We start from the raw sequence: 227,581 nt of genomic DNA on the forward strand, positions 1-227,581 counted from the left end.
CGTGGTTACGAAGGCCGCTCTCGTGAGTCCTGGCAGGACCGAGGCGAAGGCCGTGGTGGTCCGCGTCGAGACGATCGCGAGCGCGGATACGAAGGCCGCCCTCGTGGCTCCTGGCAGGACCGGGGCGAGGGCCGTGGTGGTCCGCGTCGGGATGATCGCGAGCGCGGATACGAAGGCCGCCCTCGTGAGTCCTGGAGGGATCGCGGTGAGGGCCGTGGCGCCTCGCACAGGGACGACAGAGGACAGAGCAACGAAAAGCGTTCCCGTGAGTCCTGGCAGGACCGGGGTGAAGGGCGTGGTGGTCCGCGCCGGGATGACCGGGAGCGTGGATATGGAGGGCGTTCCAGGGGGTCGTGGGATGACCGCCGTGAGCGTCTTGGCCGAGGGGACGAGCGTCGGGACGCGGCGCCCCAGGGCGGCAGGCGTCCCGACGGGCCCCGGCCGGAGCGTGGTCGTCCGCAGCGGCCGCTGAGGGACGGCAGGGGACGGCCTCAGGAGGGACGGTCGGGCGACGTTTGGCGGGAGCGCCGGGGCGGCGGGCGACCGGACCGCCGCGAGGGCCGCGACGAACGTGGCGGCCGTTTCGCCGGCCCCGGGCAGGGCGGTGAACGGCGTGACTTCGGGCCCCGCCGTACCGGTCCCGCCGAGCGCGGGGACGAGGGGCGTGCGCCCGTGCCCCAGGGACCGGCCCTTCCCGAGGACGTCACCGGGGAGGAACTGGACGCCGAGGCGCGCGTCGAACTGCGTACCCTGCCCAGGGACCTGGCGACCAAGGTGGCCAGGCATCTGGTGATGGCCGGGCGGCTGGTCGATGATGACCCGCAGACCGCGTTCCGGCACGCGCAGGCGGCCCGGCGGCTCGCCTCGCGGGTCGGCATCGTCCGGGAGGCGGCGGGCCTGGCGGCCTACCACACCGGTGAGTGGTCCGAGGCGCTGGCGGAGCTGCGCGCCGCGCGGCGGCTGCGCAACACCGAGGAGGCGTACCTGCCGATCCTCGCCGACTGCGAACGCGGGCTCGGCCGTCCCGAACGGGCGCTGGACCTGGCCAAGTCACCGGCGGCCCGCGATCTCGACCAGGCCGACCGGATCGAGTTGAAGATCGTCGAGTCGGGGGCACGGCGGGACCTGGGCCAGCTCGACGCCGCCGTGGTGACCCTGCAGATCCCGGAGCTGCGGGACAAGCGGCTGCAGCCCTGGTCCGCGCGGCTGTTCTACGCCTACGCCGACGCGCTGCTGGAGGCCGGGCGCGAGGAGGAGGCCGGCGAGTGGTTCGCCCGCGCGGCCGCCGCCGACCGCGACGGCGAGACCGACGCCGCCGAGCGTTACGCCGAACTCGCGGGTCTCGAGATCATCGATGTCGAGGACGACGAGGACCAGGCGCTCGAGACGGATGTCACCGTCGAAGAGTCCCCGGCGGAGGCCGGGCGGGCGGCCGCCGGCCCCGAAGAGGCGGGCACGTCCGCGCAGACCGATGTGGAGAGCACCACGGCGGTGGAGGAGCCGGACGTCTCCGACCGCCCGGAGGCGCAGGATACGGTTGGCGAGCCGAGTGCACCCGGCAGCCCGGGGACGGACGAGGCCACCGGGACGGGTCCGGCCGATGCCGACGCCCCTGAGGCGACCGGTGACTCCGGGGCCGGCACACCGGAGGCCAGCGTCTCCGAGGTCCAGGGCGTCACGGATGCGTCCGACGCCGCTACGGCGGAGGCGACCGAAGTTGCGGGAGAGCCCGGCCCGGTGGACGCCTCCGGCGGTGAACCGGCCGAACGCACGGCGCCACCGGCCGACGAACCGAACACCGAGAACGGAGTGAGCCCCTCCGGCGGCTGATCGAGGTTTGACGGTCTCGTGCGCACCGGTCGCGTGACTTCCGTGGGAGGTCGCCCCCTGACGGGCGGCCTCCGCCGGTGCACGCCGACGACTCCGGCCTTGAGCCTGATCGCCACATCTCAAAGAGGTCCGAGACACCCGGCCGACGCCCGGCAGGGACCCGCCGTCAGGGCGGCCCTGCCGGCGTCCGCCGGGTGTTCTGTCAGCGGGCCCTTCCCGACGCGGCCCTGACGTCCGTTCACCAGGACGCCGGCATCGACCCGGGGGAGTGCCCGAGCGGCCGCGGCTGCGGAGAGCGGAGAGCGGGGACCGGGAGGACTTGACGAAACGGGCGCTTCGCACGATATTCACCAGACCGTGGTCGGCCGGCGCGGCCGGTGTCACCCACCGGCGGTCGACTCGTCATGATCTTCGGTGAGCAGGTGAGGAGCGCCATGCCGACCGGGTTGAACCGCCGTACCTTCCTTCGCACCACGACCGTCGCCGGCGGGACCGCGGCCTTTTCCGGAGCGCTGTGGCAACGGGCGTTCGCCGGGCCCGCACAGCCCGGCGCGGGACCGTACGGGCCGCTGCAGGCGGCCGACGCCAACGGGATCCGGCTGCCGAGCGGTTTCACCAGCAGGGTGATCGCCCGGTCGATGCAACGTGTGCCGGGGACGCGCTACACCTGGCATCCGGCTCCCGACGGCGGCGCCTGCTTCCCCGCCGGCGACGGATGGATCTACGTCAGCAACTCCGAGGTGCCGTTGGTCGGCGGGGCGTCGGCCGTCCGGTTCGGCCCGTCCGGCGAGATCGCCGACGCCTACCGGATCCTCACCATGACCACGCTGAACTGCGCGGGCGGGGCGACGCCGTGGGGGACCTGGCTGTCGTGCGAGGAGTACGCGCTCGGCATCGTGTACGAGACCTACCCGCAGGGCGGCAGGTCCGCCGTGCAGCGTCCGGCCATGGGCCGCTTCAAGCACGAGGCCGCCGCCTGCGACCCCGAGCGCAAGGTCGTCTACCTGACCGAGGACGAGGGGAACGGCTGCTTCTACCGCTTCAGGCCCGCCGCCTGGGGCGACCTGTCGAGAGGCACGCTGGAGGTGCTGGTCGGCTCCGGTGTCGGCGCGGTCACCTGGCGGCCCGTGCCCGCCCCGGAGTTGTGGACGACGCCCACCCGTGACCAGGTCCAGGGGGCCATGCGCTTCACCGGGGGAGAGGGCTGCTACTACGCCGGCGGCGTCTGCTACTTCACCACCAAGGGGGACGGCCGGGTCTGGGCCTACGACGCCGCGAACTCCACGCTCGACCTGGCCTATGACGACGACCTGGTGACCGGGGGCGAGGCCCCGTTGACGGGGGTCGACAACATCACCGGCACCGTCTCCGGCGACCTGTACGTGGCCGAGGACGGCGGGAACATGGAGATCAACATGATCACCCCGGAAGGGGTGGTGACCCCGTTCCTGCAGGTGCTCGGCCATGACGAGTCCGAGATCACCGGGCCGGCCTTCTCCCCGGACGGCTCGCGGCTGTACTTCTCCTCGCAGCGGGGCCGCAGCGGCTTCATCGGCGGCACCGACGGCCACACCTACGAGATCACCGGCCCCTTCCGCGGCTGACACGGCCGGTGCGGCCGCGCGACCGGCGTGGCAGATGGGGCGGTGCGGCCGCCCCGGTCGCGGATCCCCGCCGGGCCGGCCGTGCCTGCCACCGTCAGGCGAGTCTGTCGAGCGAGTGCATGATCCCGGCGACGTTGCTCGCGACGCCGTTGAGCACCTCGTACTTGCGGGCCAGTTCCGGGTCGGCGTCCGGGCCGTAGGCCTTGTAGCGCCCGGCGATGCGCTCCTGGACGGCCGCGACCGCGTGGTCGACGTCCATGCCCTGGCCGTGGGCGTCGCGGACCGCGTCCACCCAGATCCGCAGTTCCTCGGCGGAGCGCTCCAGCGTCTCCGCCACCGCGTCGACCGGGCCGTAGTGGGCGAACAGCAGCCGCTGGGCGCCCAGCGCCCGGAACTTGTCCAGGGACGCCAGCGCGGTGTCCAGGTCGAAGTCCGGCGGCGGCGTGGCCGGGCGCACGTCCGCGGTCTCGGGGATGTAGACGCCCGCCGCGTCCCCGACGTACAGGTCGCCGGTGAGCGAGTCCAGCAGCCCCACATGGTGCTTGGCGTGGCCGGGGGAGTAGTGGGACCGCAGCTGTCGGCCGCCGCCCAGGTCGATCACGCCGGTCTCCTCGACCGCCCGGATGCGCGCCGCGTCGGTCGGTTTCATCTCCCCGAACAGGGTGTCGAGCAGGTCGCCGTAGACCATGCGGGCGCTGCGCATGAGCCGCTCGGGAGAGGCCAGGTGCCGGGCCCCCTTCTCGTGCACGACGATCTCGGCCTGCGGGTACATCCGCGCGATGTCACCGACACCGCCGGCGTGGTCGAGATGGATGTGCGTCACCACCACGGTCGCCAGGTCCGCCGGCCCGACCCCCAGCTCGGTGAGGGCGCGCTGGACCGTCGGCGCCGATCCGCTCGTCCCGGGCTCCACCAGGCAGGGCCGGTCGGACAGGATCAGGTAGCCGGCCGTGATGCCGGAGTGGCCGGCCATCCGGGTGTCGATCTCGTAGACGTCGCCGCCCAGCGGCGTGATCGTGTTCTCGGTGCTCATCAATGCCTCCGCCTGGGGGCTTGTGCACAGTTCCCGCAGGACCTGTCGTGATCGGCTCGTACGTCTCATCGTAGGGAACGGGACCGCCGCCCCCCGGCGGCCGTCAGCCGAGATCGAGCAGCCGCAGCACCAGGCCGGTGCGCGGTTTGGGGCCGAAGGAGGTGGACTTGCGCGGCACCCGTTCACCCCCTTCCGCCACGGCCAGGACGTCGGCGACCGCCAGCGGATTCATGACGACGGCGGTGCCGCCGGCCCGCCGGGCGCGTGCCACGGCGGCGCCCGGATCGTCGTGGACGACCTCGACGGTGTGCTCGTCGGCCGCGATTCCCCACAGCCGCTCGACGAGCAGCCTGTCCAGCACCGCGGTGTCCAGCCGCCGCCACCGCTCGGAGTGCTCGGCGGGCATCACCCGCGCCAGCCATTCCTCGCCGGGCTCGGTGAGCAGGTGCAGCCGCTCCCCACCGCCCACCAGGAACGCGGGCCCCTTCTCCCGCGCCAGCGCCTCGACGGCCTCGCCCAGCCCGTCGAACGGGCCGATGACCCGGAAGGCGGCCCTGGCGCGTTCCACGGCCGTTTCGGGCGCCAGCCCCGGCAGCACCCGGTGGATGGCACCCAGATGCGGCGGATAGCGCGTGGAGTCGACCAGCAGGGCCAGTCCGTAGTCCCACGGCCCGGCCCCGTCCCCGGCCGCACGATGGCGGGCCTGCAGGGCCCGGTAGGTGGCGTACCTGTGGTGCCCGTCGGCGATGAGCGCCCGCCGTCCGCGCAGGCCGGCGGCGATCCGGGCGTGCTGCGCGGGGTCCGTCACCCGCCACAGCCGGTGGGAGGTCCCGTCACCGGCGCGGAACTCCACCAGCGGCGGCGTCCCGTCGGCGATCTCGTCCACCGGCCCGGCGGCCCCCGCGCCCTCGTAGACCAGGAAGATCGGCTCCAGGTTGGCGCCGGTGGCGGTCATCAGGGACAGCCGGTCGCGGACGGGACCGGGGAAGACGTTCTCGTGCGGCAGGATCACCCGCGCCGATTCGGGGCGCAGCCCGACCGCGCCGATCAGCCCCCGCTGGCGGGTGCCGTCCTCGGCGGCGGCCTCGTACAGGTACAGCGCGGGCTCGTCGTCGGCGACCAGCGCGCCGTCCGCCAGCCAGCGGCGCAGGGTGGCGGCGGCCCGTCGGTAACCGTCGTCCCCGTCGCCGGGCGGCAGGATCAGGCGGACCGCGTTGTGACCGTCACTGGCCATCAGCCGCCTGACCTCGTCCTCGTCGATCAGGTCGTACGGCGGGGTGGTGACCGCGCCCAGATCCCCCACCACCTCGGGGGCGAACCGCACCCCGCGGAACGGGATCAGCTCCAGGCCCGCCGCGCCGGCGTCCCCGGCGTCCGGCCACGGCTCCCGACTGCCGAAGATCCGGGCGCTGAATTCCTCCGGAGTCGTACCAAAGGGGAGATCGGCGTCCACCGTGGGCATGGTAATCGGAGAGACAACCGCGTCTGACGACCGGGTACGGTCGGGATCAGGGTCGGAGGAGAGGTCCATATGGGAATACAAGGGCCGCAGGGACCGGAGGATTCCCCCGGCGAAGAACGCAGCACCCTCGGACGGGAAGCCGGAAACGCCGATCGGCGGGCCTCTGGCGGTGCGGGCGGCGCCGGCACGGCGTTCGGCGGCGCGGACACCGCGTCCGGCGGTGAAGGCGGTGCGGGGGCCGAGCCCAGCGGCGGCGTGTACGAGTGGTACACGCGGGGCCTGGAACTGCTGGGGGCGGGGAGCCCGGCCGCCGCCGTGCAACTGCTGCAGCGGGCGGCCGAGGCCGAGCCGTCCTCGCGGAGCATCCGGGAGGCGCTGGCGCGGGCGCAGTACGGCTCGCGGCGCTTCGCGGACGCGGCCGACAGCTTCCGCTGGATCGTCGAGGACAACCCCTCGGAGGACTACGCGCTGTTCGGGCTGGGACTGTCGCTGTCACGGCTGGGCGACTTCGAGGAGGCGGTCGAGCACCTGGCGCTGGCCGTGGCGATGCGGCCGGAGAACAAGCACTACACCAACGCGCTGCGGCACGTCCGGGCGACGCTGGCGGCCCGGCGCTGAACCCCCACGATCACCTGTGATCTCCCACGCCCGGGGGAGGCCGCCGGCCCCGGGCCGAGGAGACGATGGATGTCGAACCGACCTGATGCGAAGCGGAGGAGAGACCGTCCCGTGCGCGAGTGCGAACGTCCACTGAGCGAGGCGTACGACGTCGCGCTGCTCGATCTCGACGGCGTGGTCTACGTCGGGCACCGTCCGGTCCCCGGGGCGGCCGAGGCGCTGGCCAAGGCGCGGGCCGCCGGGCAGCGGCTGGCCTTCGTCACCAACAACGCCTCCCGAACGCCCAGCGCGGTGGCCGCGCTGCTCACCCGGGTAGGCGTGCCGGCCACCGCGCAGGACGTGGTGACCTCCGCGCAGGCGGCCGCCCGGCTGCTGGCCGAGCGGCTGCCGCGGGGCTCCCGGGTGCTCGTGGTCGGCGGGTCCGGACTGCGGCAGGCGCTGTACGCCCAGGGCCTGGTGCCGGTCTCCACGGCGGCCGAGCGTCCCGCCGCCGTGGTCCAGGGGTACGACCCGAACCTGTCCTACGGGCTGATCGCGCAGGGCGCGCAGGCCGTGGCGCGGGGGGCGCTGTTCGTGGGCTCCAACGGCGACCTGACCATCCCGGGCGGGGACGGGCCGCCCGCACCGGGCAACGGCTCGCTGATGCAGGTGATCCGGGCGGCGACCGGCGTCGAGCCGGTCGTCACCGGCAAACCGGAACGCCCCCTGCACCAGGAGTCGATCATCCGGACCGGAGCCGAGCGCCCGCTGGTGGTGGGCGACCGGCTCGACACCGACATCGAGGGCGCCCACAACGGCGGCGCCGACAGCCTGCTGGTGTTCACCGGTGTCACCGACCCGCTCACCGCGCTCACCGCCGGGCCCCGGCACCGCCCCAGCTACCTCGCCGCCGACCTGGGCGGCCTGCTGGTCCCGCATCCGCCGGTACGCCGGGACGGCCAGGGATGGCACTGCCGGGGCTGGACCGCCCGCTGGACCGGCGCGAAGATCGAACTGACCGGTGAGGGAGACCCTTACGACGGCCTGCGGGCCCTGTGCGCGGCGGCCTGGCGCACCGACGAGCCGGTGGCGGAGCCGGCCGTCGCCGCGGCACTGGCCCGTCTCGGCCTTTCGTGACCGAAGCCCGGCCCGCGCCGCCGGGGGCGACCGACCGGTCCCCGGGGCGCCGGGCCGGGCCGGGCCCGAATCTCCGGACGGTCCCCTCCGGTGTTCCGGATGTGATCATGCAAGCTTCGCCCGCGTCTCACCTCGCGCACGCCTGCGCGCCGACTGCCGCCCCGAGCGTGTCCTGGCGGGGCCCACCGGCCCCGCGCGACACGAAGGGACACCCGACCTGATGAACAGATGGCGCCGGGCGGCGCTCGCCGGCACCGCCGCCGCGTTGGCGTGCGGCATGGTCACCGCCGTGCCGGGGACGGCTGCGGCGGATCGGGGCAGAGACCGGCAGCGCGGCGCGTTCGACCTGCAGGCCCACCGCGGGGGCCTGGGCCTGGTGGCCGAGAGCACCCTGCCGGCCTTCGCCAACGCCCTCGAACTCGGCGTGCGCACCCTCGAACTGGACGTGCAGATCACCGAGGACCGCCGGGCCGTCGTCACCCATGACCGGCAGGTCAGCCCCCGCAAGTGCCGGGACACCGCGCCCGTCACCCCGGGCGACCCCGAGTTCCCCTACGTCGGCAAGTACGTCCACACGCTGACGCTGGCGCAGGTCCGCACCATGGACTGCGGGTCGCAGACGCTGCCGGAGTTCCCCGGCCAGCGGGCCGTCCCCGGCGCGAGGATGCCCCTGCTGCGCGAGGTGTTCGGGCTGGTCCACCGGTACCGGGCGTACGGGGTCAGGCTCAACGTCGAGACCAAGGTCGAGGCGGGCGCCCCGCACGAGACGGCGCCGCGCGAGCAGTTCGTCCAGGTCACCGCCGAGGAGATCCGCAAGGCACGGCTGCTGCGCCAGGTCACGATCCAAAGCTTCGACTGGGGCGCGCTGATGCGGATGCGCCGGGTCGAGCCCCGACTGCCGTTGGTGGCGCTGACCAACTACGACTTCCTGCAGACCGGGCGTCCGGGGGCCTCCCCGTGGCTGGGCGGGCTCGACATCGACGACTTCGGCGGCGACCCGCTCACGGCGGTCCGCAGCTTCGGGGCGGCGGCGTTCTCCCCGGTACACGGCTTCCCGCAGAACGGCAAGGTCACCGACCCGGGCTACCGGCCGTACGTGACCGCGGAGATGGTCCGGCGGGCGCACCGGATGGGGCTCAAGGTCATCCCGTGGACCGTCGACGACAAGCCGACCATGCGCAAGCTCATCGACGACGGCGTCGACGGGATCATCACCGACTACCCGGACGCGCTCCGCGAGGTGATGGCCGAGCGAGGTCTCAGGCTTCCCAAGCGGTACCGGGCCCGCTGAGCCCACCGCCGGCCCCGCGGACCCCTCCGAACGGTCCGCGGGGCCGGCGCGCGTTCACAGCAGCCTGCGCAGCCGCAGTAGATCGCGGAAGCTCGCCTCCACCTTGAGCCGGCCGGTGGCCCACGCCCTGCCCGCGTGCAGCTCGTCGCGGGCCAGAGCCACCAGGTCGTCGCTGCTGACCGTCAGCCGGACCTGGGCGTCCCGCGAGTCGTCGGTGGGCTCGAACGGGTCCAGGCCCCCTTCGTGGATCGTGGAGCGCAGGGTCAGCCCCAGGTCGCTGATCCGGCAGACGATCGTCCGTTCCACCACGTGCTCGGCGAAGCGGTCGGGATGGATCTTCTCGACCCGGGTGCGGATGACGTCCAGCGCGGTCCGGCACTCCTCCTCGTTCGCCATGGTCAGGCCGTTCCCCCATCGGTCGCCAACGATGCCGTTTCAGGACGGTAGCGTTCATCAGGACGCGTAAGCGACTCAGGGCGGACTTGGAGGAGCACATGTCGGGCGGATCCATGGCGGACCCGGACGGGACCGTGCCCCCGGACGGCGCCCCCGGGCCGGGGAGCGCCCCCCGGGCGGGCGGTTTCGAGCCGAGCGTCTCCGCGGACGGGACCTGGCGCCCGATCAACGCCGGAGCCGCCCCGTCCCCGGTTCCTGCCCCGATGACCCCACCCACGGCCACCCCCTCGCCCGCCGAGCCCACCACGGAGCCGGCCGCAGCGGCGGGGCCGCCGCCTGCCGAGCCGGCCTCCCCTCCGGAGCCGGTGCCGCCCGCCACGCAGACCCTGCCCGCCGCGCCGTTCCCGGCCGTTCCGCCCCCGGACCCGACCGGCGACGAACGGGTCGACGCCGCGCTCGGCGGGCTGGCGGGGCTGGCCGGCGCTCCTGTGCACGGCCATGTGGAGATCTTCGAGGACGTCCACCGCCGCCTGCAGGACATCCTGACCTCCGTCGACCAGGAACCCGCGGGCCCCCCGGTGCCCAGGCCCCCGGGCCCCGGCATCGTCCCTCCGCGCCACGGCGGCCGGCCATGAGCGCGGCCGGGCCCGTCCGGCGCCGGGCGGATCTGCCCGCCGGTGAACACCGGTGCGCGCCGTCACCGTACAAAAGGTGGCGAATCCACGGCGGCAGGGGGAATGACGGGAACGTGGCAGGCGCGAGGACGGCCGGCGGCCGGCGGGAGGCGCCGCGATGGCGGTGACGAGACGGCGGCTGGACGCCGAACTGGTGCGACGCAAGCTCGCCCGCTCCCGGGAACAGGCCCGCGAGCTGATCGAGGAGGGCCGCGTGCGGGTCGGCGGGCAGACCGCCGCCAAGGCGGCGACCCAGGTGGAGACCGGCGCGGCCATCGTCGTGGAATCCGCCGGGGAGGAGCCCGAGTACGTCTCGCGCGGCGGGCACAAGCTCGCCGGAGCGCTCACGGCGTTCGACGCCCTGCCGGTCAAGGGCCGCCGGTGCCTGGACGCCGGGGCCTCCACGGGTGGCTTCACCGACGTGCTGCTGCGGGCGGGCGCCGCCCATGTGATCGCCGTCGACGTCGGCTACGGCCAGCTCGCCTGGTCGCTGCGCACCGACGAGCGGGTCACCGTGCTGGAACGGGTGAATGTCCGCGACCTGGAGCCCGGACGGCTGCCGGGCGAGCCGCCGACCCTGGTCGTGGGCGACCTGTCGTTCATCTCGCTGCGGCTGGTGCTCGGCCCGATCCAGCGTTGCGCGGCCCCCGACGCCGACTACGTGATGATGGTCAAGCCGCAGTTCGAGGTCGGCAGGGAACGCGTTGGGGCCGGCGGGGTGGTACGCGACCCACAGCTGCGCGCCGAGGCCGTCCGGGACGTCGCCGAGCACGCCGCGACGCTGGGGCTGGGCGTGCTCGGGGTGACCGCCAGCCCGCTGCCGGGGCCGATGGGGAACGTGGAGTACTTCCTGTGGCTGCGCGCTGGAGCGCCGCCGCTGCGGGAAGCGGATCTGGACAGGGCCGTCACGGAGGGGCCGCAGTGAGCGGGCCGTGTGCTCGGGCCGGTGAGGAGACCCGGTGAGCAGGAGGTCGGTGCTGGTCGTCGCGCACACCGGACGGCCGGAGGCGGTCCGCAGCGCGGAACTGGTCATCGAACGGCTGAGCAAGGCGGGCATCAGCGTGCGGGTCCTCGACGAGGAGGCCGGTGACCTGCACTGCGCCGGGGTGGACGTGCTGCCCGCCTCGGCGGTGGCCGCCGAGGACGCCGAGTTGGTGATGGTGCTCGGCGGGGACGGCACCATCCTGCGCGCGGCCGACCTGGCGCGGATGTCGGGCACCCCGATGCTGGGCGTCAACCTCGGCCATGTCGGCTTCCTGGCCGAGGCCGAGCGCGAGGACCTGACCGCCACCGTCGAACGGGTCGTCGAGCGGCACTACGACGTCGAGGAGCGGATGACCATCGACGTGACGGTCCACCGCAACGGCGCGGTGGCCGCCGCCACCTGGGCGCTCAACGAGGCCACCGTGGAGAAGGCCGAACGCGAGCGGATGCTGGAGGTCGTCGCCGAGATCGACGGCCGGCCGCTGTCGCACTGGGGCTGCGACGGTGTGGTGTGCGCCACTCCCACCGGCTCCACGGCGTACGCGTTCTCCGCCGGCGGGCCCGTGGTCTGGCCGGAGGTGGAGGCCATGCTGGTGGTGCCGATCAGCGCGCATTCGCTGTTCGCCCGCCCGCTGGTGGTCTCGCCGAGGTCGGTGGTGGCGGTGGAGGTGCTGCCCGACACGCCGCGCGCCGTGCTGTGGTGTGACGGGCGCCGCACGGTGGGCCTGCCGCCGGGGGCCCGGGTGGAGGTGCGCCGCGGCGCCGTGCCCGTCAAGCTGGCCAGACTCCACCGGACCCCGTTCACCGACCGGCTGGTGACCAAGTTCGGGCTCCCGGTGACCGGCTGGCGTGGCCGGGCCCGGCCGGGTTCCGGCGGCGAGGGAAGGGAACACCGTCACCCGGCGGGAGAGAGATAATCTCGGACCGTCGACCAAGGAGAGGGTGTGACGCTCGTGCGGCCGATGGTCGAGGAGGTGCGGATCCAGGGCCTCGGCGTGATCGACGAGGCCGTCCTGGAGCTGTCCCCTGGCTTCAACGTGGTCACCGGCGAGACCGGGGCGGGCAAGACCATGGTGGTCACCAGCCTGGGCCTGCTGTTCGGCGGGCGCGCCGACCCGCAGCGGGTGCGGCCCGGCGCCGGGCGCGCCACCGTCGAGGGCCGGATCGTGGTCGATCCCGGCGGGCGCGTGGTGACCCGGGTGGGCGAGGCCGGCGCCGAACTGGACGACGACACGCTGATCATCACCCGGTCGGTGTCGGCAGAGGGCCGCTCGCGGGCCCATCTGGGCGGCCGGTCGGTGCCGGTCAGCATGCTGATCACGTTGGCCGACGACCTGGTGGCCGTGCACGGCCAGTCCGACCAGCAGCGGCTGCTGCAGCCCGGCCGCCAGCGCGCCGCCCTGGACCGCTACGCCGGTGACGCGCTCACCAAGCCGCTGCGCGCCTACACCGCCGCCTACCAGCGGCACCGCCAGGTCACCACGCTGCTGGAGGAGCTGACCACCCGGGCCCGCGAGCGCGCCCAGGAGGCCGACCTGCTCCGCTTCGGCCTGCAGGAGATCGAGAAGGTCGCCCCCCGGCAGGGCGAGGATGCCGAGCTGGCCGCCGAGGCCGAGCGGCTCGGGCACGCCGACGCGCTGCGCACCGCCGCCACCACCGCCCACGAGGCGCTGCTCGGCGACCCGGCCGCCACCACGGTCGGCCTCACCGACGCGGTGAGCCTGCTGGGGGCCGCGCGCGGCGCGCTGGACGCCGTCCGCGACCACGATCCCGCGCTGGCGCAGCTGGCCGACCGGCTGGCCGAGGCCGGCTACCTGATCTCCGACGCCGGGACCGAGCTGGCCGCCTACGCCGAGTCGGTGGAGGCCGACCCCGCCCGGCTGGCGGCCGTCCAGGAGCGGCGCGCCGAGCTGACCGGGCTGACCCGCAAGTACGGGCAAGATCTGGACGAGGTGCTGGCCTGGGCGCAGCGGTCGGCGGGGCGGCTGGCCGAGCTGGAGGGCGACGACGAGCGGATCGAGGAGCTGCGCGCCGAGCACGCCGAGCTGAGCGAGCGGCTGCGCGAGGCCGCCGCCGAGCTGACCGCGGTGCGCGCCACCGCCGCTGAGCGGTTCTCGGCGGCGGTCACCGCGGAGCTCACCGCGCTGGCCATGCCGCACGCCCGCGTCGTGGTCACCGTCACCGCCACCGAGGAGTTCGGGCCGCACGGGGCCGACGAGGTGGAGATCCGGCTGGTGGCGCATCCAGGAGCGCCGCCGCTGCCGCTCAACAAGGGCGCCTCCGGCGGTGAGCTGTCGCGGGTGATGCTGGCGATCGAGGTGGTGTTCGCCGGCGCCGACCCGGTGCCGACGTTCGTGTTCGATGAGGTCGACGCCGGGGTGGGCGGCAAGGCCGCCGTCGAGATCGGCCGCCGGCTGGCGCGGCTGGCCCGTAGCGCTCAGGTGATCGTGGTCACCCACCTGCCGCAGGTCGCCGCGTTCGCCGACCAGCATCTGCTGGTGGCCAAGTCCGACGACGGCACCGTCACCCGCAGCGGGGTGACCGCCCTGGACCGGGAGGAGCGGATCCGGGAGCTGTCGCGGATGCTGGCCGGTCTGGAGGACTCCGAGCTGGGGCGCGCCCACGCCGAGGAACTGCTGGCGCTGGCCGCCCAAGAACGACAGGCCACCGGCTGAGGCGAAGACCGGAAAAGGCGCCTGGTCACGTATCGTGTGCGAACGGACACGCCTCGCCGTTCGTCTTTACCGGTGTCCCCTTACGTGCTCTGGCAGGATGGCTGGTGATGAACGAAAGGTCTTCGATCGCCGAACGGCGCGCCCGGCTCGTCTCCGGACGGCTGTCACGGCGCGTGCTCGGTTTCGGCCCGGCCAGGGACGGCGGACTGCCGGGGGTGCGGGCGACGGCCCGGCTGGACCGGCGCACCAAGAGGCTGACCAAGCGACTGCAGCCCGGCGAGGTCGCAGTGATCGACCATGTCGACCTCGACCGGGTCAGCGCCGAGGCGCTGGTGTCCCGCCAGGTGGGCGCGGTGGTCAACGTGGCGCCCAGCATCTCGGGCCGCTACCCCAACCTGGGGCCGCAGATCCTGCTGGAGGCGGGCATCCCGCTGGTGGACGACGTCGGGCCGGATATCTTCACCCGGCTCAGCGAGGGCGACGTCGTGCGGGTGCACGAGGGTGTGGTGTACCGCGGCGACGAGGTGATCGCCAAGGGCACCGAGCAGACTCCCGAGACCGTCGAGACGGCGGTGGCCGCCGCCAAGGCCGGGCTGTCGGACCAGATCGAGGCGTTCGCCGCCAACACCATGGAGTACGTGCGCCGTGAGCGCGAACTGCTCATCGACGGCGTCGGGGTCCCCGACGTGGCCACCAAGCTGGAGGGGCGGCACGCGCTGATCGTGGTGCGGGGCTACCACTACCGCGAGGACATCGCCACGCTGCGCCCCTACATCCGCGAGTACCGGCCGGTGCTGATCGGGGTGGACGGCGGCGCGGACGCGCTGCTGGAGGCCGGCTACCGGCCCGACATGATCGTCGGGGACATGGACTCGGTCTCCGACGAGGCGCTGACCTGTGGCGCCGAGCTGGTCGTGCACGCCTACCGGGACGGCCGCGCGCCCGGCCTCAAACGGGTCACCGAGCTGGGCCGCGCGGCCGTGGTGTTCCCGGCCACCGCCACCAGCGAGGACATTGCGATGCTGCTGGCCGACGACAAGGGCGCCACCCTGATCGTCGCGGTCGGCACGCACGCCAACATGGTGGAGTTCCTGGACAAGGGCCGCGCCGGGATGTCCAGCACGTTCCTGACCCGGCTGCGGGTGGGCAGCAAGCTGGTGGACGCCAAGGGCGTGTCCCGGCTGTACCGCAGCCGGATCTCCGCCTGGTCGCTGCTGCTGCTGGTACTGGGCGCGTTCATCACCATGACCGTGGCGGTGCTGGTGTCGCCCATCGGGGAAGTGATCCTGCCCCTGCTGGCCGAACGCTGGCACGCCTTCCTCTTCTGGCTGACCGGACTGTTCACGTGATCGACTTCCGTTACCACCTCGTCTCCATCGTCGCGATCTTTCTGTCGCTGGCGGTCGGCCTCGTGCTGGGCGCCACCGCGCTGTCGGACCCGCTGCTGGGCACCCTCAAGAAGGAGTCCAACGCCGCCATTAAGCGCAGCGAGGAGCTGCGCGCCCGCCAGCTCGAGCTGCTCAAGCAGATCGAGGGCGAGGAGCAGTTCTCCCGCACGGTGGCGCGGCAGCTGCTGGCGGGGCGGCTGAAGGACCAGTCCGTGGTGCTGGTGGAGACCCCGGGGGCCGGCCAGGAGAGCCTCAACAAGATCTCCGAGCTGCTCGGCGAGGACGCCGCCGGGGCCACCGTCACCGGCCGGGTCACCATCCAGAAGAAGTTCCTGGACGACGACCAGCTGGCCACCCTCGACCAGCTCGCCGAGCAGCTGCGGCCGGCCCAGATGAAGTTCTCCGACGGGGCGGGCCCCTACGACAAGGCCGGGCAGGTGCTGGCCGCGGCGCTGCTGACCGGCGACTCCGCCAAGGCGCTGCGCGACGACGCCTCCGGCAAGGCGACCCTGGAGGCGTTCAAGTCGGCGGGTTTCGTGACCGTCAGCGGCAAGCCCGCCCAGCATGCGACACTCGCCGTCATGGTCGCACCCTCCTCCCCCTACCAGGACGGCGCCGACGTCGACAACCGGGCGCTGATCTCGCTGGCGGGCGCGCTGGACTCGGCCGGACGCGGCACCGTGCTGGCCGGCCCCACCACCGCCGCCGGCGAGGGCGGGCTGATCGCCGCGCTGCGCGAGTCCGACGCCGCCGACGAGGTCTCCTCCGTCGACGTCATCGACCAGTCCTCCGGACAGGTCGTCACCGTGCTGGCGCTGGAGTCCCAGATCGCCGGCAAGACGGGCCACTACGGCACCGGCGAGGGCGCCGGCGCCTACCTGCCCACCCCGGCCCCGGCCCCGGGAGGCAGCGGATGAGAGGACTGATCCTCGGCGGGGCCCTGGGCGCCGTCGCCGCCCGCGCCGCCTACGTCGCGCTGACCCGCAGGCCGCCCGGTATGAACGGGCGGGACGGGCGGGAGGTGTGGGGCCGCACCAACCACCGTGGCGAGCCGGTCACCCTGCTGGAGGGCCCGGCGTTCGTAGCCGGGGCCGTGGCCGCGGGGCTGCTGGCCCCCGGGGTGCCCGGCCGGATGCGCGCCGCCGCCCTGCTGGCCGCCACGGGCTCGGGCGTGCTCGGCGGCTACGACGACCTGGCCGGGTCGGCGTCCTCGCGGGGCTTCAAGGGGCATCTGGGCGCGCTGGCGCGCGGCGAGGTCACCAGCGGCGCGATCAAGATCCTCGGGATCGGGGCCACCGGCCTGGCCGCCGCCGCGCTGGCCGGGTCCCCGGCGCCCACCCGGGCCGGGCGGACGTTCGACACGCTGGTCAACGGGGCCCTGGTGGCCGGGTCGGCCAACCTGATGAACCTGTTCGACCTGCGCCCCGGCCGGGCGATCAAGGTGGGCCTGCTGGCCGGGGCGCCGCTGGCGGCCACCGGTCCGGCGCGGGCCGCCGTGGTGGCCGCTCCGCTGGGCGCCGCCGTCGCGCTGCTGCCCGAGGACCTGGGGGAGCGGGCGATGCTCGGCGACGCGGGCGCCAACGCGCTGGGCGCACTGCTCGGGCTGGCCGCCACCGGGCTGGGCCGCGGCCCCCGGCTGGCGGTGCTGGCCGGGCTGGCCGGGCTGAACGCCGCCAGCGAGTTCGTCAGCTTCACCAAGGTCATCCAGCGCACCCCCGCGCTGCACTGGATCGACATGCTGGGCCGCCGCCCGGCGCATACCCCCGCTGCTCCCCCCGCCACGCCGCAGGCGGCCGACGAGGTGGCGGACTCGGCCTAGTGAACCCCCTCCAGTGCAGCGGCTGACCCGGGGGCTGGCGGGGGCGGCCGTGCTGATCGGCGCCCTGACGGTGCTGGCCAGGCTCGCGGGTTTCGGCCGTACCGTGGTGTTCTCGCAGACCGTCACGGCCGGCTGCGTGGGCCAGGTCTACAACGCCGCCAACATGCTGCCGACCATCGTGTTCGAGATCGTCGCGGGCGGGGCGCTGGCCGGCATGGTCGTCCCGGTGCTGGCCGGCCCGGTCGAGCGCGGCGAGCGCGAGCACGTGCGGCGCGTCGCCTCGGCGATGCTGACCTGGGTGGTGCTGGGGCTGGTGCCGCTGACGGCGCTGATCGCGGTGGCGGCGGGCCCGATCATGGCGCTGCTGATCCCCGGCCGGGCGCAGGGCTGCTCGGCGTCCGACGCGGTGGCGGTCGGCGCGGACATGCTGGTGGTGTTCGCCCCGCAGGTCGTGCTGTACGGGGTGGCCGTGGTGCTGTACGGGGTGCTGCAGGCGCATCGGCGGTTCACCGGCCCGGCGCTGGCACCACTGGTGTCCAGCCTGGTGGTCATGGGCGCCTACCTGCTGTTCGTGCCGTTCGGCGCCGAGCACCGCGCCGACCTGGCCGGGCTGCCCCGCAGCGCCGAGCTGACCCTGTCGGTGGGCACCACCCTGGGCGTCCTGGCGCTGGTGCTGACCGCCGTGGTGGCGGCCCGGCCGCTGAGGCTGGGGCTGCGGCCGGCGCTGGGCTTCCCGCCGGGCGTGGCGGCCCGGGTACGGCGGCTGGCGGCGGCGGGCCTGGCGACGGTGGTGGCGCAGCAACTGGCCACGCTCGCGGTCATCGTGCTGAGCTGGGAGGGGACGTCCGGCGCGCTGGCCGACTACAACTACGCGTGGGCGGTGTACCTGCTGCCCTGGGCGATCCTCGCGGTGCCGATCGCCACCAGCGCCTTCCCGGTGCTGTCGGCGCGCGTCGGTGACCGGGAGCACTTCGACCGCGTCACCGCCTCGACCACCCGGGCCGTGCTGCTGGTGTCGTGCGCCGGGGCGGCGGTGGTCGCCGCCGTCGCGGTGCCCGCCGCCCACTTCCTGGACAGCGCGCCGGGGACGCATCCGCAGGTGCTCGCGCGGGGCGTCCTGGCGTTCGCGCCGGGGCTGGTCGGCTACGGGCTCGTCGCGCATCTGGGGCGAGTGCTGTTCGCCTGCGGCCGGGGCCGGGCCTCGGCGTCCGCCACGGTCGCCGGCTGGCTGGTCGTGCTGGTCGCCGACATCGCGCTGGTGGCGGTCGTCCCGCGGGACTGGGTGGTGGCCGCGTTCGGAATCGGGAACACGATCGGGATGACGGTGGCGGGCGGGCTGCTGCTGGGCGCGCTGGTGCGCGTCCGGGGCCGGGCGGTGCTGGCCGGGGTCGGCCGGGCGGCGGCGGGCGGGCTGCTGGGCGCGGCGGCGGCGGGCGCGGCGGGGTACGGCGTGGCCGCCGCCCTCGGGACCGGCGGGCCGCTGGTGAACATCGGCGTGGCGGCGCTGTCCGCGGTGGTCGCCGGGGCGGTCTTCCTGGCGGTCGCCTTCATGATCGACGGCCGTGATCTGCGGGCCGTCCTCAGCCGGAGGGTCGTACGTGATGAAGCTTGACGGTCTCAGGGTCGCCCTGGTGCTGGGGAGCAGCGCGGGGGGAGTCGGCCGGCACGTCCGCTCGGTCGCCGAGGGGCTGGCCGGGCGGGGTGCCCGGGTGCTGGTCTGCGGGCCCGCCGGCACCGAGGAGCTGTTCGGGTTCACCGCGGCGGGGGCCAGGTTCGTCCCGGTCGACATCGCCGACCGGCCCCGGCCGCTGGCCGACGCCCGCGCCGTCGCCAGGCTGCGCACCCTGCTGCGGGACGCCGACGTCGTGCACGCGCACGGCCTGCGGGCGGGCGGGCTGGCCGTGGCCGCCTGCGCCCGGGTCGCCCCCGGGCCGCTGCGGATCGCCCGCGGCGGTATCCCCGTGGTGGTGACGCTGCACAACGCGCTGCTGGCCGGCGGGGTGACCGGGGCGGCCTACCGGACGCTGGAACGGATCGTCGCGGCCGGCGCCCACCAGGTGCTGGGGGTCTCGCCCGATCTGGAAGCCCGGATGCGCGGGCTCGGCGCCCGCCGGGTCGGCCTCGCCCTCGTCCCGGCCCCGGCCGCCGGGCCGCCGCCCGGCCCTGAGGCGCGCGCGCGGGTCCGGGACGAGCTGGACGTAGGGGACCGGCCGCTGATCCTCACCGTGGGGCGGCTGGCCGGGCAGAAGGGGCTGCCGACCCTGCTGGACGCGGCGGCCGGGTGGGCGCGCCGCACCCCGCGGCCCCTGGTGGCGATCGCCGGGGACGGGCCGCTGGAGGGGGAGTTGCGGGCCCGGATCGAGGCGGAGGACCTCCCGGTGCGGCTGCTGGGCCGCCGCTCCGACGTGCCCGGGCTGCTGGCCGCCGCCGACGTGGCCGTGGTGCCGAGCGTGTGGGAGGGACAGCCGCTGATCGTCCAGGAGATCCTGCGTGCGGGCCGGCCCCTGGTCGCCACCCGGGTCGGCGGGATCCCGCTGATGGTCGGCGCCGAGGACGCCGGAACGGCCGGGGGCGGTGCGGATCACGCGGGCGGTGCGGTGGCGGGGCTGCTCGTACCGGCCGGTGACGCCGCCGCGCTGGAGCGTGCGGTGGCGCGGGTGCTGGACGAACCGGAGCTGGCGGCGCGGCTGGGCGCGGCGGCGGCGCGGCGAGCCGCTCTGCTGCCCACCGAGGACGAGGCGGTCGACGGGCTCGTCCGGATCTATCGCGAACTGGCACGGTGATCGGATGAACCCGTCCGGCCGCGGGTCCCGCCGGGGGCGCCGGACCGCCGGCTGAGCAGCCGCAGGACGATGGCGGTGGAAGGGAGGCGCCCCCCACTGGAGCCGGAGCGCCTCCGCAGAGTAGGGTCGCTCCCGAATCCTGTTCTAGAACCTGCGTCGCGCAGGGGACGACCGGACATCCGCCAGGACAGCCGCCAGCCACAGCAGAGAAGGTGACCAATGGCCATCGGGCTTACCGAAGAGCATGAGGCGCTTGCCGAGTCGGTGCGCGGGTTCGCCGAGCGCAACATCTCCCCCCAGGTCGTGCGGACCGCGCTGGACGCCGACACGGAGACCAGGCCGGCGTTCTGGCCCGCGCTGGCCGACCAGGGGCTGCTGGGCCTGCACCTGGCCGAGGAGCACGGGGGCCAGGGGTTCGGGTTGCTGGAGCTGGCCGTGGCGCTGGAGGAGCTGGGCCGCGCCGCCGCGCCCGGCCCGTTCCTGCCCACCGTGCTGGCCAGCGCCGCGATCAGCGCCTGCGGCAACGCCAAGGCACGGGCCGAACTGCTGCCCGTGCTGGCCGACGGGTCGCGTACGGCCGCGCTGTCGCCGGTGAGCGGGCTGAGCGGGCGGCGCGAGAGCGGCGACCTGATCGTCACCGGAGCCGCCGAGCCGGTGCTGGGCGCGCTGCTGGCCGACGTGATCGTGCTGCCGGTCTCGACCGACCAGGGCGAGGAGTGGATCGCCGTCGACGCCGCGGACCTGACCGTCACCGCGCTGCCCAGCCTGGACAAGGTCCGGCGGGTCGCCAAGGTCGAGGCCGCCGACGTCGTCGTGCCCGCCGACCGGGTGCTGGACGGGCTGGAGGGCTCGCGGGTGTCGGCCCTGGCCGCCGTGCTGCTGGGCGCCGAGGCCGCCGGCGCGGCGTCGTGGTGTGTGACCACGGCCGCCGAGTACGCCAAGGTCCGTGAGCAGTTCGGCCGGCCGATCGGGCAGTTCCAGGGCGTCAAGCACAAGGCCGCCCGGATGCTGATCGCGCTGGAGCAGACCCGCGCCGCCGTGTGGGACGCCGCCCGCGCCCTCGACGACGAGCCCGGCCCGCAGGTCGAGTTCGCCGTCTCGGTGGCCGGGACCATCGCCCCGGACGCCACCGTGCAGATCGCCCGCGACTGCATCCAGATCCTCGGCGGCATCGGCTTCACCTGGGAGCACGACGCCCACATCTACCTGCGCCGGGTGCTGACCCTGCGGGCGCTGGTGGGGGCGGCCAAGGACTGGGCGCCCGCCGTCGCCCGGCTGGCCCTCGACGGGCACCGCCGGCCGGTGGAGCTGGAGCTGGACGACGACACCCAGCCGCTGCGCGAGCGGATCCGCGCCGAGATCGCCGAGCTGGCCGCGATCGAGGACAAGACCGCGCTGCACACCAAGATGGGCGACGAGGGCTGGACCGTCCCGCACTTCCCCCAGCCGTGGGGGCGCGGCGCCGGGCCCGTCGAGCAGATCCTCATCCAGCAGGAGCTCAAGGCCGCCGGGGTCCGGGCCCCCAACCTGGTGATCGGCGCCTGGCTGGTGCCGTCCCTGGTCGCCTACGGCACCGAGGAGCAGAAGGAGCGCTTCCTGCGCCCCACGCTGCGCGGCCAGATGGTGTGGTGCCAGCTGTTCAGCGAGCCCGGCGCCGGCTCCGACCTGGCCTCGCTGTCGATGAAGGCCGAGCGGGTCGAGGGCGGCTGGAAGCTGACCGGCCAGAAGATCTGGACCTCGGTGGCGCACGTGGCCGAGTGGGGCTTCTGCATCGCCCGCACCGACCCCGACGCCCCCAAGCACGAGGGCATCACCTACTTCCTGGTGGACATGAAGGCCGAGGGCGTGGACGTGCGCCCGCTGCGGGAGCTCACCGGCGACGCGCTGTTCAACGAGGTCTTCCTGGACGGGGTGTTCGTCCCGGACGACCGCGTGGTCGGCAAGGTCAACGAGGGCTGGAAGGTCACCCGCAACACCCTCAGCAACGAGCGGGTGTCGCTGTCGACCGGCGGCGGCCTGGGCATGGGCGTGCCGGAGCTGCTGAAGTTCTTCGAGGGCGCCGAGCTGGACCCGGTGGCCGCCGTGGAGGTCGGCAAGCTGATCGCCCAGGGCCAGTCCATCGACCTGCTGGGCCTGCGCACCACCCTCAAGCAGCTCAACGGGGTGGAGCCGGGCGCGGAGGCCAGCGTCCGCAAGCTGCTGGGCGTCCAGTTCAACCAGGACGTGGCCGACTACTGCTGGGCCTCGCAGGGCGCGACGGCCGGCACCGAGGTGCCGATGGACCGCAGCGGCATCGTGGCCCGCGCGATGCTGTTCAGCCGCGCCATGACGATCTACGGCGGCACCACCGAGGTGCAGCTCAACATCATCGGTGAGCGGCTGCTGGGCCTGCCCCGCGACCCCGAGCCGGGCAAGTGACCCCGGCGGCCGAGCGCTGAGCGCGTCCGCCTCCCTCGCCCGGACCCGGGCGGGGGAGGCGGGCCTCACGGACGCCGCAGCGCGTGGGCGACGTTGATGAGCACCAGCCCGACCCAGGCGACGATCAGGCCGGGCAGCCCGGTCGTCCCCGCCGCGATGCCGGTCAGGGGAATGGCGGCCAGCAGCGAGGACACCGTCAGCAGGACAGTGCGGTCGCCGCCGGTCCGCCGCGCCCTCGCCGTGGCGACGGGCGGCCGGGTCTGCAGGGACTCCTGCAGGCGGGCGACGACCGTGTCCACGAAGGCGTCGTCGTAGTCGGGGCCCAGCTCGTGCCGGGCCGCCATGGCCGCGGCGATGTCGTCGCGCGGCAGCCGTGGAGTCGTCATGACCCGTTTATAGGAGCGCCGCGGGTGCCGGGCGACCCTCGGCGGGACCATTCGCCCGATCCCTCCCAGGTATGAGCCGACCCGATGAGTAAACTGCCGCAATTCCCCCCGAATCTTCCGGAGGTCCATGTGACGGGTACGTCCTGGCGACCACGCCCGATGCTGCTGGCCGTGCTGGCCGCGTTCGCGCTCGCCGTCACCGGCTGCGGGGGAGGCGGCGACGGCGACAAGAACGGATCGGCCGGAGCCGGGCAGGAGGGCCAGGGGGGACAGGGCGGCGCCTACTCCTCCGACGGCTCGCCCGCCCCCAAGGAGGGCGCCCCGCTGCCCAAGGTCCAGCCCGTCCAGGTCCGGCCGCTGGTCGGCCGCTGGGTCGGCGCCGGGCCCACCAAGGACTACTTCGTGTTCAGGGCGGACGGGTCGGGGGCGTGGATGGCGCGGGGACGCGCCCTGTGGAAGGGCCAGGTGATCCCGGACGGCGCGAACAAGTTCCGGTTCTCCTGGGAGGGCAGGGATCCGCAGCAGGCGTCCTACTGGGGCGTCACCCTCGAGTCCGGCGGCCGGAAACTGGTCTTCGGCGGCACCAACCAGACCTACACCAAGGTGGCCTCGTGACCGCTCTGTTCTCCTCACCCGACGAGGTCGTCCGGCGGCTGGCGGACGTCGGCTACCTGGCCGACGAGGCCATCGCGACCACCGTGTTCCTGGCCGACGCGCTCGGTAAGCCGCTGCTGGTCGAGGGCCCCGCCGGCGTCGGCAAGACTGAGCTGGCCAAGGCGGTCTCGGCCGCCACCGGCGCCGGGCTGGTCCGGCTGCAGTGCTACGAGGGACTGGACGAGGCCCGCGCGCTGTACGAGTGGAACTACAAGAAGCAGCTGCTGCGGATCCAGGCCGCCCCCTCCGACCAGGGGTGGGAGGACACCCACGACGATATCTTCACCGAGGAGTTCCTGCTGGAGCGGCCGCTGCTGGCGGCCATTCGGCGGGCCGAGCCCACCGTCCTGCTCATCGACGAGACCGACAAGGCCGACGTCGAGGTGGAGGGGCTGCTGCTGGAGGTGCTGTCGGACTTCCAGGTCACCATCCCCGAGCTGGGCACGGTCGCCGCCGCCCGCCGCCCGCTGGTGGTCCTCACCTCCAACGCCGCCCGCGAGCTGTCGGAGGCCCTCAAGCGCCGCTGCCTCTACCTGCACCTGGACTACCCGCGGCCCGAACGGGAACGTGACATCGTGCTGGCCCGGGTCCCCGGCATCGAGGCGGAGCTGGCCGAGCAGCTGGTGCGCACCGTCGGCGCGCTGCGCGCCCTGGAGATCAAGAAGGCCCCCTCCATCGCCGAGACCGTCGACTGGGCCCGCACCCTGCTGGCCCTGGGACTGGACGAGCTGGACGAGGCGGCCGTGGCCCGCACCCTCGGGGTCGTCCTCAAGCACGTCTCCGACCAGCAGCGGGCCGTCCGGGAGCTGGGGCTCCCGGCCGACGGCCGCTGAGCCGGAGGACGCCGCGATGGCCTCCCTCGTCGACCGCCACACCGGGTTCGTGGCCGCGCTGCGCGGCGCGGGCCTGCCGGTCTCGATCTCCGAGGGTCTGGACGCGGTGCGCGCCCTGGCGGTGATCGACCTCATCGACCGGGAGGCGCTGCGCGCCGCCTACGCCGCGACGGTGGTCAAGCGCCCGGCCCACCGGCAGACCTTCGACACGCTGTTCGACCTGTGGTTCCCCGCCGCCCTCGGCGACGGTGTGGCGCAGGGCTCCGCCGCCCGCCGCCCAGACGAGCCCGACGACTCCCCGCCGGTCCCGCCGCCGCTGGACCCCGAGGTGGCCGAGCGCCGCCGCGAGCTGTTCGACCTGCTGCTGACGGGCGACGACCCCGGGCTCGCCCAGTTCGTGCGCGCCGCCGTCGGCCGGTACGGGCGCTCGCCCGGCCAGCGGTCGTGGTTCTCCTCCGGGGTGCTGAACGCGATGTCGGCGCAGACGCTGATGGCCGGGCTGCTCAACGCGGTGCTGGCCGGGCAGGAGCGCGGCGGCATGGCCGAACGGGTCGCCCGGCAGACCTTCCGGGAGCGGATCCAGCGCTTCGAGTCGATGGTCGCCACCGAGGTGCGGCGGCGCATCGCCGAGGACACCGATGTGGAACGGGCCGCCCGGCTGGCCGTGCGGCCCCCGCTGGAACAACTGGACTTCAACCGCGCCACCCGCGCCGACCTGACCGCGCTGCGCCGCGAGGTCTATCCGCTGGCCCGCCGGCTGGCGACCAGGCTGGCCCGCAAGCACCGGCTGGCCCGGCGTGGCCGCCTGGACTTCCGCCGCACCGTGCGGGCCTCGCTGTCGACCGGCGGCGTGCCGCTGACCACCCACCACCGGCCCCGCCGCCCGCACAAGCCGGAACTGGTCATCCTGTGCGACGCCAGCGACTCGGTCGCCTCGTTCGCCCACTTCACCCTGCTGCTCACCTTCGCGCTGCGCGAGCAGTTCACCAAGGTCCGCGCGTTCGCGTTCATCGACGCCACCGACGAGATCACCCGCTTCTTCGCCCCCGGGGTGGACGTGGTGGACGCGATGACCACGCTGGCACGCGAGGCCGACCTGGTGTGGATCACCGGCCGCAGCAACTACGGCCACGCCATCAAGGTCTTCGACGACAAGTACCGTGACGCCATCACCCCGAAGACGTCCCTGCTCATCCTCGGCGACGCCCGCTCCAACTACGGCGAGCTGTCCCTGGAGACCCTGCGGCGGCTGGTCGACCAGGCCCGCCACGCCTACTGGCTCAACCCCGAGCCGCGCCGCAGCTGGGACACCGGCGACTCGGCCGCCACCGCCTACGGGAACATCGTCCCGATGTACGAGTGCCGCAACCTCACCCAGCTTGTGGAGTTCATCGAGGACATCGCCTGACCACGGACCGCCCGCCGGCCCGCGTGCTGCAGGCCGTGGACCCCGCCGGCCCGGTGCGGACCGGACTCGGCCGGGGCGGTCAGGTGCCCAGGGCGCGGGCGATGAGGTCGGCGACGGCGTCCGGGTCGATGTGCTCGCCGGTGAGCTGGGACAGGTTCTCCTGGTAGAGCAGGACGGCGGTGAAGGTGGCGGCGGCGACCTCCAGCCGGGCGGCGTCGCCCCTGGTGCCGGGCAGGGCCACCTCCAGCGCCCCCCGCGCCCGGCGCAGGACCTCCCCGTTGAGGCTGCGCAGCCGGTCGCGCACCGAGCGGTGCGTATCGGCCTCGCGGAACAGGATGCGGCGCATCGCCGGGGAGGCGCGCAACGGGAACCGGCGGGCCAGCCGGGACAGGGTGCCGGCCGGGTCGCCGGGCATGGCCTCCACCGACTCCGCCGGCAGCACCTCGATGAACGTACGCTCCTCGACCAGCGCGACCAGCAGGTCGATCTTCTGCGGGAAGTAGTGGAAGACCAGCCCCTTGGGCACCTTGGCGCGCCTGGCCACCCTGGCGGTCGCGGTGGCCTCGTACCCGTCGGCGGCGAACAGCTCCTCGGCCGCGTCCAGGATCCTGGTCCGAGCGTCGCCCTCCTGGCGGCCGCGCTTCCTCATTGACGTACTCCCCCCGAATACTCCAAAACGCCCCGGCCCGCGAACCCCGTGCACGTGGCCCCTGCGCGCCGGGGCGCCAGGGGCCACGTGGGGGACCCGGCCGGACGGCCGCAGCACAGCGGGGATCGTCCGGCCGGTACTTCGGGGGCCTGGGGGTCCTGTCTCGGCCGTACGGTCAGGCGGCCGCCCGCTCGGCCTCGGCCCGTGCCGGGAGGGTTTGCGTCGCCGTCCACAGGCCGACGATAGCCGCCGCGCCACCGGCGATCCACGCCGTCCAGGCGGCGGCGCCCTCACCGGTGAAGCCGAACGCCCAGGGCGAGACGAACACCAGCACCGCGAAGGCCGTGCTCGTCCAGGCCGACGGGCCCGCTGCGCCCAGCAGCGCGTACAGGCCGGCCAGCGCGAGCAGTGCGCCCAGCACCATCAGGGGCTGCCGGCCGGCGCCGTCGGCCCACAGCTCCGGAGCGAGCACGACCGCCAGCCCCGCCACGAACGCGACCGCGTCCTGCCACGCGAACCTGCCCATTGGTCACCTCCCGGGGGATCACGTCAGGACTGATGTGTCCTGACTCAGAGATTCCTGATTGACCGCCCGGTCAACCTTCCGCCGGGTGAGCAGTCCCCTTACCCCTCCTCACCCCCGGCACGGAGGTCCGCCGGCGCGCCGCCGGAGGTCCGGCGGCGCTTCCCCCAGCGGGACGCCCGGGCGGCATCGGGCGGTGCGGTCCGCAAAGCCCCGTCCGCTCACGGGCGAAGGTGAGGAGCTACTCTCCACCGGTATGGACAGTGAGGGGCCGAAACCGGTTCTGCCGAGACCCGTGCGCAACCTGTTCGACCCCCTGGCGCGGCTGATCGACGGGCCGCCCGGCGCGTCCCGGGCACGGATCGCCCACCGCGCCCGCGTGCTGGTGACCGTGGCCACCGGGGTGGCCAACCTCGGCGGCGCCATGGTCGTCCTGCTGTTCACCACGCTGGTGGTCCCCACCCCCGAGGCCGGGTCGGACCGGCTGCGGCTGGTCAACCTGCTGGTCTTCATCGGCTATGTCGTCGCCGCCGTCCCGGTCGGCCTGGTGCTGGGCGAGCGCTTCTTCCGCCGGGTGCGCCGCCTGGTGGAGCAGGACCGCGCCCCCGACAAGCGCGAGCAACTGCTGCTGCTGTACGGGCCGCTGCGGCTGATGGCCCTGCACCTGGGGCTGTGGGGCATCGGCACGGTCGGCTGGACGGCCATCAACCTGCCGTTCTCGGCGCTGCTGGCGTTCAAGGTGGGCATCACCAGCCTGCTGGGCGGGCTGACCACCTGCACGGTCGTCTACCTGCTGACCGAGCGGATCCTGCGCCGGGCGGTCACCACCGCGCTGCGCGAGGGCATGCCGCGCCGCACCGGGCTGCCCGGGGTGGTGGCCCGCTCCATGCTGGCCTGGTCGCTGGGCACCGCCGTGCCGCTGCTCGGCCTGCTGGCCCTGGCGGCCGGGGTGTTCATCATCGACGACCCCGACATCGAGGACTTCGCCGTCGGCGTGCTGGCGCTGGCCTGTACGGCGCTGGCGGTCGGGTGCGGCGTCAGCTACGTGGCCGCCCGCGCCATCGCCGACCCCGTCGAGTCGGTGCGGCTGGCGATGGCCCGGGTCGAACGGGGGGACCTGGACGCCGAGGTCCCGGTCTACGACGGCAGCGAGATCGGGCTGCTGCAGGCCGGCTTCAACCACATGGTGGCGGGGCTGCGCGAGCACGAACGGCTGCAGGACCTGTTCGGCCGCCAGGTCGGCGAGGACGTCGCCCGGGTCGCCCTGGAACACGGGGTCGACCTGGGCGGGGAGACCCGCGAGGTCGCGGTGATCTTCGTGGACATCATCGGCTCCACCCGGCTGGCCGCCGACCGCCCGCCCACCGAGGTGGTCAAGCTGCTCAACGGGTTCTTCGCGGTGGTGGTCGAGGTGATCGGCCGGCACGGCGGCTGGATCAACAAGTTCGAGGGCGACGCCGCGCTGGCGATCTTCGGGGCCCCGCTGGACCTGCCGGACGCGCCCACCCGGGCGCTGCGCGCCGCCCGCGAGTTGGCCGGACGGCTGCGCACGGAAGTGCCGGAACTGGCGGCGGCGGTGGGGGTCTCCGCGGGCGAGGCGGTGGCCGGGCACATCGGCGCCGAGGAGCGCTTCGAGTACACCGTCATCGGCGACCCGGTCAACGAGGCCGCCAGGCTCACCGACCTGGCCAAGACCACGCCGCGGCGGGTGCTGGCGGCCGGCGCGGTGGTGGCCACCGCCGCGCCGGACGAGGCGGGCCGCTGGACGCTGGGCGAGGAGGTCATACTGCGCGGGCGGACCCGTACGACCCGGCTGGCCGCCCCGCACGCCCCGGAGCCGCCGGACCCGCCGGAACGGCAGGACTCGCCGGCCGCCTGACCTGGTGGGCCGCCCGGCCGGAGTGCGGGAGCGCTCCCGCACAAGCCCGTCACCTTCCGGCCCGCCACCGGAAATCCTCGCGTAACACCATTGACACACGCCCTGAGCCGCTCCTACCGTCCTGCCTAACGAACTATCGAAGCGCTTCGACTAAGCGTTTCGACACCCCCGACCAGCCCTGCCTCGGGCACGAGCGGTCACCCCACCGCTGGAGGAACGCATGGTGAAGGTACGCAAGGCGGCGGCCGTCCTGGCGGCGCTGGCCACCGCCGCGACGGCACTGGCCGGCTGCGGCGGCGACTCGGACTCGGGCGGGTCCGGGGGCAAGGAACTGCGGCTGTGGCACTACGAGGGCCCGGACAGCGCCATGGGGGTGGCGTGGAACCAGGCCATCAAGGAGTTCGAGGCGACCCACCCGGGCGTGAAGGTGAAGTTCGAGGAGAAGGGCTTCGAGCAGATCCAGAAGACCGCGCCGATGATCCTGAACTCCAAGGACGCCCCCGACCTGATGGAGTACAACAAGGGCAACGCGACGGCCGGGCTGCTGTCCAGGCAGCGGCTGCTGACCGACCTCACGCCCGAGGTGACCAAGCGCGGCTGGGACAAGCTGGTCCCCGCCGGGGTGCAGGTCACCGCCAAGTACGACGGCAAGGGCGTCATGGGCGGCGACAAGTGGTTCGGCGTCCCCAACTACGCCGAGTACGTGCAGGTCTACTACAACAAGGACCTGTTCGATAAGCACGGCGTCAAGGTGCCCACCACGTTCGCCGAGCTCACCGCCGCGATGGACCAGTTCGTGGCCAAGGGCGTCACCCCGCTGACCAACGCCGGCGCCGAGTACATGGCGCACCAGTTCGTCTACCAGCTCGCCCTCACCAGGGCCGACCGCGCCTGGGTGGACGCCTACGAGCGCTACACCGGCAAGGTGAACTTCAAGGACGCGGCCTGGACGTACGGCGCCACCACGTTCGCCGACTGGGTGAAGAAGGGCTACGTCGCCAAGAACTCGGTGGGGGCCAAGGCCGAGGACGCCGGTGTCGGCTTCATCAGCGGCAAGTTCCCGATGATGTTCTCCGGCAGCTGGTGGTTCGGCCGGGTCGCCGCCGAGGCCAAGTTCGAGTGGGACACCTTCGTGTGGCCCGAGGCCAAGATGACGCTCGGGTCCGGCGGCAACCTGTGGGTGGTCCCGCAGGGCTCGAAGAACAAGGAACTGGCCTACGACTTCATCGACATCACGATGAAGAAGGGCATCCAGAACGCGCTGGGCAACGCCGGCGGCATCCCGGTGGCGGCCGACACGGCGGCCATCACCAACCCCAAGGCCAAGAAGCTGATCGACAACTTCAACACGCTGGCGGCGAGCGACGGGCTGGCCTACTACCCCGACTGGCCGGTCCCCGGCTTCTACGACACGTGGGTGTCGGAGGTCCAGAAGCTGATGAACGGCAGCGCCTCCCCGGACCAGGTGCTCGGCAACATCCAAAAGGCCTACGACAGCGGCCTGCCCAAGTAGGCGCCCCCCAGCCGGCTCCGATGGCGGGACGGGCCCCGCAGACCCTGCGAGCCCGTCCCGCCACCGGCGTGAAAGGTCGACCATGACACCACCAGCGAGCGTGACGGCCACGCCGTCGCCGAAGACCCCCGGGACGCCCGGCGGCCCGGACGCCCCCACCGGGCCGGGCCGCTCCCGGCCCGTGCGGCGGCAGATCCCCTACGCGCTGTTCCTGCTGCCGGGCGGGCTGCTGCTGCTCGTCGTGATCATCGTCCCGTTCCTGATGAACCTGGCCCTCAGCTTCACCGAGTGGGAGGGCGTCGGCGAGCCGCGGTGGGTGGGCGCCGACAACTACCGCGAACTGCTGGGCGACGCGGAGTTCTGGGCCTCCTTCCGGCACAACATCGCGGTGACGCTGGCCATGGCGGTCATCCCCACGTTCCTGGGGCTGGTGCTGGCGGCCGGGCTGTTCGACTTCATCGGCAAGCGGTTCGGCCCGCGCACTGCGGCCTTCCTGCGCGCCTGCATCTACCTGCCGCAGGTGCTGCCGATCGCGGTCGCCGGGATTGTGTGGAGCTGGATCCTGGCCCCCGACAGCGGGGCGCTCAACGAGCTGCTGGGCCTGGCCGGCCTGGAGTCGCTGCAGCAGGACTGGCTGGGCGATCCGGGCAAGGCGCTGTTCAGCGTGATGGGCGTGATGGTCTGGGTGCAGGTCGGCTTTCCGCTGGTGATCTTCATGGCGGGCCTGCAGCGGGTGGACCCGGCCCTGTACGAGGCCGCCGAGATCGACGGGGCGTCCTGGTGGCTGCGGTTCCGGCACATCACGGTCCCGCAGATCAGGCCGGAGATCTTCGTGTCGCTGCTGTGGTGCACCATCGCCTCGCTCAAGGCGTTCGCGTTCATCTACGTGCTCACCAAGGGCGGTCCCGGCGGTGCCACCAGCGTGCCGTCCTACTACTCGTTCGAGAACTTCTTCGACAACACCCGGGTCGGGTACGGGGCCGCCGTCGCCACCGTGCTCGCCCTGATCATCATCGCGCTGACCGTGGTCTTCCTGCGGCGGCAGAGCAGCGGCGAGGAGGACTGAGCATGGCGACCGTGAGCGCCACGGCGCGGCGACCCGGACCCGGCGGGCCCGGCAGGTACGCGGTGCTGCTGGCCTACCTGGTCCTGGCGGCGGTGATGCTGCTGCCGTTCCTCATCGTGCTGGGCAACGCGGTCAAGACCCCCGCCGAGTACTCCCAGAACGGCCCGCTCGCCCTGCCCGAGGGCATCTACCTGGACGGGCTGCGGGACTTTTGGGAACGGGTGGACTACGGCGACAAGCTGCTCAACAGCCTGCTGATCAGCGGCTCGGTCGCGGTGCTGGCGGTGGTGCTGTCGGTGCTGAACGCCTACGCGTTGGGCATCGGGCGAGTCAAGGGGCGGCTGTGGGTCCTGGTGCTGTTCCTGATGGCCAACACGCTGCCGCAGGAGGCGCTGGTCTATCCGCTGTACTTCCTGGCCAAGCAGACCGGCCTGTACGACACCCGGATCAGCGTGATCATCGTCTTCACCGTCGTGCAGACCGCGTTCGGCACCTACCTGCTGTCGTCGGTGCTGTCGGGCTTCCCCCGGGAGATCCTGGAGGCGGCCCGGATCGACGGCGCCAACCGGTGGCAGGTGCTGTGGCGGGTGGTGGTGCCGGTCAGCCGGCCGACCCTGTCGGTGCTGCTGGTGTTCTTCTTCATCTGGACCTGGAACGAGTTCCTGATCCCGCTGGTGTTCCTGGTCTCCAACGACAACCAGACCGTGTCGGTGGCGCTCGGCGTGCTGCAGGGCCAGCGGCTGATGGACGCCACCATGACCAGCGCCTCGGCGGTGCTGGGCGTGCTGCCCACCGTCGCCTTCTTCCTGATCTTCCAGCGGACCCTGACCCGCGGCGTGACGGTGGGCGCCATCAAGTAGCCCACCGCCCCCAAGGTCCCACAGGTCCACACGCCTCCCACGCATCGAAGGGCACAGGCTTTCCATGAAGTTCACCGATGGCTACTGGCTGATGCGCCCCGGGGTCCACCCGACGTATCCCGTCGAGGTCCTCGACGTCACCACCGGCCCCGGCAGGCTGCGGGCGTACGCCCCCGGGCGGCACATCCACGACCGCGGGGACCTGCTCAAGGGCCCGATGGTGACGGTGGAGCTGGCCGCGCCGATGCCCGACGTCATCAAGGTCGTCATCACCCACTTCGCCGGCGGGGCCCACCGGGAGCCGCACTTCGAGCTGGCCGCGGCCGAGGACGGAGCCGAGGACGCCGCCGAGGTCCGCTGCGACGAGACGGCGGCGGCCCTCACCTCCGGCGCGCTCACCGCGCGGATCGACCGGCGCCCGGAGGGCTGGCGGCTGGACTTCGCCGCCGGCGGGCGGACGCTGACCGGCAGCGGCTTCAAGGCGATGGCCGTCATCGACACCGACGACGGCCGCCACTACGTCCGCGAGCAGCTCGACCTTGGGGTGGACCACTTCGTCTACGGGCTCGGCGAGCGGTTCGGCCCACTGGTCAAGAACGGCCAGGTCGTCGACATCTGGAACGCCGACGGCGGCACCGCCAGCGAGCAGGCCTACAAGAACGTGCCGTTCTTCCTCACCAACGCCGGCTACGGCGTCTTCGTCAACCACCCCGGGCTGGTGTCGTTCGAGGTGGGCTCGGAGGCGGTCTCGCGGGTGCAGTTCAGCGTCGAGGGCCAGTCGATGGAGTACCACCTCATCTACGGCCCGACGCCCAAGGAGATCCTGCGCAAGTACACCGCGCTGACCGGCCGGCCGCCGCTGGTCCCGGCCTGGTCGTACGGGCTGTGGCTGTCCACCTCGTTCACCACGTCCTACGACGAGGACACCGTCACCGGCTTCATCGAGGGGATGGCCGAGCGGGACCTGCCGTTGAGCGTGTTCCACTTCGACACGTTCTGGATGCGCGAGTTCCACTGGTGCGACTTCGAGTGGGACCCGCGCACCTTTCCCGATCCGCGCGCCATGCTGGAGCGGTTGAAGGCCCGCGGCCTGCGGATCTGCGTGTGGATCAACCCCTACATCGCGCAGCGCTCGGCGCTGTTCGAGGAGGGCAAGGCCAAGGGCTACCTGCTCAGGCGGCCCAACGGCGACGTGTGGCAGTGGGACCACTGGCAGCCCGGCCTGGCCATCGTCGACTTCACCAACCCCGAGGCCCGCCAGTGGTGGGCGGCCAAGCTGGACGCGCTGCTGGAGATGGGCGTGGACTGCTTCAAGTCCGACTTCGGCGAGCGCATCCCCACCGACGTGGTCTGGCACGACGGCTCCGATCCGGAGCGGATGCACAACTACTACACGCACCTGTTCAACGAGACCGTGTTCGAGCTGCTGCGCAAGCGGCGCGGTGAGGGCGAGGCCATCGTGTTCGCCCGGTCGGCCACGGTGGGCGGCCAGCGGTTCCCGGTGCACTGGAGCGGCGACTCGGAGTCGACGTTCGAGGCGATGGCCGAGAGCCTACGCGGCGGCCTGTCGCTGGGCATGTCCGGGTTCGGCTACTGGAGCCACGACATCGGGGGTTTCGAGGGCACCCCCGACGCGGGCATGTTCAAGCGCTGGATCGCCTTCGGGCTGCTGTCGTCGCACAGCCGCCTGCACGGCAGCGGCTCCTACCGGGTGCCGTGGCTGTTCGACGAGGAGGCGGTGGACGTGCTGCGCGTGTTCACCCGCCTGAAGATGCGCCTGATGCCGTACCTGCTGCGCGCCGCCGGGCAGGTGCGGGACGAGGGGCTGCCGGTCCTGCGGGCGATGGTCGTGGAGTTCCCCGACGATCCGGCCTGCACGCATCTGGAACGGCAGTACATGTTCGGTGATGATCTCCTCGTGGCCCCGGTGTTCTCCTCCGACGGCGAGGTGTCCTACTACGTGCCCGAGGGGACGTGGACGCACCTGCTGACCGGCGCGCGGGTGCACGGGCCGCGCTGGGTGCGCGAGCGGCACGGGTACGACAGCCTCCCGCTGCTGGTCAGGCCGGGTGCGGTGGTGCCGATGGGCGCGGTGGAGGACCGGCCGGAGTACGACTACGCGGACGGGGTGACGCTGCGCCTGTACGAGCTGCCGGACGGCGCCGACGTCGTCACCGAGATCCCCGGCGCGGACGGCTCGGTGGCCCGCACGTTCCGCACCCGCCGGCGGGCGGACACGGTGCGCGTCGAGACGAGTCCCGGCGTCTCCTGGCAGGTGCTGCTCGTCGGCGTCCGCGACGCCGTGTCCGTCGAGGGCGGCGCCGCCCGCCCGGACGAGCAGGGCCTGCTCGTCGAGGCACGGGAGGCCACACTGGTGATCGAGCTGGGGGAGCGCACATGACCGAACAGGACCTGCCCACCGGGTTCCCGGCCGGATTCGTCTGGGGCGCGGCCACCGCCGCCTACCAGATCGAGGGCGGCGCGAAGGAGGACGGCCGCGTCCCGTCCATCTGGGACACCTACAGCCACACGCCCGGCCGGGTGCTGGCCGGCGACACCGGCGACGTGGCCGCCGACCACTACCACCGGTGGGCCGACGACGTCGCCATGATGGCCGACCTGGGGCTGCGGGCCTACCGGTTCTCCATCGCCTGGCCCCGGGTCATGCCCGGCGGCCGGTTCAACCCCAAGGGTGCCGACTTCTACTCGCGGCTGGTGGACGCCCTGCTGGACGCGGGCATCACCCCCGTGGCCACCCTCTACCACTGGGACCTGCCCCAGGAGTTGGAGGACGCGGGCGGCTGGCCGGTCCGCGACACAGCGCTGCGGTTCGCCGAGTACGCCGAGGCGGCCGGCCGCGCCCTCGGCGACCGCGTGGGCGTCTGGACGACCCTGAACGAGCCGTGGTGCTCGGCGTTCCTGGGGTACGGCTCGGGCGTCCACGCGCCGGGCCGCACCGACGCCGCCGACGCGATCGCCGCCGCCCACCACCTCAACCTCGCGCACGGCCTGGGCGTCGAGGCGCTGCGCGGGGTGGTCCTGCCGCGGGCCAGGTTCTCAGTCACCCTCAACCTGCACCACGTGCGCGGCGAGTCCCCGGATGACGCCGACGCGGTGCGCCGGGTGGACGGCATCGCCAACCGGATCTTCCTCGGCCCCATGCTGACCGGCGGCTACCCCGCCGACCTGGTGGCCGACACCGCGCAGATCACCGACTGGGCGTTCGTCCGGCCCGGTGACGAACGGACCGTCGCCGCGCCCCTGGACGTGCTGGGCGTCAACTACTACTCGCCCACGCTGGTCCGGCGCTGGGATGGGAGCGCTCCCCGCCAGACCGCCGACGGGCACGGGGCCAGCGCGCACACCGCCTTCCCGGGCTGCGAGGACGTCGAGTTCGTCCGGCAGCCCGGCCCCTACACGGCGATGGGCTGGCCGATCGACGCCACCGGCCTGACCGAACTGCTGGTACGGCTGCACCGCGACCACCCCAGCGTCCCGCTGATGGTCACCGAGAACGGCGCCGCGTTCGACGACCGGGCCGACCCCGACGGCCGAATCCGCGACACCCGCCGCATCGGCTACCTGCGCGACCACATCGGCGCGGTCCGGGCCGCCCTCGACGCCGGCGTGGACCTGCGCGGCTACTTCGTCTGGTCGCTGATGGACAACTTCGAATGGGCCTACGGCTACTCCAGGCGCTTCGGGATCGTCCACATCGACTACGAGACCCAGCGCCGCACCTGGAAGGACAGCGCGCACTGGTACCGGAAGGTCATCGCCGCCAATGCGTGACCCGCGCAGAGGCCGGTGATGAGGCCCGCGAAGAGGGCGGGGAAGGCACCCGCGAGGGGGCCGGTGAGGGCCGTCGCGGCCGTGGCCGCCCTGGCTGTGGCGGCGTTCTGCTACGGCACCACCGAGAGCCTGCCGGTCGGCCTGCTCCCGCTCATCGCCGGGGACCTGGAGACGTCCAAGTCGGCGGTCGGGCTGCTGGTCACCGGCTACGGGCTGACCGTGGCGGCGGTGTCCGTGCCGCTGACCAAGATGACCGGTCGCGTCCCGCGCCGGTATCTGCTGTCGGGCCTGCTGGCGGTGTTCGTGGTGGCGACGGTCGTGTCGGCCGCCGCCACCGGCTACTGGGTCCTGCTGGCGGCCCGGGTGGTGACGGCGCTGTCGCAGGCGGTGTTCTGGCCGGTGGCGGTGGTGGCCGCCGCCGGGCTGTTCGCGCCGGAGGTGCGGGGGCGCGCGGCGGCGTTCGTGTTCACCGGCGGCTCGCTGGCCGTGGTGCTGGGCGTGCCGCTGGGCACCTGGATCGGGCAGCAGGCCGGCTGGCGGGCGGCCTTCCTGGGGCTGAGCGCCATCGGGATGCTGGCGCTGGCCACGATCGCCCTGCTGCTGCCGACCACCGATCCCGGCGAGAACCACGCCGCCACGGGGACCGCCCCGAACGTCCGCCGCTACTGGACGCTGGTGGCGGTGGTCTCGTTCGGCGTCGGCGGCGTCTTCACGTTCCTGACCTACATCACCGCCTTCCTCACCGAGGTCGCCGGGTACTCCGAGGACGCGATCAGCCCGGTGCTGCTGGTCAACGGCGGGGCCGACATCATCGGGCTGGCCTGCTCGGCGGCGCTGGTCGACCGGGGCCCGCGGGCGCTGCTGGCGGGGGCGGCGGGCCTGCTGGTCACGGCGCTGCTGGGCCTGCAGGTGTTCGGCGACCGGCCCCTGATGACGGTGGCGATGGTGGCGCTGCTCGGCTTCGGGCTGCCCTGCATGGCCACCGCCATCCAGGCACGGGTGATGGAGGTGGCGCCGGGCAGCACCGACATCGCCTCGGCGGGCACCTCGGCCGCGTTCAACATCGGCATCGGCGGCGGCGCGCTCGTCGGCGGACTGCTGCTGCCCTGGCTCGGGGTACGGGCGACCGCGCTGGGTGGCGCGCTCTTGGTCGCCTGCGCGCTGGCGGTCCTGGCCGCCGAGTCTCGGATCGCCGCCCGCGCCCCGCGCCCGGAGCCCGCCGGGCGGACGCCGCCGGGCCGGTCCGCGCAACGACCGGAGCGTTCCGGCTAGCGCGGTGGCGGGGGAGCGGTGCTGTCGCCCGCCATCAGCCTCGGCGCCATCAGCGTGGAACCGGGGACCCGGTCGTCGCCGTTGAGCTTGCCCATCAGCAGTTCCACGGCCCGGCGGCCCATCTCCTCGGCCGGGATCGGCACCATGGTCAGCCGGGGCGACACCGCGGCGGACAGGTCCTGCGGCCCCATCGCGACGATCGACAGGTCGCCGGGCACCGTGACGTCCAGGCCGCGCAGCGCCTCCAGCAGCGGCGGCACGGTCGGCTCGTTGTGCACCACCAGCCCGGTGATCTCCGGATGCTCGGTGCGGAGCTCCTTGGCGGTCGCCCAGGCGGCCTCGTGGGCCGTCTCGCAGGGGCGCACCAGGGTGCGCAGGCCGCGCCGGGCGGCGGCCTCCTCGAAGCCCGACAGGGTGCGCCGCGCGAAGCCGGTGCCCCGCTCCAGCACCCCGGCGGGCGGCCCGATCAGCGCGACGCCGGTGTGGCCGAGGTCGGCCAGATGGTCCACGCACAGTCCGGCGGCGGCCGAGAAGTCCAGATCCACGCAGGTCAGCCCGGCCGGGTCGGCGGGGAAGCCGATGAGCACCGACGGCAGCCCCAGCTCCCGCAGCACGGGGGCGCGGGGGTCGTGCAGCTCGACGTCCATCACGATGACCGCGTCCACCAGCGCCGAGCGGGCCACCCGGTGCAGGCCCTCGGTGCCCTCGTCGTTGGTCAGCAGCAGCACGTCGTGGTCGTGGCCGCGGGCGGCGGTCACGATCGCCATCGCGATCTGCAGCAGGATCGGCACGTGCATGTCGGTGCGCAGCGGCACCACCAGCGCGATCACGTTGGCTCGGCTGCTGGCCAGGGCGCGCGCGCCGGCGTGCGGATGGTAGCCCAGGGCCTTGATGCTGGCCGCCACCCGCTCGCGGGTCGCCGCGGAGATGGCCCGCTTGCCGCTCAGCACGTACGACACGGTGCTGGGCGAGACCCCCGCGTGCCGGGCGACGTCCGCGATGGTGACCATCGGCTCCCTTCCACGGTGGTGCGACGGCGGGCGTCGAAGCGCTTCGATTTCGCAATGTAGGCCGCGTCGGCCGCCGAAGGCAAGTTCGGTCACCAATATCCCATGTCAGCGGGCCGCCCGGCGGCCCCGTGCGGTGATGGGCCTTGACGGTGGAGGAGGGCTGTGTCACTTTCGTGATCGCGGCCGGGTGTCGAAGCGCTTCGACGTGTTCTGACCGCACGGACCCGGAGGACTTCCATGTCCCTGGCACCACCCCGTCCCGGCCGCGGCTCGGCCGTGCTCGCGGCGGCGCTCGCCGCGTCGCTGGCCCTGGGCCTGTCGGCACCGTCCGCCCTGGCCCGCCAAACCCACCCCTTCCAGAACCCGGCGCTGTCCACCGACGCCCGGGTCGCCGACCTCCTGCGGCGGCTGACGCCGGAGGAGAAGATCGCGATGCTCCACCAGTACCAGCCGGCCGTCCCGCGGCTGGGCATCAAGCCGTTCAAGACCGGCACCGAGGCCCTACACGGCATCGCCTGGTCCACCGACCGCAACGCCGGCGGCGCGGTGCGCACCGCCCAGGGCACGGTGTTCCCGCAGTCCGTCGGGCTCGGCTCCACCTGGAACCCCGCACTGCTCAAGCGGGTCGGCACGGTGGTCGGCACCGAGGCGCGCGGTTACCATGCCGTCGACCCCGACGTGTGGGGCCTGCAACTGTGGGCGCCCGTGGTCAACCTGCTGCGCGACCCCCGCTGGGGCCGCAACGAGGAGGGCTACTCCGAGGACACCCTCCTCACCGGCGCCCTGTCCACCGCCTACGGCCAGGGCATCCAGGGCGACGACCCCGACCACCTGCGGGCCGCGCCGGTGCTCAAGCACTACCTGGCCAACAACAACGAGATCCGGCGCGACACCACGTCCGCCAACCTGCCGCCGCGCGTCAAGCACGAGTACGACGAGCAGGCGTTCAAGGCGGCGATCGGCGCCGACGCCGCCACCGGCGTCATGTCCGCCTACAACCTGGTCAACGGCCGGCCGATGACCGCCCATCCCGACCACGACGACGTGGTACGCACCTGGACCGACAGGACGCTGTTCAACGTCACCGACGCGGGCGGCCCCAACAACCTCACCGGGTCGCAGGGCTACTACGCCACCCAGGCCGAGGCCAGCGCCGCCATCCTCAAGGCCGGGCTGGACAGCTTCACCGTCGATGACACCAACTCCGCCAAGACGATCGCCGCCGTCAAGGAGGCGCTGGCCAAGGGGCTGCTGACCGAGGCCGACATCGACCGGGCGGTCGGCCGCATCCTGTCCGTGCGCGTGCGGCTCGGCGAGTTCGACCCGGGCGGCGGTCCCCACGGGAAGATCACCAAGGATGTGATCAACGCTCCGGCGCACCGGGCCCTGGCCCGCCAGGCCGCCGTCGAGGGCACCGTGCTGCTGAAGAACTCCGGCCGCACCCTGCCCCTGGACGCCGCCCGGACAGACACGGTGGCCGTCGTCGGCCCGCTGTCGCAGACCCTCTACACCGACTGGTACTCCGGCAGCCTGCCCTACAAGGTCACCCCGCTGGACGGCATCCGGAAGAAGCTACCCGGCGGGACGGTGACCGGGACCGAGGGCGTCGACCGCATCACCCTCAAGGACACCGCCACCGGCCGGTACGTGGTCGCGGGCGCCGACGCCGACGGCGAGGCGCTCAAGGCCACCGGCGTCACGGCCGACGCCACCGCCCAGTTCGACGTCTTCGACTGGGGCCAGGGCGTGGTGACGCTGCGCAGCGTGGCCAACGGCAAGACGGTCGGCCGCCACAACTGGGGCCCGACCATGGTCAACGACCAGGACCAGCCCAACGGCTGGTTCGTCCAGCAGATGTTCACGCTGGAGGACGCCGGCCAGGGCCGCGTCCTGCTGCGCTACGCCGGATACGAGAAGGCCTACGACTGGGCCGACCCGGCCACCAGCTACCTGAAGGTCGGTGACGGCGGCACCCTGGAACTGGCGAAGAAGGAGAACGCCTCCACGTTCGCCAAGGAAGTCGTCAGCAGCGGCGTCGACAGTGCGGTACGTGCGGTGACCGGCGCCGACGCGGCCGTCGTCGTGGTCGGCAGCATGCCGTTCATCAACGGCCGCGAGGACCACGACCGCACCACGATGGCGCTGGCCGAGGGCCAGTCCGAGCTGATCAAGGCGGTCCGCGCGGCCAACCCCAACACGATCGTGGTGGTGGAGAACAGCTACCCGACCACGCTGAACTGGGAGCAGCGCAACGTCCCGGCGATCCTGTGGACCTCCCACGCAGGCGCCGAGACTGGCAACGCGCTGGCCGACGTGCTGTTCGGCGACGCCGACCCGTCCGGGCGGCTGCCGCAGACCTGGTACCGCTCGGACGCCGACCTGCCCGATATCCTCGACTACGACATCATCAAGCGCGACCGGACCTACCTGTACTACAAGGGCACGCCGCTGTACCCGTTCGGGCACGGCCTGTCCTACGGGTCGTTCCGGTACGGCAAGCCCAGGGTTGGCGATCGGCCGGTGTCGGGCCGCGACACCGTGACCGTGAGCGTGGACGTCACCAACACCGGCAAGAAGGCCGGCCAGGAGGTCGTCCAGCTCTACACCCGCCAGCGGACCTCGCGGAACAAGCAGCCTCTCCGGCAGTTGCGCGCCTTTGAGAAGGTGCTGTTGAAGCCCGGCCAGAAGACCACCGTCCGGCTCACCTTCAAGGCCGCCGACCTGGCTCACTGGGACGTTACCCGCAACAGGTGGGTCGTCGAGAGTTCCGTCCACGACCTGATGGTCGGGGCGTCCTCCTCCGACATTCGCGGGCGCGCCACCGTGAAGGTGAACGGGGAGAAGATCCCGCCGCGCGACCTGGGCGGGGACACCCGCGCCATCGACTTCGACGACTACCAGGGCGTCGATCTCGTCGACGAGACCAAGGTGCGCGGCGAGGCCGTCGGCGTCTCCTCCGGAGACTGGCTCAAGTTCGCCGACGTCGAGCTGGGCAAGGGCCCCCGAACCTTCACCGCCAGGGTTGCCAAGGCGTCCGAGGGCGAGGGCGCCGTCCAGATCCGCATCGGCTCGCCCACCGGCCCCGTGGCGGGCACCGCCAAGGTCGCCTCGACCGGTGACCGCTACACGTACACGACCACGACCGCCGCGCTGAAGGGCGCCACCGGCCGTCGGGACGTCTACCTGGTGTTCACCGGTGACCTGCGGATCAGCTCGTTCTCCCTCAGGTGACCGCCTCCCGTCCCCGTCCCCGCTCCGGCGGGGACGGGGACGGGGACGGGGCGATTGAACCTTCATCTTCATGCCCACGTGGTGAGGGTGTCGGCATCGAGAAGGGCGATCGTGAGAAAGGACGATCTCATGAAAGGTCAACGGGGAATCACCGTCGCTGCACTGGCGTCCTTGGGCGTGCTGCTCAGCGCCGGGATCGGTGCGCCGGCCGGCGCCCAGGAGCGGGCCGGTGGACCGAAGCCCGTGAGCGGCTTCCCGTTGCCCGACGGCTTCCAGCCCGAGGGCATCGCGATCGGCCCCGGTCCCGTCGCGTACTTCGGGTCGCGGGTGGACGGCGACATCTACCGCGTGGACCTGCGCACCGGGCGGGGCGCCGTCTTCAGCCAGGGCCCCGGCACGCCGTCGCTGGGCATGAAGACCGACCACAGGGGACGGCTGTTCGTCGCCGGGGGAACGGGGGGCGACGCGCGCGTCGTGGACACCCGTACCGGCCGGATACTGGCCTCCTACCGGCTCGCCGAAGGAGCGTCGTTCGTCAACGACGTTCTGCTGACCAAGGGCGCGGCGTGGTTCACCGACTCGACCAACAAGGTGCTCTACAAGCTGCCGCTGGGCCGAGGCGGCGCGCTGCCCGCGGCGGCGAAGCGTCTCGGCATCACCGGGGTCGACTACTTCGAGGGCATCAACGCCAACGGCATCGCGCCCACACCGGACGGCCGGGACCTGCTCGTGGTGCAGAGCAACCAGGGGCGGCTGCTGCGCATCGACCCGGCCACGGGCAAGGCCACCGTGGTCGACCTGGGCGGGCAGACGCTGGAGTTCGGTGACGGGCTGCTGCTCAAGGGCCGCACCCTCTACGTGGTGCAGAACCGTGCCAACCTGGTCGCGGAGGTCCGGCTGAACGGCTCCGGCACGTCGGGCCGGGTCGTCCGCCGGATCGGCGATTCGCGCTTCGACGTTCCCACCACGGTCGCGGCGTTCGGCCACCGGCTGTACCTGCCCAACGCGCGGTTCACCACTCCGCCCACGCCGGCCACCCCCTACGACGCCGTGGCCATCACGGTGCGCTGACCTGTAGTTCCAGGGTGACCCCGGCCCCCCGGGGTGCGGGGCGGGCGGCCCCTGCCGCGCCGCGCCCTCTGGACCCCGGGGAACGGGTCGGGCGACCCTTGCTCCACTGCGGTCGCCCGACCCGTTGACACCCCCCTGACCAGGGCCCTAACGTCAGGTGGGCGGGCGCTGTCGAAGCGCTTCGATGACCGGCTGCACAGGAGGGTTGCAGATGTTCGAACCGACCAGGGACGACCGGTTCAGCTTCGGGCTGTGGACGGTGGGCTGGCAGGCGCGCGACCCGTTCGGCGACGCCACCCGCCCGCCGCTGGACCCGGCCGAGTCCGTGCACAAGCTGGCCGAGCTGGGCGCCTGGGGCGTGACCTTCCACGACGACGACCTGCTGGCCACCGAGCCCGACCGCGACAAGGCGGTCGCGGCGTTCCGCCGGGCGCTGGAGGCCACCGGCCTGGTGGTGCCGATGGCGACCACCAACCTGTTCACCCACCCGGTGTTCAAGGACGGCGCGTTCACCTCCAACGACCGCGACGTGCGCCGGTACGCGCTGCGCAAGGTGATGCGCAACCTCGACCTGGCCGCCGAACTGGGCGCACGCACCTACGTGTGCTGGGGCGGCCGGGAGGGCGCCGAGACGGATGCCGCCAAAGACGTGCGGGCCGCTTTGGACCGTTTCAAAGAGGCGCTGGACATCCTCTGCGGCTACGTCCTCGACAAGGGCTACGACATCCGCTTCGCGCTGGAGCCCAAGCCGAACGAGCCGCGCGGCGACATCCTGCTGCCCACCATCGGGCACGCCCTGGCGCTGATCGGCGAGCTGGAGCACCCGGAGATGGTCGGCCTGAACCCCGAGGTCGGCCACGAGCAGATGGCCGGGCTGAACTTCGTGCACGGCGCCGCGCAGGCGCTGTGGCACGGCAAGCTGTTCCACCTCGACCTCAACGGCCAGCACGGCATCAAGTACGACCAGGACCTGGTCTTCGGCCACGGCGACGTCAAGAGCGCCTTCTTCCTGGTCGACCTGCTGGAGAACGGCGGCTACGACGGCCCCCGCCACTTCGACTACAAGCCGACCCGCACCGAGGACATCGACGGCGTGTGGGCCTCGGCCGCCGCCAACATGCGCACCTACCTCATCCTCAAGGAGCGCGCCGCGGCCTTCCGCGCCGACCCCGAGGTGGCCGAGGCGCTGGCGGCCTCCCGCGTCGACCAGCTCGCCGTCCCCACGCTCGCCCCGGGCGAGACGTACGAGGACCTGGCCAAGGACGACTTCGACCCCGAGGAGGCGGGCCGCCGCGGCTACCACTACGCCCGCCTCGACCAGCTCGCCGTCGAGCACCTGCTCGGAGCCAGGTGAGCCATCCGGTGACCCCGTGGGCTCCCGGCCGCCCCGCCGGGGCGGCCGGGAGCGCCACACCGACCCCGAGGACACGGTCATGACCCCCACACTCGTCGCCGGAGTCGACTCCTCGACCCAGTCGTGCAAGGTCGTCGTCGCCGACGCCGCGACCGGCCGGATCGTCCGCTCCGGCCAGGCCCCGCACCCCGACGGCACCGAGGCCGACCCCGCGGCCTGGCAGGAGGCGCTGCACCTCGCGCTCGTCCGGGCCGGCGGCCTGGACGGCGTGGCGGCCATCGGCGTGGCCGGGCAGCAGCACGGGATGGTCTGCCTGGACGAGGCCGGCCGGGTCGTCCGCCCCGCACTGCTGTGGAACGACACCCGGTCGGCGGACGCGGCGCGGGAGCTGACCGCCGAGCTGGGCGGCCCGGACGCCTGGGCGAAGGCGACCGGCTCGGCCCTGGTCCCCTCGTTCACCGTCACCAAGCTGCGCTGGCTGGCCCGGCACGAGCCGGAGGCCGCCGCCCGCACCGCCGCCATCTGCCTGCCGCACGACCACCTGACCCGGCTGCTGACCGGCGAGCTGGTGACCGACCGGGGCGACGCGTCCGGGACCGGCTACTGGTCGCCGGCCGAGAACGCCTACCGGCCCGACCTGCTGCGGCTGGCCCTCGGGCACGAGCCGCAGGTGCCGCGCGTGCTCGGGCCGTCCGAGCTCGCCGGTCACACGGCCGAGGGCGTGGCCGTCTCGGCGGGGACGGGCGACAACATGGCCGCCGCCCTGGGCCTGGGCCTGGCGGAGGGCGACGTGGTCGTCTCGCTGGGCACCTCGGGCACGGTCTTCGCGGTGAGTGCCGCGCCCACCGCCGACCCCACGGGCGCGGTCGCCGGGTTCGCCGACGCTACTGGCCGCTTCCTGCCGCTGGTGTGCACCCTGAACGCCGCCCGGATCCTGGACGCCGCCGCCCGGATGCTCGGCGTGGACCACGCGGAACTGTCCCGCCTGGCGCTCTCGGCGCCACCGGGCGCGGACGGCCTGGTGCTGGTGCCCTACCTGGAGGGCGAACGCACCCCCAACCGGCCGGACGCGACCGGCGCCCTGCACGGCCTGCGGCTGTCCACCTCGACCCCGGCCCACCTGGCCCGCGCCGCCGTCGAGGGGATGCTATGCGGTCTGGCCGACGGGCTGGACGCGCTCATCGCGCAGGGCGTGCGGGCCGAGCGGGTCCTGCTGATTGGCGGCGCGGCGCGCTCGGAGGCGGTGCGCCGCATCGCGCCCCGGGTCCTCGGCAGGCCGGTCGTGGTGCCGCCCACCGGGGAGTACGTGGCCGAGGGTGCCGCCGTCCAGGCGGCCTGGGCCCTGTCGGGCGCCCAGGAGCCGCCGCGCTGGGACCGCCCGGACATCATCGCCTACGAGGCCGAGCCGGTGCCCGCGATCCGCGAGCGCTACGCCGAGGCCCGCGACCACGTGCTGACCCGTCCCGCCGAGTAAGTCGAGCAAGCCGAGTAGGCCGAGTAGGCCGAGTAGGCCGAGTGGGCCGAGTAAGCCCGCCCCCTGCGGGAAGGGGGGCGGGGTGGATGAACGGACCGCACGGCTGCGGGACATCGCCGAGGAGACCTTCGGCTGGGAACGGCTGCGGCCGGGCCAGCGCGAGGCCATGCAGGAGCTGCTGGACGGGCACGACGTCCTGCTGGTGTCGCCGACCGGCAGCGGCAAGTCGGCGGTGTACCAGGTGCCCGCCCGGCTCGACCACGGCTTGTTCGCCGGATGGTAGTGGCGGGCCGGTTCGGGGAACTCCGGCGCATCCTGCGGGAGGACACACCCTTGAGGGAGTTGACGAGCCTGGAGACGGATGTCAACGGAACCTGGTCACGAAAACCACATGGGCGTGCGGTGCGAAAAATGCAGTGCCTGCCGGTTCTGATATCTCCGTAGTCAGCCATAAACCAACGGTAAGATCGCGGGATGCGGCTCCGGTACAACTTCCGCATCCACCCGACCGCCGGTCAGCGTCAGGCGCTGGCGCGGGCGTTCGGATGCGCGCGTGTGGTGTTCAACGACGGGTTGCGCATGAGGCAGGAAGCACGCGTGCAGGGGTTGCCGTACGTCTCGGACGCCGAGCTGTCCAAGCGGGTGATCACGCAGGCGAAGAAGACTCCGGACCGCGCGTGGCTGGGCGAGGTGTCGGCCGTGGTTCTCCAGCAGGCGCTGGCCGATCTGAACGCGGCCTACCGCAACTTCTTCGCCTCGGTTACCGGCAAGCGCAAGGGACCGCAGGTCGCCCCGCCGAAGTTCCGGTCCCGCAAGGACAGGCGGCAGGCTATCCGGTTCACCAAGAATGCCCGGTTCCAGGTCACGGCGGGCGGGAAGCTGCGCCTGCCGAAGATCGGGGACATCCCGGTGCGGTGGTCACGGGACCTGCCGTCCGACCCCTCGTCGGTGACGGTGATCAAGGACGCGGCGGGCCGGTATTTCGCCTCGTTCGTGGTCGAGGTGGGCGATGAACCGCTTCCGGAGACTGCGTCCGAGGTGGGCATCGACCTGGGCCTGACTCACTTCGCGGTGCTGTCGGACGGCCGGAAGATCGACAACCCGAGGTTTCTGCGCCGCGCGGAACGCCGGTTGAAGAAGGCGCAGCAGGCCCTGTCCCGTAAGGAGAAGGGGTCCAACAACCGGAAGAAGGCCGTCGTCAGGGTCGCGCGGGCGCACGTTCGGGTGGCCGATGCGCGCCGGGACTTCGCGCACAAGCTCTCCACACGGATCATCTGTGAGAACCAAGCGGTGGTGGTGGAGGACCTGTCGGTGAAGGGCCTGGCCCGCACGAAGCTGGCCAAGTCGGTGCACGACGCCGGCTGGGGCCGGTTCACGGCGATGCTCGCCTACAAGGCCGCCCGCCACGGCCGGGCCTTGGTGAGGATCGACCGCTGGTTTCCCTCATCGAAGCTGTGCTCGACGTGCGGAGCCGTGGCCGAGTCCATGCCGCTGAACGTCCGGACATGGGAGTGCGCCTGCGGGGCGGTCCACGACCGGGACGTCAACGCGGCGATCAACATCCTCGCCGCCGGACGGGCGGAGAGGCTAAACGCCTGCGGAGGGACCGTAAGACCCGCCGCCTAGCGGAGGGCAGGACCCGGTGAAACAGGAAGCCTCAGAGGTGCCGCATGAACGCGCGGCACGGGCTGAATCCCCGGCCTTCAGGCCGGGGAGCGCGTCAAAAGACCCTGTCGCTGGAGGCCGTGGAACGCGACGGCCTCCTCACTCCGAGGGGATGAGGAGGCCGCGGGATCACGCCGGGGTCTCTGTGGGAGGGGTCAGGCGCGCCAGGAGCGCACCAGCTCCTCCAGCGTGGTGGGGTCGAAGTCGATGCCCCGCGAGGTCAGCTCCTGCCGGACCAGGGCGCCGTCGCCCTTGTGCTTGGCCAGCAGGAGGTACACCGCGTACGGGAACCAGTGGTTGTCGCGGATGCGCCGGATCTCGTCCTCGTCGGTGTGGTAGCCCTCGGCCCGCACCGCCGCCAGCGTCGCCGCCAGGTCGCCCTCGTGCTCCTCCAGGGCGGTCATCGCGACGTTGCGCAGGTTCTCCGGGTTGACCACGGGCGCCTCGGGCTCGGGCGTCAGGGTCGGCTGCTCCAGGGCGTTGGTGTCCAGGGTGCCGTGGCCGTTGACGCTGGCGCGGGCGGCGGCGCCGACGACGGCCAGCTCGGGGGCGGGCTCGGGCACGGCGTGCTTGGGCTTGCGGGGCGCCGGGGCGGGCTGCGGCTCGGCCTGCGCGGCGGGGGCCTGCTGCTCGGCCTGCACGGTCTGCGCGGTGCTCTGCTCGGCGGCCTGCGCCGGGCGGGGACCGCCGGTGCCCGGCTCCAGGGCCTTGTCGGTGCGGGCGCCGGCGACCTGCGGGATGGGACCGGTGATGCGCAGCGGCATCAGGGTGACCTGGTGCAGGGTGACCGGCGGGGCGATGGCGCGCGGCTGGCCGTCGGCGGGCTTCTGCGGCTCCTCCGGCTCCTCCTTTTGGGAGACGTACCGGTGCAGCGTCCGCAGCAGCACGAACAGGCCCAGCATGGACACGATCGGCGGCACCGCCGCGGTGGCCTGGTAGGAGAACTCCGACCTGCCGACGTGACCCACGTTGAAGATGAGGCTGGCGGTCCAGCCGGCCATCGCGATGGTCAGCGGCAGGCAGAAGTCCAGCCAGCTGAGCATGTTGCGGCGGTGTATCACGTACGCGTCGATGGCCAGCAGGAACAGCCCCAGCTCGCCGACGATGATGAACAGGTCGACCAGCAGCGGGAAGGACTCGGCCTTCCAGCCGCTGAGGCCGTGGTCGAGGGCCCAGTGGTAGAGCCCGGCGTAGGACTGGGCGAAGCCGCTCGCCGTGGCGGTGAGGACCGCGGCGGCCATGAGGGCCACGGCTGACCAACGTGTGATGGCCTGTGCGCGATTGGCGGCGGTCATGTGGCGTGCGCTCCCAGGGTCATTCTCGGGCAAATCAGATGTGATCTGTTGGAGACTACCGTTGTCCCTGTGGCGCGTGTGTCGTTACTTGTCACGTTCTCCCCACGGTTCTCAAGGACGAGTCCGATATAGGAGATTTGTCGTTTTTGGGCTATTCCAGGCCGAGTGTCGCGCCGTTGAGCGTGGTGTAGAACGGCGAGGTGGTGAAGCCGGGGCCGGTCTCCTCACCGATGTAGACGTCGGCGTGGTGCTCGCCGCCGTGGCCGGGCGCGAACACGTCCACCACCGTCCACCGCGCCGCACGGAACCGCTCGCAGGTGGCGGTGGGAACGGGACGGCCCGCCCAGCCCTTGCCGCACCCGGTGATGGTGAAACGCGACCCGCGTTCGAGCACCGACCGGTCGGCGGCGGCGGTGACCCAGGGACGCAGCGGCCGATTGACGGCGTCCCGGGCGACCTCGTCCAGCCAGAAGTGGCCGACCCGCCGTGACCAGGTCAGATAGCGGCCCTTGTAGGGGCCGCTGGTGATCCGGCCGGCGCCCTCGGTCTGCACCGCCTTGACGAATCCCGCCGGGTAGGAGCCGAGGTCGGCCTTGGGCCGCGCGCACCCGGAGACCAGGCAGCCCCGCACCCGCTTGCGCGGACCGGTGTGGAACGACTCGACCGCCGTGTAGTAGACGGTGATCCGCCAGCCCTTGGACAACCTGGTGGGCCTGGCCACAGCGTCGGCCCGGGCCTGGCCCGCCGGAGACGGCGGCGGGGCCGGTGAGGCGGCGGTGGGCGGCGGCGGGGGAGCAACGGGCGGCGCCACCGGATCGGCGGAGGACGCCTGTGACGAGGCCGTCCCGCACGCCGCCAGGCTCACGCCCGCCATTGCCGCCGCAGCACCGGCCCGCAGGCTCCGCCGCATCCCCGTCTCCTCCCGGCCGTCATCACGAACGTGACGCCCGGTCGAGGACGTCCGGTCCAGGATGCCGGGTCCGCCCGCGCGGTTCACGCCTCCGGCGCGACACCTTCCGGTGACGGCCCCGCCGACCGCCGGTGCCCTGCGCTGCCGGGTGTGCGGAGACGATCGGGCGGGCCGTCCTCAGCGGGCCCGGCCGAACCGGATCTCGGTGAGCCGGTCGGCGGCGGCCCGGTCCAGCACGGTGACGGTGGCGGCGGGCGGCACCGCCCCTCGCCGCGCCTTGGCCATGAGCCGGTCCCAGCGGCGGCAGTGCCGGGCGAAGGTGGTGGTGGTCAGCACCCGGCCGCGGGCCACCTGCCCGGCCCGCGCCGTCCCCGGCGGCACGTCGATCAGCACCAGGTGCAGGCCGGCGCCGGTGCGGCGGGCCAGCCAGGCGAACCCGTACAGCAGGTGGGGCCAGGTCCCCCGGGTGTGCGCGACGACCGCGTGCCCGGCCGTCAACGTCCGCGCGATACGCCACACATGGGTGGTGTAGACGAACGGGATGCGCGCGCGGGGCGGCAGCGGTCCCAGCCGGCGCGCCCACCAGTTGCGCGCCTGCCGTGAGTCGATCACCCGCACCTCACCGTCGGGCACTGGCGCTTGCTCGTCGCCGCGCAGTCCGTACAGGCGTTCCAGCAGGGTGCTCTTGCCGGCGCCGGGCAGTCCGGCCACCAGGACCAGCGACCTGGCCGGGAAGTCCAGGCCGGTGCCGGCGGGCTCAACGGCCGGCCCGGTGGCCGGCCCGACGACCGGGGCGGCGGCCAGCAGGGGGGCCTCGTCACGCTCGGGGATGTGCCGATCTCCTGTCCGCGGGGGCGGGGTCATCCACGATATGCGCTCGAAGGCCCAAATCACCCATTCCCTGCCAGGGAGTTCGTCACTCCTGGCACGGCAGGGTCACCAGCCGCGTGCGCGCCACTCCGGAAGGCTCGGGCGCTCCCTGCCGAGCGTGGAGTCCTTGCCGTGGCCGGGATAGAACCAGGTGGCGTCCGGCAGCCGGTCGAAGACCCGCTCCTCCACGTCCGCCAGCAGCTGCTTGAACAGGGCCGGGTCGCCCCAGGTGTTGCCCACGCCGCCGGGGAAGAGGCTGTCCCCGGTGAACAGGTGTGGGCGGTCGGCCAGCTCGCCGCCGGCGTCGTACAGCAGCGCGATCGAGCCGGGCGTGTGCCCGCGCAGGTGAACGACCTCCAGCTCGGCCTCGCCGACCCGCACCCGGTCGCCGTGCTCGACCCGCTCGGCCACCGGCTCCGGCAGGCTCTCGGCGTCGAACGGGTGCGCCACGACCGCCGCCCCCGTCGCCCGCACGACGGCGCTGAGCGCCTGCCAGTGGTCCTGGTGGCGGTGCGTGGTGACGATCCGGTCCAGTGGGCCGTCCCCCACCAGCTCCAGCAGCCGCTCCGGCTCGTTGGCCGCGTCCACGAGCAACTGCTCGCCCGTGGCGGTGCAGCGCAGCAGGTAGGCGTTGTTGTCGTACGGGCCGACCGCCACCTTGGCGATCGTGAGCCCGGGGAGCTCGCGCACATCGGCCCGCCCACCGACCTGGACATCTCCGGTGTAGCTCATACCGTCATCCTTCCCCATCGCGGGGCCGCGGCGCAGGCCGCCCCGCCGGGTGTTCGCCCCGGTTCGGCCCGGTGTGCACGAGCGCACACCGGGTTTGCGGCACCGATCACCGAATCCGCAGGTCCCGCGGTGTCTGCTGGGGACACGGGAGGTGGCGCGTTGCTGACCAGAGGACTGACCAGACGGCTGACCAGAGGACTGACCGGGGGCGAACCCGCGGAAGGACCGCAGGACTCGCCCGCCGAGCTGCTGCGCGCCGGTGGTCAGGACGCGGCGATCGCGGGGGTGATCCTGACCCTGGTGCTGGTGGCCGTCATGGCCCGGCTACTGGCCGGCCCGGGCATGGGCCCGCTGGGCGTCCCGGTCCTGCTCGGCATGACCGGGACGTTCCTGACCTCGGCGACGTTCGCCGTCCGCACCCGGCTCACCCTCCTGCGCGCGCTGGGGGAGGTCCGGGCGCGGATCGGCGCTCCGCTGGATCCGGGGGTGCCGTGGCTGCCGACCGGCTCGCACGCCGCGATCGGCGAACAGGAGATGCGCCGCGAGCTGCGACGCCTCGTGGGCGCCGCCTACCGCTGCCACGACCTGTCGCTGAACGCCCTGGTGTGGGCGCTGGCCACGATCCCGCTCCTGGTGGTCTGGCTGCTGCTCTAGGCGCTGGTCTCGGCGGCGGTCACCGGGTCGATCCGCGCCGGGGCCCGGCGGGCGGCCACCGTCGTCCTGGGCGGGTCGGCCGGGCGCCTCCAGTGCCAGTCGGTCACAGCCTGGTAGGCGGCCACCACCTCCAGCAGCGCTTCCTCCTCGTACGGGCCGCCACCCAGGATCGTGCCCACCGGGACCCCGGAGGCGTTGAAGCCGATGGGGAAGCCGATCTCCGGCAGGCCGAGGATGTCGAACGGCACCGGGCCGGTCTGCAGCACCATGTCGCAGTCCTTGAGCATCCCGTCGAGCACCTCCCGCAGCAGGTGGGTCTTGGCCCGCTGCGCGGTGATCCACTCGTCGCCGGAGAGCATGAGACCCCCTAGCCAGCTCAGCAGGGAGACTCCGAACAGCGTGAGGTCTTTTTGCAGGAACGGTCGGAACGGCTCGGTGCGCTCGGCCAGCCGGGCGTCGTTGAACGTCCCGGTCAGCAGCCCCCAGTCGGCCGGGTAGGCCACGTCCACCAGGCGGACCCCGGGGATCTTCTCCAGCGTGGCCAGGAACTGCCTGCGCAGCGCCAGCACCTGGGTGTTGGAGGTCGACAGGTAGTCGGTGGGGACACCGATCCGGGCCCGGTGCCGCAACCGCACCTCATCGCCCCGGCGGACCGGGGTGGCGGCCTGGATCAGGTCGGGCACGCGCGGCAGCCCCAGCGTGCGCGGATCGCGCGGGTCGGGCCCGGCCATCACCGACAGCATGATCGCGGCGTCCATCGCGTCCCGGGCCAGCGGTCCCGGGTGGTCGCGGGTGAACGACAGCGGGATGATCCCGTAGATCGAGGCGCGCCCCATCGTCGGCTTGAGCCCGGTGAGGTTCTGCTGGTTGCTCGGCTGCACGATGCTGCCGCCGGTCTGGGTGCCGATGGAGGAGGCGGCCAGCCGCGCCGCGACCGAGGTGGCCGGGCCGGTGGACGAGCCGCCGGGATCAACGGCCGGATTGGTGGGGGCCCAGGCGTTCACGGTGGTGATCCGCCCGTCAGGGGTGGTCGCCCGGGTGGTGGCCAGCGGGCCCATCTGCCCCTTGCCCAGCACGATCGCCCCAGCCGCGGTGAGCCGGGCCACCGCGGTGGCGTCGTGGTCGGGGACGAACTGGTCGAAGATGAAGGAGTTGGCGGTGGTACGCACCCCGGCGGTGAAGAAGTTGTCCTTGACGGTCAGCGGGATGCCGGACAGCGGCCCGCCGGGACGCTGGTCGGCCTTCTTGGCCGCCGCCAGCGCCTGCTCGGCGAGCACGGTGACGAAGGCCTGGTAGGCCGTCTCGTACGCCCTGATCCGGGCCAGGTACGCCTCGGTGAGCTCGACCGAGGTCAGCTTGCCGGCACGGATCAGCGTGGCGGCCTCCGCCAGCGTCGCCTCGGTGGGGTCGTCCAGAACCTCCTTGCGCACCGGCACGTTCGGCATACGCAGGGAGGGGGCCGTCGCCCGAACCGGGGCGGCGGTCAGCCCGGCCGTCGCCGCCGTCGCCGCGGTGACGGCGCTCGAACGGGCCAGGAACAGGCGGCGGGACATGCTGCGGCTCATACGGCGTCCGTCCAGGCCTCGGTGATCGACGGGTACTCCAGCGGCGCCGACAGTTGCTGGGCCAGCTCGGGGCTCGCCGCCGGGGGCCGCCAGGTGTTCAGCGCCGCCGGGCGTCCGCCCCCGCGCACCCCGCCGACCTTGGCCCCGGCCAGGAACGTGCGCAGGTACTCCATCGCCTGCTCGCGGGTCGGCGATCCGGTCCGCGGATCGGGCGACTCGGGTAGCTGGTTCAGGTCCACACCGGCCAGTTCCAGCCGTGCCCTGATCAGGGCGTTGAGTTCTTCATCGGTCATGGCGGGAGGTAATCGGACATCCGTTTCCTGGAGATTTCGCCCTTATCCTCCCCGTGTAACGATCACCGCCGAGGCCCGTGCTCCGGCGATCCGGTGGCGGGAGATCTTCGAACACGTGTACGGTTCGTGGGGTTCGAGCCGGGCGCCCGCGGCCGGACCGTGCGGCGGACTATTTCGTCGGCGCCCGCGGTTAGCCTGATGTCGACCTCATCTGTGATCGGGATCCGTGACCGGGCCCCAGGGGGAGCCGAGTACCACCGTGCATGACCGACTCATCGTGCGTGGAGCGCGCGAGCACAACCTCAAGGACGTCTCGCTGGACCTGCCGCGGGACGCCCTGATCGTGTTCACCGGGCTGTCGGGTTCGGGTAAGTCCAGCCTGGCGTTCGACACGATCTTCGCCGAGGGGCAGCGCCGCTACGTCGAGTCGCTGTCGGCCTACGCCCGCCAGTTCCTCGGCCAGATGGACAAGCCCGACGTGGACTTCATCGAGGGCCTGTCCCCGGCGGTGTCCATCGACCAGAAGTCCACCTCCAGGAACCCCCGCTCCACCGTCGGCACCATCACCGAGGTCTACGACTACCTGCGGCTGTTGTACGCCCGGATCGGGCACCCGCACTGTCCCGAGTGCGGCCGGCCGATCAGCCGGCAGTCCCCGCAGCAGATCGTCGACCGGGTGCTGGAGCTGGAGACCGGCACCCGCTTTCAGGTGCTGGCCCCGGTGATCCGCGGCCGCAAGGGCGAGTACGCCGAGCTGTTCCGCGAGCTGCAGTCCAAGGGCTACTCGCGGGCCCTGGTGGACGGCACCATGATCCGCCTGGACGAGCCGCCCAAGCTCAAGAAGCAGGAGAAGCACGACATCTCCGTCGTCGTGGACCGGCTGTCGGTCAAGGACACCGCCCGGCAGCGGCTGGCCGACTCGGTGGAGACCGCCCTCGGCCTGGCCGGCGGCACCATCGTGCTGGACTTCGTCGACCTGCCCGAGGACGACGAGCACCGCACCCGGATGTACTCCGAGCATCTGTACTGCCCGTACGACGACCTGTCGTTCGACGAGCTGGAGCCCCGCTCGTTCTCCTTCAACTCCCCCTACGGGGCCTGCCCGGAGTGCACCGGCCTGGGCACCCGCATGGAGGTCGACCCCGAGCTGGTCGTCCCCGACCCGGAGAAGACCCTCGGCGAGGGCGCCATCCAGCCATGGTCCAACGGTCATGTGAGCGAGTACTTTCTGCGGCTGCTGTCGGCCCTCGGCGACGCCATGGGCTTCGACCTGAACACCCCCTGGGAGAAACTGCCCGCCAAAGCCCGCAAGGCCATCCTGGGCGGGCACGACACCCAGGTCCACGTCAGCTACAAGAACCGCTACGGCCGCACCCGCTCGTACTACACCTCCTACGAGGGGGTCATCCCGTACATCCAGCGGCGGCACGCCGAGTCCGAGAGCGACGCGACCCGCGAGAAGTTCGAGGGCTACATGCGGGAGATCCCGTGCCCGGCCTGCAAGGGCGCGCGGCTCAAGCCCGTCATCCTCGCGGTCACCATGGGCGGCAGGTCGATCGCCGAGGTCGCCGCCATGCCTATCGGCGAGTGCGCCAAGTTCCTGCTGTCGCTGGAGCTGGACGATCGCGAGTCGCACATCGCCGCCCGGGTGCTCAAGGAGGTCAACGCCCGGCTCGGCTTCCTGCTGGACGTCGGCCTGGACTACCTGACCCTGGACCGGGCGTCGGCCACCCTGGCCGGCGGCGAGGCCCAGCGCATCCGGCTGGCCACCCAGATCGGCTCTGGCCTGGTCGGCGTGCTGTACGTGCTGGACGAGCCGTCCATCGGCCTGCACCAGCGCGACAACCACCGGCTGCTGGAGACCCTGATCCGGCTGCGCGACATGGGCAACACCCTGATCGTCGTCGAGCACGACGAGGACACCATCGACGCCGCCGACTGGGTGGTCGACATCGGTCCCGGGGCCGGCGAGCACGGCGGCCAGATCGTGGTGTCCGGCACCGTGGATGAGCTGAAGTCCTCCGAGCGGTCGCTGACCGGGGCCTACCTGTCGGGCCGCCGCGAGATCGCCGTCCCGCAGGTGCGCCGGCCCCGTACCAAGGGCCGCGAGCTGGTGGTCAAGGGCGCGCAGCAGAACAACCTCAAGAACGTGGAGGTGGCGTTCCCGCTCGGCGTCTTCACCGCCGTCACCGGCGTGTCCGGCTCGGGCAAGTCCACCCTGGTCAACGACATCCTCTACAACGCGCTGGCCAAGCAGTTGCACGGCGCCAAGACCGTGCCCGGCAAGCACCGCCGCATCACCGGCGTCGAGCACCTCGACAAGGTGGTGCACGTCGACCAGTCCCCGATCGGCCGCACCCCCCGTTCCAACCCGGCCACCTACACGGGCGTGTTCGACCACATCCGCAAGCTGTTCGCGGCCACCACCGAGGCGAAGGTGCGCGGCTACCAGCCGGGCCGGTTCTCCTTCAACGTCAAGGGCGGCCGCTGCGAGAACTGCGCGGGCGACGGCACGATCAAGATCGAGATGAACTTCCTGCCGGACGTGTACGTGCCCTGCGAGGTCTGTCACGGCGCCCGCTACAACCGGGAGACCCTGGAGGTTCACTACAAGGGCAAGACGATCGCCGAGGTGCTGGACATGCCGATCGAGGAGGCCACCCGCTTCTTCGAGCCGATCACCGCGATCCACCGGCACCTGTCCACCCTCAACGACGTCGGCCTGGGCTATGTCCGGCTCGGTCAGCCCGCCCCGACCCTGTCCGGCGGCGAGGCCCAGCGCGTCAAGCTGGCGGCCGAGTTGCAGCGCCGCTCCACCGGCCGCACCATCTACGTGCTGGACGAGCCCACCACCGGCCTGCACTTCGAGGACATCCGCAAGCTGCTCGGCGTGCTGAACGGTCTGGTCGACAAGGGCAACACGGTGGTGGTCATCGAGCACAACCTGGACGTGATCAAGACCGCCGACTGGATCATCGACATGGGGCCCGAGGGCGGTTCCCGCGGCGGCACCCTGGTCGCCGCCGGCACCCCCGAGGACGTCGCCAGGGTCGAGGCCAGCCACACCGGTACGTTCCTGGCCAAGATGCTCGACGTCTGACCCGTCCCGCCGGACGCCGCCGTACGGCCCGGGTGCCCTCGTCCCGCCGAGGCTCCCGGGCCGGCTCGTCCTGCCGCGCTCTTCGGGCCGACTCCTTCCGGGAAAGGCCGGCCGATCCCCAGGTGCCGGACGGGGTGGGTGCGGGGGGTGCGGGACCGGACCGCAATCATTGACGCCATGAGCAACGAAACGACGGGGGAGCCGTCCGCGCAGGTCGTCGGGCGGCGCGCGGTGGTGTGCGGGGCCGGCGTCGTGGGCGCCGCCGCACTGGCCGGGTGCGGTGGCGGCGGGGGTCGTCGGGTGGAGGCGGCCGCGGACCTGAAGGGCAAGGAGGTCGCCAAAGTCGCCGACGTGCCGGTCGGCGGCGGGAAGGTCGTGCGCGAGCACAAGGTCGTGGTCACCCAGCCGGCCGCGGGCACGTTCAAGGTCTTCGACGCGCGCTGCACCCACTCCGGATGCCCGGTCGACCGGATCCGCGGCGGGCGGATGTACTGCCCGTGCCACGGCAGCGAGTTCGAGCTCACCGACGGCTCGGTGGCGCAGGGGCCCGCCTCCCGCGCGCTGCTGGAGTATCCGGTGCAGGTCAGGGGCGACGGCCTGGTTATCGTCTGATCCGGGGACGTCATCGGTTCGTAAAACCGATTGAACTGCCCTCCCCGTTCACTCGTAGTGGTGGGGTGAACGGGCCGCGCGGCCCGAAGGGTGAGGAAGGACGGGATTCATGGGTCAGGAGACCGCACCGGAGATCGAGGGTTCCGCGCAGGGGCCGACGGCGGGGCCGCCGTCCGGGAACACCCGGCGCGGCGTCCTGGTGGGCGCCGGGCTGCTAGGGGTGGTTGGTGTCGCAGCGGCCTGCGGCGGTGAGGAGGAGACCACCGAGCCGGGCGGCGGTGACGGGGGCGGCGGCGGGAACGCCGGCGGCGGTGGCGGCGGTGCCGGCGCGGTGGCGCAGACCAGCGAGATCCCGGTCGGCGGGGGCAAGATCTTCAAGGACCAGAACGTGGTGGTCACCCAGCCGGCGCAGGGTGAGTTCAAGGCGTTCGACATCAAGTGCACCCACCGGGGCTGCCCGGTGGACTCCGTCGAGGGCGGCACCATCAACTGCCCCTGCCACGCCAGCAAGTTCAGCATCGCCGACGGCTCGGTGCAGAGCGGACCGGCCGGCGGGCCGCTGAAGAGCAAGCAGGTCACCGTCGAGGGCGAGTCCATCAAGCTGGCCTGATGCCCGTGGGCGGGGCCGTCAGGCCGGCCCGGTCCCGATGGGCAGTTCCGTGCGCAGGCGGGGGAGCGCCCGCGGGTGCTCCTGCCGTAGGTAGTCGACGATGTGCTCGCGGGCGTCGCAGCGCAGATCCCAGGCGCTGGCGGCGTCCGCGGCGCTCATCAGGGCGCGCAGCTGCACCAACCCGTTGGGCAGCACCTCGGTGACCTGCAGCACCCAGTCCCGCTGGTCCCACAGCGGATGCTCGCGCAGGAACCGGTACAGCTCGGTGCGCAGGTCGTCGACCGGGACCGTCCAGTCGACGTGGAACAGCACCGCGCCGACCACCCGGCTGCCCTGCCGGGTCCAGTTCTCGAACGGCTGCTCGGTGAAGTACGACACCGGCAGGATGAGGCGCCGCTCGTCCCAGGTGCGTACCACCACGTACGACAGGGTGAGCTCCTCGATGCGGCCCCACTCGCCGTCGACCACCACCACGTCGTCCAGCCGCAGCGCGTCACTGAACGCCAACTGCAGCCCGGCCAGCAGGTTGCCCAGCACCGGCCGGGCGGCGATACCGACGACCAGGCCGGCCACACCGGCCGAGGCCAGCACCCCGGCGCCCATCACCCGCACCGCCGGGAACGAGAACAGCACCGCGCCGACCGCCACGATTACCACCACCGCGCCGGCGATTCGGCGCAGCAGCAGCATCTGGGTGCGTGCTCGCCGGGCGCGGCGGTTGCGCTCGCCCTCCACCCGGGTCAGCCGGTCCAGCGCCGGATCGGTCAGCGCGTAGGTGATCCGCAGCAGCAGCCAGGTGGCGGTGGCCACCCCGCCGATCCACAGCAGGTGCCGTGCCACCCGGTCCACGCCGGGCCCGCCGAGGTGCTCGGCCGCCGGCAGCGACGCCTGCGCGCTGAACATCACCGCCGCCGCGAACGCGGGGGCGGTCACCCGCCGGGCGGCCTCGCCCGCGCCGGGCCAGCGCGCCGACAGCCGTCCCGCCAGCAGCCGGCGGATCCCCTCCACCACGACCACCGACACCAGGACGGCGACGCCGAAGACCGTCCATGCCCAGAACGCGGACACGCCGTAGAACCTCCTTTTGCCATGGATCTACCTTTCTGCCTGTTTCCGGATCGGTGCCCGCTGAACGAGATCCAGGTCACGTCGCCGCCGGAGCCGCCCCGTGCCGCCGGGCGCGTTCCGTCACAGGGCCCGACTAGGCTGCTGGTGTGGCAGATCCGGCGAACTACCGACCGGCCCCCGGGTCGGTCCCCGACTCGCCGGGGGTCTATCGGTTCCGCGACGAGCACGGCCGGGTGATCTACGTCGGCAAGGCCAAGAGCCTGCGCTCCCGGCTGAACTCCTACTTCGCCGACTTTGCGGGCCTGCACCCCCGGACCCAGACCATGCTCCAGACCGCGACGCGGGTCGACTGGACGGTGGTCGGTACCGAGGTGGAGGCGCTGCAGCTCGAGTACTCCTGGATCAAGGAGTTCGATCCCCGGTTCAACGTCCGTTACCGGGACGACAAGTCCTATCCCTACCTTGCGGTGACCTTGGACGAGGAGTTCCCGCGGGTGATGGTGATGCGCGGCGCTAAGCGCAAGGGCGTGCGCTACTTCGGGCCGTACTCGCACGCCTGGGCGATCAGGGAGACGGTCGACCTGCTGCTGCGCGTGTTCCCGGTGCGCACCTGCAAGCCCGGCGTCTTCAAGCGGGCCCGCCAGATCGACCGGCCCTGCCTGCTGGGCTACATCGACAAGTGCTCGGCGCCGTGCGTGGGCCGTGTCGACGCCGCCGAGCACCGGCGGCTGGCCGAGGACTTCTGCGCCTTCATGGCCGGCGACACCGGCCGGTTCATCAAGCGGATCGAACGGGAGATGCTGGCGGCCGCCGAGGCCGAGGAGTACGAGCGGGCCGCCCGTCTGCGCGACGACATGCGGGCGCTGCAGCGCGCGCTGGAGAAGCAGGCGGTGGTGCTGGGCGACGACATCGACTGCGACGTGATCGCCTTCGCCGAGGACCCGCTGGAGGCCGCGGTCCAGGTGTTCTACGTGCGCGGCGGCCGCATCCGCGGGCAGCGCGGCTGGGTGGTCGACAAGGTCGAGGACGTCACCACCGCCGACCTGGTCGAGCACTTCCTCGGCCAGATCTACGGCGAGGGGGAGCAGGTGCCGCGCGAGGTGCTGGTGCCGGCCGAGCCGCCGGACGCCGAGGCCGTGGGCGAGTTGCTCGCCGAGCGGCGCGGGGGCCCGGTGCGGATCCGGGTGCCGCGCCGCGGCGACAAGCGGGCGCTGCTGGAGACCGTCGCCCGCAACGCCGCCGAGGCGCTCAAGCAGCACAAGACCCGCCGCGCCGGCGACCTGACCACCCGCAGCCGGGCGCTGCAGGAGATCCAGGAGGCGCTGGAGCTGGACGAGGCGCCGCTGCGGATCGAGTGCTACGACGTCTCCAACCTGCAGGGCACCAACGTGGTGGCCTCCATGGTGGTGTTCGAGGACGGCATGGCCCGTAAAAGCGAGTACCGCCGGTTCGGCATCAGGGCCGTGCAGGGCCAGGACGACGTCCGCTCCATCCACGAGGTGATCACCCGGCGCTTCAAGCGCTACCTGGCCGAACGCGACCGGGCCGCCGAAGCCGCCGAGGAGGCCGCGCACGGCGAGGCCACCGACGCGTCCGCCGAGGAGGCCGCCGACGGGGTGCTGGCCTCCTACGGCTTCGGGGACGCCGACGAGCAGGACGGCGCGCCCGCCGGCCCGGTCGACCCGCGCACCGGCCGGGCCCGCAAGTTCGCCTACCCGCCCAACCTGGTGGTGGTGGACGGCGGGCCGCCGCAGGTCGCCGCCGCCCAGCGGGCTCTCGACGAGCTGGGCGTGCCGGAGATCGCGGTGTGCGGGCTGGCCAAGCGGATGGAGGAGATCTGGCTGCCCGGCGACGAGGAGCCGGTGATCCTGCCGCGCGGCAGCGAGGGGCTGTTCCTGATGCAGCGGCTGCGGGACGAGGCGCACCGCTTCGCGATCACCTACCACCGGCAGCGGCGCTCGAAGGAGATGACGGCCAGCGAGCTGGACGGGGTGCCCGGCCTGGGCCCGGCCCGCCGCGCCGCCCTGCTCAAGCACTTCGGCTCGCTGCGGCGGCTGCGGGCGGCCACCCCTGACCAGATTGCCGAGGTGCCGGGCATCGGCCGGCGCACCGCCGAGCAGATCGCCGCCGCCCTGCACGGGGCCACGGAGGGCACGGGCGGCCCACCCACCGCGGCCGGCGCGCAGGAGGCGCCGGAGGACACGGGAGGCCGCGCCTCCGCAGGCGGGACGCAGGGGCGTTCCTCTGTAAACGACGCGCACGGGACGCCGGGGGACGCGGGTGGCCGTCCTGCCGCGTCCGGTGGTGAGAAGGCGCCCACGGGGGCGTCACCGGGGGGCGCGCCGGGCGGTGGTCCCCCCGCAAGTGATGGCAGCGCTGATGGGGGAGGCCCATGACCGCCGAGGGGCACAAAGGCATCCCGGACATCGTGATCGTCACGGGGATGTCCGGGGCCGGCCGGAGCACGGCCGCCAAGTCGCTGGAGGATCTCGACTGGTTCGTGGTCGACAACCTTCCGCCGGGACTGCTGGCGACCATGGCCGACCTGGGCGGCCGGGTCAGGGACGCGGTGCCGCGGATCGCGGTCGTGGTGGACGTGCGCAGCCGCGCCTTCACCAGCGACCTGCACTCCTCCATCGCCGAGCTGGAGGCCCGCGGGGTGCACCCGCGGGTGGTGTTCCTGGAGGCCAGCGACGAGGAGCTGGTGCGGCGCTTCGAGGCGGTCCGGCGGCCGCATCCGCTGCAGGGCGACGGCCGGCTGGTGGACGGCATCGCCCGCGAGCGCGAGCTGGTCCGCGAGGTGCGTGCCGAGGCCGACCTGGTGATCGACACCAGCGGGCTGAACGTGCACGAGCTGCGGGCCAAGATCGTCGGGTTCTTCGGCACCGATAGCGGCGAGTCCAGCCTGCGCGCCACCGTGGTCTCCTTCGGCTACAAGTACGGGCTGCCGGTCGACGCCGACCTGGTGGTGGACTGCCGGTTCCTGCCCAACCCGCACTGGGTGCCCGAGCTGCGGCCCATGAACGGCCGCGACGCCCCCGTCCGCGACTACGTGCTGGGCCAGCGCGGCGCCAAGGAGTTCCTGGACTCCTACACCGACGTGCTGCGCCTGCTGTCGGAGGGGTACGAGCGCGAGGGCAAGCACTACGTGACCCTGGCGGTGGGCTGCACCGGTGGCAAGCACCGCAGCGTCGCCATGGCCGAGCAGCTCGCCGCACGCCTGCGCGACACCGGCATCGAGGTCCAGGTGGCCCACCGCGATCTCGGCCGCGAGTGACCGACCGCCGCGGCGGTCCACCGGTCCGCTCCCGGCGGCTCGTGGCCGCTCTCGCCCGGCCCGGCGGGGGCGTCACCCACCGCGGCACCGGCCGGTAACCGGCCGGAATCCGACCGGGATCAGGCCAGGACACGGGGAGCCGTTTTCCCTGCCGGGTGCCGAAGATGTCCGGTGATGCTCGAAGATAGTGCCGTTCGCTCTTTTCTCCGGACGGGTGCGGGCACGAGCTCAGGCGGTTTCCGACGGGAACGGCCGGCGGCCGGCGCGCCCGGGACCGGGCGCGCCGGTGCCGCGGCAGGCCGCCGCGGTGTTGGCCGTCCCGGTGGGCGGGTAGGTGGTGCTGAACGCCGGGCCCGTGGCGGCAGGGGCGAGCGGCCGGGTGCGAGCGGAGCGGGCGACCGCGGGAAGGGTCGGTGAGGGTGGGGCGATGGTGTGATCGAGCGCGGTAGCGAGAAGGTGGTGGCCCTCGGCGGGGGACACGGGCTGTACGCGTCGCTGTCGGCGCTGCGCCGGGTGACCGACCGGCTCACCGCCGTGGTCACGGTGGCCGACGACGGCGGCTCCAGCGGGCGGCTGCGCCGCGAGCTGGGCGTGCTGCCGCCCGGCGACCTGCGCATGGCGCTGGCCGCGCTGTGCGGCGACGACGAGTGGGGGCAGACCTGGAGCCGGGTGGTGCAGCACCGCTTCCGCAGCCAGGGCGACCTGCACGAGCACGCGGTCGGCAACCTGCTGATCGTGGCGCTGTGGGAGCTGTTCGGCGAAGGGGAAGCCGGGCCCGCGGTGCCCGAGGCGACGGTGGCCGGGCTGGACTGGGTGGGCCGGCTGCTGGGCGCTCAGGGCCGGGTGCTGCCGATGGCGTCGGTCCCGCTGGACATCGTCGCCGAGGTACAGGGCGCCGATCCGGCCCGGCCTGAGGAGACCGCCCAGGTCCGCGGGCAGGTCGCCTGCGCCAAGACCCCCGGCAAGGTGTTGAGCGTGTCGCTGGTGCCGCCGGACCCGCCGGCCTGCCGGCCGGCGCTGGCGGCCGTCGAGGAGGCGGACTGGGTGGTGTTCGGGCCCGGCTCCTGGTTCACCAGCGTGCTGCCGCACCTGAAGGTGCCGGAGCTGGCCAGGGCGCTGACGGCCACCCGGGCGCGGCGGATCGTCGCGCTCAACCTGGTGCCGCAGCCCGGCGAGACCGACGGCTTCTCCCCGCAGACCCATCTGGAGGTGCTGCAGGCGCACGCCCCCGAGCTGCGGGTCGACGTCGTGCTGGCCGACCGGGCGGTGGTGGACGACGCCGACGCGCTCGACAAGGCGGTGCGGATGCTCGGCGGCCGGCTGATGCTGGCCGACGTGGCCGCCGCCGACGGCTCGCCGCGTCATGATCCGGCTCGGCTGGCCCAAGCTTTCGCACAGATATTGCGTCAGTGACGTCCGGGCCGCCGGTCATCGGCGAGACTGCTGGACGGATTCACTAGGGGGAGGTTGCGCCATGGCGATGACCGGTGTGGTCAAGGACGAGCTGAGCAGGCTGTCGATCATGAAGCCGTGCTGCCGCAAGGCCGAGGTCTCGACGCTGCTGCGGTTCGCGGGGGGGCTGCATCTGGTCAGCGGCCGGATCGTGATCGAGGCCGAGATCGACACCGGGGCGGCCGCCCGCCGGCTGCGCAAGGACATCGCCGAGGTGTTCGGGCACACCTCGGATGTGGTGGTGCTGGCGCCCAGCGGGCTGCGCAAGGGCAACCGGTACGTGGTGCGGGTGTTCCGGGAGGGCGAGTCGCTGGCCCGCCAGACCGGCCTGATCGACAACCACGGCCGGCCGGTGCGGGGGCTGCCCCGGCACGTGGTGGCGGGGGCGGCCTGCGACGCCGAGTCGGCCTGGCGGGGGGCGTTCCTGGCGCACGGCTCGCTCACCGAGCCTGGCCGGTCGATGTCGCTGGAGGTGACCTGCCCCGGCCCGGAGGCCGCGCTGGCGCTGGTCGGCGCCGCCCGACGGCTGAAGGTGCACGCCAAGGCCCGTGAGGTGCGCGGCGTGGACCGGGTGGTGGTGCGCGACGGGGACGCCATCAGCGCGCTGCTGACCCGGCTCGGCGCCCATGACAGCGTGCTGGCCTGGGAGGAGCGGCGGATGCGCCGCGAGGTGCGGGCCACCGCCAACCGGCTGGCCAACTTCGACGACGCCAACCTGCGGCGCTCGGCGCGGGCGGCGGTGGCGGCCGGCGCCCGGGTGGCGCGGGCGCTGGAGATCCTCGGCGACGACGCGCCCGAGCATCTGGTGGCCGCCGGCAAGCTGCGGCTGGAGCACAAGCAGGCCTCGCTGGAGGAGCTGGGCCAGCTCGCCGACCCGCCGCTGACCAAGGACGCGATCGCCGGGCGGATCCGGCGGCTGCTGGCCATGGCCGACAAGCGGGCCAGCGACCAGGGGGTCCCCGGCACCGAGGCCAACCTGACCGCCGAGATGCTGGCCCCCTGACCGCCGGCAGAGGTCTAGACCATCAGGGGCTGGACCCGATCATTGGTCTAGACCAAAATGGTCTAGACCCACGCCCGGCGGGCGATCCCCCGGCAGAGTGAGTCCGGCTCACCCCTCGCTTCACCCTCGGTCGGTGTCGGAGGTCGGCGGGCCCATTGGATAGGGTCGAGACGTGGGGGAAGGCTCTGGCCGGACCCCGGTAGGACATGAAGTGCTGGGCCCGGTGACACCGGGCGGGACGAGGTACGAGGAGAGCGGTTCGGTGACCATCCGCGTAGGCATCAACGGGTTCGGCCGGATCGGCCGGAACTTCTACCGCGCCCTGCTGGCCGGCGGGGCCGACGTCGAGGTCGTGGCGGTCAACGACCTGACCGACAACGCGACCCTCGCCCATCTGCTCAAGTACGACAGCATCCTCGGCCGGCTGGGCGAGGACGTGAAGGCGGGCGCCGACGAGATCGCGGTGGGCGGCCGCAGCATCAAGGTCTTCGCCGAGCGCGACCCGGGCAACCTCAAGTGGGGCGACCTGGGCGTGGACATCGTGATCGAGTCCACCGGCCTGTTCACCGACGCCACCAAGGCCAAGGTGCACGCCGACAACGGCGCCAAGAAGGTGATCATCTCCGCGCCGGCCAAGAACGAGGACGTCACCCTCGTGATGGGGGTCAACGACGACTCCTACGACCCCGCGAACCACACGATCATCTCCAACGCCTCCTGCACCACCAACTGCCTGGCCCCGATGGCCAAGGTGCTGCACGACACCTTCGGCATCGAGCGCGGCCTGATGACCACCATCCACGCCTACACCCAGGACCAGAACCTGCAGGACGGCCCGCACAAGGACCTGCGCCGGGCGCGCGCCGCCGCGCTCAACATCGTGCCGACCTCCACCGGCGCCGCCAAGGCCATCGGCCTGGTGCTGCCGGAGCTGAAGGGCAAGCTGGACGGCTACGCGCTGCGGGTGCCGATCCCGACCGGATCGGCCACCGACCTGACCGTCACCCTCGGCCGCGAGACCACGGTCGAGGAGGTCAACGCCGCGCTCAGGGAGGCCGCCGAGGGCCCGCTGCGCGGCGTCCTCACCTACACCGAGGACCCGATCGTCTCCTCCGACATCGTCACCGACCCCGCCTCCTGCATCCTGGACGCCGGCCTGACCAAGGTCATCGGCGACCAGGCCAAGGTCGTCGGCTGGTACGACAACGAGTGGGGCTACTCCAACCGCCTGGTGGACCTGGTCCAGCTCGTCGGCTCCCGGCTCTAACGGACTCCCGCCGCCGTGACCGTGCCCGTGCCGCGCGGTCACGGCGGTCCTCGTCTGGCGGACGGCGCGCCGGGTCGTCCGCCCTGCCGGGAGCCCGGCTGCCACCATGAGCGGAAGGACACCGATGCGCACCATTGACGATCTCGACGTCCGCGGGAGGCGGGTGCTGGTCCGGGCGGACCTCAACGTCCCCCTGGACGGCGACCGGATCACCGACGACGGGCGGATCAGGGCCAGCCTGCCGACGATCGAGGCGCTGCGCGAGCGCGGCGCCCGGGTCATCGTCTGCGCCCACCTGGGCCGCCCCAAGGGCGAGGTGAAGACGGAGTTCTCGCTGGCCCCCGTGGCCCGCAGGCTCGGCGAGCTGCTCGGCACGGACGTGGCGTTCGCCTCCGACGTGGTCGGCGCCTCCGCCGCCGAGACCACCGCCGGCCTGGCCGACGGCCAGGTGGCGCTGCTGGAGAACCTGCGCTTCGAGCCGGGCGAGACCAGCAAGGACGACGCCGAGCGCGGCGCCTTCGCCGACCGGCTGGCCGCCCTGGCCGAGCTGTACGTCGGCGACGGGTTCGGCGCGGTGCACCGCCGGCACGCCAGCGTCTACGACGTTCCGCGGCGCCTGCCGCACGCCGCCGGGAAGCTGATCGCCGCCGAGGTGGACGTCCTGCGGCGGCTCACCGAGGACGTCCGGCGGCCGTACGCGGTGGTGCTGGGCGGCTCCAAGGTCTCCGACAAGCTCGGCGTCATCGACAACCTGCTGGGCAAGGCCGACCGCATCCTCATCGGCGGCGGCATGGTCTTCACCTTCCTTAAGGCACAGGGGCACGAGGTCGGCAAGAGCCTGCTGGAGGAGGACCAGCTCGACACCGTGACCGAGTACCTGGCCCGCGCCGAGAAGGCGGGGGTGGAGTTCGTGCTGCCGGTCGACATCGTGGCGGCCACCGCGTTCGCCGCCGACGCCGAGCACGACGTGGTGCCCGCCGACGCCATCCCGGCCGACCGGCTCGGCCTGGACATCGGCCCCGCCTCCGGGCGGCTGTTCGCCGAGCGGCTGGCCGGCACCGCGACGATCTTCTGGAACGGCCCCATGGGCGTGTTCGAGATGGAGCCCTATGCGCACGGCACCCGCGCGGTGGCCCAGGCCCTGATCGACTCCGGTGCGTTCACCGTGGTCGGCGGCGGCGACTCGGCCGCGGCGGTGCGGACCTTGGGCTTCGACGAGTCCGCCTTCTCCCACATCTCGACCGGTGGCGGCGCCAGCCTGGAATACCTGGAAGGCAAGACGCTGCCCGGCCTTTCGGCACTGGAGGACTGACCCGCGATGGCCGCTGCCAAGACCCCTTCCCGTAAGCCGATCATGGCCGGCAACTGGAAGATGAACAACACCCACCTGGAGGCGATCCGGCTCGTCCAGCAGCTGGCCTTCGCCCTCAAGGAGGCCGACCACGAGGCGGTCGAGGTGGTGGTGGTGCCGCCGTTCACCGCGATCCGGTCGGTGCAGACCCTGGTGGACGCCGACAAGCTGCAGATCGGCTACGGCGCGCAGGACGTGTCCGCGCACGCCGCCGGCGCCTACACCGGCGAGATCTCCGGCTCGATGCTGGCCAAGCTGGGCTGCTCGTACGTGGTCGTCGGGCACTCCGAGCGCCGCCAGTACCACCACGAGGACGACGCGCTCGTCAACGCCAAGATCAAGGCCGCCTACGCCGCCGAGCTGACCCCGATCCTGTGCGTGGGGGAGGGCCTGGAGATCCGCAAGGCCGGTGAGCAGGTGTCCTACACCCTGGGCCAGGTCGAGCGGGCGCTGGAGAAGATCCCCGCCGAGCAGGCCCGCTCCATCGTGATCGCCTATGAGCCGGTCTGGGCGATCGGCACCGGGGAGGTCGCCACCCCGGCCGACGCGCAGGAGGTGTGCGGCGCGATCCGTGGCCGGCTCGCCGAGCTGTACGACGCCGAGCTGGCCGCCGGGGTGCGCATCCAGTACGGCGGGTCGGTGAAGTCGGGCAACATCGCCGGGATCATGGCCCAGCCGGACGTGGACGGCGCGCTGGTCGGCGGGGCGAGCCTGGACGCCGGCGAGTTCGTCAAGATCTGTCGGTACCGGGACCTTCCGGTGTGATCCATGCCGACGAACGGAGATGACACGCCGGTCCATACCGGGTTTCTGCTGAACCAGCAGTCACTTCGTCGTACCCTCGATACCTGACGGGCAAACCGCCCGGCTCCGTCAGCCGTTGTTGACCAGGGCCCCGCAACCGCGGGGCCGGCCAGAAAAGGCGCTGAACTACCGTGATCCTTGCAACCGCGATCGTCCTCATCGTCACGAGCCTGCTGATGATCCTGCTCGTCCTCATGCACAAGGGCAAGGGCGGGGGGTTGTCCGACATGTTCGGCGGCGGGATCTCCTCCTCGCTGGGCGGGTCCTCCGTGGTCGAGCGCAACCTCGACCGGCTGACGATCGGGACGGGGATCATCTGGTTCGCGTCGATCGTCGTTCTGGGCCTGCTGCTGAAGTCCAACGGCGTCGGCTGAGCCGGATCCCCCAGGTAGTACGAGTGCCGCCGCGGCCCCACAGGGTGGGCGGCCGATCAATCGAGGAGTAGTTCCGTGGGTAGTGGCAACGCCATTCGGGGTAGCCGGGTCGGGGCCGGCCCGATGGGAGAGGCCGAGCGCGGGGACGCGGCGCCCCGGGTCTGGGTGAGCTTCTACTGTGCCAACCGGCACGAGACCCGTCCCAGCTTCGCGACCGACGTGGCGATTCCCGACACGTGGGACTGCCCCCGCTGCGGATTCCCGGCGGGCAAGGACGCCGAGAACCCGCCCGCTCCGCCGAAGACCGAGCCGTACAAGACGCACCTGGCGTACGTGAAGGAGCGGCGCAGCGACGCCGACGGCGAGGCCATCCTTGAGGAGGCCCTCGCCAAGCTGCGCGAGAAGCGGGCCGCGGTCCGCGCCGCCATGGAGGCGGCCGGCCGGGGCTGAGCCCCTCCCGCGTCACGGCCCGGTTCCCGCCCCGGCGGGACCCGGGCCGTCGTCTTCCTGCCCGTCGCCGGCCGGGCTCGCCGAAGCCACCGGTCGGTGCCGGTCCGCCGGTCGCGCGGTCGTTCGCGCTGCCGGTGACCGGGCCGGTCGGCGGGCCGGGACCGTCCGGTCTGTGCCGGTGGCGGTGTCGTGCCGTCGTCGGTGTCCATGGTGGCGGGGCCGGCCGGGGCGGTCGTTGCCGGTCGGCGGGCCGGTGTCGGGGTGCGGCGCTGTGTTGTTGTCCGCGCCGGTGGTGGCCGAGCCGGACGGGGACGGTGCCGCCGCTTCAGTGGGTCAGGGCCGTCCGGTCGGTGTCGGCGTGCGGTGTCGTGCCGTTGTTCGCGCCGGTGGTGGGGCCGGAGGTGAGCCGCCGGGCGACCCGGCGGCCCAGGCGTTGCGCTGGACGTTCCACCAGGCGCTGGGTGAGCAGGGCGGCCGCCACCAGGGCGGCCAGGAACAGCGCCAGCCAGAACGGGGCGTCCTGGCGCGGGCGGCCGAACAGCGAGTCGGAGACGATCAGCAGCACCGGGTGCAGCAGGTACACCGAGTAGCTGATCACGCCCAGGATGGTCAGCCCGCGCGGCATCGCACGGTGGCGCAGCGCCATCCCCGCCGCGAAGGTGAGCGCCGCCAACACCAGGGCGGACGCCCAGGCCCGGCGCAGCCCCAGCACCTCGTCGGCGGGCAGCCCCCAGCCGCCCATGTGCCACAGCCCGGCGGCCACCGCGACGACGAGCACCGCGCCCGCGCTGAGCACGGCGGCACGGACCCTGATCTGCCCCCGTTCGGCCCGGTACAGCGCGGTGCCGGTGAACATCACCGCCAGGATGACCAGCCCTTCCCACAGCGGAACCCGCCCGTTGGCGGCCAGCAGCACGACGGCCAGCAGACCGCCCAGCACCGCGCCCGCGGCCCGCACCTGCGGCCGCCGGCAGAACGCGCAGCCGATCGCGGCCGCCATGACCAGGGCCGTCACGGTGACGACCGGGGTGACCCCGGCGACCTTGGTGAGCGCGGTGGCCGGCACCAGCCCGCCCAGCGCCACCGCCGCCGCGGCGCCCCCGGCCAGCCCCGCGGCGATCCCGGCCGACCGGCGGTGCAGGCCCACCGCGAACAGCGCCGCCACCAGCAGGTAGAACAGCATCTCGTAGGACAGCGTCCACAGCACGTTCAGCGCGTTGGGCACCGCCAGCAGGTCCTGCAGCATTGTCAGGTGGGCCAGCGCGACCGCCCAGCGGTCCAGTTCGGCCAGCCCGTCGCGCAGCGGCCACATATCGGTGGCCGCGATCACCACGACGGCGGTCAGCGCGAACAGCAGCAGCGGGTAGATCCGGAACACCCGGCCCACCCAGAAGCGGCCCAGCGAGCGCGAGCGTTCCAGGGACGCGGGAATGATGTAGCCGCTGACCAGGAAGAACACCATCACGCCGTACATGCCGGGGTCGAACCACGCGGTGATCTGGCGGCGCAGGCCGGGCGCGTAGTGGTAGGTGGCGTGGTGGAAGGCCACCGCTAGTGCGGCGAGCCCGCGCAACGCGTCCAGCCACGCCAGCCGCGCCGCGCCCTCTCCGGTCCGCGCACCATCCATGTCCCGAACGACCTTATAGGCCCCTCTGACCGAAAGTGCACCCCTCGTTGCGGCGGGCCGCCGATCACCGCCGCACGGCGGCCAGCACGACCAGGAGCGGGACGACCCGTTCGGCCGGGACCGCGTACTGCCCGCGGGCCGTGGTGCGCAGCCAGCCTGCCGCCACGAGCTGGCGAAGATGGTGGTAGAGCTGCCCGGTCGTGCCGAGCCGCTCGTGCGCGCCGAGCTCGGCGACGGTGCGGGCGCCGTGCAGGATCTCGCGCAGCAGCAGCAGCCGGATCGGATGGCCCAAAGCGGCCACCGCCGCGGCGGCCTGACTCCAGTCGTCGGCGAGCAGCTCGTCGACCGGGTGCCCCTGCTGCCACTCGGCCTGCTCGCCGCCGGGCAGCGTCACCGAGCCGGTGAACAGCACCATGCCGGGGGCGTCCGCGCGCTCCTTCAGGCCGGTCAGCGCCCAGAACGCGTCGGCGCCGAGATCCGGGCCGCCGGCGCGCGAGGACCGGTGCCCGCTCTCCAGCTCGGCGACCCGGGTCTCCAGCCGCGCCACCCGCTCGTCGAGGGTGGGTTCCTCCCCGTTCCTGGTCAACCGTGCTCCTCGATGTTCAGCTTCTGGTGCCGGCCGCCGCGGGATCGGGGGCCAGGGGGCCGGTGGTGAACGGCTGCGCGCCCTTCGGCACACCGTAGTGCTCGGTGCCGTCGGCCTGGAACGCGAAGGCGAACGGCAACCCGGCGGCGACCATCGGCCTGGGACCGTCCATCAACTGGAAGTGCAGGTGGGGTTCGGAGGAGTTGCCGGAGTTGCCGCACTCGGCGACCTGCTCGCCCGCCCGGACCCGCTGCCCGGGACGCACTCGCAGCGAGCCCCGCCGCAGATGGGCCAGCGCCGCGTACACCCCGTCGCCGAGGTCCAGGATCAGGTGGTTGCCCAGCAGGAAGCGGGGGCTCACCGCGGCGCCGACGCCGCGCACGATCCCCTCGACGACGAAGAGGTAGACCAGGCCGGGCCAGGAGTCGCGGCTCCAGTGGTCGCGCTGCCCGTCGACGGCGCGCACCACGACGGCGTCGGCGGGGGACAGGATCGGCCGGCCGAACGAGGGGAACGTCTCGGGCCGGCGCGCCGGCGGCCAGCGGCGCACGGTCCCGCGGTCGGCGGCGGGATCGGGCTGGTGGACCAGATCGATGGCGTAGGCCTGGCCGAACTCGTGCGTCCCGTGGCTGGGGACCTTGTCGGCCGGGCTGTTGACCGCCACCCAGCGTCCTCGGACGGGGGCGTCCACCTCGACCGGGGGCCGCCGCCGCACCGCGCCGGCGGGCAGCACGATCAGTACCAGGCCCACGACGATCATCACCGTCCCGACCCAGCCGAACCCGTGGAACCTCGCGCTGAACGCCACGGCCAGACCGGCCAGCAGCAGCGGGGTCCGCACACGGGCCAGATGCCTGGCGAACCTGTCGCTCATCGGTGCCTCCCGGGATGTCCGTCCATCTTCTTCAAGTTTTACGTAAATACGTAATCCGGTCAACGGGGTGCCGGGCCGGGGTTCGCTACGATGGGCGGCACGTGACTGGCGCAGACAAGGTGGGATCGACCACCGGGGAGCGAAGCCGTCCGCACGCCGCGCGCCTGGGTGTACGGGCCCCGCCGGGGCCTCGTGCGCGGCCCGCCGCCCAGCACGGGTCCTCGGCGCGACCAGCGCGGAGGTTAGACATGCACCAGCCGGCCATCCCCCATCTGCACGCCGCCGACCCGGACATCGCCCGGCTCGTCGAGGCCGAGGCGCGACGGCAGTTCGACAAGGCCCGCCTCATCGCCTCGGAGAACTACGTCTCGCCCGCGGTCCTGGAGGCCACCGGTTCCGTCCTGACCAACAAGTACTCCGAGGGCTATTGCGGCCGCCGCTACTACGAGGGCCAGCAGAACGTCGACCCGATCGAGACGCTGGCCGTCGAGCGGGCCAAGGGCGTCTTCGGCGCGGCGCACGCCAACGTCCAGCCGTACTCGGGCTCGCCCGCCAACCTGGCCGTCTACCTGGCCTTCGCCGAGCCCGGCGACACGGTGATGGGCATGTCCCTGCCGATGGGCGGGCACCTGACCCACGGCTGGTCGGTGTCGGCCACCGGCAGGTGGTTCACCTCGGTCCGCTACGGCGTGCGCGCCGACACCGGCCGCATCGACCTGGACGAGGTGCGCGACCTGGCTCGCCGGGAGCGCCCCAAGATCATCTGGTGCGGCGGCACGGCCGTGCCGCGCACCATCGACTTCCCGGCGTTCGCCGAGATCGCCCGGGAGGTGGGGGCGGTGCTGGCCGCCGACGTCGCGCACATCGCCGGGCTGATCGCCGGCGGCGCCCACCCCTCGCCGGTCGGCCATGCCGACGTGATCACCACCACCACGCACAAGACGCTGCGCGGGCCGCGCGGCGCCATGATCATGTCCACCGCCGAGCATGCCGCCGCCGTGGACAAGGCGGTCTTCCCCGGCCTGCAGGGCGGCCCGCACAACCACACCACGGCCGGGATCGCGGTGGCGCTCAAGGAGGCGGCGGACCCCGGGTTCGGCGCCTACGCCCACCAGATCGTGGCCAACGCCGCGGCGCTGGCCACGGCGCTGCTGGAACGCGGTTTCGACCTGGTCTCCGGCGGCACCGACAACCACCTCATCCTCATCGACCTGACCAGCAGGGGCGTGGCGGGCAAGCCGGCCGCCCGGGCGCTGGACCGGGCGGGCATCGAGCTGAACCACAACACGGTGCCGTTCGATCCGCGCAAGCCGTTCGACCCGTCCGGGCTGCGGCTGGGCACCGCGGCGATCACCACCCGGGGGCTGACCGAACGGCACATGCCGCACCTGGCCGCCTGGATCGACGAGGCCGTGCAGGCGGCGGCCAAGCAGGACGAGGCGCGGCTCGACGGGATCGCCGCCGAGATCCGCGAGCTGCTGGCCGCCTTCCCGATGCCCGGCTGGGCTCCCACGCCCTGACCCGCACGCGCCGGTGACGGCGGCCCGCACACCGCCGTCACCGGCGTCACTACCGTCACCGGTGGGAACGCACGGGCGCCCGATGCCGGATCCGGTGCCCGGCCGGCGGTGGTGCGCCGGCCGGGACGGCACCGGGCGCCGCCGCTGGGAGCGGGGCCGACCGCCGGTGTTCGGGCGGCGGCGGTCGGCCGGGTCCGCTAACTGGCCGGGCGGAACACCGTGATCAGCCGCCAGGCGTCCGGGTCGCCCGGCCCGATCCCGGTGAAGTCGCCGTACTGGGCGACGACCCGCAGCGCCCCCGACAGCCGGACGGCCGCCGTCAGCTCGGTCGCCGTCCAGAACCGGTAGGGCACCACCCCCCGGATCACCTCGCTGCCGCCCTCGCGGGCGACGGCGATGGTGACGTGCTCCCGCACCACCTGCGTGATCGGGTCGAGCCGGTCACCGGGCTCGCCCCAGCGCACGTCGGCCCGCACACCGTCGCGTTCGACCGTCCAGACGGTGCCGGTGGACGGCTCGTCGGTGAGCCGGTCGGCCGGATGGCTCATCTCCAGGACGTAACACCCGCCGGCGGTCAGATGCCCGGCCACCCGGTCCAGATGCGCGACGAAGGCGTCCAGCGTCATCAAGTGGGCGGTCGAGTCCAGCATCGTCACGATGAGGTCGAACCCGCGGCCCAGCTCGAAGCGGGCCATGTCCGCCCGGACGACCTCCAGCGCGACCCCGTCCGCCTTGGCGCGCTCCTCGGCGTAGGCGCACATGGCCGGGCTCAGGTCCAGCGCGGTCGCGGGGATCCCGCGCCGCGCGAACTCCCGGGCGTGCTCGGCGGGCCCCGCCGCCAGCTCCAGCACCGATCCGGGCAGGCCGCGCCGGGACGGGCCGGACCGGGCGTACCAGCCCAGCAGGGCGTCCACCTCGGCCCGCACGTCGCGGAAGGCGCAGGCCAGATCGTAGGCCCAGGGGTTGTCGTAGACGGGGTTGTCCGCGGTGTCGGTGGGTTCGTCCGGCGTACTGCTCACCGCACCATCGTGTCAGGACCTGCCCGTCCTCGAAGCCATCGTGCCAGGCCTGCTCGTTCTCGGAGCGGGGGTTAGCCCGCCAGCGGCACCCTCGCCCCCGGAGACGCGGCGGCGGCCCGCGCGGCCCGGCCGTCCAACCGGACCCTGATCTCCACGACGGCGGGATCGTCGGTGTGCCGGATCCGGCCGCCCACGCCGGTCAGCAGTCGGCGCATCCGCGCGTTGTCGGCGAGCACCGAGGCGCGCAGCTCCACCAGCCCCCGGTCCCGGCCCAGCACCAGCAGCAGGTCGGTCAGCATCCGGCCCAGCCCCCGGCCCTGCCAGGCGTCCTCCACCAGGAAGGCCGGCTCCGCCACCCCGGGGTCCAGCACGTGCACCAGGTGCGCCAGCGCCAGGATCGAGCCGTCCGGACCCTCGGCGACCAGCGTCAGCCCGTAGGCCGGCTCGCAGAACAGGTCCAGCGCCCGCTGCGGCAGCGACGGCTTGGCGCTGAAGTACCGCGCCCGGCGGCTGGCCTGGGAGCACCGCTCGTGCATGGCCTGTACGGCCGCGCCGTCGCGGCGCTCCAGCGGCCGCACCACGATCTCGGTGCCGTCCCGCAGCAGCACCCGCCGCGAGGTCGGGCGGGGCTCGTCGGCCGGTAGCGCCGCCCGCACCAGCGCGTCGGCCCGGGCGGCCTCGGTGGCGGTGAACGGCAGCCCGGCCCGCCGCAGCCGCACCGCGCGCAGCGGCCCGACCGGAACGAGCAGCTCGAAGGACCGTGGGGCGTCGGCGTCGTGACGGCCGTCCGGCCCGGGCTCGCGCAGGGCCGCCGCTCCGCTCACCCAGGCCGCCGAGTCAGCGCGCAGCAGTTCGGCCAGCGCCCGGGGCAGGGACCGCGGATCGGTCCGCAGCCGGGCGGCCAGCGTCAGCGCCCGGGTCGGCTCGTCGATCAGCTCGTGCGGGCGGGCGGGCACCACGGTGGTGTGCCGGCCGCCGGCCGCCTCGATCGCGGCGGCCAGCTCCCGGGGCCAGGCCCCGCCCCGCCGGACGTCCACGACGAATTCGTCCACCACCCCCTCGGCGTCCACCTGGACGGACAGGCCGAGGATGTTGGCACCCCGCTCGGCCAGCGCGGCCGTCAGCACGGCCAGCCGGCCGGGCCGATCCTCGATCTGGGTACGGATGCGCAGCAGTGGCATTGGAGCGTTCCCTTTTCCGGGGGCGGCGATCCCCCTCACGGTCGCCCAGCCGTGTTACGAAACCGCTACGCCACGATGAGCCCGCCGTTTCGCCTGCCGGCCGGTGCACCGGCTCCCACCGGGTGGGACGGGCCGCCGATGCTCTAGCGTGCGGTGGATGAGCCATCCGCGTGCCGATGAGACCGACGACGGCCGGCTGCCGCCGCTGGACCCCCGTGCGCTGAGCGAGGCGCAGCGCGAGGTGTACGAGGCGGTCACCGCCGGGCCGCGCGCCGCCCGCCCCCCGGCGTTCCGGATCACCGACGGCGACGGCCGTCTGCTCGGGCCGTTCAACGCCATGCTCTACAGCCCGGCGGTCGGCCTGCCGCTGCAGGACCTGGGGTCGGCGCTGCGCTTTCGCACCGGCTTCACCGCGCGGGAGCGGGAGATCGCCACCCTGACCGCCGCCGCGCACTGGCGCTCGGACTACGAGTGGTACGCCCACGAGCGGATCGGCCGCCGCGCCGGGCTGACGCAAGCCGAGCTCGACGCGCTGCGCGAGGGCCGCGACCCGGTGCTCGCCGACGCGCGGGAACGGGTCGTCCACGCGGCCACCCGGGAACTGCTCGCCCACGGCGACCTCGGAGACGCCCTGTACGCCGAGGCCGCCGCCACGCTGGGCCGGGCCGCGCTGGTCGAACTGGTGACGCTGGTCGGCTACTACGGCGTGCTGGCGCTGCAGATGCGGGTCTTCCGGGTCGGCGTCCCCGAGGGGGAGACCGCCCCGTTCCGGCGGGACGATCCGGGCACGTCGTGACGAGATCACCGGCGTACCCGCAGGTCTGCGGGGCGGCCGGAGATCTGCGGGAAGGGGGTAGGCTCCGGACGACATGGGCGAAGCCCGCAATAAGGAGTGATCTGTGACGAACCCGCAGTCCGGTGGCCAGGCCCACATCGTCCAGTTGCTGAGCACCCGCCAGGACGCGGCGCTCGACCGCTGGACCGAACTCGCCGGGGCCACCCTCCGCGGGCGGACGACCCAGACCGAACTGCGCGGCGAGCTGCGCGAGCTGCTGTCCCTGACGCTGGCCTCGCTGGAGCGGGAGGACGACACCGCCCGGTCGGAACTGCGGGCGGTGCTGGCCGACATGTCCGGTCGCAGGGCCCGGCAGAACTTCACCCCCAAGGAGACCGCGGTCGCCGTCTTCACCCTCAAACAGGTCGTGCACGAACTGATCGAGGACGCCGACGAGGACCAGGCGATCAACGAGTTCGTCGCCTTCTCCCGCTACGTCGACGATCTCGGGCTGCTGACCTTCGAGACCTACGCCGCGACCCGTGAGCAGGTCATCGCAGACCAGGCCGAGCAGCTGCTGGAGCTGTCCACCCCGGTGGTGAAGCTGTGGGAGGGCATCGTGGCGGTGCCGCTGGTGGGGACCCTGGACTCGGCCCGCACCCAGGTCGTCATGGAGGCCCTGCTGCAGACCCTGGTCGACACCGGCTCGGAGTCCGCGGTGATCGACATCACCGGCGTGCCGGCCGTCGACACCGAGGTGGCCCAGCACCTGATGAAGACCATCATGGCGGCCCGGCTGATGGGCGCCGAGTGCGTGATCTCCGGCATCCGGCCGCAGATCGCCCAGACCATCGTCGCGCTGGGCATCGAGTTCGGCGACATCGTCAGCAAGGCCACGCTGGCCGACGCCCTGGAGTACCTGCTGTCGCGCAACGGCGTGCGGATCGTGCGCGAGGTGGTCGGCTGATGGAGCGGGTACCGATTCTCAAGGTCGGGGACGTCCTGCTCATCTCCATCCAGACCGATCTGGAGGACCGCACCGCGCTGGCGCTGCAGGAGGACCTGGCCGAGCAGATCGTGCGGACCGGCGCCCGGGGGGTGGTCATCGACATCACCGCGGTGGAGATCGTCGACTCGTTCATCGGCCGGATGTTCGCCACCATCGCCGCCATGTCCCGGCTGCTGGACGCCCGCACCGTGGTGGTCGGCATGCGTCCGGCGGTGGCGATCACCCTGGTGGAGCTGGGGCTGTCACTGGGCGGGGTGCACACCGCCCTGAACCTGGAGAAGGGCATGCGACTGCTGGCCGCCCCGGACCCCGGCGGGCCGCCGGGGACGATGAGCGGCCGATGAGCGACGTCCACGAGGTGCGGGTCGGCTCCAGCGATGACATCGTCGGCATCCGCAAGATGGTGCGGACCATCGCGGGGGATATCCGCATGTCCCTGGTGGACCAGACCAAGCTCGTCACCGCGGCCAGCGAGCTGGCCCGCAACATCGTGGTACACGGCGGCGGCGGGACCGTGCGGATCGAGCGGTTGACCGGCCCGACCGGCCGGACCGGGGTACGCATGATCTTCAGCGACGAGGGACCCGGCATCTCCGACGTGGACCTGGCGCTCACCGACGGCTGGTCCAGCGGCCAGGGCCTGGGCCTGGGCCTGCCGGGCTCCCGGCGGCTGGTGGACGAGTTCGAGCTGGACACCGCCGTGGGCCGGGGCACCAGGATCACGGTGACGAAATGGACCCGCTGACGGGCGGCTGGATGACCGATCCGGCGGCCGACGAGGTGATCCGGACACCGGTGGAGGAGGCCAGCGTCGCCGCCCGGCTGCGGCGGCTGGTCGCGCAGCTGGCCGAACGGCTGGGATTTCCCCCCGAACGGGTGGCCAGGCTCCAGCTCGCCGTCAGCGAGGCCGCCTCCAACCTCTCCAAGCACGCGCAGCAGGGCGAACTGCTGCTGCGCGTGGTCCGGGACGCCGACCACGCCGCCATCGAGATGGTGTGCACGGACTCCGGGCCCGGCATCGCCGACGTGCCCGCCGTGATGGTCGACGGGCAGTCCTCGACCGGAACCCTGGGCATCGGCATGGGCATGATCGCGCGCATCGCCGACCACAGCCACGTGTACTCGCTGCCCCGGCGCGGCACCGTGCTCATCGCGCGGTTCGAGGCCGTCCCCGGCACGTTCGCCGAGACGCCCCACGCCGGGCTGAACCGACCCATCACCGGCGAGGAGCAGTGCGGCGACGCGTTCGCCGCCAGCCAGGTGGACGAGGTGGTCTACGCCATGCTCTGCGACGGTCTCGGGCACGGGCCGCTGGCGGCGCTGGCGGCCCGCGAGGCGGTACGGGCCGTGCAGGACAGCCCCCTGCCGATGCGCCCGGCGGACCTGCTGCAACGGGTCCACCAGAGACTCGGGCGCACCCGCGGCGGCGCGGTCGCGGTGGCCGCGATCAACGGCCGGACGCGCCGCGTCGACTTCGCCGGCCTGGGCAACGTGGCCGGCTGGATCGTCGACGGCGAGCGCCGGCAGGGCATGATCTCGGTGCCGGGCATCGCCGGGCACCAGGCCCGCGGCCTGCGCGAGCACCGCTACGAGCTGCCGCCCGGCGCCGTGGTCGTACTGCACTCCGACGGGCTGACCAGCCGCTGGGGACCGCACGACTTCCCGGGGCTGTCCGCCCAGGCGCCCCTGGTGATCGCCGCGACCCTGCTGCGGGACGCCGGCGTGCGGCGCGACGACCGGGCCGTCCTGGTGGTGCGGCCGCCGGACCGGACCAGCGGGGTAGACACGGCATGATCCGCGAGCTGCTGCGCCTGCACATCCACGACGAGGAGGACCTGTTCGCCTTCCGGCAGGCCGGCCGGGAGGCCGCCGACGCCGTAGGGCTGGACGGCCCGGACCGGGCCCGGGTCGCCGCCGCGATCAGCGAGCTCGGCCGTGAGGCGTACGCCGAGCACGGTCCCGTGGAGGCGGTGTTCTGGATCCGGCGGGTGCAGCGGCCGGCGCTGGTGGTCGAGGTCGGCTTCCGGCGGGAGGAACGCCCGGCGCTGGCCGAGGCGATGGCGGTGGCGGCCCGGCTGATGGACGAGGTCGAGGAGGAGACGCGCGGCGACCGGGTGATCGTCCGGGTGCGCAAGCACCTGCCCGAGGACGCCCCGGTGCCCGGCGACGCCAGGGTGCGGGCGGTGCAGGAACGCCTCGCCCGCCTGGTGCCCGCCTCGGCCCAGGAGGAACTGCGGCGGCAGAACGAGGAGCTGATCGAGGCCCTGGAGGACCTGCGCCGCAAGCACGAGGAGCTGCGCGAGCTGCACGCGGAGCTGGAGGAGACCAACCACGGCGTCGTGGCCATGTACAACCAGCTGACCCAGGAGATGGAGGAGACCAACCAGGGCGTGGTGGCCCTCTACGCCGAGCTGGACGACAAGTCCGAGCAGCTGCGGCGGGCGAGCGAGTCCAAGAACCGGTTCTGGGCCAACATCAGCCACGAGCTGCGCACTCCCATCAACTCGATGATCGGCCTGGCCCGGCTGCTGCTGGACACCCGCGCCGACCCGCTCAGCGCCGAGCAGCGGCACCAGATCGGGCTGATCGCGCACTCCGGGCAGACGATCCTGGCCCTGGTGGACGAACTGCTGGACATGGCCAAGGCCGAGGAGGGCCGGCTGTCCCTGCGGCCGGTCCCGGTGGACGTGCCCGCGCTGCTGGAGCACCTGCGCTCGCTGCTGGAGCCGATGGCCGAGCAGGCCGGGCTGCGGCTGGTGGTGGAGGGCGCGACCGGCCCGTCGGACGCGCCGGTCACCGACGAGGTGATGCTCACCCGCATCCTGCGCAACCTGCTGGCCAACGGGCTGAAGTTCACCCGCCGCGGCGAGGTGCGGCTGGCCGCCCGGACCGAGGACGGGCACGTGGTCTTCACCGTGGCCGACACCGGGGTGGGCATCGCCCCCGAGGAGCAGGAACGGGTCTTCGAGGAGTTCTACCAGGTGCCCGGCAGCGGCGGCGGGGGCACCGGGCTGGGCCTGCCGTACGCCCGGCGGCTGGCCGAGGCGCTGGGCGGCGGGCTGACCCTGCACAGCGCCCTCGGCGAGGGCACCACCGTGACCGTGCGGATCCCGCTGAGTCCCGGCGGGGAACCCGGCCCGCGCCGGCCGCCCGGCGCCGGCCGGGCGGGCACCGCGGACGGGACGGGCCAGGAGGGGACGCCATGACCGCCGAACCGAGGACGACCCTGGTGGTCGACGACGTCGACACCAAGCGGTACATCATCGGCAGCTGGCTGCGCCGGGCCGGCCACACCGTCATCGAGGCGGCCTCGGCGGCGCAGGCCTGGGAGCGGCTGGCCGAGCACGAGATCGACCTGGTGGTCCTGGACGTGCGGCTGCCCGACATGAGCGGCCTGGAGGTATGCGAGCGGATCAAGGCCGACCCGGCCACCGCGTCCCTGCCGGTGATCCACATCTCCGGAACGGCGGTCGAGGTCGCCGACCGCGCCCTCGGGCTGCGCGGCGGTGCCGACGCCTACATGACCGACCCGATCGACCCGGAGGAGTTCCTGGCCACCGTCCAGGCGGTGCTGCGCTACTACCAGGCCCGCCGGCTGGCCGAGCGGCTGGCCGAGCGGCTGGCCGCGCTGGCCCGGGCGACGCTGGAGATCAACGCCGCCGACACCTTCGACGGGCTGGCCGCCGCCGCGGCCCGCGGCGCCGCCGAGGTCTTCGGGGTGGCGGCGGCGGCCCTGATCCTGCCGGCCGACGGCCGGCTGCGCCGCGCCGTCTGCATGTGGCCGGCCACGGCGATCTGGCCGCGCGGCGCCGACCCCGGGGTGATGGAACGGCTGGGCGACTTCGTGGACCTCGGCGGGGGCACCGGGACGGCGGTGGCGATCGTCCCCCTGGACCGGTGGCGCACCGTGCTGCCGGACGCGGCGGTCGACGGCGCGGTGTCCATGGTGATGTCCCGCACCAAGGTCGGCCGGCCGCCGGTCTGCCTGGCGGTCGAGGCCCGGGGCGCGCTCGACGAGGACGAGTTCAACATGCTGCGCCAGCTCGGCCAGGCGGTGGCGCTGGCCGTGGAGGCGCTGCGCTCCTACACCGAGGAGCACCGGATCGCAGTGACCCTGCAGCGTAGCCTGCTGCCCTCCGCGCTGCCGGAGGTGCCCGGCTGGAGGTTCGCGGTGCGCTACGAGCCGGCCGCCGAACAGGCCGAGGTCGGCGGCGACTTCTACGAGATCCTGAAGATCGATGACCGGCTGCTGATCGCCATCGGGGACGTACAGGGGCACTCGCTGCACGCCGCCACGGTGATGGCCGAGCTGCGGCACGCCCTGCGCGCCTTCGCGGGGGAGGGGCACGACGCCGAGCGGATCCTGCAGGGGCTCAACCGGGTGCTGCGGCGTTATCACGACGACCAGACCGCCACGGTCTGCCTGGCGACCCTGGATCCGGCCGACGGCACCCTGGAGATCGCCAGCGCGGGCCATCTGGCACCGCTGTTCGTGGATGGCGACGGAGCCCGTTTCGGCGAGGGCGGCGGCGTGCTGATCGGCTTCCCCGTCGACCACGTCGGCGTGCAGCGCGCCGTGGTCCCGCCTGGCGGCACCGTGCTGCTGTTCACCGACGGGCTGGTGGAGGACCGCGGCGTGCCGCTGACCGGCAACCTGGAGCGGCTGCGCGTCCTGGCCGCGCACGTCGAGGAGGACCTGGAGGCGTTCAGCGACCGGGTGCTCGCCACGTTCGGCCATCGCGAGGACGACGTGGCGATGGTGGTGGTGCGCCGCGACCCGCAGGGCTGAGCGCACGGCTCCTGGCGGGCCGTGCGCTCCGGCCCGTCACGGCGAGGCGATACGCTCCAGACCGGGCGGCAGCTTGGCCGCCGCCCCCCGGTCCAGCAGGAACAGCGTGCGCTGGCGGCCCCGGGCCCCGGCGACCGGGACCTGCACTGGACCGGCCTCCGACAGGCCCAGCCGTACCGCGTCGGCCTTGGACTCGCCCGCCGCGATCACCCAGACCTCCCGGGCCGCCAGGATCGTCGGCAGCGTCATGGTGATCCGGGTCGGCGGCGGCTTGGGCGCCCCCCGCACCGCCACCACCGGCCGCTCGTCGTACAGCGCCGGCATCTCCGGAAACAGCGACGCCACGTGCGCGTCCGGCCCCATGCCCAGCATGAGCACGTCGAAGGACGGCACGGGGCCGTGGTCCTCCGGCCGAGAGGCGGCCCGCAGCAGGGCGGCGTACCGCTCGGCCGCCGCCTCCGGGTCGTTGCCGTCCGGCCCGTCACTGGCCGGCATCGGATGCACCCGCGCCGGATCCACCGGGACGTGGTCCAGCAGCGCGGCGCGGGCACCGGTCTCGTTGCGCTCTGGGTCGCCCGACGGCAGGAAACGCTCGTCCCCCCACCACAGGTCCAGCCTGCCCCAGTCGATGGCGTCGCGGGCCCGGCTGGCCGCCAGCTCGGCCAGCACCGCGGTGCCGACCCCGCCGCCGGTCAGCACGATCGACGCCGAGCCCCGGGCGGCCTGCACGTCCACGATCCGGGTCACCAGCCGGGCCGCCGCCGACCTGGCCAGCATCGTCTGGTCGTGGTGGACCAGCACGGCGGGCGGGGCGCTCATCCGGAGCCCCCGGCCGGCTTGCGGGACCGGGACGCGGCCGCTCCGGCCGGCTTGCGGGGGCGCTGCGTGCTCTCCGCGGCCGGCTTCGGGGACCGTTGCGCGCTCTCCTCGGCGGATTCGCTGGAGCGCTGCGCGGCCTCCAGGTCCTTGGCGTACCGGACCGCGGCCTCATGGTAGACCTCGTCGGGGTCCAGCCGCCGCAGCTCCTCGGCCAGCAGCTCGGACATCGGGCGGCGGTGCAGCGCCACCTGCCGGTCCGGCTGCCCGGGCCGCGACAGGGTCGCCACCCGGCCGTCCGGGCGGGTGATGGTGATGTCGCCCTCGGCGGTGTTCAGCGTGACCGCGGTCAGCCCCGGCCCCTGGGAGGAGCGCCGGGACACCGGCACGCCCAGCCGGATCGCCAGCCAGGACGCCAGCAGCTCGGCGCTGGGGCTGTCGGGCTCGCCGTCCACTCGCCCGCCGACGATCTCGGCGTGCTCCTGGTCCAGCGTCGCCGCCAGCAGGGTCCGCCACGGCGTCAGCCGCGTCCAGGCGAAGTCGGTGTCGCCCGGCTGGTAGCCCTGGGCGAGCCGGGCCAGCGTGCCGAGCCGGTCCTGCGCGGCGTAGGAGTCGGTCACCCGCCGCTGGGCCAGCACCCCCAGCGGGTCGGCGCCCGGCCGGTCCGGGGCCTGGCCCGGCCACCAGGTCACCACCGGGGCGTCCGGCACCAGCAGCGGCAGCACCACCGAGTCGGCGTGCTCGGCCAGCGGCCCGTACATGCGCAGCAGCACGGTCTCGCCGGGCCCGGTCTCGCCCATCCGGATCTCGGCGTCCAGCCGGGAGGAACTGCCCCGGGCGTCCCGCGAGATCACCGTCAGCACCCGGCACGGGTTCTCCCGGGCCGCCTCGTTGGCCGCCCGCACCGCGTCGTACTGCGCCGACTCGTCCGTCACGATCACCAGGGTGAGCACCATGCCGATGGCGGGACCGCCCATCAGGTGCCTGGCCTGCCGCAGCGACTTCTCGATCCGGCGGGTCGAGGTGTCGGCAAGGTCGATGTTCATCGGTCGGACTCCAGCGTGTTCGTCACAGACGTCTCCAGGCGCGCCCGTCGCGCGCCATCAACAGGTCGGCCGACTCGGGCCCGTAGCCGCCGGACTTGTACTGTTCCGGCTTGCCGTGCTCGGCCCAGTACTCCTCGATCGGGTCGAGGATCTCCCAGGACAGCTCGACCTCCTCCTGGCGGGGGAACAGCGGCGGGTCGCCGATCAGCACGTCCAGCAGCAGCCGCTCGTAGGCCTCGGGGGAGTGCTCGGTGAACGACTCGCCGTAGGCGAAGTCCATGTTCACGTCGCGGATCTCCATCGCGGTGCCGGGCACCTTGGAGCCGAACCGCACCGTGATGCCCTCGTCCGGCTGTACCCGCATGACCAGCGCGTTCTGGCCCAGCTCCTCGGTGTCGGTGTGCGAGAACGGCAGGTGCGGGGCGCGCTGGAAGACCATCGCCACCTCGGTGACCCGGCGGCTGAGCCGCTTGCCGGTGCGCAGGTAGAACGGCACCCCGGCCCAGCGGCGCGACTCGATCTCCAGCTTGATCGCGGCGTAGGTCTCGGTGCGGGAGTCCAGCGGGATGCCCTCCTCCTCCAGGTAGCCCCGCACCTTCTCGCCGCCCTGCCAGCCGGCCGCGTACTGGCCGCGCGCGGTGGCCCGGCCCAGGTCGGCCGGCAGCCGCACCGACGACAGCACCTTGGCCTTCTCCGCCCGGACGGAGTCGGCGGAAAAGGAGGTGGGCTCCTCCATCGCGGTCAGCGCCAGCAGCTGCAGCAGGTGGTTCTGGATGACGTCGCGGGCGGCGCCGATGCCGTCGTAGTAGCCGGCCCGGCCGCCGATCCCGATGTCCTCGGCCATCGTGATCTGCACGTGGTCGACGTAGGAGCGGTTCCAGATCGGCTCGTACATGGTGTTGGCGAACCGCATGGCCAGGATGTTCTGCACGGTCTCCTTGCCGAGGTAGTGGTCGATCCGGAAGATCGACTCCTCGGGGAAGACCCGGTGCACGGTCCGGTTGAGCTCCTTGGCGCTGTCGAGGTTGTGCCCGAACGGCTTCTCGATCACCACCCGGCGCCACGACCCGGGGCCGTGCTCGGCCAGCCCGGACCGCCGCAGCTGCTCGATCACCTGCGGGAAGAACTTCGGCGGGATGGACAGGTAGAACGCGTAGTTGCCGCCGGTGCCGCGGGTGGTGTCCAGCTCCTTGACCGCCATGGCCAGCGCGTCGAACGCCCCCGGGTCGCTGAACTCGCCCGGCACGAAGTGCATGCCCTCGGCCAGATGCGTCCAGACGTCCTCGCGGAACGGGGTGCGCGCGTGCTCCTTGACCGCCTCGTAGGCCAGCTGCCGGAAGTCCTGGTTCTCCCATTCGCGGCGGGCGAACCCGACCAGCGAGAAGCCCGGCGGCAGCAGTCCCCGGTTGGCCAGGTCGTAGATCGCCGGCAGCAGCTTCTTGCGGGACAGGTCGCCGGTCACCCCGAACAGCACCAGCACGCTGGGCCCGGCCACCCGGGGCAGCCGCTTGTCGCGCGGGTCCCGCAGCGGATTGGGTGTCGTGGTCACCTGTGAGCCCCCCTGCCGGCTTCTTGGACCGTTCCTGTCGGTTCTGTCGTGCTCATCGATGTGGCCTGGCGCATCGCGGGCGCGCCCCCTCCAGCCTGCTCATGTCTCTCCTCGGGCGGCCTGCGGCGGTCGGGTCCGGCGGCGCCGCCGATCTGGTCGGTGCCCCGTGCGGGGCCGGCACGTCGTGCCACCCTTTCCCGTCGACATCAGGTATACGCACCTCCTCCGCCGGTGGCTCGGTACCGCAGACGATCATCGCCGCCTCCGCGTCGGAGACGGCCACGGTGGGTCGGGTCACGGCTCACGGCCTCGCACCGCCTCGGCGAGCCGCCCGGCGTCCCAGCCCGGCTCGCGCAGGTGCAGCCACAGCACCGGCAGCCCCCGCCGGCGCAGCGCCCGCACGTCGGCCAGCGCGCGGGCCAGCCGCAGCCTGCCCAGCGTGTAGGGCCGGCCCGGCACCGGGCGGTCGCCGCCGGCCGCCGTGCCCGTCACCACCAGGAACGCGCCGTTGCCCGGCCCGTCCAGGTGGACCGGGCCGGTGCCGTGCAGATGGCCGGGGCCAGGCCCGTAGGTCACCGGCCGCCCGGCCCGGCGGGCCAGCGGCGGTGCCAGGGAGCGACCGGGCAGGTCGTCGGGCAGGTAGGTGATCAGCGACAGGTATCCCGACGCCGGGACGGCGCGCAGCAGCGCGTCGACCGCCCCCCGCACGCCCGCGCCCGTCGGCGGGCCGGCCGGCCCAGGACCACCGCGCACCTCGATGCCGCCGTCGACGAAGTCCGGATCTCCGGCTGGCAGCGGCCCGCCGGCCGCGCGGCGCAGCAGCGCCGCCGCGTCGTCCTCGGCCTCCTGCGCCAGGGCGGTGGCGCCCTCGAACGGGTTGACGCCCAGCAGCCATCCGGCCACCGCGGTGGCGTACTCCCACAGCAGGAACTGGGCGCCCAGCGGCCCCCACACGGAGGTGTCGGCGTCGTCCACGGACGTGCCGAGCGTTACCGAGTGCGCATCGGGCGACAGCTCGGGGGCGGGCTGGCCGGGGGCCTGCAGCGGCACGATGCCGCGGCCCCGCTTGCCGGTGCCGGTGGCCACCAGTTGCGACACCCAGCCGGTCAGCGCCGCCGTCCCGCCGCGCAGCACCAGCTTGTCGCGGGTGGGGGAGGCGGGGTCCTGCTGGGCGCAGCCGCCGAGGACCGCGCCCAGCAGCAGCCCCGGGTTGTCGTCGTCCTTGCCCAGCGAGGGCACTACCGAGGCCGCCTCGTCCAGCAGCCCGGACACCTGCGCGCCGGCCAGCACCGCCGGGACCAGCCCGTAGGCCGACAGCGCTCCGAAGTGGCCGGGCAGGTACGGGTCGGTCAGCCCGATCCGGTAGCCGCAGCGGCGGGCGAAGTCGTGCAGCGGGCTGCCGTGGTCGGTGATCACTAGGAACCGCCCGGCGATCTCCCGCTCGGACAGGCCGTGCTCGCGGAACGCCGCGGCGAAGATCCGGCGGTAGGCGTCGCCCTCGATGGAGACCCCCACCTTGCTGGACAGCACCACCAGCGTGCGCTCCAGCCGGGCCAGGGCCGGCTCCATGGCCGCCGGGTCGCTGCCGTCCAGCACCGTCAGCCCGCGTGTCCCTCCCACCGCCGGCCCGCCCGGGTCGGCTTCCATGACGGCCTGGGCGGCCAGCCCCTCGGCGCCCACCCCGATCAGCACCACCTGGTCGAGCCCGAGCTGGCGGACCTCGGCCACCAGTTCCCGGATCTGCTCCAGCAGCGCCCGGGAGGCGAACGGCAGGTCCAGCCAGCCGAGCCTGCTGTGGTCGACCGCGCGGCGGCCCCACAGCCGCGGGTCCTTGGCCGCCAGCGCGGCCGGCACCCCGCAGGTGACCAGGTAGTCACGGGCTTGGAGGGCCGCGTCGAGAACGCCGCCACGGGTCATCACGTCGAAAGCCGACACGGTTCCTCCCTCCTGGCCCATCGTTTCAGGACGGCGGGTGTCGGCGCGACCGAAAACGCCGTGATCCGCACCGATGTTCGACGTCGGTGCGGATCACGGCGGATGCGGCTTTTGCCGGGGCCGGGCCCGGCCTGCGCGCGGGTGCCTCAGGCGAGCGCGGCCAGCAACTGGTCGATCCCGGCGGCGCGGTCGCGCAGGTGGATCCGGACGGCCGGGCGGCCCCGCGAGCGCAGCGCCCGCAGGTCCCCGAACGCCTGGGCCAACTGCAGCTCCCGGAGCGTGTACGGCTTGCCCGGCACCGGGACGTCCTCCGCCGCCTCCCCGGTGATCTGCAGGAACACCCCGCTCTGCGGACCGCCCTTGTGGTACTGGCCGGTCGAGTGCAGGAACCGGGGCCCCCAGCCGAACGTGACGGGGGCCGGGGTCTTGCGCAGCCGGCCTGAGGCCGCGGCCAGCAGCGGCCGCAGCCGTTCGGCGCCGGCGTCGCCCACCCGGTCCAGGTAGGCCATGACCGCCAGGTAGCCGTGCTCGGGAACGGCCGTGACGACCGCCTCCAGTGCCGCGGTCAGGTCCCTGGCGCCCCTGAGCAGGTCGGCCGGGGCGTGGATCTCGACGGCGCCGACGGTCAGCGCGGGCTCGCCCGCCACCACGGTCGGCGCCTCGCCCTCGGCGGTGCCGCGCAGCAGCGCCGCGGTGTTGTCCTTGGACTCCTGAACGTTGGGCTGGTCGAACGGATTGATGCCCAGCACCCGCCCGGCCACCGCGGTGGCGTACTCCCACAGCAGGAACTGGGCGCCCAGCGGGCCGGACACGCCCAGCTCGCAGTCCTCGTAACGGCCGCCCAGCACTGCCCGGCGCACGTCCGGGGTCTCCTCGAAGCCGGGGGCGTCGACCCCCTCGACCACCACGGGCAGGATGCCCCTGCCCTCCTTGCCGGTGGACTCGGCGATCAGCTGCTCGGCCCAGTCACCGAACCCGGCGATGCCCGAGCCGTGGTCGGCGATCACCAGCTTGTCGTGGCCGGTCAGCGCCGAGGCCCCCAGCGCCGCGCCCAGCGCCAGCCCCGGGTTGTCGTAGGGCTGGCGCAGCGCCGGGATCAGCGCCGCGGCCTCCTCCAGCAGCCCGCTGACGTCCACGCCCGCCAGCGCGCTGGGCACCAGCCCGAACGCCGTCAGCGCGCTGTAGCGCCCGCCGACGTCGGGGTCGGCCAGCACCACCGGATACCCCGCCGCGCGGGCGGCGGCCTCCAGCGGGGAGCCCGGGTCGGTGACGACCACGAACCGGCGCGTCAGCGCCTCGCCGGTGATGCCCGCGTCGGCGAAGGCGCCCTCGAAGACCCGCCGGTGGCTGTCGGTCTCGATGGTGCCGCCGCTCTTGCTGGACACCACCACGATCGTCCGCTCCAGCCGGTCGCCGATCACGGACGCGACCTGCTGCGGGTCGGTGGTGTCCAGGACGGTCAGCTCCACCCCGGCGGTACGGGTGATGACCTCCGGGGCCAGCGACGAGCCGCCCATTCCGGCGAGCACCACGTGGTCCAGGCCGTCGGCGCGGGCCTGCGCGGCCAGCTCGGCCAGGCGGGGCAGCAGCGACCGCGAGGATTCGGGCAGGTTCAGCCAGCCCAGTCGCCGGCTCGCCTCCTCGGCCGCCTCGGGCCCCCACAGCTGGGCGTTGCCGGCCATCAGGGCGGCGGGGACGCCGTCGGTGACCAGCCTCTCCAGGACGCCGGCGGCTTCGTCGACCACGGTGCCGCGCAACGTGACCGAGACGCCGCCGGAGGTGACGACGGACGTCACTGGGCGCCCCCCTTGTCGGCCAGCTGACCCTCGATGGTGCTCAGCAGCTCCTGCCAGGAAGCCTCGAACTTCTCCACGCCCTCCTCCTCGAGCACCCGCACCACGTCGTCGTAGTCGACGCCGGTCTCCTTGAGGCGGTCCATGAGGGCGCGGGCCTCGTCGTAGGTGCCGTGGACGGTGTCGCCGCGGATCTCGGAGTGGTCGGCGGCGGCCTCCAGCGTCGCCTCCGGCATGGTGTTCACCGTGCCGGGCGCGACGAGCTCGTCCACGTACAGGGTGTCGGGCAGCGAGGGGTCCTTGACGCCGGTCGAGGCCCACAGCGGCCGCTGTGGCCGGGCCCCGGCGTCCTTGAGCGCCCGCCACCGGTCCGAGGCGAACTTCTCCTCGTACAGGGCGTAGGCCAGCCGCGCGTTGGCGACCCCGGCCTTGCCCTTGAGGGCCTCGGCCTCCGGCGAGCCCAGCTTGTCCAGGCGCTTGTCGATCTCGGTGTCCACCCGGCTGACGAAGAACGAGGCGACCGAGGCGATCTGCGACAGGTCGCGGCCGGCCTCGCGGGCCTGCTCCAGCCCGGCGAAGTAGGCGTCGATCACCTGGCCGTAGCGCTCCAGCGAGAAGATCAGCGTGACGTTGACGCTGATGCCCTCGCCGATCGCCCGGGTGATCGCCGGCAGCCCCTCCTCGGTGGCCGGGATCTTGATGAACAGGTTGGGCCGGTCCACCATCCACCACAGCGCCCGCGCCTCGGCGACGGTCTTCTCGGCGTCGCGCGCCAGCCGGGGGTCCACCTCGATCGACACCCGGCCGTCGAGGTGGTCGCTGCGCTCGTACACCGGGTGCAGCACGTCACAGGCCCAGCGGATGTCGTAGGTGGTGATGGCCCGCGCCGCCTCCTCGATGTCCACGCCGCGCACCGCCAGGTCGCGCAGCTGGTCGTCGTAGGCGGTGCCCTTGCCCAGCGCCTTGGCGAAGATGGTGGGGTTGGAGGTGACCCCGACCACCTGCCTGTCGCGGATCAGGTGCTCCAGGTTCCCGGTCCGCAGCCGCTCCCGGCTGATGTCGTCCAGCCAGATCGCGACGCCCTCGTCAGAGAGCTTCTTGAGTGTCTCGCTCACCGGTGTCTCCTAGTCGAAGGTCTGACGGGTGTGTCAGTTGCCGGTCGTCTCCCCGCGGCCCTGACCCTCCACCCCGGCCTTGATCAGGCTGGCGTGGGCGGCCGCGACCACGCGGTCGGGGGTGAAGCCGAACTGCTGGAACAGCGTCTTGTAGTCGGCCGAGGCGCCGAAGTGCTCCAGGCTGACCGTCTCGCCGGCGTCGCCGACGTAGGCCCGCCAGCCCAGCCCGATCCCGGCCTCCACCGACACCCGGGCGCGTACCGAGTGCGGCAGCACGTGGTGCCGGTACGACTCGTCCTGGGCCTCGAACCACTCCACGCACGGCATCGACACCACCCTGGTCGGGGTGCCCTCAGCCTCCAGGACGCGCCGCGCCTCCAGGGCGATCGACACCTCGCTGCCGGTGGCGATCAGGATCACGTCGGGGCGCCCGTTGGCCGCGTCGGCCAGGATGTAGCCGCCCTTGGCCGCGCCCTCCGCGCCGGCCAGCTCCCCGCCGCGCTCCAGCGTGGGCAGCTTCTGCCGGGTCAGCGCCAGCCCGGCGGGCCGGTCGGTGTGCTCCAGGATGGTCCGCCAGGCCACCACGGTCTCGTTGGCGTCGGCGGGCCGTACCACGTCCAGGCCGGGGATGGCACGCAGCGACCACAGGTGCTCGACCGGCTGGTGGGTCGGCCCGTCCTCGCCCAGCCCGATCGAGTCGTGCGTCCACACGAACGTCACCGGCAGCTTCATCAGCGCCGCCAGCCGCACCGCCGGGCGCATGTAGTCGCTGAAGACCAGGAAGGTGCCGCCGTACGGGCGGGTGCCGCCGTGCAGCGCGATGCCGTTGCAGATGGCGCCCATCGCGTGCTCGCGCACCCCGAAGTGCAGGGTGCGGCCGTAGCGGTTGCCGGGGAACTCCTTGGTCTGGAACTCCTCGGGGATGAAGGACGGCTCGCCCTTCATCGTGGTGTTGTTGCTCTCGGCCAGGTCGGCCGAGCCGCCCCACAGCTCCGGCAGCACCGGCGCCAGCGCGGTCAGGATCTCCCCGGAGGCGGCGCGGGTGGCGATCTCCTTGCCCGCCGGGAACCGCGGCAGCACGTCGGTCCAGCCGGCCGGCAGCCGACGCTCGGAGATCCGGTCGAATTCCGCGGCCCGCCCGGGGTGCGCCGCCCGCCAGGCCTGGAAGCCCTTGTCCCACCCGGCGTGCAGCTCGCGGCCCCGGTCGATCACCTTGCGGGCGTGCGTGAGCACCTCGGCCGGCACCGCGAAGACCTGCTCGGGGTCCATGCCCATGATCCGCTTGGTGGCGGCGACCTCCTCGGCCCCCAGCGCGGCGCCGTGGATCTTGCCGGTGTTCTGCTTGTTGGGGGCCGGCCAGCCGATGATGGTGCGCAGCGCGATGAAGGACGGCCGGTCGGTCTCGGCGCGGGCCTGCTCCAACGCCGCGGCCAGCGCCCCGACGTTCTCGTGGTAGTCCCCATCGGCGGTCCAGTCGACCGACTGCACGTGCCAGCCGTAGGCCTCGTACCGCGCCGGCACGTCCTCCGACATCGCGATGGCGGTGTCGTCCTCGATGGAGATGCGGTTGTCGTCGTAGAGCACCACCAGGTTGCCCAGCCGCTGGTGGGCGGCCAGCGCGGAGGCCTCGTGGCTGATGCCCTCCTCGACGTCGCCGTCGGAGGCGATCACCCAGATGTGGTGGTCGAAGGGGCTCTGCCCGGGCTCGGCGTCCGGGTCGAACAGGCCGCGCTCGCGACGCGCCGCCATCGCCATGCCGACCGCGTTGGCGATGCCCTGGCCCAGCGGGCCGGTGGTGGTCTCCACGCCCGCGGTGTGCCCGTGCTCGGGGTGACCCGGGGTCTGGCTGCCCCACTTGCGCAGCGCCTTCAAGTCGGTGATGTCCAGCCCGTAGCCCGACAGGTACAGCTGGATGTAGAGGGTGAGGCTGGAGTGCCCCGCCGACAGGACGAACCGGTCCCGGCCGGGCCAGGCCGGGTCGGTGGGGTCGTGTCGGAGGAAGCGCTGGAAGAGCAGGTAGGCGGCCGGCGCCAGACTCATCGCGGTGCCCGGGTGACCCGAGCCCGCCTCCTCGACCGCGTCCATCGCCAGGGCGCGGATCACATCCACGGCCCGCCGGTCCAGGTCGGACCACTCAAACGTGCTGCTGTCCGTAGTCACCGGAACGCTCAGCTTCCTCTCAGGGTCCGCGCTCGCCCCCGCGAGGGCGAGCGCCTCTTCATACTCTCCGCCGCACGGCCCGGACCGCTGTCCGGATCAACGCCACCGTTCCGGTCAGCCGAGGGGTCGGCGGTTCGTTCCGGAAGCGCCCTCGCCAGGGCCGGGGCCGCCATCGCGCCTTGTCCAAGACCCTATCCAAGAAGCGGTCCCGACCTCCTGAGCGACGAGCGGACCGGCGGCGTGCCGCACCGGCGGCGCGCCGCCGTACGGTCGACCCTTGCCCCAACGCCCGCGGGGCTAACCACCCCACCGGGGGAACCGGAGGGTGGGCCGGATCTCACCCGTACGGGCCCCCGCCCTCCCGCCCCCCGCGGCCTCGTCCGATGTGCCCCGGTGCGCGACCCTCGGGGGTGGCGCATTACAGTGATTGCGCGGTTGACGAGAGTGGCCGCGGCATTATTCACAAGCTTCACAAGCCGAGGTGCGGCCCACTCGCGGGGGCACCGCCGGGGGTCGGGGTACCCCCGGGCTACGTACATGGACATGGACCAGTTGTGACGGTGCTCATTAACAAGCCCGGGACCGAGGTTGCCGGAGCGCTCCCGGCCGTTCCGGCCGACGTCGTACCGCCGGCCGTGGCCCGCCGGCCGCTCGGCGCGCTGGTGGGCGCCTACGTGGCGCTGACCAAGCCGCGCGTCATCGAGCTGCTGCTGATCACGACTCTGCCGGTGATGTTCCTGGCCGCGGGCGGGCTGCCGCCGCTGGGCACGGCGCTGGCGACCCTGGCCTTCGGCACGATGTCGGCGGGGGCGGCCAACGCCATCAACTGCTTCATCGACCGTGACATCGACGCCAAGATGCGCCGTACCCGCCGCCGCCCGCTGGCGCGCGCGCAGGTGACCCCGGCCGAGGCGCTGACCTTCGGGATCGTGCTGGCGGCCGGGTCCACGGCGGGTTTCGCGCTCACGGTGAACTGGCTGGCCGCCGCGCTGTCGGCCGCCGCCATCGGCTACTACGTCTTCGTGTACTCGCTGCTGCTCAAGCGGCGCACCTCCCAGAACGTCGTGTGGGGCGGCATCGCCGGGTGCATGCCCGTCCTCATCGGCTGGGCGGCCCTCACCGGCGGGCTGGCCTGGACCCCGTTCGTGCTGTTCATGGTGGTGTTCCTGTGGACGCCGCCGCACACCTGGACGTTGGCGATGCGCTACCGCGAGGACTACGCGGTCGCCGGGGTGCCGATGCTGCCCGTCGTGGCCACCGAGCGGCGGGTGGTCGCCGAGAGCCTGGCCTACACCTGGGCGACCGTGCTGTGCTCGCTGCTGCTGTGGCCGGTCGCCGGGATGAGCGTGGTGTACGGGGCGGTCGCGGTGGTGCTTGGCGCCGCGCTGCTGGCCGAGGGGCACCGGCTGCTGCGCTCGGTGCGGGCCGGGATCGTCGGCGTGAAGCTGCGGCCGATGCGCTTCTTCCACCTGTCCAACGTCTACCTGGCGCTGCTGTTCACGGCCGTCGCGCTCGACCCGCTGCTGAGCTGACCGGCCGCCGGGGGCGCGGCGCCCGCGCGGGTTCCCGCCGCGGGGCGAGGTGTCGATTACGCTCCCCTCATGGTGCGCATGGATCCCCAGGCCGTGCTGGAAGGCCGCGTCCCCGGGCGGCCGCCCGTCGGGCTCATCCTCGGGCTGATCGTCTCGACGCTGTGCGCGCTGGTCGTGCTCGGCGCGCTGGCGTGGTTCGGCGGGGCGGGGTTCGTGGCCGCGCTGCTGCTGGCCGTCCTGCCGATCCCGCCGCTGATCGCGCTGGTGCTCGCGCTGGACCGGCTGGAGCCCGAGCCGCCGCGGACGGTGGCCCTGGCGTTCATGTGGGGCGCCGGGGTGGCGGTGCTGGGGGCGCTGGTCCTCAACACCGCCGGGATGATCTACGTCACCGTGCCGATCTTCGGGGAGACCGAGGGCCACTTCGTCAGCGCCACGGTGGGCGCCCCGCTGGTCGAAGAGACCCTCAAGGGGGCGGTGCTGTTCGGCCTGCTGTGGTTCCGCCGCAACGAGATCGACGGCTTCGCCGACGGTCTCATCTACGCGGCCATGGTCGGCCTCGGCTTCGCGATGATGGAGAACATCACCTACTACATGCGGGCGCTGGAGGAGGGCGGCACCGGCCAGCTCACCGCCGTGTTCGTGCTGCGCGGGGTGATCGCGCCGCTGAGCCACCCGCTGTTCACCTCGATGCTGGGGCTGGGCGTGGCCTGGTCGGCCACCCACCGCCGCGGCCGGGTCGTCGCGCCGGTGCTGGGCCTGCTGGCGGCGATGGTGCTGCACGGGCTGTGGAACGGCTCGGCCGCCCTCGGCGCCGCCGGGCTGGTCGTGGTGTACGGGCTGGACTTCTGCCTGCTGCTGGTGCTCATCGTCATCGTCCTGCTGGAGCGGCGCGGCATCGTCCAGCGGATCGAGCGCTACCTGCCGATGTACGAGGGCACCGGCCTGGTGACTCCGCAGGACGTGCGGATGCTCGGGCGGCTGTCGAGCCGGCGGGCCGCCCGCCGGTGGGCCCGGGCGACCGGCGGGCCGATGGCGGCGCGGGCCATGAGCGACTACCAGCTGGCCGCCACCGAGCTGGCGCTGTTGCACAAGCGGGCCGAGCGGGGCGTGGCCGACCCCGCCTGGCTCGCCCAGCGGCGGGACGCGCTGCTGGGCCTGATGGCGGTCGCCCGCCAGGCGTTCCTGTGGGCCCCGCAGCACGGCGTCACCGGCCCGCCCTGGGCGCCCGGCGGCCCCTCCGGACCCCCGCCCGTCGTGGGGTGACCCCGACGGGGGGTGTGGGCGGGACCTCGCCCGGGCGGCCATACGATGAGTTCCGTGGCTGAGCGTTCCGAGAACCCCCTGGCCAGAGTCCGCGACGCGGTCTGGCGGCCGACCCCCGCCTCGCTGCGGCTGCTGGCGCTGCTGTCGGTCGTCGTCAACGCCGGGATCATCGTCACCGGCGGCGCGGTGCGGCTCACCAAGTCTGGCCTGGGCTGCTCGACCTGGCCCAAGTGCACCCCGGACAGCATGATCCCGACCTCCTCGCCGGACCACTCGCCGATGCATATGGCCATCGAGTTCGGCAACCGCACGCTGACCTTCCTGGTGCTGGCGGCGGGGATCGCGGTCCTCGTGGCGGCGCTGCGGTCGGTGCCCCGGCGGCGCGACCTGGTGCGGCTGGCCGCCGTCCAGCCGTTCGGCGTGCTGGCCCAGGCCGCCTGGGGCGGCCTGACGGTGCTCACCGACCTGCACCCGGCGGTGGTGGCCGGCCACTTCATGCTCTCGCCCCTCCTGCTCATCGCCTGCGTGGCGCTCTACGTCCGCGCGGGGGAGGGGGACGGGCCCGCCCGCCCGCTGGTGAGCGAGCGGCTCCGCGCGCTCTCGCTGGCCCTGGCGGGCGTGACCGCGCTGCTCATGGTGGCGGGCACCGTGGTCACCGGCACCGGCCCGCACGGCGGGGACGACAGGTCCAAGCGCTTCGGCTTCGAGATCGAGCAGGTCACCCGCGTTCACAGCGCCCTGGCCTGGATCACCGTGGCGCTCACCGTGGCGCTGCTGATCGGGCTGTGGCGCAGCGGCGCCCCGCACTCGGTGCGGCGCCCGGTGCTGGTGCTGCTGGCGGTGGAGCTGGCCCAGGGGGTGATCGGCTACGTCCAGTACTTCCTGGGCGTCCCGGAGCTTCTGGTGGCCCTGCACATGCTGGGCTCGGCGCTGCTGTGGATCGCGGTCCTGCGGGTCGTCCTGGCCACCCGCGACCGGGGCCCGCTGCCTGCCGCCGAGCCCGTCCCAGCCCCGGCCAGGCCCGCCCCGCAGCCCGCCTGACCGTCAGGCGGCGGACGCCTTGCGGGCCAGGAAGCCGCGCAGCCGGTCCAGGGGCCAGGTGTTGATCACATCGTCCGGGGTGAGCCAGCCCCGCTGGGCGGTGCCGACGCCGTAACGCACATTGCGGAAGTGGCCGGGGGAGTGGGCGTCGGAGTCGACGGCGAACTTCACACCGAACCGCAGCGCCCGGCGGATCAGGTCGGCCGGCAGGTCGAGGCGTTCGGGGAAGCAGTCCACCTCCAGGGCGGTGCCGGTGTGCGCGCAGGCCCGGAACACCTCGTCCCAGTCGGCCTGCACCGGCGCCCGCCGGCCCAGGCGGCGGGCCGTGGGATGGCCGATGACGTGGACGTGCGGGTTCTCGCACACGCGGACGAGCCGCCTGGTCGTCTCCTCGGCGGTCTGGGTGAAGTGCGTGTGGATGGAGGCCACGCACACGTCGAGACCGGCCAGGAAGCCGGCGTCCCAGTCCACGCCGCCGTCGGGATCGATGTTGAGCTCGGCGCCGTGCAGCAGCGTCATGCCGGGATAGCGGCGCTGCAGGGCGCCGACCGCCGCCCGCTGCGCCAGCATCTTCTCGTCGGTCATCCGCTGCATGTAGAGGTTCGGCGCGTGGTCGGTGATCGCGTAGTACTCCAGGCCACGGGCCGCCGCGGCGGCCACCATGTCTTCCAGGGATGCCGTGCCGTCGGTGAGATCGGTGTGCGAGTGCAGGTCCCCTCGCAGGTCGTCCTCGGTCACCAGGCGCGGCAGGGCGCCGTCGAGGGCGGCCTGGATCTCGCCGGTGTCCTCGCGCAGCGTCGGCGGGATCCACGGCAGCCCCAGGCGCCGGTAGACCTCCTCCTCGGTGGCCGAGACGATCAGCTCCCCGGACGCGGCGTCGAACAGGCCGTACTCCGACAGCTTCAGGCCCGCGTGCACCGCCATCTCCCGGATGCGCACGTTGTGCTGTTTGCTGCCGGTGAAGTACTGCAGCGCGGCGCCCCAGGACTCCGGTGGCACCACCCGCAGGTCGACCTGTACGCCTCTGGTGGTGCGGACCGAGGTCTTCTTGTCGCCCTGCGCGATCACGTCGGCGACCAGGGGGAGAGCGGTCAGCTCGGCCATGAGCGGGCCGGGGTCGTCGGCGGCGGCCAAGACGTCGACGTCGCCGATGGTCTCCCGCATTCGGCGCAGCGATCCGGCGTACACACAGCGCAGGCAGCCGGGGACCTGCGACAGCGCGGCCACGACGTCCTCGGCCAGCTCCATCGCCGCGTCGATCAGCACCCGGTCGCCGGCGCGCTGCATCAGCCGGATGCCGTGCAGGATGTTCTCCTCGGTCCGGGCGCCGAAGCCGGGCAGCTCCCGCAGCCGGCCCTCCTCGATGGCCTCGGTCAGCTCCGGCACCGAGGAGACCCCCAGCTCCCGGTACACCGCCAGCGCCTTCCTGGGGCCCAGGGTGGGGATGGCCGTCAGTGCCCGCACCCCGCCGGGGATCTGCGCGCGCAGCTCCAGCACCTGGCGGATGGTGCCGCTGGCGTTGAAGTCGGCGAGCTTGCGGGCGATCGACTCCCCGACGTTGGGGATCTTTTTCAGCCCGGCCACGTCGAGCCCGGAGATGTCCTCCGGATAGCCGACGATGGCCCGGGCGGCCTTCTCGTAGGCCCGTATCCGGTAGGCGTCGCCGCCGGTGATCGACAGCAGGTCGGCCAGCTCCTGGACCAGCTCGGCGGCTTCCTCGTTCGTCCTGGCCATGTCCGGGCCATACCCGGGGCGAGCGGAGGGGCACCCGCGGGCCGGGGAGGCCGCTCGGGGCGGCCGCGGATCGGCGGGATGCTCCTATGGATGTCAGGGCTGGACGGCCTCGGGGGGCTCCGGCCGCCCGCGGGTCGCGCCGACGCAGGCGATCATGACGCAGCCGATGGCGGCCCACTCCTGGGCCGCCAGGATCTCGCCCAGGACGACCAGGCCGACCAGCGCCGCCACCGCGGGCTCCAGGCTCATCAGGATCCCGAAGACCCGGGCAGGCATCCGGCGCAGCGCCTCCAGTTCCAGCGTGTAGGGGATCACCGACGACATCAGGCCGACCCCGAGCCCCAGCAGCAGCAACCACGGGTCGAGCAGCGCCGTCCCGCCCGAGGCGGTGCCCAGCGGCAGCATCACCACGGCCGCCAGCACACTGGCCACCGCCAGCCCGCTGGAGCCGGCGAAGCGCCGCCCGGTGGCCGCGCTGAGCAGGATGTAGCCCGCCCAGGCGGCACCCGCCAGGAGGGCGAAGGCCACACCCACCAAGTCCACGTTGCCGTCGCCGCGGGCCAGCAGCAGCACGCCGGCGAACGCCAGCGCCGCCCATACCAGGTCGAGCAGGCGCCGGGAGGCGGCGATGGCGACCACCAGCGGGCCGAGGAACTCGATGGTCACCGCCACGCCCAGCGGGATCCGGGCGAAGGACTGGTAGATCGCGGTGTTCATCACCGCCAGCGTCAGCCCGAAGGCGGCGGCGACGGCCAGGTCGCCCCAGGTGTGGTCGCGAGCGAGGGTACGCAGCGCCCGCCGGCTCAGGAACCCCAGTACCAGCGCCGAGGTCGCCAGTCGCAGCAGCACCACTGCCGTGGGCGGCAGCACCACGAACAACTGCTTGGCCAGGCCCGCGCCGACCTGCACCGACACCACGCCCAGCAGCACCAGCGCGGGCGGCGGTATCGCCGCCGGAGACAGCAGCCGCGCACCACGGACGAACCATCCCCGGGGCTCGAATGAACCCGGGACCTCAGCCAGCGCCATCGACCCTCATTCCCACTTGAAGAAGCACGCGGACAAGCCCAGTCCCACCGCCGCCCAGACCAGCAGGACGACCAGGGAGCCGACGGGCAGGCTCGCCCCGTGCCGGAGAACCTCCCGCAGCCCCTCGGCCAGCGCCGAGATCGGCAGCAGCTCCAGGACCGCCGCCACCGCGCCGGGGAAGCTGCTCAGCGGGAACACCACACCGCCGAGCGCCAGCAGCAGCAGGTAGACGAGGTTGGCGGCGGCCAGCGTGGCCTCCGCCCGCAGCGTTCCGGCCATCAGCAGCCCGAAGCCGCTGAAGGCGGCCGTACCGGCCAGCACCAGTAGCACGACGGCCAGGGCGCCGCCGGGCCCGCCGCGGGGCTGCCAGCCGAGCGCCAGGGCGACCGCGCAGATCAGCACCGTCTGGACCGCCTCGACGGCCAGCACCGCCAGGGTCTTGGCGGCGATCAGCCCGGAGCGCGGCAGCGGCGTGGCGCCCAGCCGCTTGAGCGCGCCGTAGCGGCGCTCGAAACCGGTGGCGATGGCCTGCCCGGTGAACGCGGTGGACATCACCGCCAGCGCCAGCACGCCCGGGGTCAGGAAGTCCACCGGCTCGCCCGGCCCCAGGTCCAGCAGGCGCGTGGTGGAGAACAGCATCAGCAGCAGCACCGGGATGATCATGGTGAGCAGCAGCTGCTCGCCGTTGCGGAGCATGCCGCGCAGCTCGAAGGCGGCCTGCGCGCGCACCATCCGCGACAGCGGCGCCGCGGCCGGCGCGGGGGTCAGGTCCAGCGGCGCCGGCGCCGGGGCGGGGCTCACGGGCGCAGCTCCCGTCCGGTCAGCTCCAGGAAGACGTCCTCCAGGGTGCGCCGCTCGATCCGCAGGTCCTCGGTCAGCACCCCGTGCGAGGCGCACCAGGCGGTCACCGTGGCCAGCAGCTCCGGCTGCACGTCGCCCTCGATCAGGTAGTGGCCGGCCGGCGACTCCTTGGCGGCGCTGCCGACCGGCAGCGCCGCCAGCAGCTCGTCCAGCCCCAGGCCAGGACGGGCGCGGAAGCGCAGCTGCCGCTCGGCCCCGGTCAGCTCGGCGGGGGTGCCGCGGGCGACCACCCGCCCCTGGTCCACGATCACCACCTGGTCGGACAGCCGTTCGGCCTCCTCCATGTGGTGGGTGGTGAGGATCACGCCCGCCCCGGCGGCGCGCAGCCCCGCCACCAGCTCCCAGGTGGCGTGGCGGGCCTGCGGGTCCAGCCCGGCGGTCGGCTCGTCCAGGAACACCAGCTCGGGCCGGCCGACCACGGCGGCGGCCAGCGACAGCCGCTGCTGCTGCCCGCCCGACAGCCTGCGGTACGGGGTGCGCGCGTGCGCGGTCAGGCCGAGCCGCTCCAGCAGCGCGGCCGGGTCCAGCGGGTGGGCGTAGAACGCGGCGACCAGGCGCAGGAACTCCCCGGCGCGGGCGGTGCCCGGCACGCCGCCCGACTGCGGCATCACCCCGACCCGCGGGCGCAGCTCCCGGGCGTCCCGGACGGGGTCCAGCCCGAGCACCCGCACGGTGCCGGAGTCGGGCCGCCGGTAGCCCTCGCAGATCTCGACCGTGGTGGTCTTGCCCGCGCCGTTGGGGCCGAGCAGCGCGGTGACCGCGCCGCGCTCGGCGCGCAGCGAGATGCCGTCCACCGCGGCCCTCGGGCCGTAGCGCTTCACCAGCGCGTCCAGCTCGACCGCGGCGTGGCGGGGGGGTGTCATGCTCCCGAGTTTAGGTCGGCCGGGCAAAGGCCGCGGTCCTGCCCCCCGCCGGTACGCCGAGCCCCGGTCATGGGCGGGGCGCGGGCGGGCAATGCACGGCCGGGCCCGCCGGCGGCCGGGTGATGATTGCCGGGAACGCCCGCACGGTCCGGTAAACGGTCGCCCAAAATCCCTCCAGAGGGTAAACGGCCGCCCAAAGTCCCTGCGGATGGGGACGCGGACGGCGCGCCCCCGTCGCGCATCGGGAAGGCCACCGGCACAGGCCGCGCGACCACTGCGGGGGAGACGATGCGGGTACTGGTGGCGCTGGGCGGCAACGCCCTGCTCAGGCGGGGGCAGCCGCCGGACGCCGAGGTGCAGCGGGCCAACGCCATGGCGGCGGTGCGGTCGCTGGCGCCGCTGGCGGCCGCCCACGAGCTGATCATCACGCACGGCAACGGCCCGCAGGTGGGCGTGCTGGCCGTGCAGAGCGCCGCCGATCCGGGCCTGAGCGGGCCGTACCCGTTCGACACGCTGGGCGCACAGACCCAGGGCATGATCGGCTACTGGCTGCTGCAGGCGCTGCAGAACGCGCTGCCGGGACGGCAGGTGGTCTCGCTGATCACCCAGACCCTGGTGTCGGCGGTCGACCCGGCCTTCGCCGACCCCACCAAGTTCGTCGGCCGGGTCTACGAGCGGGACGAGGCCGAGAAGCTGGCCGCCGAGCACGGCTGGACCGTCCGGCCGGACGGCGGGTACTGGCGGCGGGTGGTGCCCTCGCCGCGGCCGCAGCGGGTGGTGGAGACCCGGCTGATCCACCGGCTGGTGCGCGAGGGCGCGGTGGTGGTGTGCGCCGGGGGCGGCGGCGTCCCGGTCGTCCGCAACGGCGTCGGCCGGCTGGAGGGGGTCGAGGCGGTCATCGACAAGGACCTGACCGGCGCGCTGCTGGCCGAGGCCCTGGAGGCCGACGCGTTCCTGATCCTGACCGACGTGCCGGAGGTCGTGCGCGGCTTCGGCACGTCCCGCCGGCGGCCGATCCGGCACACCACCCCGTACGAACTGCGCGCACAGCGGTTCGCGGCGGGCTCGATGGGACCGAAGGTCGAGGCCGTCTGCGGTTTCGTGGAGCGCACCGGCGACATGGCCGCGATCGGCGCGCTGGACCGTTGCCGGCAGATCCTGGAGGGCACCTCCGGGACGATCGTCACCCCGGACGCCACCTGGCCGCCGGCCGGCACCTGGTGACCGCGTCACCCAGCCCGACTTAGGTAAGGCTGGCCTGCGTGAGGTACCGCACCCGGGACCGTTTGTGCGCCGGGAAGGAATTACGCCACACTGATGTTGTGAAAAACGTGGGCGGGAAGACGACGACGGGTGCGGCCGTGCGGCCGTCCGCCATGCCGTCGCTCGCCGCGGGCATGGACGGCCACGGCGAGCGGGACACGCGTGCCCGGGTGGCCCGGCTCATCCTCGAACACGGTCCGATCACCGCGTCCGCCCTGGGCGAGCGGGTCGGGCTCACCCCCGCCGCCGTCCGGCGGCACCTGGACGCGCTGCTGGCCGAGGGCATGATCGAGGTCAAGCGGGCGCGTCCGCAGGCGCACCGGGGGCGCGGCCGTCCGGCCAAGTGGTTCGCCATCACCGACGCCGGGCGCAGCGCCTTCGTGCACGCCTACGACGACCTGGCGAGCGCGGCGCTGCGGTTCCTGGCCGAGAAGGCCGGCGGGGCCGCCGTCGCCGAGTTCGCCTGGCGACAGATCGCCGACCTGGAGCGGCGCTACCGCCCGGTGGTCCGCGCGGCCCCCCCGCAGCAGCGGGTCCGGGCGCTGGCCGAGGCGCTGTCGGCCGACGGCTACGCCGCAGCGGCCGGCCGGGCCCCCCGCATGGGCGGCCAGCAACTGTGCCAGCATCACTGCCCGGTCGCGCACGTCGCCGCGGAGTTCCCGCAGCTGTGCGAGGCCGAGACCGAGGCGTTCAGCCGGCTGCTGGGCACCCCGGTGCAGCGGCTGGCCACCATCGCCCACGGCGACGGGATCTGCACCACCCACGTCAGCCCGCGCGACCTGCGGGCGGACCCGGGGCCGGGCGCCGTGCCCGGCGCCGGGCACGGCACCACGCAAGACACCGATGACGAGGAGTCCGGGAGGACCTCCCTATGACTATCGAAACCCACCCCGAGCTGGAGGGGTTCGACAAGTACAAGTTCGGCTGGGCCGACCCGGACACCGCCGGGGCCGCGGCCAAGCGGGGCCTGAACGAAGAGGTCGTCCGCGACATCTCGGCCAAGAAGAACGAGCCGGAGTGGATGCTGGACCTGCGGCTGAAGGGGCTGCGGCTGTTCGACAAGAAGCCGCTGCCGGCCTGGGGCTCGGACCTGTCGGGCATCGACTTCGACAACATCAAGTACTTCGTACGCTCCACCGAGAAGCAGGCGGCCACCTGGGACGACCTGCCGGCGGACATCAAGAACACCTACGACAAGCTGGGCATCCCCGAGGCCGAGAAGCAGCGCCTGGTGGCCGGGGTGGCCGCGCAGTACGAGTCCGAGGTCGTCTACCACAAGATCCGTGACGACCTGGAGAGCAAGGGCGTCATCTTCGTCGACACCGACACCGGCCTGCGCGAGTACCCGGAGATCTTCGCCGAGTACTTCGGCAGCGTGATCCCGGTCGGCGACAACAAGTTCGCCGCGCTCAACACGGCCGTGTGGTCGGGTGGCTCGTTCATCTACGTGCCGCCGGGCGTGCACGTGGAGATCCCGCTGCAGGCCTACTTCCGGATCAACACCGAGAACATGGGCCAGTTCGAGCGCACCCTGATCATCGTCGACGAGGGCGCCTACGTGCACTACGTCGAGGGCTGCACCGCGCCGATCTACTCCTCCGACTCGCTGCACTCGGCGGTCGTGGAGATCATCGTCAAGAAGGACGCCCGCTGCCGTTACACGACCATCCAGAACTGGTCGAACAACGTCTACAACCTGGTCACCAAGCGCGCCGTCGCCTACGAGGGCGCCACCATGGAGTGGGTCGACGGCAACATCGGCTCCAAGGTGACCATGAAGTACCCGGCGGTCTACCTGCTGGGCGAGCACGCCAAGGGCGAGACCCTGTCGATCGCGTTCGCCGGCGAGGGCCAGCACCAGGACGCCGGCGCCAAGATGGTGCACGCCGCGCCGCACACCTCCAGCACCATCGTGTCCAAGTCGGTGGCGCGCGGCGGCGGCCGCACCTCCTACCGCGGCCTGGTCCAGGTGCAGGAGGGCGCTGAGCACGCCAAGTCCACGGTCAAGTGCGACGCGCTGTTGGTCGACCAGATCAGCCGCTCCGACACCTACCCGTACGTGGACGTCCGCGAGGACGACGTGGAGATGGGCCATGAGGCCACCGTCTCCAAGGTGTCGGAGGACCAGCTGTTCTACCTGATGAGCCGCGGGATGACCGAGGACGAGGCGATGGCCATGATCGTGCGCGGGTTCGTCGAGCCCATCGCGCGCGAGCTGCCCATGGAGTACGCCCTCGAACTGAACCGCCTGATCGAGCTGCAGATGGAAGGAGCCGTCGGCTGATGGGGCTGGAGACCAAGCCTCTGTCGACCCTGCACGAGAGGTCCTCCTACGACGTGGCGGACTTCCCGGTGCCCACCGGCCGCGAGGAGGAGTGGCGGTTCACCCCGCTGCGCCGGCTGCGGGACCTGCACAAGGGTGCCGAGGGACTCGGCAAGGCGCTCGTGGAGGTCGAGGCGGCCCCCGAGGTCAAGGTCGAGCGCGTGGGCCGCGACGACCCGCGGCTCGGCCGGGCCTACGTGCCCGGCGACCGGGTCAGCGCCCAGGCCTACGCGGCGTTCACCGAGGCCACCGTCCTCACCGTGCCCAAGGAGGCGGTCGCCTCCCGGCCGACGGTGCTGCGGATCAACGGTGAGGACGCCGGATCGGCCGCCTACGGCCACACCACCGTGATCGTCGAGCCGTTCGCGCAGGCCACCGTGGTGCTGGCGCACCGCGGCTCGGCCACCTACGCCGACAACGTGGAGTTCGTGGTCGGCGACGGCGCCAAGCTGTCGGTGATCAGTCTGCAGGACTGGGAGGACGACAGCGTCCACCTGTCCCACCAGCACGCCCGGCTGGGCCGTGACGCCTCCTTCACCGGATTCGTGGTCTCGCTGGGCGGTGACCTGGTACGCATCGCCCCGTCGGTGGCCTACGACGCGCCCGGCGGCGACGCCGAGCTGTACGGGGTCTACTTCGTGGACGCCGGCCAGCACCTGGAGCACCGGCTGCTGGTCGACCACGCCGTCCCGCACTGCCGCAGCCGGGTCGACTACCGGGGGGCGCTGCAGGGGCAGGACGCCCACGCGGTCTGGATCGGCGACGTGATCATCCGGGCCGAGGGCGAGGGCACCGACACCTACGAGCTCAACCGCAACCTGGTGCTCACCGACGGCACCCGGGTGGACTCGGTGCCCAACCTGGAGATCCTCACCGGTGAGGTGGTCGGCGCCGGGCACGCCAGCGCCAGCGGCCGCCTCGACGACGAGCACCTGTTCTACCTGCAGGCCCGCGGCATCCCCCGGGACGAGGCGCGGCGCATGGTGGTGCGCGGCTACCTCGGCCAGCTCGTCGACCGCATCGAGGTCGATGAGGTCCGCGAGAAGGTGCGGGCCGCGATCGAGGCGGAGCTGGACCGATGAGCGGCGCGGGCGAGGGCTTCGTGAAGGTCTGCCCACTGGCGGAGATCCCCGAGGACGGGGCGCTGGCGGTGGAGATCGACGACACCCCCGTGGCGCTGGTACGCACCGGCGGCGAGGTGTTCGCGCTGCGCGACGTGTGCTCGCACGCCGAGGTGGCGCTGTCGGAGGGCGAGGTCTACAACCACACGATCGAGTGCTGGCTGCACGGCTCGTGCTTCGACCTGCGCACCGGCAAGCCCACCAACCCGCCGGCGACCGCGCCGGTGCCGACCTACCGGGTACGGGTGAGCGACGGCGACGTGCACGTGTCGCTGCGCCCCGGCCCCCAAGACTGACGACACAGACAGAGGTTCGAAGACAGATATGGCCACGCTAGAGATCCGCGACCTCCGCGTCTCCGTCGGCGACGGCTCCGACGGGGCCAAGGAGATCCTGCGCGGCGTCGACCTGACCGTTCGCTCCGGCGAGACCCACGCCATCATGGGACCCAACGGCTCGGGCAAGTCCACCCTGGCCTACGCGATCGCCGGGCACCCCAAGTACGAGATCACCGCCGGCACCGTCACCCTCGACGGCGAGGACGTGCTCGCCATGAGCGTGGACGAGCGGGCCCGCGCCGGCCTGTTCCTGGCCATGCAGTACCCGGTCGAGGTGCCGGGCGTGTCGGTGTCGAACTTCCTGCGCTCGGCGGTCACCGCGGTACGTGGGGAGGCGCCCAAGCTGCGGGTGTTCACCAAGGAGATGAAGGCGGCGATGGACGCGCTGTCCATCGACCCTGACTTCGCCCAGCGCAGCCTGAACGAGGGCTTCTCCGGCGGCGAGAAGAAGCGCCACGAGATCCTGCAGCTGGAGATGCTCAAGCCGAAGATCGCGGTGCTGGACGAGACCGACTCCGGGCTGGACGTGGACGCCCTGAAGGTGGTCTCCGAGGGCATCAACCGCTTCGGCGCCGCCGGCGACACCGGGGTGCTGCTGATCACCCACTACACCCGCATCCTGCGGTACGTGCGGCCGGAGTTCGTGCACGTCTTCGCCGGCGGGCGGATCGTCGAGGAGGGCGGTCCCGAGCTGGCCGAGGTGCTGGAGAACGAGGGGTACGAGAAGTACGTGAAGGCGGGCGCATCCTCATGACCCTGCTGCCCGAGGAGATCAAGAAGGACTTCCCGCTGCTGGCGCGCACCGTGCGCGGCGGCCGTCCGCTGGTCTACCTCGACTCGGGTGCGACCTCGCAGAAGCCCCGCAGCGTGCTGGACGCCGAGCGGGAGTTCTACGAGCGCCACAACGCCGCCGTGCACCGCGGCGCGCACCTGCTGGCCGAGGAGGCCACCGACGCGTTCGAGGGAGCCCGCGCCACCATTGCGGGCTTCATCGGCGCGGTGCCCGGCGAGATCGTGTTCACCAAGAACGCCACCGAGGCGATCAACCTGGTGGCGTACTCGCTGAGCAACGCCGCCACCGCCGGCCCGCAGGCCGAGCGGTTCCGGGTGGGCCCCGGCGACGAGATCGTCGTCTCGGAGATGGAGCACCACGCCAACCTGGTGCCCTGGCAGCAGCTGTGCCAGCGCACCGGGGCGACGCTGCGCTGGTTCGGCATCACCGAGGACGGCCGCCTGGACCTGGCCGAGCTGGACGCCCTGGTCAACGAGCGCACCAGGCTGGTGGCGCTGACCCACCAGTCCAACGTGCTGGGAACGGTCCCGCCGGTCGAGCAGATCACCGCGCGGGCCCGTCAGGTGGGCGCGCTGGTGCTGCTGGACGCCGCCCAGTCGGTGCCCCACCAGCCGGTGGACGTGGCCGCCCTGGATGTGGACTTCCTGGCGTTCTCCGGGCACAAGATGCTCGGCCCGTCCGGCGTCGGGGTGCTGTGGGGCCGCCGCGAGCTGCTGGAGGTCATGCCCCCGTTCATCACCGGCGGGTCGATGATCGAGGTGGTGCGGATGGAGGGCTCGACCTTCCTGCCGCCGCCGCAGCGCTTCGAGGCCGGGGTGCCGATGACCGCGCAGGCGGTCGGGCTCGCCGCGGCCTGCGACTACCTGTCCGAGCTGGGCATGGACCGGGTGCACGCGCACGAGGAGGCGCTGACCGCCTACACGCTGGAGCAGGTCGGCGACATCCCCGGGGTACGGATCATCGGGCCGCGCTCCACCCGGGCGCGCGGCGGCACCGTCTCGTTCGTGGTCGACGACCTGCACCCGCACGACGTGGGGCAGGTGCTGGACGAGCTCGGTGTGGCGGTACGGGTCGGGCACCACTGCGCGTGGCCGATCTGCCGCCGGTTCGGCATCCCCGCCACCACCAGGGCGTCGTTCTACGTCTACAACACGCTGGCGGACGTGGACGCCCTCGCCGACGGGATCCGGCACGCCCAGAAGTTCTTCGGAACAGCCTGACCGCGCCCGCTGTTGACCGATTGACGCCGCCCGACGACCGGCCGCCGCAGGAAGGACGCCATGCAGCTCGAGTCGATGTACCAGGAGATCATCCTGGACCACTACCGCAACCCCCATCACAAGGGGCTGCGGGAGCCGTACGAGGCCGAGGTGCATCACGTCAACCCCACCTGCGGTGACGAGGTGACGCTGCGCGTGCACCTGGAGGGCGCCGGGGACGACGCGCGCGTCGCCGACGTCTCCTACGACTCGATGGGCTGTTCGATCAGCCAGGCCAGCGCGTCGGTGATGAGCGACCTGGTGATCGGCAGGTCGGTCAAGGAGGCGATGGTCATCGGGGACGAGTTCCTGGCCCTGATGCAGTCGCGCGGTCAGGCCGAGCCGGACGAGGACGTCCTGGAGGACGCCGTCGCCTTCGCCGGGGTGTCGAAGTACCCCGCCCGCGTCAAGTGCGCCCTGCTCGCCTGGATGGCGTGGAAGGACGCGACCGCCCGAGCCCTTGGAGAGGCATCATGAGCGAGACCGAGACCCCGGCGGCCGAGCAGGACGTCCCGGAGCAGGCCGGGGCGGCGCCCGCGATCGCCGCCGAGCACGAGGAGATCCTGGAGGCCCTCAAGGACGTCGTGGACCCCGAGCTCGGCATCAACGTCGTCGATCTCGGCCTGGTCTACGGCATCGACGTCGTCGACGAGGTGGCCACCCTGGACATGACGCTGACCAGCGCGGCCTGCCCGCTCACCGACGTGATCGAGGACCAGGCGCACGGCGCGCTGGAGGGCCTGGTCAAGGACGTCAAGATCAACTGGGTCTGGCTGCCGCCGTGGGGCCCGGACAAGATCAGCGAGGATGGCCGCGAGCAGCTGCGCGCCCTCGGCTTCAACGTCTGACCCACGACGTCCGACGCCCGATCCAGGGCGTCGGACGTACGACGTTCGGTAGGCGACGGCGGGTGCCGTCCCGGCCGCTCGGCCTGGGCGGCACTCGCCGTCCGCTGCCGTCCGCCCGTCAGCCCTCCTTGGGCTTGGCGGGCCACAGCGTGTAGGTGATCGGCCACAGCGCCCAGATCCCCAGCACCATCGACAGCCGCCCGATCCAGCCCGCCAGCGCCTCGGTGCGCTCGGCGTCGCCCACCATGACGATCGCGCCGAGCAGCAGCGCGCAGCTGATCGCCCAGGCGACGAGGGCCTTGCCGAACTCGCGCCACTCGTGCCGGGCGCGGGCCATTCCGTACTTCGGAGGTCGGGGCGGCGGTGGGCCGCCGGCGAACCGGTGCGCGAACCGGGTGTCCGCCCATCGGATCATGCTGTGCCCGAAGGCCACCGAGAAGCCGATGTAGGCGGCCGCCAGCCCGTGCGTGAAGTCCGCGGTGGCGCCGGCGCGCAGGTCGAGCACCGTCGCCACCAGCAGCACCAGGTCCACCAGCGGAACGCACACCAGCAGCGCGGCGCCGGTCCGGCGCCAGCGCAGCAGGTAGCGGGCGGTCAGCCCGGCCAGCAGAAAGATCCAGAAGCCGATCTCACAACCGGCGATGATCGCAAGCAGCAACGCCTTCTCCTCGGTGGTCCGTACCCTTCGATGATCTCGGGGGAATGCCGCCGGACCCTCGGCACCTCCGGTGAAATCCGGGGTCCTCCGAAGGATGTACGACCCTGGGCCGGGGCTCCGCGCGGGGGAGGAGAGGGGGCTCGGGGAAGATGTACGGGTGCGATTCACCACCAGGCAGGACGCCCTGCTTGCGGTCGCGGCGCTGGCCGGCGGACTGCTGCTGCTGAGCGCCCACGGATACTCCGCCTGGGAGCCCGACGACCCGTGGCCGGGGACCGGCTGGCGGGTGCTCCCGCTGCTGGGGGTGTGCGCGGCCATGCTGTTCCGGCGGACGTCCCCGATGGCGGGGCTCGCCGTCGCCACCCCGGCGATGGTCGCCGACATCGTGATGAGCCCCAGCCTGGGCACCATGCTGGTCTACACCGACGCGCTGTACGCCTCCAGCCTGTACGGTCCGCGCCGGATGGCCGAGCGGCTGCTGGCGGTCACGGTGGCCGTGACCGTGCTGCTGGCCGGCGGGGTGGGGCTGTGGGCCTCCGCGTGGGAGGCGACGGTGATCATCGGCGGGGTGGCCGGCATGACCTGGGTGGGCCCGGTGCTGACCGCGATGGTGGTGCGCGAGCACCGCAACCGGGCCGAGCTGGAGCGGCAGCGGGCCGAGCAGCTGGCCCGGCTGGCCGAGCTGGACCGGCGCAACGCGGTGGCGGACGAACGCGCCCGGATGGCCCGCGAGCTGCACGACGTGGTCGCCAACCATCTCAGCGCGGTGGCCCTGCACTCCTCGGCGGTGCTGCGGCTGCCGGACCTGGACCGCGAGGGCGTCCGCCAGGCCATGAGCGTGATCAGGGAGAACAGCGTGCAGGGGCTGGCGGAGATGCGCCGCATGATCGGCCTGTTGCGCGAGGAGCGGGACGGGACCGGCGACCCGCCGGCCGCGCCCCGGCTGGCGGACCTGGAACGGCTGGCCGAGCGCGCCGCCCGCCCCGACCTGTCGGTGGGGGTGAAGGTGACCGGGACGGCGCGGGAGCTGCCCGCGGCGGTGGAGCTGGCCGCCTACCGGATCGTCCAGGAGTCGCTGACCAACGTGCTCAAGCACGCCGGGCCCGGCCGCGCCGAGGTGCTCGTCGAGCACCGCCCCGACCGGCTGTGCGTGACCGTGGAAAGCCCGCTGGGCGCGGAGCGCACCGAGCTGCCGGGGGCCGGCAGCGGCCTGATCGGGATGCGCGAGCGCGCCTCGATCCTGCGCGGCACGTTCACCGCCGGGCCCGAGGACGGGTGCTGGCGGGTGCGGGCCGAGCTGCCGACCACGACGCCGGACGGAGGAGATCCTTGATCAGGGTGCTGGTGGCCGACGACCAGGCGGCGGTACGGGCCGGGCTGGTGCTGATCCTGCGCTCGGCCCCCGACATCGAGGTGGTGGGGGAGGCCGCCGACGGGCTGGAGGCGGTGGCGCTGGCCCGCCGGCTGCGGCCGCACGTGGTGCTGATGGACGTGCGGATGCCCCGGCTGGACGGAATCTCGGCGACCCGGGAGCTGGCCGGCGTGGACGCCGACGTGCTGGTGCTGACCACCTTCGACGTGGACGAGTACGTGTTCGGCGCGCTGCGCGCGGGCGCGGCGGGCTTCCTGCTCAAGGACATCGACGCCGACCGGCTGGTGGAGGCGGTGCGCACGGTGGCGGCCGGGGAGGGGGTCCTGGCGCCCGCCGTCACCCGCCGGCTGATCAGCGCGTTCGCGGGCCGCCCGCGGCCCGTGGGCGCGGCCCCGCCGCCGGGGCTGGCCGACCTGACGCCGCGCGAGCGGGAGGTCTTCGGGTGCCTGGGCGAGGGCCTGTCCAACGGGCAGATCGCCGCCCGGCTGCACATGGCCGAGACCACCACCAAGACCCATGTCAGCCGGATCCTGGCCAAACTGGGGCTGCGCAGCCGCGTCCAGGCGGCCATCCTCGCCCAGGAGACCGCCGAGAGCGGCCTGCCGGCGGGCGGCCCCGACGCCGGCGCGGCCGGGTAGGCGCACTCCAGGGTGGTTGCAGTGCCTTGATGGCCTCGGGGGAGTGTCCGGTGCCCGGTGGCCTCAGGGGGACAGGCTGCGGATCAGGTCGCCGACCCGCACGATGCCCAGGCAGCGGCCGACTTCGTCGGTCACCACCAGGTCGTCGTAGACTCGCTCGCCGTCCCGGCCCGCGGCCCGCAGCGCGGCGATGGCCGGCACGGTCTTGGGCACCAGCCGGGGCCCGTCGGCCAGCCTCGCCGCCGGTTTCTGGGCGTGCAGCGCGTGCCCGTACGCCCCCGACAGCTGCAGCAGGAACCGGGTGCGGTCCACGGTGTGCCGGGGCCGCTGGTACTGGTCGACCAGCACGATGCTGGAGGTGCCGCGCTCGGCGTTGAAGGCGTTCAGCACCTCGTCGGCGGTGGCCGACAGGTCCATCGTCACCGCCGGCAGCGTGAACTCCGACACCCGTGGCCCCAGGTCGGCCGAGGGGGAGCGGACCACCGGCTCCTCCCGCGCGACGGGGACGGTGACGCCCATCCCGGGCCGCCACTCGGGCGGGGCCAGCGCCGGGCCCTGCACCAGCCGCACCCCATGCTCGCGCACGTGCAGCACCTGTTCCTCGGTGGCCAGGCCGGGCGCCTGGACGTGGGTGCCGATACGGTGGGCCAAGTCGACCAGCGAGGCCAGCAGCGCCGTGCGGCGCGGATCCCCGCACGACCGGCGGGCCAGATCAGGATCCAGCCGCACCAGGTACGGCAGGCAGTCGACCAGCAGGTCCAGCGGAGCGTGCGCGACGCCCAGCCCGGCCAGTCCGACCAGGTACCCGGCCTTGCGCAGATCGTGCAGGGCGGTGGTGACCACGGGCCGCTGCGCCGGGGCGAACCCGCCGCTCACGCAGATGATGATCTCGTTGGGGCGGCGGCCGGTACCGGTCAGCCCCTGGTGCAGTTCCGCCAGCGTGCGGCGGCCCTGCGCGACGGTCTCGGCGCGCAGCGACAGTTGCAGCGGGAGCGAGGTCCCGAGCTCTGCGGCGGCGCGGGCGGCCAGCAGCGCCCGGCGCAGGTCCTCGCGGGCGGGGTCGCCCGGCGGGAACGCGGTGGGCGAGCCCAAGGGCTCGCAGTGGGCGGTGACCGCCACCACGGCGCCCGTGCCGAGGTCCACCACGGGGTGGAACGCGGCGGGCGCCGGCAGCAGGACATCCATCGGGGACACAGCCGCATAATGCCTCGCCGAGCTGGGCAAACGGCGTCCGTGCCCGGAAGTTCACACAGAATTCGGCCGGGCTACACGCCACGCCCGGCGACCATCGCCGAGAGTGTGTACACGACCCCGGCCAGTGCCGCCGGCCACAGGTAGGGCAGCAGTTCCCCGCCCCGCAGCGCCTGCACCACCACCGCCCCGACCAGCGCGGCCACCAGCACGTCCCCGGTGATCGCGGCGGCCCGCAGATGGGCGCGCGCCCGATGGCCGCTGCCGAACGCGGCGCTGATCGGCAGCGCCGGCTCGTCCCGCCGGTACGCCAGATGCCCGGCGTAGGCGGCCAGCACCGCCAGCACCGCCAGCCCGGCGCCGGTCCGGTCCCGGGCGGCCAGCACGGCCGCCACCGCCACGCCCGCGGCCAGCGCCAGGCAGGGCACGATCCAGCGCCGCCCGCCACGGCGCTCGGCTGCGAACCACATGAGGACATCTTCCATGATCCGCCGCTTGCCGGGCCACCGTACCGCCGAACGGCGCGGACGGCCGGTGCGGGCGTCCACGATCCGGGCGCCCGTATCGGCCACCGCCGTGCCGTTCCATGTCGTCGTATGCCGTTGTATGCCGCCGTATGTCGGTCCAGGCCGTTCCCGCCGTGCGGGCCGGGCGGCCGGGTGCGGCCCGGCGCACCGATCACCTGGGCCGCGCCGGCGAAGAGCCAGTATGTTGTGGCCTCGTGGCGCAATTTCGGTTGAACGGCTCGAAGATGCTCGCCGTGGACCTCATGGGCGAGACCATCCGGGCGCTGAACGGGTCCATGGTCGCCTACGACGGCCAGATGAACTTCAAACGCCAGGGCATGACCGGGGGCGAGGGGCTGCGCGGGGCGCTGCGCCGCCGGGTGGCCGGCGAGAGCATGACGCTGATGGAGATCACCGGCCAGGGCACGGTGTACCTGGCCAGCGAGGCCACCGAGGTCACTCTCATCCCGCTGCAGGGCGACACCCTGTTCGTGGAGTCGGAGAGCCTGCTGGCCTTCGACGGGCAGCTGCGGACCGGGGTGCAGTTCACCGGCCTGCGCGGGATGGGCACCGGGCAGGGCCTGGCCACCACCAAGGTGGAGGGGCACGGCATGGTGGCGATCCTGTCCGACGGCCCGGCGATCGGCCTGGAGGTCACGCCCGGCGTCCCGCTGTGCGTGGACCCGCACGCCTACGTGGCGCACCGCGGGCAGCTCCAGCAGGACTTCGTCACCGACGTCAACTGGCGCACCGTCCTGGGCCAGGGGTCCGGGGAGAGCGTGCAGTTCCGGTACCAGGGCCACGGGCTGGTGTACGTCCAGCCGGCCGAGCGCGGCGGCGGGATTATGGAGATCTGAGATGCCTGCATTCAGCCCCATCAACAGCAAGATGCTCCAGGCGCCGGTCGGCCCGGGCCAGGAGCTGTACAGCAAGCGCGGCGCCATGCTCGCCTACGTCGGCCGCGTCCGCTTCGAGCCCAGCGTCACCGGGGGAGCGGGCATCGGCGGCGCCATCGGGCGGGCCATGGCGGGGGAGAGCGCCCCGCTGATGCACGTCACCGGCCAGGGCAGCGTGATGTTCGGACACGGCGGGCTGTACGTGAACGTGATCGAGCTGCAGGGCGACACCCTCTACGTGGAGGCCGACCGGCTGCTGGTCTACGACGCGAGCCTGCAGTCGGGCACCATGTTCCTGGGCGAGCAGGGCGGGCTGTCCGGCGTGATCCGCGGGCAGATGACCGGCCAGGGCCTGTTCACCACCACCCTGTCCGGCCACGGCTCGGTCGCGGTGCTCTCGCACGGCGGCGTCATCGAGCTGCCGATCAGCCCCCAGCGTCCCATCTACGTCGACCCGCAGGCCTACGTGGCGCACCGCGGCCAGGTCACCAACAGGCTGAAGACCTCGATGGGGCTGCGGGACATGGTCGGCCGGGGCTCGGGCGAGGCGTTCCAGCTGGAGCTGTCCGGCCACGGAATCGTGTACGTGCAGGCCAGCGAGAAGAAGATCTGAGGCGTTCGTGAGCACTCCCACCTTCAACCCGGCGACCCTGCCGTCCAACGACAACGTCAACCCCTACGCCTTCTGCGTGGACCTCAACGGGCAGTGGTTCACCCAGAAGGGCAAGATGATCGCCTACTACGGGCAGATCCGCTTCGAGGCGCTGTCGGCCGGGCCGCTGGACGCCCTGGTCGCCGCGCACTTCCACTCGCCGCTGTACGCCCACGACTGGATCGTGGCGCAGGGCCAGGGCAAGCTGCTGCTGGCCGACCGGGGCTTCGACGTCAACTCCTACGACCTCGACGACGGCAACCTCACTGTACGGGCGGGCAACCTGCTGGCGTTCGAGCCGGGCCTGGAGCTCAAGCAGTCGATCATCCCCGGGTTCCTCACCCTCATCGGCACCGGCCGGTTCATCGCCGCCTCCAACGGGCCGGTGCACTTCGTCGAGCCGCCCATCCGGGTGGACCCGCAGGCGCTGCTGGGCTGGGCCGACTGCCCGTCCCCCTGCCACCACTACGACCACAGCTACATGCGCGGCGCCCTAGGCGTGGCCCGCTCGGTGTTCGGCATCGGCGGGACGTCGGGGGAGGAGCACCAGTTCGACTTCACCGGCCAGGGCACCGTGCTGATGCAGTCCTCGGAGACCGTCGCGGACACCAACACGATGCTGCGCGACCTGGAGGGCCAGATCGGCATGCTCGGCGTCGGCGGCCTGCAGCGCCTGCAGGGCGTCATCCAGCAGCGCCTCGCCGCCGAACGGCAATGACGCCCGCCACGACGACCGCGACGCCCCCGAGCGCGCCCAGCACGATCGCGTAGCCCGCCGGGACGCCGAGGACCGTGAGGTACTCGTCCTCGTACCGGACCTCCCGGTGGGTGAGGTCCTCGGTGTACCGGTAGCGGAAGTCGTCGTCGATGACGTCGGGCGCCAGCCTCTGGTTGATCACTTCGGTGAGGAACAGCCGGCCACCGAGGAAGTCGCGCAGCCCCGGCGCGGCGACCTGCCGGGGCTCCACCCAGCCCGCGAAGGTCACGCCGAACGCGTGGCCGCGCGGGCCGTGGTGCGCCACCCGGTGCGCGCCCAGCACGTACAGGTGCACCGCCTGGTCGTTGCTGGCCAGGCGGGACAGCCGCATGGGGTAGACGATCTCGTCGCTGCGGAAGCTGACGTGCAGCGGGTCCAGGTCGCCGTTCAGCCGTCCGCCCGCGCCGGGCGCCAGCTTGACCGCGACGTACTTCCAGCCCATCCGCACGTACGGCCGCAGCCCGTCAGCCAGCCGGTCGCTGAGCCGGTACCCGTTGCGCTCCAGCCAGCCCGCCAGCGCCCGGGAGTCGTCTGCGGCCAGCGTGGCGACCTGGAAGGGGCCCAGCCGCTGCTCCCCGAGCACCGCGACGCCGCCGGGCGGCGCGCCCGCGCTCGACCCGTCGCCGCCGACCAGGCCGCCGCCGGGACGGCCCCACCAGTGCCGGCGCTTGACCACCTTCGGCTCGGTGAGCCGGTCGAGCTGCTCGAACCAGGACCGTTCGCCCAGCTTCACCTCCGCCGTCGACGGGGTGGGGAACAGCCAGGCCGCGTCCCGCGCCTTCGACCGCACCGACAGGCGCATCACGATGTGCTCGGTGCGGGTCCGGTCGTCGTACCGCACGATCGAGGTCTCCTGGCCGACCAGCAGGTCGGCCGAGTCCGAGGTGACCATCGCCCCGCAGCCGCACGACCAGGATGGCCGCACCAGGCCGACCGCCGTCCAGGCCACCAGCAGGCAGACGAGGGCCGAAAGACGCGCAAGCACCCGCATGAACCACCTCGGAAGATCGTGACGTACCGCACGATCCTGACGCACCCGGCGCCCGTCCGGTTCCCTTTCCGCCGGTCGGATGCCGATCAGAGATCGTCGGCGAGGGAGGCCAGGAACTCCAGGGTCCGCGCCCGGTCCCGTTCGTCGCCGTGCGCGCTGACGATCAGTTCCGTGGCGCCCGCGTCGGCGTAGGCGCGCAGTGCGCGTTCGACGGTGCCCTCGTCCCCGGCCACGACCGTCTCGTGCACGCCGGTCAGGCCCTGCCGGTCGAGCGTGGCGCGGTAGGCGGGCAGGTCGGCGGCCATGCCCAACTGCTCGACGGTCTGCTGCAGGACGCCTTCGGGGTCGGCGGTCACGCTCACGACGACGGTGGCCACGATCCGGGGATCGGGCCGTCCCGCCTGCGCGGCGGCGCGGGTGATGGCGGGTACGACGTGGTCGGCGATCGACTCTGGACCCGTCCAGACGGTGACCGTCCCGTCGGCGAGTTCCCCGGCGATCCGCAGCATGACGGGGCCGAGCGCCGACAGCAGCACGGACGGCGGCCGGGGAACGGGCACCTCGACGCGCCCGGCCGCGGTGAGCGTCTCCCCGTGGAAGTCCACCGGCTCTCCCCGCAGCAACGGCATCAGGGCGGTCAGGTACTCGCGGACATGCCTGGCCGGACGCTCGTAGGGAAGGCCGAACAGCCCTTCGACGATCTGCGGATGGCTCGGCCCGACGCCGAGCGTGAAGCGTCCGCCGGTGGCCGCCTGCGCGGTCAGCGCCTGGCCGGCCAGGGCGAGCGGATGCCGCGGCCAGGTCTGCGTCACGGCCGTCCCCACCTCGATCCCGGGCACCTCCCGTCCGGCCAGCGCGGCCAGGCCGACCGCGTCCCATGAGGTGAGCTGGCCGAAGTAGGCGCCGGCGAACCCGGCGTCCGCCGCCGCGCGCACTCGGCCGACGATCTCCTCCAGCCCGGACCCCGCATCGACGATGTGCACTCCCAGCCTCATGACCCCTCCTAAAACATGAATCGGAACTTCCGCTTCTGGTAGCGCACCCTACAGTAAGGTGAATTCAAGATTCCGATTGCTGGAGGAAACAGGCCCGTGCGAGCCGACGCGCGACGCAACCGGGGGCTTATCGTCGCCGCCGCGCTCGAACTGTTCACCGAGCGTGGGCCGGAGGCCTCGATGGAGGAGATCGCCCGCACGGCCGGCCTCGGCGTCGGCACGCTCTACCGCCACTTCCCCGACCGGCGGGCCCTGCTGGACGAGATCACCGTCGACACCCTGCGGCGCCTGCTGGAGGCCGGCCGGGACTTCGCCGCCCGCCCGATCCCGCGCTGGCAGGTCCTGCTGCTCATCGTGGAGCACTGCGCCGGACTGCCGCTAGCCCTGCTCAAGTCCCCGCCGGAGAGCGGAGCCGGCCACCCCGAAGTGCCCCGCCTCGTCGACGCCCTGACCGCGCTCTACACCCAGATCGCCGAAGGAGCCCAGCGGGAGGGCACGATGCGGCCGGACATCGCGCCGGAGGAGATCGTGGGGCTGCTCAACGTCGCCGTGTGCCGTCCGGGGGCGCGCCCGGACGACCCTCTGACCACCGTGCTCCTCGACGGTCTCAAGGCGGCTCCGGACGGCTCCTGAGGGGCGGGATCGGGCCGGCCACGACGTGTCGGCCCGGGGGGGGGGACCGCTCCTGCGGCTCGGCCGCCTTGCCGGGGTCCCGTACACTGATCGGGTGCCGCTCCCGACGTGACAGACCCTCCGGACGCGCCGCGGTGAACGATCCCCGGCGCGTCTCGCCATGACCAGGCCGTCCGGCCACCTGTCACCCTTCCACGCGTCCGCGAGCGGTCCGTCGCCCTGGGGAGCCCTGTCACTGTGATCAATGCCACCGATGTCGAGCTGCGCGCCGGATCCCGGCTGCTCATCGAGAAGGCCACCTTCCGGGTCAACCCCGGCGACCGGGTGGGGCTGGTGGGCCGCAACGGCGCCGGCAAGACCACGCTGACCAAGGTCCTGGCCGGTGAGGCGCTGCCCGCCGGCGGCACGGTGACCCGGTCCGGCTCGATCGGCTACCTGCCGCAGGACCCGCGCGGGGTGGACCTGGAGGAGCTGGCCCGCGACCGGATCCTGTCGGCGCGCGGGCTGGACGAGGTCATCCGCGGCCTGCGTGCCGCCGAGGAGGCCATGGCCACCGCCACCGGCGCCGAGCGGGACCGGGCGGTGCGCCGCTACGGGCGGCTGGAGGACCGGCTGCACGTGCTCGGCGGGTACGCCGCCGAGGCCGAGGCCGCCTCCATCGCCTCCAGCCTGGGCCTGCCGGACCGGGTGCTGGGCCAGCCGCTGGGCACCCTGTCGGGCGGGCAGCGGCGGCGGGTGGAGCTGGCCCGGATCCTGTTCTCCGACGCCGAGACGCTGCTGCTGGACGAGCCGACCAACCACCTGGACGCCGACTCCATCGTGTGGCTGCGCGAGTTCCTGCGCTCGCACTCCGGCGGCCTGGTGGTCATCAGCCACGATGTGGAGCTGCTGGACACGGTCGTCAACCGGGTCTTCCACCTGGACGCCAACCGCTGCGTCATCGACGTTTACAACATCGGCTGGAAGGCATACCTGGAGCAGCGCGAGACCGACGAGCGGCGGCGCAGGCGCGAGCAGGCCAACGCCCAGCGGCAGGCGGCGGCGCTGCTGGCGCAGGCCGACAAGATGCGTGCCAAGGCCACCAAGGCCAAGGCCGCCCAGCAAATGGACCGGCGGGCCCGCCAGTTGCTGGCCGGGGCCGAAGGGCAGCGTAAGGCCGACCGGGTGGCGAAAATCCGATTTCCGGATCCGGCCCCCTGTGGGCGGACTCCGCTCACCGCGGAGGGTTTGTCGAAATCCTACGGATCCTTGGAGATTTTCACGGATGTGGATCTGGCCATCGACCGCGGCAGCCGGGTGGTGGTGCTCGGGCTGAACGGGGCCGGCAAGACCACCCTGCTGCGCCTGCTGGCGGGCCTGGACAAGCCCGACACCGGCCGGGTGGTCGCCGGACACGGGCTGCGGCTGGGCTACTACGCGCAGGAGCACGAGACGCTGGACACCGAGCGCACGGTGCTGGAGAACATGCGCTCCTCGGCGCCCGACCTGGCCGACGTGGAGGTCCGCAAGATCCTGGGCTCCTTCCTGTTCACCGGCGATGACGTGGACAAGCCCGCGGGCGTGCTGTCGGGCGGGGAGAAGACCCGGCTGGCGCTGGCCATGCTGGTGGTCTCCAGCGCCAACGTGCTGCTGCTGGACGAGCCCACCAACAACCTGGACCCGGCCAGCCGCGAGGAGATCCTGGCGGCGTTGCGCACCTTCGCCGGCGCCATCGTCCTGGTGACCCACGACGAGGGCGCGGTGGAGGCGCTCCGGCCGGAAAGAGTGATTTTGCTGCCCGATGGTGTCGAGGACATCTGGAGTGAGGAGTTTGCCGATCTGGTGGCACTTGCGTGACCGCCACAGCAAGGAAGCAGATCTTTTCTGGCGTAGTGGGTAGCCGATCGGCCGGGAATGACTGATCATGGCGGGGGATAACGCAGCGGTCACCACATCACTACGGGAGGTACTCGTGGCCGAGACCCTTAAGAAGGGCACCCGCGTGACCGGTGCCGAGCGCGACAAGCTGGCGGCGGAACTCAAGAAGAGGTACGACTCCGGCGAGAGCATCCGCGCCTTGGCTGCCGCCACCGGCCGCTCCTACGGCTTCATTCACCGGATTCTCACCGAGTCCGGAGTCAACCTGCGCGGTCGTGGAGGGGCGACGCGCGGCAAGAAGGCCTGACCGCCCCGCCCCCGGTCCGAGCGCGCAGGGCGCCCGGACCGCCGCCGCGGCCGACCGAGTAGGGTTCGGTCGCGGCGGCGGGCGGGTGGGCGTCCCGGTCCACCGGGCCGCCGCGAGGCGCTGCGCGAAAGGAGGCGTCCTGGTGGACGTGAGGGAGCAGGCTGCCGCGGCACCGGTGCCGGCCGAGGACCTGGCCGAGGCCGGGCTGCGGTTGGAGATCGACGGCCCGGTGGCGACGATCACGCTGGACCGGCCGGACAAGCGCAACGCGATGACGTTCGCGATGTGGCGGACCCTGGCGCGGATCGGTGACGCGCTGCCCGGCTCGGTCCGGGTGGTGGTCGTGCGCGGTGCCGGCAAGGCGTTCTCGGCGGGCATCGACCTGAGCATGTTCTCCGAGGGCGGCGGGCCGACGGCCGATCCGCAGGAGGGGGACCGGTTCATCGCCGAGCTGCAGGCCGGCTACACCTGGCTGCGCCGCCCGGAGATCGTCTCGATCGCGGCGGTGCACGGCTACGCCATCGGCGCCGGCTTCCAGCTCGCGCTGGCCTGCGACCTGCGGGTGTTGGCCGACGACGCCTGGTACTGCATGAAGGAGCCCGCGCTGGGCCTGGTGCCGGACCTGACCGGCACCAAGCCGCTGGTGGACATCGTCGGGGTGAACCGGGCGATCGACATCTGCCTGACCGCCCGCAGGGTGGCGGCGCCGGAGGCGGCCGCGCTCGGCCTGGCCGAGCGGCTCGTGCCGGCCGCCGGGCTCGACGACGCCGTGGCCGACCTGGTCGCCGCGCTGCTGCAGGTCGACGCGGACGCGGCAGTGGCCACCCAGCGGCTGCTGCGCGAGGCCCCCGGCAACACCCTGGAGCAGCAGTGCGCCGCCGAGCGGCGCGAGCAGCTGGCCCGGCTGCGGGCGCTGCGCGGGGGCTGAGGAAGACCACGGCGGGGCTCGCCCCGCCACCGCAGGGACCCGGGACGCGCCCGGGCCGGCGGCCCATGGCGCCGCCGGCCCGGGCGCGGTGTTTTCGCCCTGAGCGGAGCGGGGAAGCGGGCCGGGGGGCCGGTACGTTGGTGCGGGGTGCGACCCTGATTACTTGATTACGCGCGGGAGGCCGGAGTGGGAATGCCGGGCATGCCGGGCAACGGCTGGCAGGTGATGGCCTCGTTCCGCCGGGACGGCTCGGTCACACAGCAGAAGCTGCAGCCGGACACCGTCCGGCGGATCGCCGGCTACGCCCGCCCGTACCTGCGCGAGCTGGTGCTGTTCCTGGTCCTCAACGCGGTCTCGGCCGGCATCGTGGTCGCCGGCCCGCTGCTGCTGAAGACCATCATCGACCGGGGCGTGGTGCCGGGCCGCACCTCGGTGGTGGTCTGGCTGGCCGCGGCCGTGGCGGCGCTGGCCCTGGTGGAGGCGGTGCTGTCGCTGGCGCAGCGGTGGTACTCGGCCCGGATCGGCGAGGGGCTGATCTACGACCTGCGCACCCAGGTGTTCGACCATGTGCAGCGGATGCCGGTGGCGTTCTTCATGCGGGCGCAGACCGGTTCGCTGATCAGCCGGCTCAACAGTGACGTGATCGGCGCCCAGCGGGCGCTGACCACCACCCTGTCGGCGGTGGTGTCCAACGTGATCAGCCTGGTGCTGGTGCTGGCCGCGATGTTCTGGCTGTCGTGGCAGGTCACCGTGATCGCCCTGGTGCTGCTGCCGATCTTCATCGTCCCGGCCAAGTGGGTGGGCCGGCGGCTGCAGCGCATCAGCCGCGAGCAGATGCAGCTGGACGCCGAGATGAGCTCGCTGATGACCGAGCGCTTCAACGTGGCCGGCGCGATGTTGGCCAAGCTGTACGGGCGCCCGGCCGAGGAGTCGGGCATGTTCGCCGACCGGGCCGGGCGGGTGCGCGACATCGGCGTGGTCGCCGCGATGTACGGCCGGGTCTTCTTCACCGCGCTGACCTTGGTCGCCGCGCTGGCGACCGCGATGGTGTACGGCGTCGGCGGCGTCCTGGTGGTGGGGGACGCCCTCCAGCTCGGCACGCTGGTGGCGCTGGCGGCCCTGCTGACCCGGATGTACGGCCCGCTGACGGCGCTGTCGAACGTGCAGGTGGACGTGATGACCGCGCTGGTGAGCTTCGACCGGGTCTTCGAGGTGCTGGACCTGAAGCCGATGATCGACGAGCGCCCGGGGGCCGCCCCGCTGGCCTCCGGCGGCGCGCCGCAGGCCCCGGCGGTCGAGTTCGACCGGGTCGTCTTCCGCTACCCGGCGGCCGAGGAGGTCTCGCTGGCCTCGCTGGAGTCCATCGCGCGCACCGACGCCTCGCCCGCCCGTCAGGTGCTGCACGGGGTGACCTTCACCGCCGCGCCCGGCGAGTTGGTCGCGCTCGTCGGCCCGTCCGGTGCGGGCAAGACCACCCTCACCCATCTGGTGTCGCGCCTGTACGACGTCACCGAGGGGGCGGTGCGGATCGGCGGGCGGGACGTGCGCGACCTCACCCTGGAGTCGCTGCGCGACACCGTCGGCGTGGTCACCCAGGACGCCCACCTCTTCCACGACTCCATCCGGGCCAACCTGCGGTACGCCAGGCCGGAGGCGAGCGAGGAAGAGATCGTCGAGGCGCTCAAGGGCGCGCACATCTGGGACCTGGTGGCCTCGATGCCCGAGGGGCTGGACACCGTGGTGGGCGACCGCGGCTACCGGCTGTCCGGCGGTGAGAAGCAGCGGCTGGCCATCGCCCGCCTGCTGCTCAAGGCCCCGTCCGTGGTGATCCTGGACGAGGCGACCGCGCACCTGGACTCGGAGTCGGAGGCAGCTGTGCAGCGTGCGCTCAAGACGGCGCTGGCCGGGCGGACCTCGCTGGTGATCGCGCACCGGCTGTCGACGATCCGGGAGGCGGACCAGATCTTGGTGGTCGACGGCGGGCGGATCGCCGAGCGCGGCCGGCATGAGGAGTTGCTGCTGGCCGGCGGCCTGTACGCCGAGCTGTACCGCACCCAGTTCGCCCGGCAGGCGGCCGGCGGGAACGGGCGCCGGCCGGAGCCGCTGGGCGCCGAATGACCAGGTGATGACATATCGTGCTCCAAAAGTCGCCCGCAGTCGCGACAGGGGCGGGATGCGCGGGTAGATCCCGTCTGTGACCGAGGAACCGATCCGCGCCCGCCGGTGGCCGTGGGACCCCGGAGGCCGTCCTCGCCGGTCCCCGGCGCGACGGCCGGGCTGATCATGCCGCTGCCGGGTGGGGAGCCTTCGGGCCTCCCCGGATGCCTCCGAACGCTCCGCACGGCTCCTGAGGGCGGCTCAGCGGCGCGGGCCGGGGGCGTTCCGCGGCCGGACCGCACGATCGGGCCGCGGCCCGATCGTGCGGTCCGGCCGCCGGAGCACGGGCCGTCGTTCCGCTCCCGCCGGACGGGGGTTCGCCCGCCGGTGATCCGGCCGCCAACCGGCCGTCACCGGAGAGCGTCATAGTCGTCGTGTCACGCCGCCGGTCGCGGCGGACACCACCACAGCGGAGGAGGTGCGCACCATGCGTCCCACCATCAAGATCAACCCGTGGAAGGGCGGCGCCGGCCGCTACGCGATCCTGCTGGTCGGCCTGGGCGCCGCGGGCGTGGCGATCGGCTGGGCCGGTCCCGAGGCGGCGGCCGGCGCCGGCTCGCTCATCCGGCGCCGCTGAGCCGGTAGCCCAGCCGCCGCAGCTCCTGCCCGGCCACCCGTTCCACCTGGGCGAGCTGCTTGGGGGTGAGCCGCTCGCGCCAGGCCCCCACGGCACCCTCCTGGGCGCCGCGGTCCCCGGCCCGCACCAGCCCGGTCAGCGCCGCCTTGGACAGCGGGGCGCCCAGGTACTGCGACACGTCCTCGGCGACCGCGCCCGGACGGGCGACCAGATCCTCGTAGCGCACCGTGAACAGCTGGTCCTCGGGGACTTGTGCGCGCAGCCGGGCACTGAGGCGCACCGAGCCGCGCCAGCGCAGCGCGCACTTGACCGCCGGTGCCGCCGTCGGCCAGCGGTTGCGGTCGATGAAGTCCTCCACGCCCAGGAAGGGGTTGGGGAAGACCTCCTCCAGGTTGGCGAACCCGGGCTTGAACCAGGCCAGGCAGCGCTCGTCGGCCAGCATCCCGGCCACCACGTCCCGGCCGTCCCGGATCACCTGCAGCAACTGGGCGTCGGGGAAGGCGTCCAGCAGCACGTCGGCGCTGTAGATCAGGTCGGGTGAGGCATCGGCGAACCGGTGCACCCCGTGCGGCTGCGCGCAGGCCAGGCCGGCGTCCGGGGCATCTGGCGCGCCGGTGGGCGGCAGCCCCGCCAGTGCCCGGCACTCGGCCGGACACTGCGCGCAGCCTCGCGGGGAGATCTGCCAGGCCTCGGCGTAGGCGTCGCGCAGCACCCGGGCGGCCCCCCGGCCGCGCTCACTGGCGATGGCCGGGCGCCGGGCGAAGGCGTAGGTCACCCGCAGCACGCCGGGACGGCCGGCCGTCAGGTGGAACCCCGCCGCCTGCTTCACCGCGCGGGCCAGCAGGTCCGTGCCGGAATGGGGAGCGCCCAGGACGAACACCGGCCGGCGAACCTTCGTGCCGTTGATCACCAGGATGTGCGGGGTGGGCCTCATAGCGGTCCCCAGTGTCGCACCCCGGACCGGGAGAAGTCGCCCATGCCGCGTTATGAAGTGGATCAACCACGAAGGGTCATGGCGGCCCGTTCTGGCCCCCGTTCCCGGCCGTGGGCACCTGGCTGACCTTCCCCCGGCAGCCGGGCCGCGCCCGCAGGCCGTCGCGCACGGCGCCCGGCTCGTGATCGTCAACACCGGGCCCACCCCCTACGATGAGATCGCCGACGCGGTGCCGCACGGGCCCATCGGGCACACGCTGCCGCGGCCGGTGGAGCGGGCGCTAGGTGACCGCCGGGTCACCGACAGCGGTTCGTGACCGGCGGGACTTTCCTTCGTGACCTTCTCCTGACAAGCTCTATCCGTCGCGGAGCAAGGAGGGGTCGATGCGCGGGGGCGCTCTGGACGGGGCGGGCGGCGCGTTGGATTCACTGGTCGTGCTGGTGGCCGAGAACCTCGGTTACGCCTGTCGGCGGGTGCCAGGCGACGTCATGCTGCTGGAGGGGGCCAACCGGCTGCACGTCAGCATGCGCAACCTGCGTCAGCTGGCGCGGCTGGTGCCGCGCGACGACTGGCCCGCGCTGGTCTCCGACCACGTCACCACGATCGTGACCGCGATCGAGGAGCCGCTGGACCTGTCGGACTTCGAGCTGGCCCAGCACCTGCTGCGGACCCGGATCTACCCGGCCGAGGCCGACAACGGGGTGCTGGCCGCGCGGCCGTTCGCGCCGGGGCTGATCGAGGCGGTGGTGGTGGACACCCCCACCACGGTCCGCACCGTCACCGTCGAGGAGATGAACGGCTGGCCGGTCTCCGGGGACGCGCTGTTCATGCTGGGCCGCGCCAATGTGCGCGCCGACGGTCCGCTGCAGGTGGACGACTCCGAGCTGGGCGGCGTGCCGGTGGCGGTGCTGCACGGCTGGAGCTTCTACGCGGCCACTCATCTGGCCTGGTTGGAGGAGTACGTCGAGATGGGGCCGTACGGCGCGCTGGTGGTCGCGCCGAGCCGCAGCCTCATCGTGGCGCACCCGATCAACCCGCGCGCCGGCTACCACGCGGCGGTCACCGCGGCGCGGGAGCTGCAGATCCAGGCGCACCAGGCCTACGAGGACGGTCCCGGCTCGCTCAGCCCGCACCTGTTCTGGTGGCGCGGCGGCGAGCTGACCCTGCTGGAGACCCGCTACGAGGGCGACGCGCTGGTGCTGCCGCGCGACTTCCTCAGCGTGCTGACCACCCTGGGCGCCGAGTCCTGACGCCAGGCCCTATCCGGTCCGCCGAGTTTCCGCCGCCGTCCCGCCCGGCCGGCCATGACGCCGTCGTGCCCCGGACCGGGGTCCAGGGCACGACGGCGACAGCGGCGGGATTTCAGGTCTTGGTGGCGGGGGAGTGGTCCTCGGCCGACAGCGGCCGGGCGATGTCCTCCAGCGAGCGCCGGGCCGCCTCCACGCCGAGGAAGATCTCGACGATCCCGGCGGCGATCATCAGCCCGGCGCCGAGGAAGTAACCGGCCGCCACCGCGCCGAGCTCGCCGGTCTCCACCAGGCGGCCGAACAGCGCCGGGCCGATCACCCCGCCCAGGCCGGTGCCCACCGCGTAGAAGGCGGCGATGGCCATCGCCCGGGTCTCCATCGGGAAGATCTCGCTGACCGTCAGGTAGGCGGCGCTGGCCCCCGCCGAGGCGAAGAAGAACACCGCGAACCAGCACGCCGTCAGCGTGGTGGCCGACAGCACGCCGGCCTGGAACAGCAGCCCGGTGCCGATCAGCAGCACCCCGGACAGAATGTAGGAGCCGGCGATCATGGGCCGCCGCCCGATCGTGTCGAACAACCGGCTCAGCAGGAACGCCCCGAAGAAGTTCCCCAGCCCGATGGGGATGAGGTAGTAACCGACGTCGCCGGACGGCACGCCGAAGAACTTCGCGAGCACCAGGGCGTAGGTGAAGTACACCGCGTTGTAGAGGAACGCCTGCCCGACGAACAGGGACAGGCCCAGCACCGTCCGGCGGGGGTAGCGCTTCAGCGCGGTGTGCGCGATCTCCCCGAACCCGATGGCCCCCCGCTGGCGGACGCGGATCCGCCGGTCCGGCTCGGGCAGGTCCCGGCCGGTCTCGGCGCGGACGGACTCCTCGATGCCGCGCACCACCCGCTCGGCCTCGTCCTCGCGGCCGTGGATGAACAGCCAGCGCGGGCTCTCGGGCACCGTGCGCCGTACCACCAGGATGCCCAGCCCCAGCACCGCGCCGAGCGCGAACATCGCCCGCCAGCCCAGGTTCTCGGGGATCAGGTCGCCGTTGAGGATCGGGATGGACAGCGCGGCGGCGATGGTGGTGCCGATCCAGAACGAGCCGTTGATCACCACGTCCACCCGGCCGCGTACCCGTGCCGGGATCAGCTCGTCGATGGCGGAGTTGATGGCCGCGTACTCGCCGCCGATGCCCGCGCCGGTCAGGAACCGGCAGGCGTAGAACCAGTACGGGTTGAACGAGAACGCGGTGGCGACGGTGGCGACCAGATAGAGCGCCAGGGTCAGCAGGAACAGTTTCTTGCGCCCGAACCGGTCGGTGAGGTGACCGAACCCCAGCGCCCCGAGGCAGGCCCCGATCACGTAGATCGCGGCGGCCAGTCCCACCTGCGAGTCGGTCAGGCCCAGCCCGCCGGCCTCGTCGGTCAACCGGGGCCCGATGACCCCGACCACGGTCACCTCCAGCCCGTCCAGGATCCACACGGCCCCCAGCCCGGCCAGCACCGTCCAGTGCCAGCGGGCCCAGGGCAGCCGGTCCAGCCGGGCCGGGACGTCGGTCTCGATGGTGCGCCCTTGCGTCATCGCCATGGCGCTCCTTTTGCCCGATGGGCGCCGTTCATGCCTCCCACCTCCCGGACCGGCCTGCCACATGGGCCTTTTCCGCAGGGTGAGAACGTGCGACCTTGTCAGGAGAGCCTTTGCCGTCCCTGACCCGTGCCGGAGTGTGGGCTATGCGGATTCGTGACATCTTGCGCAACAAAGGACATGAGGTGGCCACCGTGCGGCCCGACGCGACCGTTCGGGAACTGTTGGCCACGCTGGCCGAGCTGAACATCGGGGCCGTGGTGGTGTCCCCGGACGGGGTCGGGATCGCCGGCATCGTGTCCGAACGGGACGTGGTGCGCAGGCTGCACGAGCGGGGTGCGGACCTGCTGGGCGCACCGGTCCACGACATCATGACGGCCGAGGTGCGCACCTGCGGCCCCGACGCCGACGTGGCCGAGCTGCGCACGACCATGACCGAGCACCGGATTCGGCACGTGCCCGTGGTCGACGAGGGGCGCATGGTCGGGCTGGTCAGCATCGGCGACGTCGTCAAGAGCGCCATTGACGAGCTGGAGACCGAGCGCGAGCACCTGGTCGGCTACCTGCACGGCTAGCCGTTCCGTCCGCAGAGGCCGGCACCGCGTGCGGCCGGGCCGCCCGCCGCCGTGCCGCAGGCGTGGCGACGCGCCTGGGCGGGCGCGGCGCGGCCGGCCCGCCCTTCAGACGTAGGCGGGCAGCGGGCGGGCGATGGGGGCGGTCTCGGCCTCGTGACAAGCGCGCGCCAGCCGTTCGACCGCCGTGCGCAGCGTCCGCGGGTCCAGGACGTAGGGCAGGCGCAGGCAGTCCTCCAGCACGCCGTCCACCCCGAACACCGGGCCGGGGGTCACCCGCACGCCGTGCCGCCACGCCGCCTCGGCCACCGAGGTGGCCACCGGGGCGCCCAGCCGCGCCCACAGCGTCATCCCGCCGTCGGGGACGGTGAACTCCCACTCCGGCAGCAGCTCGCGCAGGGCCGCGACGAGGGCGTCGCGGTTGCGGGTGAGCGTGGCCGCCCGTTCCGCCCGGACGTCCTCGATGCGCGGCATGAGCCGCCAGGTGATGAGCTGCTCCAGCACCGGACCGGCGATGTCGACGGACTCGCGGGCCATGGCCAGCCGACGCACTAGCGGGGCGGTGGCCCGGATCCAGCCGATGCGCAGGCCGCCCCACAGCAGCTTGGACGCCGAGCCGATGCTGATCACCCGGCCGCCGGTGTCGTGAGCGGCCACCGGGCGGGGCCGCGGGGCCGCCGGGTCATGCGCCAGCTCGGCGAAGGTCTCATCGACGACGAGGAAGGCGTCGGCGGCGCGGGCGGCCTCGATCAGCGCGGTGCGCCCGGCGTCGTCGAGCAGGTGGCCGGTGGGGTTCTGGAAGTCGGGGATCGTGTAGGCCATCCGGACCGCCGCCTGCCGCATGCTCCCGGCCAGCAGGTCCAGGTCCCAGCCGCCGGTGACGCCCACCGGCACCAGCCGGGCGCCGCGGCGCCGGACGGCGTCCAGCGCGTGCGGGTAGGTGGGGCGTTCGACCAGCACGGCGTCGCCGGGGTCCAGCAGCGTCTGCGTCAGCAGCGAGATCGCCTGCTGGGCACCGGTCGTCACCATGATCTGGTCGGGCCGGGTGGGGGCGCCCAACTCGGTGTAGCGGGCGGCGACGGCCTCGCGCAGCTCCACCAGCCCGGCGGGCTCGTACCCGGGCCCGGCGGCGTGGCGCGGCAGCTCGGCGACGGCCTCGGCCACCGCGTCGTCGAAGACGGCCGGGGCGGCGGGCGCGGCGCAGCCCAGGTCGACGGGCTCCTCGTGCGGCCATCCGCCGTCGGCGGTGTGCGCGATGCCGAACCGGGTGACCGCCTGGCGCGCGGCGGGCCGTTCGGCCCGGGGCAAGGCGGTCCAGCTGCCGGCCCCCTGGCGGCTCTCGACATAGCCTTCGTCGCGCAGCCGGTCGTAGGCGGCCGTGACCGTGGTCCGGCTGATCCCGAGCGCGGCGGCCAGGTCCCGTTCGGCGGGCAGACGCACCCGTAGCGGCAGCCGGCCGTTGAGCACCAGCCCGCGCACCGCCCGGGCCAGCGCGGCGTAGAAGGGCCGCTCCTGCGGCAGCTCGCCCAGCAGGCGGGCGAGCTGGGTGCCGCTGACATGACGCACACTCATGCAGACCACTTTCCTTGATTGGCTCTTAAGTAGCAAGCCATTGCCTCGGCAAACTGGCCCACGGTGGCCTGTAACGGTCCACTCGTCCTTCCCGTGGCACCACCGTGCCCGACCCCCGACCGGAGATCCCGATGCTGATCGTTCTCGCTGCCCTGGTGGCGCTCGCTCTGTTCGTCCCGCGTTTCGGCGCCGACTCGCGGGACGGCCTGGACTGGACACCGGACCACTTCTGGCTACGGTGGCGGTACGGCAGGCTGAGACCGCCGGCGGGCCGGAAGGCCGCAATGGCCTTGATGGCTCGCCGGCTGGTGCAGCTCTATGCCGGATTGGCCTTGTACGGGCTCGGGATCGCCCTGCAGGTGGCCTCGGGCCTGGGCAACGACCCGTGGGACGTGTTCCACCAGGGATTGTCGCTGCGCCTCGGTCTGTCCATCGGCACCTGGATCATCATCGTCGGGGCACTGGTCATGCTGCTGTGGATCCCGCTGCGGCAGCGGCCCGGCCTCGGCACCGTCAGCAACGTGATCTTCGTGGGCCTGTTCGCGGACCTGTTCCTGGCCCTGCTGCCCGCGCCGCAGGCCGCCCCGGCGCGCTGGGCCTACCTGATCGCCGCGATCCTGGTCGGCGGATTCGCCACCGGCTGCTACATCGGCGCCGGTTTCGGGCCGGGACCCCGGGACGGCCTGATGACCGGGCTGGCGGCGCGCGGCCACTCCCTGCGGGCCGCCCGCACCGGCATTGAGCTGACGGTGGTCGCGGCGGGCTGGCTGCTGGGCGGCACGGTGGGCGTCGGCACCCTGCTGTACGCGGTCACCATCGGCCCGCTGGCGCACGTCTTCACCCCCGCGCTGCGGATCAGGGGGCTCGGGAAGGCCGCGGCCGAGCGGCCCGAGCCGTCGGGGGCCTGACCCGGGCCCGCTCCAGGGCCCGGGACTCGGCGGCGGTCAGCGGGCCGCCCTCCACCCGGGTGACGTGCTCGCCCACCCACCGGGCGATCACGTCGGGGTGGCTGCGCGGCACCCAGTGCCGGGCGTCGATCGTCCGCAGGGACAGGTCCGGCACCCGCTCGCCGAGCCCGCCCACCAAGTGGGGGGACACGAACATGTCCCGGGTCGGCACGATCACCTGTACCGGCACGTCTGTGCGCCGGTCGCGCGGGTGGCGCAGCCGCTCGCGCATATTGGCCCGGTAGAGGCCGACCCCGGCGGCCGCGTCACGGGCCAGTGTCCGGGCCGGATGTCCCTCGCGCGGCTCGACACCCTCGCCCAGCCGGAGCGCCTGGCCGAATGGCCCGCCCAGCCCCGCCTGCCACAGCAGCTCTGGCAGCACCGGGGTCTGGAAGAGGTAGATGTACCAGGAGCGCAGGGCCTGCCCGGCCGCGAGCCCGAGGTTGCGCGGGGTGGGCCTGGCCAGCCTGGCGCGCATCCACCGTCCGACATGGTCCAGGCAGGGCCCGGAGATCGAGGTGAACGAGGCGAACCGCGTGGGCATGGTGCACACGGCCTCCCACCCCTGGATGGAGCCCCAGTCGTGGCCGACCAGGTGCACCGGCCGCCCGGGGGAGACCTCGTCCAGCACGGCGCGCAGGTCCGCCATCAGGTGCTCCAGCGCATAGGGGGCGGTCCCGAACGGGCGCGCGGAGGCCCCGGCGCCGCGCACGTCGTACCGGACGACGTGGAAGCGCCCGGCGAGCGAGGCGGCGACCTCGTCCCACACGGCGTGCGTGTCGGGATAGCCGTGCACCAGCAGCACTACCGGCCGGCCGGGATCGCCCTGCCGGTAGACCGCCAGCTCCACCCGCCCGCCACCGGAGCGGGAGGTCACCCGGCTCCTGCTGATCCGCTCATCCGAACTATTGGACATCGTGTTAATGAATCGCGGGACCGGGACGCGGGTCAAGCGACACGCGGGTGAGGCCGGTCACCCGCGTGCCGCCGAGCGCGGGCCCAGAAGTCGGGTCCGGAAGTTCTGCGGGCGACCGGGAGGACGCCACGCGACCGGCCGGGCGCCGGTCACCGCATCGGCTCCCGTCCGTTGCGCGCCGGACCTCCGGAAGACCGCCTAGTACGGGTCGTAGCCGGCGGCGCGGGCGGCAGGGGAGCGCATCAGGTACTCCAGCGCCTGCGGGGTGGAGCACACCTGGGAGGGGTGGTGCGAGGGCCGCAGGTAGACCGGGGCCTCGCCGAGCAGCAGCGTGAAGATCCCGGGGACCAGGCCCCTGCGAACCGAGCGGCGGTAGGAGCGGTAGACCCGCGGCAGCGTCACCTTGCCCCTGACGGTCGGGTCCTGCCTGAGGAACAGCAGCGTCCCGCCGATCAGCGCCCAGTACAGGAAGAACAGCGCCACCATCCACGAGGCGACCCGCATGAGGTACCCGCCGCCCAGGTGCCGGTAGACGTCGAACACCACCGAGCGGTGCTCGACCTCCTCGGCGCCGTGCCAGCGCAGCAGGTCGAGCATGGTGGGGTCCACCCCGGCGGCGTCCAGCCGGTCATTGTCCATGATCCACTGGCCGAGCACCGCCGTGTAGTGCTCGATGGCGGCGACCGCGCCGAGTTCGAACAGCAGCCGCCTGCGGTAGAGCCGGGGCCGGCGCTTGCGCAACTCGGCCATCTTGGCGGGCCATTCGGCGTTGCCCCGGCCGGCCGGCTCGGTGACCACGGTGACGTCGATGCCGTTGGCCGCCAGCAGCCCGTCCAGGACGCCCTGGTGGGAACGCGAGTGCACCATCTCCTGGCCGATGAAGCCCTTGATCTCCCGGCGCAGCCGCTCGTCGGTGACGTACGGGGTGGCGGCCTTGACGCAGTTGATGAACCACTTCTCGCCCTCGGGCAGCACCACGTGAAAGGAGTTGATCATGTGGGTGGCCACCGGATTCCCGGGGATCCAGTGCAACGGGGTCTTCTCCCAGTCGAACGAGACCCGCCGGGTCTTGATCGGGGGATGCCGCTCGTCGATCTCCCACGCGGCTCCCTGGGCTCCCAACGGCCTCGTCATGCACCTGCTCCTCACACCGTTCGCCCCGCCCGGGACGAACGGGACGATCGGTCACACCCGTCCCATCGGAAGAGAAGTCAAGACCCGCGACGGGGGGACGCTCTTGGTCGTGGCGCCACAAAATACCGGCGCCCTTTGGCGTCCGGATGACAAACCGGCCGGCGGACGTCAGACCATGATCCGCCGGGCCCCGGCGTAGACGTTCATCGACTCCCCGCGCAGGAAGCCCACCAGCGTCAGGTCCGTCTCCTCGGCCAGCTGCGCGGCCAGCGAGGACGGCGCCGACACCGCCGCCAGCACCGGGATCCCCGCCTGCACCGCCTTCTGGGCCAGCTCGAAGGACGCCCGCCCGCTGACCATCAGGATCCGTCCCGACAGCGGCAGCAGGTCTGCGCGCAGCGCCCAGCCGACCACCTTGTCCACCGCGTTGTGCCGGCCCACGTCCTCCCGGACCGCCAGCAACTCGCCGGAGGCGTCGAACAGTCCGGCCGCGTGCAGCCCGCCGGTGCGCTCGAAGACCCGCTGCGCCTCCCGCAGCCGGTCCGGCAGCCGGGCCAGCACCCGCGGATCGACCCGCACGGCGTCGGCGGCCAGCTCGTAGGGGCTGCGCGCGCGCAGCGCCTCGATGCTCTGCTTGCCGCACACCCCGCAGGCGCTGGTGGTCTGGAAGGCGCGCTCGGCCAGCGTCCCCGGCGGGCGGACCCCCTCGGCCAGCGCCACGTCCAGCACGTTCTGCTCGGCGGTGTCGGCGCAGTAGCGCATCGCCACCAGGTCGCGCGGGCCGCCGATGATCCCCTCGGCCGCCAGGAACCCCGCCACCAGGTCGAAGTCGTCGCCCGGGGTCCGCATGGTCACCGTCAGCGGCCGTCCGCCCACCCGGATCTCCAGCGGCTCCTCGACGGCCAGCGTGTCCGGGCGCCGGATCGGCTCCCCCTCGGTCTTCAGCCGCAGCACCGGTCTGCGGACGGTCACTCGGCCCATAGCCGCGACCGTACCCCCTTTCGCGGCCGGAACGGGTCGGTGATCGCAGGTGGGGCGGGGCACCGTGCCGGGGGGCGGTGGGCGTGCGGTCCCGGTCCCGCCCGGTGGCACGGTCCCGGGTGCGCGCCGGAAAAAGTCCTCCGGACGACGGGACCGCCGACACTGGGCGGCGGGACGGCCGGACGGCGATCGTCGTAGCGTCTACATCGCGACGGCTCAAGGAACGTTGATGCGCAAGCTCCTGGCTCCCGCCCTGCTCGGCACCGCGCTCGTCGCCGGGCTCACCACCGGCTGCACCGCCCTGCTGGACAAGACCGTGGCCGCCTCCGAAGTCGAGGCCCAGATCGCCGGCAAGCTGGCCGGCCAGCTCGGCGGCAAGCCCCGCTCGGTCAGCTGCCCGGCCGACCTGCGCGGCGAGGTCGGCGCCACGCTGCAGTGCAGCCTGGTCACCGCCGACGGCACCGAGCGGGTCGTCAACATCACCGTCACCAGCGTGGACGGCGACCAGATCAACTACGACATCAAGTCCCCGGCCCCGCAGCAGACCGCCCCCACCACTCCCACCGAGCCGACCACGCCCACCCAGCCCACCACGCCCGGCACCGGCGACACCGGCGCGCCCACGGTCCCGGTCGTGACCCAGGCGCAGGTGGAGGCCGAGGCGCTGCGGCAGCTGGCCCCCCAGCTGGACGGCGTCCCGCGCTCGGTCGTGTGCCCCGGCGACCTGCGCGGCGAGGTCGGCGTGACCATGGAGTGCACCCTGCACTTCGAGGACGGCACCTGGCGGCCGACCACCATCACGGTGACCTCGGTGGTCGGCACCACCGTCAACTTCAACATCCGCCTCGGCGGCGCGGGCGAGTGACCGCCGGCCCCGCGGTCCCCGGACCGCGGGGCGCAGGGGAGGACCCCGGGGCGTCAGCCGCCGGTGTGGTCCTGTTCGTGGCGGCGCCACCACGGCCGGCGGCGCAGGGGCCGCTCCTGCGCGGCGCCGGGGACGGTGAGCCGGCCGATCGTCGGCGGGGCCACGCAGACGAGGGTGGCGCGGGCGTGCGCGGCGCAGTGACGGTGCACCGACGGGCGCAGCAGCCGCGACAGCGGCCCGCGCGTACCGCGCCCCACCACCAGGATGTCCTCTTCGCGGGCGAGCCGCACCAGCGCGTCGCCGGGGGCGCCCAGCAGCGTCATCCCCGAGACCCGGGTGGCGCCGCAGCCGCCGCCCTCCTGCAACTCGGCCAGCAGCCGGGTGATCAGCTCACCGCCCGCCTCACGCAGCCCGCAGGCCGCGCCGTGCCCGGGGACGCCGGCCGCCGCCGCGTACGGAGGCACCGGGGCGACATGCACGACCAGCAGTTCCATGCCGCGCAACCGGGCCTCCCCGAGTGCCCACGACAGCGCCCACCGGGCGGTCTCGGACTCGTCCACACCGACGATCACACGCGGCGCGGCGGCTGGTGTCTCGGTCACGGCGGCCTCCTGGAGTTGTGGGATCCAGGTTCGCGGCACGGGCGCCCCGGCGGAAGACCCTTTCCGCTTTCACTGTACTCAGGACACCCGTCCCGTTCACCCGGTCGCGGCGTCCCGGGAACGGGCCGCCGCTCAGGGGGTCAGCAGCACCTTGATGGCGCCGTCCCGCTTCTTCTGGAAGATCTCGTAACCGTGCGGGGCCTGCTCCAGCGGCAGCCGGTGGGTGGCCAGGTCCTCGGTGCCCAGCGGGTCGGCGTCGTCGGTCACCAGCGGCATCAGGTCCTCAATCCACCGCTTGACGTGGGCCTGGCCCATCCGCAGGGTGATGCCCTTGTCGAACATCCGCAGCATGGGCAGCGGGTCGGCCATCCCCCCGTACACCCCGACGACCGAGATGGTGCCGCCGCGCCGCACCGTGTCGATCGCCTGGTTCAGGGCCGCCAGCCGGTCCACCCCGGCCCGCGACATCAGGCCGGCGGCGGCCCGGTCGGGGATGAGCCCGGTCACCGTCTGCGCCAGCTTGGCGGCGGGGGAGCCGTGCGCCTCCATGCCGACCGCGTCGATCACCGAGTCGGTGCCGCGGCCCTTGGTCATGTCCCGGATCGCCTCGGCGGCGACGTCGACCCGGCCGGCGTCCAGCACCTCGATGCCGTGCCGGCGGGCCATCCCGATCCGCTCGGGCACCGGGTCCACCGCGATGACGCGGTAGCCCAGGTGGCGGGCGACGCGAGCGGCCATCTGCCCGATCGGGCCGAGACCGAAGACCGTCACGCTGCCGCCGTCGGGGATGTCGGCCCACTGCACCGCCTGCCAGGCGGTGGGTAGCACGTCCGACAGGTAGACGAACCGCTCGTCCGGCGGCCCCTCGGGGACCTTGATCGGCCCGAACTGCGCCTGCGGCACCCGCAGGTACTCCGCCTGCCCGCCGGGAACCTCGCCGTACAGCTTGGTGTAGCCGAGCAGCGCCGCGCCCATGCCCTGGTCGCGGACCTGCGTCGTCTCGCACTGGGCGTACAACTGCTGCGCGCAGGTGTGGCAGTGGCCGCAGGAGATGTTGAACGGGATCACCACCCGGTCGCCGGGCCTGATGTGGGACACCTCGGCGCCGACCTCCTCCACGATCCCCATGGGCTCGTGGCCGAGGACGTCGCCCTCCCCGATGAACGGCCCGAGCACCTCGTACAGGTGCAGGTCGGACCCGCAGATCCCGGTGCTGGTGATCCGCACGATCGCGTCGGTGGGCTCCTTGATCACCGGGTCGGGAACCTCCTCGACGCGGACGTCGCGCTTGCCGTGCCAGGTCAGTGCCTTCATGTACGTCTCTCCGTGTCGGCGGAATCGGCTGGGGGGTGGGCTGCGGGGCTCACTGCGAGGGCGGCGGGATCGGCCGGGCGGCCAGCGCCTCGGCGACCGCCACGAGGTTGGCGGCCATCGCCCGCCCCGTCTTGGCGGCCCAGTCGTGGCCCTTGTCGTCGTCGAGATAGTCGGGGCCGGGTCCCGGGCCCAGGTGCCAGTAGGTCCAGGCCTGGCCGGGGATGGTGTAGCCGATGTCGGCCAGCGCCGAGCTGATCTGGCCGATCACGTGGTGGGCGCCGTCCTCGTTGCCGGTGTTGACCACACCGGCGACCCGGTTGTAGGCGATCGGGCGGCCCTCGTCGTCGGTCTCGGAGATCATCGCGTCCATCCGCTCCAGCACCCGCTTGGCCACCGAGGAGGGCTGCCCCACCCAGGTGGGGGAGGCGATGATCAGGATCTGTGAGTCCAGCAGCATCCGGTGGACCCGCGGCCACTCGTCGCCGTCGCCCATGTCGGTCTGCACACCGGGCCGGATGTCGAGGTCCACGGCGCGGACGGTGTCCACCTCCACGCCACGCCGCCGTAGCTCGGCGGTGACCACCTCGGTGAGCGCCTCGGTGTTGGACGGCTCCGGGGAGGGTTTCAGGGTGCAGTTGATGACTGTCGCTCGCATACGGACCCTTCGCTCGTGAGGTATCAGGCGCCCTACCCGCCTCCCGCGCCTCAAACGGATGACCTTCAGGTTTGCCGGGCGCTGAGGGGGTAGACCGCCTCGCCGGGAGGGGGAGCGCATGAACGAGCGGATGACCGTCGTGATCGCCACACGGGACCGGCGCGCGGAGCTGCTGCGCACGCTGAAGCACCTGACGGCGCCGGCCGGCGAGCCGGCGGTCATCGTGGTCGACAACGCCTCCACCGACGGCACCGCGCGGGCGGTGGCGGCCGAGTTCCCCGGCGTCCAGGTGATCCGGCTGCCGGAGAACCTCGGCGCCGCCGCCCGCACGGCCGGCGTGCAGGCCGCGCGCACTCCCTACGTGGCCTTCAGCGACGACGACTCCTGGTGGGAGCCGGGTGCGCTGCGCCGGGCGGCGGAGGTCCTCGACGCCCATCCCCGGCTCGGCCTGGTCGCCGCGCGCACGCTGGTGGGGCCCGAACGCACCGACGACCCGATCAACGCGGCCATGGCCGACAGCCCGCTGGGCGCCGCGGCCGGCCTGCCGGGGCCGCCGGTGCTGGGCTTCCTGGCCTGCGCATCGGTCGTGCGCCGCCGCGCCTTCCTGGAGGCGGGCGGCTTCGATCCGGTGCTGTTCTTCGTGGGGGAGGAACGGCTGCTGGCCATGGACCTGGCCGCCCGCGGGTGGGGGCTGGCCTACGTGCCGGACGTGGTGGCGGTGCACGAGCCGTCCGCCCACCGTCCCCCGTCCGGCCGCAGACTCCGGGCGGAGCTGCGCAACACGCTGCTGACCGCCTGGATGCGCCGGCCGGCGAGGGTGGCGCTCGGCGAGACCGCACGGCTTGCGGGGGCAGCCGCGCGGAACGCCGACGCACGCGCCGCCCTCGCCGGCGCCCTCGGCCGCCTGCCCGCCGCGCTGGCTCGCAGGCGGCGGCTGCCGCCCCACGTCGAACGGGACGTTCGGCTGCTGGAAACCGCCGCGTGAACGAGCTCGAAGGGACCGGCGCGCACCCTGCCGGGGAACGCGTGGGCCAGGCACCGGGCGGAGAGCACGCGGACCGGGCACCGGGCGGGGAATGCGCGGGTCGGACATCGGGTGGAGAGCCCGCGGGCCGGACGCCGGGCCGGGCGCCGGGCGGGGAGCACGCGGCGGGGCGGGCCCGCGCTCCGGAACGCTCCGCGGGCGATGGCGATCGGGCGGACACCGGTGACGAGCGGGTCAGCGTGGTCATCATCACCCGAGACCGGCGCGCGGAACTGCTGCGGACACTGGCGCACATGACGGCGCTGCCGGAACGCCCGCGGATCATCGTGGTCGACAACGGCTCGCGGGACGGCACCGTCGCCGCGGTGGCCGCCGCCCATCCCGGGGTCCGGGTGATCGCCAGCTCCGGCAACCTGGGCGCGGTGGGCCGCAACCTCGCCGTTGAGCGGATCACCACTCCGTACGTGGCGTTCTGCGACGACGACACCTGGTGGGAGCCGGGCGCGCTGCGCCGGGCAGCCGACCTGCTGGACGCTCACCCGCGGCTGGCCTCGGTCACCGGGCGCATCCTGGTCGAGCCCGGCCTGGGGGAGGACCCGATCACCCCCGAGCTGCGGTACTCCCCAGTGCCGGCGCCAGGCTGGATGCCCGGGCCCGCGCTGATGAGCATCCTGGCGGGCGCCTCGATGCTGCGGGCCGACGCCTTCCGCGCGGCGGGCGGGTTCTCGCCCCGGCTGTGGATCGGCGGCGAGGAGGAGCTGCTGTGCATGGACCTGGCCGCACGCGGCTGGTGGATGTGCTGGGCCGAGGACGTCGTCGTCCACCACCAGGCGTCACCGGCCCGCGATCCCCGGCACCGGCGCATGCTCGGCATCCGCAACACGCTGTGGACGACCTGGCTGCGGCGTCCGGCGGATTCGGCGCTGCGGCGGACGGCGACGGTGCTGCGCTCGGTGCCCCGCGACCGGGCCAGCGCCAGGGCGGTGGCCGCCGCGCTGGCGGGCCTGCCGTGGGTGCTGCGCGAGCGCCAGGTCGTCCCCGACCACGTCGAACGGGCTCTGCGCCTGCTGGAGGAGCCGCAACGCACCTCCCCGGCGCGCCGCTACGTCGGCTAGTACGGCGCCCCCGTGCCTTCGCCGGGGTCCCGTGACGGCGGGTCGGGATCTCGCGGGAGGGCGGACACGGCCGACGCCGCCGGACACCGCACCGTCAAAGGGAGGGCTGGTGGCGGACGGCGCGGGCGGCGTCCAGGACCTCTCGCACGGTAATCCGCAGCAGGCGGGGGTCGGGGATGGCGCCCCAGGCGTCACCGGGCCTGCCCCCGCTGCCGTGCCACAGGACCGCGTGCCGGGACTCGCCCAGGGGCGGCCCCCAAAGAGCCGGTGAGACGGGTCCGTACAACGTGACCGACGGCCTGCTGTAGGCGAAGCCCAGGTGCGCCATACCGGTGTCGTTGCTGACCACGAGGCGCGCCCGGGAGACGAGCGCGGCCAGTTCGGCGAGGCCTGCCCGTCCGGCCAGCACCGACTCCGGCGGCAGGCCCGCCCGTTCGGCCACCTCCTGGGCGAGCCTGCGTTCCCCCTCGGTGCCGGTGATGACCACCCGTTCGCCTTCGGCGGCCAGCGCCTCGGCCACGGCGGCGTAGCGTTCGGCGGGCCAGCGGCGGCTTCCGCTGGCCGCACCCGGATGGACGACGGCGGCCCCCTCGACCGGGGCGGGCACGGCTGGTGGGTCCAGCAGCAGGGCGGTGGGGTCCGTGCGGACGTCCCACCATTCCAGCAGCCTGCACCAGCGGCGCACCTCGTGCTCGTCGTCGTCCCACCACGGGCCCTTGGCGTCGGGTGCGGTGGGGGAGGCGTACATCATCAGCGTCCGGGCGCCCGTCGCGGCCACTGGCTGGTGGCTCGCCGGGCCGTTGCCGTGCAGGTCCACCCCCACGTCGGGCGGCGGCCCGTGCCAGCCGATCGGCTCCAGCTCCCCGGTGGGCAGCAGCCGGTCGATCGCCCCGCACAGGTCCGCCAGCGGCGCCAGTGCCGAGGGAGCGGCCAGCACCGTCTCGTGCTCCGGGTAGGCCGCGCGCAGGGCGCGGTAGGCGGGCACCCCGGTCAAGAAGTCGCCGAGGCCGAGCGCCCGCAGCATGAGGATGGCCGGGCGGCTCACCAGGTCGCCTCGGTGAGCACCCGCTCCCAGTCGTCCAGGAAGCGGCCCAGCCCGTAACGTTCCAGCGCCGCCTCGCGGCCCGCCTTGCCCAGCTCGGCCGCCTCGGCCGGGTCGTTCATCAGCCGCCGCAGCGCCGTGGCGAGCACGTCCGGGTCGGTGGAGATGATCCCGGCGCCGGCCGGCACCGCCTCGACGACCTCGGTGGTCGCCAGCGCCACCACCGGCATGCTCAGGTGCATCGCCTCCAGCAGCGACAGGCCCAGCGACGTCCAGCGGACCGGGTGCAGGTAGGCGCGGCGGCGGGCCAACTCGTCGTGCATGCGGTGCTGCGGCAGGTCCTCGAAGGCCCGCGCCGCCGGGATGTCCAGCCGCCCCGGCAGCTCGCCGACCTGCATGCCGAACACGTCCAGCGGGGTGCCCACGGTCAGGAACGGCAGCAGGTCGGTGCCCACGTAGCGGCCGCGCCGCAGCGGCTCGTTCACCACGACCGCCGCGTGCGCGATCTCCCCGGTCCAGCGGGGGCCGGGATCGACGATGCCGTGCTCGACCACCCGGGTCGGGGTGGTGCCGCAGTCCCAGAACAGCCGGTTGAAGTGGGTGACGTGGACCAGCAGCAGATCGGGCCGGTCGGCCATGGGATGGCGGGTCAGCGGCACGTCCCCCCACGGCGCGTCGTGTTCGAGGTAGACCGCGGGCACGTCCCGGCCCGGCCGCCGCCCCAGATGACGGCGGACTAGCTCCTCCTCGTGCGGGCGCTGGAGGATGACCACGTCCACCTCTTCCTCGTGCAGGCGGTCCAGCGGCACCTCCACGGTGGACGGCGGCCAGTCCCACGTGCGGGCGCGGCCGAGGCCGTCCGGGCCGCGGTCGGGCGTCACCGGGACGAGGTAGGTGTGCGGCCCCTGCACGAACGCCGTCGTCCACGAGCCGTGCACATGCCATATCAAGATCCTCAACGCGGGTCACTCCCGTCGTGCGTGTAGGTCGCCAGTTTCTCCACCGCGTCGGCCACCTCGGCGGCGGTGACCTCGGCCAGACAGGGATGGCCCGGGACCGGGCAGACCCGGGCACGGGTGTCCCGGCAGGGGGCGAGCTGGTCGCCCAGCAGCACGGCCGGCACCCCGTACGGCGCCCACCGCGCCGGCGGGACCACCGGGGAGAACAGCGAGACCACCGGCGTGCCCACCGCCGCCGCCAGGTGCGCGGGCCCGGTGTTGCCGACCACCACCGCCGCGGCGCCCGCCAGCACCCCGGCCAGGCCCGGCATGTCCGTGCGCCCGCCCAGGTCCACCCCGTCCCGCCCGGCGACGAGGGCGGTCAGCTCCCGTTCGGACGGCCCGCCGGTGACCACCGCCCGCCACCCGCGGGCGGTCAGCTCCGTCACCGCCTGTGCGCACCGCTCGGGCGGCCACTGCCGGGCCGGGGCCGCCGCGCCCGGATGCACCACGACGTACGGCCCGTCCCCGGTGAGGTGCGCGGTCGGCGGCAGCGGGCGCCGGACCGCCAGCCGCCCGTCGTCGTCCGGCGGCAGCGGGAAACCGGCGGCCGCCGCCAGCGACAGACCCCGCTCGGGCTCGGGGATGTCCTCGTCCACCCGGTGCCGCACGTCCAGCAGGCTGCCCGGGTAGTCCACGCTGATCGCGGCGATGCGGGCGACGCCCGCCAGCCGCAGCAGCAGGGCCGCCGGCAGCGGCGACTGGTGGAAGGAGGTCAGCACCAGCGCGTCGTCGAACCGGCCCGCCGCCAGCGCGTCCACCAGGCCGGCCACCGCCTCGGGGCGGACGGGCGGCGGGTCGGCGAGCACCCAGGGCGCCGACCACACCATCACCTCGTCCACCCCGGGCAGCAGCCGGGCGGCGGCCTCGCCGAGCGGGCTGGTGAGCAGCGTCACGTGCGCCCGTCGGGCGGCCACCGCCCTGACCGCCGGCCCCGCCAGCAGCACGTCCCCGGCGCTGTCCAGGCGCACCACGAGCGCCCGGCCCGATGGCCTTTCCCTTTCCGTCAAGGCCACAGTGGCGCTCCGGGGACGTCGCCGGCGGCGAACCGGACGGCCGCCACCAGGTCGCCGGCGACGCGGGCGCCGACGCTCTCCTCCTGCCGGGTCTGCGGGGTCGGGACCAGTACCGACCTGGCGCCGGCCGCGCGGGCGGCACCCACGTCGGCGCCTATGTCGCCGACGACCACGCACTCGTGCGGCTGGACCCATAGCTCGTGGGCGGCCCGCTCGACCATGCCCGGCGCGGGCTTGCGGCACCGGCATCCGTCGCCGTCGCCGTGCGGGCACACCTGCCAGGTGTCGAAGGGCCCCAGCAGTTCCTCCACCCGCCGGTTGACCGCGTCCACGTCCTGGCGGGTCAGCAGCCCCCGGGCGATGCCGGACTGGTTGCTGACCACCCCGACGCGCAGCCCGAGCCGCCGCGCCAGCTCCACCGCCTCCCGTGCCCCCGGCATCGGCTCCACCTTCGCCGGATCCCCGTTGTAGGGGACGTCGCGGACCAGGGTGCCGTCCCGGTCGAACAGCACCGCGCGCGCCGGGCCGGGCCAGGGTCGGGCGCCGTGCGCCGCCCGCAGCCCGCGCAGCCAGTGCCAGACGGCGGCCGGCGGGATGACCAGGCTGGTGGCCGCCATCGTGGCGATCTCGCCGACGGTGCGGGGACCGGGCGCGATCCGCGCGGCGGCGAACTCGGTCACCCCTGCCAGGGCCCCCGCGGCGGCCAGCGCGGCGGCTCCGCGCCGCCCGGCGGCGGCCAGCGCGGCGGCGGCCACGCCCGCGGCGGTGATCGCCAGATGCCGGTTGCGGCGGCCGGGCGTCTCCCCGGCCCGCTCGTGCCAGCCGGGGCCGTGCAGCGCCCGCATCAGCGCGTCGTCGGTGTTGCCGGCCTGCCGGCGCACGCTCACCCACCAGGACGCGGGCCGCACGGGGTGGACGGTGCGGCGTGTCCCGCGCGTCAGCGTCCAGCCGTCCCGCTCCAGCCGCAGCGCCAGGTCGGCGTCCTCCCGGAACGCCCGGGGGAACCGCTCGTCGAACCCGCCGGACTCCACCAGCGCCGCGCGTCGGTACGCCATGTCCGCGGTGATCCACCTGGCGTGCGCCAGCCCGGCGGTGCCGCGCTCCCAGTCGGTGGGGTCGCGGTCCTCGGGCAGCGGCACCTCGATCCGGCCCTGCACGCCCGCCACCCGCGGCGGCTGCCCGGCCAGGTCCTCGGCCAGGGCCTCCCGCCAGCCGGGCGACACCCGTACGTCGTCGTCCAGGAAGACCACCCACGGGGTGGTGGTGCACCGCCAGCCGAGGTTGCGCGCGGCGGCGGGCCCGAGCCCGCCGGACACCACCACCTCGGTCAGCTTCGCCAGCTCGTCGGGCACCTGCGGCGGGGCGCCGCCCAGGGGGCGGTCGTCGACCAGCACCACCCGTTCCGGCAGCGGCCCCCGGGACGTGGCCAGCGCTTCCAGGCAGTCCGTCAGGCAGGGCCGGCCCAGCGTGGGGACGACAACCGAGTACCCGCTCATCGGCGCACCGTGAAGGGGCCGATCGCCAGCAGGTCCACCGGGGTCGAGCCGAAGCACTCCAGCGCGTCGCGGATGTCGTCGACCATCGGCCGCCCGGCGGTGTTCAGGCTGGTGTTGACCAGCACCGGCAGGCCGGTGCGCCGCTCGAAGGCGTCCAGCAGCCGGGCCACCAGCGGCTCGGCGCCCGCGTCGACGGTCTGCACCCGGGCGGTGCCGTCCACGTGCACCACGGCGGGGATGCGGTCCTGCCAGTGCGGCGTCACGTCGTGGACGAACAGCATGTACGGGCTCGGGATCGGGCCGCGTTGGAAGATCTCGGCGGCCCGGTCCAGCCGCACCATCGGGGCTACCGGCCGGAACTGCTCACGGCCCTTGACGTCGTTGAGCCGCTCCAGGGTGGCCCGCCGCCCCGGATGGGCCAGCAGCGACCGATGCCCGAGGGCACGCGGCCCGAACTCCGCACGGCCCTGGACCCAGGCCACGATGCCGTCGCCGGCCAGCACCTCGGCCGCCGCCTCGGCCACGTCCACCGGGCGCTCGTAGGGCACCCGGGCGCGGCGCAGCGCCGCCTCGATCTCCCGTTCGTCGAAGCCCCGGCCCAGGTCGGCGCCGGCCATCGTCCAGGAGGGCTCGCCGCCCGCCGCGGCCAGGTGCAGCGCCGCACCCAGTGCGGTGCCCGCGTCGCCGGCCGCCGGCTGCACCCACACCCTCTCGAACGGGCCCTGCTGCGCGAGCACGGTGTTGGCCACGCAGTTCAGCGCGGTGCCGCCGGCCATCGCCAGTGTGCGGTCCCCGGTGCGCTCGTGCAGCCAGCGGGCCAGGTCGAGCAGCACCTCCTCCAGCCGCCGCTGCACGCTGGCGGCCAGGTCCGCATGGACCTCGGTCCATTCCTGGCCGGCGGCGCGCCGCGGCGCGAGCTCGTCCCAGTCGATCTGCCCGGTGACGAAGCCGCCGTCGTCGGTGGCGTGCACCTTTTCCCGGAGTAGATCGAGGTGACGCGGTTTCCCGTAGGACGCCAGCGCCATCACCTTGTATTCATCCGAAGAACGCAAAAAGCCTAGGTGGGAGGTCAAATCCTCGTACATCAATCCGAGTGAGTGAGGGAGCCGCTGGCTCGCCAGCGGCTCCAAAATCCCGTCGCGGTAGCGGCCCGACAAATGCGAATGCGCCTCACCTCGCCCGTCGCACACCAGCACGCTGCAGGAACGGTCGCCCACCGCCAGCCCTGCCGACGCGGCGTGCGCCACATGGTGCGGCAGGAATGTCACCCGGGACGGATCCAGGCCGGGCAGCGCGTCGGCCAGAAATCCGGGCGCGTGCCGGACGAACTCGGTGCGCAGGTGGTCCCACGGGTCGTGTACGCCCAGTTCGTCCACCGGCGGCACCAGGGACGGATCGTAGGAGAAACCGACCAGGTCGAGGTCCCCGGGCCGCAGCCCGGCCTGCTCCAGGCACCACGCCGCCGCCCCCGCCGGCTGTTCCCACGCCGAGAACGGCACGGGTCTCTTGCCGTGCTTGCGGCGGCTGAACCGCTCCTCCTCGGCGGCTGCCACGACCTCGCCGTCGATGACCAGCGCGGCCGCCGGGTCGTGGAACACGGCATTGATGCCGAGTACCCGCATCGTTCCTCCCAGCCCCTGGATACGAGCCCGTCGAGCGGCCTCCTCTCCTGAGAAAAGGCACTCAAACCCTGCCCTCCGGGAGGCCCGTGACGGCGGGGCTGCGCGGTACTACGGAAAACGACTCGGGCAGATAGTGGCGTTTCGGGACGAAATTTCAGGAGAGGGGTCAAAGGGTGCGCCTGCGAGGCAGGACGCATCGCCGCAGGCAGATGGGCGGTAATGGCAAGGCCGTGCCCGTACGGGCGGACACGGGAGAACGGCCGGCATACCTCGACGCAGTCCTCGCGGAGGAGAACCTTTGATCATCCACATGGTTTCCGAACACGCCAGCCCGCTGGCGGTGCTGGGGGGTGCGGACGCGGGCGGGCAGAACGTCCATGTCGCGGCGCTGGCCACGGCGCTGGGTGCGCGCGGCCATCAGGTCACCGTGCACACCCGCCGGGACGCCCCCGACCTGCCGGACCGGGTCCGGCTGGCACCCGGCGTCGTGGTCGAGCACGTGCCCGCCGGCCCGCCCCGCCCGATCCCTAAGGACGAGCTGCTGCCCCACATGCCGCGGTTCGCCGAGTGGCTGGGCCGCCGCTGGCTGTCGGAGCGCCCCGACGTGGTGCACGCCCACTTCTGGATGAGCGGGTACGCCGCGCTCGCCGCCGCCAGGGACCTGGACGTGCCGGTGGCACAGACGTTCCACGCGCTCGGCTCCGTCAAGCGTCGGTACCAGCGCGAGGCCGACACCAGCCCGCCCGAGCGGCGGTGGCTGGAGCCGCGGGTGGCCCGGGAGGCCGACGTGGTGATCGCCACCTGTTCTTCTGAGGTCCAAGAACTATGCGCGTATAGAGTCCACCCGGACTCTGCGGTCGTCATCCCCTGCGGCGTCGACCTGGAGCTGTTCCGCCCGAGGGGGCCGGTGGCGCCGCGCGGCGACCGGCCCCGGGTGCTGAGCATCGGGCGGATGGTGCCGCGCAAGGGGATCGACACCGTCATCGCGGCGCTCGCCGCCGTTCCCGGTGCCGAGCTGGTCGTTGCCGGCGGCCCCGCGCTGCCCGAGCTGGACGGCGACGCCGAGGCCCGACGACTGCGCGCGCTGGCCGCCGAGTACGGGGTCGCCGACCGGGTGGTCTTCACGGGACGGGTGCCGCACGAGGAGGCCCCGGCGCTGATGCGCTCGGCCGACGTGGTGGCGAGCGTCCCCTGGTATGAGCCGTTCGGCATGGTCCCGGTGGAGGCCATGGCGTGCGGCACCCCGGTGGTCGCCTCGGCGGTCGGCGGCCACCTGGACACCGTCATCGACGGGGTCACCGGGCTGCACGCGCCCCCGCGCGACCCGGCGGCGCTGGCCGGCCGGCTGCGGGAGGTGCTGGGCGACGAGCGATGGCGGTCCCGGCTCGGCAGGACGGGCGCCCGCCGTGCCCACGCCCTGTACTCCTGGGACCGGATCGCCGCCACCACCGAGTCGGTGTACGAGCGGCTGGCCGGCCTGCGCGCCGGGGCCGCGGTGGCCGGACGGGCCGGTGGGCCGGCCGGCGGGCTGGTCGGCAGCACGAAGGGAGCGAGGTCATGACCGAGGCGCATCTGACCAGGCTGGAGACCGCACTGCGGCGGCTGCGGCGGCGCACCGCGCTGGTGGAGGAGTGGGGCCGGCTGCTGGCGGACGTGCTCGGCTCCGGCGGGCGCCTGCTGGCCTGCGGCAACGGCGGCAGCGCCGCGCAGGCCCAGCATCTGACCGCCGAACTGGTGGGGCGGTTCGACGGCGAGCGGCGGGCGCTGTCGGCGATCCCGCTGCACGGCGACACCTCCGCGCTGACCGCGATCGGCAACGACTACGGCGCCGACGAGGTCTTCGCCCGCCAGGTCCGCGCGCACGGCCGTTCCGGCGACATCCTGATCTGCCTGTCGACCAGCGGCACCAGCCGCAACGTGATCGCCGCGGCGCGGGCCGCCACCGAGCAGGGGATGCGGACCTGGGCGCTGACCGGACCGGCCCCCAACCCGCTGGCCGGGATGTGCGACGCGGCGCTGGCGGTGGACGCCCCGGTGACCGCCACCGTGCAGGAGATCCACCTGGCCGTGGTCCACATGCTGTGCGCCGTGGTGGACCGGGTCATCCGGGAGGACGACCGGCGGGCGGTGACCACGTGAGGGGTGGTCCGCTGGTCGTACTGGGCGACGCGCTGCTCGACGTCGACCTGGAGGGCACCGTTGAGCGCGTCTGCCCGGACGCCCCGGTCCCGGTGGTCGGCGACGTGCGCGAGCGCCGCCGTGCCGGGGGCGCCGGGCTGGCCGCCACGCTGGCCGCGGGGATGGCCGGGGGCGCCGGTCGCGACGTGGTACTGATCGCCCCGATCGGCGCCGACCCGTCCGGCGCCGCCCTGGCCGGGCTGCTGGAGGCCGAGGTCGAGCTGCTGAGGCTGCCGCTGGACGGCTGGACCGTGCGCAAGACCCGGGTGCGTGCCGCCGGCCAGTCGCTGGTCCGCGTGGATCAGGGCGACGGCCGGATGGCCGGCGCCCCCGTCGACGACCGCGTCCGCGAGACCCTGCACGGCGCCGGCGCCGTCCTGGTCGCCGACTACGGGCGGGGCGTCACCGCGCATGACGGGCTGCGCCGAATCCTGACCGGCGTGCCCAAGGACGTCCCCGTGGTGTGGGACCCGCATCCGCGCGGCGCGCAGCCGGTGCCGTCGGTACGACTGGCCACCCCCAACCGGGCCGAGGCCCGAGGGTTGGTGGGTACGCCGCCGGCGGGCGGCGACCCGCTCGGGCAGGCCGCCGCCGACGCGGCGGCGCTGGTGTCGCAGTGGAACGCCGCGGGCGTGAGCGTGACGCTCGGCGAACGCGGTGCGCTGCTGTCGGTCGGCGGCGACGCCCCATACGTGGTCACCGCGCCGGCCACCGGCGCGGGCGCCGACACCTGCGGGGCCGGGGACTGCTTCTCCGCCGCCGCGGCGCTGGCCCTGGCCGACGGCGCGCTGCTCAGCGAGGCCGTCACCGAGGCAGTGCACCGGGCCGCCGGCTTCGTGGCCTCCGGGACGGTCCGCGGGCCCCGCGATCCCGAACCCGGCCCGGCCGGGGACCCGTGGGAGGCGGTGCGGCACGTCCGCGAGCGCGGCGGTACCGTGGTGGCCACCGGAGGATGCTTCGACCTGCTGCATCCCGGGCACGTCAGCCTGCTGCGCCAGGCGCGGGCGCTGGGGGACCTGCTGGTGGTCTGCCTGAACTCTGACGCCTCGGTGCGCGGGCTGAAGGGGCCGGATCGCCCGGTGATGACCGAGCAGGACCGGGCCCGGGTGCTCGGTGCGCTCGACTGCGTGGACGCCGTGATCGTCTTCGCCGAGCGGACCCCGGCGCGGCTGCTGGAACGGCTGCGCCCGGACCTGTGGGCCAAGGGCGCCGACTACGCCTCCGCCGAACTGCCGGAGGCGCACATCGTCCGCCGGTACGGCGGGCAGGTCGTGCTGCTGCCCTACCTGGAGGGCCGTTCCACCAGCCGGCTCGTCGAACGGGTCCGCAGCCGCGTCAACGACGGAGGGGAGGCTGCATGATCTCCGGTGAACGCCGCATCCGCCGGGCCGTGGTGACCGGGGGAGCCGGTTTCCTCGGCTCCCACCTGTGTGAGCGGCTGCTGCACGAGGGCGTCAGCGTCATCTGCATGGACAACTTCCTGACCGGCACGCCGCGCAACGTGGCGCACCTGATGGGGCGGACCGGGTTCCGGGTGGTGGAGTGCGACCTGACCGGGTTTGTGCACGTGCCCGGCGACGTCGACCTGGTGCTGCACTTCGCGTCGGCGGCCTCGCCCATCGACTACCTCAAGCTGCCGGTCGAGACGCTGAAGGTCGGCGGGCTGGGAACGCTGCACGCCCTCGGCCTGGCCCGGGAGAAGGGGGCGCGCTTCGTCCTGGCCTCCACCAGCGAGGTCTACGGCGACCCGTTGCGGCATCCGCAGCGCGAGGACTACTGGGGCAACGTCAACCCCGTCGGGCCGCGCAGCGTCTACGACGAGGCCAAACGGTACGCCGAGGCGCTGACCACGGCCTACCGCAACAGCCGGGACGTCGACACCGGCATCGTGCGGATCTTCAACACCTACGGTCCGCGGATGCGCCCGCACGACGGCCGCGCCATCCCCACCTTCATCCGGCAGGCACTGGCGGGGGAGCCGCTGACCGTCGCCGGGGACGGCTCGCAGACCCGGTCGATCTGCTACGTGGACGACACCGTCGCGGGCGTCCTCGCGCTGGCCCGCAGTGACCTGGCCGGGCCGGTCAACATCGGCAACGCCGAGGAGACCAGTGTGCTGGAACTGGCCGAGACGATCCGCGACCTGACCGGTTCGCACTCCCCGATCGAGTTCGTGGAACGGCCGATCGACGACCCGTCGGTGCGCTGCCCCGACACCACACTGGCCGCCGAGCGGCTCGGCTGGCGGCCGCGGGTGCCCAACACCGAGGGGCTGCGCCGCACCATCGACTGGTTCGCCGCCGAGCTGGGCCTGACCGGCGGCCGGCGGGCCGCGGCCGGCGGCTGACGGGCCGGTCGGGGACGACCCCGGACCCCCGAAGCCCGGGTCGGCTGACCCTCGCTTCGCCGCGGTCGTCCGGCTCGCCCGGCCGGGACCTCGGCGGGCGTCGGCCGCCGTGAACGTCAGCGGGCGTTGGCCGCCATGAAGGCGGCGAATTCGGCCAGGGACAGCTTGCCGTCGCGGCTGCCGTCGGCGGCCACCATCACCTCGACGGCGCGCGCGTGGCTGATCTCCTGGCCGAGCGCCCGCATCAGGGTCTTCAGCTCCTCTAGCGAGATGAACCCGTCACCGTCCAGATCGACCATTCCGAACGTGGCCGCGTACTCGCTGGTGTCTTCGTTGGTGTCCGTCACGGCGCGCACCCTAGCAGCCGGACCCGCCCCGCGAAGCGGCGGAGCCGTGACCGTGCGCACGCCTCAGGAGTCGGCGGCGCACCCGTCGGCGAAGGCGCGCAGGCCCGGCAGATCGAGCACGGTGACCCTCTTGTAGGCGGTGGCGACCAGCCCCTTGTCGCGCAGCTCGCCGAAGCCCCGGGCGGCCGTCTCCCGCGAGGCGTCCACCCAGCTGCCCAGGTCGGCCTGCGACAGCTGCGGCAGGATCGGCACCCGCCCGCCGGGGCCGGGCTCGGTGTAGCGCAGCGACAGCTCCGCCAAGTGGACCAGCAGGTGCGCCAGCCGGCAGGTGCCGTCGGCGCCGGCGTGCACCCGCAGCCGGTTGCCCAGCTCGCCCATGCGGTCGACGATGGTGGCCACCAGCGGCCACCAGGTGCGCGGGTTCTCGTCCAGGAAGGCCCGGAACCGGGCGGCCGGCACGTTCAGCGCCTTGATCGGCACCAGCGCCTGCACGGTGGCCGTGCGCGGGCCGTCGAACATCGCCGACACCTCGCCGACCAGGTCACCGGGGCCGCGCACGGCCAGCACGACCTCCCGTCCCGAGCCGGTGGGGGAGATGACCTTGGCCCAGCCCTCCATGATGATGGTGACGTGCGTGGAGACGTCGCCCTCGAAGGTGAGCGGCTCACCGCCGGGCCGGAAGGTCCGGAGCCGGCCGGCGCGGCGCAGCGTGGCCCGGCCCGCGTCGTCGAGTGCCTCCCAGAAGGGAGAGGTCACCGGTACCCGTTCCATGGGGCCCTCGCGCACGCCGCCCTCCGACCGGTCGTGCCTCCCCTCGGGAGGCCAACGGATTGTGAAAGCAATTGACCCATTTTCCGCTCTCCGTGACAAGGTTTGTCATCCGCGTCCGCGACCGTATCGCGGGTAGAGCCGCGTCATGAAAGTGATCGTGCTCGCCGACACGCACGCGCCGCGGCGCTGGCGCTCCTGCCCGCCCGCGGTGGCCGCGCTGCTGCGCGGGGCCGATCTGATCCTGCACGCCGGGGACGTCTGCACGGCCGCCGTGCTGGACGAGCTGTCGGCGTACGCGCCGGTGCGCGCGGTGCTGGGCAACAACGACAGCCCCGACGTGGCGGCCTGGGGCGCCCCCGAGACGGTGGACCTGGACCTGGCCGGGCTGCGGGTCTCGATGATCCACGACAGCGGCCCGGCCAGGGGCCGCCTGGGCCGCATGCGCCGCCGGTTCCCCGACGCCGACCTGGTGGTCTTCGGCCACTCGCACATCCCGATGGACGAGCGCGGCGAGGACCTGCGCATCTTCAACCCCGGGTCGCCCACCGACCGCCGCCGCCAACCCCACGGCACGGTGGGCGTCCTGCACATCGAGGAGGGCGGACTGCTGCACGCCGAGATCGTCCCGGTGACCTGACCTGACCTGACCTGACCTGACCTGACGTGACCTGGACGGACCTCGACCCGGAACGGACCTTGCCCGGGACGCTCCGGTCACATCCCGGTCACATCCCGGCCGCGTCCCGCCTGGCGGGACGGCGTCGGCCGGGGGAGCGGCCGCCCCCGCCCCTGCGACGGGGCGAGGGCGGCGCGGACGGACGACGTGACGGAGGCGTACGGGAATCGAACCCGCCGACCCGAGATGCTCGGGTCCCATGGTTTTGAAGACCAGGGAGCCCACCAGGCACTCGCCCGCCTCCGCGTCCGACCCTATGCGATCGCGGGACGGGCGTTCAGGAGGGGTAGAGCTCCTCGATCACGTCGGTGTACTTGCCGTGCACGACCCGCCGCTTGAGCTTGAGGGTCGGGGTGAGCTCCTCGCTCTCGGCGGTCCACTCGGCCGGCAGCACCCGCCACCTCTTGACCTGCTGGACGCGGGCCAGCCGGGCGTTGGCATCGGTCACCGCCTGCTCGATCTCGGCCAGCACCAGCGGGTGCCCGGCCAGGGCGGCCAGGTCGGTGGTGTCGATCCCGGCGGCCGCGGCCCACACCGGGGCCACCTCGCCGTCCAGGGTGATCAGCGCGACCACGTACGGGCGGCGGTCGCCGTAGGCCAGCGCCTGGCCGACCAGCGGGTGCTCCTTGAGGAGGTTCTCGATCAGGGAGGGGGCGATGTTCTCCCCGCCCGCGGTGATGATGAGCTCCTTCTTGCGGTCCACGACCTTGAGGAACCCGTCGGGGTCCAGCTCGCCCACGTCGCCGGTGTGCACCCAGCCCTCCTCGTCCAGCAGCTCGGCGGTGGCCTCCGGGCGGCCGAGGTAGCCGGGGGTGCAGGTGGAGCCGCGCACCAGGATCTCCCCGTCCTCGGCGATCCGCAGCTCCACGCCGGGGAACGGCCGGCCGACCGTACCGAGCCGGAACCCCTCGTCGGTGTTGGCGGTGACCGCGCCGGTGGTCTCGGTCATCCCGTACACGTCCATGATCTTGATGCCCAGGCCGGCGAAGAACCGGGCCACCTCGATCGGCAGCGGCGCCGCGGCGCTGAGCGCCTGCACTACCCGGTCCAGGCCGAGCAGCCCGCGGATGGTGCCCAGCACCGCGGCGTCGGCCTGCTCGAAGGCGGCGCGCAGCTCCGCCGAGACGGTGCCGCCATACTGCAGGCCCCCCACGTACTGACGGCCGACGTCCAGCGCGCCGGCGACGGCGGCCTTCTTGGCCTCGTCGGTCTCGGCGGCGAGCACCGCCTGGACGCCCGCCATGATCTTCTCCCAGACCCGCGGGACGCCGAAGAAGGAGTCCGGCCGCACCTCCCTGAGCACCGCGGTGAGCTGCGCGGGGTCGGGACACATGTGGACGTGCGCGGCCCGTACGACCGGCAGGTACATGCTCAGCACCCGGTCGGCGATGTGCGCGAACGGCAGGTAGGAGATGGCCGTGTTGTGCGGCGGCAGGGCGGAGGTGGCCTCGGAGACCGCGGCCTCGTACAGCGCCATGGTGTGGGTGATGAGCACGCCCTTGGGATCGCCGGTGGTGCCGGAGGTGTACAGCACGGTGAGCGTGTCGGACGGCTTGACCGCCTGCCAGCGCCGGTCGATCTCGGCGGGGTCGGCGGCCAGCCGCTCACGGCCCAGCTCCAGGAAGTCGTCCCAGGTCATGAAGCGATCGCCGGACGGGCAGACGGCGGCGTCCAGCACGATCACCCGGCGCAGGCCCGGCAGCCGGTCCAGCACCGGCAGCCAGCGGTCAAGCTGGTCCCGGCCGTCCAGCACCGCGTAGGCGGCCGAGCAGTTGCCCGCCACGAAGGCGACCTGGTCGGCGGCCAGGGTGGCGTACACGGTGGTCGGGACACCGCCGGCGTGCACGGCGCCGAAGTCGGCGAGCACGTGCTCGGAGCGGTTGGGCATCATCAGCGCGACGACCTCGCCGGGGGCCAGGCCGAGCGCGGCGAAGCCGGCCGCGATCTCCAGGGCCAGCTGCCGGGTCCGCCCCCAGGTCAGCGTGCGCCACCCGGCGCCGTCCCGGTCGGAGTAGGCGGGCAGGTCGGGGTGGCGTTCGGCCGTGTCGCGCAGCCGGGTGCACAGGGTCTGCCCCTCGATCGCCCGCTCGAACTCCGCCCGTTGCTCCAGGATCTCGTCCCGCGGCATCTCGCGCCCCTTCGCTGTCAGTGGATACTTACGGGGGCATCGCATCATGTCGAACGCTGTTCGGACAAGAGGGGGCGCGGTCGTCTGCGATCCGTGTCCCCGGGGATGCGCACCGTGCCCTTTGCGCTGGTTGATCGGTGGCCGATCACGGTGCGATAGTTTCGGATCGTGACCTCCGTACGGCTGACCCGGTACGCCCATGGCGGCGGCTGCGCCTGCAAGATCCCGCCGGGCGAGCTGGAGTCGATGGTCGCCGGGCTGGCCGTCGCGCCCCTGCGCGGCGCCGCCACCGGGCACGGCCTGCTCATCGGGCTGGAGGACGGCGACGACGCGGCGGTGCTGAGCCTGGACGGCGACCGGGCGGTGGTGTCCACCGTCGACTTCTTCACCCCTGTGGTGGACGACCCCTACGACTGGGGGCGCATCGCCGCCGCCAACGCCCTGTCCGACGTCTACGCGGTCGGCGGCCGGCCCCTGATGGCCGTCAACCTGCTGGGCTGGCCGCGCGACACGCTGCCGATGGAACTGGCCCGCGAGGTGCTGCGCGGCGGGCATGACGTCGCGGCGCGGGCGGGCTGCCACGTGGCCGGCGGGCACAGCATCGACGACCCCGAGCCCAAGTACGGGATGGCGGTGACCGGGATCGCCGACCCGGCCCGACTGCTGCGGCTGGACGCCGCCCGGCCCGGCACCCCGCTGTCGCTGACCAAGCCGCTGGGCATCGGCGTGCTCAACACCCGCCACAAGGCCACCGGCGAGCTGTTCCCCCAGGCCATCGCCGCCATGACCACCCTGAACGCCGACGCCGCGCAGCTGGCGCTGGAGGCCGGCGCGCAGGCCGCCACCGACGTGACCGGCTTCGGCCTGCTCGGCCACCTCTACAAGATGGCCCGGGCCGGCGGGGTGACCGCGGTGGTGGACGCGGCGGCGGTGCCCTACCTGGACGGCGCCCGCGAGGCGGTGCGCGACGGGTTCGTCTCCGGCGGCACCCGGCGCAACCTGGCCTGGGTCACCCCGCACACCGACTTCGGCAGGATCGCCGAGCCCGAGCGGCTGCTGCTGGCCGACGCCCAGACCTCCGGCGGGCTGCTGGTGGCCGGCGAGGTGCCCGGCGCGCCGGTGATCGGCGAGCTGGTCGCCCGGCCCGCCGGCGGGCCCGCGCTGGTCGTCCGCTGATCCGGCCGGGCTCCTCGTCCCGGCGTCCGCGCAGGCCGGTTGGGGCGGGGAAGTACGGGTAGGAGCACACGGGCTGCCACGCTGGGGGGCGACGGAGGGGGCCGGCATGGTCATCGGGGACATCGTCATCGCCGTTGTCTTCGGGTCGATCGTCGGGGTGCTGGGGCGGCTCGTGGTGCCGGGCCGGCGGCCGGCGCCGCTGTGGCTGGTGGTCGTGGCCGGCGTCGCCGCCGCGATCATCGGCGCCTGGCTGGGGCAGGTGCTCTTCGGCTGGGAGAACGGCGCGCTCAGCTTCCCCGTGGTGCTGCTGCAGATCATGCTCGCCGCGATCGGGGTGTTCACCGCGGCCACGCTGGGGCTCAGGCGGGGCGGCGCCTGACCGTGGCCTGACCAGGGCCTAATCGGGGGCGGTGTCCCGTGCCCCGGCGCGTCCCGTCACCCGTACGTGGCCGTCCTCGTCGAGATGGCCGACGTCCCCGGTCAGGTAGTAGCCGGGGTATCGGGCCAGATGCGCCTCGACGAACCGTTCGTCGTCGCGCCACAGTGTGGCCAGTGCGCCCGGCGGCAGCGGCAGCCGCAGGCCCAGCTCCCCGTCGGTGCCGGGCGGCACCGGCCTGCCGTCCGGGCCCAGCGCCTGCACGTCGAAGCCGGGCGTCGGAGGCCCGGCGACGCCCGCCCGCACCGGCACCGGCTCCAGGCCGCGCGGGGCCGCGGCGATCGGGCGGCCGGTCTCCGGCCGCTCCCACTGCCCGGTGACCGGGCGTCCCAGGGCGCGCGAGGCCCACGCGCAGGCCCCCGCGTCCGGCCGCTCCCCGGCCAGGAACACCGCCTCCAGCGCTGACAGATCGTGGCCCCGCGGCCGGTCCCCGTCCCGTTCCCTGAGCGCCCTGATCGTGGCCGGTGTGGTCAGCGCTCCCTTCACCCGGTGCTCGGCGATCACCCGCAGGAATGCGCCGCCCCCCTCGTGCAGCAGGAGCGTGCAGCCGGTCAGCAGGGGAGCGTAGATCGCCGACGACAGGCCGGCCGGCCAGCCGAGGTCGCAGGTGGCCCCGAACACCTCCCCGGGGCCGACCCCGTAGAGGTGCTCCATCGACCAGCGCAGCGCCACCGCGTACCCGCCGTTGTCGTGGACCACCCCCTTGGCGGGCCCGGCCGTCCCGGGCGTGAACAGCACGTGGAGCGGGTCGGTCGCCGCGACCGGCACGCACCCGGCCGGGCGCGCGGCCGCCATCGCCTCGTCCCAGTCGACGTCGCGGGGTGGCACGGCGCTCGTGCCGCCGGGCCCTCGTAGGATCACGCGGTGGCCGACCTTGTGCGAGGCCAGCCGCAGGGCGGCGTCCAGCACGGGCTTCGCGGACCCGGCGGGATCCTCGGCGGCCGAGACGATCACCTTCGGCCGGACCACGTCGATCTGCGCCGCCAGCGCGTCGGCGTCCGGGCCGCCGGACGGCGCCACGTGCACCACGCCCAGCCGGGCACAGGCCAGCACCGCGATGACCGCCTCGGGCGTCATCGGCAGATGCACCAGTACGCGGTCGCCGGGCTCGGCGCCGAGCCCGGCCAGCACCCCCGCGAACCGGGCCACCAGGTCGGTCAGCTCCATGTAGGTGTAGGCGCGTGGCGGGCCGGAATCCCCACCGGGGCAGACCAGCGCCGGCTGGTCGCCGCGACCGGCGACCACGTGCCGGTCCAGCGCGTTGTCGCAGGTGTTCAGCTCACCGCCGGTGAACCACCGGTAGAACGGCGGCGCCCCGTCGTCCAGCACCCGGTCGGGTGGTGCCAGCCAGCGGATGTCCCGGGCGGCCAGCCCCCAGAAGCGGGCCGGGTCGGTGATGCTGCGCTGGTACGCGGCCGCGTAGGCGCCCATGCGGTCCTCCGGGGTGGGAAGGGGCCAGGTAGCGCGTCCCTGGAGGACGCCCACCCCTAGCGCATTCCCAGAGGGGGCTGTTCGTCAAGGGCGGGACCGGCGCGCCTTCAGGACGTCTCCAGCGCCTCGACGACGTGGACGCCGCCGGGCGGGCGGTGCCGGAGGCCGTGCACGACGGCCACGACCGCGGCCAGCCCCGCGCCGACGGCGGCGATCACGAAGCACAGCACATAGCCGCCCAGCTCCGGCGCGATCGCGCCCGGCCGGGTGTAGGCGGCCACCACCGAGGCGGAGGCGGCCCCGCCGATGCTGCCGCCCGCCACCCGCACCAGGGAGTTGATCCCGCTGGCGATGCCGCTCTTGTCCATCGGGACGTGCTGTACGGCCAGCGTGCCGAGCGCCGCGTAGGCCACGCCCAGGCCCACGCCCTGGATCCCGCCGTACACGATCATGTCGGCCGGGCCGTCGTTGAAGACCGCCAGCCACGCGAAGCTGAGCCCGGTGACCAGCGCGCCGGCGGCCAAGGTGAACGCGGCGCCGATCCGCAGGGCCAGCCGCCCGGTCCACAGGGACGCCGCCAGCATGGTCACGGTGCTGGGCAGCGACAGCAGTCCCACGTCCAGCACGGACCCGCCCATGCCGTACCCGGTCGACTCCGGGACCTGCATGAACTGCGCCGTCAGGGTGAACCCGGTGAACATGGCGAAGCCCAGCAGCAGCGCTGCCGCGTTGGCCGACAGCGACTGCCCGCCCACCAGCAGCCTCACGTCCACCAGCGGCACGCGCACCCGCCGTTCGACGAGCGTCCAGACCGCGCACAGCACCGCGGCCCCGGTGAACAGGCCCAGCACCCCGGGCGACCCCCAGCCCCAGGAGTTGCCCTGGCTGATGGCCAGCAGCAGGCACACCAGCCAGCCGGCCAGCAGCAGCGTCCCGGGCACGTCGGGCCGGCCGCCGGCCCGGCCGCCGACGTCGCGGGCGCACGCCATGACCAGCAGCAGGACGGCCGTCGCCAGCCCAGCGTTGATCCAGAAGACCGGGTGGTGGCTGTCGGTACGGGCGGCCAGCAGCCCGGTGACGATCATGCCGAGCGCGCCGCCGACGCCCATGGTGGCGCTGACGACGCCGATCGCGGTGGTCACCCGCTCGCGCGGGAAGGTGTCCCGGATCAGCGCGATGGCCAGCGGGATCATCGCCGCCGACACGCCCTGCAGGGCCCGTCCGGCGATCAGCGCGCCCAGCGAGCCGGACAGCGCGCACACCACCGAGCCGATCACCTGCAGCCCGATCGCCACCAGGATCATCGGCTTCTTGCCGTACATGTCGCCGAACCGCGCCAGCAGCGGGGTGGTCACCGCGCCGGCCAGCAGCGAGACGGTGAACACCCAGGTGACCGCGGTCACCGAGACGTCGAAGACGGTCATCATCCGGGGCAGCAGCGGGATCACCAGCGTCTGCTGGACCGACACCACCATCCCGGCCGCCGCCAGCGCCAGCAACTGGGGCATCACCCGGCCGCCGCCGGGCCGCCCGGATCGCTGGGACACCGCGGGGGCGGTGGTGGCCATGGCACCTCCAGGTCGAGCGCCGCAGCAGGATACAACTTACTTAAGTTAAGTAATGAGGCGGGTCCGTCGTCCGGGCATCGGGCACACTGCCGGGATGGACGAGGCGCCGGCCGACATTGCCGAGATCGAGCGCGCGCTCGACCGGGTGTCCCACCTGCTCACCCGGGCCCGGCGGCACGGCCGCACCGTCGCCGAGGCCGGCGTGCCGGTGGACCGTGCGGCCGTCCCGGTACTGCGGCTGCTGGCCGACGCCCCCGGGCCGCTGCGCCCGGGGGAACTGGCCGTCCGGCTGGCGGTCGAGGCCCCGCACGTGACCCGGCAGCTCCAGCGCCTGGAGAAGGCCGGGATGGTGGAACGCGTGCCCGACCCCCGCGACGGTCGCGCCCACCGGGTGCGGCTCACCGACGCCGGGCGCGCGGCGGTGGACCGCATCCGCGCCGTCTCGCGGCGCTGGATGGCCGAGGCGCTGGCTGACTGGCCGGTGCCCGAGCGCCGGCTGTTCGCGGCGCTCCTGCACCGCATGGTGGACGACTTCCTGGCGCACGCCGCCGAGCACGGCACCCTGGGCGCCGAGCCCCGCCGCCCCTGCTGTGACGACGGTCTCACGGGCTGACCGGGCCCCGGACGGCGCCCCTCAGGTGCGAAAAGAGGGAAAAGGGCGGGAGATTTACCGTTCTGTGAGAAACCCATGACCTTGTCCCGCTTCTGTTGGAGGGGTTGCGCTTTCGCAGGCCCGCGGAGATCCATAGGGTTAAGTCGCGTGGACTCCAGGCGACAGGTGCCCCGTACCGACGCCGTGCTGGCCGACCCGCGCCTGGGGACGGCGGCCGAGCGGCTCGGGCGCGCCCTGGTGAAGGCGGCGGTCGTGCGTGCGCAGGAACGGGCCCGCTCCGGTGAGATACCGCCCGCGGCGGTCGCCGACGCGGCGGTCGCCGGCCTGCCCGAGCACGCGACCACGCTGCGTCCGGTCGTGAACGCCACCGGCGTGCTGCTGCACACCAACCTGGGCCGCGCCCCCCTGTCGCCGGCCGCCCGCGAGGCGGTCGCCGCCGTGAGCGGATGCGCCGACGTGGAGTACGACCTGGCCACCGGCCGTCGCGGCGCCCGCGGCCGGGGCGCGCTGGAGGCCCTGCGCGCCGCGTGCCCGGCGGCCGAGGACGCGATCGTGGTCAACAACAACGCCGCCGCGCTGGTGCTGGCCGCCACCGCGCTGGCCGGCGGCCGCGAGATCGTCCTCAGCCGCGGCGAGATGGTGGAGATCGGCGACGGCTTCCGCATCCCCGAGCTGCTGGCCGCCACCGGGGCGCGGCTGCGCGAGGTCGGCACCACCAACCGCACCACGGCCGCCGACTACGCCGCCGCGCTCGGCCCGGAGACCGGCTTCGTGCTCAAGGTCCACCCGTCCAACTTCCGCATCGAGGGCTTCACCGCCGAGGCCGCCGTGGCCGAGCTGGCCCCGCTGGACGCGCCGCTGGTGGTGGACATCGGCTCGGGCCTGCTGGCCCACGAGCCGCTGCTGCCCGACGAGCCCGACGCCGCCGGCGTGCTGGCGGCCGGGGCCGACCTGGTCACCGCCAGCGGCGACAAGCTGCTGGGCGGCCCGCAGGCGGGGCTGATCCTCGGCCGGGCCGAGGCGGTGCGGCGGCTGCGCCGGCACCCGCTCTACCGGGCGCTGCGCGTCGACAAGCTCACCCTGGCCGCCCTGGAGGCGACGCTGCGCGGCCCCGAGCCCCCCGTCGCGCGGGCCCTGCACGCCGACGTGGCCGGGCTGCGGGAACGCGCCGAGCGGCTGGTCAAGGAGCTGTCGGCGCACGGCCTGGCCGTCGACGCCGTCGACAGCGAGGCCACCGTGGGCGGCGGGGGAGCACCCGGCGTGGTGCTGCCCAGCGCCGCCGTCGCGCTGCCCGGCGGGTACGAGCGGCCGCTGCGCGAGCGCCGGGTCGTCGGCCGCCTGGAGCACGGCAGGCTGCTGCTGGACCTGCGCGCCGTGCCGCCCGCCGAGGACGCCCTGCTGGAGCGCACCGTGCTGGCCGCCGCCGGTGCCGTGGCCGCCCGGGAGGAGGGCTGATGCAGGTCGTCGCGACCGCCGGGCACGTCGACCACGGCAAGTCCGCGCTGGTACGGGCGCTCACCGGGATGGAGCCGGACCGGTGGGCCGAGGAGCGCCGCCGAGGCCTGACCATCGACCTGGGGTTCGCCTGGACCACGCTGCCGTCCGGGCGGCGGGTGGCGCTGGTGGACGTGCCGGGCCACGAGCGGTTCGTCACCAACATGCTGGCCGGGGTGGGGCCGGTCCCCGCGGCGATGATGGTGGTCGCCGCCGACGAGGGCTGGATGCCCCAGTCGCAGGAGCACGCCGAGGCGCTCGACGCCCTCGGCGTGCGGCACGGGCTGCTGGTGATCACCCGCTCCGACCTGGCCGACCCGACCCCGGCGCTGCGCCAGGCCCGTGCCCGCCTGGAGGGCACCGGGCTGCGCGGCGTAGAGGCGGTGACCGTCAGCTCCGTCACCGGCGCCGGCATCACCGACCTGGCCGCCGCGCTGGACCGGCTGGCCGCCCGGCTGCCAGTGCCTGACCCGGGGGCGCCGGTCCGGCTGTGGGTGGACCGCGCGTTCACCGTCAAGGGCAGCGGCACGGTCGTCACCGGCACGCTCGGCGCGGGCCGGATCGCCGTCGGCGACGAGCTGGTCCTGACGCCCGGCGGCCGCACCGTGCGGGTCCGGGCGCTGGAGTCGATGAAGGAGCCCGCCGACCGGGTGACCGGCGTGTCCCGGGTCGCGCTCAACCTGCGCGGCGTCGACCACGACCAGGTCGCCCGCGGCATGGCGCTGGTGAGCCCGGCCTGCTGGACGATGACCACCTGCGTCGACGTGCGGCTGAGCTTCGCCGAGGCGTCCGGGCGGCTGGCCCGCCAGATGATCCTGCACATCGGCTCGGCCGCCGTGCCGGTGCGGTTGCGCCCGCTCGGCCCCGACACCGCTCGGCTCACCCTCAACGCCCGGCTGCCGCTGCACGTGGGCGACCGCGCCCTGCTGCGCGACCCCGGCCGCCGCGCCGTGGCCGGGGTGCGCGTCCTCGACGTGCGCCCGCCCACCCTGGTACGGCGTGGTGCGGGCGCCGAGCGGGCCCGCGAGCTGGCGGGCTGGCCGGACCATCCCGGCGGCGGGCTGCTGCTGCGCCGGCACGGGGTGCTGCGCGAGCACGAGCTGACCGTGATGGGCTGCAAACCGCCCGACGACGCGGTCCGGCTCGAACCCGACTGGCTCGCCGACCCCGGCCACTGGGAGACGCTGCACCGCCGGCTGGCCGAAGAACTGGCCCGGCATGCGGCCGCGCACCCGCTGGCCCCCGGCATCCCGCTGGAGGCCGCCCGGCTGCGGCTGGGCCTGCCGGCCCGACGGCTGGTGGCAGAGCTCGTCCGCCCGCCGCTGCGGCTGGCCGACGGCCGGGTGTACGGGCCGTCGGCCGGGCCGCCGCCCCAGGTGACCGCGGCGGTGCGGCGGCTGCGCGCCGAGGTCGCCGCCGGCCCGTTCCGGGCGCCGGAGGCCGCCCGGCTGGCCGAGCTGGGGCTGACCGGCCCGACGCTGGCCGCTGCGGTGGCCGCGGGCGCGGTGCTGCGGCTGGCCGACGGCGTGGTGCTGCCGGCCGGCGCCGACGAGGAGGCCGCCCGGGTCCTGGCGGGCCTGCCGCAGCCGTTCACCGTGGCCGAGGCCAAGCGGGCCCTGGGCACCAGCCGCCGGGTGGCGGTCCCGCTGCTGGAGCACCTCGACCGGTGCGGGCTGACCGAACGCGACGGCGACCACCGCCGGATGCGCGCCCGCTGACCCGCGCCGCCCATTCCGCCGCCGGAAAACCGGTTGTGGGACAGGTAGGGGTTCTGGCGTCATGGAGCGCGTCACCGAACGTGCTTCTCGACCTGGAGAGAGTCAGACGATGCCGTACAGGACCCTGCGGGGTGGCCACGCGCCGATCCGCATGTGGGCGGACCCGGCCGACGTGGAGGAGGCCGCCCTCGGCCAGCTGCGCAACGTGGCCGAGCTGCCGTGGGTGGAGGGCGTCGCGGTGATGCCTGACGTGCACCACGGCAAGGGCGCCACGGTCGGCTCGGTCATCGCCATGCGCGACGCCGTCTCCCCGGCCGCCGTCGGGGTGGACATCGGCTGCGGGATGACCGCCGTGCGCTCCAGCCTCACCGTCGAGGACCTGCCCGACGACCTGGGCGGCCTGCGCTCCCGGCTGGAGAAGGCGATCCCGGTCGGCCGCAGTGCGCACAAGACCCCGGTCGACCCGTCGGCAGTGCCCGGCCTGCGGGAACGCGGCTGGTACGAGTTCTGGAAGGGCTTTGAGGAGCTGATCCCGTCCGTGCGCGGCAGGCTCGGCCGGGCCCGCGCCCAGATGGGCACGCTCGGCGGCGGCAACCACTTCCTGGAGGTGTGCGCCGACGACGCCGGGTCGATCTGGATCGTGCTGCACTCCGGCTCCCGCAACATCGGCAAGGAACTGGCCGACCGGCACATCGAGGCGGCCCGCAAGCTCCCGCACAACCAGGACCTCCCCGACCCGGACCTGGCGGTGTTCCTGAGCGGCACCGCCAAGATGGACGCCTACCGCCGGGACCTGTTCTGGGCGCAGGAGTACGCGCGCCGCAACCGGACCCTGATGATGGCGCTCGCCCAAAACGCGGTGACGCGCTTCTTCAGCGGGCGCAAGGTCACCTGGGACGACCACATCTCGTGTCACCACAACTACGTGGCCACGGAGGTCTACGACGGGGTCGAGTTGCTGGTCACCCGCAAGGGCGCGATCCGGGCGGGCGCCGGCGACCTCGGCATCATCCCCGGCTCGATGGCGACCGGCACCTACATCGTGCGCGGCCTGGGCAACCGGGAGGCGTTCAACTCGGCCTCGCACGGCGCGGGCCGCCGGATGAGCCGCAACAAGGCCCGCAAGACCTTCACCCTGGCCGACCTGGAGGCCCAGACCCAGGGCGTGGAGTGCCGCAAGGACGCGGGCGTGATCGACGAGATCCCCGGCGCCTACAAGGACCTGGAGGCGGTCATGGCCGCCCAGTCCGACCTGGTCGAGGTCGAGGCGCATCTGCGCCAACTGGTCTGCGTGAAGGGATGAGTGCGCTCTCCGTACTCCGGCGACCCGTACTCCGGCGACCCGCCACCGCGCGGGCCGCCGGGGTCCCCGGGGCGGGCCGCACGCTGCCGCGGGCCATGGAGGGCGCGTTCACCGGCACCGACCGGCGGGCGACCCCTCCCAGGCGCGGGGACGAGCCGCTCAGCGAGCCGGAGCGCCCAGCACGCGGTCGACGAACGCGGTGACGTCCGCCAGGACCTCCGCCGCGTTGGTCTCGTTGAAGACCTCGTGCCGCGCCCCCGGGTAGACGCGCTCGGTCAGGTCCGCGCCGCGGATCGCCTCGATGCCCCCGCGGGTGCCCTCCAGCGGCACCAGCCGGTCGTCCTCGCCGTGCACCCACAGCGTCGGCAGCCCGCCGAGCGAGCCGTGCTCGTTGACGGCGGCGATGCAGCGGTCGAACGCCCGGACCGTCGGCGGCTTGAACGGGCCGTGCCAGACCAGCGGGTCGGCCGCGTACGCCTCGCCGACCGCCGGGTCGCGCGACAGCGTCGCCGGGTCGATGGGGACGTCGGGGATCTCCTCCAGCCCCAGCAGGGCCTCCAGCGCCGCCCAGCGCCCCAGCACCGGCCCCGACAGCACCAGGGCCGCCAGGTCCCGCCCGTGCAGCTGGGCGTAACGGGCGGCGATCATGCCGCCCATGGAGTGGCCGATCATGACGACCGGCAGGGCGGGATGGTCGGCGCGGGCGTCGGCCACCAGGGTGTGCACGTCGGCGACGACGTCCTCGAAGTCCTCGATCAGCACCCGCTCGCCCGCCGACTCCCCGTGCCCGGTGTGGTCGACGCCGCAGACGGCGGCGCCGTGGCCGAGCAGCGCCCGCACCACGTGCCCGTACCGGCCCAGGTGCTCGCCGTAGCCATGCACCAGGACCGCCAGGTACCGGGGCTCGGGGCGCGTCCACGAGTACGCCGCGACGGCGCCGTGCCGTCCCGCGAACTCCCACTGCCGTACCGTCGCCATGCCGCCCCCTCGAACTCCTCGAAGATCAGGTGGCCACCGTGCCCTCGCGTGCGCCCGGCCGTCAACCGCCCGCCTGGACCCGCATAGAGTGGATCACGTCGAGGCCGGCCGGGCAGACGGTGCCCGGAGGCAGGAGGGAGAGCCGATGCTGGTCGACGGATTCGGCCGGATCGCGACGGACCTGCGGGTCTCCCTGACCGACCGGTGCAACCTGCGGTGCGCGTACTGCATGCCGCCCGAGGGACTGGACTGGCTGCCCAAGCCGGAGCTGCTCACCGACGACGAGGTGATCCGGCTGGTGTCCCTCGGCGTCGAGCGGCTCGGCATCACCGAGGTCCGCTATACCGGCGGGGAGCCGCTGCTGCGCCGGGGCCTGCCGCAGATCGTGCGGCGCACCGCCGCCCTGACACCGCGCCCGCAGATCTCGCTGACCACCAACGGCATCGGCCTGGACCGGCTGGCGCCCGCGCTGGCCGAGGCCGGCCTGGACCGGGTCAACGTCTCCCTGGACACCCTGGATCCGGAGGTCTTCCGGCGGCTGGCGCACCGGGACCGGCTGGCCGACGTGCTGGCCGGGCTGGCGGCGGCCGAGCGGGCCGGGCTGAGCCCGGTCAAGGTCAACGCGGTGCTGATGCGCGGCGTCAACGAGCACGAGGCGATCCCGCTGCTGCGGTACTGCCTGGAGCACGGCTACCAGCTGCGGTTCATCGAGCAGATGCCGCTGGACGCCCAGCACGGCTGGCGGCGCGAGAACATGGTCACCGCCGACGAGATCATGGCCCTGCTGTCGGGGACGTTCGAGCTGACCCCCGACGATCCGCGGGCCCGCGGCAGCGCCCCCGCCGAGACCTTCCTGGTCGACGGCGGCCCCGCCCGGGTCGGCGTCATCGGCTCGGTCACCCGCCCCTTCTGCGGGGCCTGCGACCGGGTCCGGCTGACCGCCGATGGGCAGGTCCGCAACTGCCTGTTCGCCACCGAGGAGTCCAATCTGCGCGATGCGATGCGCGCCGGCGCCACCGACGACGAGCTGGCCGAACGGTGGAGTGCGGCGGTGCGCGCCAAACGCGCCGGGCACGGCATCGACGACCCGGGCTTCCTGCAGCCCGCCCGGCCGATGTCGGCGATCGGCGGGTGACCCGGTCCCGCGGGCCACGTGCGACGATGTCAGGGTGACGGACCAGCCGCTGGAACATCGGGTCGAGATATCGGTGCCGGAGGACGCGGAGGTCGGCGTCTACGCCGGATTCGCCTCGGTATGGCGCACCCGGGAGAGCTTCGTGCTGGACTTCGCCACCGAGGTGCGGCCGCCCGAGGTGACGCGCGACCCCGACTCCGGCGCCCAGTTCGTCCACGTGCCCGCCCGGGTGGTCGCCCGGGTGCGGATCCCCCCGGGTCAGGTCTGGGAGCTGATGAAGGCCCTGGAGCAGAACCTCAGCGCCTACGAGCGGGAGACAGGCGGTCGCGGTGACGGCGGCGCCTGAGTTCGACGCGGTGATCCTGGCCGGCGGCCGGGCCCGGCGCTTCGGCGGTGCCGACAAGCCGGCGGCGCGAATCGCGGGCCGCCCCCTCGTCGGCTGGGCCGCCGCCGCCGCGGCCGGCGCCGGCCGCCTGGTGGTGGTCGGCCCGCCCCGTCCCGACCCGCCCGGCGCGATCGCCGTCCGCGAGGACCCGCCGGGCGGGGGCCCGGTGCCCGCGCTGCGCGCCGGGCTGGCCGAGGTCCGCGCGCCCTGGCTGGTGTTGCTGGCCGCCGACCTGCCGTTCCTGCGCGCCGAGCAGGTGGGGGAGCTGCGCGAGGCGGCCGCCCGGCATGGCGCCGGGGCCGTGCTCGTCGACGGGGACGGCCACCCGCAGTGGCTCATCGGGTGCTGGCACGCCCCGACGCTGCGCGCCGCCGCGCGCACCTACCGGGGCACGTCGCTGCGCGGGCTGCTGGCCCCGCTGGAACCGCTGGCAGTGAGCCTTCCGGCGGGCGAGCGGCCCCCCTGGTACGACTGCGACACCCCCGAATCGTTCGAGCGGGCGCGCAGGATCGCCGCCGCCTCCCCGCCTCCGGCATAGCGTGCAGGGCCCCCACCTGCCGGAGCCCGTCCCCGGCCGGGTTCCATGGCGACGAGGTCAGCCGGACTGAAGATCGAGGGCGATGTCGACGATCATGTCCTCCTGGCCGCCGACCAGGCCGCGCCTGCCCACTTCGAGGAGGATGGTGCGCACGTCGATGCCGTAGCGGGCGGAGGCGGCCTCGGCGTGGCGCAGGAAGCTGGAGTAGACGCCGGCGTAGCCCAGGGTGAGGGTTTCGCGGTCGACCTGGACGGGGCGGTCCTGCAGGGGGCGGACCAGGTCGTCGGCGGCGTCCTGGAGGGCGAACAGGTCGCAGCCGTGCTTCCACTCGTTGAGGGTGGCGACGGCGATGAACGGCTCGATCGGGCAGTTGCCCGCGCCCGCGCCGTGCCCGGCCAGGGAGGCGTCCACCCGGGTGACGCCCTCCTCCACGGCGACGACGGAGTTGGCCACGGCCAGGGAGAGGTTCTGGTGGGCGTGGATGCCGATCTGGGTTTCCGGCCGCAGGACGTCGCGGTAGGCACGGACGCGTTCGCGGACGCCGTCCATGGTGAGGCGGCCGCCCGAGTCGGTGACGTAGACGCAGTGCGCGCCATAGGACTCCATCAGCCTGGCCTGTTCGGCCAGTTCCTTGGCTGGGGCCATGTGGCTCATCATCAGGAAGCCGGACACGTCCATGCCCAGCTCGCGGGCCTTGGCGATGTGCTGGGCGGCGACGTCGGCCTCGGTGCAGTGGGTGGCGATCCGGATGGAGCGGACCCCGAGCGAGTAGGCGTGCTCCAGTTCGGCGATGGTGCCGATGCCGGGCAGCAGGAGCGTGGTGAGGGTGGCCCGTTCGATGTTGGCGGCGGCGGCCTCGATCCACTCCCAGTCGGTGTTGCTGCCGGGCCCGTAGTTGAGGCTGCCGCCGGCCAGGCCGTCGCCGTGGGCGACCTCGATCGCGTCCACCCCGGCGGCGTCGAGCGCGGCCACGATCCGGGCGACGTCGGCGGGGGTGATCCGGTGGCGGACGGCGTGCATGCCGTCCCGCAGGGTGACGTCCTGGACATAGAGGTCGGGCGTGGCGTTCATGTCCTCACTCACGTGCTCTTCGGCGGGGGTGCTCATCACGCCCCCTGGAGGGCGATGCGCTCGGCGACGCGCAGGGCGGCGGAGGTCATGATGTCGAGGTTGCCCGCGTAGGCGGGCAGGTAGTGGGCGGCGCCCTCGACCTCCAGGAACACCGACACCTTGGTGGTCACCGGTCCGGCGCCGCCGGGCAGCAGGGTGTGCACCGGCTCGTCGGCGGGGATCGGGGTGAACTGCACCTGCTGCTTGAGGCGGTAGCCGGGCACGTACTGGCTCACCTCGGCGACCATCTTCTCCACGGACGCCCGGATCTGTCCTTCGTCGGCGTCGCCGATCAGGCAGAACACGGTGTCGCGCATGATCAGCGGTGGTTCGGCGGGGTTGAGGATGATGATCGCCTTGCCGCGGCCGGCGCCGCCGACCCGCTCGATCGCCCGTGCGGTGGTCTCGGTGAACTCGTCGATGTTGGCCCGGGTGCCGGGACCGGCCGAACGGGAGGAGATCGACGCGACGATCTCGGCGTAGGCGACCGGAGCGACCCGGGAGATCGCGTGCACGATCGGGATCGTCGCCTGCCCGCCGCAGGTGACCATGTTGACGTTGCCGGCGTCCAGGTGCTGGCCGAGGTTCACCGGCGGCACGACGTAGGGCCCGATCGCCGCGGGGGTCAGGTCGATCAGCGTCTTGCCGTACGGGGCGAGCCTGGCGGCGTTGGCCAGGTGCGCCTTGGCGGAGGTGGCGTCGAAGACGAGGTCGATGTCGGCGAAGCCGTCCATGCCGATCAGCCCGTCCACCCCCTCGTGGGTGGTGGGCACCTTGAGCCGGCGGGCCCGGGCCAGCCCGTCGGAGTCGGGATCGATGCCGACCATCGCCGCCATCTCCAGGGTCTCCGACAGCCGGAGCACTTTGATCATCAGGTCGGTGCCGATGTTGCCGGAGCCGATCACGGCCACCTTGGTCTTCTTCACGGTCTTCCTCACTTGGAGAACACGGCGGTCACGGAGCCGAGCCGGGACAGTTCCGCGCGGACCACGCTGCCGGGGGCGACCGGGACCATCGGGCCGAGCGCGCCGGAGAGCACGACCTGCCCGGCCCGCAACGGCTCCCCGAACTCGCGTGCCGTGCGGGCCAGCCAGGCCAGCGCCCGGAGGGGGTCGCCGAGGCAGGCGGCGCCGTCGCCTTCGGAGACGAGCTCGCCGTCGGCGTACAGCCGCATGACGACCTCGACGGGCTCGAACTCCTCCAGCGTCAGCCTCCTGTCGCCGAGGACGTACAGGGCGCTGGAGCCGTTGTCGGCGATCGTGTCGGTGATCGTGATGTCCCAGTCGGCGATCCGGCTGTCGACGATCTCCAGTGCGGCCACCGCATAGGCGACCGCGGCGCGCACGTCGTCCACGCCGGAGATCTCGTGGTCGAGGTCGGCTCCGAGCACGAACGCGACCTCCGCCTCGGCCTTCGGCTGGAGCAGCCGCTCGGCGGGCACCTCGGGAAGGGCGGAGACGTCCATGTCGGCGAAGAGCATCCCGAAGTCGGGCTGGTCGACCCCCAGCTGCCGCTGGACCGCCGGGGAGGTGAGCCCGATCTTCCGGCCCACGACGCGGGCGCCCGCGGCGAGCCGGTGCTCGGCGAGCCGCCGCTGGACGGCGTAGGCGAGGGCGAGGTCGCTCGTACCGAGCAGATCGCGTACCGGGGCGCAGGGCGTTCGGCCGTCCTGCGCGGCCTGCAACCGGGCCGCCGCGGCCGCGACCGCGTCGCGGTCCCGGCCCGTCATCGGTTCGTGGGAAGTCATCACAGTCCTCGCGTCAGGTGGATGACGCCACGATCGCCCAGGCCACGGCGCTGCGGCCACGTGCGCGTTCCGGTGAACGGAACCTCGTCGAAGCGGTCAGTCCCGCTGGAGGAGCGCGGCCCGCCGGGCGAGCGTGCCGGCGATCCCGGCCGCGGCGGCCTTGACCACCACCGCGTGGTCCTCCGGCCTGAACCGGGTCACCGGCCCGGTGACGCTGATCGCGGCGACGGGCCGGTCGGCCGGGTCGAGCACCGGTGCGGCCACGCAGGCGATGCCGGCCGCGGACTCCTCCACCTCGAAGGCGACGCCGCTGCGGGACACGCGTTCCAGTTGCCGGCGCAGCAGGCCGGGCGCCGTGATGGTGTGCGCCGTCCGGCGCGTCAGGCCCGCCTCGACGACCCGGGCCAGCAGCTCGGGAGGGGAGGAGCCCAGCAGCGCCTTGCCGATCGCCGTGCAGTGCAGGGGCATCCGGCCGCCGATCCGGGACGGCGAGACCGCCTGCCGATGGCCGCCGATCTTGGCCACGTAGACGACCTCGGTGCCCTCCAGCACGCCCAGATGGACGAGTTCGTGGGTGCGCTCGTAGAGGTCCTCCAGGAAGGGGGTGGCGATCTCCAGCAGCCCCCGCTCGACCGAGGCCCGCATGCCCAGCTGGAAGACCTGGCCGCTCAACCGGTAGCCGTTGCCGGTCCGCTCCAGCAGCCGCACCTCGACCATCTCGCTGAGGACGCGGTGCAGGGTCCCCTTGGCGAGCCCGGTCCGGCGGCCCAGCTCGGCGAGACCGACCCCGTGGTCGTCGGCGGTGAAGGAGTAGAGGACGGCGGCGACCTTGCCGAGCACGGACCGCGTGTCGACCGCGGGACCGGACCTGTGCTCAGGTGCCATGACGGGACCTGTCCGTGCTGGCCGCGGGAACGGTCGCGCCACCGTCCCGGAGGGCCGCGGGCCGGTCACCGGGGCCGGTGATGAGCATGCGCTCACTCCTCCCCGTACACCTGCCGGGCGATGCGGTCGGCCACGGCGTCCAGCGCGAGCGCGAGCAGCTCCTGGAGCCCGTTCATGTCGATCTCCTCCGGGTCGCCGACGGACATCATGTAGAGGCCGTCGGCCGCGGCCATGTTGAGCTGGGCCAGCATACGCGGCAGGTGCGGATGCGAGGCGTTGACCTCCTCCGGGAGCATCGCCTCCCACCACTCGCTCATGGCGTCGAGCATCTCGGCGCGGATGCGCTTGAACCGGACGCGCGCCGCGGGCTCCTCGGCCCGCCGCTCCAGCAGCAGCATGAGGCCCAGCCGCATGAACTCCGGCTGGTCGGCGAAGCTCGCTCCGGCCTGCCGGAGCGCGTCGCGCAGGTAGGCGACGCGGTCCGTGCCCGGCTCGGGCGGGGCCCAGCGCGCCTTGCGGGGCAGCCACTGGCGGTAGCTGTGCTCGACGACCTCGGCGAGCAGCTCGTCCTTGCTGCCGAAGTGCCAGTACACCGAACTGGCGGGCAGCCCTGACCGCTTCGTCACCAGGGCGACGCTGGTGCCGTCGTACCCGCGTTCGGCGGAGATCTCGGCTGCGGCCTGCAGGATCCTGCGCCGCGACTCCTCGCTGTGCTGCGTGCGTCTGTCGGTTTTCGGTGCCACGGAACCCCTTGCTATCACACGGACTTTGTCCTAGGTTTCAGCCCTGTAAATCCTGTAGTGCTTACTACAGGGTATAGCGACCGCTACAGAGTCGAAGGGGGTCGCGATGTCGATCGCTGACCGGGTCCGGGCACTGGCGCCTGAGCTTGCGGCCGAGGAGCGCCTCGCCGCCGAGCGCCGGGCCCTGACCGAGACCACCTGGAAGCATCTGCTGGAGACCGGCGTCCTGCGTGCGCTCCAGCCCGCCCGATGGGGCGGTGGGGAGGCCCCGCTCGTGGAGTTCCTCGACGCCGTCTTCGAGATCGCCCGGGTCGCGCCGTCGGCGGGCTGGGTGGCCGGGGTCGTCGGCTCGCACCCGTGGCAGAGCGCGCTGTTCCCCGAGGAGGTGCAGCAGACCCTCTGGGCCGGGGACGCCTCCCGGATGCTCTCCTCGTCCTACGCGCCGACCGGCAAGGTCGTCCCGGTCGAGGGCGGCTACCGGGTGTCGGGGCGCTGGTCCTTCTCCTCCGGCTGCGACCACGCCGACGGCGTGATCCTCGGCGGCAACGCCGGGACGATCGAGCTCGGTGGCCGGGAACTGCCGGACTACGGCTCGATCATCCTGCTGCGCGACCAGTACCGGATCGAGGACAACTGGTTCACCGCCGGGCTCAAGGGCACCGGCAGCAAGGACATCGTGGTCGAGGACGCGTTCGTGCCCGCGGGCCGGTTCCTGTCCCACCTGCGCTACGAGTACCTGCCCGGCGTCCTGGCGCCCGGCCAGGAGACCAACCCCGGGCCCCGCTACCGGCTCCCGTGGGCCACCCTGTTCAACCTGGTCCTCGTCGCCCCGACCCTCGGCATGGCCCAGGGGTTCCTGGACGAGTGGACGAAGGTGACCAGCACCCGGCGTGGCAACTGGGGCGGCATGGTCGGCGAGGACCCGCTCGTCCAGAAGCACCTGGCGAACGCCTACTGGACGCTCGACGCCGCGATCCTCAAGATGCGCCGCGCCGCGATCGAGATCACCAGGGCCGGTGAGGAGGGCCGGCACATCGACAAGGACGAACGTGCGCGGTACCGCTGGGACATCACCCGCGGCTGCGAGCTCGTCGGCGACGCCGTCGCCGACCTCTACCGGGTCTCCAGCGGCCGGGTCGCCTACCTCGACCACCCGCTGCACGGCCGTTACCAGGACATCGTCACCGCGCTCGGCCACGCCTTCCTCGCGGCCGACGCGCCCGGTCTCGCCTACGCCTCCCGCGCCCTCGGCGCCACCCCCGTGGAGATTCAGCTGTGATCCAGTCTCTGAGCTACATCGGTTTCTCGTCCCCCGGCTATGCGGAGTGGCTGACCTTCGGCCCCGAGGTCCTCGGCATGCAGATCGCCGGACGCGGCGACGACGGCACGGTACGGCTGCGCGTGGACGACGCCGACCACCGGCTCGTCATCCATCCCGGTGCGGAGCACGCACTGGCCTACCTCGGCTGGGGAGTCCGCACGCCCGCGGAGCTGGCGGCGCTCACCGCCCGGATCGAGGAGTACGGCCTCACCGTCCACGAGGGCGGGCCCGAGCTGGCCGCCGAGCGCCGGGTCGCCGGGCTGAGCTGGTTCGAGGACCCCTGGGGCAACCGGCACGAGATCTCCTGGGGCCAGTTCCGCCACCCCGGCTCGTTCCGTCCCGGCCGGCCCATGGGCGGCGGGTTCGTCACCGGGGAGCAGGGCCTCGGCCACGCCGTCCTCGTCGTCCCCGACATGGGGGAGGCGAACGACTTCTTCACCCGGATCCTCGGCTTCAGGCTGTCGGACCGGATCATCGACCCGCCGCTGAACGCGCAGTTCTACCACGTCAACGGCAGGCACCACTCCCTGGCCATCGCCGAGGTCCCGGGCGCCGCGGGGTTCCAGCACCTGATGGTCGAGGTCGCCTCCCTGGACGACGTCGGCATCGCCTACGACCTGTGCGAGGAACGCGACGTGCCGATCGTGCTGACGATCGGGCGGCATGTGAACGACCTGATGACCTCCTTCTACCTCTACACCCCGGCCGGGTTCCACCTGGAGTACGGCCACGGCGGCGTCGTCGTCGATGACGCGCTGTGGGAACCCGCCACCTACACCAGCACCAAGATCTGGGGCCACCGCGGCACCCGGTACCGCGACGAACTCCCCTTCGCCCTGTTCAATGAGCCCAAGGAGCGCGGCTGATGGCTGCCGAGATCACCACCTGGGACGTCCCGGCCGGGGACCACACGCTGCGCGTCAGCACGACGGGCGACCCGTCGCTGCCCGCCCTGCTGTTCCTGCACGGCTCGGGCCCCGGCGTGACGGGCCTGTCCAACTGGGAGCGGCTGATCGGCGACCTGGGCGACCGTTACTACTGCATCGCCCCCGACACCCTCGGCTTCGGCGACTCCGACCACCCCAACCCGCCGCCGCGCGGCATGGCCGCCTTCACCGAGCTGCGCATCGCCGCGACCTGGGCGATGCTCGACGAGCTCGGTGTGCGGAAGGTCTCGCTCGTCGGCAACTCCTACGGCGGCCAGATGTCCATCGCGATGACGCTGGAGCGCCCCGAGCGGATCGACAAGGTCATCCTCATGGGCAGCGGCGGCATGCCGGGCCTGCAACCGCTGCCGGGCCTGGCCAAGCTGATCAATTTCTATGACGACCCGACCGAGGAGGCGATGGCCGAGCTGCTCGCGCTGTTCGTGCACGACCCCGCCTCGTTCGGCGACCGGCTGCACGAGATCGCCGCGATCCGCGTGCCGCGCGCTACCCGCGAGGAGGTGCGCCGCTCGCACCTGGCGACGTTCGACTTCACCGCCGGGCCGCGCGTCGGCTGGGGCCCGGAGGAGCTGGCGAAGATCCGGCAGGACACCCTGGTCATCGCCGCCCGCGAGGACCAGATCGTGCCCGTCGACTCCAGCCTCTACCTGTCCCGGCACATCCCCAACGCCCGGCTGCACATCGTGCCGAACTGCGGCCACTGGAGCCAGATCGAGTACCCCGAGCTGTTCGCCCGCATGGTCGACGGCTTCGTCCGCGGCGCCTTCTAACCGCCCTTTCCACCCCGTTCCGCCGCCCTCCCCTGGAAGCTCGGCGCGGCTCCGCCGCTGTCGGGCGTCGGTGCGAGCGACGGCGAGGAGACCTCCGACGCCGTCCAGCGGATCTTCGACGCCGTCCAGCCCCTCGCCGAGACCGAGGGGCTGCCGGTGCCGTGGCTGGAGCAGAACGCTGAGCGCAGCTCACCCTTCGCACGAGAAAAGGAGAAGCCCGATGTCTCTTCCCGGCTCCGGCGCGGTTCCGCCGCGCGAGATCGACCCCGACACCATGCGCAAAGTCCTGGGTCACTACCCGACCGGGGTCGTGGTCGTGACCGCCGTCCACGGCGGCGAGCCCGTCGGCATGGCCGTCGGCTCCTTCACCTCGGTGTCGCTGCGGCCCGCGCTCGTCGGGTTCTTCCCCGACTCCTCCTCGACGACCTGGCCGCGGATCCGCGAGGCCGGCGCGTTCTGCGTGAACGTGCTGGGCGAGGACCATCAGGACGTCTGCCGGCTGTTCGCCACGCGGGGGGCCGACAAGTTCGGCGCGCTGTCCTGGGAGCCGGGCCCGACCGGCTCGCCGGTCCTGCGCCAGGCGATCTCCTGGATCGACTGCACCCTGGAGAACGTCCAGGAGGCCGGGGACCACTTCCTGGCCCTTGGCCGCGTCGTCGACCTGAGCGCCCGCTCCGGCGGCGGTCCGCTCATCTTCTACCGGGGCGGCTACGGCGGCCTCCGGCTCGCCTCGTGAAGAGATCCGCAGTGAAGTGCACGTTCCGCAGTGAGGTGCACGTCGTGAAGCGCACCGGCGGGCAGCGCGTCACCGGGGAGAGGGCCGTCACGGGCCGGTGCCCGGGCGGGGCCTGACCCCCCTTGTTCCGTCATTTCGTCGCAGGCGGACGCCTGCCCATTTCCCTGTAGTAACCACTACAGGGAAAGAGAGGGAATCTCATGTCGATCGTGGAAGCGGTCCGGGCCGCGGCGCCCGTCCTGGCCGAGGAGGACGCCGAGGGGGCCCGGCGACGCCGGCTCACCGAGGCGGCCTGGCAGCGGCTCCGGGACACCGGGGTGCTGCGGGCCCTCCAGCCCGCACGCTGGGGCGGCGGCGAGATGCCGCTCGCCGAGTTCCTGAACGCGACCGTCGAGGCCGGGCGGGCCGCACCCGCCGCCGGATGGGTGACGGCCGTCGTCGGCGTCCACCCCTGGCAGGTCGCCCTGTTCCCCGAGGAGACCCAGCGAGAGATCTGGGGCGAGGACCCCGCGCGCACCCTGGCCTCCTCCTACACCCCGACCGGCAGGGTCGAGCGCGTCGACGGCGGCTACCGGGTGTCGGGACGCTGGTCGTTCTCCTCCGGCTGCCTGCACACCGACGGCGTCATCCTCGGCGGCATCGTCGGCAAGCGCGAGTGGAACGGCACGCAGGTCGCCGACTTCACGTCGGTCATCCTCGACCGGGACCAGTACGCCATCGAGGACACCTGGCACACCGCCGGGCTCGCCGGGACCGGCAGCAACGACATCGTCGTCGACGAGGTCTTCGTCCCCGCCCACCGGGGGCAGTCGCACGTCGACTACACCTACCACCTGGGCGCGCACCTGCCCGGACGGGACGTCAACCCCGGGCCGCTCTACCGGCTGCCGTGGGCCGTCGTCTTCAACGCGATCATCACGGCGGGCGCGCTCGGTGCCGCCCAGGGCTTCGTCGACGCCTGGACGGCCGAGACCCGCACCCGGCGCTCCAACTACGGCGGGATGCTCCGTGACGATGTCCTGATCCAGGACCACCTGGCCGAGAACCAGTACGTGGTGAACGCCGGGCTGCTCAAACTCCGCAACGTCGCCGACGAGCTCACCGCGGTCGCCGAGGCGGGGGAATGGCCGGACCGGGAGCAGCGCGCCAGGCTGCGCTACGACCTGGCCCGCTCCGCGCAAGACGCGGGCGCGGCCGTCACCCGCCTCATGCGCGCCTCCAGTGGCCGCACCGCCTACACCGACCACCCGCTGCACCGGCGCTACCAGGACGTCACCGCCGCGATCGGCCACGCCTTCCTCCTCGCCGACCCCCTCGGCCAGGCGTTCGCGGCCCTGCGCCTCGGCGCCTCGAACGTCCCGGCGGTGCACCTGTGAACACCTCGCTGCACGCCGTTCTGCCGGGGCGGCCCGCCGAGGAGCGCCGGGCCGCGCTGCGGGCTCTGCTCGCCTCCGGACGGGCGTTCGTCGCGCCCGGCGTCACCGACGCGGCCGGGATCCGCCTCGTCGAGGAGGCCGGTTTCGGCTGCGCGTACCTGACCGGCGCGGGCCTGGCCAACGCCCAGTACGGGCTGCCCGACATCGGGCTGCTGTCCCAGCGGGAGGTCGTCGACCACGTCCGGCGGCTCGCCGACGCCACCGACCTGCCGCTCATCGTCGACGCCGACACCGGGTACGGCGGCTCGCTGTCGGTCATGCGGACCGTCCGCCAGCTCATCGACGCCGGGGCCGCCGCCGTCCAGCTTGAGGACCAGGTGCTCAACAAGCGCTGCGGCCACTTCGACGAGCACCAGCTCGTCTCGGCCGAGGAGATGGCCGGCAAGATCGAGGCCGCGGTGGCCGCGCGCGGGGACTCCCGGCTGGTGCTCATCGCCCGGACCGACGCCCGCGGCGTGCTCGGCCTCGACGAGGCGATCGCCCGGGCCCGCGCCTACGCCGCCGCCGGAGCCGACGTGATCTTCGTGGAGGCGCCGCGGACCGTCGAGGAGATGCGCGTCATCGCCACGGAACTGGCCGGGGTCCCGCTGCTGGCCAACATCGTCGAGGGCGGCAAGACGCCCGAGCTGAGCCTCGCGGAGCTGGAGGAGCTCGGTTTCACCGTCGCGCTGTTCGCCAACTACCTGATGCGCAGCATGCTGCACGCCGGGCGGGCCGCGCTCGCCCACCTCGCACGGGCCGGGGAGACGCGCAGCCGGGCCGACGCGCTGCTGCCGTGGGCCGACCGGCAGCGGCTGTTCTCGCTCGCCGGATACACCGAACTGGAGCAGCGCTTCACCGCGGGGCGGGAGGGCGCGTGACCGAGGTCCTGGTGATCGGCGCGGGTCTGGCCGGGCTCGCCGCCGCCGTCTCCGCCGCCGAATCCGGCGCCCGGGTCACACTGTGCGAGAAACGCTCCGAGATCGGCGGCAGCACCGTCCTGTCGGCCGGGCTGTCGGCCTTCGCCGGGACCGAGGAGCAGGCGGCGGCGGGCATCGCCGACAGCACCGAACTGCTCCGTCACGACCTGCTGGAGACGGGACTGCACCGCAACGATCCGGCGCTCGTGGACGCCTACTGCGCCCATCAGCTCGACACCTACCGGTGGCTGCGGGGGCTCGGCGTCGAGTACGGCAAGGTGCACGCCGCGTCCGGGCAGAGCGTGCCGCGCTCGCATCCGACCGACACCCGCGTCCTCGTCCGCACCCTGCTGGAACGGGCGCTCTCGCGCGGCGCGGTGTTCCTGCCGGACACCCGGGCGCACCGCCTGATCGTCGAGGACGGCGCCGTGCGCGGCGTCCTCACCGAGGAGGGGGAGCGGCTGCGGGCCGACGCCGTCGTCCTGGCGTCCGGAGGATTCTCCCGCAACCCCGAACTGCTGACCCGCTTCGCCCCCCAGATGGAGCGCGCGCTGCGGGGCGGGGCCGCAGGCAGCACCGGCGACGGGCTGCTCATGGCGTGGAAGGCGGGCGCCGGGGTGATCGACACCCCGTACGTCAAGGGCACCTTCGGAATCCACCCCGATCCGGACGGGGCCGAGGGCGGAACGGGCGTCCTCGCCATCTACAAGGGCGCGATCGCCGTCAACAGGAACGGGCGCCGGTTCGTCGACGAGTCCCTGCCCTACAAGGCCGTCGGGGACGCCTGCCTCGCCCAACCGGACGGCATCGCCTTCCAGGTCTTCGACGCCCAGGTCATGGACCGCGCCGACCCGAGCGTCCCGATCTACGACTTCGCCGCCCGCGTCGGCAACGGACTGCTGCTACGGGCCCGGACCCTGGACGAACTCGCCGGGCTCATCGGCGTCCCCGCCGACGCGCTGCGCGAGACCGTCGCGGCCTACAACGCGGCGATCGCCGGGCGCGCTCCCGACGAGCAGGGCAGGACCACCCTGTCCGGCGGCGTCGGCACCCCCGTCCCGATCACCACCGCGCCGTTCTACGCCCATCCCTCGACGGCCGTCGTCCTGGCGACCTACTGCGGCCTGACCATCGACCCGTCCATGCGCGTCCTGGACGTCTTCGGCGAGGTCATCGACGGCCTGTACGCCGCCGGAGAACTCGTCGGCGGCCTGCACGGCGCCGGCTACGTCACCGGCACGTCCATCGGCAAGGCCGCCATCTTCGGCCGTGTCGCGGGCCTCGCCGCGAGCGGAGCACGGGAGGAAAGGCCATGAGGAACGATCCGTTCGACCTGACCGGCAGGCGGGCGCTCGTCGCCGGAGCCGCGTGGGGCGGGCTCGGCGCGTACGCGGCGCTCGCCCTGGCCGGGCGGGGAGCGGAGGTCGTCGTCGCGGACCTGCCCTCGCGGGGGGCGGACCTGGACGCGACGCTCGGCCGGCTGCTGGCGGCCGGGGCGAAGGCGCGGGCGCTGCGGTTCGACGTGACACGGCAGGAGCACGTCGAGACGCTCGTCGCGCACGCGGCCGACCCTGACGGGCGGCTGGACGTCCTGGTCAACGCGGCCGGGGTCATGCTCCGGCGCGAGGCGTTCGACACGTCCCTGGAGGAGTGGCGGCGCGTTCTGGACGTCAACCTGACCGGCACCTGGCTGCTCAACAGGGCCGCCGGGCGCCGCATGGTCGCCGCCGGGCGGGGCGCGATCGTGAACTTCTCGACCGTCTACGCCGAGCGCGTCGGGCCGATCCCCGAGTCGGCCTACTACGCCTCCAAGGCCGGGATCGCCAACCTCACCCGCTCGCTGGCCGCCGAGTTCGGCCCGCACGGCGTGACCGTCAACTGCCTGGCCCCGGCCGTGTTCTACCCGACTGAGATGACGGCGCCGCTGCGCGACGACCCCGAACGGCTGGCGTGGTTCGAGGCGCGGACCATGCTCGGCCGCCTCGGCGAGCCCGGCGCGGATCTGGACGGCCCGCTGCTCCTGCTGGCCTCCGACGCCGGCCGGTACATGACCGGTCAGGTCGTCTACGTCGACGGCGGCTGGTCCGCCTGGTGATCCCCGCGCCCCCGAACCCGCACAAGGAGAAGACGACATGACACAGGCCCCGACCCAGGGCCGGACCGCCCTGCTGATGCTCGACTACCAGGTCGCGCTCTGCGAGCGCGGTGAGCACATGCGGATGCCGCCGCTGGTCGAGCAGATCGAGCGGCGCGATGTCCTCGCGGTCGCCGAGAGGACCCTTGCCGCCGCCCGTGACGCCGGGCTGTACATCGTGCATGTCCGGCTCGCGTTCGACCCGTCGTACGAGTTGCGCACCAACCGCACGGCGCGGTTCGACGTCTACCCGCGCGAGCGGGCCATGCTGCGGGACGCGCCCGGTGCCCGGATCGTCAGCGCGCTCGCCCCGCTCCCGGCCGAACCCGTCGTCGACAAGGGCGGCGTCGGCGCGTTCACCGGCACGCCCCTGCTGGAGATGCTGCTCGGCGCGGGCGTCCGGCACATCGTGCTCGGCGGTGTCGCGACCAACCTCGTCGTGGAGTCCACGGCGCGGCACGCCGCCGACAGCGGCCTGGCCGTGACCGTCCTGGAGGACATGTGCGCCTCCTTCGACCCGGAACTCCACGACGTCGCCGTCCGCAGGATCCTGCCGATGTTCGCCGCCGTCCGCACCGCGGCCGAGTTCGCCGCCGAGCTGTGAGGGGACCTCATGCCTGAGAACGAGTCCTCCGTCATCGTCGTGGGGGCGGGGATCGCCGGGCTGTCCGCCGCCGTCGCCGCGGCCGAGGCGGGCGCCGCCGTGACCGTCGTGGAACGGGCGCCGCGCGCCGACAGCGGCGGCAACACCCGGCACACCGAGGCGTTCCTGCGGATGAAGTCCATCGACGAGGTCGCCGACGACCTTGAGGAGCGGCTCCTCGGCGACTTCATGGGCCACCCCGACCCGGGCCTGCTGGTGGAGTCCCTGCGCGACCCGGCCACCTGGCCGGCGCCGCTGCGCTCGCTCAGCGTCGTCGATCCGCAGGTCGTCGCGACGCTCGTGGAGAACGCCGGGCCGACCCTGCGGTGGATCGAGGGGCACGGGGTGCGGTTCGAGCACCTGGCCACGCCCTTCCTCACCACGTCCACGACCCGGCTCATGCCCGTCGGCGGCGGGCTCGCCCTGGTCGAGGCGCTCACCGCGGCGGCCGAGAAGCTCGGCGTGGAGTTCGGCTACGGGACGACGGCCCGGGAACTGCTTCTCGACGGCGGACGGGTCGCCGGGGTGAACACGTCGCGGGGCGTGCTGCGCGGCAGGGTCGTCCTGGCCTGCGGCGGCTACGAGGGCAACGCCGAGCTGATGGCCCGCTACCACGGGCGCGGCGGGCGGTACACCCGGCCGGTGGCCCGCGGCGGGCACTACAACAAGGGCGAGGGCCTGCTGATGGCCCTGAAGGCGGGCGCGGCGACGGCGGGCGACTTCTCGCTGTTCCACGCCGAGCCCGTCGACCCGCGCTCCGGCGTCGCCGAGGCCGCGATCTTCTCCTTCCCGTACGGGATCCTGGTCAACACCAGGGGGCTGCGCTTCACCGACGAGGCGCCGGGCCCGGTCGACGCCTGGTACGAGCGGATCGCCCGGAGGATTCACGAGCAGCCCGACGGCATCGCCTACGCGATCTTCGACTCGGGCGCCGCGGACGTCCCGAACCTGTCGGCGGCGGTCCGCACCGACCAGCCGCCGATCACTGCCGACACCCTGGACGGGCTCGCCGCCGAGCTGGGGATCCCGGCCGGCGCGCTCGCCCGGACCGTCGCCGAGTTCAACGCCGCCTGCCCGGACGGCGAGTTCCGGCCCCTGGAACTCGACGGCCTCGCCACGACCGGTGTCCGGCCGGCCAAGTCGCACTGGGCCCGGCCGCTGGCCGACGGCCCGTTCTCCGCCTACCCGATCATCGCCGCCAACGTCTTCACCTTCGGCGGGCTCAAGACGAACGACGCGGCCGAGGTCCTGGACACCGACGGCGACCCGATCCCCGGCCTGTACGCCGCCGGTGAGCTGACCGGGCTCTACTACACCGACTACACCGGCTCCACGTCGGTGCTGCGTGGAGCGGTCTTCGGACGGATCGCCGGGCTCGGCGCGGCGGGAGGACGATGATGCGGATCTGGCACCAGAGTTTCACCGTCCTGGACGACGTCCCGCACTACCGGGACGCGCTGCACCGCCATCTGAACGCCGCCGCCCGCCCCGGCACGACGGTCGAGCTGCACGGCATGGCCGAGGGCACCTACCCCGGCTCGTACCCGGGCGTCCACATCGGGCACCTTTACCTGACGAACCTGCACAGGGAGCAGTTCGTCCGGGCGGCGCTGCGGGCCGAGGCGGAGGGGTACGACGCCTTCTTCATCGCGACCATCCCTGACACCGGGTTCGAGGAGATCCGCAGCCTGGTCGACATCCCGGTCGTGGCGTTCGGGAACGCCTCGGTGGCGTTCGCGGCGACGCTCGGGTCCCGGGTCGGGATCGTCAACTTCATCGCCGAACTGGAGCCGCAGCTGCGCCGGAACATGGACGCCTACGGGCTCGGCTCGATCGTCGGACCGATCGTCCAGGTCGAAGCCGGGTTCACCGACGTGATGGCGGCGTACGCCGACCCGGGGCCGCTGCTGGCGGCGTTCGAGCGGGCCGCCCGGCGGGCGATCGCCGAAGGCGCGAACGTGATCGTGCCGGGGGAGGGGCCGCTGAACGTGTTCCTCGCCGGCCAGGGCGTGTCCCGGGTGGACGACGTCCCGGTGATCGACTCGCTCGGCACCGGCCTCGCGCTCGCCGAGACCCGTGCGCTCCTGTACCGGCGCACGGGACTGCGTCCCCCGCGGACGGGCCTGTACTTCTCCAAGCCCGACCCGCGGATGCTGGCCGCCGCACGGGCCTTCTACTACGGGAGCGCCGGGTGAGCCCCTTCGACTACGAGGTGGACGTGGCGGTCGTCGGCGGTGGGGCCTGCGGCCTCGTCACCGCCCTGCGCGCCGCCCGCTCCCCCGGCCTGACCGTCGCCGTCTTCGAGAAGAGCACCCGCGAGGGCTGCAACGCCCAGATCTCCAGCGGCAGCCTCGCCGCAGGCGGCACCCGCTTCCAGCGGGCCGCCGGGATCGACGACTCGCCCGCCCGGCATGCCCGCGACATCCTCGCTGTCAGCGGCGACACCGAGGCGGCCCCGCTCGTCCACGCGGTGTGCGAGGCGGCGCCCCGGTACGTCGAGTGGCTGGCCGACGAACTCGGGCACCCGCTCGAACTCGGTCTGGACATGGCCCGGTCCGGGCAGTCCGTCCCCCGGCTGCATACCGACGTCGGCCGGGGCGGGGGAGCGCTGCTCGTCCGGACCCTGCGGCGGGCCGTCGAGACGGCGGCGAACATCGCCTTCCTCGACGCCACTCCCGGTACCGGCCTCCTCAGTGAGGACGGGCGGGTGACCGGAGTCCTGGTCCGGGAGAACGGGCGGACGCGGCGGGTTGGTGCACGGGCCGTCGTTCTTGCCGCCGACGGCTTCGCCGCGAACACCGAGATGCTGGCCGAGCACTGCCCCGACGCGTGCGGCGCCTTCTATGGAGGGGTCGGCACCAGTACGGGAGACGCCATCTCCTGGGGCGTCGCGCTGGGCGCCGGGACCCGCAACATGTCCGCATACCTCGGGCACGGGATGATCGTCCCCGGCCACGGCACCCGCCTCAATCCCGTCCTGCCGTTCCTCGGCGCCCTGCTCGTCGGCTCCGACGGACGCCGCTTCGCCGACGAGCGCGCCCAGGGCTACTCCCGGCTCGGCCGGATCATCGCCGCCCGGCCCGACGGCCGGGCCGTCCTGATCTGGGACGACCGCATGCACGACACGGCGATGAACTCGGAACTGATGCGGCAGTCGCAGGAGGCGGGCGCCTTCCGCCGCCACCCCGACCTGGCGGCGCTGGCCACCGCCCTTGCCCTGCCCGCGGAGGCGCTGGCCGAGACCCTGCGGATGTTCCGCGCCGTCTCCTCCGACGGGGACCACGGCCCGCTCTCCTTCCCCCTGTACGCGGCCCGTGTCACCCACGGCATCCTCGCCACCCAGGGCGGGCTCACCGTGGACACGACCGGCCACGTACTGCACGCCTCCGGCCGTCGCATCCCGAACCTGTATGCCGGCGGCGGTTCCGCCGCCGGCATCTCGGGCCCGTCCACCGAGGGCTACATGTCCGGCAACGGCCTCCTGGCCGCCCTGGGCCTGGGCTGGATCATCGGAAACCACCTCGCCGTCACCCTGCCGCACTCCGCCCGCACCTGACGCCCGCCCGCTCAGATCGGGACGTCTCCCGCAGGGGGAACGCGGGAGACGTCGGAAAACCCGGTCAGACAGGGCATCACGCCATGGCGGAGGATATGACTGTGACACGCCCGGGGCTTTCGGGCGGGCGCCGAGCATCGCGGAGGGATGAATGCTGGAGGAATGGATCGAGGCGGTCTGCCTGGAGCTGGGCCTGGAACGCGACCAGATCGACCGGGACCTCGTCCTGGACCTGGCCCGCGACGTGGCCCACGGGGTGGCCCGCCCGGCGGCGCCGCTGACCGCCTACCTGCTGGGGCTGGCGGTGGGCCGGGGCGACGCCGCCCGTGACGCCGCGGCCCGGATCACCGACCTGGCCGAGGGCTGGGCGGAACGGTCCCGGGACTAGCGGCGCTCCTCCAACTCGCCGACCGGCACCACGTCCCGCAGGAAGCCGCGGCGGCCCAGGAACGCCGACAGGCTCTCGCGGTGCTCCTGGCAGGCCAGCCAGATCTTGCGCCGCTCCGGGGTGTGGATCTTGGGGTTGTTCCAGCGCAGCGCCCACACGGCCGCGGCGTGGCAGCCCTTGGCCGAGCAGCGCGGCCGCTCGGCGGGATCTTCGAGTCCGGATTCGTTCACCGCTCCAGTGTGCCGCCCGGCGCCCGCCGCTCCGGCCGCCGGTCCCGCAGATGCGGACGAACGTACATGAAACGCGCATGAAACGCGCATGAACGGCGCTCCTGGTGGCATGGGAGGGGCACGGACCGGCAGGTCCGTGACACCTGGGAGGCGACATGACGAGCCCGACGAGCCGGACGAGCCGGAATCTGCGACGGCGGCCCCCGCTGGGCCTGCCGGCCGGACCCGCCGTGCTGGGCATCTACCTCAACGACCACCTGATCGGGGCGACCGGCGGGACGGAACTGGCCAAGCGGATCGCCAAGGCGCACCGGGGCACCCCGGCTGGCCCGGAGCTGGACCGGCTGGCCACCGAGGTCGCCGAGGACCGCCGGGAGCTGATGGGCATGATGACCGCCCTGGGCGTCCCGATCCGGCGCTACAAGGTGCTGATCGGCTGGCTGGGGGAGAAGCTGGGGCGGCTCAAGCCCAACGGGCGGCTGCTGCGCCGCTCCCCGCTGAGCAGCGTGATCGAGTTCGAGACGATGCGGCTCGGGGTGGAGGGCAAGCGCTCGGCCTGGAGCCTGCTGCGCCGGCTGGCCGAGCGGGACCGGCGGCTGGACGCGGCCCGGCTGGACCGGCTGCTGGAGCGGGCCGAACGCCAGTCGCGGCTGCTGGAGGAGATGCGGGTGCGCGCCGCCGAAGATCTCGTCGGCCCCGCCGAATGATCTACAGCGTAAAGGCGACGGCCGGGCTCGGCACCCCGGGCCGCGGCGTGCGCCAGGGGACGGCTGCGCCGCGGCGGACACCGTGACCACCGGCTCGGGCCGCGGCGTGCGTTAGGGAGAGGGGATAGGGGGCAGGCTGTGGCCCTGCGGAGGACGACTGTGATGAGGGGAGCGGTCGACATGCAGCATGACGCGTTCATCGGCCTCGTCCAGAACCGGGCACGGCTGTCCAGCCGCGGCGAGGCCGAGCGGGCGTGCCGGGCCACCCTGGAGACGCTCGGCGAGCGGCTCCCCGAGGGGCTGACCGACAAGCTCGCCGCCCAGCTGCCCCACGAGATCGGAGAGCATCTGCGGCGCACGGAGGTCTACGGCGGCACCGGCACGGGCGAGCGGTTCGGCCGCCACGACTTCGTCGAGCGGATCGCCGCCCGCGCCGGCGTGGACGAGCGCAAGGCCGCCTACCTGGCCCGGTCCGTGCTGGAGGTGGTGCACGAGGCGACCCAGGGCAAGATCATCGAGAAGGTCGAGGAGAGCCTGCCGCCGGACATCCGGGAGCTGGTCACGGCGGGCAGCAAGGGGTGATCCCGCCCCGCTGAGGGCCCGGACCCAGACCTGCCGACCGGGCGGGATCGGCCGGTGGAACGAGGTGTCCCCGGCTCCCCGAGGGGCTCTGGAGGGCCGGCGTCCCGGTGCCGGCCGGGGCGGTCCGGCCGTGGGACGGGCACCGGGCATGGCCGCCGGGCCGGTACGCTCGGGTGAATACGCTGCGCAATCATGCCTGATCAGGCTGCCTGGAACCTGGAGCGCGCGGCGTGGAAAGCGGCCGACCCGAGTGAAAAGGATGATCGATGCCGGTGCTACGGCCCCCGACGGAGCCGACGCTTGTCCCGCTGCCCCCGCGCGCGGCCGTGCTGGGCGCGCGAACCCAGGTGCTGGTCGTGGGAGGAGGCCCGGCCGGGCTGGGCGCCGCGCTGGGCGCCGCGGCCACCGGCGCCCGCGTCGTCCTGGCCGAGCGGCACGGCTTCCTGGGCGGCAACGCCACCGCCGCCCTGGTGATGCCGCTGATGTCGTTCCACAACGAGAAGCGGCAGCAGGTCCCCGGCGACGAGACCCGGCTGCTGCCCACCGACCACGGCGAGGGCGAACCGGTCGTGGCGGGGGTGCTGTGGCGGCTGCTGGAGCGGCTGGTCGCCCAGGGCGGGGCCGTCTCCCCGTCGGTGCGGACCGGCTACACCGTTCCGTTCGACCCCGAGCTGTTCAAGCTGGTCGTGCTGGACATGCTGGACGAGGCGGGGGTGGAGCTGCTGCTGCACTCCCTGGCCTCCGGAGCGCTGGAGACCCCGGACGGGCGCCGGGTGGTGTTCGAGACCAAGTCCGGGCCGGTCGTCATCGAGGCCGACGTGGTGATCGACTGCACCGGCGACGGGGACGTCGCCGCCGCGGCCGGGGCGCGCTACGAGGTGGGACGCCCCGAGGACGGCCTCGTCCAGCCGATGACGCTGATGTTCCGGATGACGGGCTTCCAGCATGCCCGCTTCACCTCCTACGTGCGCGAGCATCCCGACCAGTGGCGCGGCGTGCACGGCCTGTGGGACCTGATCCGGCAGGCCACCGAGGCGGGCGAGCTGGAGCTGTCCCGGGAGGACATGCTGTTCTTCGCCACCCCGCACGCCGAGGAGGTCAGCGTCAACAGCACCCGCGTGACGGGGGCGCTGGGCACCAGCGTGTGGGACCTGACCCGGGCGGAGCACCAGAGCCGCCGCCAGATGGAGCAGATCGCCCGCTTCCTGCGCGGGCGGGTGCCCGGCTTCGAGGACGCCTACGTCGTCCAGAGCGGGGTGCAGATCGGGGTGCGCGAGACCCGCCGGATCGTCGGTGACTACCGGCTCACCGGCGACGACGTCCTGGCGGCGCGCAAGTTCGACGACGCGGTGGCCCGCGGCGCCTACCCGGTCGACATCCACAACCCCGACGGCTCGGGGACGACGCTGCGGCGGGTGCCCCTGGGGGAGTCCTACGACATCCCGCTGCGCTGTCTGCACCCGGCCGGGATCGACCGGCTGATGGTGGCCGGACGCTGCATCTCCGGCACCCATGTGGCCCACTCCTCGTACCGGGTGATGCCCATCTCGATGGCGACCGGCCACGCCGCCGGGGTCTGCGCGGCGCTGGCCGCGCAGAGCGGGAAGCTCCCGCGCGACGTGCCCGCCGACGCGGTGCAGCGGGTGCTGCGGGAGCAGGACGCCAGCCTGCGCGAGGACCTGGCCGCCTGAGCCGCGGCCGGCCGGCGGGCCGCCCGCGGCGGGCCCGGACCAGGTCGGAGAGGGCCTGTGAAAAGTGAAAGCGACGCCGGGTGGATACGGGGGCAATCCACCCGGCGTCGCATCATCGGTGTTCCGACGGGGGCCCGGAACACCGGCACGGGCGCTCCGACGGGGGACCAGAGCGCCGGTACAAATCGTACACCGAAACCCCCCGCGGTTAGTCAAGAAAAGTCACGAGCCGATTTCTGGAGGTTGTCCGGAAATCTCCTTACGGTCAAGACTTTGCGTGTCCTCCAGGTGCACCCGGGCCTGCGGCTCACGGCCGCCGTTGGCCATCACCACGCTGATGTAAGGCAGCACGAGTGCGGTGACCACCAGCGCGCCCGCGATCCACAGCGGGGCCCCGGCGGTCGCGATGATCACGGCGACGACGAAGCACACGGTCCGCACGCCCATGGACAGCAGGTAGCGCCGCTGCCGGTGCCCGATGTCCTGCGACATGGGCACGGGGGCGTTGGTGACGGTGTAAACGTCGGCGTGTCTACGGGGAATCACCTTCACACATCCACGTTAGGCGCAGGCCGCCACGGACGCGACACCAGGAGGGCCCCATGACCGACCGTACGTACCGGGTGACCGACATCGTCGGCACCTCGCCCGAGGGGGTGGAGCAGGCGATCCGGAACGGGATCAGGCGCGCCGCGCAGACTCTGCGGCATCTGGACTGGTTCGAGGTGACCGAGGTCCGGGGCCAGATCGAGGACGGCGAGGTGGCGCACTTCCAGGTCGGACTGAAGGTCGGGTTCCGGCTCGAGGACGTCTGAGCACCCTGGACCGCCGTGATCCCCGCGCTGACGCGGGGATCACGGTGTCCTGTCCGGCCCGGTCAGGACGCCTGGCTGACGGTGGACATGTTGAAGTCGGCCACCCGCACCGGCGGCATCGCGGTACGGGTGAAGTAGTCCGACCATTCGCGGGGCAGCGTCCGCCCGGTGGCGCCCACCTCGGTCAGCCGGGACAGCAGGTCGACCGGGCTCTCGTTGAACCGGAAGTTGTTGACCTCGCCGACGACCTCGCCGCCCTCCACCAGGTAGACCCCGTCGCGGGTGAGGCCGGTCAGCAGCAGCCGCTGCGGGTCCACCTCGCGGATGTACCACAGGCAGGTCAGCAGCAGCCCGCGCTCGGTGCGGGCCACCATGTCCTCCAGCGAGGCCCCGGCGCCGTCCGGCCCCCGCATGATCAGGTTGTCCGCGCGGGGGGTGGACGGCAGCCCGGTCAGCGCCGCCGAGTGGCGGGTCTGGGTGAGGGCGTTCAGCGTGCCGTCGGCGATCCAGTTCGTGGCGGGCACCGCCAGCCCGTTGTCGAACACCGAGGAGTCGCGTCCGGAGGCGCGCGCGATGACGAACGGGGCGCACTGCAGCCCGGCCGCGTGCGGGTCGCTGGACAGCGTGACCGGCAGATCGGCCAGCTTCTCCCCGACCCGGGTGCGGCCGCCGGGCGCGCTGAAGACCGTCCGGCCGTCGTGGGCGTCCCGGGCGCCCGCCGTCCAGTACAGGTAGATCATCAGGTCGGCGACCGCGCTGGGCGGCAGGAGCGTCTCGTAGCGCCCGGCGGGCAGCTCCACCCGCCGCCGGCTCCACTCCAGCCTGCGGGCCAGCTCGTCGGCCAGGGCGGGCACGTCCACGTCGGTGAAGTCGCGGGTGCTCATCCCCGTCCACGCCGAACCGCCGCCGGCGGCGCCGGCCAGCTTGGCGTTCAGCTCCACCAGCCCGGTCGGCTGGTCGTGGCGCAGCCGCAGCCCGCCGGAGGTGCCCAGGAACGTCGAGGTGAGCTGGTGGTTGGCGAATCCGTAAAGCCGGTGCCCGGCGGCCTGCGCCGCGGCGAACGCCTCCCCGAGCGCGGGGGCCACGGTGGCGAAAACCCCTATTTCGGTTTCCGTGGGCGGCTCGTCCCACGCCCCGCCGGCGGCGGGGCCACCGGAGGCGAGCGGCGCGGCGTCCTCGGCGGGACCGCTGTCGGCGGCCACCCGCTCGGCCTCCCGCACCACGTCCTCGATCTCGTCGGCGCCCACCGCGGTGCGCGAGACCACCCCGGTGGCCACCCCGTCCCCGGCCCGCCGCATCGCGATCACGGTGAGCCGGCGCGACCGGGTGACCCCGTTGGTGGTCAGCGTGTTGCCCGCCCACCGCAGGTTGGCCGTGCTCGACTCGTCGGCGATCACGACGCACTCGTCGGCCCGCGACAGCTCCAGGGCCCGCTCCACGCTCTCCTGCGGGGTCACTGACCGGCCTCCTTCAGCGCGTTGAGGATGTTGACGCCGCGGAACAGCGCCGACGGGCAGCCGTGGCTGACCGGGGCCACCTGCCCCGGCTGGCCCTTGCCGCAGTTGAACGCCCCGCCCAGCACGTAGGTCTGCGGGCCGCCCACCGCCTCCATGGAGTTCCAGAAGTCGGTGGTGGTGGCCTGGTAGGCCACGTCCCGGACCTGCCCGGCCAGCCGGCCGCCCTCGATCCGGTAGAAGCGCTGCCCGGTGAACTGGAAGTTGTACCGCTGCATGTCGATCGACCAGCTCTTGTCGCCCACGATGAACAGGCCCCGCTCCACCCCGGCGATCAGCTCCTCGGTGGACGGCCCGTCCGGTGCCGGGCGCAGCGACACGTTCGCCATCCGCTGCAGCGGCATGCCGGCCGCCGAGTCGGCGAACGCGCAGCCGTTGCTGCGCTCCTGCCCGGTGAGCCGGGCGATGCGCCGGTCGAGCTGGTAGCCGGTGAACATGCCCCCGGTGATGATGTCGAACTCCTGGGCCTGCACGCCCTCGTCGTCGTAGCCGATCGTGGCCAGCCCGTGCTCGGCGGTGCGGTCGCCGGTCACATGCATCACCGGCGAGCCGTAGCGCAGCTCGCCCAGCTTGTCCGGGGTGGCGAACGAGGTGCCCGCGTAGGCCGCCTCATAGCCCAGCGCCCGGTCCAGCTCGGTGGCGTGCCCGATCGACTCGTGGATGGTCAGCCACAGGTTGGACGGGTCGATCACCACGTCGTGGACGCCCGCCTCCACCGAGGGCGCCGCCAGCTTCTCGGCCAGCAGCGACGGCAGCTCGGCCAGCTCGGCGTCCCAGTCCCAGCCGGTGCCCGTCAGCCACTCGTAGCCGCGCCCGACCGGCGGGGCCAGCGTGCGCATCGTGTCGAACCGGCCGTCGGCGACCGCCACGGCCTCCACCGCCGGATGCACCCGCACCCGCTGCTGGGTGGTCACCGTGCCCGCCAGGTCGGCGTAGAACTTGTTCTCCTTGACCTGCAGCAGCGTGGCGTCCACGTGGTCGACGCGGTCGTCGGCCAGCAGCCGTCGGCTCCACTCCTCCAGCAGCGCCACCTTCTCGGTGGTGGCCACCTGGAACGGGTCGACCTCGTACGCCGACACCCAGGTGCGCTCCCCGTGGACGGGCTCGGGCGCCAGCTCGATGGGCTCCCGGTTGACCGGGCGGGCGACCTCGGCCACCCGCACCGCCTGCTCGGCCACCCTGGCGGCGCCCTGCGGGGTCAGGTCCACGCCCGCGGCGAACCCCCAGGTGCCGTCCTTGACCACCCGGACCGACAGGCCCAGGTCGTCGGCGTCCATCGCGGTCCGCAGGTGGGCGTCGTGCAACCGCAGCGTCTGGCTGCGGATGCGCTCCAGGCGGAAGTCGGCGTGCGCGACGCCCAGCTCCCGGGCCCGGGCCAGCGCCGCGTCGGCCAGGGTGCGCAGCGGCAGCGCGGTGAAGGAAGGATCGATCTGATGCACGTCCCCGAACCTACCCGCGTACAAACGCACATGAGAGATCTTGTCGGGATGCCACATCTCCCCGGCCGGGGCCCGCCACTACGCTCGGACGCTGACGTACGGGCCGCGTGCCCGTGGAGGATCCAGGAGGTTATGAGATGAGTCGGTCCGTCCTCGTGACGGGGGGCAACCGCGGGATCGGCCTGGCGATCGCCCGCGAGCTGGCGGCCGCCGGCGACGCGGTGGCGGTGACCTACCGTTCCGGCGAGCCGCCCGAGGGGCTGTTCGGGGTGCGCTGCGACGTGACCAGCGCCGAGGACGTGGACGCCGCGTTCGGCAAGGTGGAGGCCGAGCAGGGCCCGGTGGAGGTGCTGGTCGCCAACGCCGGGATCACCCGCGACACGCTGCTGGCGATCATGAAGGAGGAGGACTTCACCTCCGTTCTGGACACCAACCTGACCGGTGCGTTCCGGGTCGCCAAGCGGGCCGCCAAGCAGATGATGCGCAAGCGCAGCGGCCGCATCGTGCTGGTCTCCTCGGTGGTGGGCCTGATGGGCTCGGCCGGGCAGACCAACTACGCCGCCTCCAAGGCCGGGCTGGTGGGCTTCGCTCGCTCGCTGGCCCGCGAGCTGGGCTCGCGCAACGTCACCGTGAACGTGGTCGCGCCCGGTTTCGTGGACACCGACATGACCGCCGCGCTGGGGGAGGAACGGCACGCGGTGATCAAGTCGCTGATCCCGCTGGGCCGGATCGCCGCGCCCGAGGAGGTCGCCAAGGCGGTGCGGTTCCTGGCGAGCGAGGACGCCTCCTACATCACCGGGGCCGTGATCCCGGTCGACGGCGGACTGGGGATGGGGCACTGAGATGGGACTTCTCGAAGGCAAGCGGATCCTGGTCACCGGCGTCCTGACCGACGCCTCGATCGCCTTCCACGTGGCGCGGCTGGCCGAGGCCGAGGGCGCGCAGGTGGTGCTGACCGCCTATCCGCGGCCCACCCTGACCGAGCGGATCGCCAGGCGGCTGCCGTCCGGGCTGGCCGGCGACCCGCCCCCGGTCATCGAGCTGAACGTGACCGACCGCGACCACCTCGACGGGCTGGCCGACCGGGTGCGCGAGCACGTCGACGGCCTCGACGGCATCATGCACGCTGTCGCGTTCGCGCCCGAGACCGCGCTGGGCGGCAACTTCCTGGACACCCCCTGGGAGGACGTCGCCACCGCCATGCACATCTCCGCCTACTCGCTGAAGTCGCTCACCATGGCGTGCCTGCCGCTGATGAAGGACGGCGGCTCGGTGGTCGGCCTGGACTTCGACGCCAGTGTCGCCTGGCCGGTCTACGACTGGATGGGCGTGGCCAAGGCGGGCCTGGAGTCGACCGCCCGCTATCTGGCCAAGTACCTGGGACCGCAGGGCGTGCGGGTCAACCTGGTGGCCGCCGGGCCGCTGGGCACCATGGCCGCCAAGAGCATCCCCGGCTTCCACGAGATGCGGGACATCTGGCCCGAGCACGCCCCGCTCGGCTGGGACGTCGCCGACCCCGAGCCGACCGCCCGGGCGTGCGTGGCGCTGCTGTCGGACTGGTTCCCCGCCACCACCGGCGAGATCGTGCACGTGGACGGCGGCGTCCACGCGGTGGGCGCCTGACCCGTTCTCCCGGAGCGCTCGCCGGTGCTCCGCCGCGGTCGCCCGACCTGCCGACGCCGAGAGGGCCCCGCTCCGCCATGGAGCGGGGCCCTCTCGCGTGCGCTCGTGGGGGTCGGCTCGCGGGGATCAGGGGGCCGGGCGGCGGCGCATCCGGCGGGCCCACGTGCTGATGTTCATGGCGCCCACCGCACCGGCGACCCCGGACGCGACGGCCACCCACAGCATCTGGTCCTCCTGCCGCTGCTGGGCGGCCACCGGGGTGATCAGGCGAGTCTCACCGAGCCCCACCGTGGGGGAGACCTGGGCGCCGGGTGCGACCTGCGGCGCCGGGAGCAGGCCGGACAGTTGCGGGGCGGTGCTCGCGGCGCTGGGGGTGTAGGGGCGCAGGCGCTCGGGCCGGGTGTAGGCGGTGACGCCCCCGCCGCCCGACCCTCCGGACGGGGCGTTCGGGGTGCGGGTGCGCTTCGGCGTGGAGCCGTTCCCGTCGTTGTCGGGCTTGGCCGGCTTGTCGGGGTCGGGCTTGGACGGCTTGGGCTTGGCAGGGGGCTTGGACGGCTTGGGCTCCTCCGGCTCCTGCGGGTCGGGCTGGGGGTTGAGGCCGTCCTCGATGTTCTTCCCCAGGCACTTCCAGTACTCCGGGACCTCGGCCGGGGTCTTGGGCGCTGGGCACGGCTTGGCCGCCGTCACCCCCGCCTGGGCAGGGGCCCCCGCCAGCAGCAGGACGAAGGTACCCGCCGACATGACCGTGGCCGTCCTGCCGATCCGCCGCACGCCGATGCGCTGCAAGCGCCGTTGCTGGGGCATTGCACTCCTTCGCCGAGGCGGTTGCTGACGTTCAGTCTAATGATGCGGGGGCGGGGGGCCAAGATCGGCTGAACGTCGTTCGGGCGAAACGTGCCCCGTCAGAGCACCGGCGTAAACCTCGCGCACCCGGCGATTTTCACTGCCGCACCAGCCGCCCCAGCCGGGTGTCGCGCGGCGTGCCGGTGTTCTCACGCACGGCACGCGCCAGGGCGGGCGCGTCGGTGTGGACCACTGACAGATGCCGCCGGGCGAGCCCGAAGGCGGTCACCGCCAGCGGCCGGGACAGCGCCACGGCGGCCTCGCCGGGGAGCACCGCGACCACCGCCGGGCGGCGGGTGCCGCGGGCCAGCGCGACGGTGGCCGCCCAGCCGTGCCGCAGCCGGGACACCGCCGCCGCCGGGACGGCGGCCGGCTCCTGCCCGGAGCCGAACGCCACCTCCAGCCCGGCCGAGGAGGCCGCCACGACGGTGCCGGGCTCGCCCGCCGCCACTCCCACCACCGGCACGGCGGCGATCACCCGGTCGCCGGGATCGAACCCGCCGCAGGTCCCCGGCCCCGGATTGAGCCGTGCCTTGAGCGCCGCGTTGAGGGCGGCGGCGCCCGCCTCCCCGCCCGCCAGCGGCGTCACGACTTGGACGTCCTCGACCGGGATGCCCAGGGCGCGGGGGATGGAGTCGGTGACGAGCTGGACGGCGCGGTGCACCGCCTCCCGCTCGCCGCCCGCCGGGACGATGACGACCTCCCGCCCGGGCGCGTCCACGACGGTCAGCTCGCCGCCGCGGACCGCCGCGGTGAACCGCGCCGGCGGCGCCGGGTCCGCGGGCGGCGCCAGGTCGATCACCGGCACCGTCTCGGAGGCGGCCAGATCGGCCAGCACCATGCCGGGACCGGTCGGCGGCAGCGCGGCCGGGTCGCCGCCCAGCACCAGGTGGGCGCCGTCGGCGCACGCCTCCACCAGTGCCGCGGCCGTCTCCACGTCCAGCGCCCCGGCGTCGGGGACGATCACCAGCCCGGCCTCCAGCGGCCGCTGTTCGCCGCGCCCGAAGGCCACCACCCCGGCGGCCGCCCCCTGCGGGCAGCGGGCCTCCAGCAGCTCGTGCAGCCCCGTTCCCAGGCCGAGGGACCGCGCCGCCGCCATGGTGCCGGTGACGACGGCGACCCGGACGCCCTGCGCCGCGACGACGCGGGCGATGCCGGCGGCCGTCTGCTCCACCTCGTCCGGGGCGCCGTGCAGGACGCTCACGCCGGTGCGCGCCGCCGCGGTGAGGGCCAGCGCCCGGTCCTCGGGCAGCCCGGCGCGCAGCGACCGCACCGTGTCGTCGGGCAGCAGCGGCCCGGCGGTCGCCGTCAGCCGCCGCAGGCCCTCGGCGGCGGCCTCCTCGGCCAGCGCGTAACGGGCCAGCCCCAACGACTCCTCCGGCTCGGGCAGCTCGTCGAGCTCGTCGAAATCGGCGCTCTCGTCGAAGTCGGGCTCCTCCAGCAGCGTGACGACCTCGGCCTCGTCCAGCGCCGCCTCGACGGCCCGCTCGGGCTCGGGCACCCGCAGCGCGCCCAGCGCCGACAGCACCGCCTGCGGTGTCATGGCGGTGTGCCCCCGGCGGGCGGCCTCGGTCAGCACGTGCACCGCCAGCGCACGGCCCCGCCGCGGGTCTTCGGGCCGGGGCTGCTCGCCGCGGTCCTCCAGCACCCGCCGGGCGAAGTGGTCGGCCTGCTCGGGCCGTACGCCCGGCACCCGCAGCAGCCGCCACGGGTCCTCGCGCAACAGGGCGACGGCCCGGCTCCCGAGCCGGTCGGCGGCGCGGCGGACGTACCCCTGCGGCACCCCGGCCGAGGCCAGCAGCCCGGCCAGGTCGGGGTCGGGAACGGGGTCAGATATCGGAGATGTCATCGAGGGCGTCACGGATCTCGTCGGGCAGGGTGACCTCCTCGGTCTCCAGGATGCCGAGGAGCTGGGCGGGCGTGCGGGCGCCGACGATGGGGGCCACCACGCCCGGTCGGTCGCGCACCCACGACAGCGCGACCGCCAGGGGCGAGACGCTCAGCCCCTCGGCGGCGGTCGTCACCGACTCGACGATCAGCCGGCTCTGCTCGCCGAGATAGGGCCGGACGAACTCGGCGTACCGGGTGGTGGCCGCGCGCGAGTCGGCGGGGATGCCGGTGCGGTACTTGCCGGTCAGCACCCCGCGGCCCAGCGGCGACCAGGGCAGGATCCCGACCCCGGCGTCCTCGGCGGCCGGCGCCGTCTCCCGCTCGATCTCCCGGTGCAGCAGCGAGTACTCCGTCTGGACCGACACGATCGGGGCGCGGCCGGGCCAGGCCCGCTGCCAGGCCGCGGCCTTGGCCAGCTGCCAGCCGGCGTAGTCGCACACCCCCACGTAGCGGGTGCGGCCGGAGGCCACCGCCTCGTCCAGCGCCGACAGTGTCTCCTCCAACGGGGTCGCCGGGTCGTACACGTGCAGTTGCCACAGGTCGACGTGGTCGATCCCCAGCCGGTCCAGCGAGGCGTCCAGCGCCGCCAGCAGGTGCCGGCGCGAGCAGTCGTAGCGGCCGTCGGGCCGGATTGCGGCCTTGGTGGAGATGACCAGCTCCTCGCGGGGCACCACCTCCCGCAGCAGCCGCCCGAGCACCCGCTCGCTGTCGCCGTCGCCGTAGACGTCGGCGGTGTCCACGAAGGTCCCCCCGGCGTCGGCGAACCCGGCCAGCTGCGCGGCCGCCTCCTCCGGAGCGGTCTCCTGCCCCCAGGTCATCGTCCCGAGCCCCAGCCGTGAGACGACGAGCCCGCTCCGCCCGAGGTGACGCTGTTCCATAGGTGCGCAGGTTATCGGTCACCGGCCGCCGCGCCACCTCGGGAACGCCGGGGTGTTCCCCACAAGATCAACGCCAGGGGCCGCCGGTGTGGCCGCAAGGCGACCAAAGGGTGACCTGTTGGTGAATGCGCCGGTGGCGGCGGAAGGGCGGGCGGTGCGCCGTCCTCGGGCGCACTACGCTGCCCTGACGGGGATTTCCGCACCCGCATCCGTGTCTGATCGCGTCCGGTCGTGCCCGACCGCGCCCGATCCTGAGGGGACCAGCGTCTGTGAACGTCGTGGAAGCGACCGTGCTCGGCATCGTGCAGGGGCTCACCGAGTTCCTGCCGATCTCCAGCTCGGGTCACATGCTCTTCGTGCCCAAGTTCCTGGGCTGGGAGGACCCGGGCGCGGCGTTCTCGGCGATCATCCAGCTGGGCACCATGGCGGCGGTGCTGATCTACTTCCGCAACGACCTGGCCCGGATCGCGGTGACCTGGACCCGCAGCCTGTGGACGCCGGAACTGCGCCGCCACCAGGACGCCCGGATGGGCTGGTACATCGGGCTGGGCACCGTCCCGATCGGCGTGATGGGCCTGGCGTTCAGCGACTTCATCGAGGATCCGGCCCGCAACCTGTGGATCAACGCCACCTCGCTGATCGTGATGGGCCTGCTGCTGATGGTCGCCGAGTGGGCCGGGCGCCGCAAGCTGGAGGTCGACGACCTCAACCTGCGGGACGGCCTGATCATCGGCGGCTTCCAGTGCCTGTCGCTGATCCCCGGCTCCTCGCGGTCCGGCTCGACGATGACCGGCGCCCTGTTCCTCGGTTACACCCGCGAGGCGGCGGCCCGCTACTCGTTCCTGCTGTCGGTGCCCGCGGTGGTGCTGTCGGGCGCCTTCGAGATGCGGCATGTGGGAGAGGGCGGGGTGGCGCCCGTCCCCACCGCGGTCGCGACCCTGGCGTCCTTCGTCGTCGGCTATGCGGCGATCGCCTGGCTGCTGAGGTTCCTGGTGCGGCACTCGATGATGATCTTCGTCTACTACCGGGTGGCGCTGGGCGCCGTCATCATCGGCCTGCTGGCGGCGGGACGGATCAGCGCCACCTGACGCCGCGCCGCCCGCCGCGCGGGCGGGCTCCGGACTTCGGGACCGGGCCGCCCGGCCCCTGCCGGCAGACCTGCCGGCCGGTCTAGAGTACGGCGCCATGCAGACCCCGCCACCGCCGTCCGGCACCTGGCACGGGCGGCCCGGCCCCGGCCGGTCCGACGACCCGGGCTTGTGGGCCTCCCTGAGCACCGGGACGCTGCTGGGACAGCTGCGCCGGGTCATGCTCATGCTGATGGCGGCGCCGGTGCTGATCCTGGCCATCGCGCCGATGATCGTCCGGGAGGGCGGCAGCCGGCTGGGCGACCTGCCCAGCTGGGTCTTCCTGCCGCCCCTGGCCGCGGCCCTGGTCGCGCTGGCGGCCGGGCCCCGGGTGCCGCGCCCCTTGGATCCCGGCCCGGATCCGGAGTGGACCGGGCGGGCCGCCGTGGCCGCCTTCCGGCAGGCGATCCTGCTGCGCTTCGCCCTGGGCGAGGCGGCGGTCATGCTGGGGCTGCCGCTGGCGATTGTGGCCCGTAGCGAAATGCCCTTCCTGGTCTCGTTCGCGATCGGCTACCCGCTGCTGGTGTGGCTGGCGCTGCCCACCACCGGCACGGTGGAACGGATCAGGCTCCGCATCGAGGCGGCCGGCGCCGACTCGCGGCTGTGGGAGTCCCTGCTGGCCCCCGCCGGGCCCGGCCCCGGCCGCTGAGGTCCTACAGCCAGCCGCTCTTGCGCAGCCGCCAGTAGACCAACAGGCAGGCGGCGGCCATCGCCATGAGCACCAGCGGATAGCCATAGGGGGACTGCAGCTCGGGCATGTCCTTGAAGTTCATGCCGTAGATCCCGGCGATCGCGGTGGGCACCGCGATGATCGCCGCCCAGGCGGAGATCTTGCGCATGTCCTCGTTCTGCCGTTTCCCCAGCAGCGCCAGGTGCGCGTTCAGCACGCTGGTCAGCAGTTCGTCGTGCGCGTCCACCCGACCGTCCACCCGCAGCAGGTGGTCCAGCACGTCCCGGAAGTACTCCAGCGGGCCCCGCAGCTCACGCACCCGGCCGCCGACGATCTCCTGGAGCACCGGGACCAGCGGGTCCTCGGCCGACCGGAACTTCAGCACCTCCCGCTTGAGCGAGTAGATGCGCTCGGTCACGTCCCGGCCGTCCGATGAGAACACCGCCCGTTCCAGCTCGATGATGTCCACCTCGACCTCGCCCGCCACCGTCTGGTAGCGGTCGACCACCTCGTCCAGGACGGCGTACGGCACCGCGACGGCGCCGGTCTCCAGCAACTCGGGGTCGGACTCCAGCCGCCGGCGCACCGGCGCCAGCGGGTTGGCCGTGCCGTGCCGCACGGTCACCACGAAGTCGGCCCCGACGAACAGCATGATCTCCCCGACCTCGATGCCGGAGGTGGCCTCCCGGTAGTCCAGGGTCTTGAGCACCAGGAACAGCGTGTCGCCGTAGTGCTCCAGCTTCGGCCGCTGGTGGGCGTTGACGGCGTCCTCCACGGCCAGCGGATGCAGGTTCAGCTCCCGGCTGACCAGCTTGAGCTCCTCGGCGGTGGGCTCGTGCAGGCCGATCCACACCCAGCAGTCGCTCCCGTCGGCGCGGGCGGCGTCGAAGGCGTCGCTGATGTCGCCCTCGATGTCGTGCCGGCGCCCGCGACAGTAGATGGCCTTGTCCACGATCATGGTCGGCCTCGTTCCCGATCCTGGCGTGATCATTACCCGTTCCGGGTCCATCATCTCCCCTGCCGGATCCGGGACGGCGCCGTGCGACCGACTGCTCCGGATCTGCGTAGAGTCTGGGTCCGTGACGACGCTTCTGCTGGTGCGGCACGGCCTCACCGAGCTGACCGGGCCGGTGCTGGCCGGCTGGACCCCCGGGCTGTCCCTGGACGAACGCGGCCGGGCCCAGGCGCGGGCGCTCGGCGACCGGCTGGCCTCCGTTCCGCTGGCCGCCGTGGTCTCCAGCCCACTGGACCGCTGCCTGCAGACCGCCGGCGCCATCGTCGCCGCCTCCGGCCGCCGGGACGGTCCCGGCGAGGTGCTGCGCGACGAGCGGTTCGGCGAGGTCCGCTACGGCGACTGGACGGGGCGGCCGCTGAAGGAACTGGCCGAGGAGCCGCTGTGGCGGGTCGTGCAGGCGCATCCCAGCGCGGCCGTCTTCCCCGGCGCGCAGGGAGAGGCGATGGCCGCCGCCCAGCACCGCGCGGTGACGGCGGTGCGGGACTGGAACGCGCGGATCGCCGCGCAGGCCGGCCCGGACGCGGTCTACCTGGTGTGCAGCCACGGCGACATCATCAAGGCCATCGTCGCCGACGCCCTCGGCCTGCACCTGGACCAGTTCCAGCGCATCCAGGCCGACCCGGCGTCGCTGACGGTGATCCGCTACACCGAGCTGCGCCCGTTCCTCGTCCGGCTCAACGACACCGGGGGAGGAGTGGACGGGCTGCTGCCCCCGCCCGGCACGCCCGCGGGGGGAGAGGGCGACGCACCGGTGGGCGGCGGCGCGTAAGGTCATCGGCGTGAGCTCTTTCGCACCCGTGCCGGTCGGTCCTTGTGAGGGGAGGTCCTGTCGTGCCCGTCATCTCCTATGACATGCCGGACAGGTTTGTCGCGGGCGCCGTCGGGCAGCCGGGCGAGCGCGCTTTCTACCTGCAGGCGCGCGCGGGCCGCCGCGTCACCAGCGTCGGCCTGGAGAAGTTCCAGGTCACCATGCTGGCCGAGCGCCTGGAGGAACTGCTGGACGAGGTGCTGCGGCGCAGCGGGGGCAGCGCCCCGGTGCCCGCGGTCGCCCCCACCGAGCTGCAGGACGACGCGCCGCTGGACCAGCCGGTGGAGGAGGAGTTCCGGGTGGGCACCATGGCGCTGGCCTGGGACCCCGAGGACGAGCGGGTGATCATCGAGGCTCAGGAGGTCACCGACGACGAGGGCGTGGAGCCGCTGGCCGCCGAACCCGGCGAGGACGAGCCGGCGATCGTGGTGCTGCGGGTGCGGATCACCGCCGGCCAGGCCCGGGCCTTCGCCGAGCGCGCCCTGAAGGTGGTCTCGGCGGGCCGGCCGCCGTGCCCACTGTGCGGCCTGCCGCTGGACGCCGCCGGTCACGTGTGCCCGCGCCAGAACGGGCACCTGGGCTGACGATGACGTCCCACCTGGGCGGGCCGGCCCGTCCGGCGCTCGCATCGGCCGGAAGGATCGGGAGAATGAGGACATGACGCAACCCTCCCGGGACCGTGCCGCCGACCCGCCCGGTGACGGCGGGGTCGACCCGGCCGACACGCAGACCGCCGAGCGGCTGCTGGCCGACGGCCGGCTCACCGTCGAGGGCCGTCTGGTCCAGGCGTCCAACGCCACCCTGTACTGCTCGGTCGAGCTGGACGGGCTGCGCGCGGCCTGCGTCTACAAGCCGGTGGCGGGGGAGCGGCCGCTGTGGGACTTCCCCGACGGCACACTGGCCCGGCGCGAGGTGGCGGCCTACCTGGTGTCGGAGGCGATGGGCTGGCACATCGTCCCGCCGACCGTGCACCGCGACGGCCCCTACGGCGTCGGCATGGTGCAGTTGTGGGTCGAGCCCGACCCCGACGTCGACCTGGTCGCCCTGTCGCGCTCGGAGGACCCGGCGATCCGCCGGATGGCGGTGTTCGACGCGGTGATCAACAACGCCGACCGCAAGATCGGGCACCTGCTGCCGCCCGGCGGCTCCGCCCGTGCCGGTGCGCGGGACGGCCACGTCTACGGCTGCGACCACGGGGTCTGCTTCTCGACCGACTACAAGCTGCGGACCGTGCTGTGGCAGTGGCGCGGCAAGAAGCTCACCGCCGAGGCGCTGGAGGCGCTGCGGCGCGTGGCGGAGGGGCTGCGCGGCGGGCCGCTGTCGCAGCGGCTGGGCGACCTGCTGACCGGCGAGGAGATCGACGCCACCGCGCGGCGGGTGGAGCTGATGCTCAAGCACCGCATCCACCCCTACCCCCCCGAGGACTGGCCCGCCATCCCCTGGCCCCCGCTCTGACCCGATCCGGGGGAGATGGTCCAATAAGGGCCATGTGCACGGCCGTGGTGGGTTTCGACCCCTCCTCCCCCGTTCCCCTGCTGCTCGCCGGAGTCCGTGACGAGTTCGCCGACCGGCCCTGGGCGCCGCCGGGCGCGCACTGGCCGGACCGTCCCGCCCTGCTCGGCGGTCGCGACCTGCGGGCCGGCGGCACCTGGCTGGCGGTCGATCCGGACGCGCCGCGGGTGGCCTGCGTCCTGAACGGCCGCGGCCGGCTGGCCCCCGAGGAGGGCCGGGCCTCGCGCGGGGAGCTGCCCCTGCGCGCGGCGGCCGACGGCGGTCTCGGCGATCTGGACCTGGCCCGTTTCGACCCCTTCCACCTGGTGTGCGCCGGGCTCGGCGGGGCCCTGCTGTGGAGCTGGGACGGGCACGAGCTCGCCGAGCGGAAACTCGGCCCCGGCCTGCACATGATCGTCAACACCGGACTGGAGGGCGGCCCGGCGACGTCGGTCGACCCCTGGGAGCGGGAGTCGGAGGTGCAGATGACCGAGCGGATCGCCTTCTTCCGCCCGCGCCTGACCGCCGCCCGGCGCCCCGAGCCGCGCACGGGCACCACCGCCGGCGCCTGGGGCGAGTGGCTGCCGCTGCTGGACGGCGGCGGGCTGGACCGCGCCGACCGCCGGGCGCTGGTCCTCACCCGCCGGTACGAGGCGGGCCTGTGGGGTACCTCGTCGGTCAGCCTGGTCGCGCTGTCGCCCCAGGGGGTGCGCTATGACTTCACCGCCGCGCCCGGAGACCCGCGGGCGTGGACGGCCGTGCTGCCGGCCGCCGAGCGGGGCGACAAGTAGACGATCTCCGCGTCGAGGTCGATTCGGGGCACGGATAAGCTTCAGGCATGCGATCGTGGCCTGCCCCCGGGGTACCCCGCCTGTCCGAAGCCGGTCTGTCCGGCCCCGCGCTGCCGTTGCACCTCCACGACACCGGGACGGGCTCGGTCAGGCCCACGGAGCCCGGCCCGACCGCCCGGATGTACGTGTGCGGCATCACCCCCTACGACGCCACCCATCTCGGCCACGCCGCGACCTATCTGGCCTTCGACCTGGCCAACCGGGTGTGGCGGGACGGCGGGCACACGGTGCACTACGTGCAGAATGCCACCGACGTGGACGACCCCCTGCTGGAACGTGCCCAGCAGACCGGCCAGGACTGGCGGGAGCTGGCCGACCGGGAGATCGCCCTGTTCCGCGACGACATGACCGCGCTGCGGATCCTGCCGCCCGACCACTACATCGGCGCGGTGGAGGCGATCCCGCTGATCATCGAGATGATCGAGCAGCTGCGCTCACGCGGCGCCGCCTACGAGGTGGACGGCGACCTGTACTTCCCGATCGCCGCCGACCCCGACTTCGGGCGGGTCAGCGGGCTGACCCGCGAGCAGATGATGCCGCTGTTCGCCGAGCGCGGCGGCGACCCCGCCCGGCGCGGCAAGAAGGACCCGCTGGACGCGCTGCTGTGGATGGTGCAGCGGCCGGGGGAGCCCGGCTGGGACTCGCCCTTCGGCCGGGGCCGCCCGGGCTGGCACGTGGAGTGCTCGGCGATCTCCGTCCACTACCTGGACATGGCCTTCGACGTCGAGGGCGGCGGCTCGGACCTGGCCTTCCCGCACCACGAGATGAGCGCCTCGCACGCCGAGGCGGCCACCGGGCGGCGGCCGCACGCCAGGGCGTACGTGCACGCGGGCATGGTCGGCCTGGACGGCGAGAAGATGTCCAAGTCGCGCGGCAACCTGGTGTTCGTCTCCCGGCTGCGGGGTGACGGCGCCGACCCCATGGCGATCCGGCTGGCGCTGCTGGGCCACCACTACCGTTCCGACTGGGAGTGGACGTCCGAGGACCTGGCGCGCGCCACCGGCCGCCTGGCGCGCTGGCGCGCGGCGGTGCGGCTGCCGTCCGGCCCCTCGGCGGAGCCGGTGGCCGCCGAGGTGCGCCGCCACCTGGCCCACGACCTGGACGCCCCGGCGGCCCTGGTGGCGATCGACCGCTGGGCCGAGCAGGCGCTGTCCGGAGCCGGCGAGGCCGAGGACGCCGCCCCCGCCCAGGTCCGCACGATCGCCGACGCCCTGCTGGGCGTCAGCCTGTGAGGCGTTCGCGTTCCCGCCGGGACCGCTCGCGGGACCCGGTGGCGCGGCGGGCGATCCGGCGGCGGGACAGGTGCAGGCCCAGCCTGGCCGGTGAGCGCCTGACGGAACCGGGGACGAGCAGGTAGCAGAACGCCCCGGTACGCAGCATCGTGTGCAGCAGGCGATCCCTGCGGGGGTTCCACGGCAGCCCGTACTGGGCGCGGATCGGCTCGGGCAGCAGCCCGGTGGTGACGAACCGGTTGAGCCACAGGGCCGGCCACAACCACCGCAGCCGGGCCGGCCACAGCACGGCCTGCATGACCTCGCGGCCGGTGTCGGAGACCTCCAGCGCGCCGATCATCTCGTCCATGTAGCGGCGGAAGGCGGCCAAGTCCTCCGGCTGGGCGCCGGGCGGGCAGTCCAGCACGTCGGCGACGTAGCGGGCCTGGCGGACGTACTCCTCGGCGAGGTCGCCGCTGGGCGAGCGCAGCACCTCGGTGTAGACGAACAGCGCCGCCTCGATGAGGGTGGCGTTGACCCACACCTGCAGGTCCGGGTCGTTGCCCGAGTAGCCGGGCCCGGTGATGCGCTCGTGCACGCGGCGGATGACCCGGCCGAGCCGCTCGGCCTCCTCCGGGGTGCCGAACGTCACGATGGTCAGGAAGTCCAGCGTGCCGAGCAGTCGGTCCAGCGGCCGTTCTCGCAGGTCGCTGTGGTCGGCGACGCCCTGCGCCACCTTGGGGTGGGCGACCTGCAGCAGCAGCGCGCGGCCGGCGGCCACCAGCACGGCGGGCTCACCGGCCAGCAGTTGCAGCACCGACCTGTCGCGGGGTATGGGGGATTCGCCCGCCATCGGTCCTCCCGGGGCTCAACGCTTGTAAGTGAATACTTGCGCGCCTTTCCCGGATGTGCAAGGCCCGTGGGGCGGTCCTGGGACGGGTGCGCCCCCGCGCCTGGTGGCGGCGGGGGCACGCCCGCAGCGGGCCGTTGGGGGATCCACCGGCCCCGGCGTGGACCGGAGATCAGCCGGAGTCGCGACCCTTCAGATAGCGCTCGAACTCCCGGGCAATGGCGTCCCCGCTGGCCTCGGGCAGCTCGGCGGCGTCCTTCTGCTCCTCCAGCGCCTTGACGTACTCGGCGACCTCGGTGTCCTGCTCGGCGAGCTCGTTGACCCCATGCTCCCAGGCGCGCGCCTCCTCGGGCAGTTCGCCCAGCGCCACGGTCAGGTCCAGCAGGTCCTCCACCCGGCGCAGCAGCGCCAGCGTCGCCTTGGGGGAGGGCGGGTGCGAGACGTAGTGCGGCACCGACGCCCATAGCGCCACCGTGCCGATGTGGGCCTTGTCGCAGGCGTCCTGCAGGACGCCCAGGATGCCGGTCGGGCCCTCGTAGCGGCTCAGCTCGTACCGGCCGCCGGGCTCCAGCCGCAGCGTGCCGACCACGGGGGGACCGGAGACGCTTCCGCTGACCGGGACGGGGCGGGTGTGCGGGGAGTCGGCCAGCAGCGCGCCCAGCAGCACCGCCGTCCGCACGCCCAGCCGCTCCACCGCCTCCAGCAGCTCCCGGCAGAACGAGCGCCAGCGCATGTTGGGCTCGATGCCGCGGATCAGTACCACGTCACGCGACGAACCCGGCGGGCGCGCCCACGAGATCCGGGTGGTGGGCCAGGTGATGCTGCGGACACCGTCCTCGTCCAGCTCCACCGTCGGACGGGTCACCTGGAAGTCGTAGTAGTCCTCCGGATCCAGCTCGGCCACCGGGGACGCGTCCCAGGCCGACTCCAGATGCCTGATGACCCCGCTGGCCGCCTCGCCGGCGTCGTTCCACCCCTCAAAGGCGGCGACCAGGACCGGGTCGACCAGCTCGGGCACGTTCTCGAACTCGACCACCCGCTGCCTCCTTCCGACCTAGGTACAGCGTCACGGCGCGCGCCGTTGTTCCCGGGTCCCGGGAGGCCGGGACGCGCTCATGATCGAATACCGTCACCCTACGTCCTGGCGGGGTGGGCCCGCCTCCCGGCCGCGCGGCCCGGGGTGACCGGGCGGACGTGGCCGGGGGACGGGCCGGCGATCACTTCCCGTCGGTGGTGTGCACGATCAGGATGTCGCAGGGCGAGCGGTGCGACAGGTTGGCCGGCACCGAGCCCAGGATCCGGCCCGCCAGGCTGTTGAGGCCGCGGTTGCCCACCACCAGCAGGTCCGCGCCGCGGTCCCTGGCGACCTTGGTGAGCACGTCCACCGCGTCGCCCTCCACCGCGACCTCGTCGATGTCCTTGGCGCCGGCCGCCACGGCGCGTTCCCGGGCGGCCCGCAGCGCGTCCTCGGCGGGGGTGGACCCCTGGACCTTGTAGGCCAGGTCGCCCAGCCGGTCGGCGGCGCTCAGCCGCTCGCGCTCGCTCATGGGGTGGTAGGCGGATGCGAGCAGCAGGGTCGCTCCGGTGTCGGCCGACAGCCGGGCGGCCGATTCCACCGCGCGGAAAGAGGAGTCCGAGCCGTCGGTGCCGACGAGAATGGTGCGGTACGAGGCCATCGCCGCTCCTTACCGGGGAGTAGTTTCCGAATGGGCACGTTATCGGCCGGAGTGCCGTTCCGTCACCTGTCAATCGGACGGCGTGTCGATAAGGTCGGCCGGGCGGGCGGCCGCTTTTCCCGGGCCGCCGTGTCCCTTTGACGGGGTGGGCGAGATCTCCCGCCTGTCCCGGCTTGCGCGCGGGTCGGCCGGATAGAGTTGCGCTCTATGAGCGCTACCCCACAGACGTTGCGTCAGGCCCTCCGGGAACGAGTCGTCGTGGCCGACGGCGCGATGGGGACGATGCTCCAGGCCCAGGATCCGACCCTGGACGACTTCGAGGGGCATGAGGGCTGCAACGAGGTCCTCAACGTCACCCGTCCCGACATTGTCCGCGCGGTGCACGCGGCCTACCTCGACGTCGGTGTCGACTGCGTGGAGACCAACACCTTCGGCGCCAACCTCGGCAACCTCGGCGAGTACGGCATCGCCGACCGGATCGAGGAGTTGGCCGAGGCCGGCGCCCGCATCGCCCGCGAGGTGACCGACGCCTACTCCACCCCCGACCGGCCCCGCTGGGTGATCGGCTCGGTCGGCCCCGGTACCAAGCTGCCCACCCTGGGCCATGTCTCCTACGCCGAGCTGCGCGACTCCTACGAGCGGATGGCCGCCGCCCTGATCGCCGGTGGGGTGCACGCGATCCTCGTCGAGACCTGCCAGGACCTGCTGCAGGTCAAGGCCGCCCTCAATGGCGCCCGCCGGGCCATCGACGCCGCCGGCGCCGACACCGTGCTGATCGGCCAGGTCACCATCGAGCAGAACGGCGCCATGCTGATGGGCTCGGAGATCGGCGCCGCGCTCACCGCGCTGGAGCCGCTGGGCATCGACCTGATCGGCCTCAACTGCGCCACCGGCCCGGCCGAGATGAGCGAGCACCTGCGCTACCTGGCCCGGCACGCCCGCGTCGGGCTGTCGTGTATGCCCAACGCCGGGCTGCCCGAGCTGACCGCCGACGGCGCCCGCTACCCGCTGACCCCGGCCGAGCTGGCCGACGCCCACGACGCCTTCACCCGCGACTACGGCCTGTCCCTGGTCGGCGGCTGCTGCGGCACCACCCCCGAGCACCTGCGCCAGGTCGTCGAGCGGGTGCGCGGCCGCGAGGTGGCCCCCCGCAGGTCCCGGCCCGAGGCCGGCGCCTCCTCGCTCTACCAGCACGTCCCGTTCCGGCAGGACACCTCCTACCTGGCGATCGGGGAGCGCACCAACGCCAACGGCTCCAAGGCCTTCCGTGAGGCGATGCTGGCCGAGCGCTGGGACGACTGCGTACGCATCGCCCGCGACCAGGCCCGCGACGGCGCCCACATGATCGACCTGTGCGTCGACTACGTCGGCCGCGACGGCGTGGCCGACATGAAGGAGCTGGCGTTCCGGTTCGCCACCGCCTCCACCCTGCCGATCGTGCTGGACTCCACCGAGTCGCAGGTGCTGCGGGCCGGGCTGGAGATGCTCGGCGGCCGCGCCCTGGTCAACTCGGTCAACTACGAGGACGGGCGCGGGCCCGACTCGCGCTTCCACAAGACCATGACCGCCGTCCGCGAGCACGGCGCCGCCGTCGTGGTGATGTGCATCGACGAGCAGGGCCAGGCCCGCACCGCCGCCGACAAGGTCCGCATCGCCTGTGAGATCATCGACGACCTGACCGGCAACTGGGGGATGCACGTCGAGGACATCGTCGTCGACTGCCTGACCTTCCCCATCGCCACCGGCCAGGAGGAGACCCGCCGCGACGGGCTGGAGACCATCGAGGCGATCCGCGAGCTCAAGCGCCGCCACCCGGGGGTGCAGACCACGCTGGGGGTCTCCAACGTCTCCTTCGGCCTCAACCCGGCCGCCCGGATCGTGCTGAACTCGGTGTTCCTCAACGAGTGCGTCAACGCCGGGCTGGACTCGGCCATCGTGCACGCCTCCAAGATCCTGCCGATGGCCCGCATCCCCGACGAGCAGCGCCAGGTCGCCCTCGACATGGTCTACGACCGGCGCCGCGCCGGCTACGACCCGCTGCAGCGGTTCATGGAGCTGTTCGAGGGCGTCAACGCCAAGGCGCTGCGCGCCTCCCGCGCCGAGGAGCTGGCCTCCCTACCGCTGTGGGAGCGGCTCAAGCGCCGCATCATCGACGGCGAGTCCGACGGCCTGAACGCCGACCTGGACCAGGCGCTGGCGCAGCGGCCCGCCCTGGAGATCATCAACAACGTGCTGCTGGACGGCATGAAGACCGTCGGCGAACTGTTCGGCTCCGGGCAGATGCAGCTGCCGTTCGTACTGCAGAGCGCCGAGGTGATGAAGACCGCGGTCGCCTACCTCGAACCGCACATGGAGAAGTCCGACGACGGCGGCAAGGGCCGCATCGTGCTGGCCACCGTCAAGGGCGACGTGCACGACATCGGCAAGAACCTGGTCGACATCATCTTGAGCAACAACGGCTACGAGGTGGTCAACATCGGCATCAAGCAGCCGATGTCGGCGATCCTGGAGGCCGCCAAGGAGCACCGCGCCGACGTCATCGGCATGTCCGGGCTGCTGGTCAAGTCCACGGTGATCATGAAGGAGAACCTGGAGGAGCTCAACTCCCGGGGCCTGGCCGGCGAGTGGCCGGTGCTGCTGGGCGGCGCCGCCCTGACCCGCGCCTACGTCGAGCAGGACCTGGCCGGGCTGTTCGACGGCGAGGTCCGCTACGCCCGCGACGCCTTCGAGGGGCTGCGGCTGATGGACGCGTTCATGGCCGTCAAGCGCGGCGAGGAGGGCGCCGTCCTGCCGCCGCTGCGGGAACGGCGGGTCAAGACCGGCGCGAGGCTGCAGGTCACCGAGCCCGAGGAGATGCCCGCCCGCTCCGACGTGGCCGCCGACAACCCGGTGCCCGAGCCGCCGTTCTGGGGGGAGCGGATCGTCAAGGGCATCCCCATGGCCGACTACACCTCGTTCCTGGACGAGCGGGCCACCTTCATGGGGCAGTGGGGCCTCAAGCCCGCCCGCGGCGGCGACGGACCCTCCTACGAGGAACTGGTGGAGACCGAGGGGCGGCCCCGGCTGCGCATGTGGCTGGACCGCGTCCAGTCCGAGGGCCTGATCGAGGCCGCGGTCGTCTACGGCTACTTCCCAGCCGTCAGCGAGGGCGACGACCTGGTCATCATGAACGAGGACGGGTCCGAGCGCGAGCGCATCACCTTCCCCCGCCAGCGCCGCGACCGGCACCTGTGCCTGGCCGACTTCTTCCGCCCCCGCGCGTCGGGGCAGACCGACGTGGTCGCCTTCCAGCTGGTCACGGTGGGCTCCAAGGTGTCGGAGGCCACCGCGGAGCTGTTCGCCAAGAACGCCTACCGCGACTACCTGGAGCTGCACGGACTGTCGGTGCAGCTCACCGAGGCGCTGGCGGAGTACTGGCACGCCCGGGTGCGCGCGGAGATCGGCTTCGGCGACCAGGACCCCGACGACATCGGCGAGTTCTTCAAGCTCGGCTACCGGGGCGCCCGCTTCTCCTTCGGCTACCCGGCCTGCCCGGACCTGGAGAACCGCGCCACGGTCGTGCGGCTGCTGCGGCCCGAGCGGATCGGCGTCACCCTGTCGGAGGAGTTCCAGTTGGTGCCCGAGCAGGCCACCGACGCGCTGATCGTCCACCACCCCGAGGCCAAGTACTTCAACGTCTGACCTGTTCGTTCGGGCCCGGGGACGTACCTCTGGGCCTTGGTGGCCCGGGGATACCCCCAGGCCCTGGTGGCCCTGGTGGCGCGGGCCGGTGATCCCGGCGCGCCTGGAGAAGGAGACACGTGGAGGGGGACGGGTGGCCGCGGGCCGTCCTGTTCGACATGGACGGCCTGCTGATCGACTCCGAGGTGCTGTGGTTCGAGGTCGAGACCGAGGTGATGGCCTGGCTAGGTGGCGTCTGGGGTCCGCAGCACCAGGAGAAGATGGTGGGCGGCTCGCTGAGCCGCGCCGCCGTGTACATGCTGGCGCTGGCCGGGCCGGTGGCCCCGCAGCAGGAGGTGGAGCGGCGGCTGCTGGACGGGATGGCCGAGCGGCTGAGCGAGTCGGCCCCGCTCATGCCCGGGGCCAAGGAACTGCTCGCCGAGGTGCGCGCGGCCGGCCTGCCGACGGCGCTGGTGTCCTCCAGCCACCGCAGGCTGATCGAGGCGGTCCTGGAGGGCATCGGCCGCGAGCACTTCGACGTCACTGTGGCCGGTGACGAGGTTGCCCGGCTCAAGCCCGAGCCCGAGCCTTACCTGACCGCCGCCGCGCGGCTGGGCGTGCGGCCGGAGGACTGCGTGGTGCTGGAGGACTCGCCGACCGGCGTGGCCGCCGCCGAGGCCGCCGGATGCGTCACCGTGGCGGTGCCCGGCGTCGCCCCGGTCCCGCCTGCGCCCGGCCGGATCGTGGTGGAATCGTTGCGCGAGGTGGATCTTCACCTGCTGTCCCGGCTGCGTCCCTGAGACCCGCCGGACGGTTCCCTAGGGGACGGCTACCGCCGGGGGAGGAGGGCGCGTCCGCGGGAACCATCCGGCCGGATGAGGGGTCTTTGTCCATGTACGTGTGACTATGGCAGGAGACACACGGCGTGGATGCGAAGGTGGGGGACCCGGCATGGGCGACGCGATGCTCTTCACGATCAGTCTCGGGATCACACTGCTCGGGCTCGTCGTCAGCTATGGCGTGGCCAAGCGCCGAGGGGCCGCCTCCGGCCTGCGCGGCGCCGCCTGGTCGATGGTGCCGCTGGCGGCGACCCTGACTGGCGTCACCGGGTTCGTCGCCGACCTGGTGTTCAGCCCCGCCAAGTGGGCGGGGGTGGCGCTGGCCGGCCTGGCCGTGCTGCTCTACCTGGTCTCCGGCGTGATGCTGAGCAGGCGCGGTGACGGTGATGGCGGCGGGCGTCCGCAGGTGGGCGGCGCCGGGACGGCGGGGCGCGCGGGGCGCAAGGAGCGCGGCGAGCGGCGCCCGCAGCGGGCCGTGGAGCCCTCCGCGGGCCCGTCCGCGGACCCGGATCTGGCCGAGATCGAGGAGATCCTGCGCCGCCGCGGCATCCAGTGAGCCCTCTGCGGCACGGCTGAGAATCTCCATCTCAGAGGCAGGATCGGCGGACGATCGGTATCGGCCAGGACTCGGAAAGGTAAAGCTTTTCGCGGTACCCCCGGGTCCAGTTGGCAACTCCGCCTTACTGGAGCGTAATATCTGGGCGTTTTGTCCGGTCGGGTTGTTCGGACCACGTGTGCCCCAGATGACGACGAGATCACAAGTCGGACACGGGTACTGGTGGGGTTCGGCTTCGCGATGGACCCTCGTCGCTGGAGAGCTAGGTTTCCCTCCAGCAAACGCGCTGCCGGTAGCGGGAAGACCACGGACGCCTGTGTCCGCTCCCGTGCTCTCGCTCTTCGGCGGCGCCGCCGACGTGCAGGGAGGTACGGAGCGTGACCGCACCGATCGAGGTGTCGGGGTCTGAGACCGAGGCCCAGCCCGAGGCCGTCCTCGCCGGGGTGGGCAAGAAGGCGATCGAGGGCCGCTCCCTGGGCCAGATCGCCTGGCTGCGGCTCAAGCGCGACCGGGTGGCCGTGGCCGGCGGCATCGTGATCATCCTGCTGGTCCTGCTGGCGGTGTTCGCGCCGCTGGTGGTCAAGCTGCTGGGGCACCCTCCCAACGAGTTCCACCAGGAGCACATCGACCCCACCCTGGGCTCCCCGACCGGGAAGTTCGGCGGGATGAGCGGGGAGTTCCTGTTCGGCCTCGAGCCGGGCAACGGCCGCGACCTGTTCAGCCGGATCGTCTACGGCGCCCGGGTATCGCTGCTGGTGGGCTTCCTGGCCACCGTGGTCGCGGTGATCATCGGCACCGCACTGGGCGTGGTCGCCGGCTACTTCGGCGGCTGGGTCGACTCGCTGATCGCCCGCACCATGGACGTCTTCCTGGCCTTCCCGCTGCTGCTGTTCTCCATCGCGTTGGTCGGCGTGATCCCCGGGAAGATGGACATCCTGCCGTTCGGCCCGGACTTCCTGCACCTGGTCAGCCTGGAGGGCAACACCCTGCGGATGGCCCTGCTGGTGTTCATCATCGGGTTCTTCAGCTGGCCCTACATCGGCCGCATCGTCCGCGGCCAGACGCTGTCGCTGCGCGAGCGCGAGTTCGTCGACGCCGCCCGCAGCATGGGCGCCGGCAACGGCTACATCATCGTCCGGGAGATCCTGCCCAACCTGATCGCGCCGATCCTGGTGTACTCCACCCTGCTGATCCCGACCAACATCCTCTTCGAGGCCGCCCTGTCGTTCCTGGGCGTCGGCATCAACCCGCCGACGCCGTCCTGGGGCGGCATGCTGACCCAGGCGACCTCGCTCTACACGATCGCGCCGCACTTCGTGATCATCCCGGGTCTGGCCATCTTCGTCACGGTCATGGCCTTCAACCTGTTCGGCGACGGCCTGCGCGACGCCCTCGACCCACGGGCCCGATGACCCCGGTACCCCCTACCGGCTAACAGTGAAAGGGAAGTCATGAAAAGTCCCAAAGTCTGGACGGCGATGACGGCGGGCGCCGTCGTGCTGAGTCTGGGCCTGTCCGCCTGTGGCGGCGGCGACGACGGCGACGGCGAGGGCGGCTCGGCCGCCACCAAGTTCGACGCCGGGTCGAACGGCATCGTCAACCCTTCCGACAAGAAGGGCGGCGTGCTGCGCATGGGGATGAGCGACGACTTCGACTCGACCGACCCCGGTGACACCTACTACGCCTTCGGCAACAACTTCGTCCGGCTGTACTCGCGGACGCTGATGACCTACACCTCCAAGCCGGGCGCGGACTCCAACAAGCCCTCGCCGGACCTGGCCGAGGCCGCGGGCGTGCCGAGCGACGGCAACAAGACCTGGACCTTCAAGCTCAAGAAGGGCCTGAAGTACGAGGACGGCTCGGAGATCAAGGCCGAGCACATCAAGTACGCGGTGGCGCGGACCTACGACCGCGGTGTGCTCAGCCACGGCCCGGCCTACTTCCCTCAGCTGCTGGACGCCGGGGACTACAAGGGCCCCTACAAGAACAAGAACCTCGATGACTTCAAGGGCATCGAGACCCCCGACGACTACACCGTCGTCTTCAAGCTCAAGGACCCCTTCCCCGAGTTCAACGAGCTGGTGACCTTCTCCGGCCAGACCGCCCCGGTGCCGCCGGACAAGGACAAGGGCGCCCAGTACCGGCTGCACCCGCTGTCCTCGGGCCCCTACAAGTGGGAGGGCGACTACCAGCCGAAGAAGGGCGGCGTGCTGGTCCGCAACGAGAACTGGGACGCCAGCACCGACCCCAACCGCAAGGCGCTGCCCGACCGCATCGAGATCACCGCGGGCCTTGAGGCCAACGAGGTCGACAACCGGCTGCTCAACGGCCAGTTGCACGTGGACCTGCCCGGCAGCGGCGTGCAGGACGCCGCCCGGCAGAAGATCCTCACCGACCCCAAGCTGAAGGCCAACGCGGACAACCCGTACGCCGGCTTCCACTGGTACGTGCCGATCAGCACCGTCAACATCCCGAACGTCGAGTGCCGTAAGGCCATCGTCTACGCCGCCGACCGTGACGCGATGTGGCGGGCCTACGGTGGCGACGTCGGCGGTGAGCGCTCCACCTCCATCCAGCCGCCGATCATCGCCGGCCGCCAGAAGGGCACGGACCTCTACACCTCCACCGCCGCCGGCTACAAGGGCGACGTGAACAAGGCCAAGGAGGCCCTGCAGGCGTGCGGCCAGCCCAACGGCTTCTCGACCACGATGGTCTACCGCAGCGACCGGCCCAAGGAGAAGGCCGTCGCCGAGGCGCTGGAGCAGTCGCTGGGCAAGGCCGGCATCAAGCTGACCCTGAAGGGCTACCCGGCGGGCACCTACACCGCCGAGCAGTTCGGCTCCCCGTCCTTCGTCAAGAAGGAGAAGATCGGCCTGGGCACCTACGGCTGGGCGGCCGACTGGCCCACCGGCTACGGCTACCTGCAGGCCATCTCCGACGGCAAGGCGATCGTTCCCGCCGGTAACTCCAACCCGTCCGAGCTGGACGACCCGGAGATCAACAAGATGTGGAACGACGTCGTCAAGCTGGACGACGCGGCGCAGCGGGAGGCGATCTACAACCAGATCGACCAGAAGATCCGCGAGAAGGCCGCCATCCTGCCCAACGTCTACGCCAAGTCCCTGCTGTACCGGCCGCAGACGCTCGCCAACGTCTACTTCCACGCCGGCTTCGGCATGTACGACTACGCCAACCTCGGCGTGACCGGCTGAGGTCAGCGCCCGAACTCTCTGTAGAGGGGTGAAGGCACCGGGCGGCCGGCGGGACCCCAGCGGCCCCGCCGGCCGCCTCCGCCGCCCACTGTGATCGCATTCATCGTCCGCCGGCTCCTCAGCGCCGTGGTGCTGATGTTCATCATCACCGCGGTCACCTTCGGCATCTTCTTCCTGGTCCCCAAGGCCGCCGGGGTGAGCGAGGACGACCTGGCCGCCCGGTTCGCCGGCAAGTCGCCCACACCGGAGGCGCTCGCGCAGGTCAAGGAGCGCCTGTCGCTGGACGAGCCGCTTCCGGTCCAGTACGGCCGCTTCGTCAAGGCGATCGTCGCCGGTGACAGCTACGACACCGGGGTCTCCGAGGTGGAGTGCTCGGCGCCCTGCCTGGGCTACTCGTTCCGCACCAGCACGCCGGTCCTGGACGAGATCCTCGACCGGGCCCCGGTGACCCTGTCGCTGGCCGTGGGCGCGGCCGTGATCTGGGTGATCGTGGGGGTCTCGATCGGAGTGCTGTCGGCGCTGCGGCGCGGCAGCCTGTTCGACCGCGCGGCGATGGCGGTCGCGCTGGCCGGCGTCTCCCTACCGGTCTTCTTCACCGGCCTGCTGTCGCTGGCGTTCATCGTGCACGCCTGGGGACTGCTGCCGTCGGTGGACTACAAACCGCTCACCCAGGATCCCGCCGCCTGGGCCAGCAGCCTGATCCTGCCGTGGATCACGCTCGCGTTCCTCTACGCGGCGATGTACGCGCGGCTCACCAGGGCAGGCATGCTGGAGACGATGAACGAGGACTACATCCGCACCGCGCGCGCCAAGGGACTGCCCGAGCGCACCGTGGTGACCAAGCACGGGCTGCGCGCGGCGCTGACCCCGCTGCTGACGATCTTCGGCCTGGACTTCGGCCTGCTGGTGGGTGGAGCGGTGCTGACCGAGCGGGCGTTCTCGCTCAAGGGACTGGGCCAGCTGTCGCTGGACGGCGTCATCCAGAGCGACCTGCCGGTGGTGCTCGGGGTGGTGCTGTTCGCCGCGTTGTTCGTCGTCCTGGCCAACCTGGTCGTGGACGTTCTGTACGGGGTCGTCGACCCGAGGGTGAGGCACAGCTGATGGGGGACAAGCGACCGGCCGAGACGCTGGACGGCACGCCGGTCACCATGGCCGAAGGCTCGCCACCGCCGACCGCCTTCCTGGAGGTGCGCGACCTGCGCATCCACTTCCCGACCGACGACGGTCTGGTCAAGTCGGTCGACGGCCTGTCGTTCCGGCTGGAGCGCGGCCGCACGCTGGGCATCGTCGGCGAGTCCGGCTCCGGCAAGTCGGTGACCAGCCTGGGCATCCTGGGCCTGCACAACCGGCGCAACGCCAAGGTCTCCGGGGAGATCTGGCTGGACGGCCAGGAGCTGGTGGGCGCCTCGCCCGAGGAGGTCCGCAGGCTGCGCGGCCGCCGGATGGCGATGATCTTCCAGGACCCGCTGTCGTCGATGCACCCCTTCTACACCGTCGGTGACCAGATCATCGAGGCGTACCGGGTGCACAACGACGTCAGCAAGAAGGTCGCCCGCAAGCACGCCGTGGACATGCTCGGCCGGGTCGGCATCCCCAAGCCCGAGCGGCGGGTGGACGACTACCCGCACCAGTTCTCCGGCGGCATGCGGCAGCGCGCGATGATCGCCATGGCGCTGTCGTGCGACCCCGAACTGCTGATCGCCGACGAGCCCACCACCGCGCTGGACGTGACGGTGCAGGCGCAGATCCTGGACCTGATCCGGGACCTGCAGGAGGAGTTCAACTCCGCGATCATCATGATCACCCACGACCTGGGCGTGGTGGCCGAGCTGAGCGACGACATCCTGGTCATGTACGCCGGGCGCAGCGTGGAGCAGGCCAGTGTGCAGGACGCCTTCCACCGGCCGCTGCACCCCTACACCTGGGGCCTGCTCGGCTCGATGCCGCGGCTGGACCGCGAGCGCTCCGAGCGGCTGCTGCCCATCAAGGGCACCCCGCCCAGCCTGATCAACGTACCGGCCGGCTGCGCGTTCAGCCCGCGCTGCGCCTACGCGGAGCTGAACGAGGGCAGGAGCGAGACCGAGCGGCCCGAACTGGCCGAGGTCGAGCCCGGCCACCGGGTCGCCTGCCATCTGCCGCTGGAACGGCGCAGGCAGATCTGGGAAACCGAGATCCTGCCGAAGCTGTGACGAACACGGGCGCGAAGGAAGGCGAGACGATGGTGAGCACCCCGCAGACGGGGGCCGAAACGAGCCCGGCGGCCGGCACCGGCGTGTCGGCGGCCCAGGCCGCACGCCCCGAGCGGGGCGGCGAACCGCTGCTGGCGGTGGAGGGCCTGGGCAAGCACTTCCCGGTCACGGCCGGGCTGCTGCGCCGCCAGGTCGCGGCGGTCAAGGCCGTGGACGGCGTCTCGTTCGCGGTGCACAAGGGCGAGACCCTCGGGCTGGTGGGCGAGTCGGGCTGCGGCAAGACCACCACCGGCCGGATGATCATGCGGTTGCTGGATCCCAGCTTCGGCCGGATCACCTTCGAGGGCACCGACATCACGGGGCTGTCGCAGCGCCAGATGCGCCCGCTCCGCCGTGACCTGCAGATGATCTTCCAGGATCCGTACTCGTCGCTGAACCCGCGGCAGACGGTCGGCGCGATCGTGGGCGCCCCGTTCCGGCTGCAGAAGATCCAGACCGAGCAGGGCGTCAAGAAGGCCGTGCAGGACCTGCTGGAGCTGGTCGGGCTCAACCCCGAGCACTACAACCGGTACCCGCACGAGTTCTCCGGCGGCCAGCGCCAGCGCATCGGCATCGCCCGCACGCTGGCGCTCAAGCCCAAGCTGATCATCGCTGACGAGCCGGTCTCGGCGCTGGACGTGTCGATCCAGGCGCAGGTCATCAACCTGCTGGAGGACCTGCAGGACGAGCTGGACCTGACCTATGTAGTGATCGCCCACGACCTGTCGGTGGTGCGGCACATCTCCGACCGGGTCGCGGTGATGTACCTGGGCAAGATCGTCGAGATCGCCGACCGGAACGACCTGTACGCCGAGCCGATGCACCCGTACACCAACGCGCTGCTGTCGGCGGTGCCGATCCCCGACCCGGACAAGCGCAAGGGCCGCGAGCGCATCCGGCTGTCCGGTGACGTACCCAGCCCGCTGGACCCGCCGCCGGCCTGCCGCTTCCACACCCGCTGCTGGAAGGCGCAGGAGATCTGCAAGCAGGTCGAGCCGCCGCTGGTGGAGCTGCGGCCCGGGCACCACACCGCGTGCCACTTCCCGGAGAACGCGCCGGAGGGCGCCACCGAGCTGGTCGCCAAGGCCGCTGCCGAACGCGACGAGGCCGCGGCCACCGGAGAGCCCGTCACCCTGGGCGAGGCGAAAGGCGGAGTCCGCAAGGTCTGACAAGGCCCGGCAATGCCTGCGCGGCACCGCCCGCGATGACGAACGCCCCGCACGGCCAGGCCGTGCGGGGCGTTCGTCATCGCCGGTCCCTCACTCCACGGAGATGGCCTTCAGCACGTCCATCCGGCCGGCCCGCCAGGCGGGCCACAGCGCCGCCAGCACGCCGATCACCGCCGCCAGCACCAGGTAGACCGCCAGCGTCACCACCGGGACGCTCAGCACGGTCAGCCCCTGGTCGACCAGCGCCCGCTGGGTCGCCGACCCGAAGAGCACGCCGATGCCGATCCCCAGCAGCGCGCCGAACAGCGCGATGACCACCGACTCCAGCCGGATCATCCGGCGCAGCTGGCGGCGGCTGACGCCGACCGCCCGCAGCAGCCCGATCTCCCGGGTCCGCTCGATCACCGACAGCGCCAGGGTGTTGATCACCCCGACCGCCGCAATGATGATCGACATGGTGAGCAGGACGGTCAGGAAGTTGACGAGCCCGTCGATCTGCTGGCTCATGGACTCCTTGAAGGCGGCCTGGTCCCGGACCTCCAGCCCCGGATGGCCGGCCAGCGCGCGCTCCAGCGCCGCCATGGTGGCCGCGTCGGTGGAGGCGGTGTTGACCACCAGGACGAACGGGGTCGGGTTGACGGTGTTCTTCTTGAACGCCTCCGCCGCCACCACCCTGGGGCCCAGCAACTGGTTGGGGGCGTAGGTGCCCACGATCCGCAGCCGCTCGGTCGCCCCACCGGCGAACTGCACCGGGACGACCGTGCCGACCTGCCAGTTCCTGGCCTCGGCGATGTCGGTGTCGACCATCATCCCGTCGGTGCCCAGCCGGGTGGAGCCCGACTTCATCTCCAGCCTGGCCCCCGCGGTCAGGGCGGCCTCGTCGGCCGCGGCGAACCAGGCGTTCTTACCATTGATCTTGCCGTTGCCCTGGTAGAGCGGCAGCGCCTGCTCGACGCCGGGGACGGCGGTGACCGCCTTGACGGCGGTGGCGTCCACCCCGCCCTGGCCCTGGGCCTCCACCAGGTAGTCGGCGCCGAGGACCTTGTCGATCTCCGCGTTCACCGACGCCCGCATCGAGGAGCCCAGCACGTTCACCGTGGTGACCAGCGCCAGCCCGATCATCAGCGCGGCGGCGGTGGCGGCGGTCCGCCGCGGGTTGCGCAGCGCGTTGCGTTGGGCCATCCGGCCCGGCGTCCCGAACACCCGGGGGTAGACGGCGCCCAGCACCCGTACCACCGGGCCGCTGATCACCGGGGCCAGCATCGCCACCCCGAGGAAGACGGCCAGCGCGCCGACCCCGATCGGGATCATCACGTTGCCGCCGAGTTCGACACCGCCCAGGCCCAGCGCCATCAGCACCGCGCCGCCCGCGGTCAGTGCGCCGCCGACGGCGATGCGGATCCGCATCGACCGCTGCGGCAGCGCCACGTCGTCGCGCATCGCCGCCACCGGCGGGATCTTGGCGGCCCGCCGCGCCGGGAAGTACGCCGACACCACGGTGACGCCGATGCCCACGACGTACGACCAGATCACCGGCATCGCGGTGAACACCAGGCCGCCGGAGCCGTCGATGCCCACCACGCTCTGCAGCAGCACGGACAGCCCGGCCCCGACCGCCAGGCCCAGCGTGGCGCCGACGAACCCCACCGCCACGGCCTCGCCGATCACCGCCCGGGTGATCTGCCGGCGGGCCGCGCCGATCGCGCGCAGCAGCGCCAGCTCCCGGGTGCGCTGGGCGACCAGCATGGAGAAGGTGTTGAAGATGATGAACGCCCCGACGAAGATCGAGATCAGTGCGAACACCATCAGGAAGATGCTGAAGAACGACATGAGCTGGGCGACGTCGCTCTTGGCGTCCTCGCGCATCTGGGTGCCGGTGACGGCCTCGTAGCCGGCCGGCAGCACCGCCGCCACCCGGTCGCGCAGCACCCGCTCGTCCACCCCGGCCGAGGCCATGGAGATGTCGGAGAAGTACCCGGGCTTGAGCAGCAGCCGCTGCGCGGTCGGGGTGTCGAAGGCGGCCATCGTGGCGCCCATCAGGTGCCCGGCGTCGGCCAGCCCGACGATCCGCGGCCGCTGCGGCGGCCCGTTGACCACCACCTGAATCTGGTCGCCGACCCGGTAGCCGGCCCGCTCGGCGGTCTCGGCGTCGATGACGATCTCGCCGGGCCCGGACGGCGCCCGGCCGGTCTTCAGGTCCAGGTCGCCGCCGGGCACCCAGTTGACGCCCAGCTGCGGCGGGCCCTGCCCGCCGAGCAGCTTGCCGTCCTTGCCGACGATCGCGGCGTAGCCGGTGACGTTGCCGACGGGATCCTTGACGCCATCGACCCGGCGCAACCTCTCCAGCAGGGTGGCCGGCACCGGGCGCGCGGTGATGGTCTCGTCGCCGCCGTCGACGACCTTCTTGGCCCGCACGTCCACGGCGACGTTCTGGCCGATGCCGTTGAACAGGTCGTCGAACTGGCGGTTCATGGTGTCGGTGAAGATCAGGGTGCCGGCCACGAAGGCCACCCCGAGGATCACCGAGACGGCGGTCAGCAGCAGCCGGAGCTTGTGCGCCGCCAGATTGCGGAGCGTGACTTTGACCATCATGCGGACGTGGCCCCCGGCAGGTCGAAGCCCTTCATGCGCTCCAGCACCTTCTCGGCGGTGGGGGCGGCCATGGTGTCCACGATCCGCCCGTCGGCGAGGAAGACCACCTCGTCGGCGTAGGCCGCCGCGGCCGGGTCGTGGGTGACCATCACGATGGTCTGGCCCATCTCCCGCACCGAGTCACGCAGGAACCCCAGCACCTCGGCGCCGGACCGGGAGTCCAGGTTGCCGGTGGGCTCGTCGGCGAAGATGATCTCCGGGCGGGAGGCCAGCGCCCGCGCGCAGGCCACCCGCTGCTGCTGGCCGCCCGACAGCTGGCTGGGCCGGTGCCCCAGCCGGGGCCGCAGCCCGACGGTGTCGATCACCCGGTCCAGCCACTGCCGGTCGGGCTTGCGGCCGGCGATGTCCATGGGCAGCGTGATGTTCTCCAGCGCGGTCAGCGTCGGCACCAGGTTGAACGCCTGGAAGACGAAGCCCACCCGGTCGCGGCGCAGCCGGGTCAGCCGCTTGTCGTCCAGCCGGTTCAGCTCTACGTCGCCGATCAGGACCGTGCCGGAGTCGATGGAGTCCAGTCCGGCCATGCAGTGCATCAGGGTGGACTTGCCGGACCCGGACGGGCCCATGATGGCGGTGAATCGGCCGCGGGGAATGCCCAGCGTCACGCCGTCCAGCGCGACCACCCGGGCGTCGCCGCTGCCGTACACCTTGGTGATCTGCTGGGCGCGTGCGGCGAGGTCGCCCGCCCCGGGCGCGGCGAGCCCTTCGTCTGTCGTCGGGGCGGTATGCGTCACGAGAACTCCTGATCGGGGGGAACGGATGGGAAGGCGGGCCGCTCGGCGCGTTCGCGGCCCATGACAGTACGGTAGGAGCCCGGCGGCCCGCGAAGATGAGCCTGCGGAAGGGAATTGGTGCTCCCCCTTCCGGGGGAAGGACCCGGCCGCCGATCATCCTCCGGAAGTAGCGGCCCGCCCCCATAAGTAGGGGAGATCCCCGAGGGGAACCCGGGGTGTGACGGCTAGGGCCAGGTCAGGCCCGGTCGGTCTGGCCCGGCCGGCTCATGCCCGACTCGTAGGCGTACACCACCGCCTGGACCCGGTCGCGCAGCCCCAGCTTGGCCAGCACATTGCCGACGTGCGTCTTGACCGTGGTCTCGCTGACCACCAGCTCGCGGGCGATCTCGGCGTTGGACAGCCCCCGGGCGACGTGCCGCAGCACCTCGCGCTCCCGCTCGGTCAGCGTCTCCAGGCCGGGCGCCGGCGTGGACTCGCGCACCGCCGGCAGCCGTGAGGCGAACTTGTCCAGCAGCCGCCGGGTGACGCTGGGCGCCACGATCGCGTCGCCGGCCGCCACGATCCGGATGGCCGTCACCAGGTCCTCCGGCGGGGAGTCCTTCAGCAGGAACCCGCTGGCCCCGGCCCGCACCGCCTCGATGACGTACTCGTCCAGGTCGAAGGTGGTCAGGATCAGCACCCGCGGGTCGTGCGTGGCCGCGCCCTCCCGGACGATCCGCCGGGTCGCCTCGATGCCGTCCATGCCGGGCATCCGGATGTCCATCAGCACCACGTCCGGCAGCATCGCGCGGGTCATCTCCACCGCCGCCGCGCCGTCCCCGGCTTCGCCCACCACCGTCAGGTCGGGCTCGGCCTCCAGGATGAGCTTGAACCCGGTGCGCAGCAGCGGCTGGTCGTCGACGAGCAGGACGCGTACGGTCATGGGGCCATTCTCCCGTTCGCCACGCCGGACCGGCCGCGGGGGCCGTCTCCGGTCATCTGTGCGGTCACTCACGCCTCCAGTGGGAACCGCGCGCGGACCCCGAAGCCGCCCCCCACCCGGGGGCCGATCCGTAGCTCGCCACCGTACAGGGCGACCCGCTCGTACATGCCGACCAGCCCGTGCCCGGGCCGGTCGCCGTTGCCCGACAGCAGCGTCTCGGCGCCGCGGCCGTTGTCCTCGATCTCCACGGTGAGGTCGGCGTCGGTGTAGCGCAGCCGCACCCAGGCGCGGGCCTGCGGGCCCGCGTGCTTGAGGGTATTGGTCAGCGCCTCCTGGATCAGCCGGAAGGCCGCCAGGTCCACCCCCGGCGACAGCGTCCGCGCCTCGCCCTCGATCCACAGGTTCACCGACAGGCCCGTCTCGCGGACGTGGTCGATGAGCTCGCCGAGGTCGGCGATGCCCGGCTGCGGCGACAGCTCCTGACCGGCCGGGGCGGTGTCGCGTTCGGTGCGCAGCACGCCCACGATCCGGCGCATCTCGCTGAGCGCGGTACGCCCGACCTCCTCGATGGTGCCCATCGCCTCGCGGGCGCTGTCGGGGCTGCGGTCCAGGATCCGGCGGGCCGCGCCGGCCTGCACGGTCATCACGCTGACATGGTGGGCGACGACGTCGTGCAGCTCGCGCGCGATCCGGGACCGCTCCTCCACCCGGGCGGCCCGCGCGTCGGTGCCCCGGGCCCGCTCCAGCCGCGCCGCCCGGTCCTCCAGCTCGGCCAGGTAGGCGCGGCGCAGCCGCAGGTTGCGGCCCAGCAGCCACACCCCGACCAGCAGCGCACAGTTCGTCACGTAGTCCAGGAACGAGGTGTGCAGGTCGTACAGGACCAGCATCACGTTGAAGGCGGCGAACGCGATGAGGCCGCCCAGCGCGCTGTGCGCCAGCGCCCGGTGCGCCGCGGCGCTGTAGATGGCGATGAGGAACGCCGCCACGTCCGCCGGCGACGACGGGTAGTTCAGCCCGGCCAGCAGCAGCTGGCCGGCGGTGATGAACATCAGCACCGTCATCGGCAGCGTCCGCCGCAGCGCCAGCGGGAGGGTCACCGCGGCGACGAGGAGGGCGTTGACCGCGTCGGGGCTGCGGAAGTGCACCGCGGCGTCGACCGGCAGCTCGGTCAGCAGCAGCTGCGGCACCCCGGCCGCCAGCAGCAGGACCGCCACGATCAGGTCGGCCACCTGCGGATGGCGACGCAACCACGCACGGCCTTCGACGAGGTTGCGAATGCGGGGTGACACGCAGTTCACCCTATGGCGTCGGACGGGAGGCGAACCCCTCCTGCACGGCGATCCCCGGTCCTCCCTGAGGAGGAGCCCGTCGGCGGCGTCCTCCGCCGGACCGTTCCCGCTGGTCGGCGGCACCGTCCGGGAGGAGGGACGCCCCCTTGGGCGGGCGCGGTGGGCGGGGCTCCGGCGAAGCCGTCCGGCGGGCGGGGACGGGACATCCCGTCCCCGCCCGCCGGACGGGCCGTGCGGTCACAGGGTCACAGGTCGTCGCTGTGGTCGCGCGGCGACGGGCCGGGCTCCAGATCGGCGGGAGAACGGCGCGGCGTCGGTACCGCGGGCAGCGGCGGCGGCGTCCCCCCGAACTCGGGGCAGCGCTGCTTGTGGTCGCACCAGTCGCACAGCCGGCCCGGCCGCGGCCGCCACTCGCCGGTCTCGGTCGCCCGGCGGATCGCCTGCCACAGCGCCTCCACCTTGCGCTCGGTGGCCCGCAGATCGGCCTCGTCGGGGACGTAGCGCAGGATCTCCCCGTTGCCCAGGTACATCAGCTGCAGCATCCGCGGCACCGTGCCGTGCAGCCGCCACATCACCAGCGCGTAGAACTTCATCTGGAACAGCGCCCGCGCCTCGAAGTCGGCGCGCGGGGCGGTGCCGGTCTTGTAGTCGACGATCCGGATCTCCCCGGTGGGCGCGATGTCCACCCGGTCGATGTAGCCGCGCAGCTTGAGCCCGGAGTCAAGCACCGTCTCCACGTACAGCTCCCGCTCGGCGGGCTCCAGCCGCCGCGGGTCCTCCAGGGTGAAGTACCGCTCCACCATCTGCCGCGCCCGCTCCAGCCAGGCCCCCTGGTCGGCGTCCGGATCGGAACCGCCGCCCGCGCCATTCGCATTGTCCGTACCGTCCGCGTCGCCCGGGCCGGGCTCGAACATCGTGGCCAGCTCGGGCTCCCGCGCCAGCAGCCGCTCCCACTGCGGGCCGAGCAGGTCCAGCGCGGCGGCCACCGTGCGGCCCGCCGCCGGCAGGTCGTACAGCCGCTCCAGCACCGCGTGCACCAGCGTGCCCCGCACCGCCGCCGGGCTGGGCCGCTCCGGGATCTGGTCGATCACCCGGAACCGGTACAGCAGGGGGCAGGTCATGAAGTCCCCGGCGCGTGAGGGCGACAGCGCCCCCGTCACCCCGCCGGTGCCGTCGCGCGGCCCGGCGGCCCGGGGGGCGGTGCCCGCGGGGGAGTCGGAGGTCGTCATGGGCGACAGCGTAGGCGACACCTGCGACGAAATCCCGCACTACAGCCCGTAGCATCGAGGGCGTGGCAGACAGCGCGCCCCGGGCCGGGGATGATCCGCAGCCGACGTCCCGGCGACCGGGCATGCTGATGGGCAGGCCGTTCGGGATCCCGGTGTACGTCTCGCCGAGCTGGTTCCTGGTCGCCCTGGTGATCACCGTGATGTTCGAGGGCCAGGCGCGGCACGTGGTCGCCTCCCCGCTCAGCTACGCGGTGGCGTTCGTCTACGCCGTGCTGCTGTACGGGTCGGTGTTCGTGCACGAGCTGAGCCACGCGGTGACCGCCCGGATCTTCGGCCTGCCGGTGCGCTCGGTCACCCTGCACATCCTCGGCGGCGAGACCGCCATCGAGCGCGAGTCGCCCACCCCGGGCCGGGAGTTCCTGATCGCTTTCGCCGGGCCGGTGGTGAACCTGGTGCTGGCGGGGCTGGGCCTGCTCGCCGAGCTACTGCTGCCGCTGCCACCGGTGGGGCGGCTGCTGGTGGCGGCGCTGACGTTCGCCAACCTACTGGTCGGGGTGTTCAACCTGCTGCCGGGGCTGCCGCTGGACGGCGGCCGGCTGGTGCGGGCGGCGGTGTGGAAGATCACCGGGCGGGGCGGGGCCGGCACGGTGGTGGCCGCCTGGGTGGGCCGCGGCGTGGCCGTCCTCACGCTGGCCGCCGGGGCGTTCCTGGCCACCTACCCGGTCGACGGCGAGGGCATCGGCTGGGTGTCGCTGCTGTGGTCGGCGCTGGTGGCCTCCTTCATCTGGGTGGGCGCCACCCACGCGCTGCGCGCCGAGCGGGTGCGCGCCCGCATCCCCGCCCTGCACGCGCGCCGGCTGGCCCGCCGCGCCGCCCTGGTCACCGCCGACGTGCCGCTGGCGGAGGCGATCCGGCGGGCCCGGGAGGAGGCCGCCGGGGCGCTGGTGATCGTCGACCACGAGCGGCGGCCGGTCGGGCTGGTCAGCGAGCGGGCGCTGAACGCGGTGCCCGAGCAGCGCCGGCCGTGGCTGGGCGTCGGGGAGGTCTCGCGCACCCTGTCGCCGGAGCTGACGCTGCCCGCGGACCTGTCGGGCGAGGCGCTGATCGACGCGCTGCGCCGCGCCCCCGCCTCGGAGTACCTGCTGGTGGAGCCGGACGGGCGGGTGTACGGGGTGCTCGCCGCCACCGACATCGACCGGGCCTTCGCCGGGACGTGACCCTGGCCGCACCGGCCGCCGGCCACGGGCCCGGCGTGGCCGCTCCCGGCCGCCACTAGCCTTGACGACCATGACCGAACCGCAGCCGACCGGAGTCCCCGCGCAGCCCGAGGCGCCCGTCGGCCCCGCACCGTCCACGGGCCGCATCCCCCACGGGCCGTTCCGGGCCGGCGACCAGGTTCAGCTGACCGATCCCAAGGGCCGGGTCAACACCATCACCCTGCAGCCCGGCAAGCTGTACCACTCCCACAAGGGCGCCATCCCGCACGACGAGATCATCGGCAGTCCCGAGGGCAGCGTCTTCCGCTCCACCGGCGGCACCGAGTACCTGGCGTTCCGCCCGCTGCTGGCCGACTTCGCGCTGCGGATGCCGCGCGGCGCCGCCGTCGTCTACCCCAAGGACGCCGCGCAGATCGTGGCGATGGCCGACATCTTCCCCGGCGCCCGCGTCGTGGAGGCGGGGGCGGGCTCGGGCGCCCTCAGTTGCTTCCTGCTGCGCGCCGTGGGCGAGCACGGGCTGGTGTCGTCCTACGAACGGCGCGAGGACTTCGCCGAGATCGCCCGCAAGAACGTGGAGACCTTCTTCGGCGGGCCGCACCCGGCGTGGCGGCTGACCGTCGGCGCGCTGGAGGACGCGCTCGCCGAGACCGAGGTCGACCGGGTCGTCCTGGACATGCTCGCCCCGTGGGAGTGCCTGGAGGCGGTGGCCAAGGCGCTGATCCCCGGCGGGCTGGTGTGCGCCTACATCGCCACGACCACGCAGATGTCGCGGGTGGTGGAGGCGCTACGCGAGCACGGCTCCTTCGCCGAGCCCTACGCCTTCGAGACCATGGTGCGGTCCTGGCACGTGGACGGGCTGGCGGTGCGGCCCGACCACCGGATGGTGGGGCACACCGGTTTCCTGGTGACGGCGCGCCGCCTGGCCGCGGGCGTGACGCCGCCCCTGCGGCGGCGCCGGCCCGCCAAGGGCGCCCACCCGGCCCCCGCGGACGCCTAGCACCGCACCGACGGGCGACCCCGGTGAACGGCTCCGGAGTGGCCAACGTCACACTAGATGTCGGAGCGTGACCGCCGGTGACACCGTTAACGCCGATTTCACAATTGCTGTCAGGGGTTTCGGGCACCGGCGGGCAACGGCTGAGATGCGAAAACCTCGCGCGGTATACGGGGAATGAAGACAGATCCCGGCGGCGTTCCAGTATTTTCCGGGATGTGCTCCCGGGGGCGTGGAGTCGCCGGATGGCCGAGCCGATCGGTCGGGCACGACACGAGCACCCCAAGGGCAGGTTACGGAAGCCCTCCGGATAGGTAGGGTCTGAGTAGGTCGTCGGCTCTCTTCTTGAGGAGGTGACGGGGCGTGGCCGCTCGTGAGGATGCTGGGGCGCGCAAGGCGCAGCACGATATGGAGATGCGTGATCTTCAAACGCAGGTCTCCATCCTGGAGGAGGAGATCTCCGTGCTGCGCCGTAAGCTCGCGGAGTCCCCGCGTCAAGTTCGTGTGCTGGAAGACCGCCTCCACGAGGCACAGGCCAACCTGGCCGCCGTGACCGGGCAGAACGAACGCCTTGTCGCGACCCTCAAGGAGGCTCGGGAACAGATCATCGCGCTGAAGGAGGAGGTCGACCGGCTGGCGCAGCCGCCGTCCGGCTTCGGGGTCTTCCTGGAGGCGCGGGAGGATGGAACGGTCGATATCTTCACCGGCGGCCGCAAGCTGCGGGTGAACGTCAGCCCGGCGGTCGACGTCGCCGAGCTGAAGCGCGGCCAGGAGGTCATGCTCAACGAGGCCCTCAACGTCGTGGAGGCGCTCAGCTTCGAGGAGCAGGGCGAGGTCGTCATGCTCAAGGAGCTGTTCGCCGACGGCGAGCGGGCGCTGGTGATCGCGCACGCTGACGAGGAGCGCGTGATCAAGCTGGCCGAGCCGCTGCGGGGCGTGCCGCTGCGGGCCGGTGACTCGCTGATGCTGGAGCCGCGCTCCGGCTATGCCTACGAGAAGATCCACAAGGCCGAGGTCGAGGAGCTCGTGCTGGAGGAGGTCCCCGACATCTCCTACGAGGAGATCGGCGGCCTCGGCCCGCAGATCGAGCAGATCCGCGACGCGGTGGAACTGCCCTACCTGCACGCCGACCTGTTCCGCGAGCACCAGCTGCGCCCGCCCAAGGGCGTGCTGCTGTACGGGCCGCCCGGCTGCGGCAAGACGCTCATCGCCAAGGCGGTCGCCAACTCGCTGGCCAAGCAGGTCGCCGAG

209 protein-coding genes, 1 tRNA gene and 1 riboswitch (1 of these 211 only partly in view) are annotated in these 227,581 nt (G+C 73.3%); of the genes, 133 read left to right on the forward strand and 77 right to left on the reverse strand.

All coding sequences use genetic code 11. The features are described 5' to 3' along the window. The first annotated feature begins 672 nt into the window (after positions 1-672). A complete protein-coding gene (locus tag C4U03_RS41935; RefSeq protein ID WP_235017972.1) occupies positions 673-1,830 on the forward strand; it encodes an ICP22 family protein in 1,158 nt (385 codons plus the stop codon). Between the two features lie 434 nt (positions 1,831-2,264). Then, on the forward strand, positions 2,265-3,434 hold the full coding sequence (locus C4U03_RS19090) for an alkaline phosphatase PhoX (protein WP_200827327.1): 1,170 nt from the start codon (positions 2,265-2,267) through the stop codon (positions 3,432-3,434). 94 nt (positions 3,435-3,528) lie between these two features. Here C4U03_RS19090 and C4U03_RS19095 read toward each other — a convergent pair whose 3' ends face one another. After that, positions 3,529-4,467 (reverse strand): MBL fold metallo-hydrolase, encoded by a 939-nt coding sequence (locus C4U03_RS19095; protein WP_103939180.1) that lies wholly within the window; start codon positions 4,465-4,467, stop codon positions 3,529-3,531. Positions 4,468-4,570: 103 nt separating this feature from the next. Next, on the reverse strand, positions 4,571-5,929 hold the full coding sequence (locus tag C4U03_RS19100) for a DUF1015 family protein (RefSeq protein ID WP_103939181.1): 1,359 nt from the start codon (positions 5,927-5,929) through the stop codon (positions 4,571-4,573). A gap of 69 nt (positions 5,930-5,998) precedes the next feature. Between C4U03_RS19100 and C4U03_RS19105 the strand changes: the two genes are divergently transcribed. From C4U03_RS19105 to C4U03_RS19115, 3 genes are all read left to right on the forward strand, one after another. After that, positions 5,999-6,547, forward strand: a complete 549-nt coding sequence (locus C4U03_RS19105) for a tetratricopeptide repeat protein (RefSeq protein ID WP_103939182.1) — start codon at positions 5,999-6,001, stop codon at positions 6,545-6,547. Positions 6,548-6,658: 111 nt separating this feature from the next. Then, entirely contained in the window at positions 6,659-7,663 is a 1,005-nt protein-coding gene (locus C4U03_RS19110) for an HAD-IIA family hydrolase (RefSeq protein ID WP_200827328.1), read from the forward strand. Between the two features lie 220 nt (positions 7,664-7,883). Further along, positions 7,884-8,954: a glycerophosphodiester phosphodiesterase gene (locus C4U03_RS19115; RefSeq protein ID WP_103939184.1), complete on the forward strand. Its 1,071-nt coding sequence runs from the start codon at positions 7,884-7,886 to the stop codon at positions 8,952-8,954. Positions 8,955-9,008: 54 nt separating this feature from the next. On the opposite strand, the gene C4U03_RS19120 is transcribed toward C4U03_RS19115, so the two are convergent. Further along, positions 9,009-9,350: an SCP2 sterol-binding domain-containing protein gene (locus tag C4U03_RS19120; RefSeq protein ID WP_103939185.1), complete on the reverse strand. Its 342-nt coding sequence runs from the start codon at positions 9,348-9,350 to the stop codon at positions 9,009-9,011. Between the two features lie 263 nt (positions 9,351-9,613). On the opposite strand from C4U03_RS19120, the gene C4U03_RS40485 reads away from it, so the two are divergent. The 10 genes from C4U03_RS40485 to C4U03_RS19170 all read left to right on the forward strand — a co-directional run bounded on the left by C4U03_RS40485 (position 9,614) and on the right by C4U03_RS19170 (position 22,091). Further along, entirely contained in the window at positions 9,614-9,985 is a 372-nt protein-coding gene (locus C4U03_RS40485) for a hypothetical protein (protein WP_160147038.1), read from the forward strand. A gap of 157 nt (positions 9,986-10,142) precedes the next feature. Beyond that, a complete protein-coding gene (locus tag C4U03_RS19130; RefSeq protein ID WP_200827330.1) occupies positions 10,143-10,949 on the forward strand; it encodes a TlyA family RNA methyltransferase in 807 nt (268 codons plus the stop codon). Positions 10,950-10,983: 34 nt separating this feature from the next. Continuing rightward, positions 10,984-11,925, forward strand: coding sequence for an NAD kinase (locus tag C4U03_RS19135; RefSeq protein WP_103939187.1), 942 nt, complete (start codon positions 10,984-10,986; stop codon positions 11,923-11,925). 45 nt (positions 11,926-11,970) lie between these two features. Next, on the forward strand, positions 11,971-13,683 hold the full coding sequence (recN, locus tag C4U03_RS19140) for a DNA repair protein RecN (protein ID WP_103939426.1): 1,713 nt from the start codon (positions 11,971-11,973) through the stop codon (positions 13,681-13,683). Between the two features lie 107 nt (positions 13,684-13,790). Beyond that, positions 13,791-15,032, forward strand: a complete 1,242-nt coding sequence (gene steA / locus C4U03_RS19145) for a putative cytokinetic ring protein SteA (protein WP_103939188.1) — start codon at positions 13,791-13,793, stop codon at positions 15,030-15,032. Continuing rightward, the gene (locus C4U03_RS19150) at positions 15,029-15,988 is read left to right on the forward strand and encodes a copper transporter (RefSeq protein ID WP_103939189.1); all 960 of its coding nucleotides are present in this window, start codon (positions 15,029-15,031) and stop codon (positions 15,986-15,988) included. Before steA ends, C4U03_RS19150 begins: the two co-directional genes overlap by 4 nt. Continuing rightward, complete coding sequence (locus C4U03_RS19155) at positions 15,985-16,890, forward strand: hypothetical protein (RefSeq protein WP_235017973.1); 906 nt, start codon at positions 15,985-15,987, stop codon at positions 16,888-16,890. Before C4U03_RS19150 ends, C4U03_RS19155 begins: the two co-directional genes overlap by 4 nt. A 13-nt stretch (positions 16,891-16,903) precedes the next feature. Beyond that, positions 16,904-18,502, forward strand: a complete 1,599-nt coding sequence (murJ, locus tag C4U03_RS19160) for a murein biosynthesis integral membrane protein MurJ (RefSeq protein WP_103939190.1) — start codon at positions 16,904-16,906, stop codon at positions 18,500-18,502. Further along, the gene (locus C4U03_RS19165; protein WP_103939191.1) at positions 18,492-19,673 is read left to right on the forward strand and encodes a glycosyltransferase; all 1,182 of its coding nucleotides are present in this window, start codon (positions 18,492-18,494) and stop codon (positions 19,671-19,673) included. The genes murJ and C4U03_RS19165 overlap by 11 nt, the downstream gene beginning before the upstream one ends. 219 nt (positions 19,674-19,892) lie before the next feature. After that, positions 19,893-22,091, forward strand: a complete 2,199-nt coding sequence (locus tag C4U03_RS19170; protein ID WP_103939192.1) for an acyl-CoA dehydrogenase — start codon at positions 19,893-19,895, stop codon at positions 22,089-22,091. A 65-nt stretch (positions 22,092-22,156) separates the two neighbouring features. Here C4U03_RS19170 and C4U03_RS19175 read toward each other — a convergent pair whose 3' ends face one another. Then, positions 22,157-22,477: a hypothetical protein gene (locus tag C4U03_RS19175; protein ID WP_146087436.1), complete on the reverse strand. Its 321-nt coding sequence runs from the start codon at positions 22,475-22,477 to the stop codon at positions 22,157-22,159. A 129-nt stretch (positions 22,478-22,606) separates the two neighbouring features. Here C4U03_RS19175 and C4U03_RS19180 point away from each other — a divergent pair, with 129 nt between their 5' ends. Genes C4U03_RS19180 through C4U03_RS19190 form a run of 3 tightly spaced genes read left to right on the forward strand, consistent with a single transcriptional unit; the run spans position 22,607 to position 25,372 of the window. Then, positions 22,607-23,092: a hypothetical protein gene (locus tag C4U03_RS19180; protein ID WP_235017974.1), complete on the forward strand. Its 486-nt coding sequence runs from the start codon at positions 22,607-22,609 to the stop codon at positions 23,090-23,092. Next, positions 23,089-23,964 (forward strand): AAA family ATPase, encoded by an 876-nt coding sequence (locus C4U03_RS19185; RefSeq protein ID WP_103939195.1) that lies wholly within the window; start codon positions 23,089-23,091, stop codon positions 23,962-23,964. The genes C4U03_RS19180 and C4U03_RS19185 overlap by 4 nt, the downstream gene beginning before the upstream one ends. Before the next feature lie 16 nt (positions 23,965-23,980). Then, positions 23,981-25,372: a vWA domain-containing protein gene (locus tag C4U03_RS19190; RefSeq protein WP_103939196.1), complete on the forward strand. Its 1,392-nt coding sequence runs from the start codon at positions 23,981-23,983 to the stop codon at positions 25,370-25,372. 79 nt (positions 25,373-25,451) lie between these two features. Here C4U03_RS19190 and C4U03_RS19195 read toward each other — a convergent pair whose 3' ends face one another. Together C4U03_RS19195 and C4U03_RS19200 are read right to left on the reverse strand one after the other, a co-directional pair. After that, positions 25,452-26,021: a TetR/AcrR family transcriptional regulator gene (locus tag C4U03_RS19195; protein ID WP_103939197.1), complete on the reverse strand. Its 570-nt coding sequence runs from the start codon at positions 26,019-26,021 to the stop codon at positions 25,452-25,454. Positions 26,022-26,196: 175 nt separating this feature from the next. Continuing rightward, positions 26,197-26,547, reverse strand: a complete 351-nt coding sequence (locus C4U03_RS19200; protein WP_103939198.1) for an SPW repeat domain-containing protein — start codon at positions 26,545-26,547, stop codon at positions 26,197-26,199. Positions 26,548-26,800: 253 nt separating this feature from the next. Here C4U03_RS19200 and C4U03_RS19205 point away from each other — a divergent pair, with 253 nt between their 5' ends. The 7 genes from C4U03_RS19205 to C4U03_RS19235 all read left to right on the forward strand — a co-directional run bounded on the left by C4U03_RS19205 (position 26,801) and on the right by C4U03_RS19235 (position 36,926). Continuing rightward, a complete protein-coding gene (locus C4U03_RS19205) occupies positions 26,801-28,423 on the forward strand; it encodes an adenylate/guanylate cyclase domain-containing protein (protein ID WP_103939199.1) in 1,623 nt (540 codons plus the stop codon). A gap of 220 nt (positions 28,424-28,643) precedes the next feature. Continuing rightward, the gene (locus C4U03_RS19210; protein WP_103939200.1) at positions 28,644-29,936 is read left to right on the forward strand and encodes an ABC transporter substrate-binding protein; all 1,293 of its coding nucleotides are present in this window, start codon (positions 28,644-28,646) and stop codon (positions 29,934-29,936) included. A gap of 82 nt (positions 29,937-30,018) precedes the next feature. After that, complete coding sequence (locus C4U03_RS19215) at positions 30,019-31,002, forward strand: carbohydrate ABC transporter permease (RefSeq protein ID WP_103939201.1); 984 nt, start codon at positions 30,019-30,021, stop codon at positions 31,000-31,002. Positions 31,003-31,004: 2 nt separating this feature from the next. Beyond that, positions 31,005-31,862, forward strand: a complete 858-nt coding sequence (locus C4U03_RS19220) for a carbohydrate ABC transporter permease (RefSeq protein ID WP_103939202.1) — start codon at positions 31,005-31,007, stop codon at positions 31,860-31,862. Positions 31,863-31,926: 64 nt separating this feature from the next. After that, on the forward strand, positions 31,927-34,263 hold the full coding sequence (gene yicI / locus C4U03_RS19225; RefSeq protein ID WP_103939203.1) for an alpha-xylosidase: 2,337 nt from the start codon (positions 31,927-31,929) through the stop codon (positions 34,261-34,263). Next, a complete protein-coding gene (locus tag C4U03_RS19230; RefSeq protein WP_103939204.1) occupies positions 34,260-35,654 on the forward strand; it encodes a GH1 family beta-glucosidase in 1,395 nt (464 codons plus the stop codon). The genes yicI and C4U03_RS19230 overlap by 4 nt, the downstream gene beginning before the upstream one ends. 63 nt (positions 35,655-35,717) lie before the next feature. Beyond that, complete coding sequence (locus tag C4U03_RS19235) at positions 35,718-36,926, forward strand: MFS transporter (protein WP_200827331.1); 1,209 nt, start codon at positions 35,718-35,720, stop codon at positions 36,924-36,926. Here the strand turns inward: C4U03_RS19235 and C4U03_RS19240 are convergent. Beyond that, the gene (locus C4U03_RS19240) at positions 36,923-37,936 is read right to left on the reverse strand and encodes a LacI family DNA-binding transcriptional regulator (RefSeq protein ID WP_103939205.1); all 1,014 of its coding nucleotides are present in this window, start codon (positions 37,934-37,936) and stop codon (positions 36,923-36,925) included. The genes C4U03_RS19235 and C4U03_RS19240 overlap by 4 nt on opposite strands. 237 nt (positions 37,937-38,173) lie before the next feature. Between C4U03_RS19240 and C4U03_RS19245 the strand changes: the two genes are divergently transcribed. The 6 genes from C4U03_RS19245 (at position 38,174) to C4U03_RS19270 (ending at position 46,692) form a co-directional block, all read left to right on the forward strand. Beyond that, positions 38,174-41,167, forward strand: a complete 2,994-nt coding sequence (locus C4U03_RS19245) for a glycoside hydrolase family 3 protein (protein WP_103939206.1) — start codon at positions 38,174-38,176, stop codon at positions 41,165-41,167. A 129-nt stretch (positions 41,168-41,296) separates the two neighbouring features. Beyond that, complete coding sequence (locus C4U03_RS19250; RefSeq protein WP_103939207.1) at positions 41,297-42,238, forward strand: SMP-30/gluconolactonase/LRE family protein; 942 nt, start codon at positions 41,297-41,299, stop codon at positions 42,236-42,238. Positions 42,239-42,449: 211 nt separating this feature from the next. Next, positions 42,450-43,592: a xylose isomerase gene (gene xylA, locus C4U03_RS19255; RefSeq protein ID WP_103939208.1), complete on the forward strand. Its 1,143-nt coding sequence runs from the start codon at positions 42,450-42,452 to the stop codon at positions 43,590-43,592. Positions 43,593-43,671: 79 nt separating this feature from the next. Continuing rightward, positions 43,672-45,066, forward strand: coding sequence for a xylulokinase (gene xylB, locus C4U03_RS19260; protein WP_103939428.1), 1,395 nt, complete (start codon positions 43,672-43,674; stop codon positions 45,064-45,066). Positions 45,067-45,148: 82 nt separating this feature from the next. Beyond that, positions 45,149-45,349, forward strand: coding sequence for a DEAD/DEAH box helicase (locus C4U03_RS19265; RefSeq protein WP_103939209.1), 201 nt, complete (start codon positions 45,149-45,151; stop codon positions 45,347-45,349). Between the two features lie 191 nt (positions 45,350-45,540). Beyond that, complete coding sequence (locus tag C4U03_RS19270; protein WP_103939210.1) at positions 45,541-46,692, forward strand: RNA-guided endonuclease InsQ/TnpB family protein; 1,152 nt, start codon at positions 45,541-45,543, stop codon at positions 46,690-46,692. A 194-nt stretch (positions 46,693-46,886) separates the two neighbouring features. Here the strand turns inward: C4U03_RS19270 and C4U03_RS19275 are convergent, their stop codons facing one another. The 4 genes from C4U03_RS19275 to C4U03_RS19290 form a co-directional block, all read right to left on the reverse strand. Further along, a complete protein-coding gene (locus tag C4U03_RS19275) occupies positions 46,887-47,972 on the reverse strand; it encodes a DUF2637 domain-containing protein (RefSeq protein ID WP_235017997.1) in 1,086 nt (361 codons plus the stop codon). 205 nt (positions 47,973-48,177) lie between these two features. After that, positions 48,178-48,936, reverse strand: coding sequence for an RlpA-like double-psi beta-barrel domain-containing protein (locus C4U03_RS19280; protein WP_103939212.1), 759 nt, complete (start codon positions 48,934-48,936; stop codon positions 48,178-48,180). 177 nt (positions 48,937-49,113) lie between these two features. Next, positions 49,114-49,800 carry an AAA family ATPase gene (locus C4U03_RS19285; RefSeq protein WP_146087437.1) on the reverse strand — a complete coding sequence of 229 codons (687 nt, stop codon included), beginning with the start codon at positions 49,798-49,800 and terminating at the stop codon, positions 49,114-49,116. Between the two features lie 72 nt (positions 49,801-49,872). Further along, on the reverse strand, positions 49,873-50,538 hold the full coding sequence (locus C4U03_RS19290) for an MBL fold metallo-hydrolase (protein ID WP_103939213.1): 666 nt from the start codon (positions 50,536-50,538) through the stop codon (positions 49,873-49,875). A gap of 159 nt (positions 50,539-50,697) precedes the next feature. On the opposite strand from C4U03_RS19290, the gene C4U03_RS19295 reads away from it, so the two are divergent. Next, the gene (locus C4U03_RS19295) at positions 50,698-51,192 is read left to right on the forward strand and encodes a hypothetical protein (RefSeq protein WP_103939214.1); all 495 of its coding nucleotides are present in this window, start codon (positions 50,698-50,700) and stop codon (positions 51,190-51,192) included. Here C4U03_RS19295 and C4U03_RS19300 read toward each other — a convergent pair. Both C4U03_RS19300 and C4U03_RS19305 read right to left on the reverse strand, forming a co-directional pair. Further along, complete coding sequence (locus C4U03_RS19300; RefSeq protein ID WP_103939215.1) at positions 51,189-52,757, reverse strand: amidase; 1,569 nt, start codon at positions 52,755-52,757, stop codon at positions 51,189-51,191. The genes C4U03_RS19295 and C4U03_RS19300 overlap by 4 nt on opposite strands. Beyond that, the gene (locus tag C4U03_RS19305) at positions 52,754-53,050 is read right to left on the reverse strand and encodes a hypothetical protein (protein ID WP_103939216.1); all 297 of its coding nucleotides are present in this window, start codon (positions 53,048-53,050) and stop codon (positions 52,754-52,756) included. Before C4U03_RS19305 ends, C4U03_RS19300 begins: the two co-directional genes overlap by 4 nt. A 259-nt stretch (positions 53,051-53,309) precedes the next feature. On the opposite strand from C4U03_RS19305, the gene uvrA reads away from it, so the two are divergent. The 3 genes from uvrA to C4U03_RS19320 all read left to right on the forward strand — a co-directional run bounded on the left by uvrA (position 53,310) and on the right by C4U03_RS19320 (position 57,372). Continuing rightward, positions 53,310-56,150, forward strand: a complete 2,841-nt coding sequence (gene uvrA, locus C4U03_RS19310; protein WP_103939217.1) for an excinuclease ABC subunit UvrA — start codon at positions 53,310-53,312, stop codon at positions 56,148-56,150. A 177-nt stretch (positions 56,151-56,327) separates the two neighbouring features. Next, positions 56,328-56,762, forward strand: coding sequence for a Rieske (2Fe-2S) protein (locus C4U03_RS19315; protein WP_235017975.1), 435 nt, complete (start codon positions 56,328-56,330; stop codon positions 56,760-56,762). A gap of 109 nt (positions 56,763-56,871) precedes the next feature. Continuing rightward, positions 56,872-57,372, forward strand: a complete 501-nt coding sequence (locus C4U03_RS19320; protein WP_103939218.1) for a Rieske (2Fe-2S) protein — start codon at positions 56,872-56,874, stop codon at positions 57,370-57,372. Between the two features lie 18 nt (positions 57,373-57,390). Here the strand turns inward: C4U03_RS19320 and C4U03_RS19325 are convergent, their stop codons facing one another. Next, positions 57,391-58,440, reverse strand: a complete 1,050-nt coding sequence (locus C4U03_RS19325) for a mechanosensitive ion channel family protein (protein ID WP_103939219.1) — start codon at positions 58,438-58,440, stop codon at positions 57,391-57,393. Between the two features lie 146 nt (positions 58,441-58,586). Between C4U03_RS19325 and uvrC the strand changes: the two genes are divergently transcribed. From uvrC to C4U03_RS19370, 9 genes are all read left to right on the forward strand, one after another. Next, entirely contained in the window at positions 58,587-60,836 is a 2,250-nt protein-coding gene (gene uvrC, locus C4U03_RS19330; RefSeq protein ID WP_103939220.1) for an excinuclease ABC subunit UvrC, read from the forward strand. Further along, positions 60,833-61,717 carry an RNase adapter RapZ gene (rapZ, locus tag C4U03_RS19335; protein ID WP_103939221.1) on the forward strand — a complete coding sequence of 295 codons (885 nt, stop codon included), beginning with the start codon at positions 60,833-60,835 and terminating at the stop codon, positions 61,715-61,717. The genes uvrC and rapZ overlap by 4 nt, the downstream gene beginning before the upstream one ends. A gap of 456 nt (positions 61,718-62,173) precedes the next feature. Beyond that, a complete protein-coding gene (locus C4U03_RS19340; protein WP_103939431.1) occupies positions 62,174-63,130 on the forward strand; it encodes a gluconeogenesis factor YvcK family protein in 957 nt (318 codons plus the stop codon). 61 nt (positions 63,131-63,191) lie between these two features. After that, the gene (gene whiA, locus C4U03_RS19345) at positions 63,192-64,172 is read left to right on the forward strand and encodes a DNA-binding protein WhiA (protein ID WP_103939222.1); all 981 of its coding nucleotides are present in this window, start codon (positions 63,192-63,194) and stop codon (positions 64,170-64,172) included. A gap of 262 nt (positions 64,173-64,434) precedes the next feature. Continuing rightward, positions 64,435-65,439: a type I glyceraldehyde-3-phosphate dehydrogenase gene (gap, locus tag C4U03_RS19350; RefSeq protein WP_103939223.1), complete on the forward strand. Its 1,005-nt coding sequence runs from the start codon at positions 64,435-64,437 to the stop codon at positions 65,437-65,439. Positions 65,440-65,563: 124 nt separating this feature from the next. Next, the gene (locus tag C4U03_RS19355) at positions 65,564-66,751 is read left to right on the forward strand and encodes a phosphoglycerate kinase (RefSeq protein ID WP_103939224.1); all 1,188 of its coding nucleotides are present in this window, start codon (positions 65,564-65,566) and stop codon (positions 66,749-66,751) included. 6 nt (positions 66,752-66,757) lie between these two features. Further along, a complete protein-coding gene (gene tpiA, locus C4U03_RS19360) occupies positions 66,758-67,555 on the forward strand; it encodes a triose-phosphate isomerase (RefSeq protein WP_103939225.1) in 798 nt (265 codons plus the stop codon). Between the two features lie 170 nt (positions 67,556-67,725). Next, complete coding sequence (gene secG, locus C4U03_RS19365; RefSeq protein ID WP_103939226.1) at positions 67,726-67,968, forward strand: preprotein translocase subunit SecG; 243 nt, start codon at positions 67,726-67,728, stop codon at positions 67,966-67,968. A gap of 75 nt (positions 67,969-68,043) precedes the next feature. Continuing rightward, positions 68,044-68,418: an RNA polymerase-binding protein RbpA gene (locus C4U03_RS19370; protein ID WP_103939227.1), complete on the forward strand. Its 375-nt coding sequence runs from the start codon at positions 68,044-68,046 to the stop codon at positions 68,416-68,418. A gap of 325 nt (positions 68,419-68,743) precedes the next feature. Here C4U03_RS19370 and C4U03_RS19375 read toward each other — a convergent pair whose 3' ends face one another. From C4U03_RS19375 to C4U03_RS19385, 3 genes are all read right to left on the reverse strand, one after another. Beyond that, positions 68,744-70,045 carry an acyltransferase family protein gene (locus tag C4U03_RS19375; protein ID WP_103939228.1) on the reverse strand — a complete coding sequence of 434 codons (1,302 nt, stop codon included), beginning with the start codon at positions 70,043-70,045 and terminating at the stop codon, positions 68,744-68,746. A gap of 64 nt (positions 70,046-70,109) precedes the next feature. Further along, positions 70,110-70,631, reverse strand: a complete 522-nt coding sequence (locus tag C4U03_RS19380) for a helix-turn-helix domain-containing protein (protein ID WP_103939229.1) — start codon at positions 70,629-70,631, stop codon at positions 70,110-70,112. Between the two features lie 16 nt (positions 70,632-70,647). Next, positions 70,648-71,505 carry a M23 family metallopeptidase gene (locus C4U03_RS19385; protein WP_103939230.1) on the reverse strand — a complete coding sequence of 286 codons (858 nt, stop codon included), beginning with the start codon at positions 71,503-71,505 and terminating at the stop codon, positions 70,648-70,650. Positions 71,506-71,596: 91 nt separating this feature from the next. Then, positions 71,597-71,682: riboswitch (ZMP/ZTP riboswitch) on the forward strand. 71 nt (positions 71,683-71,753) lie between these two features. Here C4U03_RS19385 and C4U03_RS19390 point away from each other — a divergent pair. Next, the gene (locus C4U03_RS19390; protein ID WP_103939231.1) at positions 71,754-73,025 is read left to right on the forward strand and encodes a serine hydroxymethyltransferase; all 1,272 of its coding nucleotides are present in this window, start codon (positions 71,754-71,756) and stop codon (positions 73,023-73,025) included. A gap of 197 nt (positions 73,026-73,222) precedes the next feature. Here the strand turns inward: C4U03_RS19390 and C4U03_RS19400 are convergent, their stop codons facing one another. Together C4U03_RS19400 and C4U03_RS19405 are read right to left on the reverse strand one after the other, a co-directional pair. Continuing rightward, a complete protein-coding gene (locus C4U03_RS19400; protein ID WP_103939232.1) occupies positions 73,223-74,044 on the reverse strand; it encodes a class I SAM-dependent methyltransferase in 822 nt (273 codons plus the stop codon). A gap of 71 nt (positions 74,045-74,115) precedes the next feature. Beyond that, a complete protein-coding gene (locus tag C4U03_RS19405) occupies positions 74,116-75,225 on the reverse strand; it encodes a GNAT family N-acetyltransferase (RefSeq protein ID WP_103939233.1) in 1,110 nt (369 codons plus the stop codon). A 157-nt stretch (positions 75,226-75,382) separates the two neighbouring features. Here C4U03_RS19405 and C4U03_RS19410 point away from each other — a divergent pair, with 157 nt between their 5' ends. The 7 genes from C4U03_RS19410 to C4U03_RS19440 all read left to right on the forward strand — a co-directional run bounded on the left by C4U03_RS19410 (position 75,383) and on the right by C4U03_RS19440 (position 81,798). Further along, positions 75,383-76,021, forward strand: a complete 639-nt coding sequence (locus C4U03_RS19410; RefSeq protein ID WP_103939234.1) for a carboxymuconolactone decarboxylase family protein — start codon at positions 75,383-75,385, stop codon at positions 76,019-76,021. Between the two features lie 103 nt (positions 76,022-76,124). Further along, positions 76,125-76,967, forward strand: coding sequence for an STAS domain-containing protein (locus C4U03_RS19415; protein ID WP_235017976.1), 843 nt, complete (start codon positions 76,125-76,127; stop codon positions 76,965-76,967). Beyond that, complete coding sequence (locus tag C4U03_RS19420; RefSeq protein WP_200827333.1) at positions 76,967-77,353, forward strand: STAS domain-containing protein; 387 nt, start codon at positions 76,967-76,969, stop codon at positions 77,351-77,353. Before C4U03_RS19415 ends, C4U03_RS19420 begins: the two co-directional genes overlap by 1 nt. Next, positions 77,350-77,754, forward strand: a complete 405-nt coding sequence (locus C4U03_RS19425; protein WP_103939235.1) for an ATP-binding protein — start codon at positions 77,350-77,352, stop codon at positions 77,752-77,754. Before C4U03_RS19420 ends, C4U03_RS19425 begins: the two co-directional genes overlap by 4 nt. Then, positions 77,742-78,803, forward strand: coding sequence for an ATP-binding SpoIIE family protein phosphatase (locus tag C4U03_RS19430; RefSeq protein WP_103939236.1), 1,062 nt, complete (start codon positions 77,742-77,744; stop codon positions 78,801-78,803). The genes C4U03_RS19425 and C4U03_RS19430 overlap by 13 nt, the downstream gene beginning before the upstream one ends. After that, on the forward strand, positions 78,800-80,215 hold the full coding sequence (locus C4U03_RS19435; protein ID WP_103939237.1) for a sensor histidine kinase: 1,416 nt from the start codon (positions 78,800-78,802) through the stop codon (positions 80,213-80,215). The genes C4U03_RS19430 and C4U03_RS19435 overlap by 4 nt, the downstream gene beginning before the upstream one ends. After that, positions 80,212-81,798: a fused response regulator/phosphatase gene (locus tag C4U03_RS19440; RefSeq protein WP_103939238.1), complete on the forward strand. Its 1,587-nt coding sequence runs from the start codon at positions 80,212-80,214 to the stop codon at positions 81,796-81,798. The genes C4U03_RS19435 and C4U03_RS19440 overlap by 4 nt, the downstream gene beginning before the upstream one ends. 36 nt (positions 81,799-81,834) lie before the next feature. Here C4U03_RS19440 and pgl read toward each other — a convergent pair whose 3' ends face one another. The 7 genes from pgl to tkt all read right to left on the reverse strand — a co-directional run bounded on the left by pgl (position 81,835) and on the right by tkt (position 92,212). After that, positions 81,835-82,617 carry a 6-phosphogluconolactonase gene (pgl, locus tag C4U03_RS19445; RefSeq protein WP_103939239.1) on the reverse strand — a complete coding sequence of 261 codons (783 nt, stop codon included), beginning with the start codon at positions 82,615-82,617 and terminating at the stop codon, positions 81,835-81,837. Then, a complete protein-coding gene (opcA, locus tag C4U03_RS19450; protein WP_103939240.1) occupies positions 82,614-83,660 on the reverse strand; it encodes a glucose-6-phosphate dehydrogenase assembly protein OpcA in 1,047 nt (348 codons plus the stop codon). Before opcA ends, pgl begins: the two co-directional genes overlap by 4 nt. Before the next feature lie 22 nt (positions 83,661-83,682). Continuing rightward, the gene (gene zwf, locus C4U03_RS19455) at positions 83,683-85,209 is read right to left on the reverse strand and encodes a glucose-6-phosphate dehydrogenase (RefSeq protein WP_103939241.1); all 1,527 of its coding nucleotides are present in this window, start codon (positions 85,207-85,209) and stop codon (positions 83,683-83,685) included. A 294-nt stretch (positions 85,210-85,503) separates the two neighbouring features. After that, positions 85,504-87,144, reverse strand: a complete 1,641-nt coding sequence (locus C4U03_RS19460) for a phosphoheptose isomerase (protein WP_103939242.1) — start codon at positions 87,142-87,144, stop codon at positions 85,504-85,506. Positions 87,145-87,290: 146 nt separating this feature from the next. After that, positions 87,291-88,940 carry a glucose-6-phosphate isomerase gene (locus C4U03_RS19465; protein ID WP_103939243.1) on the reverse strand — a complete coding sequence of 550 codons (1,650 nt, stop codon included), beginning with the start codon at positions 88,938-88,940 and terminating at the stop codon, positions 87,291-87,293. Continuing rightward, the gene (gene tal, locus C4U03_RS19470; RefSeq protein ID WP_103939244.1) at positions 88,937-90,052 is read right to left on the reverse strand and encodes a transaldolase; all 1,116 of its coding nucleotides are present in this window, start codon (positions 90,050-90,052) and stop codon (positions 88,937-88,939) included. The genes C4U03_RS19465 and tal overlap by 4 nt, the downstream gene beginning before the upstream one ends. Positions 90,053-90,085: 33 nt before the next feature. Then, a complete protein-coding gene (tkt, locus tag C4U03_RS19475; RefSeq protein WP_103939245.1) occupies positions 90,086-92,212 on the reverse strand; it encodes a transketolase in 2,127 nt (708 codons plus the stop codon). A 554-nt stretch (positions 92,213-92,766) separates the two neighbouring features. Between tkt and C4U03_RS19480 the strand changes: the two genes are divergently transcribed. The 3 genes from C4U03_RS19480 (at position 92,767) to C4U03_RS19490 (ending at position 96,048) form a co-directional block, all read left to right on the forward strand. After that, positions 92,767-93,744: a heme o synthase gene (locus C4U03_RS19480; RefSeq protein WP_103939246.1), complete on the forward strand. Its 978-nt coding sequence runs from the start codon at positions 92,767-92,769 to the stop codon at positions 93,742-93,744. A 69-nt stretch (positions 93,745-93,813) separates the two neighbouring features. Further along, positions 93,814-95,007, forward strand: a complete 1,194-nt coding sequence (locus C4U03_RS19485) for a PrsW family intramembrane metalloprotease (RefSeq protein ID WP_103939247.1) — start codon at positions 93,814-93,816, stop codon at positions 95,005-95,007. A gap of 45 nt (positions 95,008-95,052) precedes the next feature. Next, positions 95,053-96,048 (forward strand): COX15/CtaA family protein, encoded by a 996-nt coding sequence (locus C4U03_RS19490; protein ID WP_103939248.1) that lies wholly within the window; start codon positions 95,053-95,055, stop codon positions 96,046-96,048. A gap of 3 nt (positions 96,049-96,051) precedes the next feature. Here the strand turns inward: C4U03_RS19490 and polX are convergent, their stop codons facing one another. From polX to C4U03_RS19510, 4 genes are all read right to left on the reverse strand, one after another. Continuing rightward, positions 96,052-97,782, reverse strand: coding sequence for a DNA polymerase/3'-5' exonuclease PolX (gene polX / locus C4U03_RS19495; RefSeq protein ID WP_103939249.1), 1,731 nt, complete (start codon positions 97,780-97,782; stop codon positions 96,052-96,054). Positions 97,783-97,875: 93 nt separating this feature from the next. Continuing rightward, positions 97,876-98,811, reverse strand: coding sequence for an EamA family transporter (locus C4U03_RS19500; protein WP_103939250.1), 936 nt, complete (start codon positions 98,809-98,811; stop codon positions 97,876-97,878). Between the two features lie 6 nt (positions 98,812-98,817). Next, positions 98,818-99,612, reverse strand: a complete 795-nt coding sequence (locus C4U03_RS19505; RefSeq protein WP_407701439.1) for an ABC transporter permease — start codon at positions 99,610-99,612, stop codon at positions 98,818-98,820. Then, positions 99,609-100,535: an ABC transporter ATP-binding protein gene (locus C4U03_RS19510; protein WP_103939251.1), complete on the reverse strand. Its 927-nt coding sequence runs from the start codon at positions 100,533-100,535 to the stop codon at positions 99,609-99,611. Before C4U03_RS19510 ends, C4U03_RS19505 begins: the two co-directional genes overlap by 4 nt. A gap of 288 nt (positions 100,536-100,823) precedes the next feature. On the opposite strand from C4U03_RS19510, the gene arcC reads away from it, so the two are divergent. The 9 genes from arcC to C4U03_RS19555 all read left to right on the forward strand — a co-directional run bounded on the left by arcC (position 100,824) and on the right by C4U03_RS19555 (position 108,480). Continuing rightward, the gene (gene arcC, locus C4U03_RS19515; RefSeq protein ID WP_103939252.1) at positions 100,824-101,759 is read left to right on the forward strand and encodes a carbamate kinase; all 936 of its coding nucleotides are present in this window, start codon (positions 100,824-100,826) and stop codon (positions 101,757-101,759) included. Positions 101,760-101,911: 152 nt separating this feature from the next. Next, positions 101,912-102,673 (forward strand): helix-turn-helix transcriptional regulator, encoded by a 762-nt coding sequence (locus tag C4U03_RS19520; RefSeq protein ID WP_103939435.1) that lies wholly within the window; start codon positions 101,912-101,914, stop codon positions 102,671-102,673. After that, the gene (gene sufB, locus C4U03_RS19525; protein WP_103939253.1) at positions 102,670-104,082 is read left to right on the forward strand and encodes a Fe-S cluster assembly protein SufB; all 1,413 of its coding nucleotides are present in this window, start codon (positions 102,670-102,672) and stop codon (positions 104,080-104,082) included. Before C4U03_RS19520 ends, sufB begins: the two co-directional genes overlap by 4 nt. Continuing rightward, positions 104,082-105,203, forward strand: coding sequence for a Fe-S cluster assembly protein SufD (gene sufD / locus C4U03_RS19530; protein ID WP_103939254.1), 1,122 nt, complete (start codon positions 104,082-104,084; stop codon positions 105,201-105,203). Before sufB ends, sufD begins: the two co-directional genes overlap by 1 nt. Further along, on the forward strand, positions 105,200-105,538 hold the full coding sequence (locus tag C4U03_RS19535; protein ID WP_103939255.1) for a non-heme iron oxygenase ferredoxin subunit: 339 nt from the start codon (positions 105,200-105,202) through the stop codon (positions 105,536-105,538). Before sufD ends, C4U03_RS19535 begins: the two co-directional genes overlap by 4 nt. Before the next feature lie 28 nt (positions 105,539-105,566). Further along, positions 105,567-106,334, forward strand: coding sequence for a Fe-S cluster assembly ATPase SufC (sufC, locus tag C4U03_RS19540; protein ID WP_103939256.1), 768 nt, complete (start codon positions 105,567-105,569; stop codon positions 106,332-106,334). Continuing rightward, entirely contained in the window at positions 106,331-107,593 is a 1,263-nt protein-coding gene (locus tag C4U03_RS19545; RefSeq protein ID WP_103939257.1) for a cysteine desulfurase, read from the forward strand. Before sufC ends, C4U03_RS19545 begins: the two co-directional genes overlap by 4 nt. 60 nt (positions 107,594-107,653) lie before the next feature. Further along, on the forward strand, positions 107,654-108,109 hold the full coding sequence (gene sufU / locus C4U03_RS19550; RefSeq protein WP_103939258.1) for a Fe-S cluster assembly sulfur transfer protein SufU: 456 nt from the start codon (positions 107,654-107,656) through the stop codon (positions 108,107-108,109). Further along, the gene (locus C4U03_RS19555; RefSeq protein WP_103939259.1) at positions 108,106-108,480 is read left to right on the forward strand and encodes a metal-sulfur cluster assembly factor; all 375 of its coding nucleotides are present in this window, start codon (positions 108,106-108,108) and stop codon (positions 108,478-108,480) included. The genes sufU and C4U03_RS19555 overlap by 4 nt, the downstream gene beginning before the upstream one ends. 118 nt (positions 108,481-108,598) lie before the next feature. On the opposite strand, the gene C4U03_RS19560 is transcribed toward C4U03_RS19555, so the two are convergent. Beyond that, a complete protein-coding gene (locus C4U03_RS19560; RefSeq protein WP_103939260.1) occupies positions 108,599-109,138 on the reverse strand; it encodes a hypothetical protein in 540 nt (179 codons plus the stop codon). Between the two features lie 157 nt (positions 109,139-109,295). Here C4U03_RS19560 and C4U03_RS19565 point away from each other — a divergent pair, with 157 nt between their 5' ends. Beyond that, on the forward strand, positions 109,296-110,471 hold the full coding sequence (locus tag C4U03_RS19565; protein ID WP_235017978.1) for a sensor histidine kinase: 1,176 nt from the start codon (positions 109,296-109,298) through the stop codon (positions 110,469-110,471). Beyond that, entirely contained in the window at positions 110,468-111,148 is a 681-nt protein-coding gene (locus C4U03_RS19570) for a response regulator (protein ID WP_103939262.1), read from the forward strand. Before C4U03_RS19565 ends, C4U03_RS19570 begins: the two co-directional genes overlap by 4 nt. A 63-nt stretch (positions 111,149-111,211) precedes the next feature. Here the strand turns inward: C4U03_RS19570 and C4U03_RS19575 are convergent, their stop codons facing one another. Then, positions 111,212-112,333, reverse strand: a complete 1,122-nt coding sequence (locus C4U03_RS19575) for an EAL domain-containing protein (RefSeq protein WP_103939263.1) — start codon at positions 112,331-112,333, stop codon at positions 111,212-111,214. Positions 112,334-112,413: 80 nt separating this feature from the next. Beyond that, positions 112,414-112,911 carry an ABC transporter permease gene (locus C4U03_RS19580; RefSeq protein ID WP_235017979.1) on the reverse strand — a complete coding sequence of 166 codons (498 nt, stop codon included), beginning with the start codon at positions 112,909-112,911 and terminating at the stop codon, positions 112,414-112,416. Between the two features lie 149 nt (positions 112,912-113,060). Here C4U03_RS19580 and C4U03_RS19585 point away from each other — a divergent pair, with 149 nt between their 5' ends. The 3 genes from C4U03_RS19585 to C4U03_RS19595 are packed head-to-tail and all read left to right on the forward strand — an operon-like array spanning position 113,061 to position 115,111. After that, a complete protein-coding gene (locus C4U03_RS19585) occupies positions 113,061-113,702 on the forward strand; it encodes an AIM24 family protein (RefSeq protein ID WP_235017980.1) in 642 nt (213 codons plus the stop codon). Between the two features lies 1 nt (position 113,703). Continuing rightward, on the forward strand, positions 113,704-114,354 hold the full coding sequence (locus tag C4U03_RS19590; RefSeq protein ID WP_103939265.1) for an AIM24 family protein: 651 nt from the start codon (positions 113,704-113,706) through the stop codon (positions 114,352-114,354). A 7-nt stretch (positions 114,355-114,361) separates the two neighbouring features. Further along, the gene (locus tag C4U03_RS19595) at positions 114,362-115,111 is read left to right on the forward strand and encodes an AIM24 family protein (RefSeq protein WP_103939266.1); all 750 of its coding nucleotides are present in this window, start codon (positions 114,362-114,364) and stop codon (positions 115,109-115,111) included. Here C4U03_RS19595 and C4U03_RS19600 read toward each other — a convergent pair. Both C4U03_RS19600 and C4U03_RS19605 read right to left on the reverse strand, forming a co-directional pair. After that, positions 115,077-116,141 (reverse strand): DUF2330 domain-containing protein, encoded by a 1,065-nt coding sequence (locus C4U03_RS19600; RefSeq protein WP_103939267.1) that lies wholly within the window; start codon positions 116,139-116,141, stop codon positions 115,077-115,079. The two genes, C4U03_RS19595 and C4U03_RS19600, sit on opposite strands and share 35 nt — an antisense overlap. A gap of 86 nt (positions 116,142-116,227) precedes the next feature. Next, positions 116,228-117,136, reverse strand: a complete 909-nt coding sequence (locus C4U03_RS19605) for a TIGR03564 family F420-dependent LLM class oxidoreductase (RefSeq protein ID WP_103939268.1) — start codon at positions 117,134-117,136, stop codon at positions 116,228-116,230. 96 nt (positions 117,137-117,232) lie between these two features. Here C4U03_RS19605 and C4U03_RS19610 point away from each other — a divergent pair, with 96 nt between their 5' ends. From C4U03_RS19610 to C4U03_RS40490, 6 genes are all read left to right on the forward strand, one after another. Then, entirely contained in the window at positions 117,233-117,769 is a 537-nt protein-coding gene (locus tag C4U03_RS19610) for a TetR/AcrR family transcriptional regulator (RefSeq protein ID WP_103939269.1), read from the forward strand. A gap of 237 nt (positions 117,770-118,006) precedes the next feature. Next, positions 118,007-119,605, forward strand: coding sequence for an ABC-F family ATP-binding cassette domain-containing protein (locus C4U03_RS19615; RefSeq protein WP_103939270.1), 1,599 nt, complete (start codon positions 118,007-118,009; stop codon positions 119,603-119,605). A gap of 115 nt (positions 119,606-119,720) precedes the next feature. Beyond that, on the forward strand, positions 119,721-119,933 hold the full coding sequence (locus C4U03_RS19620) for a helix-turn-helix domain-containing protein (protein WP_103939271.1): 213 nt from the start codon (positions 119,721-119,723) through the stop codon (positions 119,931-119,933). 148 nt (positions 119,934-120,081) lie between these two features. Beyond that, complete coding sequence (locus C4U03_RS19625; RefSeq protein WP_103939437.1) at positions 120,082-120,861, forward strand: enoyl-CoA hydratase/isomerase family protein; 780 nt, start codon at positions 120,082-120,084, stop codon at positions 120,859-120,861. 192 nt (positions 120,862-121,053) lie between these two features. Beyond that, the gene (locus C4U03_RS19630; RefSeq protein ID WP_407701440.1) at positions 121,054-122,979 is read left to right on the forward strand and encodes an ABC transporter ATP-binding protein; all 1,926 of its coding nucleotides are present in this window, start codon (positions 121,054-121,056) and stop codon (positions 122,977-122,979) included. A 466-nt stretch (positions 122,980-123,445) separates the two neighbouring features. Then, the gene (locus C4U03_RS40490; RefSeq protein WP_160147040.1) at positions 123,446-123,595 is read left to right on the forward strand and encodes a hypothetical protein; all 150 of its coding nucleotides are present in this window, start codon (positions 123,446-123,448) and stop codon (positions 123,593-123,595) included. Here the strand turns inward: C4U03_RS40490 and C4U03_RS19635 are convergent. Next, positions 123,579-124,529: a sulfotransferase family protein gene (locus C4U03_RS19635; protein WP_103939272.1), complete on the reverse strand. Its 951-nt coding sequence runs from the start codon at positions 124,527-124,529 to the stop codon at positions 123,579-123,581. The two genes, C4U03_RS40490 and C4U03_RS19635, sit on opposite strands and share 17 nt — an antisense overlap. A 52-nt stretch (positions 124,530-124,581) precedes the next feature. On the opposite strand from C4U03_RS19635, the gene C4U03_RS41180 reads away from it, so the two are divergent. Together C4U03_RS41180 and C4U03_RS19645 are read left to right on the forward strand one after the other, a co-directional pair. Continuing rightward, a complete protein-coding gene (locus C4U03_RS41180) occupies positions 124,582-124,845 on the forward strand; it encodes a hypothetical protein (protein ID WP_200827335.1) in 264 nt (87 codons plus the stop codon). A 67-nt stretch (positions 124,846-124,912) separates the two neighbouring features. Next, positions 124,913-125,779, forward strand: coding sequence for a hypothetical protein (locus C4U03_RS19645; RefSeq protein ID WP_103939273.1), 867 nt, complete (start codon positions 124,913-124,915; stop codon positions 125,777-125,779). A gap of 112 nt (positions 125,780-125,891) precedes the next feature. Here the strand turns inward: C4U03_RS19645 and C4U03_RS19650 are convergent, their stop codons facing one another. Further along, positions 125,892-127,355 carry an MFS transporter gene (locus tag C4U03_RS19650; protein WP_200827336.1) on the reverse strand — a complete coding sequence of 488 codons (1,464 nt, stop codon included), beginning with the start codon at positions 127,353-127,355 and terminating at the stop codon, positions 125,892-125,894. Positions 127,356-127,498: 143 nt separating this feature from the next. On the opposite strand from C4U03_RS19650, the gene C4U03_RS19655 reads away from it, so the two are divergent. Continuing rightward, a complete protein-coding gene (locus tag C4U03_RS19655) occupies positions 127,499-127,927 on the forward strand; it encodes a CBS domain-containing protein (RefSeq protein ID WP_103939274.1) in 429 nt (142 codons plus the stop codon). 105 nt (positions 127,928-128,032) lie between these two features. Here the strand turns inward: C4U03_RS19655 and yczR are convergent, their stop codons facing one another. Next, positions 128,033-129,496, reverse strand: a complete 1,464-nt coding sequence (yczR, locus tag C4U03_RS19660) for a MocR-like transcription factor YczR (RefSeq protein WP_103939275.1) — start codon at positions 129,494-129,496, stop codon at positions 128,033-128,035. Positions 129,497-129,780: 284 nt separating this feature from the next. On the opposite strand from yczR, the gene yczE reads away from it, so the two are divergent. Further along, positions 129,781-130,404, forward strand: a complete 624-nt coding sequence (gene yczE, locus C4U03_RS19665; protein WP_103939440.1) for a membrane protein YczE — start codon at positions 129,781-129,783, stop codon at positions 130,402-130,404. On the opposite strand, the gene C4U03_RS19670 is transcribed toward yczE, so the two are convergent. From C4U03_RS19670 to fdhD, 3 genes are all read right to left on the reverse strand, one after another. After that, the gene (locus C4U03_RS19670) at positions 130,352-131,320 is read right to left on the reverse strand and encodes an alpha/beta fold hydrolase (protein WP_235017983.1); all 969 of its coding nucleotides are present in this window, start codon (positions 131,318-131,320) and stop codon (positions 130,352-130,354) included. The two genes, yczE and C4U03_RS19670, sit on opposite strands and share 53 nt — an antisense overlap. A gap of 237 nt (positions 131,321-131,557) precedes the next feature. After that, positions 131,558-132,493 (reverse strand): metal-dependent hydrolase, encoded by a 936-nt coding sequence (locus tag C4U03_RS19675; RefSeq protein WP_103939277.1) that lies wholly within the window; start codon positions 132,491-132,493, stop codon positions 131,558-131,560. Between the two features lie 168 nt (positions 132,494-132,661). Then, positions 132,662-133,474 (reverse strand): formate dehydrogenase accessory sulfurtransferase FdhD, encoded by an 813-nt coding sequence (gene fdhD / locus C4U03_RS19680; protein ID WP_103939278.1) that lies wholly within the window; start codon positions 133,472-133,474, stop codon positions 132,662-132,664. A 229-nt stretch (positions 133,475-133,703) separates the two neighbouring features. On the opposite strand from fdhD, the gene C4U03_RS19685 reads away from it, so the two are divergent. Continuing rightward, on the forward strand, positions 133,704-134,339 hold the full coding sequence (locus C4U03_RS19685; protein WP_103939279.1) for a DUF4333 domain-containing protein: 636 nt from the start codon (positions 133,704-133,706) through the stop codon (positions 134,337-134,339). Positions 134,340-134,392: 53 nt separating this feature from the next. Here C4U03_RS19685 and C4U03_RS19690 read toward each other — a convergent pair whose 3' ends face one another. The 3 genes from C4U03_RS19690 to C4U03_RS19700 all read right to left on the reverse strand — a co-directional run bounded on the left by C4U03_RS19690 (position 134,393) and on the right by C4U03_RS19700 (position 136,910). Next, positions 134,393-134,941, reverse strand: a complete 549-nt coding sequence (locus tag C4U03_RS19690) for a universal stress protein (protein ID WP_160147041.1) — start codon at positions 134,939-134,941, stop codon at positions 134,393-134,395. A 132-nt stretch (positions 134,942-135,073) separates the two neighbouring features. Beyond that, positions 135,074-136,255 carry a zinc-dependent alcohol dehydrogenase gene (locus tag C4U03_RS19695; RefSeq protein ID WP_103939281.1) on the reverse strand — a complete coding sequence of 394 codons (1,182 nt, stop codon included), beginning with the start codon at positions 136,253-136,255 and terminating at the stop codon, positions 135,074-135,076. A 49-nt stretch (positions 136,256-136,304) separates the two neighbouring features. Then, on the reverse strand, positions 136,305-136,910 hold the full coding sequence (locus C4U03_RS19700) for a flavodoxin family protein (RefSeq protein ID WP_103939282.1): 606 nt from the start codon (positions 136,908-136,910) through the stop codon (positions 136,305-136,307). 118 nt (positions 136,911-137,028) lie between these two features. On the opposite strand from C4U03_RS19700, the gene C4U03_RS19705 reads away from it, so the two are divergent. Both C4U03_RS19705 and C4U03_RS19710 read left to right on the forward strand, forming a co-directional pair. After that, entirely contained in the window at positions 137,029-137,895 is an 867-nt protein-coding gene (locus tag C4U03_RS19705) for a glycosyltransferase family 2 protein (protein ID WP_103939283.1), read from the forward strand. Positions 137,896-138,134: 239 nt separating this feature from the next. Beyond that, positions 138,135-139,010 carry a glycosyltransferase family 2 protein gene (locus C4U03_RS19710; RefSeq protein WP_103939284.1) on the forward strand — a complete coding sequence of 292 codons (876 nt, stop codon included), beginning with the start codon at positions 138,135-138,137 and terminating at the stop codon, positions 139,008-139,010. 94 nt (positions 139,011-139,104) lie between these two features. On the opposite strand, the gene C4U03_RS19715 is transcribed toward C4U03_RS19710, so the two are convergent. The 5 genes from C4U03_RS19715 to C4U03_RS19735 are packed head-to-tail and all read right to left on the reverse strand — an operon-like array spanning position 139,105 to position 145,184. Further along, the gene (locus C4U03_RS19715; RefSeq protein ID WP_103939285.1) at positions 139,105-140,055 is read right to left on the reverse strand and encodes a glycosyltransferase family 9 protein; all 951 of its coding nucleotides are present in this window, start codon (positions 140,053-140,055) and stop codon (positions 139,105-139,107) included. After that, entirely contained in the window at positions 140,052-141,011 is a 960-nt protein-coding gene (locus C4U03_RS19720) for a glycosyltransferase (RefSeq protein ID WP_103939286.1), read from the reverse strand. Before C4U03_RS19720 ends, C4U03_RS19715 begins: the two co-directional genes overlap by 4 nt. Beyond that, positions 141,008-142,060 carry a glycosyltransferase family 9 protein gene (locus C4U03_RS19725; RefSeq protein ID WP_235017984.1) on the reverse strand — a complete coding sequence of 351 codons (1,053 nt, stop codon included), beginning with the start codon at positions 142,058-142,060 and terminating at the stop codon, positions 141,008-141,010. The genes C4U03_RS19720 and C4U03_RS19725 overlap by 4 nt, the downstream gene beginning before the upstream one ends. Continuing rightward, positions 142,057-143,562, reverse strand: coding sequence for an HAD-IIIA family hydrolase (locus C4U03_RS19730; RefSeq protein WP_103939287.1), 1,506 nt, complete (start codon positions 143,560-143,562; stop codon positions 142,057-142,059). The genes C4U03_RS19725 and C4U03_RS19730 overlap by 4 nt, the downstream gene beginning before the upstream one ends. Beyond that, positions 143,559-145,184, reverse strand: coding sequence for a carbamoyltransferase family protein (locus tag C4U03_RS19735; protein ID WP_103939288.1), 1,626 nt, complete (start codon positions 145,182-145,184; stop codon positions 143,559-143,561). The genes C4U03_RS19730 and C4U03_RS19735 overlap by 4 nt, the downstream gene beginning before the upstream one ends. Positions 145,185-145,482: 298 nt before the next feature. Here C4U03_RS19735 and C4U03_RS19740 point away from each other — a divergent pair, with 298 nt between their 5' ends. From C4U03_RS19740 to C4U03_RS19755, 4 genes are read left to right on the forward strand one after another with little or no spacing between them, the layout of a single operon-like run. Further along, positions 145,483-146,745, forward strand: coding sequence for a glycosyltransferase (locus C4U03_RS19740; RefSeq protein ID WP_103939289.1), 1,263 nt, complete (start codon positions 145,483-145,485; stop codon positions 146,743-146,745). After that, positions 146,742-147,323 carry a D-sedoheptulose-7-phosphate isomerase gene (locus C4U03_RS19745; RefSeq protein WP_103939290.1) on the forward strand — a complete coding sequence of 194 codons (582 nt, stop codon included), beginning with the start codon at positions 146,742-146,744 and terminating at the stop codon, positions 147,321-147,323. Before C4U03_RS19740 ends, C4U03_RS19745 begins: the two co-directional genes overlap by 4 nt. Then, the gene (rfaE2, locus tag C4U03_RS19750; protein WP_103939291.1) at positions 147,320-148,723 is read left to right on the forward strand and encodes a D-glycero-beta-D-manno-heptose 1-phosphate adenylyltransferase; all 1,404 of its coding nucleotides are present in this window, start codon (positions 147,320-147,322) and stop codon (positions 148,721-148,723) included. Before C4U03_RS19745 ends, rfaE2 begins: the two co-directional genes overlap by 4 nt. After that, complete coding sequence (locus tag C4U03_RS19755; protein ID WP_103939292.1) at positions 148,720-149,709, forward strand: UDP-glucuronic acid decarboxylase family protein; 990 nt, start codon at positions 148,720-148,722, stop codon at positions 149,707-149,709. Before rfaE2 ends, C4U03_RS19755 begins: the two co-directional genes overlap by 4 nt. 116 nt (positions 149,710-149,825) lie before the next feature. On the opposite strand, the gene C4U03_RS19760 is transcribed toward C4U03_RS19755, so the two are convergent. Beyond that, positions 149,826-150,056, reverse strand: a complete 231-nt coding sequence (locus tag C4U03_RS19760) for an EF-hand domain-containing protein (protein ID WP_327373167.1) — start codon at positions 150,054-150,056, stop codon at positions 149,826-149,828. A gap of 63 nt (positions 150,057-150,119) precedes the next feature. Further along, a complete protein-coding gene (locus C4U03_RS19765; protein WP_235017985.1) occupies positions 150,120-150,812 on the reverse strand; it encodes a Crp/Fnr family transcriptional regulator in 693 nt (230 codons plus the stop codon). Positions 150,813-150,972: 160 nt separating this feature from the next. On the opposite strand from C4U03_RS19765, the gene C4U03_RS19770 reads away from it, so the two are divergent. Beyond that, positions 150,973-151,464, forward strand: a complete 492-nt coding sequence (locus C4U03_RS19770; protein WP_103939294.1) for a metallophosphoesterase family protein — start codon at positions 150,973-150,975, stop codon at positions 151,462-151,464. A 190-nt stretch (positions 151,465-151,654) separates the two neighbouring features. Here C4U03_RS19770 and C4U03_RS19775 read toward each other — a convergent pair. Beyond that, positions 151,655-151,747: transfer RNA gene (locus tag C4U03_RS19775), tRNA-Sec, on the reverse strand. A gap of 33 nt (positions 151,748-151,780) precedes the next feature. Continuing rightward, positions 151,781-153,631 (reverse strand): AMP-dependent synthetase/ligase, encoded by a 1,851-nt coding sequence (locus C4U03_RS19780; protein ID WP_103939295.1) that lies wholly within the window; start codon positions 153,629-153,631, stop codon positions 151,781-151,783. A 165-nt stretch (positions 153,632-153,796) separates the two neighbouring features. Between C4U03_RS19780 and selD the strand changes: the two genes are divergently transcribed. Further along, entirely contained in the window at positions 153,797-154,807 is a 1,011-nt protein-coding gene (gene selD, locus C4U03_RS19785) for a selenide, water dikinase SelD (RefSeq protein ID WP_200827354.1), read from the forward strand. A gap of 106 nt (positions 154,808-154,913) precedes the next feature. Further along, entirely contained in the window at positions 154,914-155,186 is a 273-nt protein-coding gene (locus tag C4U03_RS19790; RefSeq protein ID WP_103939297.1) for a GlsB/YeaQ/YmgE family stress response membrane protein, read from the forward strand. Between the two features lie 18 nt (positions 155,187-155,204). On the opposite strand, the gene C4U03_RS19795 is transcribed toward C4U03_RS19790, so the two are convergent. Together C4U03_RS19795 and C4U03_RS19800 are read right to left on the reverse strand one after the other, a co-directional pair. Then, positions 155,205-156,674 (reverse strand): AMP-binding protein, encoded by a 1,470-nt coding sequence (locus tag C4U03_RS19795; RefSeq protein ID WP_103939298.1) that lies wholly within the window; start codon positions 156,672-156,674, stop codon positions 155,205-155,207. A gap of 107 nt (positions 156,675-156,781) precedes the next feature. Next, entirely contained in the window at positions 156,782-158,242 is a 1,461-nt protein-coding gene (locus tag C4U03_RS19800; RefSeq protein ID WP_103939299.1) for an MFS transporter, read from the reverse strand. Between the two features lie 94 nt (positions 158,243-158,336). Between C4U03_RS19800 and C4U03_RS19805 the strand changes: the two genes are divergently transcribed. From C4U03_RS19805 to C4U03_RS19820, 4 genes are all read left to right on the forward strand, one after another. After that, a complete protein-coding gene (locus tag C4U03_RS19805; RefSeq protein WP_103939443.1) occupies positions 158,337-158,855 on the forward strand; it encodes a MarR family winged helix-turn-helix transcriptional regulator in 519 nt (172 codons plus the stop codon). Positions 158,856-159,002: 147 nt separating this feature from the next. Beyond that, the gene (gene selA / locus C4U03_RS19810; RefSeq protein ID WP_200827337.1) at positions 159,003-160,310 is read left to right on the forward strand and encodes an L-seryl-tRNA(Sec) selenium transferase; all 1,308 of its coding nucleotides are present in this window, start codon (positions 159,003-159,005) and stop codon (positions 160,308-160,310) included. After that, positions 160,310-162,067 (forward strand): selenocysteine-specific translation elongation factor, encoded by a 1,758-nt coding sequence (gene selB / locus C4U03_RS19815; RefSeq protein WP_103939301.1) that lies wholly within the window; start codon positions 160,310-160,312, stop codon positions 162,065-162,067. The genes selA and selB overlap by 1 nt, the downstream gene beginning before the upstream one ends. A gap of 109 nt (positions 162,068-162,176) precedes the next feature. After that, entirely contained in the window at positions 162,177-163,370 is a 1,194-nt protein-coding gene (locus C4U03_RS19820) for an RtcB family protein (protein ID WP_103939302.1), read from the forward strand. A gap of 159 nt (positions 163,371-163,529) precedes the next feature. Here C4U03_RS19820 and C4U03_RS19825 read toward each other — a convergent pair whose 3' ends face one another. Further along, positions 163,530-164,348 (reverse strand): alpha/beta hydrolase, encoded by an 819-nt coding sequence (locus C4U03_RS19825; RefSeq protein WP_103939303.1) that lies wholly within the window; start codon positions 164,346-164,348, stop codon positions 163,530-163,532. Between the two features lie 145 nt (positions 164,349-164,493). Between C4U03_RS19825 and moaA the strand changes: the two genes are divergently transcribed. Genes moaA through mobA form a run of 3 tightly spaced genes read left to right on the forward strand, consistent with a single transcriptional unit; the run spans position 164,494 to position 166,406 of the window. Further along, a complete protein-coding gene (gene moaA / locus C4U03_RS19830) occupies positions 164,494-165,483 on the forward strand; it encodes a GTP 3',8-cyclase MoaA (RefSeq protein WP_235017986.1) in 990 nt (329 codons plus the stop codon). A 34-nt stretch (positions 165,484-165,517) separates the two neighbouring features. Then, entirely contained in the window at positions 165,518-165,829 is a 312-nt protein-coding gene (locus tag C4U03_RS19835) for a DUF3467 domain-containing protein (protein ID WP_103939305.1), read from the forward strand. Continuing rightward, positions 165,813-166,406 carry a molybdenum cofactor guanylyltransferase gene (gene mobA / locus C4U03_RS19840; protein ID WP_103939306.1) on the forward strand — a complete coding sequence of 198 codons (594 nt, stop codon included), beginning with the start codon at positions 165,813-165,815 and terminating at the stop codon, positions 166,404-166,406. Before C4U03_RS19835 ends, mobA begins: the two co-directional genes overlap by 17 nt. Positions 166,407-166,463: 57 nt before the next feature. On the opposite strand, the gene dmpG is transcribed toward mobA, so the two are convergent. From dmpG to C4U03_RS19865, 5 genes are all read right to left on the reverse strand, one after another. Then, entirely contained in the window at positions 166,464-167,513 is a 1,050-nt protein-coding gene (gene dmpG / locus C4U03_RS19845; RefSeq protein ID WP_235017987.1) for a 4-hydroxy-2-oxovalerate aldolase, read from the reverse strand. Continuing rightward, positions 167,513-168,442 (reverse strand): acetaldehyde dehydrogenase (acetylating), encoded by a 930-nt coding sequence (locus C4U03_RS19850; protein WP_103939308.1) that lies wholly within the window; start codon positions 168,440-168,442, stop codon positions 167,513-167,515. The genes dmpG and C4U03_RS19850 overlap by 1 nt, the downstream gene beginning before the upstream one ends. A gap of 8 nt (positions 168,443-168,450) precedes the next feature. Continuing rightward, positions 168,451-169,263, reverse strand: coding sequence for a 2-keto-4-pentenoate hydratase (locus C4U03_RS19855; protein WP_200827338.1), 813 nt, complete (start codon positions 169,261-169,263; stop codon positions 168,451-168,453). A 96-nt stretch (positions 169,264-169,359) separates the two neighbouring features. Then, on the reverse strand, positions 169,360-170,148 hold the full coding sequence (locus C4U03_RS19860; RefSeq protein ID WP_103939310.1) for an IclR family transcriptional regulator: 789 nt from the start codon (positions 170,146-170,148) through the stop codon (positions 169,360-169,362). 92 nt (positions 170,149-170,240) lie between these two features. After that, positions 170,241-170,891, reverse strand: coding sequence for a TetR/AcrR family transcriptional regulator (locus tag C4U03_RS19865; RefSeq protein ID WP_103939311.1), 651 nt, complete (start codon positions 170,889-170,891; stop codon positions 170,241-170,243). A 106-nt stretch (positions 170,892-170,997) separates the two neighbouring features. Between C4U03_RS19865 and C4U03_RS19870 the strand changes: the two genes are divergently transcribed. The 13 genes from C4U03_RS19870 to C4U03_RS40495 all read left to right on the forward strand — a co-directional run bounded on the left by C4U03_RS19870 (position 170,998) and on the right by C4U03_RS40495 (position 183,721). Next, a complete protein-coding gene (locus C4U03_RS19870; protein ID WP_103939312.1) occupies positions 170,998-172,170 on the forward strand; it encodes an acyl-CoA dehydrogenase family protein in 1,173 nt (390 codons plus the stop codon). Beyond that, positions 172,167-173,078, forward strand: a complete 912-nt coding sequence (locus tag C4U03_RS19875) for a VOC family protein (RefSeq protein ID WP_200827339.1) — start codon at positions 172,167-172,169, stop codon at positions 173,076-173,078. Before C4U03_RS19870 ends, C4U03_RS19875 begins: the two co-directional genes overlap by 4 nt. Further along, on the forward strand, positions 173,078-173,929 hold the full coding sequence (locus tag C4U03_RS19880) for an alpha/beta fold hydrolase (protein WP_103939313.1): 852 nt from the start codon (positions 173,078-173,080) through the stop codon (positions 173,927-173,929). Before C4U03_RS19875 ends, C4U03_RS19880 begins: the two co-directional genes overlap by 1 nt. A gap of 220 nt (positions 173,930-174,149) precedes the next feature. Next, positions 174,150-174,665: a flavin reductase family protein gene (locus C4U03_RS19885; protein ID WP_200827340.1), complete on the forward strand. Its 516-nt coding sequence runs from the start codon at positions 174,150-174,152 to the stop codon at positions 174,663-174,665. Between the two features lie 200 nt (positions 174,666-174,865). Continuing rightward, positions 174,866-176,041, forward strand: coding sequence for an acyl-CoA dehydrogenase family protein (locus C4U03_RS19890; protein WP_103939314.1), 1,176 nt, complete (start codon positions 174,866-174,868; stop codon positions 176,039-176,041). After that, positions 176,038-176,961 carry an isocitrate lyase/PEP mutase family protein gene (locus C4U03_RS19895; RefSeq protein WP_103939315.1) on the forward strand — a complete coding sequence of 308 codons (924 nt, stop codon included), beginning with the start codon at positions 176,038-176,040 and terminating at the stop codon, positions 176,959-176,961. Before C4U03_RS19890 ends, C4U03_RS19895 begins: the two co-directional genes overlap by 4 nt. Then, positions 176,958-178,316, forward strand: coding sequence for an FAD-dependent oxidoreductase (locus tag C4U03_RS19900; RefSeq protein WP_200827341.1), 1,359 nt, complete (start codon positions 176,958-176,960; stop codon positions 178,314-178,316). Before C4U03_RS19895 ends, C4U03_RS19900 begins: the two co-directional genes overlap by 4 nt. Beyond that, on the forward strand, positions 178,313-179,095 hold the full coding sequence (locus tag C4U03_RS19905) for an SDR family NAD(P)-dependent oxidoreductase (RefSeq protein WP_103939316.1): 783 nt from the start codon (positions 178,313-178,315) through the stop codon (positions 179,093-179,095). The genes C4U03_RS19900 and C4U03_RS19905 overlap by 4 nt, the downstream gene beginning before the upstream one ends. 37 nt (positions 179,096-179,132) lie before the next feature. After that, a complete protein-coding gene (locus C4U03_RS19910; RefSeq protein ID WP_103939317.1) occupies positions 179,133-179,738 on the forward strand; it encodes a cysteine hydrolase family protein in 606 nt (201 codons plus the stop codon). Positions 179,739-179,747: 9 nt separating this feature from the next. Then, positions 179,748-181,175, forward strand: coding sequence for an FAD-dependent oxidoreductase (locus C4U03_RS19915; protein WP_103939318.1), 1,428 nt, complete (start codon positions 179,748-179,750; stop codon positions 181,173-181,175). Further along, positions 181,172-181,972, forward strand: a complete 801-nt coding sequence (locus C4U03_RS19920; protein ID WP_200827342.1) for an aspartate/glutamate racemase family protein — start codon at positions 181,172-181,174, stop codon at positions 181,970-181,972. The genes C4U03_RS19915 and C4U03_RS19920 overlap by 4 nt, the downstream gene beginning before the upstream one ends. After that, entirely contained in the window at positions 181,969-183,333 is a 1,365-nt protein-coding gene (locus C4U03_RS19925) for an FAD-dependent oxidoreductase (RefSeq protein ID WP_103939320.1), read from the forward strand. Before C4U03_RS19920 ends, C4U03_RS19925 begins: the two co-directional genes overlap by 4 nt. Positions 183,334-183,484: 151 nt before the next feature. Further along, entirely contained in the window at positions 183,485-183,721 is a 237-nt protein-coding gene (locus tag C4U03_RS40495; protein WP_160147042.1) for a DUF6457 domain-containing protein, read from the forward strand. Here the strand turns inward: C4U03_RS40495 and C4U03_RS19930 are convergent. Continuing rightward, complete coding sequence (locus tag C4U03_RS19930; RefSeq protein WP_103939321.1) at positions 183,718-183,951, reverse strand: RNA-binding protein; 234 nt, start codon at positions 183,949-183,951, stop codon at positions 183,718-183,720. The two genes, C4U03_RS40495 and C4U03_RS19930, sit on opposite strands and share 4 nt — an antisense overlap. 155 nt (positions 183,952-184,106) lie before the next feature. Between C4U03_RS19930 and C4U03_RS19935 the strand changes: the two genes are divergently transcribed. The 3 genes from C4U03_RS19935 to C4U03_RS19945 all read left to right on the forward strand — a co-directional run bounded on the left by C4U03_RS19935 (position 184,107) and on the right by C4U03_RS19945 (position 186,931). After that, positions 184,107-184,658 (forward strand): hypothetical protein, encoded by a 552-nt coding sequence (locus C4U03_RS19935; RefSeq protein ID WP_103939322.1) that lies wholly within the window; start codon positions 184,107-184,109, stop codon positions 184,656-184,658. A 180-nt stretch (positions 184,659-184,838) separates the two neighbouring features. Further along, positions 184,839-185,240: a DUF2267 domain-containing protein gene (locus tag C4U03_RS19940; protein ID WP_103939447.1), complete on the forward strand. Its 402-nt coding sequence runs from the start codon at positions 184,839-184,841 to the stop codon at positions 185,238-185,240. A gap of 266 nt (positions 185,241-185,506) precedes the next feature. Further along, positions 185,507-186,931: an FAD-dependent oxidoreductase gene (locus C4U03_RS19945; RefSeq protein ID WP_103939323.1), complete on the forward strand. Its 1,425-nt coding sequence runs from the start codon at positions 185,507-185,509 to the stop codon at positions 186,929-186,931. Positions 186,932-187,153: 222 nt separating this feature from the next. Here C4U03_RS19945 and C4U03_RS19950 read toward each other — a convergent pair whose 3' ends face one another. Next, positions 187,154-187,483 (reverse strand): DUF3099 domain-containing protein, encoded by a 330-nt coding sequence (locus C4U03_RS19950; protein ID WP_235017988.1) that lies wholly within the window; start codon positions 187,481-187,483, stop codon positions 187,154-187,156. A 50-nt stretch (positions 187,484-187,533) separates the two neighbouring features. On the opposite strand from C4U03_RS19950, the gene C4U03_RS19955 reads away from it, so the two are divergent. After that, complete coding sequence (locus tag C4U03_RS19955; RefSeq protein ID WP_103939324.1) at positions 187,534-187,746, forward strand: dodecin; 213 nt, start codon at positions 187,534-187,536, stop codon at positions 187,744-187,746. 62 nt (positions 187,747-187,808) lie between these two features. On the opposite strand, the gene C4U03_RS19960 is transcribed toward C4U03_RS19955, so the two are convergent. Together C4U03_RS19960 and C4U03_RS19965 are read right to left on the reverse strand one after the other, a co-directional pair. Next, the gene (locus C4U03_RS19960; protein WP_103939325.1) at positions 187,809-189,203 is read right to left on the reverse strand and encodes a metallopeptidase TldD-related protein; all 1,395 of its coding nucleotides are present in this window, start codon (positions 189,201-189,203) and stop codon (positions 187,809-187,811) included. Then, a complete protein-coding gene (locus C4U03_RS19965; RefSeq protein WP_103939449.1) occupies positions 189,200-190,699 on the reverse strand; it encodes a TldD/PmbA family protein in 1,500 nt (499 codons plus the stop codon). The genes C4U03_RS19960 and C4U03_RS19965 overlap by 4 nt, the downstream gene beginning before the upstream one ends. 137 nt (positions 190,700-190,836) lie before the next feature. Here C4U03_RS19965 and fabG point away from each other — a divergent pair, with 137 nt between their 5' ends. Both fabG and fabI read left to right on the forward strand, forming a co-directional pair. Continuing rightward, positions 190,837-191,541: a 3-oxoacyl-[acyl-carrier-protein] reductase gene (gene fabG, locus C4U03_RS19970; RefSeq protein ID WP_103939326.1), complete on the forward strand. Its 705-nt coding sequence runs from the start codon at positions 190,837-190,839 to the stop codon at positions 191,539-191,541. A 1-nt stretch (position 191,542) separates the two neighbouring features. Then, positions 191,543-192,322, forward strand: a complete 780-nt coding sequence (gene fabI, locus C4U03_RS19975; RefSeq protein WP_103939327.1) for an enoyl-ACP reductase FabI — start codon at positions 191,543-191,545, stop codon at positions 192,320-192,322. 126 nt (positions 192,323-192,448) lie between these two features. On the opposite strand, the gene C4U03_RS19980 is transcribed toward fabI, so the two are convergent. From C4U03_RS19980 to C4U03_RS19990, 3 genes are all read right to left on the reverse strand, one after another. Further along, on the reverse strand, positions 192,449-193,126 hold the full coding sequence (locus tag C4U03_RS19980; RefSeq protein WP_103939328.1) for a hypothetical protein: 678 nt from the start codon (positions 193,124-193,126) through the stop codon (positions 192,449-192,451). Between the two features lie 136 nt (positions 193,127-193,262). After that, complete coding sequence (locus tag C4U03_RS19985; RefSeq protein ID WP_103939329.1) at positions 193,263-195,014, reverse strand: helix-hairpin-helix domain-containing protein; 1,752 nt, start codon at positions 195,012-195,014, stop codon at positions 193,263-193,265. Continuing rightward, positions 194,995-195,933: an aldo/keto reductase gene (locus C4U03_RS19990; protein ID WP_103939330.1), complete on the reverse strand. Its 939-nt coding sequence runs from the start codon at positions 195,931-195,933 to the stop codon at positions 194,995-194,997. The genes C4U03_RS19985 and C4U03_RS19990 overlap by 20 nt, the downstream gene beginning before the upstream one ends. 269 nt (positions 195,934-196,202) lie before the next feature. Between C4U03_RS19990 and C4U03_RS19995 the strand changes: the two genes are divergently transcribed. Then, positions 196,203-197,021: an undecaprenyl-diphosphate phosphatase gene (locus C4U03_RS19995; RefSeq protein ID WP_103939331.1), complete on the forward strand. Its 819-nt coding sequence runs from the start codon at positions 196,203-196,205 to the stop codon at positions 197,019-197,021. A 97-nt stretch (positions 197,022-197,118) separates the two neighbouring features. Continuing rightward, the gene (locus tag C4U03_RS20000) at positions 197,119-197,709 is read left to right on the forward strand and encodes a hypothetical protein (protein ID WP_103939332.1); all 591 of its coding nucleotides are present in this window, start codon (positions 197,119-197,121) and stop codon (positions 197,707-197,709) included. 4 nt (positions 197,710-197,713) lie between these two features. Here the strand turns inward: C4U03_RS20000 and corA are convergent, their stop codons facing one another. After that, complete coding sequence (gene corA / locus C4U03_RS20005; protein WP_103939333.1) at positions 197,714-198,688, reverse strand: magnesium/cobalt transporter CorA; 975 nt, start codon at positions 198,686-198,688, stop codon at positions 197,714-197,716. Positions 198,689-198,809: 121 nt separating this feature from the next. Between corA and C4U03_RS20010 the strand changes: the two genes are divergently transcribed. From C4U03_RS20010 to mshC, 5 genes are all read left to right on the forward strand, one after another. Continuing rightward, on the forward strand, positions 198,810-199,514 hold the full coding sequence (locus C4U03_RS20010; protein WP_103939334.1) for a histidine phosphatase family protein: 705 nt from the start codon (positions 198,810-198,812) through the stop codon (positions 199,512-199,514). Between the two features lie 62 nt (positions 199,515-199,576). Further along, positions 199,577-200,137: a DUF3090 domain-containing protein gene (locus tag C4U03_RS20015; RefSeq protein WP_235017989.1), complete on the forward strand. Its 561-nt coding sequence runs from the start codon at positions 199,577-199,579 to the stop codon at positions 200,135-200,137. A 73-nt stretch (positions 200,138-200,210) separates the two neighbouring features. After that, positions 200,211-201,008, forward strand: a complete 798-nt coding sequence (locus tag C4U03_RS20020) for an SCO1664 family protein (RefSeq protein WP_103939335.1) — start codon at positions 200,211-200,213, stop codon at positions 201,006-201,008. 32 nt (positions 201,009-201,040) lie between these two features. Further along, positions 201,041-201,835, forward strand: a complete 795-nt coding sequence (locus tag C4U03_RS20025; protein WP_103939336.1) for an NRDE family protein — start codon at positions 201,041-201,043, stop codon at positions 201,833-201,835. A gap of 47 nt (positions 201,836-201,882) precedes the next feature. Beyond that, positions 201,883-203,127, forward strand: a complete 1,245-nt coding sequence (gene mshC / locus C4U03_RS20030; protein WP_103939337.1) for a cysteine--1-D-myo-inosityl 2-amino-2-deoxy-alpha-D-glucopyranoside ligase — start codon at positions 201,883-201,885, stop codon at positions 203,125-203,127. Here mshC and C4U03_RS20035 read toward each other — a convergent pair. The 3 genes from C4U03_RS20035 to C4U03_RS20045 all read right to left on the reverse strand — a co-directional run bounded on the left by C4U03_RS20035 (position 203,117) and on the right by C4U03_RS20045 (position 205,632). Beyond that, a complete protein-coding gene (locus C4U03_RS20035) occupies positions 203,117-203,959 on the reverse strand; it encodes an oxygenase MpaB family protein (RefSeq protein WP_103939338.1) in 843 nt (280 codons plus the stop codon). The genes mshC and C4U03_RS20035 overlap by 11 nt on opposite strands. A 169-nt stretch (positions 203,960-204,128) precedes the next feature. Beyond that, positions 204,129-204,992, reverse strand: coding sequence for a PAC2 family protein (locus C4U03_RS20040; protein ID WP_103939339.1), 864 nt, complete (start codon positions 204,990-204,992; stop codon positions 204,129-204,131). A 181-nt stretch (positions 204,993-205,173) separates the two neighbouring features. After that, positions 205,174-205,632: a universal stress protein gene (locus C4U03_RS20045; protein WP_103939340.1), complete on the reverse strand. Its 459-nt coding sequence runs from the start codon at positions 205,630-205,632 to the stop codon at positions 205,174-205,176. Positions 205,633-205,839: 207 nt separating this feature from the next. Here C4U03_RS20045 and metH point away from each other — a divergent pair, with 207 nt between their 5' ends. From metH to C4U03_RS20085, 8 genes are all read left to right on the forward strand, one after another. Further along, positions 205,840-209,313, forward strand: a complete 3,474-nt coding sequence (metH, locus tag C4U03_RS20050; protein WP_103939341.1) for a methionine synthase — start codon at positions 205,840-205,842, stop codon at positions 209,311-209,313. Positions 209,314-209,432: 119 nt separating this feature from the next. Next, complete coding sequence (locus C4U03_RS20055) at positions 209,433-210,092, forward strand: HAD family hydrolase (RefSeq protein ID WP_268817521.1); 660 nt, start codon at positions 209,433-209,435, stop codon at positions 210,090-210,092. Positions 210,093-210,243: 151 nt separating this feature from the next. Beyond that, positions 210,244-210,687: a hypothetical protein gene (locus C4U03_RS20060; RefSeq protein WP_103939342.1), complete on the forward strand. Its 444-nt coding sequence runs from the start codon at positions 210,244-210,246 to the stop codon at positions 210,685-210,687. 377 nt (positions 210,688-211,064) lie between these two features. Beyond that, positions 211,065-212,099, forward strand: a complete 1,035-nt coding sequence (locus C4U03_RS20065; RefSeq protein WP_103939343.1) for an ABC transporter permease — start codon at positions 211,065-211,067, stop codon at positions 212,097-212,099. Between the two features lie 39 nt (positions 212,100-212,138). After that, the gene (locus tag C4U03_RS20070) at positions 212,139-213,899 is read left to right on the forward strand and encodes an ABC transporter substrate-binding protein (protein ID WP_103939344.1); all 1,761 of its coding nucleotides are present in this window, start codon (positions 212,139-212,141) and stop codon (positions 213,897-213,899) included. Positions 213,900-213,989: 90 nt separating this feature from the next. Beyond that, the gene (locus C4U03_RS20075) at positions 213,990-215,000 is read left to right on the forward strand and encodes an ABC transporter permease (protein ID WP_103939345.1); all 1,011 of its coding nucleotides are present in this window, start codon (positions 213,990-213,992) and stop codon (positions 214,998-215,000) included. Continuing rightward, positions 215,000-216,088, forward strand: coding sequence for an ABC transporter ATP-binding protein (locus C4U03_RS20080; protein WP_103939346.1), 1,089 nt, complete (start codon positions 215,000-215,002; stop codon positions 216,086-216,088). Before C4U03_RS20075 ends, C4U03_RS20080 begins: the two co-directional genes overlap by 1 nt. Positions 216,089-216,117: 29 nt before the next feature. Beyond that, positions 216,118-217,296, forward strand: a complete 1,179-nt coding sequence (locus C4U03_RS20085; protein ID WP_103939347.1) for an ABC transporter ATP-binding protein — start codon at positions 216,118-216,120, stop codon at positions 217,294-217,296. Between the two features lie 90 nt (positions 217,297-217,386). Here the strand turns inward: C4U03_RS20085 and C4U03_RS20090 are convergent, their stop codons facing one another. The 5 genes from C4U03_RS20090 to C4U03_RS20110 all read right to left on the reverse strand — a co-directional run bounded on the left by C4U03_RS20090 (position 217,387) and on the right by C4U03_RS20110 (position 224,119). After that, a complete protein-coding gene (locus C4U03_RS20090) occupies positions 217,387-219,888 on the reverse strand; it encodes an ABC transporter permease (protein WP_103939348.1) in 2,502 nt (833 codons plus the stop codon). Next, entirely contained in the window at positions 219,885-220,679 is a 795-nt protein-coding gene (locus tag C4U03_RS20095) for an ABC transporter ATP-binding protein (protein ID WP_103939349.1), read from the reverse strand. The genes C4U03_RS20090 and C4U03_RS20095 overlap by 4 nt, the downstream gene beginning before the upstream one ends. 235 nt (positions 220,680-220,914) lie before the next feature. Next, positions 220,915-221,601, reverse strand: a complete 687-nt coding sequence (locus tag C4U03_RS20100; protein WP_103939350.1) for a response regulator — start codon at positions 221,599-221,601, stop codon at positions 220,915-220,917. A 68-nt stretch (positions 221,602-221,669) separates the two neighbouring features. Continuing rightward, entirely contained in the window at positions 221,670-222,890 is a 1,221-nt protein-coding gene (locus C4U03_RS20105; protein ID WP_103939452.1) for a sensor histidine kinase, read from the reverse strand. A 245-nt stretch (positions 222,891-223,135) separates the two neighbouring features. Beyond that, a complete protein-coding gene (locus C4U03_RS20110; RefSeq protein ID WP_103939351.1) occupies positions 223,136-224,119 on the reverse strand; it encodes a RecB family exonuclease in 984 nt (327 codons plus the stop codon). Between the two features lie 122 nt (positions 224,120-224,241). Between C4U03_RS20110 and C4U03_RS20115 the strand changes: the two genes are divergently transcribed. The 3 genes from C4U03_RS20115 to arc form a co-directional block, all read left to right on the forward strand. Further along, positions 224,242-225,336 (forward strand): site-2 protease family protein, encoded by a 1,095-nt coding sequence (locus C4U03_RS20115; RefSeq protein WP_146087446.1) that lies wholly within the window; start codon positions 224,242-224,244, stop codon positions 225,334-225,336. Between the two features lie 70 nt (positions 225,337-225,406). Then, positions 225,407-226,333 (forward strand): tRNA (adenine-N1)-methyltransferase, encoded by a 927-nt coding sequence (locus C4U03_RS20120; protein ID WP_235017990.1) that lies wholly within the window; start codon positions 225,407-225,409, stop codon positions 226,331-226,333. A gap of 405 nt (positions 226,334-226,738) precedes the next feature. Further along, positions 226,739-227,581, forward strand: partial view of a proteasome ATPase gene (gene arc, locus C4U03_RS20125; protein ID WP_200827355.1) — the start only. Its footprint extends 876 nt past the window's final position; only the first 843 of its 1,719 coding nucleotides appear in the window; the start codon lies at positions 226,739-226,741; its stop codon lies off the right edge, out of view.

Source organism: Thermomonospora echinospora (assembly GCF_900108175.1).
In the GTDB taxonomy this organism is placed as follows: Bacteria; Actinomycetota; Actinomycetes; order Streptosporangiales; family Streptosporangiaceae; genus Thermomonospora; species Thermomonospora echinospora.

What these genes read in the sequence shown, in the direction of transcription:
- C4U03_RS19090 (WP_200827327.1), top strand. Translation starts at nt 2,265, where the DNA reads ATGCCGACCGGGTTGAACCGCCGTACCTTCCTTCGCACCACGACCGTC.
- C4U03_RS19095 (WP_103939180.1), bottom strand. Translation starts at nt 4,467, where the DNA reads ATGAGCACCGAGAACACGATCACGCCGCTGGGCGGCGACGTCTACGAG.
- C4U03_RS19100 (WP_103939181.1), bottom strand. Translation starts at nt 5,929, where the DNA reads ATGCCCACGGTGGACGCCGATCTCCCCTTTGGTACGACTCCGGAGGAA.
- C4U03_RS19105 (WP_103939182.1), top strand. Translation starts at nt 5,999, where the DNA reads ATGGGAATACAAGGGCCGCAGGGACCGGAGGATTCCCCCGGCGAAGAA.
- C4U03_RS19115 (WP_103939184.1), top strand. Translation starts at nt 7,884, where the DNA reads ATGAACAGATGGCGCCGGGCGGCGCTCGCCGGCACCGCCGCCGCGTTG.
- C4U03_RS19120 (WP_103939185.1), bottom strand. Translation starts at nt 9,350, where the DNA reads ATGGCGAACGAGGAGGAGTGCCGGACCGCGCTGGACGTCATCCGCACC.
- C4U03_RS40485 (WP_160147038.1), top strand. Translation starts at nt 9,614, where the DNA reads ATGACCCCACCCACGGCCACCCCCTCGCCCGCCGAGCCCACCACGGAG.
- C4U03_RS19130 (WP_200827330.1), top strand. Translation starts at nt 10,143, where the DNA reads ATGGCGGTGACGAGACGGCGGCTGGACGCCGAACTGGTGCGACGCAAG.
- recN (WP_103939426.1), top strand. Translation starts at nt 11,971, where the DNA reads ATGGTCGAGGAGGTGCGGATCCAGGGCCTCGGCGTGATCGACGAGGCC.
- steA (WP_103939188.1), top strand. Translation starts at nt 13,791, where the DNA reads ATGAACGAAAGGTCTTCGATCGCCGAACGGCGCGCCCGGCTCGTCTCC.
- C4U03_RS19155 (WP_235017973.1), top strand. Translation starts at nt 15,985, where the DNA reads ATGAGAGGACTGATCCTCGGCGGGGCCCTGGGCGCCGTCGCCGCCCGC.
- C4U03_RS19165 (WP_103939191.1), top strand. Translation starts at nt 18,492, where the DNA reads ATGAAGCTTGACGGTCTCAGGGTCGCCCTGGTGCTGGGGAGCAGCGCG.
- C4U03_RS19170 (WP_103939192.1), top strand. Translation starts at nt 19,893, where the DNA reads ATGGCCATCGGGCTTACCGAAGAGCATGAGGCGCTTGCCGAGTCGGTG.
- C4U03_RS19175 (WP_146087436.1), bottom strand. Translation starts at nt 22,477, where the DNA reads ATGACGACTCCACGGCTGCCGCGCGACGACATCGCCGCGGCCATGGCG.
- C4U03_RS19190 (WP_103939196.1), top strand. Translation starts at nt 23,981, where the DNA reads ATGGCCTCCCTCGTCGACCGCCACACCGGGTTCGTGGCCGCGCTGCGC.
- C4U03_RS19195 (WP_103939197.1), bottom strand. Translation starts at nt 26,021, where the DNA reads ATGAGGAAGCGCGGCCGCCAGGAGGGCGACGCTCGGACCAGGATCCTG.
- C4U03_RS19200 (WP_103939198.1), bottom strand. Translation starts at nt 26,547, where the DNA reads ATGGGCAGGTTCGCGTGGCAGGACGCGGTCGCGTTCGTGGCGGGGCTG.
- C4U03_RS19205 (WP_103939199.1), top strand. Translation starts at nt 26,801, where the DNA reads ATGGACAGTGAGGGGCCGAAACCGGTTCTGCCGAGACCCGTGCGCAAC.
- C4U03_RS19210 (WP_103939200.1), top strand. Translation starts at nt 28,644, where the DNA reads ATGGTGAAGGTACGCAAGGCGGCGGCCGTCCTGGCGGCGCTGGCCACC.
- C4U03_RS19215 (WP_103939201.1), top strand. Translation starts at nt 30,019, where the DNA reads ATGACACCACCAGCGAGCGTGACGGCCACGCCGTCGCCGAAGACCCCC.
- C4U03_RS19220 (WP_103939202.1), top strand. Translation starts at nt 31,005, where the DNA reads ATGGCGACCGTGAGCGCCACGGCGCGGCGACCCGGACCCGGCGGGCCC.
- yicI (WP_103939203.1), top strand. Translation starts at nt 31,927, where the DNA reads ATGAAGTTCACCGATGGCTACTGGCTGATGCGCCCCGGGGTCCACCCG.
- C4U03_RS19230 (WP_103939204.1), top strand. Translation starts at nt 34,260, where the DNA reads ATGACCGAACAGGACCTGCCCACCGGGTTCCCGGCCGGATTCGTCTGG.
- C4U03_RS19240 (WP_103939205.1), bottom strand. Translation starts at nt 37,936, where the DNA reads ATGGTCACCATCGCGGACGTCGCCCGGCACGCGGGGGTCTCGCCCAGC.
- C4U03_RS19245 (WP_103939206.1), top strand. Translation starts at nt 38,174, where the DNA reads ATGTCCCTGGCACCACCCCGTCCCGGCCGCGGCTCGGCCGTGCTCGCG.
- C4U03_RS19250 (WP_103939207.1), top strand. Translation starts at nt 41,297, where the DNA reads ATGAAAGGTCAACGGGGAATCACCGTCGCTGCACTGGCGTCCTTGGGC.
- xylA (WP_103939208.1), top strand. Translation starts at nt 42,450, where the DNA reads ATGTTCGAACCGACCAGGGACGACCGGTTCAGCTTCGGGCTGTGGACG.
- xylB (WP_103939428.1), top strand. Translation starts at nt 43,672, where the DNA reads ATGACCCCCACACTCGTCGCCGGAGTCGACTCCTCGACCCAGTCGTGC.
- C4U03_RS19270 (WP_103939210.1), top strand. Translation starts at nt 45,541, where the DNA reads ATGCGGCTCCGGTACAACTTCCGCATCCACCCGACCGCCGGTCAGCGT.
- C4U03_RS19275 (WP_235017997.1), bottom strand. Translation starts at nt 47,972, where the DNA reads ATGGCCGCCGCGGTCCTCACCGCCACGGCGAGCGGCTTCGCCCAGTCC.
- C4U03_RS19280 (WP_103939212.1), bottom strand. Translation starts at nt 48,936, where the DNA reads ATGCGGCGGAGCCTGCGGGCCGGTGCTGCGGCGGCAATGGCGGGCGTG.
- C4U03_RS19285 (WP_146087437.1), bottom strand. Translation starts at nt 49,800, where the DNA reads ATGACCCCGCCCCCGCGGACAGGAGATCGGCACATCCCCGAGCGTGAC.
- C4U03_RS19290 (WP_103939213.1), bottom strand. Translation starts at nt 50,538, where the DNA reads ATGAGCTACACCGGAGATGTCCAGGTCGGTGGGCGGGCCGATGTGCGC.
- C4U03_RS19300 (WP_103939215.1), bottom strand. Translation starts at nt 52,757, where the DNA reads ATGAGCCGCAGCATGTCCCGCCGCCTGTTCCTGGCCCGTTCGAGCGCC.
- C4U03_RS19305 (WP_103939216.1), bottom strand. Translation starts at nt 53,050, where the DNA reads ATGACCGATGAAGAACTCAACGCCCTGATCAGGGCACGGCTGGAACTG.
- C4U03_RS19315 (WP_235017975.1), top strand. Translation starts at nt 56,328, where the DNA reads ATGAGCAACGAAACGACGGGGGAGCCGTCCGCGCAGGTCGTCGGGCGG.
- C4U03_RS19320 (WP_103939218.1), top strand. Translation starts at nt 56,872, where the DNA reads ATGGGTCAGGAGACCGCACCGGAGATCGAGGGTTCCGCGCAGGGGCCG.
- rapZ (WP_103939221.1), top strand. Translation starts at nt 60,833, where the DNA reads ATGACCGCCGAGGGGCACAAAGGCATCCCGGACATCGTGATCGTCACG.
- whiA (WP_103939222.1), top strand. Translation starts at nt 63,192, where the DNA reads ATGGCGATGACCGGTGTGGTCAAGGACGAGCTGAGCAGGCTGTCGATC.
- C4U03_RS19355 (WP_103939224.1), top strand. Translation starts at nt 65,564, where the DNA reads ATGCGCACCATTGACGATCTCGACGTCCGCGGGAGGCGGGTGCTGGTC.
- tpiA (WP_103939225.1), top strand. Translation starts at nt 66,758, where the DNA reads ATGGCCGCTGCCAAGACCCCTTCCCGTAAGCCGATCATGGCCGGCAAC.
- C4U03_RS19375 (WP_103939228.1), bottom strand. Translation starts at nt 70,045, where the DNA reads ATGGATGGTGCGCGGACCGGAGAGGGCGCGGCGCGGCTGGCGTGGCTG.
- C4U03_RS19385 (WP_103939230.1), bottom strand. Translation starts at nt 71,505, where the DNA reads ATGAGCGACAGGTTCGCCAGGCATCTGGCCCGTGTGCGGACCCCGCTG.
- C4U03_RS19390 (WP_103939231.1), top strand. Translation starts at nt 71,754, where the DNA reads ATGCACCAGCCGGCCATCCCCCATCTGCACGCCGCCGACCCGGACATC.
- C4U03_RS19405 (WP_103939233.1), bottom strand. Translation starts at nt 75,225, where the DNA reads ATGCCACTGCTGCGCATCCGTACCCAGATCGAGGATCGGCCCGGCCGG.
- C4U03_RS19410 (WP_103939234.1), top strand. Translation starts at nt 75,383, where the DNA reads ATGAGCCATCCGCGTGCCGATGAGACCGACGACGGCCGGCTGCCGCCG.
- C4U03_RS19420 (WP_200827333.1), top strand. Translation starts at nt 76,967, where the DNA reads ATGGAGCGGGTACCGATTCTCAAGGTCGGGGACGTCCTGCTCATCTCC.
- C4U03_RS19425 (WP_103939235.1), top strand. Translation starts at nt 77,350, where the DNA reads ATGAGCGACGTCCACGAGGTGCGGGTCGGCTCCAGCGATGACATCGTC.
- C4U03_RS19430 (WP_103939236.1), top strand. Translation starts at nt 77,742, where the DNA reads ATGGACCCGCTGACGGGCGGCTGGATGACCGATCCGGCGGCCGACGAG.
- C4U03_RS19435 (WP_103939237.1), top strand. Translation starts at nt 78,800, where the DNA reads ATGATCCGCGAGCTGCTGCGCCTGCACATCCACGACGAGGAGGACCTG.
- C4U03_RS19440 (WP_103939238.1), top strand. Translation starts at nt 80,212, where the DNA reads ATGACCGCCGAACCGAGGACGACCCTGGTGGTCGACGACGTCGACACC.
- pgl (WP_103939239.1), bottom strand. Translation starts at nt 82,617, where the DNA reads ATGAGCGCCCCGCCCGCCGTGCTGGTCCACCACGACCAGACGATGCTG.
- opcA (WP_103939240.1), bottom strand. Translation starts at nt 83,660, where the DNA reads ATGAACATCGACCTTGCCGACACCTCGACCCGCCGGATCGAGAAGTCG.
- C4U03_RS19485 (WP_103939247.1), top strand. Translation starts at nt 93,814, where the DNA reads ATGGTGCGCATGGATCCCCAGGCCGTGCTGGAAGGCCGCGTCCCCGGG.
- C4U03_RS19490 (WP_103939248.1), top strand. Translation starts at nt 95,053, where the DNA reads ATGAGTTCCGTGGCTGAGCGTTCCGAGAACCCCCTGGCCAGAGTCCGC.
- polX (WP_103939249.1), bottom strand. Translation starts at nt 97,782, where the DNA reads ATGGCCAGGACGAACGAGGAAGCCGCCGAGCTGGTCCAGGAGCTGGCC.
- C4U03_RS19500 (WP_103939250.1), bottom strand. Translation starts at nt 98,811, where the DNA reads ATGGCGCTGGCTGAGGTCCCGGGTTCATTCGAGCCCCGGGGATGGTTC.
- C4U03_RS19510 (WP_103939251.1), bottom strand. Translation starts at nt 100,535, where the DNA reads ATGACACCCCCCCGCCACGCCGCGGTCGAGCTGGACGCGCTGGTGAAG.
- arcC (WP_103939252.1), top strand. Translation starts at nt 100,824, where the DNA reads ATGCGGGTACTGGTGGCGCTGGGCGGCAACGCCCTGCTCAGGCGGGGG.
- C4U03_RS19520 (WP_103939435.1), top strand. Translation starts at nt 101,912, where the DNA reads ATGCCGTCGCTCGCCGCGGGCATGGACGGCCACGGCGAGCGGGACACG.
- sufB (WP_103939253.1), top strand. Translation starts at nt 102,670, where the DNA reads ATGACTATCGAAACCCACCCCGAGCTGGAGGGGTTCGACAAGTACAAG.
- sufD (WP_103939254.1), top strand. Translation starts at nt 104,082, where the DNA reads ATGGGGCTGGAGACCAAGCCTCTGTCGACCCTGCACGAGAGGTCCTCC.
- C4U03_RS19535 (WP_103939255.1), top strand. Translation starts at nt 105,200, where the DNA reads ATGAGCGGCGCGGGCGAGGGCTTCGTGAAGGTCTGCCCACTGGCGGAG.
- sufC (WP_103939256.1), top strand. Translation starts at nt 105,567, where the DNA reads ATGGCCACGCTAGAGATCCGCGACCTCCGCGTCTCCGTCGGCGACGGC.
- C4U03_RS19545 (WP_103939257.1), top strand. Translation starts at nt 106,331, where the DNA reads ATGACCCTGCTGCCCGAGGAGATCAAGAAGGACTTCCCGCTGCTGGCG.
- sufU (WP_103939258.1), top strand. Translation starts at nt 107,654, where the DNA reads ATGCAGCTCGAGTCGATGTACCAGGAGATCATCCTGGACCACTACCGC.
- C4U03_RS19555 (WP_103939259.1), top strand. Translation starts at nt 108,106, where the DNA reads ATGAGCGAGACCGAGACCCCGGCGGCCGAGCAGGACGTCCCGGAGCAG.
- C4U03_RS19575 (WP_103939263.1), bottom strand. Translation starts at nt 112,333, where the DNA reads ATGGATGTCCTGCTGCCGGCGCCCGCCGCGTTCCACCCCGTGGTGGAC.
- C4U03_RS19590 (WP_103939265.1), top strand. Translation starts at nt 113,704, where the DNA reads ATGCCTGCATTCAGCCCCATCAACAGCAAGATGCTCCAGGCGCCGGTC.
- C4U03_RS19600 (WP_103939267.1), bottom strand. Translation starts at nt 116,141, where the DNA reads ATGCGGGTGCTTGCGCGTCTTTCGGCCCTCGTCTGCCTGCTGGTGGCC.
- C4U03_RS19605 (WP_103939268.1), bottom strand. Translation starts at nt 117,136, where the DNA reads ATGAGGCTGGGAGTGCACATCGTCGATGCGGGGTCCGGGCTGGAGGAG.
- C4U03_RS19630 (WP_407701440.1), top strand. Translation starts at nt 121,054, where the DNA reads ATGCCGGGCATGCCGGGCAACGGCTGGCAGGTGATGGCCTCGTTCCGC.
- C4U03_RS40490 (WP_160147040.1), top strand. Translation starts at nt 123,446, where the DNA reads ATGCGTCCCACCATCAAGATCAACCCGTGGAAGGGCGGCGCCGGCCGC.
- C4U03_RS19635 (WP_103939272.1), bottom strand. Translation starts at nt 124,529, where the DNA reads ATGAGGCCCACCCCGCACATCCTGGTGATCAACGGCACGAAGGTTCGC.
- C4U03_RS41180 (WP_200827335.1), top strand. Translation starts at nt 124,582, where the DNA reads ATGAAGTGGATCAACCACGAAGGGTCATGGCGGCCCGTTCTGGCCCCC.
- C4U03_RS19645 (WP_103939273.1), top strand. Translation starts at nt 124,913, where the DNA reads ATGCGCGGGGGCGCTCTGGACGGGGCGGGCGGCGCGTTGGATTCACTG.
- C4U03_RS19650 (WP_200827336.1), bottom strand. Translation starts at nt 127,355, where the DNA reads ATGGCGATGACGCAAGGGCGCACCATCGAGACCGACGTCCCGGCCCGG.
- C4U03_RS19655 (WP_103939274.1), top strand. Translation starts at nt 127,499, where the DNA reads ATGCGGATTCGTGACATCTTGCGCAACAAAGGACATGAGGTGGCCACC.
- yczR (WP_103939275.1), bottom strand. Translation starts at nt 129,496, where the DNA reads ATGAGTGTGCGTCATGTCAGCGGCACCCAGCTCGCCCGCCTGCTGGGC.
- yczE (WP_103939440.1), top strand. Translation starts at nt 129,781, where the DNA reads ATGGCCTTGATGGCTCGCCGGCTGGTGCAGCTCTATGCCGGATTGGCC.
- C4U03_RS19675 (WP_103939277.1), bottom strand. Translation starts at nt 132,493, where the DNA reads ATGACGAGGCCGTTGGGAGCCCAGGGAGCCGCGTGGGAGATCGACGAG.
- fdhD (WP_103939278.1), bottom strand. Translation starts at nt 133,474, where the DNA reads ATGGGCCGAGTGACCGTCCGCAGACCGGTGCTGCGGCTGAAGACCGAG.
- C4U03_RS19685 (WP_103939279.1), top strand. Translation starts at nt 133,704, where the DNA reads ATGCGCAAGCTCCTGGCTCCCGCCCTGCTCGGCACCGCGCTCGTCGCC.
- C4U03_RS19695 (WP_103939281.1), bottom strand. Translation starts at nt 136,255, where the DNA reads ATGAAGGCACTGACCTGGCACGGCAAGCGCGACGTCCGCGTCGAGGAG.
- C4U03_RS19700 (WP_103939282.1), bottom strand. Translation starts at nt 136,910, where the DNA reads ATGCGAGCGACAGTCATCAACTGCACCCTGAAACCCTCCCCGGAGCCG.
- C4U03_RS19705 (WP_103939283.1), top strand. Translation starts at nt 137,029, where the DNA reads ATGAACGAGCGGATGACCGTCGTGATCGCCACACGGGACCGGCGCGCG.
- C4U03_RS19730 (WP_103939287.1), bottom strand. Translation starts at nt 143,562, where the DNA reads ATGAGCGGGTACTCGGTTGTCGTCCCCACGCTGGGCCGGCCCTGCCTG.
- C4U03_RS19735 (WP_103939288.1), bottom strand. Translation starts at nt 145,184, where the DNA reads ATGCGGGTACTCGGCATCAATGCCGTGTTCCACGACCCGGCGGCCGCG.
- C4U03_RS19745 (WP_103939290.1), top strand. Translation starts at nt 146,742, where the DNA reads ATGACCGAGGCGCATCTGACCAGGCTGGAGACCGCACTGCGGCGGCTG.
- C4U03_RS19755 (WP_103939292.1), top strand. Translation starts at nt 148,720, where the DNA reads ATGATCTCCGGTGAACGCCGCATCCGCCGGGCCGTGGTGACCGGGGGA.
- C4U03_RS19770 (WP_103939294.1), top strand. Translation starts at nt 150,973, where the DNA reads ATGAAAGTGATCGTGCTCGCCGACACGCACGCGCCGCGGCGCTGGCGC.
- C4U03_RS19780 (WP_103939295.1), bottom strand. Translation starts at nt 153,631, where the DNA reads ATGCCGCGGGACGAGATCCTGGAGCAACGGGCGGAGTTCGAGCGGGCG.
- C4U03_RS19790 (WP_103939297.1), top strand. Translation starts at nt 154,914, where the DNA reads ATGGTCATCGGGGACATCGTCATCGCCGTTGTCTTCGGGTCGATCGTC.
- C4U03_RS19795 (WP_103939298.1), bottom strand. Translation starts at nt 156,674, where the DNA reads ATGGGCGCCTACGCGGCCGCGTACCAGCGCAGCATCACCGACCCGGCC.
- C4U03_RS19800 (WP_103939299.1), bottom strand. Translation starts at nt 158,242, where the DNA reads ATGGCCACCACCGCCCCCGCGGTGTCCCAGCGATCCGGGCGGCCCGGC.
- C4U03_RS19805 (WP_103939443.1), top strand. Translation starts at nt 158,337, where the DNA reads ATGGACGAGGCGCCGGCCGACATTGCCGAGATCGAGCGCGCGCTCGAC.
- selB (WP_103939301.1), top strand. Translation starts at nt 160,310, where the DNA reads ATGCAGGTCGTCGCGACCGCCGGGCACGTCGACCACGGCAAGTCCGCG.
- C4U03_RS19820 (WP_103939302.1), top strand. Translation starts at nt 162,177, where the DNA reads ATGCCGTACAGGACCCTGCGGGGTGGCCACGCGCCGATCCGCATGTGG.
- C4U03_RS19825 (WP_103939303.1), bottom strand. Translation starts at nt 164,348, where the DNA reads ATGGCGACGGTACGGCAGTGGGAGTTCGCGGGACGGCACGGCGCCGTC.
- moaA (WP_235017986.1), top strand. Translation starts at nt 164,494, where the DNA reads ATGCTGGTCGACGGATTCGGCCGGATCGCGACGGACCTGCGGGTCTCC.
- dmpG (WP_235017987.1), bottom strand. Translation starts at nt 167,513, where the DNA reads ATGAGCACCCCCGCCGAAGAGCACGTGAGTGAGGACATGAACGCCACG.
- C4U03_RS19855 (WP_200827338.1), bottom strand. Translation starts at nt 169,263, where the DNA reads ATGACTTCCCACGAACCGATGACGGGCCGGGACCGCGACGCGGTCGCG.
- C4U03_RS19860 (WP_103939310.1), bottom strand. Translation starts at nt 170,148, where the DNA reads ATGGCACCTGAGCACAGGTCCGGTCCCGCGGTCGACACGCGGTCCGTG.
- C4U03_RS19870 (WP_103939312.1), top strand. Translation starts at nt 170,998, where the DNA reads ATGTCGATCGCTGACCGGGTCCGGGCACTGGCGCCTGAGCTTGCGGCC.
- C4U03_RS19880 (WP_103939313.1), top strand. Translation starts at nt 173,078, where the DNA reads ATGGCTGCCGAGATCACCACCTGGGACGTCCCGGCCGGGGACCACACG.
- C4U03_RS19885 (WP_200827340.1), top strand. Translation starts at nt 174,150, where the DNA reads ATGTCTCTTCCCGGCTCCGGCGCGGTTCCGCCGCGCGAGATCGACCCC.
- C4U03_RS19890 (WP_103939314.1), top strand. Translation starts at nt 174,866, where the DNA reads ATGTCGATCGTGGAAGCGGTCCGGGCCGCGGCGCCCGTCCTGGCCGAG.
- C4U03_RS19905 (WP_103939316.1), top strand. Translation starts at nt 178,313, where the DNA reads ATGAGGAACGATCCGTTCGACCTGACCGGCAGGCGGGCGCTCGTCGCC.
- C4U03_RS19910 (WP_103939317.1), top strand. Translation starts at nt 179,133, where the DNA reads ATGACACAGGCCCCGACCCAGGGCCGGACCGCCCTGCTGATGCTCGAC.
- C4U03_RS19915 (WP_103939318.1), top strand. Translation starts at nt 179,748, where the DNA reads ATGCCTGAGAACGAGTCCTCCGTCATCGTCGTGGGGGCGGGGATCGCC.
- C4U03_RS19920 (WP_200827342.1), top strand. Translation starts at nt 181,172, where the DNA reads ATGATGCGGATCTGGCACCAGAGTTTCACCGTCCTGGACGACGTCCCG.
- C4U03_RS40495 (WP_160147042.1), top strand. Translation starts at nt 183,485, where the DNA reads ATGCTGGAGGAATGGATCGAGGCGGTCTGCCTGGAGCTGGGCCTGGAA.
- C4U03_RS19935 (WP_103939322.1), top strand. Translation starts at nt 184,107, where the DNA reads ATGACGAGCCCGACGAGCCGGACGAGCCGGAATCTGCGACGGCGGCCC.
- C4U03_RS19940 (WP_103939447.1), top strand. Translation starts at nt 184,839, where the DNA reads ATGCAGCATGACGCGTTCATCGGCCTCGTCCAGAACCGGGCACGGCTG.
- C4U03_RS19945 (WP_103939323.1), top strand. Translation starts at nt 185,507, where the DNA reads ATGCCGGTGCTACGGCCCCCGACGGAGCCGACGCTTGTCCCGCTGCCC.
- C4U03_RS19955 (WP_103939324.1), top strand. Translation starts at nt 187,534, where the DNA reads ATGACCGACCGTACGTACCGGGTGACCGACATCGTCGGCACCTCGCCC.
- fabG (WP_103939326.1), top strand. Translation starts at nt 190,837, where the DNA reads ATGAGTCGGTCCGTCCTCGTGACGGGGGGCAACCGCGGGATCGGCCTG.
- fabI (WP_103939327.1), top strand. Translation starts at nt 191,543, where the DNA reads ATGGGACTTCTCGAAGGCAAGCGGATCCTGGTCACCGGCGTCCTGACC.
- C4U03_RS19980 (WP_103939328.1), bottom strand. Translation starts at nt 193,126, where the DNA reads ATGCCCCAGCAACGGCGCTTGCAGCGCATCGGCGTGCGGCGGATCGGC.
- C4U03_RS19985 (WP_103939329.1), bottom strand. Translation starts at nt 195,014, where the DNA reads ATGACATCTCCGATATCTGACCCCGTTCCCGACCCCGACCTGGCCGGG.
- C4U03_RS19990 (WP_103939330.1), bottom strand. Translation starts at nt 195,933, where the DNA reads ATGGAACAGCGTCACCTCGGGCGGAGCGGGCTCGTCGTCTCACGGCTG.
- C4U03_RS20000 (WP_103939332.1), top strand. Translation starts at nt 197,119, where the DNA reads ATGCAGACCCCGCCACCGCCGTCCGGCACCTGGCACGGGCGGCCCGGC.
- corA (WP_103939333.1), bottom strand. Translation starts at nt 198,688, where the DNA reads ATGATCGTGGACAAGGCCATCTACTGTCGCGGGCGCCGGCACGACATC.
- C4U03_RS20020 (WP_103939335.1), top strand. Translation starts at nt 200,211, where the DNA reads ATGACGCAACCCTCCCGGGACCGTGCCGCCGACCCGCCCGGTGACGGC.
- C4U03_RS20025 (WP_103939336.1), top strand. Translation starts at nt 201,041, where the DNA reads ATGTGCACGGCCGTGGTGGGTTTCGACCCCTCCTCCCCCGTTCCCCTG.
- mshC (WP_103939337.1), top strand. Translation starts at nt 201,883, where the DNA reads ATGCGATCGTGGCCTGCCCCCGGGGTACCCCGCCTGTCCGAAGCCGGT.
- C4U03_RS20035 (WP_103939338.1), bottom strand. Translation starts at nt 203,959, where the DNA reads ATGGCGGGCGAATCCCCCATACCCCGCGACAGGTCGGTGCTGCAACTG.
- C4U03_RS20045 (WP_103939340.1), bottom strand. Translation starts at nt 205,632, where the DNA reads ATGGCCTCGTACCGCACCATTCTCGTCGGCACCGACGGCTCGGACTCC.
- metH (WP_103939341.1), top strand. Translation starts at nt 205,840, where the DNA reads ATGAGCGCTACCCCACAGACGTTGCGTCAGGCCCTCCGGGAACGAGTC.
- C4U03_RS20060 (WP_103939342.1), top strand. Translation starts at nt 210,244, where the DNA reads ATGGGCGACGCGATGCTCTTCACGATCAGTCTCGGGATCACACTGCTC.
- C4U03_RS20070 (WP_103939344.1), top strand. Translation starts at nt 212,139, where the DNA reads ATGAAAAGTCCCAAAGTCTGGACGGCGATGACGGCGGGCGCCGTCGTG.
- C4U03_RS20080 (WP_103939346.1), top strand. Translation starts at nt 215,000, where the DNA reads ATGGGGGACAAGCGACCGGCCGAGACGCTGGACGGCACGCCGGTCACC.
- C4U03_RS20085 (WP_103939347.1), top strand. Translation starts at nt 216,118, where the DNA reads ATGGTGAGCACCCCGCAGACGGGGGCCGAAACGAGCCCGGCGGCCGGC.
- C4U03_RS20090 (WP_103939348.1), bottom strand. Translation starts at nt 219,888, where the DNA reads ATGATGGTCAAAGTCACGCTCCGCAATCTGGCGGCGCACAAGCTCCGG.
- C4U03_RS20100 (WP_103939350.1), bottom strand. Translation starts at nt 221,601, where the DNA reads ATGACCGTACGCGTCCTGCTCGTCGACGACCAGCCGCTGCTGCGCACC.
- C4U03_RS20110 (WP_103939351.1), bottom strand. Translation starts at nt 224,119, where the DNA reads ATGACGACCTCCGACTCCCCCGCGGGCACCGCCCCCCGGGCCGCCGGG.
- C4U03_RS20115 (WP_146087446.1), top strand. Translation starts at nt 224,242, where the DNA reads ATGCTGATGGGCAGGCCGTTCGGGATCCCGGTGTACGTCTCGCCGAGC.
- C4U03_RS20120 (WP_235017990.1), top strand. Translation starts at nt 225,407, where the DNA reads ATGACCGAACCGCAGCCGACCGGAGTCCCCGCGCAGCCCGAGGCGCCC.